This window comes from Streptomyces sp. AK08-02 (assembly GCF_033795085.1).
Taxonomy (GTDB): Bacteria; Actinomycetota; Actinomycetes; order Streptomycetales; family Streptomycetaceae; genus Streptomyces; species Streptomyces echiniscabiei.
The window spans coordinates 172,348-403,033 of the sequence record NZ_JARAZV010000002.1; the positions used below are offsets into that span (position 1 = coordinate 172,348).

183 protein-coding genes, 8 tRNA genes and 2 pseudogenes (2 of these 193 running past the window's edge) are annotated in these 230,686 nt (G+C 70.6%); 115 read left to right on the forward strand and 78 right to left on the reverse strand.

What is annotated here, in order from left to right:
- From PV734_RS04690 to eccD, 9 genes are all read right to left on the reverse strand, one after another.
- A protein-coding gene (locus tag PV734_RS04690) for a hypothetical protein (RefSeq protein ID WP_319288826.1) crosses the window boundary here: on the reverse strand, positions 1-16,132 show its 5' portion. Its footprint begins 4,007 nt before the window's first position; 16,132 of the gene's 20,139 nt are visible here — the first part of the coding sequence; the start codon lies at positions 16,130-16,132; its stop codon lies off the left edge, out of view.
- A gap of 7 nt (positions 16,133-16,139) precedes the next feature.
- Positions 16,140-16,481 (reverse strand): hypothetical protein, encoded by a 342-nt coding sequence (locus PV734_RS04695; protein WP_319094173.1) that lies wholly within the window; start codon positions 16,479-16,481, stop codon positions 16,140-16,142.
- Between the two features lie 6 nt (positions 16,482-16,487).
- Positions 16,488-16,946, reverse strand: a complete 459-nt coding sequence (locus PV734_RS04700; RefSeq protein ID WP_319094172.1) for a YbaB/EbfC family nucleoid-associated protein — start codon at positions 16,944-16,946, stop codon at positions 16,488-16,490.
- Between the two features lie 70 nt (positions 16,947-17,016).
- A complete protein-coding gene (locus PV734_RS04705) occupies positions 17,017-19,707 on the reverse strand; it encodes an AAWKG family protein (RefSeq protein ID WP_319094171.1) in 2,691 nt (896 codons plus the stop codon).
- 68 nt (positions 19,708-19,775) lie between these two features.
- Entirely contained in the window at positions 19,776-20,213 is a 438-nt protein-coding gene (locus PV734_RS04710) for a type VII secretion system-associated protein (protein WP_319094170.1), read from the reverse strand.
- 85 nt (positions 20,214-20,298) lie between these two features.
- A complete protein-coding gene (locus PV734_RS04715; RefSeq protein ID WP_319094169.1) occupies positions 20,299-20,619 on the reverse strand; it encodes a WXG100 family type VII secretion target in 321 nt (106 codons plus the stop codon).
- A gap of 69 nt (positions 20,620-20,688) precedes the next feature.
- Positions 20,689-21,027, reverse strand: coding sequence for a hypothetical protein (locus PV734_RS04720; protein WP_319094168.1), 339 nt, complete (start codon positions 21,025-21,027; stop codon positions 20,689-20,691).
- A 124-nt stretch (positions 21,028-21,151) separates the two neighbouring features.
- Positions 21,152-22,741: a type VII secretion protein EccB gene (eccB, locus tag PV734_RS04725; protein ID WP_319288827.1), complete on the reverse strand. Its 1,590-nt coding sequence runs from the start codon at positions 22,739-22,741 to the stop codon at positions 21,152-21,154.
- Between the two features lie 437 nt (positions 22,742-23,178).
- Positions 23,179-24,579, reverse strand: a complete 1,401-nt coding sequence (eccD, locus tag PV734_RS04730) for a type VII secretion integral membrane protein EccD (protein ID WP_319094252.1) — start codon at positions 24,577-24,579, stop codon at positions 23,179-23,181.
- A 268-nt stretch (positions 24,580-24,847) separates the two neighbouring features.
- Here eccD and eccCa point away from each other — a divergent pair, with 268 nt between their 5' ends.
- Positions 24,848-28,777, forward strand: coding sequence for a type VII secretion protein EccCa (eccCa, locus tag PV734_RS04735; RefSeq protein WP_319288897.1), 3,930 nt, complete (start codon positions 24,848-24,850; stop codon positions 28,775-28,777).
- 264 nt (positions 28,778-29,041) lie between these two features.
- Here the strand turns inward: eccCa and PV734_RS04740 are convergent, their stop codons facing one another.
- The 3 genes from PV734_RS04740 to PV734_RS04750 all read right to left on the reverse strand — a co-directional run bounded on the left by PV734_RS04740 (position 29,042) and on the right by PV734_RS04750 (position 33,980).
- Positions 29,042-30,196: a S8 family serine peptidase gene (locus PV734_RS04740; protein ID WP_319288828.1), complete on the reverse strand. Its 1,155-nt coding sequence runs from the start codon at positions 30,194-30,196 to the stop codon at positions 29,042-29,044.
- 208 nt (positions 30,197-30,404) lie between these two features.
- Complete coding sequence (locus tag PV734_RS04745; RefSeq protein ID WP_319094165.1) at positions 30,405-33,716, reverse strand: right-handed parallel beta-helix repeat-containing protein; 3,312 nt, start codon at positions 33,714-33,716, stop codon at positions 30,405-30,407.
- A gap of 179 nt (positions 33,717-33,895) precedes the next feature.
- Positions 33,896-33,980 (reverse strand) — tRNA-Leu (locus tag PV734_RS04750).
- Positions 33,981-34,169: 189 nt separating this feature from the next.
- Between PV734_RS04750 and PV734_RS04755 the strand changes: the two genes are divergently transcribed.
- From PV734_RS04755 to PV734_RS04765, 3 genes are all read left to right on the forward strand, one after another.
- Positions 34,170-35,504, forward strand: a complete 1,335-nt coding sequence (locus PV734_RS04755) for a M20/M25/M40 family metallo-hydrolase (protein ID WP_319094164.1) — start codon at positions 34,170-34,172, stop codon at positions 35,502-35,504.
- 220 nt (positions 35,505-35,724) lie between these two features.
- Entirely contained in the window at positions 35,725-35,958 is a 234-nt protein-coding gene (gene chpH / locus PV734_RS04760; RefSeq protein WP_319094163.1) for a chaplin ChpH, read from the forward strand.
- Between the two features lie 136 nt (positions 35,959-36,094).
- The gene (locus PV734_RS04765; RefSeq protein WP_319288829.1) at positions 36,095-37,321 is read left to right on the forward strand and encodes a chaplin; all 1,227 of its coding nucleotides are present in this window, start codon (positions 36,095-36,097) and stop codon (positions 37,319-37,321) included.
- A 114-nt stretch (positions 37,322-37,435) separates the two neighbouring features.
- Here the strand turns inward: PV734_RS04765 and PV734_RS04770 are convergent, their stop codons facing one another.
- Positions 37,436-37,624, reverse strand: a complete 189-nt coding sequence (locus PV734_RS04770) for a DUF5703 family protein (protein WP_005485166.1) — start codon at positions 37,622-37,624, stop codon at positions 37,436-37,438.
- A gap of 47 nt (positions 37,625-37,671) precedes the next feature.
- Between PV734_RS04770 and PV734_RS04775 the strand changes: the two genes are divergently transcribed.
- A complete protein-coding gene (locus tag PV734_RS04775) occupies positions 37,672-38,394 on the forward strand; it encodes a hypothetical protein (protein WP_319094161.1) in 723 nt (240 codons plus the stop codon).
- Positions 38,395-38,483: 89 nt separating this feature from the next.
- On the opposite strand, the gene PV734_RS04780 is transcribed toward PV734_RS04775, so the two are convergent.
- Both PV734_RS04780 and PV734_RS04785 read right to left on the reverse strand, forming a co-directional pair.
- A complete protein-coding gene (locus tag PV734_RS04780) occupies positions 38,484-40,814 on the reverse strand; it encodes a helix-hairpin-helix domain-containing protein (protein WP_319288830.1) in 2,331 nt (776 codons plus the stop codon).
- The gene (locus PV734_RS04785; RefSeq protein WP_319094159.1) at positions 40,811-41,794 is read right to left on the reverse strand and encodes an aldo/keto reductase; all 984 of its coding nucleotides are present in this window, start codon (positions 41,792-41,794) and stop codon (positions 40,811-40,813) included. The genes PV734_RS04780 and PV734_RS04785 overlap by 4 nt, the downstream gene beginning before the upstream one ends.
- Before the next feature lie 350 nt (positions 41,795-42,144).
- Between PV734_RS04785 and PV734_RS04790 the strand changes: the two genes are divergently transcribed.
- Both PV734_RS04790 and PV734_RS04795 read left to right on the forward strand, forming a co-directional pair.
- The gene (locus PV734_RS04790) at positions 42,145-43,200 is read left to right on the forward strand and encodes an LLM class F420-dependent oxidoreductase (RefSeq protein WP_319094158.1); all 1,056 of its coding nucleotides are present in this window, start codon (positions 42,145-42,147) and stop codon (positions 43,198-43,200) included.
- A gap of 279 nt (positions 43,201-43,479) precedes the next feature.
- Positions 43,480-44,268 carry a ferritin-like domain-containing protein gene (locus PV734_RS04795; protein ID WP_319094157.1) on the forward strand — a complete coding sequence of 263 codons (789 nt, stop codon included), beginning with the start codon at positions 43,480-43,482 and terminating at the stop codon, positions 44,266-44,268.
- Positions 44,269-44,298: 30 nt separating this feature from the next.
- Here the strand turns inward: PV734_RS04795 and corA are convergent, their stop codons facing one another.
- Positions 44,299-45,303 carry a magnesium/cobalt transporter CorA gene (gene corA / locus PV734_RS04800; RefSeq protein ID WP_319094156.1) on the reverse strand — a complete coding sequence of 335 codons (1,005 nt, stop codon included), beginning with the start codon at positions 45,301-45,303 and terminating at the stop codon, positions 44,299-44,301.
- A 77-nt stretch (positions 45,304-45,380) separates the two neighbouring features.
- On the opposite strand from corA, the gene PV734_RS04805 reads away from it, so the two are divergent.
- From PV734_RS04805 to PV734_RS04825, 5 genes are all read left to right on the forward strand, one after another.
- Positions 45,381-46,067 carry a histidine phosphatase family protein gene (locus tag PV734_RS04805; protein WP_319094155.1) on the forward strand — a complete coding sequence of 229 codons (687 nt, stop codon included), beginning with the start codon at positions 45,381-45,383 and terminating at the stop codon, positions 46,065-46,067.
- Positions 46,068-46,177: 110 nt separating this feature from the next.
- Positions 46,178-46,768 (forward strand): DUF3090 domain-containing protein, encoded by a 591-nt coding sequence (locus PV734_RS04810; RefSeq protein ID WP_319094154.1) that lies wholly within the window; start codon positions 46,178-46,180, stop codon positions 46,766-46,768.
- Positions 46,732-47,568 carry an SCO1664 family protein gene (locus tag PV734_RS04815; RefSeq protein WP_319094152.1) on the forward strand — a complete coding sequence of 279 codons (837 nt, stop codon included), beginning with the start codon at positions 46,732-46,734 and terminating at the stop codon, positions 47,566-47,568. The genes PV734_RS04810 and PV734_RS04815 overlap by 37 nt, the downstream gene beginning before the upstream one ends.
- 167 nt (positions 47,569-47,735) lie before the next feature.
- Complete coding sequence (mshC, locus tag PV734_RS04820) at positions 47,736-48,965, forward strand: cysteine--1-D-myo-inosityl 2-amino-2-deoxy-alpha-D-glucopyranoside ligase (protein ID WP_319094151.1); 1,230 nt, start codon at positions 47,736-47,738, stop codon at positions 48,963-48,965.
- A gap of 233 nt (positions 48,966-49,198) precedes the next feature.
- On the forward strand, positions 49,199-50,164 hold the full coding sequence (locus tag PV734_RS04825) for a superoxide dismutase (protein WP_319094150.1): 966 nt from the start codon (positions 49,199-49,201) through the stop codon (positions 50,162-50,164).
- Positions 50,165-50,245: 81 nt separating this feature from the next.
- Here PV734_RS04825 and PV734_RS04830 read toward each other — a convergent pair whose 3' ends face one another.
- The 8 genes from PV734_RS04830 to PV734_RS04865 all read right to left on the reverse strand — a co-directional run bounded on the left by PV734_RS04830 (position 50,246) and on the right by PV734_RS04865 (position 58,998).
- Complete coding sequence (locus tag PV734_RS04830) at positions 50,246-51,253, reverse strand: PAC2 family protein (RefSeq protein WP_319094149.1); 1,008 nt, start codon at positions 51,251-51,253, stop codon at positions 50,246-50,248.
- Positions 51,254-51,500: 247 nt separating this feature from the next.
- Positions 51,501-52,172 carry a FadR/GntR family transcriptional regulator gene (locus PV734_RS04835; RefSeq protein ID WP_319094148.1) on the reverse strand — a complete coding sequence of 224 codons (672 nt, stop codon included), beginning with the start codon at positions 52,170-52,172 and terminating at the stop codon, positions 51,501-51,503.
- A gap of 152 nt (positions 52,173-52,324) precedes the next feature.
- On the reverse strand, positions 52,325-53,626 hold the full coding sequence (locus PV734_RS04840) for an amidohydrolase (RefSeq protein ID WP_319288831.1): 1,302 nt from the start codon (positions 53,624-53,626) through the stop codon (positions 52,325-52,327).
- Positions 53,623-54,417 carry a nucleoside phosphorylase gene (locus tag PV734_RS04845; protein WP_319288832.1) on the reverse strand — a complete coding sequence of 265 codons (795 nt, stop codon included), beginning with the start codon at positions 54,415-54,417 and terminating at the stop codon, positions 53,623-53,625. The genes PV734_RS04840 and PV734_RS04845 overlap by 4 nt, the downstream gene beginning before the upstream one ends.
- Positions 54,414-55,316, reverse strand: coding sequence for an ABC transporter permease (locus tag PV734_RS04850; RefSeq protein WP_319288833.1), 903 nt, complete (start codon positions 55,314-55,316; stop codon positions 54,414-54,416). Before PV734_RS04850 ends, PV734_RS04845 begins: the two co-directional genes overlap by 4 nt.
- Positions 55,316-56,416, reverse strand: a complete 1,101-nt coding sequence (locus PV734_RS04855; protein ID WP_319288834.1) for an ABC transporter permease subunit — start codon at positions 56,414-56,416, stop codon at positions 55,316-55,318. Before PV734_RS04855 ends, PV734_RS04850 begins: the two co-directional genes overlap by 1 nt.
- A 1-nt stretch (position 56,417) precedes the next feature.
- The gene (locus PV734_RS04860) at positions 56,418-57,968 is read right to left on the reverse strand and encodes an ABC transporter ATP-binding protein (RefSeq protein WP_319094143.1); all 1,551 of its coding nucleotides are present in this window, start codon (positions 57,966-57,968) and stop codon (positions 56,418-56,420) included.
- The gene (locus tag PV734_RS04865; protein ID WP_319288835.1) at positions 57,946-58,998 is read right to left on the reverse strand and encodes a BMP family ABC transporter substrate-binding protein; all 1,053 of its coding nucleotides are present in this window, start codon (positions 58,996-58,998) and stop codon (positions 57,946-57,948) included. The genes PV734_RS04860 and PV734_RS04865 overlap by 23 nt, the downstream gene beginning before the upstream one ends.
- 316 nt (positions 58,999-59,314) lie before the next feature.
- On the opposite strand from PV734_RS04865, the gene mtnA reads away from it, so the two are divergent.
- Positions 59,315-60,355 (forward strand): S-methyl-5-thioribose-1-phosphate isomerase, encoded by a 1,041-nt coding sequence (gene mtnA / locus PV734_RS04870; protein ID WP_319094141.1) that lies wholly within the window; start codon positions 59,315-59,317, stop codon positions 60,353-60,355.
- Between the two features lie 96 nt (positions 60,356-60,451).
- Here the strand turns inward: mtnA and mtnB are convergent, their stop codons facing one another.
- Genes mtnB through PV734_RS04885 form a run of 3 tightly spaced genes read right to left on the reverse strand, consistent with a single transcriptional unit; the run spans position 60,452 to position 62,456 of the window.
- Positions 60,452-61,072: a methylthioribulose 1-phosphate dehydratase gene (gene mtnB, locus PV734_RS04875; RefSeq protein WP_319094140.1), complete on the reverse strand. Its 621-nt coding sequence runs from the start codon at positions 61,070-61,072 to the stop codon at positions 60,452-60,454.
- Complete coding sequence (mtnC, locus tag PV734_RS04880) at positions 61,069-61,860, reverse strand: acireductone synthase (protein WP_319094139.1); 792 nt, start codon at positions 61,858-61,860, stop codon at positions 61,069-61,071. The genes mtnB and mtnC overlap by 4 nt, the downstream gene beginning before the upstream one ends.
- Positions 61,857-62,456, reverse strand: a complete 600-nt coding sequence (locus PV734_RS04885; protein WP_319288836.1) for a cupin domain-containing protein — start codon at positions 62,454-62,456, stop codon at positions 61,857-61,859. The genes mtnC and PV734_RS04885 overlap by 4 nt, the downstream gene beginning before the upstream one ends.
- Before the next feature lie 560 nt (positions 62,457-63,016).
- On the opposite strand from PV734_RS04885, the gene PV734_RS04890 reads away from it, so the two are divergent.
- The 4 genes from PV734_RS04890 to mtnK all read left to right on the forward strand — a co-directional run bounded on the left by PV734_RS04890 (position 63,017) and on the right by mtnK (position 68,090).
- A complete protein-coding gene (locus PV734_RS04890) occupies positions 63,017-64,117 on the forward strand; it encodes a substrate-binding domain-containing protein (RefSeq protein WP_319094137.1) in 1,101 nt (366 codons plus the stop codon).
- 97 nt (positions 64,118-64,214) lie between these two features.
- Entirely contained in the window at positions 64,215-65,690 is a 1,476-nt protein-coding gene (locus PV734_RS04895; RefSeq protein ID WP_319288898.1) for a sugar ABC transporter ATP-binding protein, read from the forward strand.
- Between the two features lie 178 nt (positions 65,691-65,868).
- Positions 65,869-66,909 (forward strand): ABC transporter permease, encoded by a 1,041-nt coding sequence (locus PV734_RS04900; RefSeq protein WP_319094136.1) that lies wholly within the window; start codon positions 65,869-65,871, stop codon positions 66,907-66,909.
- Between the two features lie 11 nt (positions 66,910-66,920).
- Positions 66,921-68,090 carry an S-methyl-5-thioribose kinase gene (mtnK, locus tag PV734_RS04905; protein ID WP_319094135.1) on the forward strand — a complete coding sequence of 390 codons (1,170 nt, stop codon included), beginning with the start codon at positions 66,921-66,923 and terminating at the stop codon, positions 68,088-68,090.
- A gap of 104 nt (positions 68,091-68,194) precedes the next feature.
- Here mtnK and PV734_RS04910 read toward each other — a convergent pair whose 3' ends face one another.
- From PV734_RS04910 to PV734_RS04925, 4 genes are all read right to left on the reverse strand, one after another.
- A complete protein-coding gene (locus tag PV734_RS04910; protein ID WP_319094134.1) occupies positions 68,195-69,811 on the reverse strand; it encodes a glycerol-3-phosphate dehydrogenase/oxidase in 1,617 nt (538 codons plus the stop codon).
- Between the two features lie 7 nt (positions 69,812-69,818).
- Positions 69,819-71,369: a glycerol kinase GlpK gene (gene glpK / locus PV734_RS04915; protein ID WP_319094133.1), complete on the reverse strand. Its 1,551-nt coding sequence runs from the start codon at positions 71,367-71,369 to the stop codon at positions 69,819-69,821.
- 90 nt (positions 71,370-71,459) lie between these two features.
- On the reverse strand, positions 71,460-72,245 hold the full coding sequence (locus tag PV734_RS04920; protein WP_319094132.1) for an MIP/aquaporin family protein: 786 nt from the start codon (positions 72,243-72,245) through the stop codon (positions 71,460-71,462).
- A gap of 304 nt (positions 72,246-72,549) precedes the next feature.
- Positions 72,550-73,314 (reverse strand): IclR family transcriptional regulator, encoded by a 765-nt coding sequence (locus PV734_RS04925; RefSeq protein WP_319094130.1) that lies wholly within the window; start codon positions 73,312-73,314, stop codon positions 72,550-72,552.
- Between the two features lie 318 nt (positions 73,315-73,632).
- Here PV734_RS04925 and metH point away from each other — a divergent pair, with 318 nt between their 5' ends.
- From metH to PV734_RS04945, 4 genes are all read left to right on the forward strand, one after another.
- The gene (metH, locus tag PV734_RS04930; RefSeq protein ID WP_319288837.1) at positions 73,633-77,151 is read left to right on the forward strand and encodes a methionine synthase; all 3,519 of its coding nucleotides are present in this window, start codon (positions 73,633-73,635) and stop codon (positions 77,149-77,151) included.
- A gap of 130 nt (positions 77,152-77,281) precedes the next feature.
- Complete coding sequence (locus PV734_RS04935; protein WP_319288838.1) at positions 77,282-77,983, forward strand: HAD family phosphatase; 702 nt, start codon at positions 77,282-77,284, stop codon at positions 77,981-77,983.
- 484 nt (positions 77,984-78,467) lie between these two features.
- The gene (locus PV734_RS04940) at positions 78,468-80,072 is read left to right on the forward strand and encodes an ABC transporter substrate-binding protein (RefSeq protein WP_319094127.1); all 1,605 of its coding nucleotides are present in this window, start codon (positions 78,468-78,470) and stop codon (positions 80,070-80,072) included.
- An 85-nt stretch (positions 80,073-80,157) separates the two neighbouring features.
- Positions 80,158-81,738, forward strand: coding sequence for an ABC transporter substrate-binding protein (locus PV734_RS04945; protein WP_319094126.1), 1,581 nt, complete (start codon positions 80,158-80,160; stop codon positions 81,736-81,738).
- A gap of 72 nt (positions 81,739-81,810) precedes the next feature.
- Here the strand turns inward: PV734_RS04945 and PV734_RS04950 are convergent, their stop codons facing one another.
- Positions 81,811-82,482, reverse strand: coding sequence for a response regulator (locus PV734_RS04950; protein WP_006375930.1), 672 nt, complete (start codon positions 82,480-82,482; stop codon positions 81,811-81,813).
- A gap of 87 nt (positions 82,483-82,569) precedes the next feature.
- Entirely contained in the window at positions 82,570-83,448 is an 879-nt protein-coding gene (locus PV734_RS04955; RefSeq protein ID WP_415924151.1) for a PD-(D/E)XK nuclease family protein, read from the reverse strand.
- 178 nt (positions 83,449-83,626) lie between these two features.
- Between PV734_RS04955 and PV734_RS04960 the strand changes: the two genes are divergently transcribed.
- Positions 83,627-85,090, forward strand: coding sequence for a site-2 protease family protein (locus PV734_RS04960; RefSeq protein ID WP_319094125.1), 1,464 nt, complete (start codon positions 83,627-83,629; stop codon positions 85,088-85,090).
- A 44-nt stretch (positions 85,091-85,134) separates the two neighbouring features.
- On the opposite strand, the gene PV734_RS04965 is transcribed toward PV734_RS04960, so the two are convergent.
- From PV734_RS04965 to PV734_RS04975, 3 genes are all read right to left on the reverse strand, one after another.
- On the reverse strand, positions 85,135-86,175 hold the full coding sequence (locus tag PV734_RS04965) for an acyltransferase family protein (protein WP_319288839.1): 1,041 nt from the start codon (positions 86,173-86,175) through the stop codon (positions 85,135-85,137).
- A gap of 284 nt (positions 86,176-86,459) precedes the next feature.
- Entirely contained in the window at positions 86,460-87,545 is a 1,086-nt protein-coding gene (locus PV734_RS04970; protein WP_319288840.1) for a glycoside hydrolase family 113, read from the reverse strand.
- A 60-nt stretch (positions 87,546-87,605) separates the two neighbouring features.
- The gene (locus PV734_RS04975; RefSeq protein ID WP_319288841.1) at positions 87,606-89,054 is read right to left on the reverse strand and encodes a glycosyltransferase family 2 protein; all 1,449 of its coding nucleotides are present in this window, start codon (positions 89,052-89,054) and stop codon (positions 87,606-87,608) included.
- Positions 89,055-89,251: 197 nt separating this feature from the next.
- On the opposite strand from PV734_RS04975, the gene PV734_RS04980 reads away from it, so the two are divergent.
- Together PV734_RS04980 and PV734_RS04985 are read left to right on the forward strand one after the other, a co-directional pair.
- Complete coding sequence (locus PV734_RS04980) at positions 89,252-90,154, forward strand: tRNA (adenine-N1)-methyltransferase (RefSeq protein ID WP_319094121.1); 903 nt, start codon at positions 89,252-89,254, stop codon at positions 90,152-90,154.
- A 195-nt stretch (positions 90,155-90,349) separates the two neighbouring features.
- On the forward strand, positions 90,350-90,925 hold the full coding sequence (locus tag PV734_RS04985; protein WP_319094120.1) for a hypothetical protein: 576 nt from the start codon (positions 90,350-90,352) through the stop codon (positions 90,923-90,925).
- A 76-nt stretch (positions 90,926-91,001) separates the two neighbouring features.
- On the opposite strand, the gene PV734_RS04990 is transcribed toward PV734_RS04985, so the two are convergent.
- On the reverse strand, positions 91,002-91,307 hold the full coding sequence (locus tag PV734_RS04990; protein WP_319094119.1) for a ferredoxin: 306 nt from the start codon (positions 91,305-91,307) through the stop codon (positions 91,002-91,004).
- A 253-nt stretch (positions 91,308-91,560) separates the two neighbouring features.
- Here PV734_RS04990 and arc point away from each other — a divergent pair, with 253 nt between their 5' ends.
- The 6 genes from arc to prcA all read left to right on the forward strand — a co-directional run bounded on the left by arc (position 91,561) and on the right by prcA (position 97,687).
- Positions 91,561-93,327, forward strand: coding sequence for a proteasome ATPase (gene arc, locus PV734_RS04995; protein WP_006376864.1), 1,767 nt, complete (start codon positions 91,561-91,563; stop codon positions 93,325-93,327).
- Positions 93,328-93,561: 234 nt separating this feature from the next.
- Entirely contained in the window at positions 93,562-95,073 is a 1,512-nt protein-coding gene (gene dop / locus PV734_RS05000) for a depupylase/deamidase Dop (RefSeq protein WP_415924152.1), read from the forward strand.
- 155 nt (positions 95,074-95,228) lie between these two features.
- Positions 95,229-95,444 carry a ubiquitin-like protein Pup gene (locus PV734_RS05005; protein ID WP_161064777.1) on the forward strand — a complete coding sequence of 72 codons (216 nt, stop codon included), beginning with the start codon at positions 95,229-95,231 and terminating at the stop codon, positions 95,442-95,444.
- Between the two features lie 43 nt (positions 95,445-95,487).
- Positions 95,488-96,093, forward strand: a complete 606-nt coding sequence (locus tag PV734_RS05010) for an endonuclease VII domain-containing protein (protein ID WP_319288842.1) — start codon at positions 95,488-95,490, stop codon at positions 96,091-96,093.
- Positions 96,045-96,890, forward strand: coding sequence for a proteasome subunit beta (gene prcB / locus PV734_RS05015; RefSeq protein ID WP_319094117.1), 846 nt, complete (start codon positions 96,045-96,047; stop codon positions 96,888-96,890). Before PV734_RS05010 ends, prcB begins: the two co-directional genes overlap by 49 nt.
- A 56-nt stretch (positions 96,891-96,946) precedes the next feature.
- Positions 96,947-97,687 (forward strand): proteasome subunit alpha, encoded by a 741-nt coding sequence (prcA, locus tag PV734_RS05020; RefSeq protein WP_319094116.1) that lies wholly within the window; start codon positions 96,947-96,949, stop codon positions 97,685-97,687.
- 79 nt (positions 97,688-97,766) lie between these two features.
- Here the strand turns inward: prcA and PV734_RS05025 are convergent, their stop codons facing one another.
- Positions 97,767-98,786, reverse strand: coding sequence for a LacI family DNA-binding transcriptional regulator (locus PV734_RS05025; RefSeq protein WP_319094115.1), 1,020 nt, complete (start codon positions 98,784-98,786; stop codon positions 97,767-97,769).
- Between the two features lie 108 nt (positions 98,787-98,894).
- Between PV734_RS05025 and PV734_RS05030 the strand changes: the two genes are divergently transcribed.
- The 11 genes from PV734_RS05030 to PV734_RS05080 all read left to right on the forward strand — a co-directional run bounded on the left by PV734_RS05030 (position 98,895) and on the right by PV734_RS05080 (position 110,438).
- Positions 98,895-100,154, forward strand: a complete 1,260-nt coding sequence (locus tag PV734_RS05030) for an MFS transporter (protein ID WP_319094114.1) — start codon at positions 98,895-98,897, stop codon at positions 100,152-100,154.
- 9 nt (positions 100,155-100,163) lie between these two features.
- Positions 100,164-101,525 (forward strand): Pup--protein ligase, encoded by a 1,362-nt coding sequence (pafA, locus tag PV734_RS05035; protein ID WP_319094113.1) that lies wholly within the window; start codon positions 100,164-100,166, stop codon positions 101,523-101,525.
- A 145-nt stretch (positions 101,526-101,670) separates the two neighbouring features.
- Positions 101,671-102,675 (forward strand): FKBP-type peptidyl-prolyl cis-trans isomerase, encoded by a 1,005-nt coding sequence (locus tag PV734_RS05040; RefSeq protein WP_319094112.1) that lies wholly within the window; start codon positions 101,671-101,673, stop codon positions 102,673-102,675.
- A 97-nt stretch (positions 102,676-102,772) separates the two neighbouring features.
- Positions 102,773-103,144, forward strand: a complete 372-nt coding sequence (locus PV734_RS05045) for an FKBP-type peptidyl-prolyl cis-trans isomerase (RefSeq protein WP_319094111.1) — start codon at positions 102,773-102,775, stop codon at positions 103,142-103,144.
- A gap of 190 nt (positions 103,145-103,334) precedes the next feature.
- Positions 103,335-104,288, forward strand: a complete 954-nt coding sequence (locus tag PV734_RS05050; protein ID WP_319094110.1) for a helix-turn-helix transcriptional regulator — start codon at positions 103,335-103,337, stop codon at positions 104,286-104,288.
- Positions 104,289-104,304: 16 nt separating this feature from the next.
- Positions 104,305-105,372 carry a WYL domain-containing protein gene (locus PV734_RS05055; RefSeq protein WP_319094109.1) on the forward strand — a complete coding sequence of 356 codons (1,068 nt, stop codon included), beginning with the start codon at positions 104,305-104,307 and terminating at the stop codon, positions 105,370-105,372.
- Entirely contained in the window at positions 105,369-105,662 is a 294-nt protein-coding gene (locus PV734_RS05060) for a hypothetical protein (RefSeq protein ID WP_319094108.1), read from the forward strand. The genes PV734_RS05055 and PV734_RS05060 overlap by 4 nt, the downstream gene beginning before the upstream one ends.
- 48 nt (positions 105,663-105,710) lie before the next feature.
- Positions 105,711-105,905 carry a hypothetical protein gene (locus PV734_RS05065; protein ID WP_006379812.1) on the forward strand — a complete coding sequence of 65 codons (195 nt, stop codon included), beginning with the start codon at positions 105,711-105,713 and terminating at the stop codon, positions 105,903-105,905.
- A 256-nt stretch (positions 105,906-106,161) separates the two neighbouring features.
- Positions 106,162-106,446 (forward strand): Sec-independent protein translocase subunit TatA, encoded by a 285-nt coding sequence (gene tatA / locus PV734_RS05070; protein ID WP_006379816.1) that lies wholly within the window; start codon positions 106,162-106,164, stop codon positions 106,444-106,446.
- A gap of 53 nt (positions 106,447-106,499) precedes the next feature.
- A complete protein-coding gene (tatC, locus tag PV734_RS05075; RefSeq protein WP_319094107.1) occupies positions 106,500-107,459 on the forward strand; it encodes a twin-arginine translocase subunit TatC in 960 nt (319 codons plus the stop codon).
- A 117-nt stretch (positions 107,460-107,576) separates the two neighbouring features.
- Positions 107,577-110,438: a DEAD/DEAH box helicase gene (locus PV734_RS05080; protein WP_319094106.1), complete on the forward strand. Its 2,862-nt coding sequence runs from the start codon at positions 107,577-107,579 to the stop codon at positions 110,436-110,438.
- Positions 110,439-110,607: 169 nt separating this feature from the next.
- Here PV734_RS05080 and atzF read toward each other — a convergent pair whose 3' ends face one another.
- From atzF to PV734_RS05100, 4 genes are all read right to left on the reverse strand, one after another.
- Positions 110,608-112,287, reverse strand: a complete 1,680-nt coding sequence (atzF, locus tag PV734_RS05085; protein ID WP_319288843.1) for an allophanate hydrolase — start codon at positions 112,285-112,287, stop codon at positions 110,608-110,610.
- A 196-nt stretch (positions 112,288-112,483) separates the two neighbouring features.
- A complete protein-coding gene (locus tag PV734_RS05090) occupies positions 112,484-115,999 on the reverse strand; it encodes a 5-oxoprolinase/urea amidolyase family protein (RefSeq protein ID WP_319288844.1) in 3,516 nt (1,171 codons plus the stop codon).
- A complete protein-coding gene (locus tag PV734_RS05095; RefSeq protein ID WP_319094103.1) occupies positions 115,996-116,640 on the reverse strand; it encodes an urea amidolyase associated protein UAAP2 in 645 nt (214 codons plus the stop codon). Before PV734_RS05095 ends, PV734_RS05090 begins: the two co-directional genes overlap by 4 nt.
- Positions 116,637-117,461, reverse strand: coding sequence for an urea amidolyase associated protein UAAP1 (locus PV734_RS05100; protein WP_319094102.1), 825 nt, complete (start codon positions 117,459-117,461; stop codon positions 116,637-116,639). Before PV734_RS05100 ends, PV734_RS05095 begins: the two co-directional genes overlap by 4 nt.
- Before the next feature lie 190 nt (positions 117,462-117,651).
- On the opposite strand from PV734_RS05100, the gene PV734_RS05105 reads away from it, so the two are divergent.
- The 6 genes from PV734_RS05105 (at position 117,652) to PV734_RS05130 (ending at position 123,388) form a co-directional block, all read left to right on the forward strand.
- Positions 117,652-118,287 (forward strand): helix-turn-helix domain-containing protein, encoded by a 636-nt coding sequence (locus PV734_RS05105; protein WP_319288845.1) that lies wholly within the window; start codon positions 117,652-117,654, stop codon positions 118,285-118,287.
- A 327-nt stretch (positions 118,288-118,614) separates the two neighbouring features.
- Positions 118,615-120,363 (forward strand): sensor histidine kinase, encoded by a 1,749-nt coding sequence (locus tag PV734_RS05110; RefSeq protein WP_319094100.1) that lies wholly within the window; start codon positions 118,615-118,617, stop codon positions 120,361-120,363.
- Positions 120,360-120,767 (forward strand): roadblock/LC7 domain-containing protein, encoded by a 408-nt coding sequence (locus tag PV734_RS05115; RefSeq protein WP_319094099.1) that lies wholly within the window; start codon positions 120,360-120,362, stop codon positions 120,765-120,767. Before PV734_RS05110 ends, PV734_RS05115 begins: the two co-directional genes overlap by 4 nt.
- Positions 120,764-121,237: a DUF742 domain-containing protein gene (locus tag PV734_RS05120; protein WP_319094098.1), complete on the forward strand. Its 474-nt coding sequence runs from the start codon at positions 120,764-120,766 to the stop codon at positions 121,235-121,237. The genes PV734_RS05115 and PV734_RS05120 overlap by 4 nt, the downstream gene beginning before the upstream one ends.
- Positions 121,218-121,838, forward strand: a complete 621-nt coding sequence (locus tag PV734_RS05125; protein ID WP_006380993.1) for a GTP-binding protein — start codon at positions 121,218-121,220, stop codon at positions 121,836-121,838. Before PV734_RS05120 ends, PV734_RS05125 begins: the two co-directional genes overlap by 20 nt.
- 74 nt (positions 121,839-121,912) lie before the next feature.
- Positions 121,913-123,388 carry a cytochrome P450 gene (locus PV734_RS05130; RefSeq protein ID WP_319094097.1) on the forward strand — a complete coding sequence of 492 codons (1,476 nt, stop codon included), beginning with the start codon at positions 121,913-121,915 and terminating at the stop codon, positions 123,386-123,388.
- Positions 123,389-123,405: 17 nt separating this feature from the next.
- On the opposite strand, the gene PV734_RS05135 is transcribed toward PV734_RS05130, so the two are convergent.
- Together PV734_RS05135 and PV734_RS05140 are read right to left on the reverse strand one after the other, a co-directional pair.
- Positions 123,406-124,347 (reverse strand): RluA family pseudouridine synthase, encoded by a 942-nt coding sequence (locus tag PV734_RS05135; protein ID WP_319094096.1) that lies wholly within the window; start codon positions 124,345-124,347, stop codon positions 123,406-123,408.
- Positions 124,348-125,326: 979 nt separating this feature from the next.
- Positions 125,327-125,464 carry a hypothetical protein gene (locus PV734_RS05140; RefSeq protein WP_319094095.1) on the reverse strand — a complete coding sequence of 46 codons (138 nt, stop codon included), beginning with the start codon at positions 125,462-125,464 and terminating at the stop codon, positions 125,327-125,329.
- A 68-nt stretch (positions 125,465-125,532) separates the two neighbouring features.
- On the opposite strand from PV734_RS05140, the gene PV734_RS05145 reads away from it, so the two are divergent.
- Positions 125,533-127,257 (forward strand): hypothetical protein, encoded by a 1,725-nt coding sequence (locus PV734_RS05145; protein WP_319288846.1) that lies wholly within the window; start codon positions 125,533-125,535, stop codon positions 127,255-127,257.
- A 56-nt stretch (positions 127,258-127,313) separates the two neighbouring features.
- On the opposite strand, the gene PV734_RS05150 is transcribed toward PV734_RS05145, so the two are convergent.
- The 3 genes from PV734_RS05150 to PV734_RS05160 form a co-directional block, all read right to left on the reverse strand.
- Positions 127,314-128,855 (reverse strand): amino acid permease, encoded by a 1,542-nt coding sequence (locus PV734_RS05150; protein WP_319094093.1) that lies wholly within the window; start codon positions 128,853-128,855, stop codon positions 127,314-127,316.
- Between the two features lie 385 nt (positions 128,856-129,240).
- Positions 129,241-130,089 carry a siderophore-interacting protein gene (locus PV734_RS05155; RefSeq protein ID WP_319094092.1) on the reverse strand — a complete coding sequence of 283 codons (849 nt, stop codon included), beginning with the start codon at positions 130,087-130,089 and terminating at the stop codon, positions 129,241-129,243.
- A gap of 207 nt (positions 130,090-130,296) precedes the next feature.
- Positions 130,297-131,229: a 5'-3' exonuclease gene (locus PV734_RS05160; RefSeq protein WP_319094091.1), complete on the reverse strand. Its 933-nt coding sequence runs from the start codon at positions 131,227-131,229 to the stop codon at positions 130,297-130,299.
- Between the two features lie 256 nt (positions 131,230-131,485).
- Between PV734_RS05160 and PV734_RS05165 the strand changes: the two genes are divergently transcribed.
- From PV734_RS05165 to PV734_RS05180, 4 genes are all read left to right on the forward strand, one after another.
- Positions 131,486-132,580, forward strand: a complete 1,095-nt coding sequence (locus PV734_RS05165; RefSeq protein WP_319288847.1) for a glycine betaine/L-proline ABC transporter ATP-binding protein — start codon at positions 131,486-131,488, stop codon at positions 132,578-132,580.
- A complete protein-coding gene (locus PV734_RS05170; protein ID WP_319288848.1) occupies positions 132,573-134,411 on the forward strand; it encodes an ABC transporter permease/substrate binding protein in 1,839 nt (612 codons plus the stop codon). Before PV734_RS05165 ends, PV734_RS05170 begins: the two co-directional genes overlap by 8 nt.
- A gap of 468 nt (positions 134,412-134,879) precedes the next feature.
- The gene (locus tag PV734_RS05175) at positions 134,880-135,449 is read left to right on the forward strand and encodes an XRE family transcriptional regulator (RefSeq protein ID WP_319094088.1); all 570 of its coding nucleotides are present in this window, start codon (positions 134,880-134,882) and stop codon (positions 135,447-135,449) included.
- Between the two features lie 91 nt (positions 135,450-135,540).
- The gene (locus PV734_RS05180) at positions 135,541-136,284 is read left to right on the forward strand and encodes a helical backbone metal receptor (protein ID WP_319094087.1); all 744 of its coding nucleotides are present in this window, start codon (positions 135,541-135,543) and stop codon (positions 136,282-136,284) included.
- On the opposite strand, the pseudogene PV734_RS05185 reads toward PV734_RS05180, so the two are convergent.
- Positions 136,211-137,387 (reverse strand): annotated as a pseudogene (locus PV734_RS05185) (TDT family transporter). The gene PV734_RS05180 and the pseudogene PV734_RS05185 sit on opposite strands and share 74 nt — an antisense overlap.
- 70 nt (positions 137,388-137,457) lie before the next feature.
- On the opposite strand from PV734_RS05185, the gene PV734_RS05190 reads away from it, so the two are divergent.
- On the forward strand, positions 137,458-138,381 hold the full coding sequence (locus PV734_RS05190) for a LysR family transcriptional regulator (RefSeq protein ID WP_319094085.1): 924 nt from the start codon (positions 137,458-137,460) through the stop codon (positions 138,379-138,381).
- A gap of 78 nt (positions 138,382-138,459) precedes the next feature.
- On the opposite strand, the gene PV734_RS05195 is transcribed toward PV734_RS05190, so the two are convergent.
- Complete coding sequence (locus PV734_RS05195) at positions 138,460-139,185, reverse strand: gamma-glutamyl-gamma-aminobutyrate hydrolase family protein (RefSeq protein WP_319094084.1); 726 nt, start codon at positions 139,183-139,185, stop codon at positions 138,460-138,462.
- 81 nt (positions 139,186-139,266) lie between these two features.
- Positions 139,267-139,998 carry a FadR/GntR family transcriptional regulator gene (locus tag PV734_RS05200; RefSeq protein ID WP_319094083.1) on the reverse strand — a complete coding sequence of 244 codons (732 nt, stop codon included), beginning with the start codon at positions 139,996-139,998 and terminating at the stop codon, positions 139,267-139,269.
- A gap of 95 nt (positions 139,999-140,093) precedes the next feature.
- Between PV734_RS05200 and PV734_RS05205 the strand changes: the two genes are divergently transcribed.
- The 5 genes from PV734_RS05205 (at position 140,094) to mycP (ending at position 147,565) form a co-directional block, all read left to right on the forward strand.
- The gene (locus tag PV734_RS05205) at positions 140,094-141,464 is read left to right on the forward strand and encodes a glutamine synthetase family protein (RefSeq protein WP_319094082.1); all 1,371 of its coding nucleotides are present in this window, start codon (positions 140,094-140,096) and stop codon (positions 141,462-141,464) included.
- A gap of 11 nt (positions 141,465-141,475) precedes the next feature.
- Positions 141,476-142,879, forward strand: coding sequence for an aldehyde dehydrogenase family protein (locus PV734_RS05210; protein ID WP_319094081.1), 1,404 nt, complete (start codon positions 141,476-141,478; stop codon positions 142,877-142,879).
- On the forward strand, positions 142,876-143,685 hold the full coding sequence (locus tag PV734_RS05215; RefSeq protein ID WP_319288849.1) for a 3-oxoacyl-ACP reductase: 810 nt from the start codon (positions 142,876-142,878) through the stop codon (positions 143,683-143,685). The genes PV734_RS05210 and PV734_RS05215 overlap by 4 nt, the downstream gene beginning before the upstream one ends.
- Positions 143,686-144,950: 1,265 nt before the next feature.
- On the forward strand, positions 144,951-146,363 hold the full coding sequence (locus tag PV734_RS05220) for a hypothetical protein (protein ID WP_319094079.1): 1,413 nt from the start codon (positions 144,951-144,953) through the stop codon (positions 146,361-146,363).
- Positions 146,360-147,565: a type VII secretion-associated serine protease mycosin gene (gene mycP / locus PV734_RS05225; protein ID WP_319288850.1), complete on the forward strand. Its 1,206-nt coding sequence runs from the start codon at positions 146,360-146,362 to the stop codon at positions 147,563-147,565. The genes PV734_RS05220 and mycP overlap by 4 nt, the downstream gene beginning before the upstream one ends.
- Before the next feature lie 42 nt (positions 147,566-147,607).
- Here the strand turns inward: mycP and PV734_RS05230 are convergent, their stop codons facing one another.
- Entirely contained in the window at positions 147,608-148,642 is a 1,035-nt protein-coding gene (locus PV734_RS05230; protein ID WP_319288851.1) for a serine hydrolase, read from the reverse strand.
- A gap of 149 nt (positions 148,643-148,791) precedes the next feature.
- Between PV734_RS05230 and PV734_RS05235 the strand changes: the two genes are divergently transcribed.
- Entirely contained in the window at positions 148,792-149,523 is a 732-nt protein-coding gene (locus tag PV734_RS05235; RefSeq protein WP_319094076.1) for an SseB family protein, read from the forward strand.
- 18 nt (positions 149,524-149,541) lie between these two features.
- The gene (locus PV734_RS05240) at positions 149,542-149,874 is read left to right on the forward strand and encodes a hypothetical protein (protein WP_319288852.1); all 333 of its coding nucleotides are present in this window, start codon (positions 149,542-149,544) and stop codon (positions 149,872-149,874) included.
- Between the two features lie 18 nt (positions 149,875-149,892).
- On the opposite strand, the gene PV734_RS05245 is transcribed toward PV734_RS05240, so the two are convergent.
- Positions 149,893-150,270 carry a DUF1844 domain-containing protein gene (locus tag PV734_RS05245; protein WP_319094074.1) on the reverse strand — a complete coding sequence of 126 codons (378 nt, stop codon included), beginning with the start codon at positions 150,268-150,270 and terminating at the stop codon, positions 149,893-149,895.
- Between the two features lie 369 nt (positions 150,271-150,639).
- Between PV734_RS05245 and infC the strand changes: the two genes are divergently transcribed.
- The 10 genes from infC (at position 150,640) to PV734_RS05295 (ending at position 161,960) form a co-directional block, all read left to right on the forward strand.
- Complete coding sequence (gene infC / locus PV734_RS05250) at positions 150,640-151,383, forward strand: translation initiation factor IF-3 (RefSeq protein WP_319094247.1); 744 nt, start codon at positions 150,640-150,642, stop codon at positions 151,381-151,383.
- Between the two features lie 106 nt (positions 151,384-151,489).
- A complete protein-coding gene (gene rpmI, locus PV734_RS05255; protein ID WP_006374321.1) occupies positions 151,490-151,684 on the forward strand; it encodes a 50S ribosomal protein L35 in 195 nt (64 codons plus the stop codon).
- A 100-nt stretch (positions 151,685-151,784) separates the two neighbouring features.
- Positions 151,785-152,168 (forward strand): 50S ribosomal protein L20, encoded by a 384-nt coding sequence (gene rplT / locus PV734_RS05260; RefSeq protein ID WP_319094073.1) that lies wholly within the window; start codon positions 151,785-151,787, stop codon positions 152,166-152,168.
- 272 nt (positions 152,169-152,440) lie between these two features.
- The gene (locus PV734_RS05265; protein ID WP_319094072.1) at positions 152,441-153,289 is read left to right on the forward strand and encodes an RNA methyltransferase; all 849 of its coding nucleotides are present in this window, start codon (positions 152,441-152,443) and stop codon (positions 153,287-153,289) included.
- A 54-nt stretch (positions 153,290-153,343) separates the two neighbouring features.
- Positions 153,344-154,525 carry an ATP-binding protein gene (locus PV734_RS05270; RefSeq protein ID WP_319094071.1) on the forward strand — a complete coding sequence of 394 codons (1,182 nt, stop codon included), beginning with the start codon at positions 153,344-153,346 and terminating at the stop codon, positions 154,523-154,525.
- Positions 154,526-154,670: 145 nt separating this feature from the next.
- Positions 154,671-155,798, forward strand: coding sequence for a phenylalanine--tRNA ligase subunit alpha (gene pheS / locus PV734_RS05275; protein WP_319094070.1), 1,128 nt, complete (start codon positions 154,671-154,673; stop codon positions 155,796-155,798).
- Positions 155,798-158,302: a phenylalanine--tRNA ligase subunit beta gene (pheT, locus tag PV734_RS05280; RefSeq protein WP_319094069.1), complete on the forward strand. Its 2,505-nt coding sequence runs from the start codon at positions 155,798-155,800 to the stop codon at positions 158,300-158,302. Before pheS ends, pheT begins: the two co-directional genes overlap by 1 nt.
- Positions 158,303-158,702: 400 nt before the next feature.
- On the forward strand, positions 158,703-159,716 hold the full coding sequence (locus PV734_RS05285) for a PP2C family protein-serine/threonine phosphatase (RefSeq protein WP_319094068.1): 1,014 nt from the start codon (positions 158,703-158,705) through the stop codon (positions 159,714-159,716).
- 224 nt (positions 159,717-159,940) lie between these two features.
- Positions 159,941-161,290 carry a transcriptional regulator gene (locus PV734_RS05290; protein ID WP_319094067.1) on the forward strand — a complete coding sequence of 450 codons (1,350 nt, stop codon included), beginning with the start codon at positions 159,941-159,943 and terminating at the stop codon, positions 161,288-161,290.
- Between the two features lie 130 nt (positions 161,291-161,420).
- A complete protein-coding gene (locus PV734_RS05295) occupies positions 161,421-161,960 on the forward strand; it encodes an NUDIX hydrolase (protein ID WP_319094066.1) in 540 nt (179 codons plus the stop codon).
- A gap of 4 nt (positions 161,961-161,964) precedes the next feature.
- Here the strand turns inward: PV734_RS05295 and PV734_RS05300 are convergent, their stop codons facing one another.
- Together PV734_RS05300 and PV734_RS05305 are read right to left on the reverse strand one after the other, a co-directional pair.
- A complete protein-coding gene (locus PV734_RS05300) occupies positions 161,965-162,222 on the reverse strand; it encodes a hypothetical protein (protein ID WP_319094065.1) in 258 nt (85 codons plus the stop codon).
- A 193-nt stretch (positions 162,223-162,415) separates the two neighbouring features.
- Positions 162,416-163,291, reverse strand: a complete 876-nt coding sequence (locus PV734_RS05305) for a 3-hydroxybutyryl-CoA dehydrogenase (RefSeq protein ID WP_044473702.1) — start codon at positions 163,289-163,291, stop codon at positions 162,416-162,418.
- 214 nt (positions 163,292-163,505) lie between these two features.
- On the opposite strand from PV734_RS05305, the gene PV734_RS05310 reads away from it, so the two are divergent.
- Entirely contained in the window at positions 163,506-164,789 is a 1,284-nt protein-coding gene (locus PV734_RS05310) for a glycoside hydrolase family 10 protein (protein ID WP_319288853.1), read from the forward strand.
- Positions 164,790-165,419: 630 nt separating this feature from the next.
- On the opposite strand, the gene PV734_RS05315 is transcribed toward PV734_RS05310, so the two are convergent.
- Positions 165,420-168,812 carry a hypothetical protein gene (locus tag PV734_RS05315; protein WP_319288854.1) on the reverse strand — a complete coding sequence of 1,131 codons (3,393 nt, stop codon included), beginning with the start codon at positions 168,810-168,812 and terminating at the stop codon, positions 165,420-165,422.
- Positions 168,813-169,269: 457 nt separating this feature from the next.
- Here PV734_RS05315 and PV734_RS05320 point away from each other — a divergent pair.
- Positions 169,270-169,590: pseudogene (locus PV734_RS05320) on the forward strand (hypothetical protein); the annotation flags it as partial.
- Between the two features lie 17 nt (positions 169,591-169,607).
- Here the strand turns inward: PV734_RS05320 and PV734_RS05325 are convergent.
- Positions 169,608-169,802 (reverse strand): DUF1918 domain-containing protein, encoded by a 195-nt coding sequence (locus tag PV734_RS05325; protein WP_006383300.1) that lies wholly within the window; start codon positions 169,800-169,802, stop codon positions 169,608-169,610.
- A 14-nt stretch (positions 169,803-169,816) separates the two neighbouring features.
- Positions 169,817-170,770, reverse strand: coding sequence for a DMT family transporter (locus PV734_RS05330; protein WP_319094063.1), 954 nt, complete (start codon positions 170,768-170,770; stop codon positions 169,817-169,819).
- On the opposite strand from PV734_RS05330, the gene PV734_RS05335 reads away from it, so the two are divergent.
- The 3 genes from PV734_RS05335 (at position 170,769) to PV734_RS05345 (ending at position 173,439) form a co-directional block, all read left to right on the forward strand.
- On the forward strand, positions 170,769-172,202 hold the full coding sequence (locus tag PV734_RS05335; RefSeq protein ID WP_319094062.1) for a PLP-dependent aminotransferase family protein: 1,434 nt from the start codon (positions 170,769-170,771) through the stop codon (positions 172,200-172,202). The genes PV734_RS05330 and PV734_RS05335 overlap by 2 nt on opposite strands.
- 73 nt (positions 172,203-172,275) lie before the next feature.
- Complete coding sequence (locus PV734_RS05340) at positions 172,276-172,716, forward strand: GNAT family N-acetyltransferase (protein WP_319094061.1); 441 nt, start codon at positions 172,276-172,278, stop codon at positions 172,714-172,716.
- 129 nt (positions 172,717-172,845) lie between these two features.
- Complete coding sequence (locus PV734_RS05345; RefSeq protein WP_319094060.1) at positions 172,846-173,439, forward strand: histidine phosphatase family protein; 594 nt, start codon at positions 172,846-172,848, stop codon at positions 173,437-173,439.
- Here PV734_RS05345 and PV734_RS05350 read toward each other — a convergent pair.
- Complete coding sequence (locus PV734_RS05350; protein WP_319094246.1) at positions 173,421-173,894, reverse strand: DUF6314 family protein; 474 nt, start codon at positions 173,892-173,894, stop codon at positions 173,421-173,423. The genes PV734_RS05345 and PV734_RS05350 overlap by 19 nt on opposite strands.
- 134 nt (positions 173,895-174,028) lie before the next feature.
- On the opposite strand from PV734_RS05350, the gene PV734_RS05355 reads away from it, so the two are divergent.
- Positions 174,029-176,503, forward strand: a complete 2,475-nt coding sequence (locus PV734_RS05355; protein ID WP_319094059.1) for an alpha-L-arabinofuranosidase C-terminal domain-containing protein — start codon at positions 174,029-174,031, stop codon at positions 176,501-176,503.
- Positions 176,504-176,612: 109 nt separating this feature from the next.
- Here PV734_RS05355 and PV734_RS05360 read toward each other — a convergent pair whose 3' ends face one another.
- The gene (locus PV734_RS05360; RefSeq protein WP_319094245.1) at positions 176,613-177,353 is read right to left on the reverse strand and encodes a VOC family protein; all 741 of its coding nucleotides are present in this window, start codon (positions 177,351-177,353) and stop codon (positions 176,613-176,615) included.
- Positions 177,354-177,492: 139 nt separating this feature from the next.
- Between PV734_RS05360 and argC the strand changes: the two genes are divergently transcribed.
- Genes argC through PV734_RS05385 form a run of 5 tightly spaced genes read left to right on the forward strand, consistent with a single transcriptional unit; the run spans position 177,493 to position 182,367 of the window.
- Complete coding sequence (argC, locus tag PV734_RS05365) at positions 177,493-178,521, forward strand: N-acetyl-gamma-glutamyl-phosphate reductase (protein ID WP_319094058.1); 1,029 nt, start codon at positions 177,493-177,495, stop codon at positions 178,519-178,521.
- The gene (argJ, locus tag PV734_RS05370) at positions 178,518-179,672 is read left to right on the forward strand and encodes a bifunctional glutamate N-acetyltransferase/amino-acid acetyltransferase ArgJ (protein WP_319288855.1); all 1,155 of its coding nucleotides are present in this window, start codon (positions 178,518-178,520) and stop codon (positions 179,670-179,672) included. The genes argC and argJ overlap by 4 nt, the downstream gene beginning before the upstream one ends.
- Positions 179,669-180,580, forward strand: a complete 912-nt coding sequence (gene argB / locus PV734_RS05375) for an acetylglutamate kinase (protein WP_319094056.1) — start codon at positions 179,669-179,671, stop codon at positions 180,578-180,580. The genes argJ and argB overlap by 4 nt, the downstream gene beginning before the upstream one ends.
- On the forward strand, positions 180,577-181,809 hold the full coding sequence (locus PV734_RS05380) for an acetylornithine transaminase (protein WP_319288856.1): 1,233 nt from the start codon (positions 180,577-180,579) through the stop codon (positions 181,807-181,809). The genes argB and PV734_RS05380 overlap by 4 nt, the downstream gene beginning before the upstream one ends.
- A 21-nt stretch (positions 181,810-181,830) precedes the next feature.
- Complete coding sequence (locus PV734_RS05385; RefSeq protein WP_319094054.1) at positions 181,831-182,367, forward strand: arginine repressor; 537 nt, start codon at positions 181,831-181,833, stop codon at positions 182,365-182,367.
- 77 nt (positions 182,368-182,444) lie between these two features.
- On the opposite strand, the gene PV734_RS05390 is transcribed toward PV734_RS05385, so the two are convergent.
- From PV734_RS05390 to PV734_RS05415, 6 genes are all read right to left on the reverse strand, one after another.
- Positions 182,445-183,182 (reverse strand): FAD:protein FMN transferase, encoded by a 738-nt coding sequence (locus PV734_RS05390; protein ID WP_319094053.1) that lies wholly within the window; start codon positions 183,180-183,182, stop codon positions 182,445-182,447.
- 43 nt (positions 183,183-183,225) lie between these two features.
- Positions 183,226-184,362, reverse strand: a complete 1,137-nt coding sequence (locus PV734_RS05395) for an FMN-binding protein (protein ID WP_319288857.1) — start codon at positions 184,360-184,362, stop codon at positions 183,226-183,228.
- Between the two features lie 19 nt (positions 184,363-184,381).
- Positions 184,382-185,764, reverse strand: coding sequence for a ferredoxin reductase family protein (locus PV734_RS05400; RefSeq protein ID WP_319094051.1), 1,383 nt, complete (start codon positions 185,762-185,764; stop codon positions 184,382-184,384).
- 163 nt (positions 185,765-185,927) lie between these two features.
- Complete coding sequence (locus tag PV734_RS05405; protein WP_319288858.1) at positions 185,928-186,632, reverse strand: L,D-transpeptidase family protein; 705 nt, start codon at positions 186,630-186,632, stop codon at positions 185,928-185,930.
- Between the two features lie 3 nt (positions 186,633-186,635).
- Positions 186,636-187,223 carry a pyridoxamine 5'-phosphate oxidase family protein gene (locus PV734_RS05410; protein ID WP_319094049.1) on the reverse strand — a complete coding sequence of 196 codons (588 nt, stop codon included), beginning with the start codon at positions 187,221-187,223 and terminating at the stop codon, positions 186,636-186,638.
- A 140-nt stretch (positions 187,224-187,363) separates the two neighbouring features.
- Positions 187,364-188,239, reverse strand: a complete 876-nt coding sequence (locus tag PV734_RS05415; protein ID WP_319094048.1) for a hypothetical protein — start codon at positions 188,237-188,239, stop codon at positions 187,364-187,366.
- A gap of 209 nt (positions 188,240-188,448) precedes the next feature.
- Between PV734_RS05415 and PV734_RS05420 the strand changes: the two genes are divergently transcribed.
- The 5 genes from PV734_RS05420 to PV734_RS05440 all read left to right on the forward strand — a co-directional run bounded on the left by PV734_RS05420 (position 188,449) and on the right by PV734_RS05440 (position 194,577).
- Positions 188,449-189,642: an argininosuccinate synthase gene (locus PV734_RS05420; protein ID WP_319288859.1), complete on the forward strand. Its 1,194-nt coding sequence runs from the start codon at positions 188,449-188,451 to the stop codon at positions 189,640-189,642.
- 87 nt (positions 189,643-189,729) lie between these two features.
- Positions 189,730-191,160, forward strand: a complete 1,431-nt coding sequence (gene argH / locus PV734_RS05425) for an argininosuccinate lyase (RefSeq protein WP_319094047.1) — start codon at positions 189,730-189,732, stop codon at positions 191,158-191,160.
- A 268-nt stretch (positions 191,161-191,428) separates the two neighbouring features.
- A complete protein-coding gene (locus PV734_RS05430) occupies positions 191,429-192,406 on the forward strand; it encodes an aldo/keto reductase (RefSeq protein WP_319288860.1) in 978 nt (325 codons plus the stop codon).
- A 90-nt stretch (positions 192,407-192,496) separates the two neighbouring features.
- Positions 192,497-193,048 carry a helix-turn-helix domain-containing protein gene (locus PV734_RS05435; protein WP_319094045.1) on the forward strand — a complete coding sequence of 184 codons (552 nt, stop codon included), beginning with the start codon at positions 192,497-192,499 and terminating at the stop codon, positions 193,046-193,048.
- Entirely contained in the window at positions 193,045-194,577 is a 1,533-nt protein-coding gene (locus tag PV734_RS05440; RefSeq protein ID WP_319288861.1) for an MFS transporter, read from the forward strand. The genes PV734_RS05435 and PV734_RS05440 overlap by 4 nt, the downstream gene beginning before the upstream one ends.
- 105 nt (positions 194,578-194,682) lie before the next feature.
- On the opposite strand, the gene PV734_RS05445 is transcribed toward PV734_RS05440, so the two are convergent.
- Positions 194,683-195,372 carry a lysophospholipid acyltransferase family protein gene (locus tag PV734_RS05445; RefSeq protein ID WP_319094043.1) on the reverse strand — a complete coding sequence of 230 codons (690 nt, stop codon included), beginning with the start codon at positions 195,370-195,372 and terminating at the stop codon, positions 194,683-194,685.
- Positions 195,373-195,695: 323 nt separating this feature from the next.
- On the opposite strand from PV734_RS05445, the gene PV734_RS05450 reads away from it, so the two are divergent.
- The 3 genes from PV734_RS05450 to PV734_RS05460 all read left to right on the forward strand — a co-directional run bounded on the left by PV734_RS05450 (position 195,696) and on the right by PV734_RS05460 (position 198,061).
- A complete protein-coding gene (locus tag PV734_RS05450) occupies positions 195,696-196,904 on the forward strand; it encodes a glycerophosphodiester phosphodiesterase (RefSeq protein ID WP_319288862.1) in 1,209 nt (402 codons plus the stop codon).
- 107 nt (positions 196,905-197,011) lie between these two features.
- Entirely contained in the window at positions 197,012-197,518 is a 507-nt protein-coding gene (locus PV734_RS05455) for a sigma-70 family RNA polymerase sigma factor (RefSeq protein ID WP_319094041.1), read from the forward strand.
- 45 nt (positions 197,519-197,563) lie between these two features.
- Positions 197,564-198,061, forward strand: a complete 498-nt coding sequence (locus tag PV734_RS05460; RefSeq protein ID WP_319094040.1) for a GNAT family N-acetyltransferase — start codon at positions 197,564-197,566, stop codon at positions 198,059-198,061.
- Between the two features lie 81 nt (positions 198,062-198,142).
- Here the strand turns inward: PV734_RS05460 and PV734_RS05465 are convergent, their stop codons facing one another.
- Positions 198,143-198,568, reverse strand: a complete 426-nt coding sequence (locus PV734_RS05465) for a hypothetical protein (RefSeq protein ID WP_319094039.1) — start codon at positions 198,566-198,568, stop codon at positions 198,143-198,145.
- Position 198,569: 1 nt separating this feature from the next.
- A complete protein-coding gene (locus tag PV734_RS05470; RefSeq protein ID WP_319094038.1) occupies positions 198,570-198,929 on the reverse strand; it encodes a hypothetical protein in 360 nt (119 codons plus the stop codon).
- 450 nt (positions 198,930-199,379) lie between these two features.
- On the opposite strand from PV734_RS05470, the gene PV734_RS05475 reads away from it, so the two are divergent.
- The 8 genes from PV734_RS05475 to PV734_RS05510 all read left to right on the forward strand — a co-directional run bounded on the left by PV734_RS05475 (position 199,380) and on the right by PV734_RS05510 (position 210,872).
- Positions 199,380-200,426 (forward strand): methionine ABC transporter ATP-binding protein, encoded by a 1,047-nt coding sequence (locus tag PV734_RS05475; RefSeq protein WP_319094037.1) that lies wholly within the window; start codon positions 199,380-199,382, stop codon positions 200,424-200,426.
- Positions 200,427-200,488: 62 nt separating this feature from the next.
- Entirely contained in the window at positions 200,489-201,190 is a 702-nt protein-coding gene (locus tag PV734_RS05480) for a methionine ABC transporter permease (protein WP_415924157.1), read from the forward strand.
- A 130-nt stretch (positions 201,191-201,320) separates the two neighbouring features.
- The gene (locus PV734_RS05485) at positions 201,321-202,148 is read left to right on the forward strand and encodes a MetQ/NlpA family ABC transporter substrate-binding protein (RefSeq protein ID WP_319288863.1); all 828 of its coding nucleotides are present in this window, start codon (positions 201,321-201,323) and stop codon (positions 202,146-202,148) included.
- Positions 202,149-202,315: 167 nt separating this feature from the next.
- Positions 202,316-202,954: a GNAT family N-acetyltransferase gene (locus PV734_RS05490; protein WP_319094034.1), complete on the forward strand. Its 639-nt coding sequence runs from the start codon at positions 202,316-202,318 to the stop codon at positions 202,952-202,954.
- A gap of 139 nt (positions 202,955-203,093) precedes the next feature.
- Positions 203,094-204,326: a precorrin-6y C5,15-methyltransferase (decarboxylating) subunit CbiE gene (cbiE, locus tag PV734_RS05495; RefSeq protein WP_319094033.1), complete on the forward strand. Its 1,233-nt coding sequence runs from the start codon at positions 203,094-203,096 to the stop codon at positions 204,324-204,326.
- Positions 204,327-204,712: 386 nt separating this feature from the next.
- Complete coding sequence (cobT, locus tag PV734_RS05500) at positions 204,713-208,468, forward strand: nicotinate-nucleotide--dimethylbenzimidazole phosphoribosyltransferase (protein ID WP_319288864.1); 3,756 nt, start codon at positions 204,713-204,715, stop codon at positions 208,466-208,468.
- Between the two features lie 242 nt (positions 208,469-208,710).
- Positions 208,711-209,979, forward strand: coding sequence for a uroporphyrinogen-III C-methyltransferase (gene cobA / locus PV734_RS05505; protein WP_319288865.1), 1,269 nt, complete (start codon positions 208,711-208,713; stop codon positions 209,977-209,979).
- 65 nt (positions 209,980-210,044) lie between these two features.
- Positions 210,045-210,872, forward strand: a complete 828-nt coding sequence (locus PV734_RS05510) for an RNA methyltransferase (RefSeq protein ID WP_319094030.1) — start codon at positions 210,045-210,047, stop codon at positions 210,870-210,872.
- A 54-nt stretch (positions 210,873-210,926) separates the two neighbouring features.
- Here PV734_RS05510 and PV734_RS05515 read toward each other — a convergent pair whose 3' ends face one another.
- Positions 210,927-212,387, reverse strand: coding sequence for a serine/threonine-protein kinase (locus PV734_RS05515; protein WP_319094029.1), 1,461 nt, complete (start codon positions 212,385-212,387; stop codon positions 210,927-210,929).
- A 196-nt stretch (positions 212,388-212,583) separates the two neighbouring features.
- Between PV734_RS05515 and PV734_RS05520 the strand changes: the two genes are divergently transcribed.
- The 4 genes from PV734_RS05520 to PV734_RS05535 all read left to right on the forward strand — a co-directional run bounded on the left by PV734_RS05520 (position 212,584) and on the right by PV734_RS05535 (position 214,978).
- Positions 212,584-212,817: a hypothetical protein gene (locus PV734_RS05520; protein WP_044472070.1), complete on the forward strand. Its 234-nt coding sequence runs from the start codon at positions 212,584-212,586 to the stop codon at positions 212,815-212,817.
- Between the two features lie 240 nt (positions 212,818-213,057).
- Positions 213,058-213,267, forward strand: a complete 210-nt coding sequence (locus PV734_RS05525; RefSeq protein WP_053740242.1) for a hypothetical protein — start codon at positions 213,058-213,060, stop codon at positions 213,265-213,267.
- 341 nt (positions 213,268-213,608) lie between these two features.
- Positions 213,609-214,580, forward strand: coding sequence for an aminoglycoside phosphotransferase family protein (locus tag PV734_RS05530; RefSeq protein WP_319094028.1), 972 nt, complete (start codon positions 213,609-213,611; stop codon positions 214,578-214,580).
- Between the two features lie 92 nt (positions 214,581-214,672).
- Positions 214,673-214,978 (forward strand): zf-TFIIB domain-containing protein, encoded by a 306-nt coding sequence (locus tag PV734_RS05535; protein WP_319094027.1) that lies wholly within the window; start codon positions 214,673-214,675, stop codon positions 214,976-214,978.
- A gap of 82 nt (positions 214,979-215,060) precedes the next feature.
- Here the strand turns inward: PV734_RS05535 and PV734_RS05540 are convergent.
- The 5 genes from PV734_RS05540 to PV734_RS05560 all read right to left on the reverse strand — a co-directional run bounded on the left by PV734_RS05540 (position 215,061) and on the right by PV734_RS05560 (position 215,539).
- Positions 215,061-215,132 (reverse strand) — tRNA-Val (locus PV734_RS05540).
- A 41-nt stretch (positions 215,133-215,173) separates the two neighbouring features.
- A tRNA-Val gene (locus PV734_RS05545) sits at positions 215,174-215,245 on the reverse strand.
- Positions 215,246-215,280: 35 nt separating this feature from the next.
- Positions 215,281-215,352: transfer RNA gene (locus PV734_RS05550), tRNA-Val, on the reverse strand.
- Between the two features lies 1 nt (position 215,353).
- Positions 215,354-215,427 (reverse strand) — tRNA-Cys (locus tag PV734_RS05555).
- Between the two features lie 39 nt (positions 215,428-215,466).
- A tRNA-Gly gene (locus PV734_RS05560) sits at positions 215,467-215,539 on the reverse strand.
- A 155-nt stretch (positions 215,540-215,694) separates the two neighbouring features.
- On the opposite strand from PV734_RS05560, the gene PV734_RS05565 reads away from it, so the two are divergent.
- The 3 genes from PV734_RS05565 (at position 215,695) to PV734_RS05575 (ending at position 218,558) form a co-directional block, all read left to right on the forward strand.
- Entirely contained in the window at positions 215,695-216,840 is a 1,146-nt protein-coding gene (locus PV734_RS05565) for a chorismate-binding protein (RefSeq protein WP_319288866.1), read from the forward strand.
- Positions 216,837-217,658: an aminodeoxychorismate lyase gene (locus tag PV734_RS05570; RefSeq protein ID WP_319094025.1), complete on the forward strand. Its 822-nt coding sequence runs from the start codon at positions 216,837-216,839 to the stop codon at positions 217,656-217,658. The genes PV734_RS05565 and PV734_RS05570 overlap by 4 nt, the downstream gene beginning before the upstream one ends.
- A gap of 75 nt (positions 217,659-217,733) precedes the next feature.
- Positions 217,734-218,558: a GNAT family N-acetyltransferase gene (locus PV734_RS05575; protein ID WP_319094024.1), complete on the forward strand. Its 825-nt coding sequence runs from the start codon at positions 217,734-217,736 to the stop codon at positions 218,556-218,558.
- 45 nt (positions 218,559-218,603) lie between these two features.
- Here the strand turns inward: PV734_RS05575 and PV734_RS05580 are convergent, their stop codons facing one another.
- Positions 218,604-219,146, reverse strand: a complete 543-nt coding sequence (locus PV734_RS05580) for a DsbA family protein (RefSeq protein ID WP_319288867.1) — start codon at positions 219,144-219,146, stop codon at positions 218,604-218,606.
- A gap of 175 nt (positions 219,147-219,321) precedes the next feature.
- Here PV734_RS05580 and PV734_RS05585 point away from each other — a divergent pair, with 175 nt between their 5' ends.
- The gene (locus PV734_RS05585; protein WP_319094244.1) at positions 219,322-219,771 is read left to right on the forward strand and encodes a hypothetical protein; all 450 of its coding nucleotides are present in this window, start codon (positions 219,322-219,324) and stop codon (positions 219,769-219,771) included.
- 188 nt (positions 219,772-219,959) lie between these two features.
- Positions 219,960-220,112 (forward strand): hypothetical protein, encoded by a 153-nt coding sequence (locus PV734_RS05590; RefSeq protein ID WP_006375961.1) that lies wholly within the window; start codon positions 219,960-219,962, stop codon positions 220,110-220,112.
- Positions 220,113-220,182: 70 nt separating this feature from the next.
- Here the strand turns inward: PV734_RS05590 and PV734_RS05595 are convergent, their stop codons facing one another.
- Positions 220,183-220,740: a CGNR zinc finger domain-containing protein gene (locus PV734_RS05595; protein ID WP_319094022.1), complete on the reverse strand. Its 558-nt coding sequence runs from the start codon at positions 220,738-220,740 to the stop codon at positions 220,183-220,185.
- Between the two features lie 257 nt (positions 220,741-220,997).
- On the reverse strand, positions 220,998-221,411 hold the full coding sequence (locus PV734_RS05600; protein ID WP_004002642.1) for an SsgA family sporulation/cell division regulator: 414 nt from the start codon (positions 221,409-221,411) through the stop codon (positions 220,998-221,000).
- A 191-nt stretch (positions 221,412-221,602) separates the two neighbouring features.
- On the opposite strand from PV734_RS05600, the gene PV734_RS05605 reads away from it, so the two are divergent.
- From PV734_RS05605 to PV734_RS05645, 9 genes are all read left to right on the forward strand, one after another.
- A complete protein-coding gene (locus PV734_RS05605; protein ID WP_319094243.1) occupies positions 221,603-222,055 on the forward strand; it encodes a TIGR02611 family protein in 453 nt (150 codons plus the stop codon).
- Between the two features lie 54 nt (positions 222,056-222,109).
- A tRNA-Val gene (locus PV734_RS05610) sits at positions 222,110-222,181 on the forward strand.
- A gap of 539 nt (positions 222,182-222,720) precedes the next feature.
- A complete protein-coding gene (locus tag PV734_RS05615; RefSeq protein ID WP_319288868.1) occupies positions 222,721-224,007 on the forward strand; it encodes an ABC transporter substrate-binding protein in 1,287 nt (428 codons plus the stop codon).
- A gap of 14 nt (positions 224,008-224,021) precedes the next feature.
- Complete coding sequence (locus PV734_RS05620; protein WP_319094020.1) at positions 224,022-224,978, forward strand: sugar ABC transporter permease; 957 nt, start codon at positions 224,022-224,024, stop codon at positions 224,976-224,978.
- Positions 224,975-225,850 (forward strand): carbohydrate ABC transporter permease, encoded by an 876-nt coding sequence (locus tag PV734_RS05625; RefSeq protein WP_319094019.1) that lies wholly within the window; start codon positions 224,975-224,977, stop codon positions 225,848-225,850. The genes PV734_RS05620 and PV734_RS05625 overlap by 4 nt, the downstream gene beginning before the upstream one ends.
- A 10-nt stretch (positions 225,851-225,860) precedes the next feature.
- Positions 225,861-226,460, forward strand: a complete 600-nt coding sequence (locus tag PV734_RS05630) for a hypothetical protein (RefSeq protein ID WP_319288869.1) — start codon at positions 225,861-225,863, stop codon at positions 226,458-226,460.
- Positions 226,461-226,581: 121 nt separating this feature from the next.
- Positions 226,582-229,320: a Tat pathway signal sequence domain protein gene (locus tag PV734_RS05635; RefSeq protein WP_319094017.1), complete on the forward strand. Its 2,739-nt coding sequence runs from the start codon at positions 226,582-226,584 to the stop codon at positions 229,318-229,320.
- A 69-nt stretch (positions 229,321-229,389) separates the two neighbouring features.
- Positions 229,390-229,836: an SRPBCC family protein gene (locus PV734_RS05640; protein WP_319094016.1), complete on the forward strand. Its 447-nt coding sequence runs from the start codon at positions 229,390-229,392 to the stop codon at positions 229,834-229,836.
- A gap of 66 nt (positions 229,837-229,902) precedes the next feature.
- Positions 229,903-229,974 (forward strand) — tRNA-Val (locus PV734_RS05645).
- Positions 229,975-230,040: 66 nt separating this feature from the next.
- Here PV734_RS05645 and PV734_RS05650 read toward each other — a convergent pair.
- Positions 230,041-230,686: the 3' portion of a 3'-5' exonuclease gene (locus PV734_RS05650; RefSeq protein ID WP_319094015.1), read on the reverse strand. It continues 80 nt past the right edge of the window; the window shows 646 of its 726 coding nt (coding positions 81-726); its start codon lies off the right edge, out of view; its stop codon occupies positions 230,041-230,043.

Sequence of the window (230,686 nt, forward strand, 5' to 3'; positions counted from 1 at the left end):
GGTTGACGGAGGTGCTGGTGGAGACCGTGCCCGAGTCCTCGGTGCGGCTGGTGTACGCGTACTTCCCGGAGGGCCCGAAGACCTTGGGCGGGGCCGGTGTCGAGGCTGTCTTGACGCCGGTGTCGGGGCCGGCCCCGGAGGGAGTGGCCGCGACGGGAGCGGCGGGCGCCGTTGCCGGGGTCCTCGTCCCGGTGACGGCGAACCCCGTCTGGTGCGTGCCGCTGACCGACTTCTGCTGGGCGGCGGAGTCGATGGCGGCGACGCCGGTCTCCAGGTACTGCCTGGCGCTCTGCAGATGCCGCGCTGTGTGCAGCACACCGCGGATCTCCAGCGCGTACTCCTGATCGGCGCCGAGCCCGGGCAGGGTGATGCCCTCGACGACGTACCCGCCCTTGAAGATCTGGTGCGCGCGGGCGACGAGATTGCCCGGGGACAGCGCGGCCTGCCGCACCTCGGCGGCGACGGTGGTCGGATCGCCGGCGCTCTGCCCGGCCACGCTGGACGCCACCGATCGCGCCGCCCATGAGAGCAGTTGAGGGCTTGCCGCACCGACGGCGGAGGCCATGGCCCCCAGCCGACCGGTTTCCGGGTGCCCCGGATGGGTGCCCTCGACGATCTGCCGCAGCGCCTCCTGGAGGACTCCCGAACCGCGGAACACGTCCACGATCGCGTCGTCCGGCAGCTTGACGATCCCCGGCAGCGGGCTGCCGTCGGGGCCGGTCATGGCCAGCCGCGAGTGATCGGCGGCCACCGGTTGGGACACGGTGTGCGCCGGGGCCGGGGACGCGGGCCCGGCCGCCGGTTCCCGGGTGCGGTGGTGGGGCACCGCGAGGGTGATGGAGCCGCTCACCGTCCGGGGTGGCGGCCCGGACGGCCTGCCCTCCTCCAGGAGGTGCAACTGCAGGTCACCGAGGGCACTCGTGCCGGGCACCGGGGCGACGGGCGGCGCGGACGGGGTCGGGACGGTGTGCTCGGCGAACCGCACGGCGGGCTCGGCGCCCGGACCGTCGTACAGGTCGAGCGCGAACCGTGCCGGTATCTCGAAGACCTCGCTGCCCTGCCCTGAACCGATGAACAACTGGTCGTGCGACAGACCCGCGCCGACCGTGGCCGTGTGGCCGGTCTGCCGACCGTACGAGTAGTCGGCGGCCCCGCCGAGGGTGCCCGAGCCCTGGGTGTACGGCACCGCGAGGCCGCGCGGGCCGTCCGTGTACGGACCCACTGGGCCGGACGGGCCGCCGCCGAAGCCCAACGACCAGCCGTAGCCGGACGCCTGTTGCTCGGTACCGGCCATGCCGAAGGAGGCCAGCGAGACGTGCTGGATGTCGGGGAGGGTGCGGGTGTGGATGCTCGGCAGCGGGACGACGGCACCTGTACCACCTGCGGCACCCGTGCCTGTGCCCGTATCCGTGCCCCGGTCGCGGACGGCGGTGAGGCTCAGCCTGATGCGATGGGTGCCCGTGGCGGTGGGCCGTTCCAGCCACAGGGAGTGGCCGCCGTCGACCATGGCATCGGTCGCCGCCCGAAGCCCCAGCGCGGAGCGAGCCTGCTCGAAGCGCCGCAGATTGTTCAACTGGGCCTGCACCAGCGACTCGTCGGGCAGCACAAGATTGCGGACGTTTGTCTCCGGCGGCAGGAACCCGTTGGCCCGCAGCCAGACCTCGGCATGCCCGAAGAGGTCCTGAGGGCCCTCGACGGCCAGCGGGGCGGCGGTGATGCCGATGCTTTCGAGGTTCTCCAGTTCGGCGGGGAGCGCGCGCCGCTCCTCGGCGGTCGGCGGGTGGCCCTGGGCGGATTCCCGGGTCAGCAGCCGCAGTTGCATGCCGTCGTGCCAGGGCTCGAAGACGCGCGCTGTCTCGCCGCCGCCGGGCCGGACGAGGGTGACCGTGTGCCGGACGGTGGCGGGGGCGAGGAGATGACTCCGGTTGGTGCGCAGGCCGTGCAGGACAGTGGCGGTGCCGCCGTTGCCGAGGGTGTCGCTGGTCTGCCAGCGCACACCGCCCTTGCCTACGAGGCTGCCCGCGACCTTTTTCGACGCGTCCGGGTGCTTCGCCGCGTGGTCTCCGGTGAACGCGGGGCCGACCCCGAGGTCGACCCCGACGGCGTTGGTGATCTTCACCTGGCCGTCCACCTTCACGGTCTGGACGAGATGGCTCTCCAGGTTGATCTTCGTGTCCAGGCTCCGGTGCGTGGGCGTTCCGGGTGTGACCTCCGTGGTGACTTTGAACATGCCGATCGCCCGGCCCCGCGAGTCCAGCAGCAGCGGCGAGAAGATGCCGCCCGACCGTTGCATGGGCAGCGTTCCGCGCAGCACCGGCTCGGCCAGAAACGCCTCCAACTCCTGGGCGGAGGAGGCGCTCAGGTCCGGCAGATCGTCGTGGAAGGCGCTCAGCACGGACTCCAGCAACTGCTGCGGGTCCGCGACGGTGTCCACTCCCCACACCGGCAGATCGTCCAGTCCGGCCGGCGGCGGCAGCGGGGTCCCGGACGTGTCGGCCACGGCCAGATGCTGCGGGAACCAGACCGTGACCGGCCCATGGGCCTGCGGTGCACCCCAGTTGACCGGGGGCGCCATCCGGGGCGAGTCGACCCGCACCTCCCAGTGGGACGCGAACTCGTAAGCCTGCGACAGCTCGTTGCTGCGCTGGGCAGTGGTGGTCTGCACGAGCTGGGTGACCGACGTGGACAGCGACAGCTGGTTGTGCGTCAGGGAGACGGACGGGCTGAACTCCCAGCCCCGCAGCGCCCCGGCCGCGGCGACGGGCAGGGACACCGACCAGGGCACGGGCACCGTACGGGAGTTGCCCGATGACTCCGAGTCCCCGGACTCCTGCGCGCCGAACCCACGGCGCTCCACCCGCACATCGGGGTCGGTGACGTCGTGGATGCCGTAGCGGGGCGAATGTGCGGGGTCGCGCAGCCCCAGCCGTACGTCCACACTCCGTTCGGTGCCGCCGACGGTGACGGTCACCCGGTGGCCCATGCTGCTGCGCAGATAGGGCAGCGCGAGCACCAGCTGCTCGGCACCGAGCTTGTCCCGCAACTGGGCCAGCACCGGATCGTTCTCGGCCACCGGGGCGACGAACCCCAGTGCGCGCAGGACCTGTTGGTGAACGCCGTTCACGACGCGCGCGGGCAGCGGCTCGACCTGTACGAGGCCGACATTGCCGTCGTGCCGGCTCCCGTAGCCGAGCACGAAGGGTGAGGGCGGCGCGGGGGCGAGGGGGTCGGCGCCGTCGACGGGGGCCGGGTCGGGGCGCGGGTCCGAGGCGGCAACCGGGTCTGGGTCGCCGATCAGCGCGTTGATCAGGGCCAGGTGGCGGGGGCGCAGGCCGCCGTGGGTGTAGTGCTCCTGTGTGTCGTTCGCGGTTGCCTCGGCGCTGACCGACTCCGGTACGGGGAGTCCGTAGTCACCCATCAAACTGCCCTCGACTCGCGGGCGTTGGAGCGCGGTGGCGTCCGGTGACTCGTCGCGCAGGCCCAGTTGGTGGCCGACCTCATGGACGAAGTCCTGACTTGTCCCGTCAAGTCGCCAGGTGTGGTGGGACGTTCGGGCACCGGAGTCCGGGGCGGCCAGCCGCACCTTGAGGTGGGCGTGTCCGCCGGGCGGTACGGGGACGACGGTGACGTGCATGCGGTCGCCGCCCGGGAGTCGGTTGCCGGGGGCATTGAAGACGCGCTCGACACCTGCCGCCATCCGGTCCCAGACGGCCTGGCGGTCCGCTTCCGGTACGGAGTCGGCGTTGGTGAACCGCACATGGACCGTCAGATCGGTGACGGGCTCGCCGTCGTGCGTGAAACGGCGTACGTCGAATCCGGACCGGACGACGTACTGCGTGACCTTGCCGTCCGCGCCCCTGGGCCTGGACACCGGGTCGACCCAGGTGTGCGAGCGCTCCACCGCGGCGGCCTCGGCACGCGCCGCGTCCCACCCCGGAGGCGTCGGCGGCACCGGGTCCGGGGACTCGGTGTGCCCCCGGTCGGCTGTCGGCGCGAGTGGATCGGCGCCCGGGGCCGGGACTGTCGCGAAGGCCCTGCCCAGCGCCTGCAGCACCTGGTCGTTGTCGGGACGAACCGCCTGATCGGTCAACCTGCGGAAATACCGGCCGAGTGGCGACTCCGGCTTGGCCGTGTCGACGATCGCCTCGGCGATGCTGGTCACCGCCTTCGTGGGAGGGGCCACGGACAGCGTGGCGGACTGCGTCCTCAGGTCCGCCAGTTGCCGCTCATGGATCCCGGTCACCACGGCCAGCAGGCCGTCCCGGTCGGCCGGGGTCAGCTCGGCCCACTCCTCCTGCAACTGCATCGACCACTTGTAGTCGGGTGTGCCCGCGGGGGCCGGAGCGAGCATGGTGTCGATCGTGTCCATGGCTCCGTGGCCTTCTCCCAGGACGCCGAGGAGGACCTGACGCGTCTCGTCACCGAACACGTCCCTGAGGCGGACCAGTTCGTTGTATCCCAGGTACAGCGTCAGCTCACCGTCGACGGTCTCCGAGGGCAACGCGCCCAGCACACTGCGAGCGGTCTCCGCACGGCCCGCCATCAGCCCCGCGGGAAGGTTCTCGAACTCCTCCCCCCACTCGCTCAGGGCGACGATCGCCTTGGTGACCTTCTCCAGCTCGACCAGAGCCGCCGCATCGTCGGAAGTGCCGGCGAGCGGATCGTAGGGAGTGGTGTTGGTGCGCACCGAGAAGTACGGACGCCCCACGACCTGGAGCATGTTGCTGGTGTTCGCGCCCTCCACCACGGCGGGCAGCGTGCCCATCAGGTACACCTGCCGGAACAGGTCCTGGGTGAGGTTCCCGGCCTCGACGACGATGACCTCCCCCGGCTTGGCCTGCGCGATTCGCCGGGGCAGTTCGGGATCGTCCAGCGTCAACTGGGTGTACCACGGCGCCCGATGGCGGGGCGCGATGTCGACCGTCGCGTTGCCCAGCGCCAGCAGGACCGCGGGCCGGTCGAGTTTCGCGCCGTTCATGCCCGCAGCCAGGGCGCCCAGGGTCGACGCGCGCTCCGAGGGGTGCAGGTTGTGCATGCCGTACGCCGGCATCAGGTTCACCCGGTCGCCGTCGACCGCGTGGGCGACGGCCCGCAGACCCGCCGCACGCTCGGGAGTGGACGCCTGATCGGCGATCATCTCGTCGAGGGCCGCCCCGGTCACGCGTGGCACCGGGAACCGGAACAGGGCGCTGTCCGGGATGCCGCCCTCGCCCTGGAGATCGGTGACTTCGGCGTCCGCGTCCGGACCGGTTCGGGTGTAGAGATAGCGGTGGCCGCCGGTCCAGGCGTACGGCTTGAGCACGACCGCCTGGTCCCCACCGGTGAAGTGGAGGAAGTTGGCGGCGAGTTCGGCGTTGTCCACCAGCGCGTCGTTGGCGGCTACGAGGACCAGGTGGCCGTCGCGGGGGCGGCTGGTGGTGTCGTAGGCGACGGCGGGGTCGAAGGTGTCCGTCACCCAGTCGACGCGGGCGCGCAGCGGCGCGGAGAGCAGCACATCGAGGCGCTGCTGGACGTTCTCCGGTGCGATGACGGTGATACGGCCGTGATAGCCCAGCTCGTCGAGCGAGTCGGCCAGCATGGTGGCGGCGGCCTGATGACCGAAGTTGGCGGCGTCGTCCACGACGACGGTCACCCCGGGCAGATTCTCCAGCCCGGTGCGGACACGTCGCCGCAGCGCGGCCTCGGCGGCGGCGCCGGCCGGAGCCAGCGGGTCGGCGCCGAGGTCGTGATCCCGGGTGCTCGCACCCGGTGCCGGTGCCGGGTCGGGGTCGCCGACCAGCGCGGTGAGCAGCGCCAGATGGCGGGGCCGCAGGCCGCCCTGCGCGTAGGCGGACTCCGGCTCGCCGTCCGGGCCGGCCACCGGAAGGTCGTACATGCCCATCAAACTGCCCTCGACCTGCGGGCGTTGCGGAGCGGTGGCGTCCCGGGACTCGTCACGCAGGCCCAGTTGGTGGCCGACCTCGTGGGCGAAGTCGAACGCCGTGCCGTCCGTGCGCCACACATGGTGCGAGGTGGGCCGCCCGGTCGCCGGACCGGTCAGCTCCACGCTCAGATGCGCCTCACCGCCCGGCGGCACGGGCACGACGGTGACATGCAGCCGCTCCCCACCGGCCAGCCGGTGCCCCGGCGCGTTGAACACATGCTCCACACCGGCGGCCATCCGGTCCCACACGGCCTGCCGGTCCGCCTCCGGCACGGAGTCCGCGCCGGTGAACTCCACCTGGACGGTGAGGTCGGTGACGGGTTCGCCGTCGTGGGTGAAGCGTCGTACGTCGAAGCCGGACCGCACCTTGTACTGCGTGACCTCGCCCTTCGCGTTCCTGGGCCGGGACACCGGATCGAGCCATGTGTGCTCACGCTTCTCGGGGGTGGCCGCGCCCCGGGCCTCGTCCCAGCCGGGCGGGGGCGCCGGTACGGGCGTCACCGGGAGGTCCGGACGCCTCCCGTCGGCCGTGGGCGCGAGCGGATCGGCGCCCTGGGCCGTCCGGGCCGGGAAGACCGTGCCCAGCGCCTGGAGGACCTGGTCGTGGTCCGCGCGGTGTGCCTGGTCGGTCAACCGGGAGAAATAGCCGCCGAGCCGGGAGTCGGAGCGACGGGCGTCGGCGACCGCCTTGGCGATCACGTCGGTCTTCTCCCGGTCCGGGGCCACCGAATACGCGGCGGACTCGTCCCGCAGAGCCGCCAGATACCGCCCGTGCGTCTCCTCCGTCGCGGCGACCAGCGCGTCCCGCTGGTCCGGCGTGAGGTAGACCCAGTGATTCTGGAGCCGGTTCACCCGCTTGTAAGAGGGCTCCGCCGGCCGGTCCGGCTCCATCAGCTCACGGACCTCGCCCAGGTTCGCGTGATCCGGTCCCAGAACGCCCGTGACGATGTCGGTCGCCCGCTCGCCGAACGCCCTGCGGAGCCGGTCCGCCTCGTCGGGCCCCAGCAACAGCACGAGGTCCTCGGACTCGCTGTCCGGCGGGAGGGCCTTCAGCACACTGATCGCGGTCTCCGCCCTGCCCGCCGCATCCCACGAGGGAAGGTCCTCAAGAGCCTCCCCCCATGGGCTCCGGGCGACGATCGCGGCGGTGACCGCCTCCAGGTCCGCGACCGCGGCGGAGTCCTCGGGGGTGCCGGCCACCGGGTCGTACGGGGTGTTGTTGGTGCGCACCGAGAAGTACGGACGGCCTTGCAGCTGAAGGGTGTTGGTGGTGTTGGCGCCTTCGACGACGGCGGGCAGCGTGCCCATCTGGTACACCTGCCGGAACAGGTCCTGGGACAGGTTCCCCGCCTCGACGACGATCACCTGACCGGGCCCGGCGGCGGCGACGAGCCCCGGCAGCGCGGGGTCGTCCAGTCTGATCTGGGTGAGCCACGGCGCACTGTGCCGCGGCGCGTAGTCCACCGTCGCGTCGCCCAGGGCCAGGACGACGGCGGGCTTGCCGAGTCTGGCGCCGTGCACACCCTCCGCGAGCGCCGCCAGGGTGGATGCCCGCTCCGCGGGGTGCAGGTTGTGCAGACCGTAGGCAGGCATCAACTCCATGCCCTGGCCGTCCACTTCGGCCACCACCGCCTTCAGGCCCGCCGCGCGTTCCGGCGTGGAGACCTGCTCGGTGATCAGGGCGTCCAGGGCTTCCCCGGTCACGCGCGGGACCTCGAACCGGTACAGCGCGCTGTCCGGGATGCCGTTCGTGTCCTGGAGGTCGGTGACTTCGGCGTCCGCGTCCGGGCCGCCCCGGGTGTAGAGGTAGCGGTGGCCGCCGTTCCACGCGTACGGCCGGAGCACCACCGCCTGGTCCGCGCCGGCGAAGTGCAGGAACTTGGCGGCGAGTTCCTCGTCGTCGACGAGCGCGTCGTTGGCCGCCACCAGGACCAGATGGCCGGACCGCTCCCGGCTGCCGCTGTCGTAGGAGGCGTGCGGATCGAAGGAGTCCGACACCCAGTCGACGCGCGCCCGCATCGGCGCGGAGAGCAGCAGATCCAGCCGCTCCCGGACGCTGTCGGGCGCGATCACGGTGACCCGGCCCTCGTACCCCAGCTCGGTGAGGGAGTCGATCATCATCGTGGCCGCCGCCTGATGGCCGAAGTTGGCCGCGATGTCCACGACCACGGTCACCCCGGGCAACTCCCCGAGACCGTCCCGCACCCGCCGGCGCAGGGCCACCTCCGCGGCGGCCGTGGCCGGGGCGAGGGGATCGGCGCCGACAGCGGCGGTGGAGGGTGCGGGTGCGCCGGTGGTGGCGCGGGACTGGGCGAGGGCCTGCTGGGCGGTCCGGTCCGCGTCGCGCAGTCCGGGGAGAGCCAGCTCCGCCGCCTGGAGGGACGCCTGGGCGAGGGCGAGATCGTTCCGGACGGTCTGGAGGGACGCCTGCCGCGTGGTGCTCTCGGTTCGCAGGTCGGCGAGGGCCTGGCGGGCCTGTCCGGCCCGGGCCTGGTCCGGGCGTTCCTGGGCGGGGACCGGGGCAGGGGTCTGGCCCTGACGGGCCGAGCGGACCCGGTCGATCCCGTCGACGACGGCCCGGGTGCGGCGCACGGTGCTCTCCGCCTCGGGGATGCGTCGGCCGAGGGTGAGGAGACGCGCGGTGTGGTCGGCGGCCTGGGCGTTCAGGCGGGTGATGTCGGCGTTCAGCCGCGCGATGTCGTTCTGGGCCAGATCCAGGGCGGCGCGGGCGCCGGTGGCGGCGATCTCCTGCTCGGTGGGGGGCTGTTCGGTGATGGGCTGTTCGACGGTGGGTTGTTCTGCCGCGGGTTGGTCTGTGGCCGGTTGGTCTGTGGCGGTGTCGGCGGGGCCGGAACTGCCCCAGAGGGACATGGGGTCGAAGTCCTCGGAGTCGCCGAGGTTCCCGAAGTCACCGAAGGTGGATTCGTTTCCGTCGCTGTCCTGGTCTCCGCCCGCGGGCCGGTTGTTCGCGGCGGGGCCGGAACCGCCCCAGAGGGACATGGGGTCGAAGTCCTCGGAGTCGCCGAAGTTTCCGAAGTCCCCGAAGTCGGACTCGTCCCCATCGCTCACTCCGCCCCTGTCCCCGTCTTCGTCCGAGGCCGCTGCGGGTTGCTGGGCGGAGGTCGAAGTGCCCGCCTCGGGCTGGTCGTTCGTGGACTGGGTGGTGGCGGAGGCCGGGGTAGGGGCGGGGTCCGCCGGAGGCGGATTCGCGGACGAGGTGCGGACGGCGGGCGGCGGAGCGACCGCCTCCGACGACGACGGCGTGCCGCCGACGGCGGTGTCGTCCTGCGGGGCCGGGAAGACCCTGCCCAGTGCCTGGAGCACCTGGTCGCTGTCCGGATCGCGTGCCTGCTGGGTCAACTGGGCGAAATAGCCGCCGAGTCGGGTGTCGGACCGAGCCGCCTCGTTGATCGCCGACGCGATGACCCCGACATGTTCGGGGGAGGGAGCCACCGAGTACTGGGCGGAGGACTTCCGCAGTTCCTCCAGACGCCGCCCGTACAGGTCCTCCGCCGCCGCCAGCAACGCGTCCCGGTCTGCCGGGGCGAGCGCGAGCCACGTGTCCTGGAGCCTGGTCTTCCGTTCGTAGTCGGCCTCACCCAGCAAGGGGGCCGCCAACAGTGAGTCAACCGTCTGCTGGTCGGGACGGCCCGGTCCCAGGGCGTTCGCGACGACGTCGTCGACCTCCAGGCCGAAGGCCGCCTGGAGACGGTCCATTTCGTCGATCCCCAGCCACAGCTTCTCCGCGCCGCTCTCGTCCGCCTCCGAGTGCAGCTCCCGCAGCACCTTGAACGCGGTCTCCGCCTCGCCCGCCCTCAGCCACGCGGGAGCCTCGGCCAGCCGTGCCCCCCAGTCGCTCTCGGCGGTGAGCGCCGCGGTGACGCCGTTCAACGTGGCCACGGCCCCACCGATGTGCGGGGGCGCGGACTCGGCAGGGTGGCCGAGCAGGTCGTACGGGGTGTTGTTGGTGCGCACCGAGAAGTACGGACGTCCCTGTACCTGGAGCGTGTTGGTGGTGTTGGCGCCCTCGACGACAGCGGGCAGCGAGCCCATCCCGTACAGCTGCCGGAACAGGTCCTGCGAGAGGTTCCCCGCCTCGACGACGATCACCTCGCCGGGACGGGCCGCCTCGATCAGCCCGGGGAGCGTGGGATCGTCCAGCTTCACCTGGGTGAGCCATGGGGCCTGATGGCGGGGTGCGAAGTCGACGGTGGCGTTGCCGAGGGCCAGTACGACGGCCGGCTTCCCGACTTGGGCCGCGTGCACACCCTCCGCCAGGGCCGCCAGTGTGGACGCCCGCTGCGAGGCGTGCAGGTTGTGCAGCCCGTACGCCGGCATCAGCTCCGTCCTGTCGCCGTCGACCGCGCGTGCCACGGCCGTCAGACCCGCCTCGCGCTCCGGGGTGAGGTCCGCGGCGGCGATCAGGTCGTCCAGCGCCGTACCGGTCACCGGCGCGACCTCGAACCGGTACAGGGCGCTCGGTGAGATGCCGGATTCGCCTTCGAGGTCCGTGACCGTGGCGTCCGCGTCGGCGTCGGCACGGGTGTAGAGGTAGCGGTGGCCGCCGTTCCAGGCGTACGGGCGCAGTACCACCGCCCGGTCCGCCCCGGTGAAGTGCAGGAAGTTCGCGGCGAGTTGGCCGTTGCCGACCAGCGCGTCATTGGCCGCGACCAGCACCAGGTGGTCGTCGCGGTCACGGCTGGAGGCGTCGTAGGAGGCTCTCGGGTCGAAGGCGCCCGCCACCCAGTCGACGCGGGCATTCGCCGAGGGGGACAGCAGGCCCTGGAGCCGCCGTCGCACGTTCTCCGGAGCGATGACGGTGATCCGGCGGTCGTAGCCCAGCTCGCCGAGCGACTCGATCATCATGGTGGCGGCGGCCTGGTGCCCGAAGTTCGCCGCGTCCTCCACGGCCACCGTGACTCCGGGCAGGTTCCTGAGCCCGTCCCGCACCCGTCCGCGCAGGGCCGCCTCCTCGACGGTCGGGGCGGGCCCGCCGCGAGCGTCGCCGATCGCGGTGAGCAGCGCGGGCCGCTCGTCGGCGGGGGCGTCGAGCAGTTGGTGCCACAGCGTGTGCTCCGGGACGCTCGACGCCGTGCGCGTCGCGGGCGCGAGGGGGTCGGCCCCCGGAACCGGGCCCGGGCCGGTGGCGACGTACGGAGGGTCGTCGGTGTCCCCGATCAGGCCGTCGATGAGGGCGAGGTGGCGGGGGCGCAGGCCACCGTGGGCGTAGTGCTGGTCGGTGCCGGTCGCGGCGGCCTCGGTGCGGACGGAGTTCGGTACGGGACGCCCGTAGTCGCCCATGAGACTGCCCTCGACCCGCGGGCGACCGGGCGCCGTCGCGTCCCGGTACTCGTCGCGCAGCCCCAGCTGGTGGCCGATCTCGTGGACGAAGTCCTGGTCCGAGCCGTCCGTACGCCACACGTGATGGGACATGGCACGGTCGTCGCCCGGACCCGCCAGCTCCACCTTCAGATGCGCCTGGCCCCCCGGCGCCACCGGTACGACGGTGACATGGACGCGGTCGCCGCCCGGGAACCGGTGCCCGGGCGCGTTGAAGACCCGCTCGACGCCCGCCGTCATCCGTTCCCAGACCGCCCGCTGGTCCGCCTCCGGTACGGAGTCGGCGTTGGTGAACTCCACCTGGACCGTGAGGTCGGTGACCGGTTCGCCGTCGTGGGTGAAGCGCCGAACGTCGAACCCGGACCGGACGACGTACTGCGTGACCTCGCCGTCCGAACCCCTCGGCCGGGACACCGGGTCGACCCAGGTGTGCGAGCGCGCCAGAGGCGTGGCGTCGGCACGCGCCGCGTCCCAGCCCGGCGATGCCGTCATCGTCGTGGGCGTGGCGGGCCTGTCGTCGTCGATGGTCGGGTCGTAGACGCCGGGCGGGAGCACGGTGGTCGGCAGGATGCGGTTCAGGGCGGTCGACTGGGCGTTCAGCTCGACCGAGGGAAGGTGCAGCAGCTGGGAGAGGCCCGGATAATGGGCCGGGAGGACGGGGCCGACCGGTGGGTGGGGGGTCGCGGGCGGAAGGTGCCAGTCGGAGTGTGCCTTGCCGATCACCGCGATGTAGCCGTCATTGCGGCCGACCCGGTCGCGCTGCACCGTGAGGGCGGCGTAGGCGTTGAACTTCACCGCCCGCTCGTAGCTTCCCCAGCCTGATGTCATCGAGGAGGCGGCGGGCAGGCCGTCCATGGCGACAACCCGCACTCCGTTCGCACGGGCGGCCTCCAGGGTCGCCAGCAGCCCGAGACCGGCCTGCGAGTTGTGCGAGGAGTCGTACAGCGTGGCCATCCGGCGCAGTTCGACGGGCATGGGCGCGTTGACCGGGGCCCGGAAGTAGGCGTTCAGGGAGGGCGCGAAACTGTCGCCGCGCAGCGCCTCCACATAGATCGTTCCCATGCCCTGGGCCCGCAGTGCGGCCATGTTGTTGATCAGGAAGGGCCAGCTGGTGGACGCGCCGTGCGTCTCACCGAGAATCAGACCCTGGTGTGTGTTCAGCAGCGTGGTGGCGCCGGTGAGGGCGTCCGGCGCGGCCTGCAGGGTGGCGTCCACGGTGGCGAGTTCGGCCGGGGTCAACGAAGGGGGACGGTTGTTCAACTGCTGGGTGATCTCGGCTTCCAGCGCCCGCGTCCGTGCCTCCTGCCCACTCCAGAAACGAGCCGTACGGTGGTCGAGTCGCCCCACCGCCTTCCACCAGGCGGCGCTGTCGAGTATCTGCATCCCGGGATGCGCCTCGTTGATGGGGTCCCGGATCTCCTGCCGGAGCGTCATCCGGGTCAGCTGGTCCAGATTGCCGAAGGTCACCGGGTCCCAGTCCGTCTTGAACGTGGTGCCGGCCTCGTTCATACGGATTCCGGGTACCGCCCCGCCCGTGTTGATCGCGGTGGCGACCGGGGCCAGCCGGTCGGTCTCCGCCCTGTTGGGCTTCATCCAGCGGAACGTCTTGTGCACGACGTTCCGCCGGGGCGGATAGACGAGGGAGGGCCCGGGAGGGCTGGCCAGCAGGTCCTGCGTCTGGGTCCGGCCGAAACCGAGGACCCCGCCACGCAGCCGTGGCCGCCGGATCAGGTCCGCCTCGTCGACCTCCGACGACGGCGCGTCGACCTCCAGCACCGTCAGCTGGTTGATCACGTCGGTGACCCGGGACCGCGCGTCGTGCAGCCGCCCCTCCGCCTCGGCCGACTCACGGCCGTGCGAGGTGCTTTCGCCCGAGGCCCGCCGCGACTCGGCCTCCTCGAAGGCCACCTCCGCCTGCCTCAGCGCGGTCAGCGCCGAACCGTAGTCGGCCAGCACCTGCTCCGCGTCGTACCCCGCCAGCTCCCGCCGGTACGCGTCGGGGGAGTCCGCCGGATACTCCACCGGCGCGTCGTCGTCCACGGGGTCGGCCGCGGCAGCCCGGCCCTTCCCCTTGTCCACGGCCGGGGCTTGTACGAGGTCGCCCTCGTCGGTCTCGTCCGCATCCGAGGACGGCACGGGCGACGATACGGAGGAGGCCGCGGCCGGAGCCGGTCCGGTGAGCGCGTCGTACGGCGCCTGCGAGGTGGCCGTGACCCGGACGGGGGCCGGCGGGTCTGCGCCGAGGGTGTTCTGGGGGGCGGGGGTGGTGGTCGATCTCGGGTTGGCGGTTGGGGAGTTGGTGCCGTGGGTGTTCTGCGGGCCCGGGGTCGTGGCCGCCCTCGGGGCGACGGCCGGCGGGTCGGCGCCCTGATCGACCTGGGAGTCAGGCGCGACGGCCGACGAGCTGGACTCGGTGGTTATGCGCGAAGGAGCGTCGGTGTCGTCCTCCGTGGTCGGCTCCGGGGCGACGGCCGGTGGACCGGACGACGTGGCGATGCGCGACGGAACGTCGATGTCGGTGTCGGCGGCCGACGCGCCGACCGTACGGACGGAATCCGGTCCGGGGACGGTCTCCTGGTCCTGGCCGAGGCCCAGGTGGTCGCCGATCCGCTGGACGAGATCCTGTTCCGAATCCGCCTTGAGGTGAGCGCGTCCACCGGGCGGCACGGGGACGACGGTGACCTGGACCCGCTCGCCGCCCGGCAGCCGGTGGCCCGGGGCGGCGTTGAAGACGCCCTCCACACCGGCGGCCATCCGGTCCCACGCCGCCTGGCGGTCCGCCTCCGGCAGGGCGTCGGCACCGGTGAACTCCACCTCGACCGTCACATCGGCGACCGGGTCACCCCCGTCGGAGGTGGACCGGCGTACATCGAAGCCGGATGCGTCGGTGCCCGTACCCGAGTCCGCCGGGCCGGCACCGCGCTGCGACGGCTGCGGTCCGGACGCCGAAGCGGAAGGCTGCTGCGAGCCGTGGCCGGAGGAAGAGGCAGGGGAAGAAGCGGAGTTGGAGGCGGGGGCGGGGGCAGGGGTACTGACGGTCGGCACCGGAGTGGCCGCGACGGGCCCCCCGACGGACGCGGCGCCGGGGTCGGAGCTGGTGCCGGCACCGGAATCAGTGCCGGAGTCCAGCCCGATCCCCGCCCCGGACCCCGGCCCGATCCCCGACCCGGCCACGGAGCTGATGTCGGCCCCGGACACGGTGTTGACGCCGGTGTCGGTCTCGGTCGTGCCCTCCGCCCCTTCCTGCGTGCCGTCCTCGGCCGACGTCGTACGGGCAGACTCTGGAGCCCCGCTCCCCGTGTGCGCCGAACCCGTGGTCGGTACGGAGCCCGAGGTCGGGGTGTCCGACCCGGCACCCTGGGGCCGGCCGGCGGGGTCCCCTACGCCGTCGCTGTCCTGGGAGCCGGTGGCACCGGGCTCGGCGGACTCCGTGGTGGAGTCGGCGGAACCGTCGGCCTCCTGGCCGGTGTCCCTCTCGTCCGTGTCCGTGCCGTTGCCGGACTGGTTGCCCCGACTCCCGCCCGGGGACGCCGAGTTGCTCCCCGCGTTGTTCCCTGAGGCGCCGCCCGACGAGGACGCGCCGCTGCCTCCCGTGGTCGGTGTACCCACGCCACCGGAAGACGTGGTGGACACCGTCCCCACCCCGCCGAGGGCCCCGACGCCCCCGATACCGCCCGTCCCCGGGTCCACGGACCCGGTGCTGTTTCCGCTCCCGGTCCCGATGCCTCCCGTAAGACCACTCTCGGAGTCGGAGGCGCCGCTGCCGCTCCCCTTGCCGCCCCTGCCAGTCCCGCTGCCGGTGCCCTCGCCCCCGGTCACCGGCAGCACGTTCACACTGCCGAAGTCGAAGTTGGAGCCGAACTTGCCACCGAGGGACGACGCCCCGGAGAACAGCGCCGAAGTGACCACGGAGCTCATGCCCGCGCCGACGAAGGTCTCCCAACTCCCTTCCCACTTACCGTTGAAGATCCCGTTGACGAAGATCTCCGCGACCGCCTCCGAACCGCCTCCCACCAGGAACTCGTTGGCGCCGCCGCCGACTCCCCGGCCGAACCTGTCGCCCGGGGACGGCTTCGGCGGACCGTTGAACTTCGAGGTGATGTCGTCGGTGATGTTCTTGGTGTTCGACTTGCCGAAGGGGTTGGTCCCCGGGCCGTCCAGCCAGTTCTTGAGGTTCTTGCCGAGGTTCTTGGTGATCGAGTCGAACGCCCCGTGGAACATGCCGGCGAAGGCGCCGAAGGCACCGTCCTGGAGGATCTGGTTCCAGTCGAAGCCGTCCGGACGGCGGCCCTCCGGGGCCATCGTCATCATCGCGAGCCGGACCACGAACGTCTGGAACGCCTCGTCGAACGCCTCCGACAGACTCGGCAGCACATGGGTGCGCTTGAGCAACTGGTCCAGAGTGGTCAGGATGGAGACACGGCTGCGGGCCTTCGCCGTGGCGATCTGACTGGCCGACGAACCGCCGGTGAAGAAGGACAGCGCCGTGATGATGGCCAACTCGATGAGCAGCCGCACCAGTTCGGCGATGATCTGCCACTTCGACTCCATGATGTCCATGGAGGTCTTCACCCGGCCGTTGCCGACGTCGTCCAACTGCTTGGCGAACTCCCGCAGATAGTTCGTACCGCCGTTGTCCACGAACAGCCGCATGGCCCGCACGTACTGCTGCCCGACCTGGGGCGGCAGCGCCGAGCCGACGCCCCTGACGGACTCCTCGATCAGGTCGGAGAGGCTGCGGACGTTCTTGCCGAGCCGTTTGTACGGCTTGTGGCTGGCGTACGCGAGGTCCTCGTCCGCCTGGAGCATCTTCTCGCCGATGAGCACGAAGAGCAGGTTGTTGAGCTCGGGCGAGACCATGATGCTCATGGCAGTGTCAGTGCCTTCCGCCGCGGCTGCCCGCGGAGTTGATCGAGTCCATGACACCCATCTGGGTGCTGCGGATGTTCGACAGGTTGCTCATGGTGCCGTCGGCGACACTCACCACCGCGTCGACCAGGGACGCCCCGGTCTGGACGGCCGTCTCACGCTCCTTCAGCTCCGCCGGTACGACCTCCTGCGCGAAGCTGTCGTCCCTGCCCGGCCAGCCGCGCGTGTCGTTCACGGTGGTCGTGAAGTCACGGAGCATCTCGTGGGCGAGCGAGCTGATCGCGTTGATCTGCCGGACACCCGCCGCCAGCCTGTCCGGCTCGGCGTAGTACGCGTTTCCCTCGGCCATGACCGATCAGTCCTCCATGTCCTCGTTGATCTCGTCCCGCAGTCGGCTGGACGACGAACGGCCCTCACCGCCCCGGGGGCCGTCGAGCACCCCCGGGCCGAAGATCTTCTGCCAGTCGACGTTGACCCCGGTCATCTCGGGCACCGCGTCGCTGGGCCGGGTGAACGGCTCGAAAGTGTCCATCACCCGGCGCGCCATCACCGCGCGGGCCTCCTGGGCCGCCTCCAGGACGCTGGCCGCCAGCTGGGTGGCGGACATGGTGCGGTACTTGCCGTCCAGGAACTTCAGCTCGGTCAGATCGCCCTGCGCACTGACGGTGACCTGCACCGCGCGGTCGGGGGAACGTACGGTGGCGCTGGCGTCGGCGAGTTCGCGCTCCGCCCGTGCCACCTCGGTCTGGGTCGTCTCCAGATCGGCGATGGCCCGGGCGAGCCGCTGCTCGATCGTCTCCCGCATGTCGCTCATGCCCCCGCCTCCCCGCTCGCCCGTCTCGTCTCGCCCAGCTTCCGCGGCACCCTGAGCCCGCCCGGCGCGCTCACCGGCCGATCACCGCGGGCGCGCCGCCCTCGTCGGTGCCCCACACGTCCTCGTCCTCCGGCTCGGCCATCCAGCTCTGCCGGTCACGGTTGCCGCTCTCGGTCGACCGGTTGCCCTGCCCGGCGCCCCCGGGGCCGCCCACCGGATAGGCGGAGCCGGAACTCGTGGACGTGCCGCGCCCCCGGGCGACCGCCAGCTCCTCGTCCTCCGTGGCGCCCCTGCGGCTGCCGGACCGGCCGCCGCGCCTGCCGCCGCCCCCGCCGGGTTCGGTGAGGACGTTGCGGACCCGTTCCGAGGAGCCGTTGCCGCCGCCACCGGCGCCCGCACCGCCGCCGCCCATGCCCCCCATACCGCCCATGCCGGGGAACAGCGGTGTCCCGCCGGAGCCCGCGGATCCCGAGCTGTCCGCCGAACCGTCCGAGCCCACGGTGAGCGGGGCGCCCAGGGCGCCGCCCGACAGCAGGTCGCTCGTGCTGTCCTCGCCGTCGTCGTAGTCGGCGTAGTCGCCGCTGTCGTAACTGCCGGTGGTGCCCAGCAGGCTGCTGGAGTCGAGCCCCGAGCCGCCGCCGAGGGACGAGCCGAGGCCACTGCCGGAACCGGTCAGGCCGTCGCCCAGGCTGCCCAGGTTGCTCAGACCGTCGAGGGAACTGCTGCTGGTGGTCGGGGGGATGACGGTGGGGCTGGTCAGGTCGAGGTCACCGAGTCCGTCGCCGAGGCCGCTCGTGCCGATGTTGCCCGTCTCGACCGAACCGTCGGGGTTGGTCGTGGTCAGCTGGCCGGTCTCCGGGTCGATGGTGGTGACGGTGCCGTCGGGGAACCGGGTGGTGAGGGTCCCGTCGGGGTTCAGGGTGGTCACACTGCCGTCGGGGTTGGTGTGTCCGCCGGGGACGGTCAGGTCGCCGGTGGTGACCGTCCCGTCGGGGGCGGTCGTGGTGACGATGCCGGTCTCGGGGTCCAGGCGCTGGGTGGTGCCGTCGGGGTAGCGGGTGGTCAGCGTGCCGTCGGGGTTGAGCGTGGTGGTGCTGCCGTCCGGGTTGGTGAGCGTGGAACCCTTGGTGGCGTCGTTGCCGTCGTCCGAACCGCCGAGCCCGAGACCCAGCCCCAGGCCCGTACCGAGACCGGTGCCCGTACCGAGGCCGGTGCCCAGGCCCGTGCCGAGTCCGGTACCGATTCCGTCGCCCAGGCCGCCGGTGAGGTTGAGTCCGTCGCCGAGCCCGTTGCCCAGGTTCGTGAGGCCGTCGCCCAGACCGCCCAGGCTGTCGCCCAGTCCGTCACCCAGGTTGTCGAGGCTGTTCCCGAGTCCGTCGCCCAGCCCGTTGAGACTGTTGCCCAGGTTGTCGCCCAGGTTGTTCAGGCCGTCCCCGAGCCCGGCCCCCAGGTTGTTCAGGTTCTGGCCGAGGTTGTTGAGCGAGTTGTTGAGGTTCTGCTGGTTCTGGTTCGCCTGCTCTTCGAGGATGTCGCGCCGGTCCTCCTCGTACTGCTCGGTGAGCGTGGAGGTGTCCTTCGTCTCCAGCTCCTCGAAGGCGTCCTCCAGGTCGCTCCACGCCGTCTTGAGGTTGGTCAGCGCCGTACTCGCCGCTGCGACGAGGACGTCCTTCACATGCTGGTCCCAGACGGCGACGGCGTCGTCGGCCATCTTCTTCCAGGCGCCGGGGTAGTCCTTCAGGTTCCCGTAAGTGGGGTGGTTCTGCTTGAAGTTGGCGTTGGTCTTGTAGGTGTACCCGGACTCGTCCGCGTACACGGTGGTCTGCTTGATGTTGTTCTCCAGCACCCACACGGAGACCTTGTCCAGGATCTCCATCAGGATGCGGTGCGGGTCGTGCCGCCCGTCGCTCGCCCAGGTGGTCCACGCGGTGTTGAGATCCGTCGCCGCGGTCCGCAGGGCGTGCTCGGCCTTGGCCAGTGCCTCGCTGAGCTTCGACTGCGGGGCGTGGCCGCTGCTGAAGTTCTGGGTCGCGGTGAAGGCGGTGCCGCCGAGCTGGTCCACGTAGTCGTCGTAGTTCGTGCGGAGCTGGTGGACGAGGTGCCAGAACAGGCCCGCCGCCTGGCCCCGCCACGCCGCGTTCTCCTCACCGAGCGAGGTCTCCCACTGGGCCAGCGTCGTGGCGTGGTTCTTGAAGAACGTCATCGTCCGGTCGAAGGCCAGCCCCGTGCGCTCGAAGGAGTTGGCGTCCACGGCCTCGGCGTTCTGCACGTCGTAGCCGTTGTAGGAGAAGCCGCGGGTGGTCCCGTCGGTGAGCAGTTTCTGCAACGCTGCCCGGGAGCCGCCCGCGTACTGCCCGAGCGGGGTGAAGTCCCACTCGTCGCCCTGGCTGCCGGTGAACTTGCCGCCGCCCATCGACTCACCGTTGTCCAGCAGCCGGGCCCGGCCGTTCCCGTCCACGGGTACGCCGATGAAGACCAGGGTGGCCTGCCAGAGCGAGGCGTAGTCGTGCGCGCCGTCACCGCCCCCGTCGACGAACGCAAGGTCGTAGTCCTCGCCCTCCTGGGTGTGCCAGCCGACCAGGGCCGTGAAGTTGTTCGCGGTCAGCTCGGTCGAGTAGAGGGCCTCCAGGCCGCCCCGCATCAGCGGGATGTGATCCTTGCTGCTCAGGGTGTCGAAGAGCGTCTTCCGGCTGGGTACGGCGTAACCGGTGACGAGGGTGACTGCCTGGCCCCAGGTGTCGTCGGGGTCGTGCTTGGCCGGCATGGCGGGCTCCGCTGGGTGAGGTGGGGGAGAGGGGACGTAAGGCGTGGGGCGGCGCGGGGCCGCCCGGGTCAGTCGTCCTCGCCCCCGGACAGATCGCCGTCGATGTCCGACCAGATGTCCAGCAACTGCTCGCCGTTGATGCCTTCGAGGGTGGTGCCCTGGGTCTTCAGCAGTGTGCGGATGGTGGTTTCGAGGTTGTCGTCGATGTCGTCGAAGAGGTCGCCCTGGGCGTCGAGAACGGTGTCGATCGACGTCGCGGACGACAGGACCGAGGCCACCAGGGTCTTGCCGTAGGTGACGTCGTCGGCGCCCATGAGACCGATGCCCAGTACGGCGTTCTCGCCGAAGTACTCGGCCGGGAGCAGGCCCTTGACGACACTGTGCAGTGAGCGCACACCGTTCGTGTCGTCCTTCATGATGGCCTTGAGATCGGTGATGAACTCGGCCAGGGCGTGTGTCCTGAACGTGCCCAGTGACGCCGCGTCCAGACGGGTCAGATCCGCCATGGCTTCCTCCTGCTGGGTTGTCGGGGACGACGGTGGAACCGGACGGGCTCCGGCCCCGGTGGCCGTCCGTCCGGTTCGTCCGGCGTCAGCGGCCTATCTGGACTTCGGACCAGAGCTGGGAGAGCGAGTTCTCGCTGTAGCGGTAGCTGTCGGAGATGTCCGTCAGCAGCGTGGAGTGCGAGGTGAGCAGGGTCTCCATGTTCTTCACCGCCGAGTCCCACGCCTGCTGCTTCTGGCGGTACATGCTGGCGTCCTCGCCGTACCAGGACTTCACCAGTTCGTTGAGCTCGGCCTCGAGCGACGCCAGGGTGTTCGCGATCGCCTTGGTCTGCTGGACCATGTCGTCGGCGGCGTTGTTCATGTGGTTGTAGTCGACGTAGATGTAACCGTCTGTCATGTCACCCATGGGAACCTCTTCTGCGCTGGGGGGATGTGGGGCCTGAACGGATCACGGACCGGTCAGCAGGTCGGCGGGTCAGCCCGCGAGCTGGTCGAAAGCCGCCTGCGACTGCGAGTAGGCCTGGTTGATCGACTCGTTGGACGAACCCTGGGTCTTGCCGTGCTGGGCCAGGCTCTGGTTGAGCTTGTCGACCATGTCCTCAAGGCTCCGCAGGATGCTGGTGGCCTGGTCGTCCCACTGCTTGAGCAGCGAGCCGAACTGGCCGCCGTCGCTGCCCTGGTAGCCGCTGGAGAGGGTGGCGCGGGTCTGGTCGACATCCTGCTTCGACTTCAGGATGCCGCTGAAGGCCGCCTCCAGCGCCTGGATGCCGTTGCGGGTCGCCTGTTCATTGGACTGCTGGCCGTTGCCTGCCATCGTTCCCTCCTCGGGGTCGGGTACCGCGTCGACTCGCGTTACTGCCTTGACGTCAAGAGACTAGGGTTGCCTGCGAAATGGTTGCAACATGACGCGACTCAGGGGTAGTTGGATCGCTCACAGATCAACTGCTTTTACCTGAAGGCAACTTCCCGGCATTCTCCGAAGCGCCTGAACCGTCTGAAGGGCCGGAAGTGCCCGTGCTACGACCGCACGGCGTCGCCGCCCCCGCCGAAGGGGCCGCCGCCCCGGTCGCCACCTCCGGGCTCAGGTCGGGCCCGGTCGGCAGCATCGCCAGCAGCGGTGAGGGAAGTTGGCGTGCGTCGGACTCCGCGTAGCCCAGCGCGGCGAGAGCCGCCTTCGAGGCCACCCGGTACTTCACCCCGTCGTCGCCCACGAGGTACGTCGCCGCGCCGACCGCGCCGCCGCCCGCGCTCAGCGCCCGCACCAGCGCACCGTGGCCGGGCCGCACCACGACCGCGTCCACCGGCAGACAGGCCGCCGCCACCGGCTCGCCGCTCGCCTCGGTGACCGGGGCGAGCTCGCTCTCCCGCACCAGCAGGGAACCGACCCGGACGCCGTCCGGCCCCGGCTTCACCTGCGCGCAGGCCGTCCAGCCGGCCGGCACGCGCATCGCGCGGGGCGGGGCGTCGGGAAGACCGGAGGCCGAGGGATCGACGCCGGAACTGCCCGGCGCCTGGTGATCCTTGAGTACGTCCGCGCCGACTGGCAGAGCGGCGGGTGAGGCACCGGCGTACGCCTTGGCGCGGACGTCCGGATCGCCCAGCAGCAACGCGGCACCGGTCGCGGTGACCGGGACCAGACCCTCACCGCGCAACAGGTAGTACTGGCCGCCCGATTCGGTGCCGGCCCCGGTGCCCGAGTCGGCGCCCGGCACCGTGACCTGGAACACCTGGCCCACCTTGGTGGCCGTCCCGCCCAGCGATGGCCCCGCCGACCCCAGCTTGGGCACCGGCGGCGGGGCGAGCGCGGCGCCCGGCACCAGGGCGTCAAGGAAGGCGGCGGAGACGGGACGCGGGGTCACCGAGCTGTACCCCAGCGAGAGCAGCGCGCCGGACGCGGTGTCCAGCGGCAGCCGGCTGCCCTGCCACACCAGGTACGTCTTCTTGTCCGGGCCGCTCACCAGCACCGCGGCACCGGCGCCGACCGGGTCGCCCGCCACCGCGCCCCCGGCGACCAGCGCCGTCACGGGGCGCGTGGTGACCGTACCGTCCGCCGCGGTCGTGCTGCCCAGCGCCGAGCAGACCTGCCAGGCGCCGGACTCCAGATCACCGGTGCCGGGCACCGAGTCCGGTGCTCCGGTGATTCCGACGGCGGCGCCCACGGGTGTGCCGCGCAGCGACGCCGTGGACACGTCGGTGGTCTTCAGATCCGCGCCGCCGATCAGCAGCGCGGAGGAGTAGTTGCGCACCGGCCGAAGCCGCCCCCCGAGGTAGAGATAACGGGCCCCCGTCTCCCGGTTGACGATCAGCGTCTCGCCGCTGCGCCAGGAGTCGTTGCCGCCGGGCGACACCAGACCGAACACCACCGCCCCCGCGGCGATCAGCACCGTGATCAGCAGCCCGGCCACCGCACCCCGGGTGGTACGCCCGAGCGGGCTCTCCGGGGCGTCCGGATCGGCGAGCAGCATGCCCGAGGTGAGCCGGCTCATGGTGAACGTGTGCGCCTGCACCTGGTCACGCTTGGACTGCATGTACAGCGGGTCCTTCCAATAGGCCGGGTGTGGCGGGATGGTGTCTGGTGGTGGAGCCGTACTGCAGGGGCGAGGCGGGATCCGGGCGGGCGAGGACGCGGAACACCTGCCCGCGCCGGTTCGGGCACGCCGGTGGTCCCGAGCCCAGCCGGAACGCGAGCCGCCCGGACAGTGGAGTACGGCCGCCGACGCCGCCCGGCGCCGGTGAGCCAGTCGCCTTGCCGAGCCCCGGGCAGCCGCCTGCCTTGCCGACCGCTCGGCCCGCGAGGACCGGCGGACGAGCTGATGCCCCGCCCCGCCCGGATCGCCGGCCCAGCCGTACGACCCCACCACCCGGCGCCGGTGAGCCAGTCGCACCGCCGGTGGCGCCCGCACCGCTTGTGCGCGTCGAACCGCCAGGGGCGCCCGCCCCGTCCGCACCCACCCCGCACCGCCTCTCAGCCGGTGATCGAGCGCAGCGCGGCGAAGACGCCCAGCACCCACAGGGTCAGCGGCAACAGGGCCATCGCCAGCAGGGAGTGCACCAGTTCCGCCGCCCGACCCCAGTACGGCAGCATCCGCCGCCCCGGTACCGTCCACGAGGCGACGGCCAGGACGGTGGCCAGCGCCAGCAGCCCCACCACCAGCAGCGGGCGGTCCGCCGGCTCCGTGTCCACGGCCAGCGCGAGCACCAGGAGCGCCACACCGAGCGAGCCCGGCAGCACCAGGGCGAGCCGCTGCCACACGTTGACCATGCCCCGGCCGTGCAGCAGCAGGAGCAGCGCCAGCGCCACCGCGGTCAGGGTCTCCGGCAGGCCGGGGTTCCTGGCCAGCGGCACGAGAGCACCCGCGCACAGGACGCCGGTCGCCGCGTACAGGCCGGTCATCCAACCGCTCGCGAGTTCCGTACGGGTGGCCACGTCCCGCCCGTTGTAGGGCTCGATGCCCTCCTGGAGCTGTTGCGCGTTCGTCGGCAGCGCCGGCATCCGCATCCCTGCCAGCTTGAACGACAGGGAAGGCACGAAGCCGCCCAGCAGCACCGCCAGCACGGCCACCGTCGCCGCGGCGCCGTCCACGGAGAGGTCGAGGAGGCTCATCAGGCCACCCGCGAGAGCCCCCGCCACGGCCACCAGCGCGGAGGCCACGAACAGGGGCGTACGCACCGCCGCCAGGGCCAGCGCCAGCACCGCGCCCCCCGCCCCGGCCGCCGCGGCGGCCAACAGCCGTGCGCCCAGCACCCGGTGGGCGTCGGGGCCGGCGATCTCGCCGCCCGGCACCAGCCAGCCCGCCAGCGCCAGATAGGGCGCCGCCATGAATCCCAGGGTCGCGCCCGCCGCCGCGTCGCCGACCGCCCGGCTGGCCGACGCGGCCCCCGCGAGCAGCAGCAGCCCGGCCACGCCCGCGGTGCCGATCCGGACCCCGGCCGGGCCGCCGGGCCAGGCCAGCACCAGCAGGCCCAGGGCCAGCGCGGCCACCGTCATACCGAGCAGCAGTCGCCGCCCCGCCGCCGGGTTCCAGCCGTGCAGCCGGTCCCGGGTGACGTTGGCGATACCGTCCACCAGGTCGTCGAGCCGGACCTCCGGCAACGACTCGGTGTGCGGCCGGAGATACACCACCTCACCGTCCTTGAGGTCGAGCGCCTCCAGGGTGCCCTCCTCGTCCAGCGGGGCGCCGCCCAGGCGTTGCAGGACCCAGCCGTCGTGCTCCAGCCCGTTCTCCTCGATGTCCTCCCCGGCGTACCGCAGCACGGTGGGCAGCAGATCGGCCACGGGTACGTCGGCGGGCACCGCCAGATCGATGGTCCTGGCCGGGGCCCGTACCGTGAGGCGGCACAGACCCGCCACGGAGCTGTCGGTCATCGTGGGGTTCACGTCTCCAGAGAAGTTCGGGCGGCGGACTCGTTCGCGTCCGCTTGGACGTACGAGTTGATGACATGCAGACTACTGACCGCCGATCGAACGGAATTATGGGTCCCGTTTCAGTGGCGTGTCACAAATTCCCACCGGCACGCGTCAGTTGGCCGGTTCACGACCAGGCGGCATTTCAGCCTCTGTTCAACCCTTCGAAGGAGCATGTCCGTTGAGTGTGGTTCTGTTCCGCAGGCCGGCCCGCCGACGGGGTCCGGACATGCCCGAGGGCGAGCTGACTCTCCAGGAACCACCGACACTTCCCGAGGTCGTCGCGGACAGCTCGGCGATCTGGACGTATCTCCCGATGGCCATGATGTCGGTGTCGATGATGCTGATGTTCATCAGGCCCGGCGGTGGCAACGGCGCGTTCATGTACATCGCGCTCGGCATGATGGTGCTGGCGTCCGCGGCCATGATGGTCGGCCAGGTGATGCGCAAGGCCGGCGAACGCAAGGAACGGCTGCGCGGTGAGCGGCGCGACTATCTGCGCTATCTCACCCAGACCCGCCGCAAGGTCCACCGGGCCGTCGTGGAACAGCAGTTGGCGCTGGCCTGGCGGCACCCCGACCCCAAGGTGCTGCGCACCATGGTGCGTACGACCCGCCTCTGGGAACGACGGGTCAAGGACGAGGACTTCGGCGAGGTGCGGATAGCCGTCGGCGACCAGCAGTTCGCCATGCGGCTCAACCCCCTGTCCACCAAGCCGGTCGAGGACCTGGAACCGCTCAGCGCGCACGCCCTGCGCCGCTTCGTCCGCGCCTACAGCACGGTGCCCGAGCAGCCCATCGCCCTCTACCTGCGCTCCTGGTCCCGCGTCCTGACCCGCGGCGACGACGCCGCCGTACGCGCCATGGTGCGGGCCGCGCTCTGTCAACTCGCCCTGTTCCACCCGCCGGAGGAGCTGTGGGTGGCGCTGTGCGTGTCCGACGAACGGCGCGCGGAGTGGGAGTGGGTGAAGTGGCTGCCGCACAACCTGCACCCGCAGGAGCAGGACGGCGCGGGCCCCGCCCGTATGGTCGCCACCGCCTTCAACGACCTGGAGGACCTGCTCGGCGCCGAGTTCACCGAGCGCCCGGTCTTCGATCCCGAGGCGGTGCCCGGCCGCGACGAGCCGTTCACGGTGATCGTCGTCGACGGCGTCACCGTGCCGGCCGGTCACCGTCTCGACGGCCCCGGCTTCCGCAACACCATCGTCCTCGACCTGTCCGGCTCCCTCACCTGGCGCCCCGGCCGCTCCACCCTGCGCCTGGACGTGACCCCGGCAGCCGTCCGGCTCGTACGCACCGACCGCACCCGCAAGGAACAGACGACGCTGCTCGGCCGCCCCGACCGGGTGGGGCCGGCCGCCGCCGAGTCACTCGCCCGGCTGATCGCCCCCTACCGGATGGGCCTGACCGCCGACTCCGCCGAACCACTCGCCGCCGACGTCCAGTTGACCACCCTGCTGGGCATCCCCGACCTGTACCGGCATGACCCGGCGACCCTGTGGCGCAAACACACCGGCGCCGCCCGGCTGCGCGTGCCGGTCGCGATCGGCGCGGACGGCGGGCCCGTCGAACTCGACATCAAGGAGTCCGCGCAGGGCGGCATGGGCCCGCACGGCATGCTGATCGGCGCCACCGGCTCCGGCAAGAGCGAGCTCCTGCGCACCCTCGTGCTCGGACTGGCGCTCACCAACTCCTCCGAGACCCTGAACTTCATCCTGGTCGACTTCAAGGGCGGCGCCACCTTCCTCGGCCTGGACGAACTCCCGCACACCTCCGCCGTGATCACCAACCTCGCCGACGAAGTCGCCCTGGTGGACCGGATGCAGGACGCCCTGCACGGCGAACTCATCCGCCGCCAGGAGCTGTTGCGGTCGGCCGGCAACTACTCCTCCGCCCTGGAGTACGAGAAGGCCCGAGCCGCCGGCACCCCACTCGCACCCCTCCCCAGCCTCTTCATCGTCGTCGACGAGTTCAGCGAACTCCTCGCCGCGCACCGTGAGTTCATGGACCTGTTCGTGATGATCGGCCGCCTCGGCCGGTCCCTCGGCGTCCATCTCCTCCTCGCCTCCCAGCGCCTGGACGAGGGCCGTATGCACCAGCTGGAGAGCCATCTCTCCTACCGGGTGGGCCTGCGGACCTTCTCCGCGATGGAGAGCCGGGGCGTCCTCGGCGTCCCCGACGCCTACCAACTGCCCTCGCAGCCAGGCGCCGGCTTCCTCAAGAGCGGCGTGGAGGCGCTGACCCGCTTCCGGGCCGCCTACGTCTCCGGCCCGTACCGGCACCGGCGCGGCGCCGTCGTCCAGGCCCGCGTGGCCAGCCAGGTCGTGCCCTGGTCGGCGGGCTGGGTGGTGCCACGCACCCCGGCCGCCGTACCCGAACCGGAACGCGAGGAGGAGACCGAGTCCACCGACAGCCTGCTGTCCGTGGCCCTGGACCGGCTGCGCGACCACGGCCCCACCGCCCACCAGGTCTGGCTGCCCCCGCTCGGGGCGCCACCCACCCTGGACGCGCTGCTCCCGGGCCTGACCCCCACGCCCGACCGGGGCCTGTCCGCGGCCGGCTGGCCCGGCACAGGGCGCCTGCGGGTGCCGGTCGGCCTCGTCGACAAGCCGTTCGACCAGCGCCGCGACCCACTCGTGGTGGACCTCTCGGCGGGCGGCGGCCACGTCGCCATCGCGGGCGGCTCACAGAGCGGCAAGTCCACGGTGCTGCGCACCCTGATCACGTCGCTCGCGCTCACCCACACCCCTGCCGAAGTCCAGTTCTACTGCCTCGACTTCGGCGGCGGCACCCTCTCCTCGCTGGCCGGCCTGCCGCACGTCGGCGGGGTCGCGGCCCGGCTCGACAGCGAACGCATCAGCCGTACGGTGGCCGAGGTCACGAGCGTGCTCAACCAGCGCGAGCAGTTCTTCCTCGACCACGGCATCGACTCCATGGCCACTTACCGGCGGCGCCGGGCGGCGGGGGAGTTCACCGACGAGACGCACGGCGACGTCTTTCTCGTCGTCGACGGCTGGGCCCAGGTCAAGCAGAACTTCGACAGCCTGCTGCCCACCTTCAACCAACTCGCCACCGGTGGACTGAACTACGGCATCCACCTCATCGTCACCACCACCCGCTGGGTGGAGTTGTCCGCGCAGATCCGTGACCAGAGCGCCACCCGGCTGGAGTTGAGGCTCGGCGACACCATGGACTCCGTGGTGGACGTCCGTAAGGCGGCCACCGTGCCCCGCACTCCGGGCCGCGGCCTGACCATGGGCGACAAACTCCACTTCCTGACCGCGCTCCCGCGCATCGACGGCCAGAACGGCGCCGAGGACCTCGCGGACGGCGTCACCGCCCTGGTGGAGAGGATCGCCGCGGAGTGGAGCGGCCCGCCCGCCCCGCCCGTACGGATGCTCCCGCACCGTCTTCCGGCCTCCGCGCTTCCGCCGGCCGAACTGGGCGACGGCCTCCGCCTGCCCCTCGGCCTGGACGAGGAGACCCTCTCCACGGTCTGGCACGACTTCAGCCGGACCCCGCACCTCGTGGCCATCGGCGACTCCGAGAGCGGCAAGACCAACCTGCTGCGCCTGGCCGCCAACGCCATCACGGCCCGCTACACCGCCGCCGAGGCCCGCGTCCTGGTCGTCGACTACCGCCGCGACCTGGTCGACGCAGTCCCCGCCGAGTACCAACTGGGTCACGCGGTCTCCGTGGACGCCCTCAAGGAACTGGTGGGCGGCTCGGCCCGCGCCCTGAAGACCCGCCTTCCGGGCCCGGACATCACCCCCGCCCGAATGCGCCTGGCCGACTGGTGGCAGGGCCCGCGCCTGTTCGTCCTCGTCGACGACTACGACATGGTCGTGGGCAGCAACAACTTCGACCACCCTTTCGCCCCGCTCTTCGACCACCTGGCCCTGGGCCACGAACTGGGCCTGCACGTCATCGCGGTCCGCTCGGCGACGGGAGCGGGCCGCGGCCTGAACGACCAGCTCCTACGCCGCCTGGACGAGGTCAACACCCCCGGCGTCCTGCTGTCCTGCCCCCCGAGCGAGGGCTACGTCTTCGGCAACATCAAGCCCCGAAACCTGCCCCCGGGCCGAGCCCAGTACGTCGTACGTCGCAAGCCGACACTGATCCAGACGGCGGTGGTGGAGGGAGCGGAGGAAACGGACTGAGGCCGACACATACTCAGCCCGTCCTGCGCTTGAGGACAAGGCCCGTCCAGGGCCGGCTTCTTTCCCACCCACCCGCCCCCACCGCATCTCCACCCCGGGCCGCACCCGCCAGCCCGGCCGTACCTTTCCAGCGCCGGCCCGCACCCTCAGCCCGTCCGGCGTTTGAGGACAAGGCCCGTTCAGGGCCGGAGCGGGGGTCTGGGGGCGCAGCCCCCAGGAACGGGATGGGACGGGTAGGGGCGGCGGGGGCGAAACAACCCCACCTCAGCCGCCCCCGTTCCCGGCCCGCCACCCCCGAGCCCGCCCCCGAGGCACCACGACAGCCCCCCACACCACCAACAGCAACACCGCCCCACCCCCCGCCGCGAACAACACCGCACGACGCGTCGGCACAGCCCCCGCGTCATCCGGCAGCCGCACCGGCAGCGCCCCCCGCAAAGGAGCCACCGCAGCCCCCCGCTCAACCGCCCCCACGGACGTCACCGCCGCATACGGATCGAGCCGCGGCACCGCATCGGGATACGCCGTAGAGACAAGCCGCGCAGCGGTCTGCGCACCCGTCAGCCCGGGATGCGCCGACCGCACCAACGCCGCCGCCCCGGCGACGAATCCGGCCGCGAACGACGCCCCGGAGCCGATGTAGTGCCCACTGCCCCGAGGTCCCGGACCGACCACTCCGTCACCGGGGGCCGCGAGATCGGCGTCACGCGGAAGCAGGGCGTTGTCCGGCCGACCGCCCTTCGCGTCCACGTCCACCACGGACAGCACACCCTCCTGCGCGGCGGGCCAGTAAGCCCGGGGAACCGGCGCGTCCCCGGAAGCCGCGCTCCGCTTCGCCGGCGGATCCGGAACCGCGGCGGCCACCACCAACGCGTCGTGCGCCACCGCGTCCTCGACAGCCGCGGTCAGCGCCGCCGACCCCCGCTCCAGCGCCGGTGACACCTCGATGACCTTCGCCCCGGCGTCCACCGCCGCCCTGATCCCCGCCGCGACGCTCGCCGCGGTGGCGGTACCCCGGGCGTCGGTGCCGCGCACGGCGACGATGCGCGCCTGTTGGGCGACCCCGGCGAAGCGGACCCCGTCCGTGGTCGTGGCCGCGATCAGCCCGGCGACGAAACTCCCGTGCCCGACACAGTCCTGCCCCGCCTCCCCGACCGCTGTCACCCGCCCCTTCAACGCGGGCGCGGTCGTCGACACCCCGGTGTCCACGACCGCCACGGTCACCCCGGCGCCGGCCGAGAACTGCCATGCGCGCGGCAGTTGCAGACTCTGCTGCTCCCACGGCACGGAGGTGGCCCGCTCGGCCGAGGCCCCGGTGCACGCGTCGTCGGCATCGAGCCGCGACGGCATCACGGGCAGCCGTACCGGCGAACCGTCCGCGGCGAAGGCGACCGGCGCGGCGAGGACAACCAGAGGCACCAGAGGCAGCACCACGGCGAACGTCCGGCCCGGACGAAGGCCACGGAGACGACGCAGACGACGCAGACGGGGAAGACGGGGAAGACGACGCAACTGGGGAAGGCGACGAAGACGACGGAGACGGGGGAGGGGGCGACGCATGAACCGCATCCTAAATGGCGCGCAAGCCCGCCCACCGCAGCCGCCCCACTCGCAACCCGCGCTCTCCTCAGCCCAGTTGAGGCACATCCCCGGGAACCAGCAACCGCAGGTCGTCCAGTCCAGGCGCGGCCATCACGCTGACGCGTCCGGCCTGCCGCGTCATCATGCCCTCCAACACCTGCCGTGCCAGCCGGGCGTTGCCGAACGAGCGGTCCCTCGGCAGCGCGTCGAAGTACTCCCGCAGCACGGCCCCGGTACCCGGCCCGCACTCGTAGCCCGCGCTGTCCGCGTGCATCCGTACGATCGTGACCAGCTCGTCGGACGAGTAGTCCGCGAACTCGACGCGCCGCGAGAACCGCGAGGACAGCCCGGGGTTGGAGGCCATGAAGCCCTCCATCTCGCGGGTGTAGCCCGCGACGATCACCACGACCTGCTCCCGGTGGTCCTCCATGAGCTTGAGCAGCGTGTCGACGGCCTCCTGCCCGAAGTCGGACCCGGAGCCCGAACCCGCGGGCGTCAGCGTGTACGCCTCGTCGATGAACAGGACGCCCCCCAGGGCCCGTTCGAAGACCTCGCGAGTGAGCTGCGCGGTGTGTCCCACGTACCGTCCGACGAGGTCGGCCCGGGACACCTCCACCAACTGCCCGCGCGGCAGCACCCCGAGAGAGACCAGCAGCTCGCCGTAGAGGCGGGCCACGGTCGTCTTGCCGGTGCCGGGCGGCCCGCTGAAGACCAGGTGGTGACTGATCCGGGGTGCGGGGAGGCCGGCGGCCTCGCGCTGGCGGGCGGTGGACAGCAGGTTGACGAGATCGGTGACGTCGCGCTTGACGGCGGCCAGCCCCACCATGTCACCGAGCCGGGACAGCGCGTCGCTCCGCGAGCCCCCGCCACCGGCGCCGCCCGCCGCTTCGGCGGCCTCCGCGCCGACGTCCTCCGGGAGCAGCAGCGAGAGGTCACGCTCGCCGACCTCGGCCAGACCGGCCAGCCGTACGGCCTGCCGGTCGACCATCTCCTCGAAGACCTGCCGCGCGGCCCGGCCGTTGCCGAACGCGGCGTCCTTCGGCATGCGTTCGAAGTGCGTGGCCAGCGCGGCGGCCGTGCCCTCGCCCAGCTCGTACTGGTGGCGGACGCACATGCTCTCCATGATCGCCACCAGCTCGGGCACCGAGTAGTTCTCGAACTCCACGGTCCGGGAGAACCGGGAGGCCAGACCCGGGTTGGAGCCGAGGAACGACTGCATCTCACCGGAGTAGCCGGCCGCGACGACGACCACGTCCTCCCGGTGGTCCTCCATCAGCTTGAGCAGCGTGTCCACCGCCTCCCGCCCGAAGTCGGCCCCCGAACTCCCGCTGTCGGCCGTCAGGGTGTACGCCTCGTCGATGAACAGCACCCCGCCCAGCGCCCGGTTGAACGCCTCCGTGGCCTTGATCGCCGTACCGCCGATGACCTGGGCGACCAGATCGGCCCGCGACACCTCCACCAGATGACCGGAGCGCAGCGCGCCCAGCTGGGCGAGGATCGTGCCGTAGAGACGGGCCACCGTGGTCTTACCGGTGCCGGGCGGCCCCGCGAAGACCAGGTGGCGGCTCATCGGCGGTGCGGACATGCCGAGTTGGGCGCGGCGCTGCGCCAGCTGCGTGAGATTGACCAACGTCCGGACCTGCTGCTTGACGTTGGACAGCCCGATCAGCGCCTCCAGTTCGGCGAGCGGGCCGGTCTCACCCGCCGCGCCGCCCCCGGTCTGGGCGGTTCCGGCGGGGTCGGTGCCCTCGCTGTCGCCGTAACCCCAGGCGTCCCGCTGGCCGTTGCCGTTGCTGGTGAGCCCCTCGACGGCGAGCCGGTCGCCCTGCTTGGACTGGATCAGGCCGCCACCCTTGTTGTCCCGCACCACACAGTTGACGACGGAGACGGGGTCGGTGCTCTCGACCCGCAGGCCGTCCTTCGAACTGCCGCCGATCTCGCAGGCGTTGAGGGAAGCCCGGCCGCCCTCCCGGACCAGGACGCCGTTCTCGCCGGCCGCGTTCACCCTGACCCGGGTCGCGGTGAGTTCGCCCTGCCCGTCGACGACGACTCCGTCGCCGCCCGGCTCACGGAACTCGCAGTCACGGGCGGTGGCGCTGCCCCCGGCGGCCACCATCAGGCCCACGGTGGCGGGCGCGAGGACGGTGGTGCCGCCGAGGTACAGGTTGCCGTCGCTCTCGACATGGACTCCCGCGCCGCCGGCCCGGTCGATCTCACTGTCCTCCAGCCGGCCCCGCCCGTCCTTGACGGCCTCCACACCGTGGCCGCCCGAGCCGCTGACCCTGACCCGGCGCAGCATCGGATTGGCGCCGCCGCGCACGCTGATGCCGGCTCCGGCGGCGTCGATGACGTCCAGCCGGTCGAGCTCGGCGGTGGACTCCTCCTCCAGGAGTACGCCGGTCGCCGCGCAGTCCCGCACGGTCAGCGAGGTCAGTGTGGGGGAGGCGGACCCGGCCACACGCAGCGCGGGGGCCTGGGAGGTGTCCAGCCAGCAGTCCTCGAAGGTGCCGCGCGCCCGGTCCGTGACCAGGATGCCGTGGCCCGTCGTACGGGCGGTACGGCAGCGGCGCAGCAACGGGTCGCTGCCGTGCGAGACGACGATGGCGGGCCCGGTGGTCGCGGTGACCCGGAGCTCCTCCAGAACCGTCCGCGAGGAACTGGTCAGATGGACGCCGATGGACGTGTCGTGCACGACCGTGCGCACCACCTGCGTCGTGCAGTGCTCCTCCAGCGCGATGGACGGCTTGTCGGTGGACGATATGTCGCACTCCTCCACGGAGCCCTGCGCCTCACCGTTGGCGAGGACACCGTTGCCCCGGGCGTCCCGGATGGTGCAGCCGCGCACCGTGACCCGGCCGCGTTCCCCGATGACCACTCCCGAGGTCCCCAGGTGCTCGATGGTGCAGGAGTCCACCGAACTGTCCACGGCCGAGGTGACCACCACCCCCGCCCCCGACGGGCTGCTCACCCGGCAGTCACGCATCGCCAACGAGCCGGCGTCACGGGCCAGTACAGCCGCCCAGGCGGCGCCGGACACCTCGCAGCCGTCCATCGCGACCTGTCCCCGGGCGGCGTCCACGGCGGGCAGTTCCTCGTCGCGGCCGCGCAGTACCAGGTCGGTCAGCATCACGGCGTCCGCCTTCAGCGTGAGCACGCTGCCGCGCCGCGGACGTATCTCCACCGTGCCACGCGCCTGCTCGGCCACGATGGTGACCCGGGTGGCGACGACGAGGTTCTCTTCGTAGATCCCGGGACGCACACTGATCACGGCGCCGCTGCGCGCCCTCGCCAGTGCCTCTCCGATCGTCCGAAAGTCCTCGGTGCCCTCCGGGCAGACCGTCAGTACCTGGCGTGACACGCGCCCTCCATCTCTCACGGCGTTACCTGCCCGGCGTGGGCAGCACCATCATGCCGGGACGGGCGGGCATGGTCACGCCAGAGCCGGGGGAAGTGGACACACCCGAGGCGGCCGGAGCGCCGGCGGGAGAAAAGCAGAAAACCCCACACGAAGTGGGGTTTCAGCGACTGACGAGTGAGTGTCCGAGGGGGGACTTGAACCCCCACGCCCGATAAAGGGCACTAGCACCTCAAGCTAGCGCGTCTGCCATTCCGCCACCCGGACAAGGTGTCTGTCGCGCGGGGTTCCCCCCGTGGCGACGAAGGAAACATTACCAGGCTTTCCGGGGTGGCCGATCACCCCCTGTCGCCGCGTGAACGGTGTGTGACGGGCCTGGACCGCTCTTGGGGTGCGGCGGGCCGGAGGGGGAGGATGAGGGCGTGACCACCAGCAGGAACAGTGGGAGGTAGCACCGTGAGCGGGACGGGCAGGACAGACACGGCCAAGGGCGTCACCGGCGAGGACGAGGTCGTGGACCTCTGCCGCGAGCTCATCCGGATCGACACCAGCAACTTCGGCGACCACTCGGGACCGGGTGAACGCAAGGCCGCCGAGTACGTGGCCGAGAAGCTCGCCGAGGTGGGCCTGGAGCCGCGGATCATCGAGTCGCACAAGGGGCGAGCCTCCACCGTGGCACGTGTCGAGGGTGAGGACCGGTCCCGGCCGGCGCTGCTCATCCACGGCCACACCGACGTCGTACCGGCGAACGCGGCGGACTGGACCCACCACCCGTTCTCGGGCGAGATCGCGGACGGGTGTGTGTGGGGCCGCGGCGCGGTCGACATGAAGGACATGGACGCGATGACCCTCGCGGTTGTGCGAGACCGGCTGCGCACCGGCCGCAAGCCCCCGCGCGACATCGTCCTCGCCTTCCTCGCGGACGAGGAGGCGGGCGGTACGTGGGGCGCGCGGCACCTCGTGGACAAGCACCCGGACCTGTTCGAGGGCGTGACCGAGGCGATCAGCGAGGTCGGCGGGTTCTCCTTCACCGTCAACGAGAACCTGCGGCTGTATCTGATCGAGACGGCCCAGAAGGGCATGCACTGGATGAAACTTACCGTCGACGGCACCGCCGGACACGGTTCGATGATCCACAAGGACAACGCGATCACCGAGCTGTCGGAGGCCGTCGGACGCCTCGGTCGGCACAAGTTCCCGGTCCGGGTCACCAAGACGCTCCGCCACTTCCTCGACGAACTCGGCGACGCGCTGGGCACCGAGCTGGACCCCGAGAACATGGACGCGACGCTCGCCAAACTCGGCGGTATCGCCAAGCTGATCGGCGCCTCGCTGCAGAACACCGCCAACCCGACCCAGCTGGGCGCCGGTTACAAGGTCAACGTCATTCCCGGCCAGGCCACCGCGCACGTCGACGCCCGCTACCTGCCCGGCTACGAGGAGGAGTTCCTCGCCGACCTGGACCGCATCCTCGGCCCGAACGTGAAGCGCGAGGACGTGCACGCGGACAAGGCGCTGGAGACCTCGTTCGACGGGGCGCTCGTGGAGGCCATGCAGACCGCGCTGGTCGCCGAGGACCCGATCGCCCGGGCCGTGCCCTACATGCTCTCGGCCGGCACCGACGCCAAGTCCTTCGCGGACCTCGGCATCCGCTGCTTCGGCTTCGCACCGCTGAAGCTGCCGCCGGAGCTGGACTTCGCGGGCATGTTCCACGGTGTTGACGAAAGGGTCCCGGTCGACGCGCTGAAGTTCGGGGTGCGTGTGCTCGACCGCTTCATCGAGGCATCCTGAAATCCGTGCCAGTCCTGAGTTCCGGGAACCCGACCGGGGCCCCAAGGCCCTTGAATGCGCCCGGAATTACCCGATTGAACGACACTCCAATAATCGTCCGCACGTGCGTGGCTGACTGAGAAGAGTGAATGCGCTCATAGGGTCGTAGCCCTAATGCCCCCGCCTCGTTATTGGTGATGCGGTCCGCTACTCGGGATCGCATTGCCAACAAGGAGGAATAATGATCAAGAAGGTCGTCGCCGCTGCGGCTGCCACTGGTGGTCTGGTTCTCGCGGGTGCGGGCCTGGCCGTCGCCGATGCTGGTGCCCAGGGTGCCGCTGTGGGCTCCCCGGGTGTTCTGTCCGGCAACGTCATCCAGGTTCCCGTTCACGTCCCGGTGAACGTCTGCGGCAACACGATCTCCGTGATCGGTCTGCTGAACCCCGCCTTCGGCAACACCTGCGTCAACAACTGATGCTGCGCCTCGCTTCTTGAGGTTCCGACTCCCAGTGAGTCTGAGCCTGTCGGCCCCGGAACGCCTTGTGCGTCCCGGGGCCGACAGGTCGTTCCGGAAGGTTCACGACACATCATTTGAAGGCAGGGATGCAGTTATGCGAGAGGTCACCCGCAAGGGGCTGATGACCGTGGCGGCCGCGACTGGAGTGATGGCCGCCGCAGGCGGCGCGCAGGCGCATGCCGACTCGGGTGCGAACGCCGTCGCTTCCAACTCACCCGGTGTGCTGTCCGGCAACTCGGTGAGCGCGCCGGTGAACGTGCCGGTCAACGCCTGCGGCAACACGGTGAGCGTCGTCGGTCTGCTCAACCCGGCGATGGGCAACAAGTGCGCCAACGGCGGAGGCGGCGGCAACGGCTCGCCCGGCGGACACGGTAACCACGGCAACCAGGGCCACCACGGCAACCAGGGTGGGCACGGCGGCCAGGGCGGTCACGGCTCGCCCGGTGGGTACGGCGAGAACGGCGGCTACGGCGGTCATGGCTCGTCCGGGGGATACGGCGACGAGGGCGGCTACGGCGGTCATGGCTCGCCGGGAGGTTACGGCGGGTACGGCGGGTACGGCGGGTACGGCAGCCAGGGCGGGTACGGCGACTCGGGCGGCCCCGGTGACTTCGGGTACCCGGGCAGCCCGGGCGGCTCCGGTGACTGGGCGAACTGGAACGGCTGGGAGGGCTCGTACGCCGGCGGGTACGCCACCGACTCGCCGGGCGTCGGGTCGGGCAACCACGTGGAGGCCCCGGTCGACGCACCGGTGAACCTCTGCGGCAACACCGTCGACGTCGTCGGTCTGCTCAACCCGGCGATGGGCAACGACTGCGCGAACACCGGGGACCACATGGGCGGCGGCCACCCGGCGCCGCCTCCGGAGACCGACGAGCCGTGCACGCCCCCGAGCGGCGGTCACGAGACCCCGCCCCCGATCGGACCGAGCGGCCCCGAGCAGCCCGGCAAGCCCCAGCAGCCGGAAACCCCCCAGCTCCCGGGCGGCCCGCAGCACCCGGGAACCCCGGGTGGCCCGCAGCACCCGACCACCCCGGAGCACCCGGGAACGCCGCACCACCCGGGAACCCCGGCCCAGCCGGCCACCCCCACCAGGCCGGCGACCCCGCTCACCCCGCCCACCTCCGCGCACGGCGTGACGCCTCCGGCCGGGCCCACGTACGTCGACCAGAGCGGTGCGCGGACCGTGCCGCAGCCCCGGAGTGCCGCGCAGCTCGCGCACACCGGCGGTGACCTGCCGCTGGGCGTCGCCCTGCCGGTGGGCGCGGGCATGCTGCTCGCGGGCACCGTGCTCTACCGCAAGGCACGTCCCTCGGCGTAGACCCGTAAGGAAATTCCGTACGAACCGGATAAACGCGCCGAAGTTCACCCGGCGGCATGATGTACGGAGCGGGCCCCGCAGACGCGGGGCCCGCTCCGTTTCGGCTGATTCATCTCACCACGTGGCCCGCACCTGACGGATGATCCGTCGCCGCAGCCGCACCCTGCGGCTGCCGTCGCGCAGCAGGCTCAGGCGGTCCAACTCCCAGTGTCCGTACTCGGCATGGTCCGTCAGCAGGCGTGTGGCGTCCTTGCGAGAGACCCCGCGTGGTACGTACACGTCGACAAATTCGTATTCCGGCATCGCATCTATTGTGCGGGCAGAGCCCCAGTACGGATAGCGTCTGCACTATGTCTGATGCTGCGCAGCCCACCGCTGCCGAGGTACGCGCCGCCGCCGAGGCGGTCAAGACCGCGCTCGACCGCCACCTGGCGGCGGTCGAACGCCGGTCGGGGGAGGACGACCCCGATGTCTATGAGGCGTTCAACCAGCTGGCCGCTGCCGCCGAGGTGTACGACGAGCTGCTCTACGACCGCTACGACGAGGTCACACCCTTCGAGATCCCGGGTACGGACGACGCCCTGCCGCCGTACGCGGGCCCCGAGGAGCCGAACGCGCTGAGTGTGCTCATCCGCCGCGACTACGCCGTGGTGGAGCCGCAGCGCCTGCTGGCGCAGGCCCAGCGGGTGGAGGCCGTGGACGACGACGGCGCGGGCGTCGAGGCCTCCGGCACGGTGCACGGCGCGCTGGGCATTCTGTTCGGCGAGTTCGAGCCGGACGAGATCGCCTCCCGGCACAAGGAGTTCGGCCTGGAGGAGGGCGACTCCACCCTGTGGGTGACGGCGGCGGACGAGCCGGCCGACCCCGGCGAGTGGCTGGAGGCCCCCTTCGACCAGGTCGACGCGGAGCGGGTCGTCTGCCGTTTCGACGTCAGCGCGGTCTTCGACGACGACGCGGACGACGTCATCGAGGACGACGACCTGCTGGAGGACGGCCTCGATCCCGACCTGGTGGCGGCGGGGCTGGACGAGGACGAGGACCTGGAACCACTGGACGCCGACCGCCTGCGCTAGGGCGTGATTCGAAAGTCCCGACAGCGGCGGTCACGGGAGGGTCTGCCTCCCGTGACCGCCGCTGTCGTTCGTCCTGGGTCCCTGCCCGCTCAGGCGGGCGTCGGCACCTGCGCCGCGAGCAGGCCCGGCAGCCGCGTCGTACGGGCCTTCGCCGGGACCTCCGCGACCGCGCGGGCCAGTGCCTGGTCCACGCCGTGCACCACGGACAGGTGCCGTTCCGCGCGGCCGAAGGCCGTGTAGACCCACGGCCGGGTCAGTGACGGAGCCGCGTCCCCGGGCAGGACCACGACGGCGGCCGGCCAGTGCAGCCCGACCGCCTCGTGCGTGGTGAGCGCCCACCCGTGCCGCACACCCTGCTCGACCAGCTCCTTCGGTACGACGACGGGGGCGCCGTCGCACTCCAGGTGCAGCCCCTCCGCGTCGGCGTCGACGACCCGCCCGGGCACCGTCCGCCCGGGCGCGGGGGAGTACACGATCCGGTCACCGGGGTCGAAGCCGCCGAAGCGGCCCGGGCCCGGGTTCAGCCGCTCCTTGAGGGCGGAGTTGAGCGCGCGCGTACCGGCCGCGCCACCGTGCCCCGGCGTGATCACCTGGGTCTGCTCGGCCGGAACACCGAGCGCCCTGGGCACCGAGTCCGCGACGAGCTGCACGGTCCGGTGCACCGCCTCGCCCGCGTCCCGCACGGGGACGATCACGACCTCCTTGCCGGGCGCCTCGACCTGGGTGAGTTCGCCGACGGAGATACCCGAGACAAGCTCGCCGATCGGCCCGGGATCGGGCGTGCGCGAGACGATGTGCGGGCACGCGCGCGCGGCGAGCAGGTCGGCGAAGACCCGCCCCGGCCCGGCCGACCACAGCACCGCCGGATCACCGCTCAGCACCAGTCTGGCCCCGTCGGGCAGCGACTCCACGATCATCGCGGCGCTCTCCACGTCGAGCTGCGGCGCGTCCAGCACGACCAGCAGATCGAGCCCGAACGCCCCCTCGGCGTCCCGCCCGGGCCCCTCGGCCCCAGCCAGCAGCCCAGCGACGGTGACGACGGAATCCGAAGCCGATCGCGAGCCAGAGCCAGAGGCAGAGCCCGAATACGAGTCCGGTTCCGTGGCGGAGCCGTCCTCGGCTGCCAGAAGTGCCGCGAAGCGACGGCGGCCGTCGGTCGTGTGGGCCGCCGTACAGACCCGCAGGCCCAGGGAACGGGCCGCGGCGACGAGGGCGGCCGGTTCGGCGCGAGCCGCGTCGCCGCCGGTGTGCAGCACGAGGCCGTGCCCGGCGACGGCACGGATCAACTCGGCCGCGGAACCGGAGCCCGACGCCCCGGCCGACGACTCCCACTCCTCCGAGGGCGACTCCTTGGGCAGCGAGTTGACGATCCGGGCCAGCCCGTCGGCGAGGCTCTCCTCGGCGAGCGCGTACCGCTCCAGCCCGATGAGCACGCGAACAGGACGCTCGACGTCCTCCCCGTCCGACCCTTCCTCCCCGGTTTCGTCGTCCACGTCTGCCGCGGCGGGCCCGGGGGCTTCCTCGACCGCGTCCTGGAACTCCAGGGCCTCACCCTCGGCGACCGCGCTCTGCACGGCGGAGTCCGGGTCGGGCACGGCGCGCTGGGCGAGCGCGGCGGTGAGCGTGGCGACATCCAGCACCGTGTGTCCGGCCAGGGCGGCCTGCTCCAGCAGCCACACCGTGACCGCCTGGCCCCGCCGCTCGTCGTCCGGACCGCACTCGGCGCCGAGCAGCGCCCGCGCGAAGCCGTCGGCCTGCTCGGTCCGCACCCCGGCGACCCGCAGCAACTGCCAGGGATCCGCGCGCAGTTGACCGTCCGCTCCGTCACCGAGCACCGAGACGACCTGCGGTGCGAGTGTCTGAGGCGCACCCCCTTCGGCCAGCACGCCCCGCACGGCCTCGACGGCTTCCGGCGCGGGGGCGGTCGTGGGTGTCGCAATGGGCTGGGACGGCCGTACGGAAACGGTCGAGGCGGAGGCGGAAGGAGAGAGGGAGGGAGACGGGGAGGTCGAGGGCCGTGCGGCAGGGGCTCCGGACCCGGACTGCGGCCCTGACGCGGATGCGGGCGGGGACTTCGGGGCGCGGAAGGTGACGGCCGACGCGGACTTCTCCCCGCTCTCCACGGCCCGGACGGCCGCCAGGAGATCGGCGGCCGTGCCGCTGAGCTTGGTGCCGCTCGCGACAGGCCCCTGCTTCTCGGCCTTGCGCCGCTCGATCCGCTCCCGCAGTTCCCGCTGCGCGGCCAGCTCGGCCTGGGCCTCGGACGGCTGCCCGGCGGCATCGCCGCCGCCCGCCTCGGTGCTCTCCGCGGCCTCGGTGGTCCCGGTCCGGTCGGCCGAGGAGTCTTCGTTCGCGGGCTCCTCGGTGCTGCCCGGGGTCCCCGGCTCGGCTTCCTCCGTGGTGTCGGGCTCCGTGCTCACAGCGTGCTCCAGTCGTGATCGGGATAGCGGTGCACGGGCGCTGACACGTCGTCGAGCGCCCGGCAGATCTCGTCAGGAAGACTAAGGGTCTCCACTGACAACGCGGCCGTGAGCTGCAGCGCGTTGCGCGCGCCGACGATGGGGGCGGTCACGCCGGGCCGGTCCCGGATCCAGGCGAGCGCCACCTGCAACGGCGTCACCGCCAGCCCGTCCGCGGCGGTCCGCACGGCGTCCACGATGCGGCCGGCCGTCTCGTCGAGGTACGGCGCGACGAAGGGCGCCAGATGCTCCGAGGCACCCCGGGAGTCCGCGGGGGTCGAGTCGCGGTACTTGCCGGTGAGGACGCCGCGGCCGAGAGGCGAGGAGGGCAGGAGGCCGATCCCCAGGTCGAGTGCGGCGGGCAGCACCTCGCGTTCGATGCCGCGCTGGAGCAGCGAGTACTCCAGTTGCGTGCTGGACAGCCGCGTACGTATGCCCGGTGCCGCGAGCTGCCAGGTCGCGGCCTTGGCGAGCTGCCAGCCGCAGAAGTTGGAGACACCGGCGTAGCGGGCGCGTCCGCTGCTGACGGCGAGATCGAGTGCCTGGAGGGTTTCCTCAAGAGGGGTGTCGGGGTCGTAGGCGTGGATGTGCCAGACGTCGACGTACTCCGTGCCGAGGCGGGCCAGGGAGGCGTCGAGGGCGGCCAGGAGGTGACCACGGGAGCCGTCGACGCGCCGGTCCGGGTCGGGGACGCTGCCGGCCTTGGTCGAGATGACCAGGTCGCGGCGGGGCACGAGCCCGTCCATGAGCCGTCCGATCAGGTACTCGGCCTCCCCGTCGCCGTACACGTCCGCGGTGTCGACGAGCGTTCCGCCCGCTTCCCAGAACGCTTTCAACAGGCCCGCGGCGTCAAGCTCGTCGGTGTCCCGACCCCAGGTCAGGGTGCCGAGCCCGATCCGGGACACGCGCAGGCCGGTACGGCCGAGATGCCTCTGCTCCATGAACGCCGAGATTACTGGCCAGAACTGACCGGGTGGGTTGCCTGTGGACAACGGTTTCCTCCGCCCCCGCCGCCCTTACCCGTCCCATCCTCGGGGGCGCTGCCCCCGAACCCCCGCTCCTCAAACGCCGGAGGGGCTGAAATACCCAGCCCGTCCGGCGTTTGAGGACGAGGCCCCTTCAGGGCCGAAGCGGGGGTCTGGGGGCGGCAGCCCCCAGGGATGGGATGGGACGGGTAAGGGCGGCGGGGGCGAGGGAAGCAGGTGAGATCAACGCCCCACCGCCACCCTCGCACCCACACGCTAGTGTCGGACGGACAAGGGACGTTACTGATCGGTAAGGGGAATCGGCCATGCAGCTCGGGATCAACCTCGGCTACTGGGGCGCCGGAATGGACGCGGACAATCTGGCCGTCGCGCAGGAGGCAGACCGCCTCGGTTACGCCGTCTGCTGGGCCGCCGAGGCCTACGGGTCGGACGCGGCCACCGTGCTCACCTGGGTCGCCGCCCAGACCGAGCGCATCGACGTCGGCTCTGCCATCTTCCAGATTCCGGCACGGCAGCCCGCGATGACCGCGATGACCGCCGCCACCCTCGACTCGCTCTCCGGCGGTCGCTTCCGGCTCGGCCTCGGTGTCTCCGGGCCGCAGGTCTCCGAGGGCTGGTACGGCGTCAAGTTCGACAAGCCGCTCGCCCGGACCCGCGAGTACGTGGAGATCGTACGCAAGGCGATGAGCCGTGAGCGGCTCTCCCACGAGGGTGAGCACTGGACGCTGCCACTGCCCGGCGGCCCGGGCAAGCCCCTCAAGCTGACCGTGCACCCCGAGCGCGAGCACATCCCGCTCTACATCGCCGCGATCGGCCCCAAGAACCTCGAACAGACCGGCGAGATCGCCGACGGGGCGCTGCTGATCTTCCCGTCCGCGGCGCACATCGAGGACACCGCCATCCAGTACCTGCGCGCGGGCCGCGAGAAGGCCGGCAAGAGCCTCGAAGGGTTCGACGTCTGCCCGACGCTGCCGCTCGCCCTCGGTGACGACAAGGACGTGGCGTCGCTCGCCGACACCTTCCGGCCGTACACGGCCCTGTACGTCGGCGGCATGGGCAGCCGTAAGCAGAACTTCTACAACCAGCTCGCCCAGCGCATGGGATACGAGAAGGAAGCCGCCGAGATCCAGGACAAGTACCTGTCCGGCGACAAGAACGGCGCCGCCGCCGCCATTCCGCACGACCTGATCGACCAGACGACGCTGCTCGGCTCGGTGGACCGGATCGCCGACCGGATGCGGGCCTACGCGGCGGCCGGTGTCACCACGCTCACCCTCGCCCCGGCCGGCTTCACGCTCGACGAGCGGATCGCCGCGCTCCGCGCGGGCACCGACGCCCTGGAGCGCGCCGGAGTCGCGTAGCGGCGGGCACAGCGGAGGAAGAAAGTTCCGCGGCCGTGGTGGGGGCTCGGGGGTCTTCCCCGCCACGGCCGTCACGGAGCACAACGCGCCGCGGACCCGGCGGTTACGGCCCCCGCGTCTCTCCGCGCACTCGTACTCACGTCCCGGTCCGACCCCGGCCCTGTCCTTCGTTCGGCGGAGTCGTCCCGGGCACCTGTTGCGGCGTCCCCGGCGCCGCACTTGACTCGTTGACTGACACGTTCTTTGCGGAACCGCGCAGATCTGCGAGAGGTGCCTCTGATGCTTTCGGCCAGGAGTCTCTTCCAGGAGATCCTCGACAACGACGACTCCTTCCGCCTCTTCTGCTCCATCGCGGCCGGTGGGGAGGCCCAGGGCGGCTGGGAGAACGCCCGTATCGCCGCGCTCGTCCCGGCGGGCGAACGTGCGCTCGCCCCCAGGATCACCCGCCACGGCGCGGACGAGGACAAGCACGGGCGGATCTTCAACGCCCTCATGAGGAAGCGTGGACTGCGGCCCGTCGACGTCCCGGCCGACACCGACTACACCATGCTGCTGGAACGGCAGGACATCGGACTCGCGCACGAGAGGCTCAGGAGCGACGAACCACTGACCGTGCCGGACATCGTCACCTACCTCGCGCACAGCCGCGTCACCGAGCAGCGCGCCTCCGAGGAGATGGAGCTGCTGCGCAGGTACTTCGGCGACCACCCGGACCTCGGCCGCGCGGTGCGCATGATCTCCGACGACGAGGACAACCACCTCGCCTACTGCCACGAGGAACTCCTGCGCTTCGCCGCCGCCGGCCACGGCCGTGCCATCCAGCGGACGCTGCGTGCGTGCGCGCTCGCCGAGATCCGGGTATACCGGGACGTCAGCCTCGCGGTCATGTCCCACATGGGGCGTGTCCTTGGCTGGCCCAGGCCCAAGGCGGCGCTCCTCGCGGCGGGCATCCGCGCGGTGTACGTCTACGAGCGCGCCGTCGGCTGGCGCCGCATGGTCACCCTTCGGATGCCCGAGCGACGCGACGCCCTGGGCGGCTGGGCGACCAGGGCGCCCGAGTTCGTCTGAGCCGCCCGAGAGCGGTACCGCGCGACGCTGCTACAGCCAGCCCCGGCGCTTGAACATCCGGTAGAGCAGAACCTCCACCACGGCCATGCCCGCGATCAGCGCCGGGTACGACCACAACCAGCGCAGCTCCGGCATGTGGTCGAAGTTCATTCCGTAGATCCCCGCGACCATCGTGGGGAACGCGGCCATGGCGGCGAACGCGGAGATCTTCCGCATGTCGTCGTTCTGCCGGACGCTCATCTGCGCGAGGTGGGCCGACAGGACGTCGGAGACCAGGCGGTCCAGGCCCTCCACGGACTCGTTCACGCGTGTGAGGTGGTCGCTGACGTCCCGGAAGAAGGGCTCGGCCTTCTCGTGGACGAAGGGCACGCGCGAGCCGAAGAGGCCCGTGCCCGAGAGCCGGCCGAGCGGCGCGGCCAGCGGACCGGTGGCGCGGCGGAACTCCAGGATCTGTCGTTTGAAGGTGTAGATCCGGGACGCCGTGTGACGGGAGCCCCCGTCGGACGGCGAGAACACCTCCGCCTCCAGCTCCTCCAGGTCGGTGCCCAGTTCGTCCGCCACCTCCACGTAGTGGTCGACGACGGCGTCGGCGATCGTGTAGAGCACCGCCGTGGGGCCGTGCCGCAGCATCTCGGGCTCCGCCTCCAGGCGGTGCCGTACGGCCGCGAGGGGTGCCTCCTCGCCGTGCCGCACGGTCACGACGAAGGAGTCGCCGATGAAGACCATGATCTCGCCGGAGGAGACGATGTCGGCCTTCGGCTCGTACCCGACCGGCTTGAGGACAACGAACAGCGAGTCGTCGTACACCTCCAGTTTCGGCCGCTGATGCGCGTTGAGGGCGTCCTCCACGGCCAGCGGGTGCAGTCCGAACTCCTCCGTGACCCGCTCGAACTCGTTCTCCGTGGGTTCGTGCAGCCCGACCCAGACGAACGCGTCCCCGACGTCGTGCGCACGGCACTCGTCGAGGGCGTCGGAGAAGTCCGAGGGCCCGTCCGTCCGGCGTCCGTCACGGTAGATGGCGCAGTCGACGATCACGAGGGGAATTCTCCCGCCGCGGGGCCGGAAAAGCACCCCGGCCTCCCTGTGTGTGCGGTACGCCTACCCTGGGCCGCATGCCCACCCTGATCCTTGTCCGGCACGGACGTTCCACCGCCAACACCTCGGGAGTGCTCGCCGGCCGCACACCCGGCGTCGCCCTCGACGACCGGGGCGCCGCGCAGGCCGCCGCACTGCCCGGGCGCCTCGCCGAGCTGTCGATCTCCGAGATCGTCACCAGCCCGCTCCAGCGCTGCCAGGAGACGATCCGGCCACTTCTCGACGCCAGGCCGGGGCTGCGCCCGCACACCGAGGAGCGGATCTCGGAGTGCGACTACGGGGACTGGTCCGGGCGCAAGCTCGCCGAGTTGATGGACGAGCCCCTGATGCAGGTCGTGCAGGCCCACCCGTCCGCCGCCGCCTTCCCCGGGGGCGAGTCCATGCGGGCCATGCAGACGCGCGCGGCCGAGGCCGTACGTGAGTGGAACGCGCGCGTGGAGGCCGAGCACGGCGCCGACGCCGTCTACCTCATGTGCTCGCACGGCGACATCATCAAGTCCCTTGTCGCGGACGCGCTCGGGCTTCATCTCGACCTCTTTCAACGGGTGTCCGTAGATCCGTGTTCCATCACCGCGATCCGTTACACCCGGCTCAGGCCGTTTCTCGTCCGCCTCGGGGACACCGGGGACTTCGCCTCCCTGGCGCCGCGCGAGGAGGCGGCGGGCGACGAGGCCGCGGTCGGGGGCGGTGCGGGCGCACCGTGATCGTCGGCCGCAGTAGGGTGAAGCGGTCGCGGTAGCGCCGCGCACGACTTTTCAGCGGACGACCCAGCACAGACGACAGACGACGACATTCGATTCAATGGAGACAGGACGTGTCCCGTCAGGTGTTCCTCTACGACCCCCCGGACCGCTTCGTGGCCGGTACGGTCGGACTGCCCGGGCGCCGTACGTTCTTCCTCCAGGCCACCGCCGGCCCCCGGGTGACCAGCGTGGCTCTGGAGAAGACCCAGGTCGCGGCGCTCGCCGAACGCATGGAAGAGCTGCTCGACGAGGTCGTACGCCGTAGCGGGGGCAACGCCTCCGTCCCGGCCGTGGCCCCCACCGAGGTGTCCGACACCCGCCCCCTCGACACACCCGTCGAGGAGGAGTTCCGGGTCGGCACCATGGCGCTCGCCTGGGACGGCGACGAACAGCGCATGATCGTAGAGGCGCAGGCCCTGGTGGAACTGGACGCCGAGTCCGACGAGGACCTCGCCGAGGCCGAGGAGCGGCTCCTCCAGGACGAGGAGAACGGCCCCCCGATGCTGCGGGTCCGGCTCAGCGGCGCGCAGGCCCGCGCCTTCGCCAAGAGGGCCCTCGACGTCGTCAACGCCGGCCGGCCGCCGTGCCCCCTGTGCAGCCTCCCGCTCGACCCGGAAGGACACGTATGTCCGCGCCAGAACGGATACCGCCGCGGAGCGTGACGGCGACCCGTACCCCCGCCGAACTCCTCGCCGAGGGCGAGCTGACCGTACGCGGGCGCATCCGCGAGGCGTCGAACGCCGCGCTGTACTGCACGGTCTCCTACGAGGGGCAGGAAGCCGCCTGCATCTACAAGCCCGTGGCCGGTGAGCGGCCCCTGTGGGACTTCCCCGACGGCACCCTGGCCGAGCGCGAGATGGCGGCGTACGAGGTCTCCGAGGCGACCGGCTGGGGGCTCGTACCGCCGACCGTGCTGCGCGAGGGGCCGTACGGCGAGGGGATGTGCCAGCTGTGGATCGACGTACGGGCGGAGGACGGCGACGGGCTGCTCGCCCTGGTCGACGGTGAGGAGGCCGGGCCCGGCTGGAAGGCGATCACCCTCGCCGAGGTGGGCGAGGGGAAGACGGCACTGCTCGTGCACGCCGACGACGAGCGGCTGCGCCGGCTCGCCGTGCTCGACGCGGTGATCAACAACGCCGACCGCAAGGGCGGGCATCTGCTGCCGGGCGACGAGGGGCGGCTGTACGGGATCGACCACGGGGTCACCTTCAACGCCGAGAACAAGCTGCGGACCCTGTTGTGGGGGTGGGCGGGCGAATCGCTCACACCGGAGGCGGTCGAGGTCCTGACAGGGCTGAAGGACGCGCTGGGGGAGGGCGGTGCGCTGGCCGTACGGCTGGCGGAGCTGGTGACCGGTGACGAGATCGAGGCCACACGGGTACGCGTGCACGCGCTGCTGGCGTCCGGGAAGCATCCGGAGCCGAGCGGTGAGTGGCCGGCGATCCCGTGGCCGCCCGTGTGACTGGCCGCCCGTGTGAGGGCGCCGTGTCGACCGGCGCCGACGGGTGCTCGGGGCGATACCGATGTCCGTGGATACGGCACTGAGACGAATCTCGCAAGACCGCCTTCTCGGCCATCTGGACCCGGTCCGGCTCGTATACGGAACATCCGTCCGGTTACGCTCATGACATGCATGCCTGGCCCGCTTCCGAGGTCCCCGCCCTGACTGGTCAGGGCCGCGACCTGAGGATCCACGACACCGCGACCGGTGCTCTGGTCACCCTCGACCCCGGTCCCGTCGCCCGTATCTACGTCTGCGGCATCACCCCGTACGACGCGACCCACATGGGTCACGCGGCGACCTACAACGCGTTCGACCTCGTACAACGTGTGTGGCTCGACACCAAGCGGCAGGTTCACTACGTCCAGAACGTCACCGACGTCGACGACCCGCTCCTCGAGCGGGCGCAGCGCGACGGGATCGACTGGGTGGGACTCGCCGAGAAGGAGACCGCTCTCTTCCGGGAGGACATGACCGCCCTGCGGATGCTTCCCCCGAAGGAGTACGTCGGCGCCGTCGAGGCGATACCCGGCATCGTCCCGCTCGTCGAGCGACTGCGGGACGCGGGCGCCGCCTACGAGCTCGAAGGGGACGTCTACTTCTCCGTCGAGGCCGACCCCGACTTCGGCAAGGTGTCCAACCTGGACGCCGCCACGATGCGGCTGCTGTCCGCCGAGCGCGGGGGCGACCCCGACCGGCCGGGCAAGAAGAACCCGCTCGACCCGATGCTGTGGATGGCCGCCCGGGAGGGCGAGCCGAGCTGGGACGGCGGGTCGCTGGGCCGAGGCCGCCCCGGATGGCACATCGAGTGTGTCGCCATCGCCCTCGAGCATCTCGGTATGGGCTTCGACGTGCAGGGCGGCGGCTCCGACCTCGTCTTCCCGCACCACGAGATGGGCGCCTCGCACGCACAGGCGCTGACCGGTGAGTTCCCCATGGCCAAGGCGTACGTCCACGCCGGCATGGTCGCGCTCGACGGCGAGAAGATGTCGAAGTCCAAGGGCAACCTCGTCTTCGTGTCCGCCCTGCGCCGCGACGGCGTCGACCCGGCCGCGATACGGCTCGCCCTGCTCGCTCACCACTACCGGGCCGACTGGGAGTGGACCGACCAGGTGCTCGCGGACGCCGTCGCGCGGCTCGGCCGCTGGCGGGCCGCCGTGTCCCGACCGGACGGACCGTCCGCCGACGCGCTCGTCGACGAGCTGCGCGAGGCTCTCTCGAACGACCTGGACGCCCCGGCGGCACTGGCCGCCGTGGACCGCTGGGCGGCCCTCCAGGCGGAGCGGGGCGGTACGGACGAGGGCGCCCCCGGCGTCGTCTCGCGAGCCGTGGACGCCCTGCTGGGCGTGGCGCTGTAACGGAGTCCCCGGAAGGGGGAGTCCCCGGAAGGGGTGGGGCGCCGGGCGGGTTCAGCCGCCCGGCGCCTCCGCGCGTGGCCCGACGGCCGGAAGGCGCCGGTCCGACCGTTCCTGTCGAGGTGCTGTCGAGTCTCCGGGGCCGGCTGTGGCGGGAGTCGGCATGTGATGTGGTGTCAGGGCCAGTTGACCCGCAGGACCGGCCAACTGCCGGTCCCTTCCTGAAGGGAAACCCCGTGGCACCCACACACGGCTCCTTCGCACGCAACGTCAGCCGCCGCGGACTGCTCCTCGCGGGAGCCGCCACCGCCTCCGCAGCCCTGGTCGCCTCACCGGCCGCGGCCTCCCCGAAGACTCTGCCGACCCTGATACCGCTGCCGGACGGCTTCCGTCCCGAAGGCATAGCCACCGGCTCCGGCCCCTACGCCTATCTGGGCTCCCTCCGCGACGGCTCGATCTACCGCGCCGACCTGCGCACCGGCGCCGGCGAGATCATCTCCACCGGGCCCGGCACCCCGTCCGTCGGCCTCAAACTCGACGGTCAGGGACGCCTGTTCGTCGCGGCACGCGCCGAGGGAGCCCGCGTCGTCGACACCCGTACCGGCGCGATCCTCGCCTCCTACGCCCTCACCACCGCGACCCCCACCTTCGCCAACGACGTGTTCCTGACCCCGCGCGCGGCGATCTTCACCGACTCCTTCCAGCCGGCGCTGTACGTCCTCCCGCTCGGCCGGGGCGGCACCCTCCCGGGCGCCGGCGACGTCGTACGGATCACCCTGAGCGGCGCCTGGAGCCAGGTGCCCGGCGAGGTCGTCAACGCCAACGGGATCACCGCCACGCCCGACGGAAAGGCGCTGCTCGTCGTCCAGTCCGGGGTCGGCGGACTGCACCGGGTGGACCCGCGCACCGGGGTCACCGGGCTCGTCGATCTCGGGGACGCGGCGCCGCTCACCAACGGCGACGGGTTGCTGCTCGTCGGGCGCACGCTGTACGTCGTACAGAACCAGCAGAACGCGATCGACGTGTTCACGCTGGCCGCGGACGGGCGCAGCGGGGTCTTCCGACGGCGCGTGACCGACCCGGACTTCGATGTGCCGACCACGGTGGCCGCGTACCGGAACCGGCTGTATCTGCCCAACGCGCGCTTCTCGACGACGCCGACGCCCGAGACGACGTACGCCGTGGTCGCCGTGGACCGCTGACGAACGCCGGGACGTCGCGGACGCGGAAGGGCCGGTGCGCGTGGTGCGCACCGGCCCCTTCCTGTTCCCCGCGTGACCGGATCAGTCCTCCGGGGTGTCCTCGTCGTCGTCCGTGCTCGGCAGCTGGGGCGGCTTCGGCGGCTGCGGCTTGGGGCGGCCCGCCGGGTTGTCCCGGAGGTACGACCCGCTGTCGGTGCCGTCCGCGGTGGCGTGGCCGCCCGGGGTCGGGCCGGGGCCCGCCGGGCCGGTGCCGTCGCGGCGACGCAGGTAGCGTTCGAACTCGCGGGCGATCGCCTCGCCCGTCGCCTCGGGCAGCTCGGCGGTGTCCCGGGCCTCCTCCAGCGTCTGCACGTACTCCGCGACCTCGCTGTCCTCGGCGGCCAGCTGATCCACGCCGACCTGCCAGGCACGCGCGTCCTCGGGCAGCTCGCCCAGCGGGACGCGGATGTCGATCAGGTCCTCCAGACGGTTCAGGAGAGCCAGCGTCGCCTTCGGGTTGGGCGGCTGCGACACATAGTGCGGAACCGCCGCCCACAGCGACACCGCCGGTACGCCCGCGTGCGTGCACGCCTCCTGAAGGATGCCGACGATGCCCGTGGGGCCCTCGTACTTCGTCTCCTCCAGGTCCATCCGCTGGGCCAGATCCGCGTCGGACGTGACCCCGCTGACCGGAACCGGACGGGTGTGCGGGGTGTCGCCGAGCAGGGCGCCCAGGACCACCACCAGCTCCACGCCCAGTTCGTGCGCGAAGCCCAGCAGCTCGTTGCAGAACGAACGCCAGCGCATCGACGGCTCGATGCCCCGGACCAGCACCAGGTCACGGGGCTTGTCGCCGCCGACCCTGACCACGGACAGCCTGGTCGTCGGCCAGGTGATCTTGCGCACACCGCCGTCCAGCCACACGGTGGGGCGGTTGACCTGGAAGTCGTAGTAGTCCTCGGCGTCGAGCGCCGCGAACACCTCGCCCTTCCACTCCCGGTCCAGATGCGCGACCGCGCTGGAAGCTGCGTCGCCGGCGTCGTTCCAACCCTCGAACGCGGCCACCATGACTGGGTCGATCAGCTCGGGAACCCCCTCCAGCTCGATCACCCAGCGCCTCCTTCCGATGTGCCCTCGCTTGACCACCCAACCTTACGGCGTGCGGCGGGGGCGCCCGCAGCCCCCTTGCACGGGGGAGTGAACGGATCACTGCCCCGATAGACCCCCCGGAACACCATCCGTGAGACACCCGCACCACGCACGCCCGTCCCGCCTCATTCGTCCGAGCGCTCGGAAGGCGGTCTCCGGGGCCTCCGCCAGAGGCGGAACCACGGCCGCGGTACGGCGCCGGCACGGGCTAGAGGGTCGACCTCAGCCACTGCTCCACGCTGGCGATATGCACCGTCGCCCACGACCGTGCCGCCTCCGCGTCCCGGTCCCGCAGGGCGCCCAGGATCGCCCGGTGCTCGTGCAGGGTGCGGCTGACCGCGTCCTCCTGGGTCAGCCCCCGCCAGATCCGGGCCCGGGTGGTGGGCCCGGACAAGCCGTCGAGAAGGGAACAGAGCACCGAGTTGCCGGAGCTCTGCACGATCCCCCGGTGGAACTCCAGGTCCGCGGCGACCAGTTCCTCCACCGACGGCTCACCGCCCAGCCGATCCAACTGGGCGGCCAGCGCGTCCAACTGCTGTTCGCTGATACGCGCCGCCGCCATCGCGGTGGCGGCCGGCTCCAGGATGCGGCGGACGGCCAGGAACTCCAGGACGGTGTCGTCGCGGTGGAAGTCGACGACGAAGCTCATCGCTTCGAGCAGGAGTTGGGGATCGAGGCTGGTGACATAGGTGCCGTCGCCCTGCCTGACGTCGAGGATCCGGATGAGCGACAGGGCGCGTACCGCCTCCCGCAGCGAGTTGCGGGACAGCCCCAGTTCGGCGGCCAGCTCGCTCTCCTTGGGCAGCCTGTCGCCGGGGCGCAGCGATCCGGAGACGATCATTCCCTTGATCTTCTCGATCGCCTCGTCGGTGACTGCCATGGCGGGCCTCCCTGTCGTACAGACATCCGATGTCTCAGGCCATTATGGGGGTTCAGTGGGCTGAACGGAGCACAAAACGCGATGTCAGCCCGTACGAGGGTGCCCCAAGAGCGGTCGGAACGGTACCTGCGGGCTGCAGGTCCGGCATCGTGTCAGAGCAGCGCTTCCAGATCCGCGAGCGCGGCGGCCTCGTCGAGTGTGGTGAGGGTCCGGTTCCGCATCAGCACACGGCCGTCCACGACGGTGTCCCGGACGTCCGCCGAGTGCGCCGCGTAGGCGAGCGTCGACCAGGGATCGTGCCGGGGCCGCAGATGGGGGGCGCCGAGGTCGACCACGATCAGGTCGGCCCGCTTGCCCGGCTCCAGGGAGCCCAGCCGGTCGCCCAGGCCCAGCGCCTTCGCGCCCTCGACGGTCGCCATCCGTACGGCCTGCTCGGCGCCGACCGCCGTGGGGTCGCCGCCCGCCTTGTGGACGAGGGCCGCCTGCCGCACCGCCCCCAGCATGTCCAGCGTGTTGGAGCTGACGGCGCCGTCCGTGCCGAGCCCGACGGTCACACCGGCACTGAGCAGCCGGGGTACCGGCGCGATGCCGCAGCCGAGCTTCAGGTTCGAGACGGGACAGTGGGCGACGGACGTGCCGGTGCGGGCCAGCGCCGCGATCTCCGGGCCGGTGAGGTCCACGGCGTGGGCCAGCAGCAGGTCGGGGCCGAGGAGGCCGAGCGAGTCGAGCAGTTCGACCGGGCGCTTGCCGTACCGCACCTCGACGGTGGCGACCTCGGTCGCGTTCTCGGCGGCGTGGATGTGCAGCAGCGCGCCGAACTCCCTTGCCAGGGCGGCGATCTCGACGAGCTGGTCGGGGGAGAGGGTGTAGGTGGAGTGGGCGAAGAGGATCGGGCGGTGGCCGGGGCGCGGGGTGCCACGGGCGGCCAGGTCCTGGCGGGCCCACGTCAGCCGGTCCTCGTAGGCGATGCCGTCGGGCGGTTCCGGTACGTCCATGAAGGTGGGGCCGCTGTGCAGTCGCCAGCCCGCCTCGCGTGCCACCTGCTCGGCCGCCTCGTGGAACCAGTACATGTCGAGCGCGGAGGTCACTCCGGCCCGGACGCTCTCGGCGAGCGCGACCCGGACCGCCGCCGCCACGTTCCGCGGCGACAGCAACTGGGCCTCCCACTTCAGCACGCGCTCCAGGAAGCCCTGAAGGGTGACGTCGTCGGCCCGGCCGCGCAGAAACGTCATCGCGAGATGGGTGTGCGTGTTGACCAGGCCGGGAAGGACCAGGCAGTTCGCGGCGTCAAGAGACTCGTCGGCCGTGAACCGGGTTGTCAGCTCCCCGGTCGGGCCTACGGCGACGATCTCGCCGTCCCGGACGGCAACCGCCCCGTCCGCCACGACGGTGCCGGCCTCGTCCACGGTGAGCACGTCACCGCCGTGCACCAGCAGGTCGATGCGCTCGCTCATACCAGGGGCTCCTTGTCCTTGGCCCGGTCCTCGTCCTGGTCCGTGGCCTCGTTCCCGGCCAGCAGCCGCAGCGCCTCGAGCGACACCACCGCGCCGCGCTCGACGCCCTCCGCCACGACTTCCCGGTGGGGGTTGTATCCACCGGTGGCCGTCTCGTCGACAAGCTCGTCGGCGTTCGCCCCGTCGACGACGACCACTCCGCCGGCGACCAGTCCGCGCAGCGAGGCCGTCACCAACAGCGCGCTCAACTCCATCTCGATGGCGGCGAGTCCGGCACCCTCGTAGGAGAAGAGGGGGAGCAGGCCGGGCTGAAAGGCGGCCCGCGTCCACACGATGCCCCGGTGGTGCGGCGCGCCCGCCTCCCGTGCCGCCCGCTGGAGCGCGAGCACCGCTTCGGGGGAGGACACCGCCGGGTACTCCGGGGGCAGCAACTGCTGGGTGACACCGTCGTCCCGGACAGCCGCCTCGGCGATGACAAGGTCGCCGTCGCCGATCCCCGGCTTCATCGCACCCGCCGTACCGAACCGCAGGAAGGTCCGCACACCGGCGTCCGCCAGCTCCTGGAACAGCAGGATCGCCCCCGGAGCGCCCACCCCGTGTGAGGCGACCAGCATCGGCACGCCCTTCCAACTCCCGCTGAACACGCGGTATTCGCGGTGGTACGACACCTCCCGCGCGCCCTCCAGCCGGGCGCCGACGAGAGCGGCGCGCTGCGGGTCGCCGACGACAAGTGCGCGCGGCGGCAGCCCCGCGCGGGGTATCCGGGTGACGGGCAACAGGTCCTGCGTCATGAAACGGCTCCAGCGGAAGACGACGTGGAAGGAGGGGAGGAGGGCGAGGAGGAGGGGGCGCGGCGACGGCGGCGGCCGGTCGTCAGGAAGAGGGCGCCGAGCGTGACGACGTACGGCGCGGCGTCGGTCGCCTGCTGGGGCAGACCGAGGCCCTGCAGACGGAAGCCGGCCGCCTCCGCGAGCCCGAACAGCAGCGCCGCCAGCAGCACACCGAGAGGCAGTGCCCGGCCCAGCATCACCGCGACCACGGCGATCCAGCCCCGCCCCGCCGTCATGTTCTCGGAGAACAACGTGACGTTGCCGAGCGCGAGTTGAGCCCCCGCGAGCCCGCACAGCACCCCCGAGACGAGCACGGCGCCGTACTGGTACCCGACCGGACTCACGCCGAGCGTGGCCGCCGCGTCCGGCGCCTCGCCGACCCCACGCAGCCTGAGCCCCCACACATGCCGGGACAGCATCAACGCGGTCACACCGACCGCCGCCCACGCCAGATAGGCGAGCGGCGAGAAGCCACCGACCAACGGCAGCCCCGCCAGTGACGGATCGTCAAAAGTGCCCTGCACCCCGAAGACGGTACGGAGGAGGAAGCTGGTCAGGCCAACCGCCAGGAGATTCAGGGCGATTCCGAGCACCACCGCGTCTCCGCGCAGGGTCACCGCCCCCACGGCCAGGATCAGTGAGTACGCGGCGGAGGCGAGCGCCGCCGCCAGAACGCCCAGCCAGGGGCTGCCGGTGAACCAGCTCGTGGCCACGGCGGTGAAGCAGCCCATCAGCATCATGCCTTCGAGGCCGATGTTGAAGACGCCCGCCCGTTCGCAGATCGCCCCGCCGAGCGCCGCCAGCAGGATGGGCGTCAGCGCGCGCAGCGCCGACATGAGCAGATCGGAGTCGAAGAACATCAGACCGGCTCTCCTTGCGGGCTCTGTGCGGCCTGCCCGGTGTCGCGGTCGCGGGAGAAGCGCGGGAAGCGGGGGAAACGCAGTCGGGCGGCCAGGAACACGATCACGATCGCCTGGAGTATCTGGGTCAGCTCGCGCGGTACCTCCGTCGTCCGTTCCATCGACAGGCCGCCCACCTGCAGCACGGCGAAGAAGAAGGACGCGACAGCCGTGCCGACGGGTGCGGCGCCGGCCAGCAGGGCCGCCGTCAGACCCGTCCAGGTGTAGCCGGACGCGGTGAGCGAGCCGTCGAGGAAACGGTACGGGAAGCTCAACACGCCTATGGCGCCCACGAGTCCGGCCAGCGCACCGGACACCGCCAGCAGCCGGAGTGTCAGGCCCCCGCGCTCGACGCCCGCGTAGGCGGAGAACCGGGAGTTGAGACCGGTCATCCGCATCTCGTAGCCGAACGCGGTGCGCCGGTCGGTGAACCAGTACGCGGCGGCGGCCATGAAGACCAGCAGCAGCCCGACCGTCACCGTCGACGAACCGAACGTGGCCAGCGCGACCCCGTCCGGAAGCTGCCGGGTCTGGGGGAGGCTGGAGCCCGGTTCCTTGAGCGGGTAGCGGGCCAGGTAGGAGGCGAAGGACGTCGCCGGATAGCTGAGCAGCAGGCTGCTCACCAGCAGTGGCACACCGAACCGGTTCTCGCACAGGGCGGCCAGGGCCGCGTACCCTGCGCCTGCCGCCATGCCCGCGAGCAGCGCGAGGACGACGGTGAGCGGCGCGGGCAGCGGCGAGTACAGCCCCGTCACGGCCGCCGCCATCCCGCCGAGCACCAACTGCCCGTCCCCGCCCAGGTTGATGAGCCCGGCGCGCAGCGGCACGGCCAGCGCGAGGGCCAGACCCAGCACGCTCGTCAGGGTGGTCAGCGTCGACCCGATGCCGTCGGCGCCGAGCGAACCGCTGAGCACCGCGCCGTACGCGGCGAGGGGATCGGCGCCGGTCCCGACGAGGAACAGGGCGCCGACGAGGACTCCGGCGAGCACCGAGAAGGCGACGGGGGAGCGGAGGGCTTTCGCCACGCGGGTCACCGGTGACGTTCGGGTTGCTTGTTTCATGTCAGTCCCCGACCTCCACCGGGGCTGCGGGAGCCGGACCGCCGACGCCGCCCGCCATCGCGAGCCCCAGCGTCCGCTCGTCGGCCTCGGCCTTCTCGTACGACGCCGTCACCCGGCCCTCGTACATCACCAGGACCCGGTCGGCGAGCCCCCGGATCTCGCTGAGCTCGGCCGAGACGAGCAGCACGGCGTGGCCGGCGTCGCGGTAGGCGATCAGCTGGTCGTGGATGTTCTGGACGGCGCCGATGTCGACCCCGCGGGTGGGCTGCTCGACGAGCAACAGCGGTGCGTCGTGGGCGAGTTCGCGCCCGATGAGCAGCTTCTGCAGGTTGCCGCCGGACAGCGAGGACGCGGGCACCTCCGGGGAGGCCGCCTTGATGCCGAAGCGCTCGATGAGGCGCCGCGCGTGACCTCGTACAGCGGCGGGCGCAAGCAGCCCGCGTGTGGAGAGCGACGTACGGTGGTGGCCCATCGCCAGGTTGTCCGCGACCGACGCGGCGGGCGCCGTACCCACGGCGTGGCGGTCCTCGGGGACGTACGCGAGGCCCTTGGCGCGGCGTTCGGTCGCGGTGGCGTGCGTGATGTCGTCGCCGAGCAGCGCGACCCGGCCCGAGAGCACCGGCCGCAGTCCGGCCAGCGCCTCCACCAGTTCACTCTGCCCGTTGCCGGCGACACCCGCGATGCCGACGATCTCCCCGGCGTGGACGGTGAGCCGAACCTCCCGTACACCGGCCGTGGCGAGGCCGGTCACGTCCAGGATCACCTCGCCCGGAGTGCCCGGGGCGTGGACGCGGTCGAGTTCCACGGCGCGGCCGGTCATCGCGGCGGCGATCTCGGCGGCGGACGTCTCGGCGGTCACCAGCCCGGCGACGACCCGGCCGTCCCGCAACACCGTGACACGGTCGCTGCCTTCGAGCACCTCACGCAGTTTGTGGGTGACCAGGACGACCGAACGGCCCTGTGCGGCAAGGGACTTGAGGACCGCGAAGAGGGCGTCCGCCTCGGCGGGCGTCAGGACCGCGGTCGGCTCGTCGAGGATGAGCGTCCGGGCGCCGCGGTGCAGCAGCTTGAGGATCTCGACGCGCTGGCGCAGCCCCACCGGCAGCTCACCGACCCGGGCGTCCGGATCGACCGCGAGCCCGTGTTCCTCGGCCAGCTCACGCACCCGGCGGCGCGCCGCGCCCCGGTCCACCAGACCGAAACGGCGCGGCTCGGCGGCGTACACCACGTTCTCGGCGACCGTCAGCGAGTCGAACAGCTTGAAACTCTGGTGGACCATGCCGAGCCCGGCGGCCATCGCGTCACCCGGATCGGAGAACACGACCTCACGCCCGTCCACCCGGACCGAACCGGCGTCCGGGCGCTCCATGCCGTACAGGACCGACATCAGTGTCGACTTGCCGGCGCCGTTCTCGCCCATCAGGGCGTGGATCTCGCCGCGCCTGACGGCCAGGTCGACGGAGTCGTTGGCGAGCGTGCCGGGGAACCGCTTGGTGATTCCCCGGAGCTCGACGGCCGCCGCCTCCGGGTCAGCCGACGGCGGCGGGGTCATCGACCGTCAGCTCTCCGGACACGATCTGGTCGCGCAGCGCCTCGATCTTCTTCAGGACGTCGGGGTGCTCGGCGATCACGCACTTGGACGAGGCGACGCCCTTCTCCAGACCCGTCAGGCTGATGCCGCCCTCCTTCAGGCCGTACGAGGTGGTCGTGCCCGTCTGACCTGCGAGGACCTGCTCGATGCCCTTCTCCACGGCGATGTCCGTGCGCTTGATCACATTGTCGACGACGGTGCCGGGCGCCGAGGGGCACTGGTTGACGTCGACGCCGTACGCGAACGCGCCCTTCGCCTTGGCGGCCTCGAACACGCCGTAGTTGCCCGCGGCGGCAGCAGCCATCAGCTGGTCGTAGCCCTTGGACAGCAGATCGTTCGCCTGCTCCTTGGCGCGCGCCGAGTCGTCGAACGGGGACTGGCCGCCGACGAAGCGGGTGCTGGTCTGCGTCTTCGCGGCGACCTGCTGGGCGCCGGCCGCGAACGGGTCGCTGAAGCGGCGGAACACGGGCGTGTCCAGCACGTCCACCGCGCCGACCTTGCCGCTCCTGCTGAGCAGCCCGGCCTCCGCGCCCGCGAGGAAGACGCCCTCGTGCTCGCGGAAGACCTCGCAGCTGACGTTGTCGATCGCCCGCGTCGTGCACGCGTCGATCATCAGGAACTGCTGCTTCGGGTGCGCCGCCGCCTGCTGCGCGACCAGGTCCGCGAACTCGAAGCCGACCAGCACGACGACATCGGGCTTCGCGTCGACGGCGGCCTGCACGTTCTGCTGCTGGGAGGCGGTGTCGGTGGACTCGAACACCTTCGCGGTCCCGTTGTGCGCCTTCGCGGCGGCCTTGACGCCGGTCACAGCCAGCTTGAGGAACTCGTTCTGTCCGACGGCGTCCGGTGTGACGAGCGTGAACGACGTGCCGCCCGCGCTGCTGTCGGAGGACGCATCGTCCTTCGCGGCGGCGTTGCAGGCGGTCGCACCGGCGACGAGCAGGACGGACATGGCGGCGAGCGGGAGCGTACGACGGGATCTGCGAGGCATCGGGGACCTTCCGGAGGCACGTACAGCCCAGCCCGCACTCTGCGCTGAGCACGGGGTGGGGAGAGGAAACAGGCAACGGGACGGGGGACGCCGAGGGGGGAACGGGTCAGCGTCGACAGCCGTCGCTCGCACAGTGGCCGTGGTCGAGGAAGCGTCGCATGGTGAGCGGCACGAGTCCTCCTTCACATGGGCCCTACTGGTGCGGGTGCTGGACTGTAACACCGGAATTCGGCCACCGGCCCAGCTGTCTCGAACTGTGGTTCTTCGAGGTCATGTACGGTGTCGCGCACCGCCGGAACTTCAGGAGCGTCCCGTTATGCCCCAGGAACTGCGCGCCGTCGGCTGGACCGGAAACAGCCTCGCGCTCATCGACCAGACCCTGCTGCCGCACCGCCATGAGACCAGGGATGTCCGCGATGTGGACGCGTTGGTCGACGCGATCCAGCGGCTCGTCGTGCGCGGCGCGCCCGCGATCGGCGCGGCCGGCGCGTACGGGGTCGCCCTGGCGCTGCTCCAGGGCGAGCGTGAGGGCTGGACGGAGGCCCGGGTCCGCGAGGCCGTGGCCCGGATCCGCGAGGCCCGGCCGACCGCGGTCAACCTCATGGTGTGCGTGGACCGGGTCATGACCCGCTTCGGGGAGGGCCTTGAGGCGGTACTCGAAGAGGCCGCCGCCGTGCAGCGCGAGGACGTCGAGGGCAACCGCGCGATGGGCGCGCACGGCGCCGACTGGCTCCTGGGGCGCCTCGCCGACACCGTCGGGGACCGCCCGCTGCGCGTCCTGACCCACTGCAACACCGGCGCGCTCGCGACAGCCGGATGGGGTACGGCACTTGGCGTCATCCGTGAACTGCACGCGCGAGGCCGGCTGGAGCTCGTGTACGCCGACGAGACGCGCCCGCTGCTCCAGGGCTCGCGCCTGACCGCCTGGGAGCTGGTCCAGGAGGGCATCCCGCACTACGTCCAGGCGGACGGGGCCGCGGCGGGCACGATCCTGCGCGGCGAGGTCGACGCGGCGATCGTCGGCGCGGACCGGATCGCCGCTAACGGGGACACCGCCAACAAGGTCGGCACGGTCGGGGTCGCGCTTGCCTGCGCGGACGCCGGAATCCCGTTCCTGGTGGCGGCGCCCACGACCACGGTGGACCTGGCGACGGCCACCGGCGACGACATCCACATCGAACTCCGGGGCGAGAACGAGGTGTTGGAGTGGGCGGGCGTCCGCACGGCACCCGCCGAGTCGCGCGGCCACAATCCCGCCTTCGACGTGACACCGGGGCGACTGGTGACCGGACTGGTCACGGAGCGGGGCGTGTTGGAGGTCTCGGCCGGTGAACTCCCGGGCGACCGCTTGAAGTAGCGAGTCCCCGCGCCCCCGACAGGGGCGCGGGGCTGTATCGATCTTCGGCTCCGCCGCGATGGGGGAGCGACCAGCCCCCACCGGCCCGCGGTTCGACTACCGTCCGTCCCGCGGAGCGCTGAGTTCCAACTCCAGCAGCCACTCCACGACTTCGGTGTGGTGCCGGGCCTGACGGGGATCGTCCCCCCACACGTACAGCCCGTGCCCCGCGACCACCACGGCCGGCATCCGGGAGTCGCGCGCCGCCTCCAGGCGGTCGCCGAGCACCTTCATGTCCTGGCTGTTGGTGATGACCGGGAGGGTCACCTCGACGTCGTGGGCGGGCTGGCCGACACCCTTGAGCATCTCGATGTCCTTGAACACGATCCCGCCCGGCTCACGCCGGCCCATCGCCACCGACGCCACGGTGTGCACGTGCACCACCGCGCCGGCCCCGGTCAGCGCGGCCACCCGGGCGTGCAGCTCGGCCTCGGCGGACGGCTTGCCGCCGTTGACCGCCGCGCCCCGCGCGTCGACCAACACCACGTCGGCGGGCGTCAGTTCACCCTTGTCGTGGCCGCTCGCGGTGACCGCCAGAAGCAGCGGATCCCGGGACAGCACCACGGAGAGGTTCCCGGAGGTGCCCCGCATCCAGCCGAAGGAGGCGAAGCGGGCGGACTCGGCGGCGAGAACCGCCCCCGCCTCCTCCAGGTCGAGCGTGCTGATGTCGGCGGTCACGTGGTGCTCCTCGAACTGGTGCTGCCGGCGTCACTGGTGCTGCCGGTGCTACTGGTGATGCTGATCCGGTCGAACGACCCCGTGTTCGGGTGATCCCCGACGCCCTGCTCGTAGTACGGCTCCCCGGGCCGCCGTATTCCGACGGTCCGCCACCCGGCGGCGCGCGCCGCGTCCAGCTCGCCCGGCCGGTCGGACAGGAAGAGGAGACGGCTGGGGTCGGCGGTGCCGGTGGCCTCCGCGATACGGCGGTACGACTCCGGCTCCTGCTTCGGCCCCGCGTTCTCGGTGTCGTACAGGCCCGAGACGAGCGGCAGCAGGTCGCCCTCCGGGGTGGACGCGAACCACGCGCGCTGCGCGGCGACCGACCCGGAGGAGTAGACGTAGAGCCGAAGCCCGGCGGCGTGCCAGGTGCGCAGCGCCGGCAGGACATCGTCGTAGAAGTGCGAGACGAGGTCGCCGCGTGCGAAGCCCTCGGACCAGATGACGCCCTGGAGCGTCTTGAGGGGCGTCGCCTTGCGGTCCTCGTCCAGCCAGGCGTTGAGGGTCTTCTCGACGAGCACGGCATCCGCGTCGGGCTCGTCGATCAGCTCGCGCACCTGCGCGACCGCCCGCGCAACCTCCGGATCACCGCTCCGCTCCGAGAGCAGTGCTCCGAAACGAGAGCGTGAGTACGGATACAGCACGTCGACGACGAACCCGGTGGCGCTCGTGGTGCCCTCGATGTCGAGCACCACGGCGTCCACACCGTCCACCGCACAGGTGTCCGCCCCCGCGTCCCGCAGGGTCACGCGGCGGCCCTGTCCTGCTGGAACCCGGCGTCGATCGTGTCGTAGTCCGGGAAGCGGGAGGCGATGGCCGAGCCGGTGAAGTTGCCGATCCAGCCGTCCTCCTCGTGGAAGAAGCGGATCGCGGTGAAGGCCGGGCTGGTGCCCATGTCGAACCAGTGGGTGGTGCCGCGCGGCACGCCCAGCAGGTCGCCCTTCTCGCAGTACACGGCGTGCACCTCGCCGCCCACGTGCAGATAGAAGATGCCGGAGCCGGAGACGAAGAAGCGGACCTCGTCATCGTCGTCGTGCGTGTGCTCCTGGAGGAACTTCGCGCGGGCCGCCTTCGCCTTCGCCGGGAACTCCGGGTCGTCGCTCGGGTGCAGACCGAGGACGTCGACCGTGGTGAAGCCCTCCTCGGCGTTCAGCCTGTCGATCTCCGGGCCGTACGCGGCGAACACGGTGTCGCTGTCGGCGTCCGTCGGCACGTCCTCGCGGATCGGCCACTGCTCGTAGCGCACCCCTATCGGGGCCAGCGCGGCGGCGATCTCGGCCGGGTCGGAGGTACGGCGCACGACGGTCTCCGGGCCGGACTCGGGCCAGGTCGTCAGCAGGGTCATGGGAGCAACTCCAGATGGCTCGGAGGGGGGAGGGCGGTGAAACGAGAACAGGGGTGAGCGGCAGGGGACGGGAAAGGAGACGGGCCGGGGCCGGTCGTCAGTCGCGACAGCCGCGACACGGCGCGCCGGTACAGCGTCGTACCGCCGTCGCGCAGGGTGTCGTCGTCATCGGAGCCTCACTGTCCCGGGTCGGGTGCCGGTTCCGTGATGCTAACTCCCGGCGGCGGGTCGGCAGGGTGTGACGAATCCGGCGTTCCAGATAGTGAGATCAATTGTCCAGGGCTTTGACGAATGGCTGGAAACGTTCTCATGATCTGCTTATGAAGACGCTGCTGCTCGTGCGGCGGCTGTACGTGGACTTGCTCCGGTCGACCACAGCCCGCTGTCGCTGACCTCACCCGGAGTACCCGAGACGCCTCTCGGCCGTGGCCTGGAATCCATCCCACCCCGGCCCCCCTGCGCTCAGGGTCGGACACTCCCGCACCCACGCCTTCCGGCCATGTGCCCCTCTCTTCATCCCTCCCCGTACCTCCCGTACTGCCCTGCACCAGGAGTCCCGCATGTCCCGCACCCGTCTGCCCCTCGCCGCGCTCTCGCTGGCCTCCGTCTCGGCGCTGTTCCTCGCGGGCTGCTCCCAGTCGACGAACGCCTCCACGGACACCGCGGGTGACACCGCCGCCTCCGCGTCCGCCGCCACCGGCACGAAGCCCGCCCCCTTCAGTAAGGGCCCGGTCAAGGTCGCGCTGGTCCGCCAGAGCGGCGCCGGCGACTACTTCGAGCAGTGGGGCAACGGCGCCAAGGCGCAGGCCAAGGCCCTCGGCATCGACCTGACCGTGTACGACGCCCAGGCCGACAACGCCAAGCAGGCCACCGACCTCTCCTCGGCGATCAACTCCGGCGCGCAGGCCATCATCGTGGACCACGGCTTCCCCTCGACGATCCAGCCCGAGATCGACAAGGCCGTGAAGAAGGGCGTCAAGGTCGTCGTCTACGACGTCGAGACCGCGACGAAGGGCGTCGTCAGCACCAAGCAGGACGACGCGAGCATGGCCCAGGCCGTCCTCGACGTGATGGCCAAGGAACTCGGCAAGAACGCCAAGGTCGGCTACGTCAACGTCGCCGGCTACGCGGCCCTCGACAAGCGCGACAGCGTCTGGAAGACGGCGGTCGACGCCAACGGCTGGAAGCAGGCCTTCAAGGTCGGCAAGGTCACCGACTCCACCGCCACGGACAACGTGCCGCTGGTCTCCGCCGCGCTCACCCAGCACTCGGACGTGACGGGCATCTTCGCCCCCTACGACGAGCTGGCCAAGGGCACCGTCCTCGCCGTGCAGAACAAGAAGCTCCAGGACAAGGTGAAGGTGTTCGGCGCGGACGTCTCCAACGCCGACATCCAGAACATGACCGCCTCGGACAGCCCCTGGGTGGCCACGGCGGGCACGGACCCGTCCGCGGTGGGCGCCGCGGTCGTCCGTACGGCAGCCCTGGAGCTGGCCGGACAGCTGAACAGGACCTCGGTCGAGTTCCCGGCCGTCGCCATCACCCAGGACTTCCTGAAGAGCAAGAACATCCAGAACATGGACCAGCTGCGCGCCGCGCTGCCCGCGCTGAACCTCTCCCAGGTCAGCACGGCCGACTGGATCGCCAATGTCGCCCACTGAGGCGCCCGACCCGACCGACCGGACCGAACCGTCCGAGCCGGCCGAGGCGTCCTACGCCTCTCCGGCCTCGCCGGCGGTCGGTCTGCGGGACGTCAGCATGGCCTTCGGCGGAAAGACGGTCCTGGAGTCCGTCTCGCTGGACATCGCACCGGGCAGCGTGGTCGCGCTGCTCGGCGCGAACGGGGCCGGCAAGTCCACGCTCATCAAGATCCTGTCCGGCGTCCACACGGACCACGGCGGCGAGGTGACGGTGAACGGGGTGCGGGCCGCACTCCAGTCGCCGCTCGCCGCCCGTCAGTTGGGCATCCAGACGGTGCACCAGCGGATCGGCGAGGGCATCGTGCCCGGGCTCACCGTCGCCGAGAACCTGGTCTTCGAGGAGCTGGCCCAGGCCCGCGGCAACCCGTTCCTGAACGGGCGTCGCGTGCTGGCCCGCGCCCGCGAGATCCAGTCGGCCCTGGACCTCGGCTGGAGCGACGCCCTCCTCAAGCGGGACGTCACCGAACTCGGCATCTCCGACCGCCAGTTGCTGATCCTGGCCCGCGCCCTGGCCACCCGCCCCGGGCTCCTGATCCTCGACGAACCGACCTCCGCGCTGTCCGCGGCGGAGGCTGAGCGCCTGTTCGCCCTGGTCGAGAGAATGCGCGACGACGGCATCGCGGTCCTCTACGTCTCCCACCGCCTCGGCGAGATCGACGCGCTGGCGGACCGCCTGGTCGTCCTGCGAGACGGCCGTCTCACCGAGGACCAGGTCAAGCCCTTCGACTGGGACAGCGCCCTGCGCGCCATGCTCGCCCAGGCCCAGGAAGCGACAACCGCCCGCCCCCGCGCCGAGTCTGCGCCCGGCGAGACAGCGCTCTCCCTGCGAGGCGTACGGCTCCTGGACGGCCGTACGCCCCAGGACCTGGATCTGCGGGCCGGCGAAGTCACCGGCATCGTGGGCCTGTTGGGCGCCGGCAAGACGGAACTGGCCCGCGGCCTCTTCGGTGCGGAACCCTTCGCCGACGGCGTCGTGGAGCTGGACGGCAAGCCGTACGCGCCGCGCCGCCCCGCCGACGCGATCCGGGCAGGCATCCACCTGGTCCCCGAGGACCGGCACGCGGACGCCCTGGTGCCCGGCTGGTCGCTCGCCCAGAACATCTCGCTCCCGTTCCTCAAGTCCCTGTCCACGGCGGGCCTGGTGAACCGGTCCAGGGAGGACGCCCTCGGCCGCGACACCATCGAGGCCCTCGGAGTCGTCGCCCGGGACGAGCACAGCACCGTCGAGGAACTGTCCGGCGGCAACCAGCAGAAGGTCGTCGTCGGCCGCTGGCTCGCCGAACGCCCCCGCGTCCTCATCCTGGACGAGCCGTTCCGAGGCGTGGACATCGGTGCCAGGCGCGACATCGGCCGCCGCGCCCGAGCCCTCGCCGCCGAGGGCGCCGCCGTTCTCGTCCTGTCCGCCGACGTCGACGAGATCCTTGAGGTCGCCGACCGGGTCGTCGTCCTCGCGGCCGGCGAGATCCACCTCGACGCGTACGGCGAGGACGCTGAACGGGACCGGGTCATCCAGACGATCTCGGCGTCGGTCTGATGTGCGCTCCGTGGGCTGGGCGGTTCTTCGGCTGCGGGCCGGTGGGGGCTGGTCGCGCAGTTCCCCGCTCCCCTGGAAGGGCCTCCGGCCCCTTCCAGGCAAGCATTCCGCCATCCGCCACCACCACCCGCACCCGTCTCACGTCACCCCCACTGCACGCCATCCCAGGAAGTAAGCCATGACCACGACCCAGAGCCCTCCCGCGAAGACGGCGTCCCCGTCCGTGCTTGCCGCCGGGCCGCGCGTGCAGAACGCGGTCATCAAGTACGGCTTCATCTTCGTCACCGTCACGCTCTTCACGTACTTCGCGCTGAGCGAGCCGTCCTTCCGCGACTCCGCGACCCTTCTCGACACCCTCAGGTACGTCTCCGTCGCCGCGATCCTCGGCCTCGGTGTCACGCTCACCATGGCCGTCGGCGGCATGGACATGTCGGTCGGCGCGGTGGCCGGGCTCGGGGTGACCGTCGCCGCGAAGACGATGGTCACGTACAACCAGGTCGGTGTGGTCGCGATCATCGCGGTGATCGTCGCGGGAGCGCTCGCGGGCCTGCTCAACGCCCTGCTCATCGTGGTCCTCAAGATCCCCGACATGCTGGCCACACTGGGCACCATGTTCGTCATCCAGGGCACCAAACTCATCCTGGTCGACGGCCAGTCCATCACCCCGGGCATGACCCAGTCCGACGGTACGACGGCCCCCGGCAGGTTCACCGAGGGCTTCCTGCGCATCGACCGTGGCACGATCCTCGGCATCCCCGTCTCCGTGGTCATCTTCGGCGCGCTGACGGTCGTGGCCTGGGTCTTCCTGGCCCGCACCCGCTGGGGCCGCGTGCTGTACGCGATCGGCGCCAACCCCGAGGCCTCACGCCTGGCGGGCATCCGCGTGGGCGCGTACCGGGCCCTCGCCTACGTCCTTTCCGGCGTCCTCGCCTCGATCGGCGGCCTCATCCTGGCGGCTCGCATCGGTCAGGGTGACGTCTCCGCGGGCACCTCCCAGCTCCTCGAAGCCGTCGCCGTCGCCCTCGTGGGCACCTCGGTCCTCGGCCGGGGGCGCCCGAACGTCTGGGGTACCGCCCTGGGCGCGGTCCTCATCGGCATCATCACCACCGGCCTGACCATCAAGGGACTGCCCTACTACACGCAGGACGTGGTCGAGGGCGCCGTCCTGATCCTCGCCCTGGTCTTCAGCTTCACCCTGTCCAAGCGCCGCACCGCTTAAGGAAGTTCACGATGGGCTACCGCATCCTGGAGCCGGCCGACGTCCCCGCGTACCTGCACGAGCGCGGCCACTGGCCCGACCCGTCGGACATCCGGGTCCGCGAGGTCTCCGACGGCAACATGAACCGCGTGTTCCTCGCCAGGTCCGCCGACGGCACCCGCAGTCTGGCCGTCAAGCAGGCCCTGCCCTGGGTCCGGGTGGCGGGCCCGTCCTGGCCGATGAGCCCCGAGCGCGCCGACGCCGAGGCGCGGGCGTACGAGCAGGTCGCGAAGGTGGCCCCCGACAAGATCCCGGCGATCCTCGGGTACGACCCGGAGAACTACGCCCTCGTCATGGAGGACATGTCGGACCTGGAGGTCCTGCGCACCCTCCTCAACGAAGGTGCGTCGTACGGCCCGCGGACCTCCGCCCGGATCGGCGAGTTCGTCGCCCAACTGACGTTCGCGACCAGCGACTTCGGCATGGAGTCCGCAGAGCGCAAGGCACTCCTCGCGGCCTCGGTGAGCCCGGAACTGTGCAAGATCACCGAAGACGTGGTCCTGTCCGAGCCGTACATCGAGCACGAACACAACCACTGGCACGAGGGCTTGGACGACCTGGCGACGGAGTTCCGCGCCGACACGAGGCTCCGCACGGAGGTCGCCGACCTCCGTTACACCTTCATGACGAGCGCCCAGGCCCTCCTGCACGGCGACCTGCACACCGGCAGCGTCATGGTCGGCGAACGCGAAGGCGCCCCGGTGGTAAGGGTCTTCGACCCCGAGTTCTCCTTCGTCGGCCCGATCGGCTACGACCTCGGCCTGTACTGGGCGAACACCCTGGTCTCGGCGGAACGAGCGCGCGCACTGGGCTCCTTGACCGACCACGCCGACCAACTGGCCCTGTCCTGGGAGGCGTTCGAGGCCGAGTTCCGCCGACTCTGGCCAACCAGAACCGACACCTTCTTCGACGACGCCTACCTGGACCGCTTCCTGCGCAAGGTCTGGACGGAGTCGGTGGGCTACGCGGGCGCGGAGATCATCCGCCGAATCATCGGCTTCGCCCACCTGACCGACCTGACAACCCTGGAGGACCCGGTACCGGCCTCCCGCAGGGCACTGCTGATCGGCCGCGAACTGATCGTACGCAGAGGCGAGTTGAACAACCCGAACGCTGTAAGGGCGGTAGGGGAGGGCTTTTAGGGGCGCGGGGAACTGCGCGACAAGCCACAGCGCACCCGCAGACGAAACTCAACGGAAAGGGGCGGCTCCCAAAACAAGGAGCCGCCCCTCAAACCCCGTACCGCCTACTTCTTGTCGAGCAGATCCTGCACCTTGGACCGGACCTCGTCGGTAGCCAGCCCCCGAATGGTCAACGTGGTCCGACGCCGCAGCACATCGTCCGCCGTCTCGGCCCACTCGTTGTCCCGCGCATACACGACCTGCGCCCAGATCTCCGGCGCATCCGCATGCACCCGCTCACCCAGCTCAGGGTTCTCGTTCGCCAGCCGTGCGATGTCGAACGCCAGCGAACCGTAGTGCGTCGCAAGGTGCTTAGCCGTGTCGGCGGCCATACGCGGACCCGGCGCCGGGTTGTCCACCAGCAGCCGGTGCGCGACGGCGCGCGGGTTGGCGACACCCGGAAGCGGCAGATGCTTCGGCAGGGACGAGATGGGCTCGAAGTCGTCACCCAGCGGACGCCCGGGCAGCTTCTCCAGCTTCTCCATGACCGTACGGCCGATGTGCCGGAAGGTCGTCCACTTGCCGCCCGAGACGGACAGCATCCCGCCCCTGCCCTCGGTCACGACCGTCTCCCGCTTGGCCTTCGCCGTGTCGCCGGGGCCACCCGGCAGCACCCGCAGGCCGGCGAAGGAGTACGTGATCAGGTCACGGGAGAGCTGCTGGTCGCGTACGGAGAACGCGGCCTCGTCGAGGATCTGCGCCGTGTCCTTCTCGGTGACCGAGACGTCCGCCGGGTCACCCTCGAACTCCTCGTCGGTGGTGCCGAGCAGCAGCATGTCCTCCCAGGGGAGGGCGAAGGTGATGCGGTACTTGTCGATGGGGGTAGCCAGCGCGGCCTTCCACGGCGACGTCCGCTTCAGGACCAGGTGCGCGCCCTTCGACAGCCGGATGGACGGCGCCGCGTCCGGGTTCTCCATCCTGCGCAGGTGGTCGACCCAGGGGCCGGTCGCGTTGAGTACGAGCCGGGCGTTGACGCCGAAGTCGTCACCGGAGAGCCGGTCGCGCAGGTCCGCGCCGGTGACCCGGCCGTTGGTGAAGCGCAGGCCGGACACCTCGGCGTGGTTGAGCACGACCGCGCCCGCCTCGACGGCGGCACGGACCGTCATCAGCGCCATGCGCGCGTCGTTCATCTGACCGTCGCCGTACACGGCCACGGCCTTGAGGTTCTCGGTGCGCAGCTCGGGCACGTCCTGTGCGGCCTTGGCCGGCGACAGCAGGTGGCCGACGCCGTCACCGAAGGCGGACAGGGCGGAGTAGGCGAAGACGCCCGCCCCGAGCTTCGCCGCGCCGTGCGGCCCGCCCTTGTACACGGGGAGGTAGAACGTGAGCGGATTGGCCAGGTGGGGAGCCACCTGACGGGACACCGCACGGCGCTCGAAGTGGTTCTCCGCCACCAGCTTCACCGCGCCGGTCTGCAGATAGCGCAGACCGCCGTGGAGAAGCTTGGAGGAGGCGGAGGAGGTGGCGCCGGCGAAGTCGCCGGCGTCGACCAGAGCCACCCGCAGCCCGGACTGCGCGGCATGCCAGGCCGTCGAGATGCCGAGGATGCCACCGCCGATCACGAGAAGGTCGTACGTCGCCTTGGAAAGCTGCTCCCGGGTCTCGGCGCGGCTCGGGTTGACGCCGAAGGCCGGGTGCGTACCGAGGGCAGGCACGGACTGCAGGGTGGACTGGCTGGTCATGTGTTTCTTACTCCTCGACAGAGCTGTCTTCGAGCCAGCCCATGGACCGCTCGACGGCCTTGAGCCAGCTCTTGTACTCACGGTCGCGCTTTTCCGCGTCCATGTTGGGGGTCCACTCGGCGGCCCGGCGCCAGTTGGCGCGCAGGTCGTCGGTGTTGGTCCAGAAGCCGACGGCGAGACCGGCGGCGTAGGCGGCACCGAGGCAGGTCGTCTCGGCGACCATCGGACGCACCACCGGCGCGTCCAGGAAGTCCGAGAGGGTCTGCATCAGCAGGTTGTTGGAGGTCATACCGCCGTCGACCTTGAGGGCCGCGAGCTCGACGCCCGAGTCCTTGGTCATGGCGTCCGTGATCTCACGGGTCTGCCAGGCGGTGGCCTCCAGGACGGCGCGCGCGAGGTGCGCCTTGGTGACGTACCGGGTCAGGCCGGCGATCACACCGCGGGCGTCGGAGCGCCAGTACGGGGCGAACAGACCGGAGAAGGCCGGCACGAAGTAGGCGCCGCCGTTGTCCTCGACCGACGACGCGAGCGTCTCGATCTCGGCGGCGGTGGAGATCAGACCCATCTGGTCGCGCATCCACTGCACCAGCGAACCGGTGACCGCGATCGAGCCCTCCAGGGCGTAGACCGGGGCCTGGTCGCCGATGCGGTAGCCGACCGTGGTCAGCAGGCCGCTGTAGGAGTTGATGATCTTGTCACCGGTGTTCATCAGCATGAACGTGCCGGTGCCGTACGTCGACTTGGCCTCACCCTCGGCGAAACAGGTCTGGCCGAACAGGGCCGCCTGCTGGTCGCCGAGCGCGGAGGCGACCGGGATGCCGCCGAGCAGCTCGCCCAGCGGGCCACCAGTGACCTCGCCGTACACCTCGGCGGAGGAGCGGATCTCCGGGAGCATCGACAGCGGGACGCCGATCGACTCGGCGATCTTCGGGTCCCACTCCAGCGTGTGCAGGTTCATGAGCATGGTGCGGGAGGCGTTGGTGACGTCGGTGACGTGGTGACCGCCGTTGACACCGCCCGTCAGGTTCCAGATGACCCAGCTGTCCATGGTGCCGAAGAGGATGTCCCCGGCCTCGGCGCGGGCGCGCAGGCCCTCGACGTTGTCGAGCAGCCAACGGGCCTTGGGGCCGGCGAAGTACGAGGCCAGCGGCAGGCCGGTCTCACGGCGGAAACGATCCTGCCCGACATTGCGACCCAGCTCCTTGCAGAGCGTGTCGGTACGGGTGTCCTGCCAGACGATGGCGTTGTGGACCGGCTGGCCGGTGTTCTTGTCCCACAGCAGCGTCGTCTCGCGCTGGTTGGTGATGCCGATGGCCTTGATGTCGTCGCGGGTGATGCCGGCCTTGGAGATGGCTCCGGCGACGACCTCCTCGACGTTCGTCCAGATCTCGGTGGCGTCGTGCTCCACCCAGCCCGGCTTCGGGAAGATCTGCTCGTGCTCCTTCTGGTCGACGGAGACGATCCGGCCGTCCCGGTCGAAGACGATGCAGCGGCTGGATGTGGTGCCCTGGTCGATGGCCGCGATGAACGGGCCGGCGGTGTGCGCGTCGTCGGTCACTGTGTGCTCCTGAGAGGTCCGTGGGTGAGGGGCTGGCTTACGGCGTTGTTGCTCAAGGCTGCTCTGGTTGTTCTGGTGTTTCCAGCTGCTCTAAGCAAAAGCGACGTTGTAGATGCCTGCAGCGATCGCGCCGCCGATCAGCGGACCGACCACCGGGACCCAGGCGTAGGACCAGTCCGAGCCGCCCTTGTTGGGCAGGGGCAGAAGCGCGTGCACGATACGCGGACCGAGGTCACGGGCGGGGTTGATCGCGTAGCCGGTCGGACCACCGAGGGACAGACCGATGGAGACCACGACGAGCGAGGTGATCAGGGCGCCAAGGACGCCGAGGCCCTTGCCGCTGTCGTTGAGACCCTGTGTGAGTACCGCGAGCACCAGCACGATCGTGCCGATGACCTCCGTGGCCACGTTCTGCCAGGCCACGCGGACCTCGGGCCCGGTGGAGAAGATGCCCAGGACCGGCCCGGCACCCTTCTCCTGCGCCTCGACGGCCTTGGCCTGCGGCTTGCCGACGATCTCCTCGTCGGTCAGGTGCGCGAGGAACTGGCCGTAGTAGGCGATCCAGACCAGGGTCGCGCCGATCATGGCGCCGAGCAGCTGCCCGCCCCAGTAGATCGGGACGTCACTCCAGTCGATGCCGTCCTTCTTGAGGGCTAGCGCGAGAGTCACGGCCGGGTTGAGGTGGGCGCCGGAGAGCGGTGCCGAGGTGTAGACGGCCGTCAGTACGGCGAAACCCCACCCGAAGGTGATGGCGAGCCAGCCGGCGTTGCGGGCCTTGGAGGCCTTCAGCGTCACGGCGGCACAGACGCCGCCGCCGAGCAGGATGAGTATGGCGGTACCGATGGTCTCGCCGATGAAGATGTCGGAGCTGGACACCCGCGACTCCTTTGTCCTTCGTTCCAGGGGAAGAGCTGCCGGCCCTTGGCGTTGTCACACTCTAACGCCTATTGCCGGTCAGTGTTCGGCAATGTCGACCGATGGACGGGAGTCTTGCCTCCGCGTTACAGGCACGTCAAGAGTTCTGTTATCGAAAACGCGATCGTTATTGATTGCTGTGAGCTATCGATCTTGAGTCGGTCGCGACCCGCGTCCGACCGCACACGCCCCGCATACGAAAAGACCGGAACATCCAAGATGTCCCGGCCGTTCTCGTACGAAAGTTCAGAAGCTGTCGGTTCGGTCAGAACCGTCCCGCGCCCAGATCCCGGGACACCGCGCGGGCGCAGTCCCGCACCGCCGCGATCAGTTCGGGGCGCAGCTCGCCCTCCCGGCGGAGCCGTTCCACCGCACCGGTGACGGCCACCGCGCCGACCGGCATCCGCCGCCGATCGTGGATGGGGGCGGCGATGGACGCCACGCCCTCCCAGGTCTCCTCGACGTCGGCCGCGTACCCGCGCGCGCGGGTGAGGTCCAGGACGCCCTCGAAGCCCTCCAGGTCGCTGATCGTCCGATCGGTGAACGACTTGCGCTCGGCCTCCAGGACCTCGCTGTGCGCGACCGGGTCGAAGGCCGACAGGACCTTGCCCAGGGCTGTGGAGTGCAGTGGCTGCATGGCCCCGACCTCCAGCACCTGCCGGCTGTCGTCGGGGCGGAAGACGTGGTGCACGATCAGCACGCCGTGCTGGTGCAGCACCCCCAGGTGGACGCTCTCACCACTGGAGCGGGCCAGGTCGTCGGTCCATACGAGGGCACGCGCGCGCAGCTCGTGGACGTCCAGGTAGGTGGTGCCCAGGCGCAGTAGTTCGGCGCCCAGCTGATAGCGCCCGGAGGCGGCCTCCTGCTCGACGAAGCCCTCGTGCTGGAGGGTGCGCAGGATGCCGTGGGCGGTGCCCTTGGCCAGGTCGAGGGACGAGGCGATGTCCGAGAGACCGAGCCGACGCTCGCCGCCCGCGAGGAGCCGCAGCATCGCCGCCGCCCGTTCGAGCGACTGGATGTTCCGTGCCATCGCCGTTCCGCCTCCGTCCCCTCGGCCGCTCGCGCGGCGTTCACTGCCACCGTTCGGCAATGTCGAACACTACCGGTCCATGTCGACCACCCGCCAATGGCTGGGCGACACCTGTTACATCCCTCGTACATCTCGCGTCCACCGGGGGTGACGCCACGCCCACCCCCGGGGGGCTTTTCGGCCACGGCACACGCGCCACGTACGTCCGTCCCGTGGACGCCCTGACCATACGGCCCCGCACCGGGCTACCCTGGCCGCGTGCGCCTTCTCCAAAGAAGCCGCAAAGCCGACAGCCGTCGCACTCCAGGGAGCCCTTACATGGCCGCCTCGTCGTCCGCCCCTTCCATCGACAGCAGGACCCGTGTGTCCGCCCTCCGGGACGCACTCGCCACCCGAGTGGTGGTGGCCGACGGTGCGATGGGCACCATGCTGCAGGCGCAGGACCCCACGCTGGAGGACTTCCAGCAGCTGGAGGGCTGCAACGAGGTTCTCAGCGTCACCCGCCCCGACATCGTGCGTTCCGTGCACGAGGCGTACTTCGCCGTGGGTGTGGACTGCGTGGAGACCAATACCTTCGGTGCGAACTTCGCCGCGCTCGCCGAGTACGACATCGCCGAACGTAATTTCGAACTGTCGGAGGCCGGTGCGCGCGTCGCTCGCGAGGTCGCCGACGAGTTCACCTCCTCCACGGGCCGGCAGCGGTGGGTCCTGGGCTCAATGGGCCCCGGGACCAAGCTGCCGACGCTCGGCCACATCACCTACGAGAAGATCCGCGACGCCTACCAGACCAATGCCGAGGGCCTGCTCTCCGGCGGCGCCGACGCGCTGATCGTCGAGACCACCCAGGACCTCCTGCAGACCAAGGCCTCCATCATCGGCGCCCGCCGAGCCATGGACGCGCTGGGTTTCACCGTCCCGCTGATCTGCTCCGTCACCGTCGAGACCACCGGCACGATGCTGCTGGGTTCGGAGATCGGTGCCGCGCTGACCGCGCTGGAGCCACTGGGCATCGACATGATCGGCCTGAACTGCGCCACCGGCCCCGCGGAGATGAGTGAGCACCTGCGCTACCTCGCGCGCAACGCTCGTATCCCGCTGTCGTGCATGCCCAACGCCGGTCTGCCCGTCCTGACCAAGGACGGCGCGCACTACCCGCTGGGCGCTCCGGAACTCGCCGACGCCCAGGAGACCTTCGTCCGCGAGTACGGCCTGTCGCTGGTCGGCGGCTGTTGCGGCACGACCCCGGAGCACCTGCGCCAGGTCGTGGAGCGGGTCCGCGGTACGGCCATCACCGAGCGCAGCCCCCAGCCGGAGGCCGGCGCCGCCTCGCTCTACCAGACCGTCCCGTTCCGTCAGGACACCGCCTACATGGCGATCGGCGAGCGGACGAACGCCAACGGGTCGAAGAAGTTCCGCGAGGCCATGCTGGAGGCCCGCTGGGACGACTGCGTCGAGATGGCCCGCGACCAGATCCGCGAGGGCGCACACATGCTCGACCTCTGCGTCGACTACGTGGGCCGCGACGGCGTCGCCGACATGCAGGAGCTGGCGGGCCGCTTCGCGACCGCCTCCACCCTGCCGATAGTCCTCGACTCCACCGAGGTTCCTGTTCTCCAGGCGGGCCTGGAGAAACTCGGCGGGCGCGCCGTCATCAACTCGGTGAACTACGAGGACGGCGACGGACCGGAGTCCCGGTTCGCGAAAGTCACCCGCCTTGCTCAGGAGCACGGCGCGGCGCTCATCGCGCTCACCATCGACGAGGAGGGCCAGGCCCGCACCGTCGATCACAAGGTCGCCATCGCCGAGCGCCTTATCGAGGACCTGACGACGAACTGGGGGATCCGCGAGTCGGACATCCTCATCGACACCCTCACCTTCACGATCTGTACGGGCCAGGAGGAGTCCCGCAAGGACGGCATCGCCACGATCGAGGCGATCCGCGAACTCAAGCGCCGCCGCCCCGACGTACAGACCACCCTGGGCCTGTCGAACATCTCCTTCGGCCTCAACCCGGCCGCCCGCATGCTGCTGAACTCCGTCTTCCTCGACGAGTGCGTCAAGGCCGGCCTCGACTCGGCGATCGTGCACGCCTCGAAGATCCTCCCCATCGCCCGCTTCAGCGAGGAGGAGGTGACCACCGCCCTCGATCTGGTCTACGACCGCCGCCGCGAAGGTTACGACCCCCTCCAGAAGCTGATGGCGCTGTTCGAGGGCGCCACCACCAAGTCCCTCAAGGCGGGCAAGGCCGAGGAACTCGCCGCCCTGCCCCTGGACGAGCGCCTGCAGCGCCGGATCATCGACGGTGAGAAGAACGGCCTGGAGGCCGACCTCGACGAGGCCCTTGAGACCCGCCCCGCCCTCGACATCGTCAACGACACCCTTCTGGAGGGCATGAAGGTCGTCGGCGAGCTCTTCGGCTCCGGCCAGATGCAGCTGCCGTTCGTGCTGCAGTCCGCCGAGGTCATGAAGACGGCCGTCGCCCATCTCGAACCGCACATGGAGAAGACGGACGACGACGGCAAGGGCACCATCGTGCTCGCCACGGTCCGCGGCGACGTCCACGACATCGGCAAGAACCTCGTCGACATCATCCTCACCAACAACGGCTACAACGTCGTGAACATCGGCATCAAGCAGCCGGTCTCCGCGATCCTCGAAGCCGCGCAGGAGCACAAGGCCGACGTCATCGGCATGTCCGGACTCCTGGTCAAGTCCACGGTGATCATGAAGGAGAACCTCCAGGAGCTCAACCAGCGCAAGCTGGCCGCCGACTACCCGGTGATCCTCGGCGGCGCCGCCCTCACCCGCGCCTACGTCGAGCAGGACCTGCACGAGATCTACGAGGGCGAGGTCCGCTACGCCCGCGACGCCTTCGAGGGCCTGCGCCTGATGGACGCCCTGATCGGCGTCAAGCGTGGCGTCCCCGGCGCCAAGCTGCCCGAGCTCAAGCAGCGCCGCGTGCGCGCGAGCGCCGCCGACACGGTGGTCGAGGAGCGGCCCGAGGAGGGCCACGTCCGCTCCGACGTCGCCACCGACAACCCGATCCCCACCCCGCCCTTCCAGGGCACGCGGGTCATCAAGGGCATCCAGCTCAAGGAGTACGCGAGCTGGCTCGACGAGGGCGCCCTCTTCAAGGGCCAGTGGGGTCTCAAGCAGGCCCGCGCCGGCGACGGCCCCACCTACGAGGAGCTGGCCGAGACCGAGGGCCGGCCCCGGCTGCGCGGCCTCCTGGACAAGCTCCAGACGGAGAGCCTGCTGGAGGCGGCCGTCGTCTACGGCTACTTCCCCTGCGTCTCCAAGGACGACGACCTGATCATCCTCGACGACCAGGGCAACGAGCGGACGCGCTTCACGTTCCCGCGCCAGCGCCGAGGCCGCCGACTGTGCCTGGCCGACTTCTTCCGACCGGAGGAGTCCGGCGAGACGGACGTCGTCGGCCTCCAGATCGTCACCATGGGCAACCGGATCGGTGAGGAGACCGCCAAGCTCTTCGAGTCGAACTCCTACCGCGACTACCTCGAACTGCACGGTCTGTCCGTCCAGTTGGCCGAGGCCCTCGCCGAGTACTGGCACGCACGCGTCCGCTCCGAACTGGGCTTCGCCGGTGAGGACCCGGCAGACGTCGAGGACATGTTCGCCCTCAAGTACCGGGGCGCCCGCTTCTCCCTCGGCTACGGCGCCTGCCCCGACCTGGAGGACCGCGCCAAGATCGCCGACCTCCTCCAGCCCGAGCGCATCGGCGTGCACCTCTCCGAGGAGTTCCAGCTCCACCCCGAGCAGTCCACCGACGCCATCGTCATCCACCACCCCGAGGCGAAGTACTTCAACGCGCGCTGAGAACGCCCGTCGAATACGACAGCGCACGTTGATCGGACAAGACGTACACTTGACGGTCCACCGCAGGCCGGTTGCCCTCTGAGCACTCAGGGGCAACCGGCCTGATCGTCCCTCAAGGAGGTGCGCCAGGATGACCAGCACGGTCCCCGCGCTCGGAACCCGTACGGCCGAAGGCTCAGCACTGCAGGCCGTACTCCTCGACATGGACGGCACCCTGGTGGACACCGAGGGCTTCTGGTGGGACGTCGAGGTGGAGATCTTCGCCGGTCTCGGCCACATCCTCGACGAGTCCTGGCGGCATGTCGTGGTCGGCGGCCCGATGACCCGCAGCGCCGGGTTCCTCATCGAGGCCACCGGCGCCGACATCAACTTCGCCGAACTCTCGGTGCTGCTCAACGACGGGTTCGAGGACCGTATCGGGCGTTCCCTGCCCCTGATGCCGGGCGCCGCCCGGCTCCTGGCCGAACTCTCCGCGCACGAGGTGCCGACGGCCCTGGTCTCCGCCTCGCACCGCCGGATCATCGACCGTGTCCTGGCCTCGCTGGGTCCGCAGCACTTCGCCCTGAGCATCGCCGGCGACGAGGTCGAGCGTACGAAGCCGTACCCCGACCCGTATCTGATCGCGGCCGCCGGACTCGGCGTCGACCCGGTGAGATGCGCCGTCGTCGAGGACACGGCGACCGGGGTGGCGGCCGCGGAGGCAGCCGGCTGCCATGTCGTGGCCGTACCGTCGGTAGCCCCCATCGCACCCGGCGCGCGCCGCACGATCGTGACCTCGCTGGAAGAAGTCGACCTGCCCTTTCTGCGCGGACTGATGAAGAACGACGGATGAAGAACGACGGATGAGGCACAGTCGATGACGGAAATGGGTTGACCCGTTTACCGAGTGTGCCTGATCGAATGCGGGATAACGCGCGGATGAACGGGCAGCCCATCAATTGAGAATTGCGACCCCCGTCGATCTCTGTCGGCGACGTAATTCACGTACGCGCTCGCACCTGAGAACGTGTGAGTTTCACCACGCGGCGAGGGCTCGACAGTAGGCAAGTGTCGGGTACACGCACCTCGTTCGGGGACTTCTGGCGCACCCTTGTGTCCTGATTGGGGACAGCCTGCGCGGAATCCTTCCGCTGTCGGTTTTTCGGTGCGTCCGCACCCGGTCTCGCAGCGTGATGAGCCGCCAACTCCGGCTGCATGCGGGCGTCTCCGCGGTCCGGACTAATCTCGTTGGGAGAACATCGACACAATCCCTCACCCGCGCGCACCACCCCACGCCCGCCGGGCCCTTTGGGATCGACAGCCTGGAGAACCCGAGCATGAACCGCAAGACTTTGGTGCTGCCGACCGTGGTCGGCCTGCTCGCTCCGGTACTCGCCGCCTGCGGCGGAGTCGACGGCGCGGGCAGCGGCAGCGGCGCGATCGTCGTCGGCACCACGGACCGGTTCACCGCCACGAAGGACGCACCCGCGCCGATCGACCCGGCCTACGCCTACGACGTCGGCACCTGGAACATCCTGCGCCAGACCGTGCAGACCCTCATGGTCCAGCCGCGCGGCGACGGCGAGCCGGTGCCCGAGGCCGCCGAGAAGTGCGCGTTCACGGACAGCGGCAACGAGCGCTACGCCTGCACCCTGCGCAAGGACCTCAAGTTCTCCAATGGTGACGCCGTCAAGGCCTCCGACGTGAAGTTCTCCATCGACCGGGCCCTGCGGATCCAGGCCGACAGCGGTGTGTTCGCCCTGCTGTCCACGATCGACACCGTCGAGACCCAGGGCGACCGCGAGGTCATCTTCCACCTCAAGAGCGCCGACGCCACGTTCCCGTTCAAGCTGTCCACCCCGGTCGCGGGCATCGTCAACCCCGCCGACTACGACAAGGACAAGCTGCGCGACGGTTTCGACGTCGACGGGTCCGGCCCGTACACGCTGAACGCCGAGGTCAAGAACGACGAACTCGTCAAGGCCGTCTTCACCAAGAACCCCAATTACCAGGGGCAGCTGACGCCGAAGAACGACAAGGTCGAACTGCGTTCCTTCACGGACGCCACCGAGATGGGCACCGCGCTCTCCGAGGGCGACATCGACCTCATGACCCGCTCGATGTCGCCCGAGCAGATCAAAAAGCTCGACAACGACTCGACCGGCGACATCGACCTCGTCGAGATGCCCGGCCTCGAAATCCGCTACCTCGCCTTCAACACCAACGCCCCGACGGTGAAGACGAAAGCGGTCCGCCAGGCGATGGCCCAGATCATCAACCGCGCCCAACTGGTCGCGAAGGTGTACGGCGACGAGGCCCAGCCGCTCTACTCGCTGGTCCCGGCCACCATCACCGGCCACTCGAACTCCTTCTTCAACACGTACGGCGAGCCCAGCGACGTCAAGGCCAAGACCCTGATGGAGGGCGCCGGCATCACCACACCGGTGAAGCTGACCCTGCACTACACGACCGACCACTACGGCTCGGCCACCAAGCAGGAGTTCGAGGAACTGCAGCGGCAGCTCAACGCCAGCGGACTGTTCAAGGTGACCATCAAGGGCGCCCCCTGGACCACCTTCCGTCCGGCCGAGAAGAAGGGCGAGTACGACGTCTACGGGATGGGCTGGTTCCCCGACTTCCCCGACGCCGACAACTACCTCGCGCCGTTCCTCGACAAGGACAACTTCCTCAACCTGCCGTACGACAACACCAGGATCCGCAACAGCCTGATACCCGAGTCCCGCCGTGAGGCCGACCGCCTCACCGCCACCGCGAGCCTCACGGACATCCAGGACATCGTGGCCGCCGACGTACCCGTACTGCCGCTGTGGCAGGGCAACCAGTACATCGCGGCACGCGACGGCATCACCGGCGCCGAGTGGGCCCTCAACTCCTCCTCGACGCTTCAGCTGTGGGAACTCGGCCGCGGTGTGAGCAACTGACCAACACACCAGTCCGAGGCACATTTCCCGACCCGGGGCTGGGACGGCTCCGGGTACCCAAGACCCGACGACAAGGCACTTCCACGTGAATCTGCGCAACCAGTGGCCGGTCCTGCCCATCGTGGCCGGGCTGGCGTCCGGCCTGCTGACCGGATGCGGCTCGGAGAACGGTGACTCGGGGGCCGGCGGCTCCTCCGTGGTCATGGGGATGTCCGACGACGTCCTGGCCACCGACCCGGCCTCCGGCTACGACCCCGGCTCCTGGCTGCTGTTCAACAACGTCTTCCAGTCGCTGCTGAGTTTCCCCAACGGGGGCACCGAACCGCAGCCCGAGGCGGCCAAGGAGTGCGCCTTCAGCGACGCGCAGACCAAGGTGTTCAAGTGCACCCTCCGCGACGGACTGAAGTTCAGCAACGGTGACGCGCTCACCTCGGAGGACGTCAAGTTCTCCTTCGACCGCATGCTGAAGATCAACGACGACGCGGGCCCCGCGATCATGTTCCCGATGCTCGGCTCGGTGGACACCCCGGACGAGAAGACCGTCGTCTTCAACCTCAAGGTGCCCGACGCCACCTTCCCCAGCAAGATCGCCTCCGGCGCCGGCTCGATCGTCGACCACAGCCAGTACGACAAGGACGGCCTGCGCAAGGACGGCGAAGCCGTCGGTTCCGGCCCCTACAAGCTCGACTCGTTCGGCGAGGACAGCGCGGTCTTCTCCGTCAACCCGAACTACAAGGGCACCGCCGAGGTCCGGAACTCCGGCGTCACCCTCAAGTTCTTCCACGGCGACCAGACCAAGCTGAAGGACGCCCTGGTCGACAAGGACATCGACATCGCCTACCGAGGTCTCAAGGCCGGCGACATAGCCGACATCGAGAAGGACAGCGGCGACGAGGGCATCGACATCGTCGAGGGCACCAGCGCCGAGGTCCAGCACCTCGTCTTCAACATGAACGACCCGGTCGCCGGGAAACTCGGGGTACGCAAGGCCATCGCCTACCTCCTCGACCGTGAGGCACTCGTCGACCAGGTCTACGAGGACACCGCGACCCCCCTCTACTCGATCATCCCGGCCGGCATAGCGGGTCACAACACCGCCTTCTTCGACACCTACGGTGCCCGCCCCTCCCGGGCCAAGGCCCAGGAGGCCCTCCAGGCCGACGGCGTCACCGGCAAGGTCGAGCTGACCCTATGGTCGACCCCGTCCCGCTACGGCCCCGCCACCGACGACGAGTTCAAGGCCATCGCCAAGCAGCTCAACGCCAGCGGCCTGTTCGAGGCGACCGTCAAGTCCGTGCCCTTCGCGCAGTACGAGAAGGACATCGAGGCCGGCAAGTACGGCGTGTACGTGAAGGGCTGGGTGCCGGACTACCCCGACGCCGACAACTTCACCGCTCCGTTCTTCGGCCAGGGCAACGTCCTCGGCAACAACTACACCAACGGCACCATCACCGACACCCTCATCCCCGGCACCGCCGCCCAGAGCGACCGCTCCGCGACCGACGCGGACTTCGCGGAGCTCCAGAACATCGTCGCCAAGGACCTCCCCGTCCTCCCCATCTGGCAGGCCAAGCAGTACGCCGTCGCCCGCGACAACGTCTACGGCCTCGAGTACTGCCTCGACGCCTCGACCGTCTTCCGCTTCTGGGAGATCAACAAGGGCTGACCCGGCCGTACACACACGAGGGCGCCCCTTCCGATCCAGGAAGGGGCGCCCTCGTCGTCGTACACCGTCCCGCTACTGCGCGCCGGGACGCACCAGCCCGCTCTCGTACGCGTACACCGCGGCCTGCACCCGGTCGCGCAGCCCCAGTTTGGTCAGCACATGCCCGACATGCGTCTTGACCGTCGTCTCACTGACGAAGAGATCGGCGGCGACCTCCGCGTTCGACAGCCCCCGCGCCACCAGCTTCAGCACCTCGACCTCACGCTCGGTCAACGTGTGCAGCGCGTCCGGAACCGGCTCGTCACCCGACGGCAGATGCCCCGCGTACTTGTCCAGGAGCCGACGCGTGATGCTCGGCGCGAGCATCGCCTCACCCGAGGCCACCACCCGGATCGCCTGCACCAGCTCGTTCGCCGGCGCGTCCTTCAGCAGGAAGCCGCTGGCACCGGCCCGCAACGCCTCCACCACGTACTCGTCGAGATCGAAGGTCGTCAGCACCAGCACCTTCGCCGGCCCGTCCCGCCCGGGCCCGGTGATCTGCCGAGTCGCCTCCACACCGTCCATCCGCGGCATACGGATGTCCATCAGCACCACATCGGGCTGCAGCGCCCGTACCTGGTCGATCGCCTGAAGACCGTCTCCGGCCTCGCCGACGACCGCGATGTCCTGCTCGGCCTCCAGAATCATCCGGAACCCGGTACGCAGCAGCGGCTGGTCGTCGACAAGTAGGACGCGGATAGCCACGTGAGTCTCCTTCGGTAGTCGGCCCCATTCTGCCCTGTGGGGTGCGGCGCTCCGTAAGGGGCGCGACGCGGCGCCGGCCCCGGCCGACTACGGCGCCTGCGGCGGAGCCACGGCCACCGGCAACGGATAGGGCGGGGGAGTACCCCCGAACTCCGGACACACCGACTGGTGATCACACCAGCCGCACAACTTCGTCGGCCGGGGCCGCCACACTCCCGTCGCCGTCGCCTCCCGGATCGCCTCCCACAAGGCGAGCAGCTTCCGCTCCACCCGCTCCAGATCGGCCACCACCGGGTCGTACGTCAGTACGTCACCGCTGCCGAGATACACCAGCTGCAGCCGCCGGGGCACCACGTTCTTCAACCGCCACACGACCAGCGCGTAGAACTTCATCTGGAACAGCGCGCCCTCCGCGTACTCCGGACGCGGCGCCTTCCCCGTCTTGTAGTCGACGATCCGCACCTCGCCCGTGGGCGCCACATCGACCCGGTCGATGATCCCGCGCAGCTTCAGCCCGGAATCCAGCTCCGTCTCGACGAACAGCTCACGCTCGGCCGGCTCCAGCCGGGTCGGATCCTCCAGCCCGAACCAGCGCTCCACCAGGCGCTCCGCCTCACCCAGCCACCGCGCCAGCCGCTCCCCGTCCGGATCGTCCGCGAACAGCTCCACCACCTCCGGCCGCGACTGACGCAACCGGTCCCACTGACCCGGGATCAACGACTTCGCCTGCGGCGCCGTCCGCTCCGCCGCCGGCGCGTCGAACAGCCGCTCAAGCACCGCGTGCACCAGCGTGCCTCTCGTCGCGGCCTCGCTCGGCTTCTCCGGCAACCGGTCGATCACCCGGAAGCGGTACAGCAACGGACACTGCATGAAGTCACTGGCCCGGGAGGGCGACAGCGACGCCGGCGCGGAGGGCGGCACGACCGGCGAGACGGACTCGGCGGCGCCCTCGGTGCTCATTTCCATGACGACGACCATACGGCCCGCCACTGACAGTGACCCACCCGCCGCCTCCCTCGACCGTGACAGCCCGGCGAACACAGGGGGTGCCGGGGCCGAACCCGCCGCGACGGCCGCATACCATCGACCCGAGGCCCTTCCGCCCCGGAGCGGAAAAGGGAGACGCATCCGACAAGGGGACACCGTGGACGAGAGCGGCGGGAGCGGACAGCCGCGCTCCGGCAACGACCAGTCGACCGACCACCACACCGGCACGGCGCCGACCACCGACCCCACACACCCCGAACCCAGGACGGCCGGCACCAGAGTCGCGGAGACCGGTGAGCCCGAGAAACCCGACGCGGAGCCCACACGGACCGACGAGCCCACCGACACCGGCGAACCGGCCGCCCCGGCAGCACCAGAACCGGACGCGCCCGCCGACACCCCGGACCCAACCGGCACCACCCCCCGCCTCGCCAAGTCCCGCGCACCCCGGACCCCCCGGAAAACCAGGGAGCCCGGCGGCGGACTCCTCATGGGACGCCCCTTCGGCGTACCCGTCTACGTCGCCCCCAGCTGGTTCCTCGTCGCCGCCCTCATCACCTGGGTCTTCGGCGGCCAACTCGACCGCGTACTGCCCGAACTCGGGGCCCTGCGCTACCTCGTCTCCCTCTTCTTCGCGGTCGCCTTCTACGCCTCCGTGCTCGTCCACGAGCTCGCCCACACCGTCGCCGCCCTCCGCTTCAAACTCCCCGTACGCCGCATTCAGCTCCAGTTCTTCGGCGGCGTCTCCGAGATCGAGAAGGAGTCGGAGACCCCCGGCCGCGAATTCGTCCTCGCCTTCGTCGGCCCGCTCCTCTCCCTGGTCCTCGCCGGCGTCTTCTACCTCGCCCTCCAGACCGTCGAACCCGGCACCGTCCCCGGCGTGCTGCTGGCCGGCCTGATGATCTCCAACCTCATCGTGGCCGCCTTCAACCTCCTGCCCGGGCTGCCCCTCGACGGCGGCCGCATGCTCCGCGCGGTCGTCTGGAAGATCACCGGCCGGCCCATGACCGGTACGATCGCCGCCGCCTGGGTCGGCCGAGCCCTCGCCGTCTCCGTCCTCATCGGACTCCCGCTGCTCACCCAGTCCGGCGCCCTCGGCTCCACCGCCGAGGACAGCGTCGGCATGGACACCGTCACCGACGCCCTGCTCGCCGCCATCCTCGCCGCCATCATCTGGACCGGCGCCGGCAACAGCCTCCGCATGGCCCGCCTGCGCGAACACCTCCCGGAACTGCGCGCCCGCAACCTCACCCGCCGCGCCGTCCCCGTCGAGACCAACACCCCCCTCTCGGAGGCCCTGCGCCGCGCCAACGACGCCGGCGCCCGCGCCCTCGTCGTCGTCGACCCCGAGGGAGAACCCCTCTCCCTCGTCCGCGAGGCCGCCATCGTCGGTGTACCCGAACACCGCCGCCCCTGGGTCTCCGTCAGCGGCCTCGCCCAGGACCTCACCGACGGTATGCGGGTCTCCGCGGAACTGTCCGGCGAGGAACTCCTCGACGCCCTGCGCGCCACCCCCGCCTCCGAGTACCTGGTGGTCGAGGAGTCCGGCGAGATCTACGGAGTCCTCTCCGCGGCCGACGTGGAACGCGCCTTCGTCAAGGCGATGGCCCGCCCCAACTAGAGCCCGCCCCGGCGCCCGTGCCGAGCACGGTTCCGACGGCTGGATCAGTAGGCCGCCCGCCCGCGACGCCAGGGACGGGCGGCCAGGCGCTCGACGAGCAGATAGTGGACGAGCAGCGACAGGAACCAGGTCACCCCGCCCCCGACCAGGAACAGCCCGAGGGGACTGAGCCCAGGCTGACCGCGCTCCAGCAGCCAGTACACGGGGAGGTGCAGCAGAAAGAGGCTGTACGACATCCGGCCGACCTCCGTGACCAGCTCCCCCGACAGCAGCCGCACCAGAAGGCCCCGGCCGCCGCAGAGCACCGCCGTCAGCACAGCGCCGCTCAGCACGACCGCGACCACGTAACGCGTCTCGTCCTGCCCTCCGCCGCGCAGGACCGCCGACACCACCAGAGCCACACTCGCGCCCAGTCCGCTCACCGCCAGCAGCACGGCGACCGGTCGGGACACCACACGACCACCGCGTTCGGCCAGGTGTACGAAGCAAGCGGCAACCGCACCGGCCGCCGGCGCCAGTGACCGCACCCCGGTGAGGACGCCGGCCCCGGGCAGCGCCCCGCTCACCGACGCGGCGGCCACCACCCCGGCGAGCAGAGCGGCGACCAGCGCCACCGGAGCGAGCCCGCGCCGGACCAGGAGAGCCAGCAACGCCAGCAGAAGCGACCACGCGGTCGCGAGACACACGACGAGGTCCCACCCCCGAAGCGGAGCGAGCGGCGAGTCCACCGTGGGGACGCCACCCAGGGACCGCCCGTGCAGCCACTGCGCCCAGCTCCCGTAACCCAGCGGTCCAGCCGCATCGAGGACCGCGCGCGCGGAACCCAGCGTCCAGCACACCACGAGGGTGAGGACGGCCACCACCAGCAGAGCGGGGACCAACCGCTTCACCCTGCGGACCAGGAATCCGGCGACCCCTGCCCGGCCGGAAGCCGTCGCCCCGCGCAGCAGGGGCAGGGTCACGAGGAAACCCGTCAGCACCAGCAGGACATCGACGCCCGCACCGGTCCAGGAGAAGTACGGCCCGGCCGCGCCGGTGTCATGCGCCAGCACGGCCAGCACGGCCGCTCCCCGCAGACCGTCCACGGCGGCAAACCGCCGCCCATTGGCTTCTCGCTCCGAACCCCGCGCCGACACAGGGCCCGGATCCGCCCCAGACAGGGCATCGGCGAGCGGCACAGGCAAGCGGACGACGTCCGCGGCTGCACCACCGCCCAGCGATCCCCCCGACGCGACCGGCCCGCCCCCGACGCCGAACTCCGGCCACGTGACAGCACCCGTGGCGAGCGACCCGTGAACCGGCAGGGCACCGCTCTCGTACCGCGACGACTCGGCGGGGTGGGGCGACTGGTGCCCGTAGAGCTCTTCGTTCATCGCGGCCAGGTCCGGAAGCAGGAGGTGATGGCGGCCTCGGCCGGACGGCCGAGGAAGGAGGTGTGGGAGCCGGCGGGGGCGCCGCCCGCGGGGTCGGCGTGGAAGTCGAGGTTCCACCAGTACAGGCCGGCCATGTCCCGGTCCCGGGCGACCCGGCAGGCCGCCTCGAACCAGCGCCGCTGCACCGTCGGGTTGAGCTTCCCCCCGCCCTTCCAGACCGCCGGGTGACGGTAGGCGCCGTCCTCCGCGATGATGCCGACCTCGCTCAGGACGACCCGGGGCAGTTTCCCGGTGCTCTTGCGGTCCAGCCAGCGCTGCCAGCCCCCGGCGATCTCCGCCACGGACGCGTCGTCGCCGAGCCCGGGGAGCGGGAAGTACGCGTCGACCCCCAGATGGTCGACGGGGACCGGGACATGCCGGGAGACGTAGTCGTCCCAGTTGGCGTCGTAGGACAGTTCACCGGAGAACGCCTTGCGCGCCGCGGCGATCAGCGGACGCCAGCGCGGGTCGTCCTCCAACGACGTCAGCTCCGCCCCGACGACGAAGGCACTCGCGTGATGGCGGGCGGCGAGCCCGAGATACGGCGCGAGGAACGCCCCGTACGACCGGAACCAGGCCGCCCTGTCGGCAGGCGCGAGCGAGCCGCGCCAGGCCAGCGGATCCCGGGCCACCAGGCTCCCCTCGTCGAGCAACGGACGCAGCGTGATGCGCAGCCCGGCCGCCGCCGCGGTGTCCATGAACATCCCCAGATGCCGTACGGACGGCGTCCCGGCCGAGGCGCCGACTCCGCTCGACGTGGGGCCGGCGGTCGCGAAGGGAAACGTCACCGAGACCGCGTTCATGTGCTGGCCGACCATGTAGTTCACGAGGCGCAGCGCGTTGCCGCGCACCGACCGGTCCGTTTCGCCCGGGTAGGTGTACCAGAGCACCTGCGCGCCGAGTTGGGGGTCCCCACGCCGCCAGGGCCGCGCGACCCGGGCCGGCGCCGGATCACCGGCAGCCGACGCCGACGCGGACTCCGCGCGCGGCACGCGGGTGTCGCCTCCGGCGGAGACACACCCGGCGGTCGACAGCAGGGTCACGAGAGACAGAACGGCCGGCAGGACGAGACCACGAGAGCCTCGAAGACGTGTACGCATCCCTCAGGCCGGCTTCGCTATCACGACGAACTGGTTCTCCACACCGCGCAGACACCGCAGCAGCCCCCGGAAGGAACCGACCGCCTCCCACAGCGCGAAGAACGGCATCAGGGCGACCACCGCGACCGGCTCCCACCACAGACGCCGACCATTGGCCGACACCGACGCGTTGATCTTGAGCCCCTCCCAGTACATCCACACCGCGTAACCCATGGTCACCGCCCACAGCGGCAGGATCCACGGCGTGACGGGCGAGGTGTTGAGATCGCCGAGCAACGCGCCGACGGCCAGGACCACACCCACGTGCTGGAAGGGCCCCATGACCCACGTCGTCACGCTGTACATCAGCAGCGCCCTGGAACGACGCGGCAGACTGCGGTTGAAGGCCAGACCCACCAGACCCCAGGACCAGCGCTCCCGCTGCTTGAGGAAGTCCCGCATGGTCGCCGGGGACGCGCCGTAACTGCGGCCGGAGAACCAGTCGCTGCGCCCCTTGTAACGGCTCGCGAAGACCAGAGCCAGATGAGCGTCCTCACAGATGGAGTCAGGCCCGAAGTCCCAGCCGATCGTCGCCTCCACGGACGCGCGGAGCAGCAGCAACTCGCCGTGCAGCCCGGCCAGCGGAGTACCACCGCCGGTGAGAACGGCGAAGCGGGCGATGTCGTCGGCGGGACGGATCGCGTCGGCCAGCCACGTCAGACGGTTGACGGCGTTCTCCCGCGGATACGTCAGCATGCCCTGCGCCAGGTGCTTGCCCTCCGGGCCGGCGCGGCGCTGGGCGTTGACGAACCGCGCGACCTGCTCGGCCGTGTCCGGACCCACGCCCGTGTCGTCGTCCATGTGCAGCACCCACACGTCGTCCAGCGCCTCACCCTCGGCGATGCGCAACTCATGGGCGTAGTGATTGGCGCGGGCCTTGAAACGGGTGCCATTGGCGGTGCGGTAGGCCTTCGGCACAGTCACCACGCGAATCAGGGGACTACGGGCGGCCAGCGCCTCGATGCGGCCCGCGGCCTCGCAGCCCTCCTCCGTCAGGACGTCCACGCGCAGCGCGGGGAACCAGCGCGGCAGGAACGCGCAGTACGACAGCACCGACCGCTCCAGAGCCGGATAAGTGTCGTCGCGGCCGATGGTCGGGACCAGTACGACGAGCCGGTCGTGCACCGCCGGCGCGGCCTCGGCCCAGCCGCGCTGACGGGCGACACGGCGCCGGGTCAGCACGGCACCGGCGACGCCGACGAGCGAACTGACGACGGGAAGCGACCACAGGACGGTCACCACCCAGCCCATCAGCGAGCTCTCGGACGAGTACAGCGCGAAGGAGAAGGCGAATGCGAGACCCGCGGTCACCAGGAACGACAGAAAGCCCGGCCGCCAGACCGCCTGGCGTCGCACCATCCGCGCGGCGCGGCGAGACGGGAAGGCGCCGAAGCCGTCAGCGGAAGCGGTCATGATCACCCACTTGTGTACGTAAAGACCTGACTCATCACCAAGAGCCGTAACGCCCTGGAAGTACTAAGCGGAACCATGCATGCCGATTGTAGATTTTGTGAAGATGATTCCCGTCACAGGACGGGACTCCCGAAGCCGGTCCGGCACCCGCAAGCCCGGTGGTCAGCGGCCCCCGACAACACCGGTACGCTCTTCACATGTCCGAACCGACCGGTGCCGCCCGCAGGCGCGGGCCCTTCAAGGTCGGGGACCAGGTTCAGCTGACCGACCCCAAGGGCCGCCACTACACGTTCACGCTCGAAGCCGGAAAGAACTTCCATACCCACAAGGGTTCTTTCCCGCACGACGAGCTGATCGGCGCACCCGAGGGCAGCGTTGTCCGTACCACCGGAAACGTCGCCTACCTCGCGCTGCGCCCCCTGCTCCCCGACTACGTCCTGTCCATGCCCCGCGGCGCCGCCGTGGTCTACCCCAAGGACGCGGGGCAGATCCTCGCCTTCGCCGACATCTTCCCCGGCGCACGCGTCGTCGAAGCGGGCGTCGGCTCCGGCTCACTCAGCACCTTCCTGCTGCGCGCCGTCGGCGACCAGGGCATGCTGCACTCCTACGAGCGCCGCGAGGACTTCGCCGAGATCGCCCAGCAGAACGTCGAGCGCTACTTCGGCGGCCCCCACCCCGCCTGGCAGCTCACCGTCGGCGACCTCCAGGACAACCTCAGCGACACCGAGGTCGACCGCGTCGTCCTCGACATGCTCGCCCCCTGGGAATGCCTGGAGGCCGTCTCCAAGGCACTCGTCCCCGGCGGCATCGTCTGCTGCTACGTGGCGACCACCACCCAGCTCGCCCGGACCGTCGAGTCCATCCGCGAGATCGGCTGCTTCAACGAGCCGAGCGCCTGGGAGTCGATGGTCCGCAACTGGCACATCGAGGGCCTCGCCGTCCGCCCCGACCACCGCATGATCGGCCACACCGGCTTCCTGCTCACCGCCCGCCGCCTCGCCGACGGCGTCGAGCCCCCCATGCGCCGCCGCCGCCCCTCCAAGGGCTCCTACGGCGAGGACTACTCCGGTCCCAACGCCGACGGCGGCAACGGCCGCTGACCGCGACAACGCACGAACACCGTGGCCGAGTTCCCGCAGCACACCGGGAACTCGGCCACAGCACTTTCCCGTTGACGCCACACCGGCGCCACCGCTGACACCGAACACCACCCGCCCCGCCGTTCCCCCGCACTGTGACGTGTGGCACTATGCGGGACACCCCACCGGCACAGCCCTCCACGGGAGACACTCCGAGTGCAGCAATCCGCCGTCCCGGAACTGGCACACACCCACACCCGCCCCATCCACTGGCTCGCGACGGCCACCGCCCTCGCCGGCGTCGTCGCCCTCTCCTCGGCCTTCCAGCCCGACTCCGCCACAGCGGCCCAGGCAGCCGGCCCCGCAGGACATTCCGCGGTGGGCGCGGCACCCCCCGACCCCACCGGAGTCGCCTTCCCCCTCCAGTGCGGCCCGCTGCCCGTCCTCGTACAGAACAAGGCCACCGGAGACCTCGACGGCGACGGCAGACCCGAAACGGTCGTCTCCGTGCGCTGCGACGCCGGCTCCGGCACCCCGCCCAACGGCGTGTACGTCCTCACTCAGGCCGCCGACGCGAAGCGGCCGCGCCTCGTCGCGACCCTCGTCGATCCCAAGAGCCGCCTCACCGTCACCGACCTCACCGTCAGGGACGGCGCCGTCACGGCCACGCTCCTCGGCTACTCGTCCCTCGACGTCCCGCGCTGCTGCCCCGACGTCGACGAGCGCGCCAAGTGGCAGTGGAAGAACGGCGCGTTCCTCCGCTCCACACCCGCCGGCGCACGGAGCGCGTGAACCCGCGGCACGTGAGAAACCAGACACCGGTGAGCGTACGAAATTCAGCCGGCAGTGGCGCGGAGTGGTTGGACGATTACTCCGCGTCCGGTCCGAAAACCTCGACCCTGTCCGAAACTCGACGTACGTGAATGCAGTCGCCCGGACACTCCTTCGCGGAGTCCACCACATCCGTCAGCAACAGCAGCGGAACCGGCGTCGTCGCCCCCGGGGCCTGCAGCAACTCGTCCCCGGGACTCTTCACATACGCAAGCCCGTCGATGTCCAGCTCAAAGACCTCAGGGGCGTACTGGACGCAGATCCCGTCGCCAGTGCACAGGTCCTGATCGATCCAGACCTCCAACGCCTCACCGTCCACGACGGCCTGTTCCTGCACGGTCATGTCTCCTGCCGTTTCTGTCCCGAGCAGGACAATCCGACGGCAAGTCGGCCCAGCTCTGACGGGTGTTGAACACTTCGACCCTACCTCCGGCCGCTTCCCAATCATGTTCTGTGGGTATTCCCCTGGCGTGAGGGAGAGCGCAAGGGTGAAGATCGGACACACCTCGACAGTCTTTGTGATCTAGGGGTTTCAATCGACACCCACCCAGGTAGGGTCTGGAAGCGTCCAGCTCCCCTTGGAGGAGGTGAGGACCGTGGCAGCCCACGACGACGACATGAACCGCGGCATCCGCCCGGGACGAGGGTCCGACGACCCGTCCGGGCAGGTTGCCTACCTTGAGCAGGAGATCGCCGTCCTGCGGCGCAAGCTCGCCGACTCTCCGCGACACACGAGGATTCTCGAAGAGCGGATCGTCGAGCTGCAGACCAACCTGGCCGGCGTGTCCGCACAGAACGAGCGGCTCGCCAACACACTCCGGGAGGCCCGCGACCAGATCGTGGCCCTCAAGGAGGAGGTCGACCGGCTCGCACAGCCCCCGGCCGGCTTCGGTGTCTTCCTGGAGGCCAACGAGGACGGCACGGCCGACATCTTCACCGGAGGCCGCAAACTCCGTGTGAACGTCAGCCCCAGCGTCGAGCTCGAGGAGCTCCGACGTGGCCAGGAAGTAATGCTCAACGAAGCTCTCAACGTGGTCGAGGCCATGGAGTACGAGAGCGTCGGCGACATCGTCACCCTCAAGGAGATCCTTGAGGACGGCGAGCGCGCGCTGGTACAGGGGCACACCGACGAGGAACGGGTGGTACGGCTCGCCGAACCCCTCCTGGACGTCGTCATCCGCCCCGGCGACGCTCTCCTGCTCGAACCCCGCTCCGGCTACGTCTACGAAGTCGTGCCCAAGAGCGAGGTCGAGGAACTCGTCCTCGAAGAAGTACCCGACATCGGCTACGAGCAGATCGGCGGCCTGGGCAACCAGATCGAGATGATCCGCGACGCGGTCGAACTCCCGTACCTTCACCCCGACCTCTTCAAGGAGCACGAACTCAGGCCGCCCAAGGGTGTCCTGCTCTACGGGCCCCCCGGATGCGGAAAGACGCTCATCGCCAAGGCCGTCGCCAACTCGCTGGCCAAAAAGGTCGCCGAGGTCACCGGCCAGGCCCAGGGCAAGAGCTTCTTCCTCAACATCAAGGGTCCCGAACTCCTCAACAAGTACGTCGGTGAGACCGAGCGGCAGATCCGCCTCGTCTTCCAGCGTGCAAGGGAGAAGGCCAGCGAGGGCACCCCCGTCATCGTCTTCTTCGACGAGATGGAATCCCTCTTCCGCACCCGCGGATCCGGCGTCAGCTCGGACGTGGAGAACACCATCGTCCCCCAGCTCCTCGCCGAGATCGACGGCGTGGAAGGCCTGCAGAACGTGGTCGTGATCGGCGCCTCCAACCGTGAGGACATGATCGACCCCGCCATCCTGCGCCCCGGCCGCCTCGACGTGAAGATCAAGATCGAACGTCCGGACGCCGAATCGGCCAAGGACATCTTCCAGAAGTACCTCACCGACCGTCTCCCGCTGCACCCCGAGGACGTGGGGGAGCACGGCGGCGACAAGGTGGCCACGGTCCAGAGCATGATCCAGACGGCCGTCGAACACATGTACACGGAATCCGAGGAGAACCGCTTCCTGGAGGTCACCTACGCCAACGGTGACAAGGAAGTCCTCTACTTCAAGGACTTCAACTCCGGCGCCATGATCGAGAACATCGTGGGCCGGGCCAAGAAGATGGCGATCAAGGACTTCCTCGACCACAAGCAGAAGGGCATCCGAGTCTCCCACCTCCTCCAGGCATGCGTGGACGAGTTCAAGGAGAACGAGGACCTTCCCAACACCACCAACCCCGACGACTGGGCCCGGATCTCCGGAAAGAAGGGCGAACGGATCGTGTACATCCGTACGCTCATCACCGGCAAGCAGGGCGCGGACACCGGACGCTCCATCGACACGGTGGCCAACACCGGTCAGTACCTGTAAAAAACGGGGTGGCTGCGGGTGCCCTCACCGGGTACCCGCAGCCAACTGTTTTTCAGGCCACAGCCGGAGCGAGGCAATGACGCAAATGATCTCCCCACCAGCGCAAAGGCGTTCTAGGCTCTTTCGTACCGCCGGGTCGCGCAGTGCGGGGACGGGCACCGCACACGCACCGGAGCACCACCGGTACTTGAGCGGCGTCCCCGACCGAGGACACCGCCGGGCAAGGAGGGCCGCATGACCGTACGGCGAGTAATGGGCATCGAGACGGAGTACGGGATCTCCGTCCCCGGCCACCCGAACGCCAATGCCATGCTCACCTCGTCCCAGATCGTCAACGCCTACGCGGCGGCGATGCACCGGGCCCGCAGGGCCCGCTGGGACTTCGAGGAGGAGAACCCGCTCCGCGACGCACGAGGCTTCGACCTCGCCCGCGAGGTCGCCGACTCCAGCCAGCTCACCGACGAGGACATCGGCCTGGCCAACGTCATCCTCACCAACGGCGCGCGGCTCTACGTCGACCACGCACACCCCGAATACAGCGCCCCCGAAGTCACCAACCCCCGCGACGCCGTCCTCTGGGACAAGGCCGGCGAGCGCATCATGGCCGAGGCGGCCGAACGCGCCGCCCAGCTCCCCGGCGCCCAGCCGATCCACCTCTACAAGAACAACACCGACAACAAGGGCGCCTCCTACGGCACGCACGAGAACTACCTGATGAAGCGGGAGACCCCCTTCTCGGACATCGTGCGCCACCTCACGCCCTTCTTCGTCTCCCGCCAGGTCGTCACCGGCGCGGGCCGCGTCGGCATCGGCCAGGACGGCCACGAACACGGCTTCCAGCTCAGCCAGCGAGCGGACTACTTCGAGGTCGAGGTGGGCCTGGAGACCACGCTCAAGCGCCCGATCATCAACACCCGGGACGAGCCGCACGCGGACGCGGAGAAATACCGCCGCCTCCACGTGATCATCGGCGACGCGAACCTGTCGGAGATCTCGACGTACCTGAAACTGGGTACGACGGCCCTGGTCCTCTCCATGATCGAGGACGGCTTCATCGCCGTCGACCTGGCCGTCGACCAGCCCGTACGCACCCTCCACCAGGTCTCCCACGACCCGACACTCAAGCGACTGGTCACGCTCCGCAGCGGACGCAAGCTGACCGCCGTACAGCTCCAGATGGAGTACTTCGAGCTCTCGCGCAAGTACGTCGAGGAGCGGTTCGGGGCCGACGCCGACGACCAGACGAAGGACGTCCTGGCCCGCTGGGAAGACACCCTGAACCGTCTGGAGAACAACCCCATGAGCCTCGCCGGTGAGCTCGACTGGGTCGCCAAGCGAGAACTCATGGAGGGCTACCGGCGCCGGGACGACCTCGACTGGGACGCCGCCCGGCTGCACCTGGTCGACCTCCAGTACGCCGACGTACGGGCCGAGAAGGGCCTCTACAACCGCCTCGTGGCCCGTGGGCGCATCAAGCGCCTGCTGGACGAGAACGAGGTCGAGAGGGCCCGCACGAAGCCCCCGGAGGACACGCGCGCCTACTTCCGCGGACGCTGCCTGGAGCAGTACGCGGACGACGTCGCCGCGGCCTCCTGGGACTCGGTGATCTTCGATCTGCCGGGCCGGGACTCGCTCCAGCGGGTCCCAACCCTGGAGCCGCTTCGCGGAACGCGTAATCACGTGAAAGAGCTCCTGGACCGCTGCCGCACGGCAGAAGACCTGGTCAGAGTCCTGTCGGGCCACTGAGCGGGCCTTCGGGCCGGTGCGGTCCGGCGGGGTGGAAAGTGTGGCGTCCGGGAATCATCGAGGTGGTTCCCGGACGTTGTAGCAACAGCGGGGCCAATGTCGGACCCTGCTTGTAGGGTCTGATCAAGAACGTCGAACCGAGCGGGGTGAGGGTTATGGCGACCAAGGACACCGGCGGCGGACAGCAGAAGGCGACGCGCAGCACCGAGGAGGTCGAGGAGGCACCTGAGGCACAGGTATCCGAAGACCTCAAGGAGCGCCAGGAGAAGCTGAGCGACGACGTGGACTCCGTCCTGGACGAGATCGATGACGTACTCGAGGAGAACGCCGAGGATTTCGTTCGCTCATTCGTGCAAAAAGGTGGGCAGTAAAGGATATTTGGTCAACCTGCCTTCGAAATGAAGGTGTCGGGGGATGGGTGACGAAACGCCGGGCAAGCGGTGCGCGGGCTGCCGAAGGGGCTTGCCTGTTTCCGCTTTCGCGCGGGACAAGAATCGACGCGATGGTCTTCAGACGCGGTGCCGGGAGTGCGTGGCGGAGTACAGCGCCGAGCACTACCGGCGCCGTCGAGAGGCCGTGGGGAAACCCGTGCGGGACAGGGTTGACGTCCCGCCTGGACACAAGGTCTGCCGAACGTGCGGCGAGATCAAGCCTCACAGTGAGTGGCACCGCAATGCGACTGCCTCGGACGGTTTGTCCACGCGCTGCAAGGCGTGCCGGGCGATGCGGGGGCGAGAAGACCATCTAATGCGCCAGTACGGCCTCACTGAAGCTGAGCGTGACGAGTTGATCGTCTCGCAAGGCGGCGTCTGCTGCATATGTTTGTCTGCTCCGCCCGCACATGTGGATCACTGCCACCAGACGGGTAGGGTCCGAGGCGTACTGTGCTTCAGCTGCAACGCAGCGCTGGGGCAGTTCAAGGATCGGCCCGACGTCATAAGGCGGGCTGCGACATACGTGGAAGGAAACGCGTGGAAGCCAACACTCGTAGCACCGGGCGTCTACCGGCTGCCTTCCTGACGCCCGGGTCGTCGTCCTTCATGGACTTTCTGTCGGACCATCAGCCGGAGATGCTCCCGGGCAGGCGGCAACTGCCGCCCACCCAGGGCGCGATCGAGGCCCCGCACGGTACGACCATCGTCGCCGTCACCTTCCCGGGTGGTGTCGTCCTGGCCGGTGACCGGCGGGCGACCATGGGGAACGTCATCGCGCAGCGGGACATCGAGAAGGTGTTCCCGGCGGACGAGTACTCGGCTGTCGGGATCGCCGGCACCGCGGGTCTCGCCGTCGAGATGGTGAAGCTGTTCCAGCTGGAGCTGGAGCACTTCGAGAAGGTGGAGGGTGCGCAGCTCTCGCTGGAGGGCAAGGCGAACCGGCTGTCCACCATGATTCGTTCGAACCTCGGTATGGCCATGCAGGGTCTCGCGGTGGTGCCGTTGTTCGCCGGGTTCGATGTGGACCAGGACAAGGGGCGCATCTTCTCGTACGACGTGACGGGTGGGCGTTCGGAGGAGCACGGTTATGCCGCGACGGGGTCGGGGTCGATCTTCGCTCGTGGTGCGATGAAGAAGCTGTATCACCGTGATCTGAGTGAGTCGGAGGCTACGACGCTGGTGATTCAGGCGTTGTACGACGCGGCGGACGACGATTCGGCGACCGGTGGTCCCGATGTCGCGCGGCGGATCTATCCGATTGTCGCCGTGATCACCGAGGACGGTTTCCGCAGGCTGACGGATGAGGAGGGCGCCGAGATCGCCCGTTCGATTCTGGAGCGGCGGCTGGAGCAGCCCGACGGCCCGCGTGCCGCGCTGCTGTAGTACTTCGCGCTGTTCAGGTGGTCCAGTGACTTCGACAGAAAGGGACGGTTGATCCGGTGTCTACGCCGTTCTATGTCTCACCCCAGCAGGCGATGGCCGACCGGGCGGAGTACGCCCGGAAGGGCATCGCGCGTGGTCGCAGCCTGGTTGTGCTGCAGTATGCCGATGGCATCGTGTTCGTCGGCGAGAACCCGTCCCGTGCGCTGCACAAGTTCAGCGAGATCTATGACCGGATCGGCTTCGCGGCTGCCGGTAAGTACAACGAGTACGAGAACCTGCGGATCGGTGGTGTGCGGTATGCCGATATGCGTGGGTACACGTACGACCGTGCCGATGTGACGGCCCGTGGTCTGGCGAACGTGTACGCGCAGACGCTGGGCACGATCTTCTCTTCGGCGGCGGAGAAGCCGTACGAGGTGGAGCTGGTCGTCGCGGAGGTCGGTGAGACCGCTGACGGTGATCAGATCTACCGGCTTCCTCATGACGGGTCGATCGTCGATGAGCACGGTTCGGTGGCGGTCGGTGGTAACGCCGAGCAGATCAGTACGTATCTGGATCAGCGTCACCAGGACGGGATGTCCTTGGCCGAGGCGCTGAAGCTGGCGGTTCAGGCCCTGTCGCGCGATACGAACGGTACCGAGCGGGAGATTCCGGCGGAGCGGCTGGAGGTGGCGGTGCTGGATCGTACGCGTCCTCAGAAGCGGAAGTTCAAGCGGATCGTCGGTCGTCAGCTCGGGCGGCTGCTGGAGGCCGATGGGGCGTCCACGGAGGCGGAGAGCGCCGACGAGGAGGAGTAGTCCCGCGGTCTGGTTCTGTTCTTGTTCGCACCCCGGTTGCCTTTGGCGGCCGGGGTGTGGTCGTTGGGGGCCTACCGGGTCAGGGGTGCCTGAGGGGCGGGGCTGTGGAGCCTCGTACGACGAGTTGGACGGGGATGTCGCCCTGGGTGGGGGTGCGGCCGTCGAGGACGGCGAGGAGGGCTTGCATGCCGCGTTCGCCGAAGAGTTCGGCGTCGAGTCGGACCGTGGTGAGTTCGGGGTCGATGGCGGTGGCGAGGGCGAGGTCGTCGAGGCCGGTGACGGAGAGGTCGTCGGGGATGCGCAGGCCGAGGCGGCGGATGGCCTTGTAGGCGCCGGTGGCGAGTTTGTCGTCGTCGCAGACGAGGGCGGTGGGGTGCGGCCCGGGGCCGGTGAGGGCGGCCGTGGTGGCCTGTTGGGCGCCTTCGATGGTGATGGGGGCGTGGATGGTGCGCAGGCCGGTGCCGGGGACGGTGGCGAGGCGTGTGGCGAGTTCCTCGGCGCGCACGGTGAAGGTCCAGGAGGGGATGTCGGCGGCGAGGTGCAGGAAGTGGCGGTGGCCGAGGGCCAGGAGGTGGTCGGCGACCTGGCGGACGCCGTCGGCGATGTCGAGGTTGACGGTGGCGGCGCCGAGGCTGCCGTGGGGGTCGCTGTCGAGCATGACGAGGGGGAGCTGGTCGCCGCGGATGGCGGTGAGGGCGTCGGCGGCCATGGAGGAGGCGATGACGCCGTCGAGGGCGGCCTGGGCGGAGTGGAAGGGGTCTCTGGCCGGGCCGATGCCTTCGGGGGAGGGGTAGAGGACGACTCCGAAGCCGTGTTCGGCGGCGATGCGGGCGGCTCCGGTGTAGACGCCGGCGAAGAACTCGGTGGTGAGGACGGGGACGACGAGGAGGACGGTGCGGGTGTGGCCGAGGCGTAGGTTGCGGGCGGCGAGGTTGGGGCGGTAGCCGAGGTCGCGGGCGGCGGTGCGTACGCGTTCGGCGGTGGTCTCGGAGACGCGGCCCCGCCATTTGTCGCCGAGGACGAGGGAGACGGCCGCCTGGGAGACGCCGGCGGCCCGGGCGACGTCGCGGCTGGTGGGTCGGGTGCTGCCTCGTGCCACCGGGGGCCTGCTCCTTCGTGTGGACGTGCGGACTGGGCACATGGTACGTATGACGGGCGACGTTATACGTACAACTTCCGGCGTCGCGGGTGACGGGAAGGGCTGGTCATGGCGGCGGGATACCTGGAGATCCTCAGGGCGCGGCATGCGGTGCGGCTGCTCGTGGGCACCCTGGTGGGGCGGCTGCCGAACGCCACGGCGGCGATCGCGATCGTGCTGTTCGTGCGGGCCGAGGGCGGCACCTACAGCCTCGCGGGCGGGCTCGCGGCGGCGTACGGCGTGGCGAACGCGGTGGGGCAGCCGCTGCTGGGCCGGCTGGTCGACCTGTACGGGCAGCCGCGGATCCAGTTGTCGGCCGCGCTCGTGTCGGCCTTCGGTATGGGGGCGTTCGCGTTCGCGGGCACCGATCCGCTGCCGCTCGCGTATGTCACCGTGGTGGTCGCCGGGCTTTTCACGCCTCCGTTGGAGGGTGGTCTGCGGGCGCTGTGGCCCTCTGTCCTCCGTAAGGAGGACCAGGTGCACACGGCGTACGCGATGGACGCGGTGGCGCAGGAAGTCATGTTCACCTTGGGGCCGTTGCTGGTGACACTGTGCGCGTCGCTGTGGTCGGCGCAGGCCGCGTTGCTGGTGCTGAACGTGATCGGGGTCCTGGGGGCCCTGTCCGTGGTGCTGTCACCGCCTTCGCGGGAGTGGCGTTCGGCGCCGCGTGAGGCGCACTGGCTGGGCGCGCTGCGGTCGCCCGGGCTGCTGGTGATGCTGGGGGCGTTCCTCTTCGTGGGGATCGCGCTGGGGTCGATCACGGTCGCGTCGGTGTCGTACGCGGACGACCACGGCGGGGACACGGTGTACGGCTGGCTGATGGCGGCCGTCGGGCTGGGCGCGCTGCTGGGCGGGACGGTGTACGGGGCGCGGCAGTGGAGTGGGCCGGCGGAGCGGCGACTGACGGTGCTGGTGGGGCTGCTGGCGGTGTGTTACCTGCCGTTGACGCTGATGCCGGGTGCGGTCGCGATGACGTCGCTGATGGTGCTCGCGGGGGTGTTCCTGGCGCCGGCTCTCGCGTGTGTGTTCGTGCTGGTGGACCGGCACGCTCCGCGGGGCACGGTCACCGAGGCTTTCTCCTGGCTTGTGACGACGTTCACCGTGGGCGCGTCGTTGGGAACGGGCCTTGCGGGGCCGGTCGTCGAGTGGGGCGGAACGCTGTGGGGGTTCGTCGTGCCGGGGGGCGCGGGGGCCGTGTCGTTGCTGGTTCTGCTGGTCACCGGGCGGGTGCTGGCGGCTCCCGTGGAGGGCTCGGTTGTTGCGGTCTCATCGGAAAATGATCCGAACCGTGCTGCCGGATCCCGTTTCAGCTCGGGTGATCGGGCGTAATGTTCAGTCATGGACCGCCGCATTTTCGGGCTGGAGAACGAGTACGGCGTCACGTGTACGTTCAGGGGACAGCGGCGTCTGTCTCCCGACGAGGTGGCTCGGTACCTCTTCCGCCGTGTCGTGTCATGGGGCCGTAGCAGCAATGTCTTTCTGCGAAACGGCGCACGCCTCTATCTTGACGTGGGATCACATCCGGAATACGCGACACCGGAATGTGACAACCTGACGGAACTCGTCACCCACGACAAGGCCGGCGAGCGCATTCTCGAAGGACTCCTGGTGGACGCCGAACGACGCCTGCACGAGGAAGGAATCGCGGGCGACGTCTACCTCTTCAAGAACAACACGGACTCGGCGGGCAACTCGTACGGTTGCCACGAGAACTATCTGGTGGCGCGGCACGGGGAGTTCTCCCGGCTCGCGGACATCCTCATTCCGTTCCTCGTCACCCGCCAGCTTCTGTGCGGTGCGGGCAAGGTGCTGCAGACGCCGCGCGGTGCCGTGTACTGCGTGAGTCAGCGGGCGGAGCACATCTGGGAGGGCGTTTCCTCGGCGACGACCAGGTCCCGGCCGATCATCAACACGCGTGACGAACCGCACGCGGACGCCGAGCGTTATCGCCGGCTGCATGTCATCGTCGGTGACTCGAACATGTCCGAGACGACGATGCTGCTGAAGGTCGGTGCCACCGACCTGGTGCTGCGCATGATCGAGGCGGGCACGGTGATGCGGGACCTGACTCTGGAGAACCCGATCCGGGCGATCCGCGAGGTCAGCCACGACATCACGGGCCGTCGCAAGGTGCGGCTGGCCAGCGGCCGGGAGGCCTCGGCGCTGGATGTGCAGCGCGAGTACTACGAGAAGGCCGTGGACTTCGTCGACCGGCGGGGTATCCGTACGGGCACGGTCGCGCAGGTGCTGGAGCTGTGGGGCCGGGTGCTCGACTCGATCGAGGCCGAGGATCTGGACCGGATCGGCACCGAGATCGACTGGGTGATGAAGTACCAGCTCATCGAGCGGTACCGGGCCAAGCACAACATGACGATGTCGCATCCGCGCGTCGCTCAGATAGACCTCGCCTATCACGACATTCACCGCAGGCGGGGTCTTTACTACCTGCTGGAGAGGAAGAACCAGGCCGCCCGGATCTGCAACGACCTGAAGATCTTCGAGGGCAAGTCGGTTCCGCCGCAGACCACTCGGGCACGGCTGCGCGGTGACTTCATCCGGCGGGCGCAGGAACAGCGCCGTGATTTCACGGTCGACTGGGTGCATCTGAAGCTCAACGACCAGGCGCAGCGCACGGTGTTGTGCAAGGACCCGTTCCGCAGTGTCGACGAGCGGGTGGAGAAGCTGATCGCCGGTATGTGAGTCGCCGGAATGTGAGATTTGCGGCCGGATGTCATTCCGGAACGCAACGCGGGCGCCGTACGTTCTCCGTACGGCGCCCTTCGCACGCCGTAGAGTTGCGCGCACCCCAGCAATACAAGATCGACACCGATACGAGGCTTTCACCGTGCGCCGACGCTCAGTTCTCCTTGCCGTACCTGCCGGACTTGTCACGCTCGCCGGATGCGGTGACGACAAGTCCGACGAGAGCAAGGCCAGTGACAGCAGTCCGTCCCCTTCGGCGTCGGGTTCGTCGACGGCCCCGGCGCCGAAGATCGTGGACGGTCCGCTGCCGGCGATCACCGCGGGGGCGAAGTTCGACGAGAAGCCGACCGTGGCCAAGGGTGCTGGTGAGCCGTCGAAGGATCTCGCGGTGAAGACGCTCATCGCCGGCAGCGGCAAGACGGTCGTGGAGAACGACTACGTGGTGGCGAACTACCTGGGCCAGATCTGGGATTCGGGGAAGGTCTTCGACAACTCGTACGACCGGGGAACCGCGCTCGTCATCCAGCTCGCCCAGGGCGGCATCATCGACGGCTGGCGGTACGCGTTGACGGGCCGGAAGGCCGGCAGCCGTGTCGAGATGGCCATCCCGCCGACCTGGGGTTACGGCACCAAGGGCAATTCGCAGGCGGGTATCAAGGGGACCGACACGCTGGTGTTCGTCGTGGATGTCAAGGACACGTTCAACGCGAAGAGCTCGGCGAAGGGCAAGGTCGTGGCCCAGGACGACGCGGCGCTGCCCAAGGTCGGTACGAACACCGACGGCGCGGCTCCTTCGATCGAGGTCCCGAAGTCGGCCGCGCCGACGAAGCTGGTGGCGAACTACGTCATCGAGGGTGACGGCGAGGTGGTCAAGGAGACCGAGTCGGTCCTCGTGCAGTACAAGGGCGTGCTGTGGGACACGGGCAAGGAGTTCGACTCGTCGTACAAGAACGGGCAGCTGGTGTCGTTCGGGCTGTCGCAGGTCGTCAAGGGCTGGGCGCAGGGGCTTGCCGGGAAGAAGGTCGGCAGCCGCGTGATGATCTCCATTCCGCCGGCCCTGGGCTACGGCGACAACCCGCCGCAGGGCAGCGGTATCTCGAAGGACTCCGTACTGGTGTTCTCCGTGGACATCCTCGCGAAGATGTGACCCCTTCGGGGAGGTCGGCCCGGCGCGGGCGGCACCGCGCCGGGGATGAAAGACTGTGCGTGTTGCCTTTGTTCATTCACCAGCAGGAGCCAGAGACGTGAGCATCGAGAAGCCCGAGATCGACTTCCCCGAGGGCGAGCCGCCGGCGGACCTTCAGATCAAGGACATCTGGGAGGGCGACGGCGCCGAAGCGGTGGCGGGTCAGAACGTCACCGTCCACTACGTGGGAGTTTCCTTCAGCACGGGCGAGGAGTTCGACGCCAGCTGGAACCGGGGCAGCGCGTTCAAGTTCCCGCTCGGCGGGGGCCGGGTCATCAAGGGCTGGGATCTCGGTGTGCAGGGCATGAAGGTCGGTGGGCGGCGTGAGCTGACCATCCCGGCCCACCTCGCCTACGGCAACCAGAGCCCCACGCCGGCGATCAAGCCGGGCGAGACGCTGATCTTCGTGGTGGACCTGATCGCGGTCTGACCGTCCGATCCGATCGTCGTACGACAGTCGAATGAGATCGGGATCAGGTCGGATCGTCGTACGAGGTCCGACCGAAACCGATCATCCAGGGTCCATGCCTGTCCGGGCATGGACCCTCGGCTTTTGCCGCGCCACTTCGGAGCGGTACGGTCATCCGTCGTAAGCACCATAGGGAAGACGAAGGGCGTCGATGGCCATTGCCAAGGCCGAGCGGCTGATGAACCTGGCGCTGTGTCTGCTCGGGACGCGCCGGCCGCTGAGCAAGCGCGAGCTGCGTGACTCCATCGAGGCCTATCTCGAAGCGGGCAGCGACGACTCCTTCAACCGGATGTTCGAACGGGACAAGGACGATCTGCGCGAACTCGGGCTGGTCATCGAGACGGTGGAGAACCTCGACGGTGAGGTCGGCTACCGCGCCGGCCGTGACAGCAACCGGCTGCCGCCCATCACCCTCGACGCCGAGGAGGCCGCCGCCCTGGGCCTGGCCGCGAAGGTCTGGCAGCAGGCCCGCCTCGCCGGTGCGGCCAGTGGCGCCCTGCAGAAGCTGCGGGCGGCCGGTCTGCCCGAGGACGTCGACCCCTACGAGAGCCATGGCGCCCTGGAACCCCGTATTCCGGTGCACGAGGCCGCCTTCGAGCCGCTGATGCTGGCCTGCCGGGACCGCCGCCCCGTCGTCTTCGACTACCGCAAGGCCACCGCCGCCCGCCCGGAGCCCCGTCAGGTGGAGCCGTGGGCGCTGGAGTGCTGGCGCGGTCACTGGTATCTGGCGGGCTGGGACCGTGACCGGGGTGCCGAACGGGTGTTCAGGCTGTCGCGGATCACGGGCAAGGTCCGCAGCCGGAGCGCGAAGTTCACCGCCGACGTGCCCGATGTCGTCACGGTCCGCGAGACCGTCGCCAGCTGGGCGGGGGAGAGCGCCGACCGTTCCGCGCTGATCAGGCTGCGGACGGGCGCCGGCTACCCCCTTCGGGCGAAAGCGTCCCGCGTGCGGGAACTCGGCGACGGCTGGGACGAGTTGGAGATTCCGTACGGGCACGGGCTGGACGCATGGCTGGTGGAGTTCGGGCCCGACGTGGTGGTCCTGGAGCCGGCCGAGCTGCGTGCCGAAGTGGTGGACCGGCTGCGCGCCGTGGCCAAGGGCTGAGGGGGAGCACAAGCGAGTGGCAGGCAAACCGGCCAGGCCAGTGAACGCCATCGACCAGACACGGCGCATGCTGTCGCTGGTGACGTATCTGCGCGAGAGGCCCGGCGCGCGCGTCGGTGACGTGGCCCGCGCGTTCGGGATCACCGAGGACGAGCTGGTCTCGGACCTGGACGTGCTGCCCATGTGCGGCACCAGCTTCCGCGGTGGCGACCTGCTCGACATCGACACCGACGGCGAACGGATCTGGTGGCACAACCCCGCGGCCCTCGGGGAGGAGGCCGCCGAACCGCTCAGGCTGGCCGCCGACGAGGCGACCGCGCTGCTGGTCGCCGCCCGCGCGGTGTCCACCCTGCCCGGGCTGCGCGAGGGCGACCGGCAGGCACTCCTGCGGGCCACCGCCAAGGTGGAGACGGCGGCCGGCGAGGCCGCCGGGGCCAGCACCCGGCTGTCGGTGACCTTCGAGTCCGAGGGCGGCGTCTTCGCGGACGTCGACCGGGCGATCTCCGAGCGCCGCCGCCTGCGGATCCGCTACTACTCGCCCGCGCGCGACGAGGTCACCGAACGGGAGATCGACCCGATCCGCCTGGTCAGCGTCGGCCACACCTATGTCGAGGCCTGGTGCAGGCGTTCCGAGGCGCGCCGCACCTTCCGTCTCGACAGGGTCGCCGAGATCGAGATCCTGGACGAGCCGGCCGCCCCGCCCGAGATAGAGCTGCGGGACCTGTCGGAGGGGCTCGTGCAACCCGCCGCCGAGGACCCGGAGGTGGTCGTCGAGGTCGGGCCCGGCGGGCGCTGGGTCGCCGAGTACTACCCGCACGACAGCGCCGATGAGCTTCCCGACGGCGGGCTGCGTATCACTCTGCGCACCCCCGATCCGACGTCACTGCGGCGCCTGGCACTGCGGCTAGGCCGCGACGGACGCATCGTCTCGCCGCAGGATCTCGCGGACAGTGCCCGGGAGGCCGCCCAGGAGGCGCTGGCGGCGTACGACGCCGCGCCGGCGGCTCCCGGGACGGCGACGCCGGTATCCGGGGCGCACGGAGTTCAGGACGGGCTGTACGACAGACGGGAGCAGGAGCGTTGAGCGAGTCTGCGATGTCAGGTGTGCGGGACATGACCGTGGCTTCAGCCTTCGCCGGAATGAAGAGAGTGGCCCCCGTCGTGTTCCGCGCCGCCTGTCCGGACTGCCGCGGCAACTTCGAGCTCACCGCGGGCTCGCTGCGCCTGGCCATCGGCGCCACCAGCCGCACCACCTTCTACTCCTTCACCTGCCCCGACTGCGACGTGACCGTGCGCAAACCGGCCGGCGAGCGGGTCGTGGAGCTGCTCACCGGGGGTGGGGTCAGGACACTGCGGCTGGCCGGGCCGGCCTGAGGCCCCGGGGCCCGCGGCCAGGACGCGGTGAGGGACTAGGCTCGGGCCATGTTCTGGCCGATGTTCGCGATCGCTGTGGGGTTCCTGGGTCTCGCCGTTCTCGGGGTGCTCGCCGTCCGGGTCTTTCTGGAGGCGCAACGCCTGGGAAGGCAGGTCACGGACTCCGCACGGCGCATAAACCGGGCCGCCGAGGACCTGGAACGGGCCGCGGTGCACACGGCGCGCTCTGTGGACGCGCTGTGAGTGCCTGGCGGCTCTCCTGTGAGTCCGGGGGTTGATGTGTTTTGGGCGACTTCGCCCTGTCACCCTGTCGGTGACGCCAGGTACGCTGCTGACCGCGGCCGGAAAACGAGGCCCGGACCGCATACCGGGAGTACGCACAGGGATTGCCTCAGGTTTACCCCCGAGAGTTACGATCGCTGTGAACACGACGGTCGGACACCTGTCCGAACGATCGGACAGCACCCCCACCCAGCCGCCTCGGTGAGAAGGTAAAGAAATGTTCGGAAGGCTCGGAGCTCCCGAGATCATTCTCATCCTCGTCGTCATCATCCTGCTGTTCGGCGCGAAGAAGCTTCCGGACATGGCGCGCTCGCTCGGCAAGTCCGCGCGCATCCTGAAGAGCGAGGCCAAGGCGATGAAGTCGGAGGGCCAGGAGACGGCCCCCGCCGGCCCGCCGCACACCGACGAGCAGCCCCCGGTGCAGCGCACCATCCAGGCCGCCCCTGGGGACGTGACGAGCTCGCGCCCGGTCACCGAGCCCACGGACACGACCAAGCGCTGACGCTGACGCAGGGCCGGATGCCTCCGGCCTGCCGCACGAGATGAGGACGTGGGTTGCTCAAGTCTGCCCGCAACAAGGAGAAGGAGAGGGATCCCGAGGGGCGGATGCCTCTCGTGGAGCACCTTCGCGAGCTCCGCAACCGGGTCGCGAAGGCCATGCTGGCGATCGTGATCGTCACGGTTGTGGCCGCCTTCTTCTACAACGACATCATCAACTTCTTCACGAAGCCGGTGCTCGACTCGGTCGGCTGCCCGTCCTCCTTCTCGGAGCTGGCGAAGCAGCAGACCCAGAGCGACAATCCCTGCGCGAAGATCACGATCAACGGTCTCCTCGCGCCCTTCACGCTCGCGCTGAAGGTGTCGCTGATGGCCGGTGTCGTGCTCGCCTCGCCGGTCTGGCTCTACCAGCTCTGGGCTTTCGTCGCCCCCGGCCTGCACAAGGGCGAGAAGAAGTACGCGTACGCGTTCGTCGCATCCGGCGTTCCGCTGTTCCTCGGCGGTGCCTACTTCGCCTACAAGGTGCTCCCCACCACGGCGAAGGTGCTCATCGAGTTCACGCCGTTCGGCGTCGACAACCTGCTGCCGCTGGACGACCTGCTCGACCTCGTCACGCGCATGGTGCTGGTCTTCGGCCTCTCCTTCGAACTGCCGCTGCTGCTGATCATGCTCAACCTCACCGGGATCCTCTCCGGCAAGAAGATGGCCGGCTGGTGGCGCGGCATGATCATGGGCATCACGGTGTTCGCGGCGCTCGCGACACCCAGCACGGACCCGCTGACCATGCTGGCGCTCGCCGGACCGATCTGGCTCCTGTACTTCGGCGCGGTGGCCTTCTCGCTGACGAACGACCGGCGCAAACGCCGGCGCGACGAGGCGGGCCCCGGTGACGACGAGGCCTCCGACCTGGACCTCACCCCCGAGGACATCGGCGAGATCGAGACCGTCTCCGCCAGCCGTGCCCTGCCCGAACAGACGGGCACGGAACGGGTCAACGGCTATGACGACGTGACCTGACGCACCCTCTCACCATCCGGACGCGAAGGCGGCCGGGGCGCCCACCCGGGCGCCCCGGCCGCTTCCGTATTGCCTGAGCTGCGCGGATTGTGGGTTTCCCAGGCATCGATCCGGATAATGATCGTCCTGTTGTCAGTGGGGGCCGGTAGTCTCGAAAGCACGATGACAGAGGACCTCTCACCGGCCGAGCGGTATGCGGCAGCACGCAAGCGCGCTGTCGAGCAGGCCACCGCGCTCGCGTCCTTCCGCGAGATGTACGAATTCGGCCTCGACCCCTTCCAGATCGAGGCCTGCCAGGCGCTCGAAGCGGGAAAGGGCGTGCTGGTGGCCGCCCCCACCGGTTCGGGCAAGACGATCGTCGGCGAGTTCGCCGTCCATCTCGCCCTTCTGCAGGGCAAGAAGTGCTTCTACACGACCCCCATCAAGGCCCTGTCGAACCAGAAGTACTCCGACCTGTGCCGCCGTTACGGCGCGGACAAGGTCGGCCTGCTCACGGGCGACAACAGCGTCAACTCCGATGCCCCGGTGGTCGTTATGACCACCGAGGTCCTGCGGAACATGCTGTACGCGGGCTCGCAGACCCTCCTGGGCCTCGGCTACGTGGTCATGGACGAGGTGCACTACCTCTCCGACCGCTTCCGCGGCGCCGTGTGGGAGGAAGTGATCATCCACCTCCCCGAGTCGGTCACCCTTGTCTCGCTGTCGGCGACCGTGTCCAACGCCGAGGAGTTCGGCGACTGGCTCGACACCGTGCGTGGCGACACCCAGGTGATCGTCTCCGAGCACCGGCCCGTGCCCCTCTTCCAGCACGTGCTCGCCGGCCGCCGGATGTACGACCTCTTCGAGGAGGGCGAGGGCAGCAGGAAGGCCGTCAACCCCGACCTCACGAGGCTCGCGCGGATGGAGGCCCAGCGGCCCTCCTTCCAGGACCGCAAACGCGGGCGTGCCATGCGCGAGGCCGATCGTGAGCGCGAGCGCAGATCCCGCTCGCGCGTATGGACGCCGGGACGCCCCGAAGTCATCGAACGGCTCGATTCCGAGGGCCTGTTGCCCGCCATCACGTTCATCTTCAGCCGCGCGGCCTGCGAGGCCGCCGTACAGCAGTGCCTGTACGCGGGGCTGCGGCTGAACGACGACGAGGCGCGGGAACGGGTGCGCGCCCTCGTCGAGGAGCGCACCGCGTCCATCCCCGACGAGGACCTCCACGTCCTCGGGTACTACGAGTGGCTGGAAGGTCTGGAGCGCGGCATCGCCGCCCACCACGCGGGCATGCTGCCCACGTTCAAGGAGGTCGTCGAGGAGTTGTTCGTACGCGGCCTCGTGAAGGCCGTGTTCGCCACCGAGACCCTCGCGCTCGGCATCAACATGCCCGCCCGCTCGGTCGTGCTGGAGAAGCTCGTCAAGTGGAACGGTGAACAGCACGCCGACATCACCCCCGGCGAGTACACCCAGTTGACCGGCCGCGCCGGCCGTCGCGGCATCGACGTCGAGGGTCACGCCGTCGTGCTGTGGCAGCGCGGTATGAGCCCCGACCACCTGGCGGGACTGGCCGGCACGCGCACGTACCCGCTGCGCTCCAGCTTCAAGCCGTCGTACAACATGGCGGTCAACCTCGTGGACCAGTTCGGGCGGCACCGCTCGCGCGAGCTGCTGGAGACCTCGTTCGCGCAGTTCCAGGCCGACAAGTCGGTCGTGGGGATCTCCCGGCAGGTGCAGCGCAACGAGGAGGGGCTGGACGGCTACAAGGAGTCCATGACCTGCCATCTGGGCGACTTCGAGGAGTACGCGGCACTGCGCCGCGAACTCAAGGACCGGGAGACCGACCTGGCCCGTCAGGGCGCCGCCCAGCGCCGTGCCGAGGCCGCCGTCGCACTGGAGAAGCTCAAGCCCGGTGACATCATCCATGTGCCCACCGGCAAGTACGCGGGCCTCGCACTCGTCCTGGACCCCGGACTGCCCGCCGGCCGGTCCAACGGCCACCGCGGTTTCGAGCAGCACGACGGGCCGCGCCCGCTGGTGCTGACGGCCGAACGGCAGGTGAAGCGGCTGGCGTCCATGGACTTCCCCGTACCTGTCGAGCCGTTGGAGCGGATGAGGGTCCCCAAGACCTTCAACCCGCGCTCCCCGCAGTCCCGCCGTGACCTCGCCTCCGCGCTGCGCAGCAAGGCCGGGCACATCCCGCCCGAGCGGGCCCGCAGGCAGCGGGCGCAGGCGGCCGACGACCGTGAGATCGCCCGGCTGCGCACCGCGATCCGCGCGCACGCCTGCCACGGCTGCAACGACCGCGAGGACCACGCCCGTTGGGCCGAGCGTTACCACCGGCTGCTGCGTGACACCTCGCAGCTGGAACGGCGTATCGAGGGCCGCACGAACACCATCGCCCGGACGTTCGACCGTATCGTCGCCCTGCTCACCGAGCTGGACTATCTGCGGTCCGACGAGGTGACCGAGCACGGCAAGCGGCTCGCCCGGCTCTACGGCGAACTGGACCTGCTGGCCAGCGAATGCCTGCGCGCGGGCGTCTGGGAGGGACTCTCACCCGCCGAACTCGCCGCCTGCGTCTCGGCGTTGGTCTACGAGTCGCGGGTCGCCGACGACGCCATGGCACCGAAGGTGCCGTCCGGCAGGGCCAAGGCCGCGCTCGGTGAGATGGTCCGTATCTGGGGCCGGCTCGACGCGCTGGAGGAGGAGTTCCGGATCACCCAGAGCGAGGGCGTCGGCCAGCGCGAGCCCGACCTCGGCTTCGCCTGGGCGGCCTACGAGTGGGCCTCCGGCAAGGGCCTCGACGAGGTCCTGCGCGAGGCGGAGATGCCGGCCGGTGACTTCGTCCGGTGGTGCAAGCAGGTCATCGACGTCCTCGGCCAGATCTCGGCCGCGGCGCCGGTCTCCGGCAGCGAGGGGTCGACGGTCGCGAAGAACGCGCGCAAGGCCGTGGAGGGGCTGCTGCGGGGCGTTGTGGCGTACTCGTCGGTGGGGTAGCCTCCGGCGGCTTGGCGGCTCGGTGGGTGTGTGCGGGTCTTGTGGCCGCTCGTGCCCACCCGGTGGGGGTGCGGGCAGGCTCTGGCTGATGCTCCGTCATGGTGCGCCTGTGTTGCCGCCCTCCCGTAGGTCCGGTGCGGACGTGCTCGGGCGCTTGGGGTTGTGGTTGTCAGGGGCGCTTGTTCAGGTACGCGCGCCAGCCGCCGTACGTCGTGATGTCCTCGGCGCCTTCCAGGGCGGCCGGTTCGCACAGGAAGCCGGACACATGGGTGCCGTCGGCGAGTTCGACTCGGCCCAGGGCCATCGGACGGGGGAGGGCGGCCAGGAAGTGGCCGAGGCCTTCGGCGGGGAGCTGCCACACCTCGGCCTCGATGGTGGCTCCGCCGGTTTCCCCGGCGCCGACGTGGACGAGACCCGGCTTCGGTGGGGTCGTGGGCAGGGCGTGCAGCCGGTAGACGGGGGCCGTTGTGGTCGTCCGCTCCAACCGGGCACCCAGGGCGAGGAGCTGACCGTTCAGCGGCTGGCCCGCGAGATGTGCGCCGACCACCGCGAGGCGGACCTCGGGCCGCACCAGACGGGCGATCGTGGCGAGCCGTTCGTCGGTGAACGCCGGGCCGATCAGCATGACGCCGAAGGGAAGGCCGTCGACCTGGCCCGCGGGCACGGCGACGGCGGCCAGGTCGAAGAGGTTGGTGGAGTTGGTGAAACGCCCCAGGCGGGCGTTGGCCCCCAGTGGGTCGGCGGCGACCTCGGCGAGAGTGGGATGGCCGGGGGCCGTCGGCAGCAGCAGGGCGTCGGCGTCGCCCAGTTCGGCCAGCGCGTCGGCCCGCAGGCCGGCCAGCCGCTCCTGGTCGGCGTAGAGCTGGTGGGCGGGGATGTCACGGGCGCGGGTGATGATGCCGGCGACGGTGGGGTCCAGGGTCGCACTCGCCTCACCTCCCTCGACCAGCAACTTGTCGACAAAGGCACCTACGGCCGTGTAGCGCTCCGCGACGAACGCGCCCTGGTACAGCATCGCGGCGGCCTCGGTGAACGGCGTGAGGTCGAGCGTACGGACGGAGACACCTGTGGCGCGCAACTGCTCCACCGCGGCCTCGTACGCCTCCGCCCAGCCCGGGTCGAGTTCGCCGAGCTGGGCGAGCGGCGCGACCGCCACGCGCCACGGGCCGGGGGCGCGCTGCGGGAGGGGCGGAAGGTCCCGGGCGGACGGTGACGCCATGTGCGCGAGGGCCTGCTCGGCCTCGGGGAGCGTACGGGCGAAGACGGTCACGCAGTCGAGGGACGCGCAGGCCGGGACGACGCCGGTGGTGGGGACGAGACCTCGGGTGGGCTTGAGGCCGACGATGCCGTTGAAGGCGGCGGGGACGCGGCCGGAGCCGGCGGTGTCGGTGCCGAGAGCGAGGTCGACGAAGCCCAGCGTCACGGCTGTCGCGGAGCCGGAGCTGGAGCCGCCGCTGATACGGGCGGGGTCGTGGGCGTTGCGGACGGCGCCGTAGGGGGAGCGGGTGCCGACCAGGCCGGTGGCGAACTGGTCGAGGTTGGTGGTGCCGAGGAGGAGGGCGCCGGCGTTCCTGAGCCGGGCGACGACCGGGGCATCGGCGTCGGGGTGGTAGGCGTAGGCCGGGCAGCCGGCGGTGGTGGGGAGGCCCCGGACGTCGATGTTGCCCTTGGCGGCGAAGAGTCTGCCGGCGAGGGGGAGATGGTCGCCTGCGGCGAGGCGGGTGTCGATGGCGCGGGCCTCGGTCTCGACGTCGGCCTGGGGGCGGAGGTCGATCCAGACCTCGGGGCGGTCCGCGGCGTCGATGCGGGCGTAGGCGAGGCGGACTCGGGTGAGGGTCGGGGTCGACATGGGGGCTCCTTGGGCGAGGGTGTGGGTGGGCGGTGAGTTGTTCGCCCCCGCCGCCGCTACCCGTCCCTTCCCTGGGGGCTGCGCCCCCAGACCCCCGCTTCGGCCTGAACGGCCTCGTCCTCAAACGCCGGACGGGCTGGAAGGAACAGGGGACGGGTAGGGGCGGCGGGGGCGAACGAACTGGACGTGCCGTCGGTCAGGTGGGTGGGGCCAGCACGATCAGGGCCGTTCCCGCCTCCACCTGGGCGCCCGGTCTGGTCAGGATCTCGTGGACGATCCCGGTTATCGGGGCGTGTATACGGGACTCCATCTTCATCGCCTCCAGGGCCAGGAGTGGCTGGCCCGCTGTCACCTCGTCGCCCGGAGACACGTTCAGCTGCCATACCGATGCGGCGAACTCGGCCTCGATGAGGTGGCCCCCGGCCGGGACCGTCACCTCGGTGGAAGGGGCCGGTGACCCCGTGTCCGCCTCCGCCCTCGTGAACTCGCCCGCCGCCTCCCAGGCGTCCCGTTCCGTCGAGAAGGCCGCGCCCTGGCGGGAGCGGAACTCCGCTGTCGACTCGGCGTTCTCCGTGAGGAACCGCTCGTACTCCGCCAGGGAGAAGACGCCCTCCTCGATGCGGGGGACGAAGCGGCCCGAGATGATGTCGGCGCGCAGGTCGAGGAGTTCGTCCGGCTCGACGGCGTACCACTTGATGCGGTCGAAGAACCGCAGCAGCCACGGTGAGCCCGGTTCGAACGCGCCGCGCTGCTGCCAGCCGGACCACACCTGGGTCGTACGACCGACGAACTGGTAGCCGCCGGGGCCCTCCATGCCGTAGACGCAGAGGTAGGCGCCGCCGATACCCACCGAGTTCTCCGCCGTCCAGGTACGGGCCGGGTTGTACTTCGTCGTGACCAGGCGGTGACGGGGGTCCAGAGGCGTGGCCACCGGAGCGCCCAGGTAGACGTCTCCCAGGCCCAGTACGAGGTACTCCGCCTCGAAGACCGTGCGGTACACGTCGTCGACCGAGTCCAGACCGTTCACTCGGCGGATGAACTCGATGTTCCACGGGCACCAGGGGGCGTCGTCGCGGACGCCCGCCATGTAGCGGGCGATGGCCTCACGGGTCGCCGGGTCGTCCCAGGAGAGGGGGAGGTGGACCGTGCGGGAGGGGACCGTGAGGTGGTCCGCGGGGGGCAGGGCTGTGGCTGTCCGCCGTATCACGGTGAGGAGTTCGGGTTGGGGGAGCACGGCCGGGTCCGCCTGGATCTGGAGGGAGCGGATACCCGGGGTCAGGTCCGTCACCCCTTCCAGGTCCAGCTCCGTCACCGCCTCCATCAGGGCGTGGACGCGCATTCGGAGCGCCAGGTCCAGTTGCATGGGCCCGAATTCGACCAGCAGGTTGTCGTCGCCGCTGCGGCGGTACGTGATGTCGCCGTCCCGGGCCAGGATGCCCCCGTCCACAATCGCGGCCCGGCCTGCGCCTGTTGTGTCCACCGGTGCGAAGCGGACCGTGTCGCCGGGGCGCAGCTGGCCCAGTTTCCAGCGTTCCGTGCTGAGGACGGTTGCCGGGCACACGAAGCCGCCGAGCGAGGGGCCGTCCGGGCCCAGCAGGACCGGCATGTCGCCCGTGTAGTCGACGGCGCCCACGGAGTACGGCGTGTCATGGATGTTGGACGGGTGCAGGCCCGCCTCACCCCCGTCGGTCCGCGCCCAGCGGGGCTTCGGGCCGACCAGTCGTACTCCCGTGCGGGCCGAGTTGAAGTGGACCTTCCAGTCGGCCGCGTAGAAGTCGTGGATGTCCTCCTCGGTGAAGAACTCCGGTGCCGCGTGCGGGCCTTCGACGGCGCCGATGTGCCAGGGGGAAGCGAATTCCGGGCGGTCGGTGGAGGGGACCGAGGTTCCCGACTCCGTCGCCGCCCCACCGTGCAGTACGTCGCCCGTGCGCAGCGCCCGGCCTCCGTGGCCGCCGAATCCGCCCAGCGTGAAGGTGGCCGCGCTGCCGAGGAAGGGCGGCACGTCCAGGCCACCGCCGGCGAACAGTACGTAGGTCCGCAGGCCCTGTTCCGTCGGGGCGCCGATCGCCAGTACGGCACCCGCCGGTACCGTCACCGGCTCCCACTGTGCGACCGGCGTTCCGTCCACGGTGACCGGCGCCGGAGCCCCTGTCACGCACACCGTGGTGGGGTGGGTGAACCTCAACGACGGTCCCTGGAGGGTGCATTCGAGGCCCGGGGCGCCCTCGGTGTTGCCCAGGGCGCGGTTGCCGAGCCGGAACGAGCGGTCGTCCATCGGGCCGCACGGAGGTACGCCCACCTGCCAGTAGCCGGTGCGGCCCGGCCAGTCCTGGACGGTGGTGAGCGTCCCGCCGGAGACGACTTCGATGCGCGGAGTCGGATCGCTCACCACGGCGAGGGTCGCCGTCGAGTGCGTCGCGGAGCGGAAGTCCTGGTTCGCCAGGGCCGCCCGCACCAGCCCGAGGTTGGTCTCGATGCCGTCGACCCGGGTGCGGGCCAGCGCCTCGTCGAGCCGGCGCAGCGCGTGCTCCCGGTCGGCGCCGTACGCGATCACCTTCGCGAGCATCGGGTCGTACGACGTGGTCACCTCGGTGCCCGTCTCCACCCAGCCGTCGATCCGCACCCCGCCCGGGAACTCGACCCGCGTCAACAGGCCCGCGCTGGGGCGGTGTTCGCGCGAGGGATCCTCCGCGTAGACACGGGCCTCGACGGCGTGACCGCGGGGTGTGCCCGGGTCCCGTACGACATCGCGCTCACCGCGGGCCAGCCTCAGCATCCAGGCGACCAGGTCGACGCCGTAGATCTCCTCCGTGACCGGGTGTTCGACCTGGAGACGGGTGTTGACCTCCAGGAAGTACGCCTCCTCGCGGGCCGCGTCGTACACGAACTCCACTGTTCCGGCGGAGCGGTAGTCGACCGAGGAGCACAACGTCTGCGCCGCGTGCGCCAGTTGGGCGCGCACGTGCGCGGGGATGCCGGGAGCCGGGGCCTCTTCCACCACCTTCTGGTTGCGGCGCTGGAGCGAGCAGTCGCGGTCGCCGAAGGTGACGACCCGGCCCTCGCCGTCACCGAAGACCTGTACCTCGACATGGCGGGCGCGTTCGACGAGCCGTTCCAGGAAGACGCCGGCCGACGAGAAGGAGGCGGCGGCGACGCGCTGCACCCTTTCCCAGGCGTCGGCGAGTTCGGCGGCCGACGCGCAGGCCGACATACCGATGCCGCCGCCCCCGCCGGTCGCCTTGAGCATCACGGGATAGCCGATGTCCGCGGCACGCGCGTACGCCTCGTCGAGGGAGGCCAGCAGTCCCGTGCCCGGTGCCAGGGGCACGCCCGCCGCCTCGGCCGCCGCCCGGGCCGTGTGCTTCGCGCCGAACAGTTCCAGCTGCCCGGGCGTCGGCCCCACGAACACGATCCCGGCGTCCTCGCAGCGCCGCGCGAAGGCCGCGTCCTCGGACAGGAAGCCGTACCCGGGATGGATCGCGCCCGCGCCCGTCTCCTTGGCCGCAGCCAGCACCAGGTCGGCGTCGAGATACGACTCCTTCGCGGGCGCCGGACCGAGCCGCACCGCCTCGTCGGCGAGCCGGACGTGCGGGGCGGAGCGGTCGGCGTCGGAGTAGACCGCGACCGTGCGCAGGCCCAACTCCTGTGCCGTACGGATGATGCGCACGGCGATCTCGCCCCGGTTGGCGACCAGCAGCGTGTCGAAGGTCATGCCGCGCCCGCCTCGGTGCCTGCCCCGGTGCCGGCCTCGGTGATGGTCATCTCCACCTCGGTCGGGTCGAAGCCGTTGCAGGGGTTGTTGATCTGGGGGCAGTTGGAGACGAGGACCAGGACATCGCGCTCGGCGCGGAGCGTGAGCGAGAGTCCCGGCGCGGAGAGGCCGTCGACGATGCCGAGCGTGCCGTCCTTCTCCACGGGCACGTTCATGTACCAGTTGATGTTGGAGACCAAGTCCCTTTTGCCCAGGCCGTGTTTGGCGCCCTCGGCGAGGAAGTTGTCCACGCACGCGTGCTGCGACCAGGTGTGGTGGCCGTACCGCAGGGTGTTCGACTCCTTGGAGCAGGCACCGCCCACCGTGTCGTGGCGGCCGACGTCGTCGGCGGTCACGGTCATCAGGGGCGTGTGCTCGTTCGACATCAGGACACTGCCTGTGGTGAGGAAGACACCGCCCTGGGCGTGGATCGTGTCGGGCGCGCTGTAGCGCACGGACGTGTCGTGGGCGTCGTACACGAGGAAGTCGACGGCCTGGTTGCCGTGCAGGTCGGTGATGGTCAGCGTCCCGCCCGCGCGGACGACGCACGACCAGGCGGCGCGGGCCGCGACGATGGCTTTCCGGACGGTCGGCGTGGTCATGCGAGCCCCCTCGCGGCAAGGAATTCGGTGGTGTTGAGGAACGCGCGGCGGCCTTCGGGCGTGGCCTCCCACAGGGGGTCGCCGGGGCGGGTCGCCTCGGTGCGCCACGCCAGCACCTCCAGCGGGGTGCTGACGTAGTCGTCGCGCGGGTCGGCGGGGTGCGGGACGTTCGCGATCAGCACCGTGAGGTCCTGCTCGGCACGCAGGGTCACACTGCCGCCCGGTCCGGCCGAGCCGGTGAAGTCGAGGGAGCCGTCCTCGCGTACCTCCACGCCCTGGAAGAACGAGAGCGAGGGCGGCAGATCGCGCGGTTGGAGGCCGTTCTTGGCCGCGGCCAGCTTGAACAGCTCGCGGCCGGCGGGGGAGGGAGACTGCGGGGTGCCGTCGCCGTACCGGTTCATGTTGCGTACGAGGGTCGAGGTGCCGCAGAGCGCGTCGTGGCGTCCGGAGGTGTCGGCGACCAGCGAGGCGAGGACACGGCCCTGGTCGGACAGGAGCAGCTGCCCCTCGCCGAGGTAGGCGTTCCACTGGACCTTGACCGTGTCGGCGACGTTCAGCCGCTCCCAGGGCCGGTCCGCGACGAACAGCAGCAGATGGGCGCAGGCGTCTCCGCGCAGGTCGGTCAGGCGCAGCTCGGTGCCGCGGGCCAGGACCCGGTGCGTGTAGTTGCCGCCTGCCACCGTCTCGGCCCACACCAGATGGCCGGCCGCGCAGGGCGGTGCGGGCCAGTCGGCGGCCGGGACGACGGGCATGGCCTCCGCCTGGGCGCCCTCCTGGGCGCGGGCGTGGTCGCGGGCTCCGTACGTGGTCGATGTCCCCATCGAGGGTCCTCCGGCTCCGAAGTCGTACTGCTTGTCGTGGTGCTTGTGCTGTCTGTCCTGCCGATCGAATTTCTGTCGCCTGACAGAAATTAGGCGGGCACCGAGACGCCGGAGTTGCCCGCGTGTTGCCACGCGGTTACCGATCGCTCACGGAGATCATCCGGCTGGGGGGTGTGCGAGGATCGAACGCATGGGAACGACGGGCGGGCCGGGCGGACGACGGGTCGGCAGACCGCGGGCCGCGCAGCGGCCGGACAGTGGGCTCGCCCCGCGGGCCGAACTGCTCACCGCGGCCGCCGAGTTGTTCACCACCCGCGGCTACGCGGCCACCACCACGCGGACCATCGCCGAGCGGGCGGGGATGCGTCAGGCGTCCATGTACCACTACGTCTCCGGCAAGGAGGAGCTGCTCGCCGAGCTCCTGGAGTCCACCGTCACGCCCTCGCTGACGTACGCCCGTGGGCTGCTGGCCGACGACGCCACCCCGGCCGAGCGTCGGTTGTGGGAGCTGTGCCGCACCGACGTCGAACTGCTCTGCGGCGGCCCCTACAACCTCGGGGGCCTCTACCTCCTCCCCGAGGTGCGTGCCGAACGCTTCGCCGGTTTCCATGCCGTCCGGGCCGAACTCAAGGACGCCTACCGGCAGTTGCTCGCCGCGACGGAGGCCGGGGGCGTGCTCGCCAAGGGTGAGCTGGAACTGCGGACGGATCTGCTCTTCGGGCTCATCGAGGGCGTCATCCTCGTGCACCGCTCCGGCACCGAGCGCCCTGTCTCCGTCTTCGCGGAAGCCGCGGCGGACGCGGCACTGCGCGTCGCCGGTATCTGAGGGCGGAGGCCGCCCCGGGCCTTCCGGGGGCCCGCGTTCACCCGTCACGGTGAGTGCTTTTCGTACGCCCATCCGTCGTTACGCAATGTGTTTGATTGCATCCGCAGTGTGCAAATGGGCCGAGGGTACTCCACTCGCAAGGGGCATTTCAGAGGCTTGCCGAATATGACACGGCGTTGATCCGGTCGGACTAAGCTCGCCCGCAGCGCACCGAGTTGGTATGTATTCGTGCGCTTGTTCCCAAAAATACCGAAGATCCAGACAGTTCCCAGACGTACCCCACAGCAAGCTCCCCCAACCCCAGCCGATTTGTCTCAGAGGGCATACATGGTGAGTGTTCAATCGCCTCCCGGCGGCCGTGAACTTCCCTACGCGCGCGTGCTGTTGCTGCCTGCCATAGCAATGGCCGGTGCGACCGGAGCCGCCGCCGCCCTGGTGACGGGGCCGGTCCGCGCCGCCGTCGGCTGGTGCGGAGCCATCGCCACGGTCCTGGTCGTCGCGGTCGCCGCCGAAGTGGTCCGCCGGGGCCGTACCGTCCGTAGCCTGCGGGCCGAGCACGCCCGTCACACCGCGTATCTGGAGCGGCGCATCGCCGCCCACGACGAGGAGTTCACCCGGTTCGGCACGGAGATCCTTCCGCACGCGCTCCATCTGCTGCGCGGCGCCGGTTCACCCTCAGGGGTGATTCGCGAACTGCGTGGACCGGACTCTCCGTACCGCGAACTCCCCGTTCCGCAGCGCAAACTGCTGGAGCGGATCCTGGAGATCATCGACCGCGAGGAGTCCATGCGGGACGGCGCGCAGCGCGCGTTCGTCAGCATCGCCCGGCGCGTTCAGGCGATCGTCCACCAGCAGGCCAACGAACTCCGGGAGATGGAGGAGGACCACGGCCGCAACCCCGAGGTCTTCGACGACCTCCTGCGCATCGACCACGGCACCGCGCTGATCGGTCGCCTCGCCGACTCCATCTCCGTGCTCGGCGGCGGCCGGCCCGGGCGCCAGTGGCCGCAGCCCGTCGCGCTGTACAGCGTGCTGCGCGGCGCGATGTCCCGGATCCTGGAGTACCGCCGTATCGACCTGAGCTCCATCGCGAAGGTCAACGTCGACGGCAACTCGGTCGAACCACTCATCCACGCCGCGGCCGAACTCCTCGACAACGCCACGCGCTACTCGCCGCCCCACACCAAGGTGCACGTCACCGCGACCGAGGTGCAGACCGGCATCGCCATCGAGATCGAGGACGCCGGCGTCAGCCTCAGCGAGGAGTCCCGCAAGCGCGCCGAGGTCATGATCGCCCGCGCCCAGGCCGGCTTCGACCTCAACGACCTCGGGGAGTCCCCGCGGCTCGGCCTCGCGGTCGTGGGGCGCCTCTGCGAGTCGTACAAGATGCAGATCTCGCTGAGGCAGTCCGCGTACGGCGGTGTCCGCGCCGTGCTGGTCGTGCCGTCCGACATGCTCACCGGCGACCCGGCGCCCGGACTCGCCCACGGGATCGGCGCCACCGCCGCACCCAAGATCGAACTCGGTGCGCTGGAAGGCCCCAAGCGCCCGCCCAAGAAGCGCCGCCCCACGACGGGCCCACGGATCCCGGCGTCGGTCTCCATGGAGGACGACGTCCCGGAGGTGACCGAGTGGACCGAGAACGGTCTGCCGCAGCGCCGCAGCCGGGTCAAGACACCGCTCAGCGAGCGGTACGCCAGGTCCAGGGCGTCCGAGGCCGCGTTGGAGGCCGACCCCGAGCTCCGCAAACTGTGGGAGCCCGAGTCGCAGAAGAAGAAAAAGGAAGAAGAGCCCCTGCCCGGCCTGTGGGTCGAGGCGTTCATGGAGGGGCTCAAGGGCGACCCGGACCCCACGGCCTTCACCAGGAACCCCGACGACCCGACGATGTTCTCCGGCCACCCGGACGACGCGGCCGACTTCACCGCCTTCCCGGGCGCCGACGACACGGCCTTCGGCGGCGGGCACCCGGACGACCGAACGGCCTTCGGCGGCCACCGGGACGACCCGAACGCCGCCAGTGCGACCAACCAGCAGCCGGCCCACGCTGAGGCCGACGACGAGGGGGACCTCAAGTGATCTCGCAGCGAGCCAACTTCGACTGGATGCTCAAGGAGCTCGCCGACGGCGTACCCGGTATCCAGCAGATCGTGGTGCTCTCCGCCGACGGTCTGCGCATCGCGCGCTACGGCGGCGACCCCGACGCCGCCGACCGTGTCGCCGCCGCCTGCGCGGGGCTGCAGAGCCTCGCCGGCGCCGTCGCGCACGAGATCCCGGACAGCGACGGCACGATGCGCATGGTCATCATCGAGGTCACCGGCGGCTACTTCTACCTGATGGCCGCCGGCCCCAACGCCTACCTCGCGGTCCTCGCCAACGTGGTCGCCGAACCCGGCAACATGAGCAACCACATGCGCGACCTCGTCGTCCGCATCGGCGCACACCTCACCAGTCCGCCCCGGCGGAACGGGCAGACCGTATGACTCCTCCACAGCGCCGACGGCGCTACCCCATCAAGCAGGAACCTCCGACCGAGCCGCTCCGGCAGAGCACGGCCACCGCGGAGGGCGAAGCAGGCCAAGAGGGCGCGGCGGGCAGGGAGGGGGAAGCCAAGGAGGGGGAGCGCAAGAACCCCGAACGGCTCTATGTGCTCACCGGCGCGGCCCAGGGCGGCGAGCGCGCCTCCCTCGACCTCGTCACGTTAATCGTGGCGTGCGCCGAGCCCCCGCCCGCCGCCCCGCCGGAGCAGTCGGCGCTGCTCCGCCTCTGCAAGGCCCCCCTGTCCGTGGCCGAGCTCTCGGCATACCTCAACCTGCCGTTCAGCGTGGTGACCGTCCTGCTCACCGAGCTGCTGACGGCCGAACTGGTCCAGGCGCGCTACCCGCTCATCCGCGAGTCGCTCGCCGACCGTTCCCTCCTCGAAGCGGTGATGCATGGACTTCAAAAGCTCTGACACCATCCCGGGCCCACGGACCGAGGACCGCCTGCCGTCAAGCACCCAGGCCGCGGTGAAGATCGTGATCGTGGGCGGATTCGGCGTGGGCAAGACGACCATGGTCGGTTCGGTGAGCGAGATCAGGCCGCTGACCACCGAAGAGACCATGACGCAGGCCGGTATCGGCGTCGACGACAACTACGGCTCCGATTCCAAGACGGCCACCACCGTGGCCATGGACTTCGGCCGCATCAGCATCACCGACCAACTGGTGCTCTACCTGTTCGGCACCCCGGGCCAGGAACGCTTCTGGTTCCTGTGGAACGGCCTGTTCGAAGGCGCCCTCGGCGCGGTCGTCCTGATCGACACCCGGCGCCTGGAAGTGAGCTTCGACGTCATAGGGCGACTGGAGGAACGGGGCGTGCCCTTCGTCATCGCCGTCAACTCATTCCCCGACGCGCCCCGTTACCCGGTCGAGGACCTGCGCTCGGCCCTCGACCTGGCCCCGGAGATCCCCATCGTCGAGTGCGACGCACGCAGGCGGGCCTCCAGCCGGGACACGCTCATGACGCTGATGCGCTTCCTGCACTCGCTGGAGATGACGAAGGCGTCCGTCTGAGCGCGGCCACCGGAGACCCCGCACACCATCAACCCTTCTGACACCGGATCCACCTCAGTTTCGGAGCGATCACCGTGACGCCTGACCCCCACTCCCCGACCGGCACGGCCGACACCGCCCTCAGCCCACCCCCCGGCTGCCCCGCCCACGGCACCGGCCCCGGCGGCCTGCGCCGGCTGTACGGCCCCGAGGCCGAGGACCTGGGAGCCGTCTACGAGAAACTCCGCGCCGAACACGGCGCGGTGGCCCCCGCACTGCTCCATGAAGACGTGCCGATCTGGGTGGTGCTGGGGCACGGCGAGAACATGCACATGGTGCGGAGCCCCTCGCAGTACAGCCGTGACCCCCGGTTGTGGACCTCACTGCAGGACGGCACGATCAAACCCGATCACCCGCTCATGCCGATCATCGCCTGGCAGCCAATGTGCAGCCACGCCGAGGGCGACGAGCATCTGAGGCTGCGCGGCGCGGTCACCGGAGCCATGTCGACCATCGACCACCGGGGCATCCGCCGTCACATCAACCGGGCGACCCAGCATCTCGTCAACAAGTTCTGCGAGGGGGGTACGGCCGATCTGGTCGGTCAGTTCGCCGAACACCTGCCGATGGCCGTCATGTGCGAGGTCCTCGGAATGCCCGACGAGTACAACGACCGGATCGTGCAGGCCGCCCGCGACCTGCTCAAGGGCACCGAGACCTCCATCGCCAGCAACGCGTACATCGTGGACGCCCTGACGCGGCTCACCGCCCGCCGCCGGACCGACCCCAAGGACGACTTCACCAGCCACCTGATCACTCACCCGGCGGACCTCAACGACGAGGAGGTGGTCCACCACCTGCGCCTCGTGCTGATCGCCGCGTACGAGAACACCGCCAACCTGCTGGCCAACGTACTGCGGGCGGTGCTCACCAACCCCGGGTTCCGCGCCCAGCTCAACGGCGGGCAGATGACGGTGCCCCAGGCGGTCGAGCAGTCCATGTGGGACGAGCCGCCGTTCAGCGCCATCCTGGGTTACTTCGCCAAGCAGGAGACCGAGCTGGGCGGCCAGCGCATCCGCAAGGGCGACGGCCTCCTCCTGGGCATCGCACCGGGCAACGTCGACCCACGCGTTCGTCCCGACCTCAAGGCCAACATGCAGGGCAACCGCTCCCACCTCGCGTTCAGTGGCGGTCCCCACGAGTGTCCGGGCCAGGACATCGGCCGCGCCATCGCTGATGTCGGCGTCGACGCGCTGCTGACCCGCCTTCCCGACATCCAACTCGACTGTGACGAGGACGAACTGGCCTGGCGGGAGTCCATCGCGAACCGGCATCTGGTGGAACTGCCGGTGAGGTTCATGCGGAGGCCCCAGCAGGACGTCACGCAGCCGCCCTCGATGAACCCTGTGCCGCCGCAGCGCACGCCGAACATGCCGGTCGGCACCGTAGAGCCGCAGCCCGCCGCTCCAGAACCGGTGACCCCGGAGCTCGCCGCACCGGAGGCGACGCCCGAACCGGCCGTTCGACCGGGGGTGTTCCGGCGCCTCCTGCGCTGGTGGCGCGGCGACTGAGCCGGCCGAATACCTGGCTACGCGGCCCAGTCCTCGTAGGACGACCAGGCCCGCAGCGTGCGCGGGCTGACGAACCGGTGCTCGCGCCCTGTGACAGGGTCGGTGAACTCCAGTACCCGCGCCAGCAGTTGGAGCGGACGCCGGAAGTCGCCGACCGCCACGGGGCCGGTCACCACGGGATAGAGGGGATCGCCGAGGATCGGCACCCCCGACGAGCTCATGTGCACCCTCAGTTGGTGTGTCTGCCCGGTACGCGGCGTCAGCCGGTACCGGGCCCGCCCGCTGTGGTGCTCCAGAACTTCGATCCGGCTGACAGCGTTGGGTTCGCCCTCGACCTCGCGGGCCGCCAGGACCCCGCTCTCCTTGACGATTCGGCTCCGCACGGTACGGGGAAGAGCCAGCTCGGGATCGTACGGTGCCACGGCCTCGTACTCCTTCGCCACCCGCTTGTCCCGGAACAGCGACTGGTACGCGCCGCGCTCCTCGGGTCGCACGACGAACAGCACCAGCCCGGCCGTCAGCCGGTCCAGCCGGTGTGCCGCGCCGAGTGCCGGGACGCCCAGTTGCTTCCGCAGCCGCGCCAAGGCCGTTTCGGCGATGTGGCTGCCGCGCGGGGTGGTGGCCAGGAAATGCGGCTTGTCGGCCACCACCACATGCTCGTCCCTGTACACGATGGCGACCTTGAACGGCACCTGCTCCTCGTCGGGCAGATCTCGGTGGAACCATACGAACATCCCCGGCACGTACGCCATGTCCCTCGGAACCGGACGGCCGTCGATGCCAACAATCCGCCCCGCGTCGAGCATCCCGTCGATCACTCCGGCCTCGGCCGCCAGCCGCGCCACGAGATGATCTCGTACAGTCGCCCACTCGTCCCCGGCCGGCAAACGCACACGTACCGGATCCACCCCGTCGCGCTGTGGCAGGGGGGAGGGCGGCGGCGGAGTGCGGCGTCTCATCACGTCGAAGCCTACGACGAGGCACTGGCGGCGAGGGAACGCTGTGGTGCGTCCGAAAAGCGTTGCGCCCTCTCTGCGCCCCATGGGGATCCGGGGTCGGCCGACGTTCCCGGAACCGTCTTTCTCCCGAACGGGTCGAGGCCGGTCGGGGACTCAGGGCGGCGGAGACTCCGGATCTTCAGGCGTGGCCGGCGTGCAGGGGAGCGGCCCGTGTACGCGGGGGACGGTGGCTTGAACCAGCCCTGCCGGGCTTGCGGTTGACTTCCGGCCCGACGTTCGGGCGCCTCCAACGGATTGCGGTCCGCTGTAGGGCGAGTCTCGTCCTGCGACTCCGACGCTTCGGTTGAGGGGGAGGCAGGTCGGCGTCCACACACTCACGGGGGCGATCACGGCAGGCGCACCGTTGACCAGGGCGCAGACGGGGTGCTGAGAAGCGCGCGTCTCGCGGGAGTAGGTACGCAGGGCGCATCTTCGGGGTGAAACGCGTAGGGCGGTTCCGGACGACCGTGTAGACGGCGTCTGTGTCCCTCGTCAGGGGCGCACGTCGTAGGCCGTGTACGCACCACTGCGTAGCGAGTGTGCTTCCGCTCAGGGCTTGTGAATGGCACAGTTGGAGAGCTCGTCCAGGTGGCACATGCTGTCTTGGAGCGGCGTGCTCTTCCTGTGGGCCGGGTGCGTGAGGTGATGTCTGTGAACCAGAGACCGACTCACGATGATGACCACCCGGCACAGCGACAGCGACAGCGTCCTGTGGTCCGCCGGATCTGGCCGGCTCGGACGAAACGGGGTCCTGCGGTGCTCGATCTGCCTTGTGAGGACGAGGTAGTGCATTCCGCGGGCGGAACCGGCTGGATCGGTGGCCGGCACTCGCTCCGATGTCCTGGACGGGACCGCGTCGGCAGCCCTGTTCGTCGGATCGGGGCCGCCGCAAGGGCGCTAGCACAGGGCCACCCTCACGGCCTTGTTGGTGGGGTCAATTCTACCGACCGCTGTAGCCGCTGCGGCCGACTTCCGGCAGATTCTCTCGGTCCACGTCGACGGCGGACCGCTCGCGGACGACTGCGGGGCTGCGGTGGCGCACGAGCCCCGTCCGTACCTTCCGAACCGCCGTGCTCATGACTTCGCACCACTCGCTGACACGCACTGTGCCCACACCGCAGCGCTTCGATCGAAGGAGTGATTCACATGGTTGAGCTTCCCGGCGACACTCTGGCCCCCGAGGGACGGGTCCCGAACCAGTTAGGTCCGGCCATTCGTGAGCCTGACGGCATCATCATGCAGGGAGTACGCAAGGCGTACTGGTCCAGGCTCGCGGCAGCGGAACGACAGCGAGCGACCGCGCCCGAGGGGGAGCCACCCGCCGACCTCGCCTCCGGTCTGACGTTCTCCAGGCCGGACCGCAGGGACGTACGGCGGACGATTCAGCTGTGGCACCGGGCGATGCAGGCCTACGCACCCCGCCACCCTGCCCAGGAGCAACCCTCCAGGGGCGGGTCCCAGCCGGACTGGCTTCAACGGGCAAGCCAGTGCGGGGAGCAGTGGAAGAAGAAGGGCTGCCCGCTCGATCTGGAAGAACCCGTCCCCCGAACCATGATCGAACGACTGGCGGCACAAATACGAATACCAGTGCAGCTGTTCGTGCCGCAGACCCTGTTCGGCTGGCTGCTCGCCTGGCGGGTGTTCGAACCGGACCGCGAGGCGGCTCGACAAGGCATGTACTGCGACCTCGCCTCGACGACCGACTGGGGCAAGTACGTCCGTGGTGAACTCGAGGACTGGCACGCGATAGCCATCGCCGAAATTCGCGCGGCCCAGCAGCAGTTGTCGCTCACCGCTGCCGTACGGCACATCCTGATGGCCCGGAAGTCCAGCGTCATGGCGCAGCACCGCGGCAGGTGCATCACCGGGTATCCCGAACTGGGTGTCCCCGTCCTGCGGACAGAAACCCCGTACTACCCGTCGGTGAACGCCATGATCTGTGAGTGGTACGCCCTGGACATGGGGCTGCCCACGCTGGCGGATCGGGCCTGCGTGTCGCACGACGGCAGGGCTTACTTCAGCATCTCCAAGATGGTCAACGACATTCACGACCTCGCCATCGACACCTACACCGGCGATGTCGGCAATGGTGCCCGCCTCTACGGCGACGGACGGCACGGCACGGACACCCTCGTCACCTGGCTGGTGGGCCTGGGGCACCTCCTGCCGGCCGTGGCCGCGAAGGCCACCAACCGCATGCTGACCAGGGATGACCGCACCTTCCTGGCCGGATGCGCGGGCGTCTCGTACACCCTCTGGGGTCACCGCAGCGACCTGTGGGCCACAGTGGGGCCCATGGCCCGGCACGGTTACGGATGGGGTGCCCTGCGCGAGCACGAATGCCGGGTGTGTCAGGCCGCACCCCGCTGTGGCGCTTGCTTCTACCTGGACGTCGACGACTGCCCGCACCTGTCCCGAGCCACCCTGACCGGCACGGACGCCGACGCCGAGGAGATCGTGCACACCGCACTGACCCTCACCGGGGCTGTCGATGTGATCCCTCCGGATGCGGCGGCGCGGGCCGCGGCGCGCCTGGCAAGGCTCTCACCCACTGCCCTCGGCTGGCACGCCGACCGGAAACACGTCGATCCCGGCACCACCGTGGTCGCGGCACTGACCCAGGGCATCCACGCGCTGGCCGCCGAGTGTTCCGAAGGCGACCTCAACACCCTCACCAACCTGGCCCGTACGGCGTGGTGGCGGGTTCTGCCCGCCTTCGACCGGCCGGAAGAGCTCACTCTCGACATCTACATGTACTCCACCGCGGCACACCCCCACATCACCCTGACGTTCGGCTCGCACATCGCAGACATCGTTTCCCAGCCGCAGGGCCAGGGCGGCGCGCAGGTCGTCGTCACTCGAGCGCACTGATCGGCATCTGGATCCATGACGTTCGAGAACCGCGTGACGAGTGACGACGGCCGAGACTACGGAGTCGGTACAGGCTCCGCAGAGTGTCCGCGTCGTGCACTCAGCAGCCGGTACAGAGCCCCGCCCCCCACCGTGACCACCAGGAACAGCACGGTGAACCACTGGAAGTACCAGTGTCCGCCCGCCGGGTCGTACACCGCTGCCCGGGGCCAGGCCAGGTTGACGGTCATGAAGAGGCCGTAGAGGAGGGCGAGGGCGTTCACCGGGATGCCCCAGCGGCCCAGGGAGAAGAGGGGCTTGCCGGCTTCGTCGGTGCCGTCGGCCGTGAAGGTGCCCTTCAGACGCCGGACCAGCAGTGGGCCCGTCACCATCGCGTACGCCAGGTACAGCATCACGATGCAGGTGGTGCCGATGGCCAGGAAGGCCTCCGGGGAGGCGAAGTTGAGGAGGAGCAGGACCGCCGCCAGCGCGCCGACGACCAGGGCGGGGGCGTTCGGCATGCCCGTGCGCGGGTTGACCTTCGCGAGGCGGGCCGAGAACGGCAGTTGGCCGTCGCGTGCCATCGAGAACAGCATCCGGCAGGCCGCCGTCTGGATCGCGAGTGTCGCCACCGCGATCGCCACCACCACGTCGACCAGCAGGGCGCGGCCCACCCCGTCGCCGAGACTGCTCGTCAGGACGTAGCTCAGGCCCTCCACGCCGAGCCGGCCGTCGGTGAGGCTCGGTGCGGCGAGCAGGCCGGCGAGGATGATCAGCCCGCCCAGCAGGCCGGCCGAGGCGAGCGCGGTCAGGATCGTACGGGGGGCGGTGCGCCGGGGATGGTGGGTCTCCTCGCTCATCTCGCCCGCGCTGTCGAACCCGATCATCACGTACGCCGCCGTGAACGAACCCACCAGCAGTGCCCCGGTCAGGCCGGACTGCAGTGCCGTGCCCGTGTGGAAGGTGATGCCGGGAGTGCGCTCGGAGTGGGTGAACAGGAGCACGATGATCAGGACGGCGCCGATGATCTCGGCGGTCACGCCGACCCGGTTGATCACGGACATCACTCGGTTGTCCAGGACGTTCACCAAGGTGGTGAGGCCCAGCAGGAGCACGCCGAGAATCGCCGCGTTGGCCGCGCCGCTCGCCGAGGTCGGGGCCGGGTCGTCGCCGACCAGCTGGAAGCCGGACCAGATGGCCGGCATGACGACCTGGAGCGCGAGGGCCGCCGCCGCGACCACCACGATCTGCCCGATCACCATGATCCAGCCGGCGAACCAGCCGAAGGTGAGGTTCGAGAGCCGCGACGACCACTGGTAGATCGCGCCGGAGATCGGATAGCGCGCGGCCAGTTCCGCGAAGCACGCGGCGACCAGCAACTGGCCGACCAGTACGGCGGGCCAGGCCCAGAAGAAGACGGGGCCGCCGAACGCGTATCCGAAGGCGAAGAACTGGAAGACCGTCGTCAGGACGGAGATGAAGGAGAACCCGGCGGCGAACGAGGCGTACCGGCCGAGGCTGCGGTGCAGTTCCTGGGGGTAGCCGAACTCCGCCAGGGAGAGGTCGACGGACGGATCCGGCGGATCGGGGCGTACGTCGGGGGAAGCGGTCGTGGTCACGGCGGGACCTGCCTTCGGCGCGTAATTCCTGTCGGGTGACAGAAATTAGGGAGGCGCTGTTTCGCAGGGATGTCGTGGCCGTGTCGAGGCGGGACCCAAGTCCTCACGTGCCGATGGCGGCGCGCCAACCGGGCGACCTGGCGGGGCCCGGCGGCACAAGGCAGGGGAGAGGGGGGCATGGCGTGGGGCGCGGGAGTCGGCTGTCGCCGGCTTCGGTGAGAGCAGCGACTCGGCGCTGGGGGAGGGCAGTTCGGGCCGATCGGGCACTGCGGCCGGGAAGACCCGGTCGGCCGCCGGGCTGGTACGCCGCCGGCCCGGCTCCACAGGGGGCCGGGCCGGGCGGGCAGGGCCCGGATGGTCCCGGGCCCCGGAAACTCGCGAAAACTCAGGAGGCGGCCGGTTCGGCGGTCTCCTGCTCCGCCTCCACCCGCGCGTTCCAGTCCCGCTTGGACGCCTGCCAGCCGTCCTCGTCGTGACCGAGGCGCCAGTAGCCGGAGATCGATAGGTCCTCGCGCGGGATCTCGTGCTCCACCCGCAGCAGTCGGCGCAGGTCCTTCACGAAGGACGCCTCGCCGTGCACGAACGCCTGCACCCGGCCCGCGGGGAACTCCAGGGCGCTCACGGCTTCGACGAGGGCCTGGCCGAGCGGGCGTTCGCCGCGGTGCAGCCAGTGGACCTCCACGTCGGAGTCGATCTTCTGCTCCTCCTCGGGGCCGGCGACCTCCACGAACGCGTACGCCTTCGCGCCGTCGGGCAGCGCCTCCAGGGCGCAGGCGATCGCGGGCAGCGCGCTCTCGTCGCCGACGAGCAGGTGCCAGTCGGCCTCGGGGTCGGGGGCGTAGGCCCCGCCCGGGCCGCCGAAGGCGACCGTGTCGCCCGGCTGTACGCGCATCGCCCAGGGGCCGGCGAGGCCCTCGTCGCCGTGCAGGACGAAGTCGAGGGTCAGTTCGCGCAGTTCGGGGTTCCAGGCGCGCACCGTGTAGGTGCGGGTCACGGGCCACTGGTCGCGCGGGAATTCCGCGCGGACGCGCTGCATGTCGAAGGGCTCCGGATAGGTGACGCCCTCGGCCGGGAACAGCAGTTTCACGTAGTGGTCGGTGCGTGTGCCCGCGGTGAACTCGGCGAGGCCGTCGCCACCCAGAACCACACGCTGCATGTGCGGCGTCAGTCGCTCGGTACGGACGACCTGCGCGGAGTGGGTCTTCGGAGCCCTGCGTTCCGGGCGCTCTGCCATGACGGCCTCCCTGTTACCTTGCTTAGGCTTACCTAAGTTAGCATCCCCCTCTTGGAAAACCCTGATACCCGAGGCGATTCGTTTCGCAATGATCCCGCAAAATGAGAGCGACGTTCTCCTGTGGGAGCGTGCTGTTCTCTCCGGGTGGGGGCTCGCGCCCTGGTGAGGCACTGGTACATCGTGCCTCGTTCCCGGGGAAGTGCTACCTCACCTTCCGAGTGTCGTGAGCAATCTCTCCAACGAACCTCCAAGTCCCCAGCGGGCGCCGAGTGCTTGGAGTGCCGCGGCGTCACGAGGGGCGCGCGGCAACGCCGTGTTGACGTCCGGCAGTGGCACGTCGCCGGCCACCAGGACGACCTTGGGCGCGACCTCCACGTACGGCCGTGACTCGTCGAGCCGCTTGCGCTGCGAGGGCGTCAGTCTCGCCTTCGGGTCGTCGACGGCGGCCATGATCCCGGCCACGTCTCCGAACTCGGCCAGCAGCTTCGCCGCCGTCTTCTCGCCGATCCCCGGCACGCCCGGCAGCCCGTCGCTCGGGTCGCCGCGCAGCAGCGCCAGATCCGCGTACCCCTTCCCGTCCACCCCGTACCTCTCGCGCAGCCAGGCCTCGTCGGTGAGCTGCAGGGTGCCCACGCCCTTGAGCGGGTACAGGACGCGCACCCCGCGCGCGTCGTCGACCAGCTGGTACAGGTCCCGGTCGCCGGTGACGATGTCGACGGGGCCTTCCGCGCGCGCGGTGAAGGTGCCGATCACATCGTCCGCCTCGTATCCCGCGACGCCCACGCGCGCGATCCCCACCGCGTCCAGCACCGCTTCGATGATCGGCACCTGTGGCGACAGGGTGTCCGGCACCTCCTCCTCGTCCGGTCCCGCCTCGCGCTCCTCGGCGACGCGGTGGGCCTTGTACGAGGGGATCAGGTCGACCCGCCACTGCGGACGCCAGTCCGCGTCCATGCACGCCACCAGCTGGTCCGGCTGGTGGTCCCTGACCAGCCGGTCGATGAATTCGAGCAGCCCGCGCACGGCGTTCACCGGCGTGCCGTCCGGAGCCTTCACGGACTCCGGGACGCCGAAATAGGCGCGGAAATAGAGCGAGGCGGTGTCGAGGAGCATCAGTCGTCCGGTCACGTCTCGCATCATGCCGTACGCCACTGACAGTCACCCCGCGCGCCACTTCCCGGTACCCCCGGGGGCCTCGCCGCCGACCCTTCCGTTACCTCTGCGAACGGTTGTGAACTGGCCCACTTCTCAGTTTGCCCATGTGGGGCAGGGGCAGGTGCGGCCACGGACAAGCCGGTTGTTCGCGCAACCGTTGTAGCGAAGAGCGTGACCGAAGTGGCACGACGAAGTGACACGGCCGAAGAGCACGACCGAAGCGCACCATCGAGGAGCACCCTTGTCATCCAGGCTTGAGGCCGAGCATCTGTACAAGGTGTTCGGCAGACGACCCGGCGACGCGGTCACCCGGCTCGAACAAGGAGCCGACCGCGAGGAACTGCGCGACGACGGCATCACCGCGGCCGTCGTCGACGCGTCCTTCAGCGTGGAACCCGGCGAGATCTTCGTCGTCATGGGCCTGTCCGGCTCGGGCAAGTCGACGCTGCTGCGCATGCTGAACGGCCTGCTGGAACCGACGGCCGGACACGTCCGTTTCGACGGTGAGGACCTGACCGCGCTCGGCGACCGTGAACTGCGGGCGCTGCGGACGAACAAGATCAGCATGGTTTTCCAGCACTTCGCGCTCTTCCCGCACCGCAGCGTCCGCGAGAACGCCGCGTACGGCCTGTCCGTGCAGGGCGTGCCCCGCGCCGAGCGCGAGCGTCGCGCCGGCGAGGCGCTCGCCCTGTGCGGTCTGGCCGGCTGGGAGGACTCGTGGCCCGACGAACTGTCCGGCGGCATGCAGCAGCGCGTGGGCCTGGCCCGGGCGCTCGCCACCGACGCCGACCTGCTGCTCATGGACGAGTCGTTCAGCGCGCTCGACCCGCTGATCCGCCGTGACATGCAGGACCAGCTCCTGGAACTCCAGAAGACCCTCAAGAAGACCATCGTGTTCATCACCCACGACCTCAACGAGGCCATGCGCCTGGGCGACCGCATCGCCGTCATGCGCGACGGCCGCATCGTCCAGACCGGCACCGCGGAGGACATCCTCGTCCGCCCGGCCGACGACTACGTCGCCTCCTTCACCAAGGACGTCGACCGCTCCCGCGTCCTCACCGCGGGCGCCGTCATGGACCCGGAGACCCGCGGCGACGAGGCCGACTGCGACTGTCCGACGGCGACGCCCGACATGCCGTTCACCGAACTCTGCGCACTGAGCGCCCGCCTGACCCACCCCGTCGCGGTGCTCACCGCGGACCGCGAACTGGTCGGCGCCGTACCGAGACAGCGCATCCTCGAGTTCCTGGGCGACCGGCAGAGCGACGCCGATCCCTGCGACAGCCCGAGTGTCCCCGCCCACGCGGAGGGGAAGGTGGCCGCCCGTGCCTAGGCTCCAGCTCGGCGACCGGGTCGACGACGGCGTCACCTGGCTCGTCAATCACATGTCCTGGCTCTTCGACGCGATCAAGACGGTCGTGGAAGGCCTCTACGACGGCATCTACGCCGTCCTCACCGCCCCGGAGCCCCTCCTCCTGGCCGGCATCCTCGCGGTGGCCGCCTGGTGGCTGCGCGGCCTGGTCGCGGGCGTCCTCGCCTTCGCCGGATTCGCACTCGTCGACTCCATGGCCCTCTGGGACCGCGCCATGTCGACGCTCTCCCTGGTGCTCGTCGCCACCCTGATCGCCCTGGTGGTCTCGATCCCGCTGGGTATCTGGGCGGCCCGCTCCAGGACGGTCAGCGCCGTCGTACGGCCCGTCCTGGACCTGCTCCAGACGATGCCGTCGATGGTGCTGCTGATCCCGGCGATCCTGTTCTTCGGCATGGGCGTCCCCGCGGGCGTCGTCGCCACCCTGATCTTCGCCCTGGCTCCCGGGGTGCGCATGACCGAACTCGGCATCCGGCAGGTCGACGCCGAACTCGTCGAGGCCGCCGAGGCGTTCGGCACCCCGCCGCGCGACACGCTGCTGCGCGTGCAGCTGCCGCTCGCGCTCCCGACGATCATGGCGGGCGTCAACCAGGTCATCATGCTCGGCCTGTCCATGGTCGTCATCGCCGGCATGGTCGGCACCGGCGGGCTCGGCGGCGCCGTCAACGAGGCCATCGGCCAGCTCGACATCGGCCTCGGCTTCGAGGCGGGCCTCGGCATCGTCGTCCTCGCCATCTACCTCGACCGCATGACCGGCGCGCTCGGCGCCCAGATCTCCCCACTGGGCCGCCGCGCAGCGGCCAAAGCCCGTACCGCCGGGACCCCGAAGCTCTGGAACCACCGCCCCAGCCCGGTCGTCGCGCTGGCCGGCGTGGTCGTCCTGGCGCTCGTCGCCGGCGGTCTCGGGATCTTCGGCTCCTCCGCGCAGAGCACCCGGACCACCGCGACGGACGTGGGACAGGGCAAGAAGGTCACCATTGGTTACATCCCCTGGGACGAGGGCATCGCCACGACGTTCCTGTGGAAGGAACTCCTGGAGGAGCGCGGATTCGACGTCACGACCACCCAGTACGCGGCCGGCCCGCTGTACACGGGCCTGGCCACCGGCCAGATCGACTTCCAGACGGACTCGTGGCTGCCCGTCACCCACGCCGAGTACTGGAAGAAGTACGGCGACCAGCTGGAGGACCTGGGCAAGTGGTACGGCCCCACCTCCCTGGAACTGACCGTCCCCTCGTACGTGAAGGGTGTCGACTCGCTCGCCGACCTCAAGGGGAAGTCGTCGGAGTTCAAGGGCCGGATCGTCGGCATCGAGCCGAGCGCCGGAATGATGGGCCTCCTCAAGGACAAGGTTCTGGGGGCGTACGGTCTCGACGGTGAGTACGAGGTCGTCGACGGCTCCACCCCGGCCATGCTCGCCGAACTCAAGCGCGCGTACGCCAGGAAGGAACCGATCGCCGTCACCCTCTGGTCGCCGCACTGGGCGTACAGCGACTACGACCTGAAGAAGCTCAAGGATCCGAAGGGCGCCTGGGGCAAGGGCGACGGCGTGCACACGCTGGCCCGTGAGGGCTTCGCCGACGACAATCCCGAGGTCGGCGCCTGGCTGAAGAACTTCTCCATGACCGAGGCACAGCTGACCGGTCTGGAGGCCCGTATCCAGCAGGCGGGCAAGGGCGGGGAACAGGACGCGGTCCGGGCCTGGCTGAAGGCGAACCCCCGACTCGCCGGGAAATGGGCACCGGTCGAGGGTTCCGGGGGCAAGAGCGGTGCGAAAGGGGTATCAACCCACTGAGGGAGCCGCTCTCAGGAGGGGTGGGTCGAACCGGGGCACACGCGCGCGTGCGGGTGCCTCCGGCGAGGCCCACCCCTCTCGGCGTTCCCGGACGGACACGTTCCGCGCACGAGAAGGATCCGGCCAACCACGGAGCGACAGGCCCTCACCTTGACCCGGTCGCTCCGCCTGCCGCCACCGCTGGTCAGCATCGCCGCCCGCGCGCGGGGAGGGGCGTGACGACGGGCCCGGCGGCCCGTCCCCTGGCGCGAACCGTGAGGGTCGTGCCCGACGAGGGGTGACACCGATGCGACCGGCACGTGAAACGGTTTGACGAACATGCGTAGGGTGCAAGGAAGTCATCAGAGAACGCGTCGTGCGTGGTTCGGGGACGATCTGGCGAACAGCCACCGAACACACGGCGCGATGCGCTGTGATGGGACGTACACAACCGGGACGCGACGACGAGCCGAGGAGGGAGCCGGAGCGATGGGCGACCACAAAGAACAGCCCCTGCGGGTGGGCGCCGCCGTCCGGCGGCGGCGCCGGGCGCTGGAGCTCACCCTCGCCGTCGTGGCCGAGCGCAGCGGTCTGTCGGTGCCCTTCCTGAGCCAGGTCGAGAACGAGCGGGCGCGACCCAGCCGCAGCTCCCTGGAGAAGGTCGCCGACGCTCTGCGCACCACCGCGGTCGAGCTCCTCGCGGCGGCCGACCCGGCGTGCAGCGTCGACGTGGTCCGCGCGGACGCCCTCGAACCCGCCCCCGACGAGCCCCGGCTGCGCTCCCTGGTCCGTGGCCACCAGCAGCTGCACGCGATGGAGTTCATCGGCGACCATGACGCCGGCCGCGAGTTCCAGCACCGCAACGACGAGTTGATGTACGTCGCGGACGGCGCCGTCGAGGTCGAGGCGGAGGGCCGTGCCCACCGGCTGGGCCGCGGCGACACGCTGTACCTGACCGGCGGGGTGCGGCACCGCTGGCGGGCGACCGTGCCGGACACCCGGGTGATCGTGGTCGCGGTGGCCGAACACATCGAGGCGGTACAGGACGGTCGGCGCTGAGACGCCGGCGACCTGTCCCCTCCGGCTGTTCCACGGCCCCGCGGTCGCCGTCAACGCGTAACGCGAGATCAGCGGTTGGGGTGACGTGATCATGAGGGTGATCTCGCTGGTGCCGTCCCTGACGGAGGCGGTGGCGGTCACCGTGCCCGGCGTTCTGGCCGGGGCCACGGACTGGTGCGGCCACCCGGCCGACCTCGGCGCCGGCGTCGTCCGTATCGGCGGCACCAAGAACCCCGACGTCCGGCGGATCGTCGAGCTCGCCCCCGACCTGGTCGTCGCCAACGAGGAGGAGAACCGCGAACCCGACCTCGCCGCCCTGCGCACGGCGGGCATCGAGGTGCTGCTCACCGAGGTGCGGACCGTGCCGCAGGCGTTCGCGGAACTGGAGCGGGTGGTGACGGCGTGCGGCGCCGGATCACGCCCCCGGTGGCTCGACGAGGCCGAAACGGCGTGGTCGGCGCCGGAGCGATGGTCGCGAACAGCCGCCGACGGCCGTACGACCGCTGTCGTGCCGATCTGGCGGCGCCCCTGGATGGTGCTCGGACGGGACACCTTCGCGGGTGACGTGCTGGCACGGCTGGGGGTCGACAACGCGTACGCGGCCCACGCCGAACGCTATCCGCGGGTACCGATCGAGGAACTGCGGACCAGCGCGCGGTCGGGGATGGTCGTGCTGCCGGACGAGCCGTACCGTTTCACGGCCGAGGACGGCCCGGAGGCGTTCGAGGGGCTGCCCTGCGCGCTCGTCAGCGGGCGCCACCTCACCTGGTACGGGCCGTCACTGGCCGAGGCGCCACGGGTACTGGGCGAGGCCCTGCGAGCAGCTCACCGCTGACCAGCCCCCGGACGGTACGAAGGGCGGCGCCGGCCCAGGCGGCGACGAGCAGGACGTACAGGGCGACGGCCAGGACGCCGAACGCGGCGAGCCCGGTGTGCCGGCCGAGGCTCTCCGCGCCGGTCACACAGGTGCCCACCGGGAAGGTGAACGCCCACCACGTCATGGTGAAGCGCATGCCCCGGCGCCGTGCGCGCAGCACCAGCGCACCGGCGAGGGCGAGCCACAGCAGGGCGAAGCCCATGACGGGAACGCCGTAGAGGACGGCGACAGCGGCGGCGGTGTCATGGGGGACGCCCAGGACCTGGGGGGGCGAGGTCGGCGAAGTTGCCGGCGGCGGTGGTGGACTGGCCGAGCGGGCCCAGCGCCAGGAACAGGGTCGGGGTGAGGACGAGGGGGAGCGGACCGGTCGTCACGAGCCGGCCGAAGACGACCGGCAGCATCACCAGGGTCGCGAGCAGGCTCAGCCCGAACATGCCGAAGCAGGCGAACAGAAGGGCCCGCTGCCCCTGCCCCGCCGGGAGATGGGGGACCAGGAGCGGTCCGAGCGCCGCGGACACCATGGGCGCGACGACGGGGAGCAGCCAGACGGGGCTGGGGGTGCCGCCGCGTACGACCAGGAGGTACGGGACGGCCACGGCGGCGACGAGCCCGATGATCGTCCCGGCGGTGAACAGGACCGCGTCCAGGGCGACGGCGGCCGGCAGACCCAGCCAGTCCCGGCCGACGACGAGGGCGCCACCGCCGACAGCCGTCAGGGCCATCGCGAGGCAGCCATAGAAGGGGGCTGTCGCCGGGTCGAGGAGGTGGGCGCGGGCCTGGTCGCGGTGGTGGGTCCAGTGCAGGGCGCGGGCGCAGAGCAGCGCGAACAGAAGGGCGAGGGAGAGGGCCCACGCCACCGTGCAGACGGTACGCAGTCCGGGGATGCCGTCCGCGCCGGGGAGGCCGGCGCCCGCGGTGCCCACGATGGCGGTGCCCATGACGGGGGCGTACCAGTTGGGGCCGAGATGGCGGAGGCCGCCGCCGAGGAAGAGAGGCTGAGCCCGGGTCTGGCTCTGGCTCTGGGGGAGTGGGCGGGAGAGGACGGGGGCTGCGGTGGCCATGTCCTCACGGTCGCGCGGGGTACGTGCGGTCACCAGGGGGTTCCGGTGAATGAGGGCATAAGCTGGATCTATGGGTGATGTGGAGGGCGGGGCTGTGCGGTCGTCGGGGGTCGCGCGGCGGGTCCCGGACCTCGGGGCGATGGAGCTGCTGCTGGCCGTGGCGCGGCTGGGGAGCCTCGGGCGAGCGGCGCAGGAGCTGGGCATCACCCAGCCGGCCGCCAGCAGCCGCATCCGGTCGATGGAACGCCAACTGGGCGTGGCCCTCGTGGACCGCTCGCCGCGCGGATCCCGGCTCACGGACGCCGGTGTGCTCGTCACCGACTGGGCCAGGCGGGTCGTGGAGGCGGCGGAGGCGTTCGACGCCGGGGCACAGGCCCTGCGGGCGCGACGCGACTCCCGGCTGCGGGTGGCGGCCAGCATGACGATCGCCGAGTACCTGCTGCCGGGCTGGCTGCTGTCGCTGCGTGTGCGGCTGCCCGAGACGGCGGTGTCGCTGCTCGCGGGGAACTCGGCGGCGGTGGCCGAACGGGTTCTGTCGGACGAGGCCGACATCGGTTTCGTGGAGGGGACGGGCGTACCGAGCGGGCTGGACTCGGTGGTCGTCGCGAAGGACCGGCTGATCGTGGTGACGGCGCCGGGGCATCCGTGGGCGCGGCGGCGGAAGCCGGTGGGGGCGGCGGAACTGGCGGCGACGCCGTTGATCCTCCGGGAGGAGGGGTCGGGGACGCGGCAGGTGTTGAACACCGCGTTGGGCGGGTTGGCGCGTCCGCTGATCGAGCTGTCGTCGACGACCGCGGTCAAGGCGTCGGCTGTGGGTGGGGCGGGGCCCGCGGTGCTGAGTGAACTGGCGGTGGGGGAGGAGTTGGCGACGCGGCGGTTGGTGTGTGTGCCGTTGGACGGGGTGCGGTTGGATCGGGAGCTGCGGGCGGTGTGGCCTACGGGGCATCGGCCGGTGGGGCCGGCGCGGGAGTTGTTGGGGCTGACGCGGGGGTGAGGGCGGGTGGGGCAGGGGTTGGTTTCGCCCCCGCCGCCCCTACCCTTCCCATCCCTGGGGGCTGCGCCCCCAGACCCCCTACGGCCCTGAACGGGCCTTGTCCTCAAGCGCCGGACGGGCTGAAAGGACCAGGGCCTCCATCACCCTCGGGTCCTCGTCCATCTCCGGGTGCCATTGCACCCCCAGTACCCACCCGGACCCGGGAACCTCCACCGCCTCCACCGTTCCGTCCGGCGCGTATGCCGATGGGATGAGCCCCCTCCCCAGGCGGTCCACCGCCTGGTGATGGAAGGTCGGTACCGATGTCTCCTCCGGTACCGCCTCCGCGTATCGCGTGCCCGGTACCGGCTTCACCGTGTGGTGGCCGAAGACGCCCGGAATCTCCGCGTGGCCGTCGATGTGCTGGACCAGGGTGCCGCCCAGGGCGACGTTCAGCAGCTGCATGCCCCGGCAGATGCCCAGCAACGGGGTGCCGGCCGCCAACGCCGCCTCGATCAGGGCGAGTTCCCAGGCGTCCCGGGCCTCGGCGGGCGGGCCCGTACGCGGGTCGCGCTCCTCGCCGTACCGGGCGGGATCGACATCGGGACCCCCCGCGATCACGACACCGTCGAGCCGGGCCACCGTCGCGGCGGCGTGTGCCGGGTCGTCCGGCGGGAGCATCGCGGCGATGCCCCCGGCCCGCTGCACGAGCCGCGGATACCCGGCCGGCAACAGTGCCGCGGGCAGCTCCCACGCCCCCCAGCGGGTGCTGGACTCCAGGTACGTGCTGACGCCGATGAGCGGTCGTCGTCCGGTCGTGGTCACGAGGCCCTCCTGGCATCCAATGGCGTACGGCCATACCTTTGCCGACCCTCGCCCCATGAGGCAACCCGCGTCTCACGCCCGTTATGCCAGGAACCCCCGCAACAGTGCCGCCGTCCCCGAGCAGTGCTCCCGCATCATCTCCCGCGCCCCGTCCGCGTCCCCGTCGAGCACCGCGTCCACCAGCACCGCGTGCTGCCGCTGGGAGTGCTCCAGGTTGCGCACCAGCAGCGGGATGCAGTCCAGCAGGTCGTTCACCGTCGCCCGTACCGCCGCGTACTGCGAGGTCAGCGTCGGCGAGCCGCACAGCTCGGAGAGGGTGAGGTGGAGCAGGGTGTCCAGGCGGCGGTAGTCCGGCAGCGGGGCGTCCTGCGTGCGCGCCAGCGCCTCCCGCAGCCGGCTCCCCTGCTCGGCAGACAGCCCGTGCTGCGCGCACAGGCCCGCCGCACCCACCTCCAGTACCTCGCGGAAGCGGAGCACGTCCTCGATGTCGACCGCGCTGATCCGCCGCCGCAGCTCCTCCTCGCCCGCGCCGCCGCGCGGCAGCACGAACGTGCCGCCGTACCGGCCGCGACGCGACTCCACCAGCCCCTGGTCCTGGAGGACCTTCAGCACCTCGCGCAGCGTCACCCGGCTGATCCCGAGCCGCTCGGCGAGTTCGCGCTCGGCCGGCAGCCGCTCGCCGCCCGGGACCAGGCCCAGCCGTACCACCTGGAGAATCTGTTCCAGTGCCTCCTCGAAGCCGTTGCCCGCCCGCACGGGCCGCAGCACCGGCGTCAACCGGTCCTCCAAGCCGCCCTCCGCGTCCAGCGACATCTGGCCGTGCCCCCTTCCCAAGCAATGGTTCTCCGCAATACCTTATGGCTTCCGGCCCGGCAGAGAGAACGCGCAGAAGCCGAAGGAGCTTTCCCGTGGCAGACCGCACACCCCCGCTCAGCGTCGAGGAGCTGCACGCCCTCGTCGCGAGCGGAGAGATCGACACTGTTGTCCTGGCCTTCCCCGACATGCAAGGGCGCCTCCAGGGCAAGCGGTTCGCCGCCCGTTTCTTCCTCGACGACGTCCTGGAGCACGGCACCGAAGGCTGCAACTACCTCCTTGCCGTCGACACCGAGATGAACACCGTCGACGGCTACGAGATGTCCTCCTGGGAGCGGGGATACGGCGACTTCGCCATGCATCCCGACCTCTCCACGCTCCGCCGGCTGCCCTGGAACGCGGGCACGGCGTTCCTCGTCGCCGACCTCGCCTGGAACGACGGGTCCCCGGTCGTCGCCGCGCCCCGCCAGATCCTCCGCCGCCAGCTGGACCGGCTCGCCGAACACGGGTTCAGCGCGAAGGTCGGTACGGAACTCGAGTTCATCGTCTTCAAGGACACCTACGAACAGGCCTGGGACGCCCATTACCGCGGACTGACCCCGGCCAACCAGTACAACATCGACTACTCGATCCTCGGCACCGGCCGCATCGAACCCCTGCTGCGCCGCATCCGCAACGAGATGACGGCCGCCGGACTGATCGTCGAGTCCGCCAAGGGCGAGTGCAATCCCGGCCAGCACGAGATCGCCTTCAAGTACGACGACGCGCTGGTCACCTGCGACCAGCACGCCGTCTACAAGACCGGTGCCAAGGAGATCGCCAGCCAGGAGGGCGTCTCGCTCACCTTCATGGCCAAGTACAACGAGCGCGAGGGCAACTCCTGCCACATCCACCTCTCGCTGGCCGACGCCGACGGCACGAACGTCATGGCCGGAACCGCGGCCGACCCCGGTGGCATGTCCGAGGTCATGCGGTACTTCCTCGCCGGGCAGCTCGCGGCCCTGAGGGACTTCTCGCTGCTCTACGCGCCCAACATCAACTCGTACAAGAGGTTCCAGCCCGGCTCGTTCGCGCCGACCGCGGTCGCCTGGGGGTACGACAACCGCACCTGCGCGCTGCGGGTGGTCGGCCACGGACGCTCCATGCGGTTCGAGAACCGGCTGCCCGGCGGTGACGTCAACCCGTACCTCGCCGTCGCCGGACTGGTTGCCGCCGGGCTGTACGGCATCGAGCAGAAACTGGAGCTGCCCGAGGTGTGCGAGGGCAACGCCTACGCGGGCGACTACGCCCACGTCCCCACCACCCTGCGCGAGGCCGCCGAACTGTGGGAGACCAGCCCCATCGTCCAGGCCGCCTTCGGTGACGAGGTGGTCGCCCACTACCGCAACATGGCCCGCGTCGAACTCGCCGCCTTCGACGCCGCGGTGACCGACTGGGAGCTTCGCCGCTCCTTCGAACGTTTGTGAGAGGTCCTTCCTTGTCGTACGAGCACGAGCGCGAACCCGCTTTCGAGCGTGAGCTTCGCGTCCTCAACCCCGCCACCGAGGACGTCGTCGCCACCGTCCCCGCCGCCACCCGGGAGGACGTCGACACAGCTGTCGTACGGGCCACGCGGGCCCAGGCGCGGTGGGTGGCCCTCGCGCCCGCCGACCGCGCCCGCCTGCTGCGCCGCTTCGCGGCCACCGTCGACGAACACCTCGAAGAACTCGCCCGGTTGGAGGTGCGGCAGGCCGGACACACCATCGGCAACGCGCGCTGGGAAGCGGGCAACGTCCGCGATCTGCTCGACTACGCGGCCGGGGGAGTGGAACGCCTGACCGGGCGTCAGATCCCGGTCGCCGGCGGCCTCGACATCACCATCCTGGAACCGCTCGGCGTCGTCGGTGTCATCGCGCCCTGGAACTTCCCCATGCCGATCGCGGCCTGGGGCACGGCACCCGCCCTCGCCGCGGGCAACGCGGTGATCCTCAAGCCCGCCGAGACCACCCCTCTGACAGCCCTGCGCCTCGCCGAACTCGCCCTGGAGGCAGGTCTGCCGGAGGGACTGTTCCAGGTGCTGCCGGGCCACGGCCCCGTCGTCGGCACCGCACTCGTGGAACACCCGGGCATCGCCAAGATCGTCTTCACCGGATCGACAGGCGTGGGCAAGCAGGTGCTGGCGAAGGGGTCGGCGCTCCTCAAGCGCGTCACCCTCGAACTCGGCGGCAAGAGCCCCAACATCGTCTTCGCCGACGCGGACATCGAGGCCGCCGCGGCCGCCGCCCCCATGTCGTTCCTCGACAACTCCGGCCAGGACTGCTGCGCCCGCACGCGCATCCTCGTCCAGCGCTCCGTGTACGACCGCTTCCTCGGCCTCCTCGCCCCCGCCGTGGAGTCCGTCCTCGTCGGCGACCCGGCCGACGAGAAGACCCAGATGGGCCCGCTGATCTCCAGGGCCCAACTGGACCGCGTACGCGCGTACGTCACCGACGACCTGGCCGGCATCCGGGGCGAGGCGCCCGAAGGTCCCGGCTTCTGGTTCCCGCCCACCGTCCTCACCGACGTCGACCCGCACGCGCGCGTGGCCGTCGAGGAGGTCTTCGGGCCCGTCGCCGTCGTCCTCCCCTTCGACGACGAGGCGGACGCCGTGGCGCTCGCCAACGCCACCGACTACGGCCTCTCCGGCTCCATCTGGACCCGGGACGTGGGCCGTGCCCTGCGCGTCTCACAGGCCGTCAGGGCAGGCAACCTGTCCGTCAACTCGCACTCCAGCGTGCGCTACTCGACACCCTTCGGCGGCTTCAAGCAGTCCGGGATCGGCCGCGAGCTCGGCCCCGACGCCCTCACCGCATTCACCGAGACGAAGAACGTCTTCATCAGCACGGAAGGCCCCGCACAGTGACCGAATCGACGCCCACGCCCCCCACCGGCGAAGCCGCCGTCTGCCGACGGCTCGTCGGCCGTACCGCAGTCATCACCGGTGCCGGCAGCGGCATCGGCCTCGCCACCGCGCGCAGGCTCGCCTCCGAGGGCGCCCACGTCGTCTGCGGAGACGTCGACGAGCCGCGCGGCAAGGCCGCCGCCGACGAGGTGGGCGGCATCTTCGTCAAGGTCGACGTCACCGACCCCGAGCAGGTCGAGGCGCTCTTCAGGACGGCGTACGACACCTACGGCAGCGTCGACATCGCGTTCAACAACGCCGGTATCTCGCCGCCCGACGACGACTCCATCCTGGACACCGGACTGGAGGCCTGGAAGCGCGTCCAGGAGGTCAACCTGACCTCCGTCTTCCTGTGCTGCAAGGCCGCGATCCCCTACATGCGGCGCCAGGGCAAGGGCTCGATCATCAACACGGCCTCGTTCGTGGCGAGGATGGGCGCCGCCACCTCCCAGATCTCGTACACCGCGTCCAAGGGCGGCGTCCTTGCCATGACCCGTGAACTGGGCGTGCAGTTCGCCCGGGAGGGCATCCGCGTCAACGCCCTCTGCCCGGGGCCGGTCAACACCCCGCTCCTCCAGGAACTGTTCGCCAAGGACCCCGAGCGCGCCGCCCGCCGCCTCGTCCACATCCCCGTCGGACGGTTCGCCGAGGCCGACGAGATCGCCGCCGCCGTCGCGTTCCTGGCCAGCGACGACTCGTCGTTCGTCAACGCCACCGACTTCCTGGTCGACGGTGGCATCGCGGGGGCGTACGTCACACCCGTGTAGACGAGGGTCGCGCCTGCGCCCCCCGCCGCACTCCGGCGGGGGGCGTAAGCCCTGGTGGGCGCGATCGCCGCAGGGCAGGGGGATGATCCGGGCAGAAGCCCCGGTGCCGCGGACTGGTTCCCGTTCGGTGGGTGACAGCCCGTAGAGTGACGCTTCACGCAGGGAGGAGCCACCGCGCGCGGAGGTACGCGCCCGGATGGCGGCACGCCCGCGCGGGTATGCGTGCCCGGGACGGCCGCGTTCCGCGCCGCACGGACTCCGTCGGCCCTGCGCCGGTACGAGGAAACGGGGGGTGCATGAGCACGGAAGCGCGGCGCGCATCCATCCCCCCGCGCCCGGCCGGCCCGCCGTCGCCGACCGAGCCACCGGTCACGGACGGCACGGACACCCCATCTGCAGATGCGCGAGACACGAGAGATGCGCAAGGTGTGCCCGGAGTCGGCGAGAACAACGCGGGGGGCGCGGGCCGAGGGCCACTCGCGACCGGTGACGCGGCGAGCAGGTCAGGGCGTGCGCCCGGTGCGTCCGGTGGAGCGTCGGGCCCCGTAACCTCCGCCTCGACAGCCCTCGGCACACCGCCCGTCCCCGCGACCGCGCCGGCGCCGAGCGCTTCGAAGGACGCCGCCCCGCCCCGGTTCCCGCACCTGCGAGCTCCCTCCCGTGAAACCACCGGCCCCATAGCCCCGCCCCCGCCGCCCTCCTCGGCCCGTTTCCCCGACGCGCCTCCGGTAGCCGCCGGGCCTACGACACCGCGCCCCCTCCCCGACCTGCCGCCGCTCCCGGCCCACCGGCCGCCCGTGGCGCCCTGGCGACCGGCCGGCCTCGCCCACACCGAGCCCGAGACCACCAGGCGCCTCCGCAAGCCCCCGCCGGCCGCCCCTCCACGCCCGGACAACCAGCCACGCCCCACCGAGGCGCCCCCCGCCCCGACGCGTCGACCGACGGCCGGCCCCAGGACACGCCCCGCCGACACATCGCCCACCACCCCCAGGACCACCATCCGCACCCCGGACCAGCCCCCGACCCCCACCGGCCGCCCGTACCTCCCGACCCCGCCCGCCGGTCCCGGTCCTGGTTCCGGCGAGGCACCCCCGGTGTCGGCGTCGGGCGGTGGTCCGCGTCCCGCGAACGGGCCTGTCGGCCGTCCCGGTCAGGTGTCGAGCCCCCGTCCTGGTTCCGCCGAGGCACCCCCGGCGTCGGCGTCGGGCGGTGGTCCGCGTCCCGCGAACGTCCCCGTCGGTCGCCCGTACCTCGCCGATTCGCCCGTGACCGACCCGCCGAGCGGCCGTCCCGGTGCCGGGAACACCTCCGTCGGCCGCCCATTCCGGCCGAGCCCGCCCCGAACGCCGGATGCCCGTCCCGACACCGCCGAGACACCTCCGGCGCCCAACGACCCCTCGCGCCCCGCGAGCGCCCCCATCGGCCGCCCGTATCTCTCGGATCGACCCGTCGCCGACCCGCCGCACGCGCCGACAGGCCGCCCCGGGGGTGCGAACGCCCCGGCCGACCGCGCGTACCGGCCCAGCCCGTCGCAGGCGTCCAGCGCCCGTCCGGGCACCGCCGCGACACCCCCGCCGCCCCCGAACGCGCCCACCGGCCGCCCGTACCTCGCGGACCCGCCCACGACCGGCCCGTCGAACGGCCGCCCCGGTGCCGGGAGCACCCCCGGCGGCCAGGCGTACCGGCCGAACACGCCCGTCGCCGACCCGCCCCAGGGATCCGGCAGGCGGCCGGACAGCGGCGAGACGCCCGCGGCGCCCACCGGCCCTCCGCGCCCCACGAACGTGCCCTCCGCGGCCGGCCTGCCCGACCCCGCCCTCTCCTGGAGCGCCCCCTACGGCGACCGCGGGACCGTCGGTTCCGGGCGGCCCGTCGTCTCGCTCGCGCGACCCGACGTGTCCGGCGCGGAGACCAGGCCCCGTTCCTTCAGCGGGCGCGCGCTGCTCGCCGTCGGCTGTGCCGTGCTCGGGCTCGGGCTCATCGGCGGTGCGCTGACCGGGAGTTGGCTGACCGGGGACGATTCGGGAGGCGCCGACGCGCGCACCGCGTTCACCGCGTCCGGGACGCTCTGGCACAGGATCCCAGTGGACCAGCTCTTCCCGCCCACCGTCGAGGGCGACGGAGCCGGCCCGGGTGGCGCCGACCGCACCTGGATCCGGATCGCCGTCGCCCCGGACACCGGCTGCGCCAACGCCTTCGACCCGCTGCTGCGCAAGGCCCTCGCCCCCGTCGGCTGCCAACGCCTCCTGCGCGCCACCTACACAGACGAGACCCAGAGCTACGTCACCACCGTCGGCCTCCTCTTCACCAAGGCCGACGCCACCGCGATGCAGGCCCTGCGCACCCGCTTCAGCAACGAGCACCTCGACCGCCGTGCCGACCTGATGCCCCGCCCGTACGCCGCGAGGAACACCGTCGCCGACGACTTCGGGGACGCCCAGCGCGCCTCCTGGACCATCTCCGTCCTCACCGACGCCCCCGTCGTCACGTACGCAGTCTCCGGCTGGGCCGACGGCCGCGCTGTCGACGCCCCTCAGCCCGCCGAGGAAACCATGGAGTCCGGCGTCGCCACGGCCATCGCCCAGGCAGGCCTGGGTCACGAGGCGAAGGGCCTCGCCGACCGCGTCGAACGGGCCCTGCGAAAGACCGTCGGCTCGGCCGCGAAACTGCCGTCATGACCCGCACCCGCACAGCCCGAAGCGGGCTCCTCGTCCTTCTCCTCGCCGGTTCCCTCACCCTCCTGCCCACCACCACCGCGTACGCCGACAGCATCCGCGCCCAGCAGTGGGCCCTGGACGCGATGCACGCGCAGGAGGCCTGGCGGACGACCAAGGGCAAGGGCATCACCGTCGCCGTGCTCGACACCGGCGTCGAGGCCGACCACCCCGATCTCATCGGCAACGTCCTCGAAGGCAAGGACATGGTCGGCTTCGGAGCGAGCCAGGGCGACGCGTCCTGGGCCAAGCACGGCACCGCCATGGCCGGCATCATCGCCGGTCACGGCCATGGCTACGACAACGGTGACGGCGTCCTCGGTATCGCCCCCGAGGCCAGGATCCTGCCCGTCCGGGTGATCCTCGAAGACGGCGACTCGGCCCGCGGCAAGGCCCGCAACACCCGCGGCAACGCCCTCGCCGAAGGCATCCGCTGGGCCGCCGACCAGGGCGCCGACGTCATCAACCTCTCCCTCGGCGACGACTCGAAGTCCGCCCATCCCGAGCCCGCCGAGGACGAGGCCGTCCAGTACGCCCTGAAGAAGGGCGCCGTTGTCGTCGCCTCGGCCGGCAACGGGGGCGAGAAGGGCGACCACATCTCCTACCCGGCCGCCTATCCGGGCGTCATCGCCGCGACCGCCGTGGACAAGTACGGCACCCGCGCCTCCTTCTCCACCCGTCGCTGGTACGCCACGGTCAGCGCTCCGGGCGTCGACGTCGTCATCGCCGCCCCCGACCACCGCTACTACGAGGGCTGGGGTACGAGCGCCGCCGCCGCGTTCGTCTCCGGCGCGGTCGCCCTCATCAAGGCCGCCCACCCCGGACTGACCCCCGCCCAGATCAAGAAGCTCCTGGAGGACACGGCCCGCAACGCGCCGAACGGCGGCCGGGACGACTCCCGCGGCTTCGGCTTCATCGACCCCGCGGCGGCCCTCAGGGCGGCAGGCAAGCTGAAGCCGGAAGGGCTGAAGTCGACCGCGTACGGCAAGGAGTACTTCGGCACGGGCCCGGACGCGGCCCCCGTGGAGGACGACAACTCCAACTGGACCGGTGCCGTCGCCGGCGGCCTCGGTGTCGTGCTCCTGGTCGCGGCGGTCCCGCTGTGGCGCGGTCGCCGCAGAACGGTCGACCACCCGGCCCACGACTCGTACGACGACAGCTTCTGAGCCCGGGCGGCCGAGCGATTTCCTGACCGGCCGTCAGGATCCCTAAGCCGTACCGGTCTTCGTGGCATCAGCAGCAGTCGAGGTCGAAGACGCAGCTGTGTTAGTGTCCGCGTCTGTGTCGGCCGGGCTGTCGAACACCGAGACCGCCGCCCGCGCCGCCGCCTCCACCAGCGAAACCCCCTTCGCCTTCGTCGTGTTGCCGTTCGACACCACCGCGACCAGGAACTCCCGCCCGTCCGCCGTCGTCACCCGCCCGATGCTGTTGATGTCCCACAGCCCGGTCGCCGTACGCGGCAACCACCCGTTCTTCAGGGCGAACCGGCGACCGGCGGTGCTCGTGGCAGCCGCGGCCGACACTCCCCAGTCCTGGTCCTCGGCCACCGAGCCCATCAGGCCCCGCAGATACGTGCGGGACGCCCCGGTCAGCTGCGAGGCATCCCCGTTCGCCGCGAACACCTGCTGGAGCAGGGTGAGTTGATCGGCCGCCGTGGTCTGGGTCAGGCCCCACAGCATGCCGGTGCCACCCTCGGTGTCCGTCAGCCCGAAGCGCTTGTTGGCGGCGGCGAGACCTTGCGCCCCACCGATCGCCGTCCACAGCGCCGACGCCGAGGCGTTGTCGCTGAGCTCGATCATCGAGGTGGCGTACGTCTTCTCCCGCGCGGTGAGGCTCCGGTGCTCGTCCTGCGCCTGGAGCAGCAGCGTCGCCAGGATGTCCACCTTGACGATGCTCGCCGTGTCGAACCTCCCGTCCCCGTGGACGGCGCTGTCGCCCGACCCGACGTCGAGCACGGCCACGGACACCTCGGCCCCGTCCTCGGCCGCCGCGGTCACCGGCCTCATCGCCTCGGCCAGCAGCGTGTCCGGTTCCACCGTGGGCTCCGCGACGGGTTCCACCGACGCCTCCTCGCTCGCTTCGGTCCGCACGGGCGCTGCCGCCGCCGACGATACGCGGCCCACGTCCGCCTGAGCATGGGCCTTCACATATGCGGTGCCCGCGCCGGTGGCGCCCATGACGACCGCGGAGGCGAGGGCGATGCAGACGAGCGACCGACGGCGGGGAGCTCTCTCAGAGGCCATGCCGTGATGCTGATGGCCGCGACTGTGCGGTTGATTAGGCGAATGTTAGATGTGTGTCAGCGATGACTGAGAATTCCGTGAAACCGGTGAACGGCAGGTTTCCGGGGCGGCGAAGGCCCAGGATCGATCCCCCGATAGGGTCGGTCACCGTGGCGAACAAGAACATTCCCGACTCCGGCTTCTCCGACGACGACGGCAGTGCCGACCCCCGGCTGAGCACCGCGCTGGCGGCCTGGGCGGAGGACCGCACCGCCGTCGGACCGGTGCTGGCGGCACTCAAGGGGGCCCGGCTGCTCGTCCCCGTCGTCGCCGTACTCGGGGAGGTCGAGGAGGACGAGAACGGGCTGCGCCACGAGAAGACCAGCGACATGGCGGTGCCGACCCTCAAGGCCGGCGGCCGGACGGCCCTGCCGGCCTTCACGTCCACCGACTCGTTGGCCCGCTGGGACCCGGCCGCCCGCCCCGTCGCCGTACCCCTGCACCAGGCCATCCAGGCCGCCGCGCACGAGAAGGCGGACACGATCGTCCTCGACCTGGCCGGGCCCGTGCCCTACGAGCTGAGCGGTTCCGCGCTGCTCGCGCTGGCCGAGGGGCGTACGACGGCCGATCCGCTCGCCGATCCCGCCGTGGTCGACGCCGTACGGGCCGTCGTGGCCGCCGAGCCCGCCGTGGTCCGCGCGCATCTGGGCCCGGGACAGGCCGACGGCACCCTCGCACTCGTACTGGATCCGACGGCGCCCCCGGCCGACGCCGCCCGGGCGGTCGCCGGACGCCTCGCCGCCGACGAGACACTGCGGGCCCGCCTGGTGCGCGGCCTCGACCTGGCACTTCTGCCGGCCGGAGCCACGCCCCCGGGCGAGCCCCTCTATGTGCGGTCCTGAGGACCCGGAGAAAAGGGCATGGGGATCGAACTGGAGCTGCACTCGGGGCGCCCCTCTTACAAGAGGTCGTCCCGGGAGACTCGGCTGCGAGGTTCCTACGAGCACGGTGAGGCGTTGGTTCGGGCGCTGGGCGCGCTCGACCGACACGGCCCCGGCAAGCTCGGCCGGGTGGATCCCTACGGCGACACCCTGTTCAACGAGCAGGAAGCCCAGGTCGCCCGTCAGGAGGCTGTCGCTCTGGCACAGCTGTGCACCGACGAGCGGCAGCGGGCGGCACTGCTCGATCTCGCCGAGCTTCTGGCAGTGTGCGCCGCGACGCCGGGCAGCTACCTGTGGTTCATGGGTGACTGACGGCGCCCGACCCGCGACCTAGCCGTAGACCGGGCCCGTGTACTTCTCGCCGGGGCCCTGGCCCGGCTCGTCCGGGACGAGGGACGCCTCGCGGAACGCCAGCTGGAGCGACTTGAGGCCGTCGCGCAGCGGGGCCGCGTGGAAGGAGCTGATCTCCGTCGTGCTCGCGTCGAGGAGACCGGCGAGAGCGTGCACCAGCTTGCGCGCCTCGTCCAGGTCCTTGTACTTGTCGCCCTCGTCGGTCAGACCGAGCTTCACGGCGGCGGCGCTCATCAGGTTCACGGCGACCGTCACGATCACCTCGACCGCCGGGACCTCGGCGATGTCGCGGGTCATGGCGTCGAAGTCGGCACCCTGGGAAGCGTTCTCGGCACTCTGGGGAGGGGTCTCACTCATGACCCACACGATAGGCCCCGGGCATCCGGCCCCTTTGTCCGGGCGGCCGTGAACCGGGCGGTTAGCACCACCTCCTACTTGGTGCTAACCTTTTGTAACGACCGGCTGGACACTTGCGTGCCCGGCCCACAAGTGGAGGCTCCGATCTCCCACCCGACCGCCCTTACGGACGGCGGGTCACCCGGTCAGGCGGCCACCATCGTTCCGTACGGACGATGGAGTCGCCCGATGTGCGCCCCGCGGTTGACCGCGGCGGTGCTCCGGTATGCCTTTGGAGCCCCGCCTGTGTCCCGTCGGGGCATTTTTCGTGTGCCCCGGTAGTTGGTCCCATTGTCATCAGAGACATACGCGACGGTCCGCCAGACCGTCGTGTGGTGCTACCGAGGAGGATCCATCAGCACCGAGCCCCGCATCAACGACCGGATTCGCGTTCCCGAGGTGCGACTTGTCGGTCCCAGCGGCGAGCAGGTCGGGATTGTTCCGCTTGCCAAGGCCCTGGAGCTTGCGCAGGAGTACGACCTCGACCTGGTCGAGGTGGCGGCGAGCGCGCGCCCGCCGGTCTGCAAGCTCATGGACTACGGGAAGTTCAAGTACGAGTCGGCCATGAAGGCCCGTGAGGCGCGCAAGAACCAGGCGCACACGGTCATCAAGGAAATGAAGCTCCGGCCGAAGATCGACCCGCACGACTACGACACCAAAAAGGGTCACGTCGTCCGGTTCCTCAAGCAGGGCGACAAGGTCAAGATCACGATCATGTTCCGTGGTCGCGAGCAGTCCCGGCCCGAGCTGGGCTACCGACTGCTGCAGCGGCTCGCCTCGGACGTCGAGGACCTCGGGTTCATCGAGTCGAACCCGAAGCAGGACGGCCGAAACATGATCATGGTTCTCGGTCCGCACAAGAAGAAGACCGAGGCGATGGCCGAGGCTCGTGAGGCCCAGGCGGCCCGCAAGGCGGAAGCGAAGGCCAACCCGGGCAAGTCGCAGAACGCCGCGGAGACCGACGAAGTCGACGGAATCGACGAGGACATCGTCGGCGACGTGGACCTCGGTGACGACGAGGACATCGCCGAGGAGACCGCCGAGGCTCCGGCCGAGGCGTCCTCCCAGGTCTGATTCCGGGGCTCACGCCCTGGGATGCCAACCCATACACATGACGTTCCACCGTGCCCGGTTTCACGACCGGGCACCGGAACGCCACTGACGAGGAGAGAACGGCGCTATGCCGAAGAACAAGTCGCACAGCGGTGCCAGCAAGCGCTTCAAGATCACCGGCTCCGGCAAGGTGCTCCGCGAGCGTGCCGGCAAGCGCCACCTGCTCGAGCACAAGTCGTCCCGCGTGACGCGGCGCCTCACCGGCACCGCCGAGATGGCCCCGGGCGACGCCGCGAAGATCAAGAAGCTTCTCGGCAAGTGACGTACCGGCGCCCGCGCGCCGTAAGTACGTCTGAAGACCGGGACCCCATCGAAATCGGGCCGTGTGACGACAACCACGGCCCCGCTGCAAGGAGTTAAAAGTGGCACGCGTCAAGCGGGCAGTAAACGCACACAAGAAGCGCCGGGCGATCCTCGAGGCCGCCAAGGGTTACCGCGGTCAGCGTTCGCGCCTGTACCGCAAGGCCAAGGAGCAGGTCACCCACTCCCTGGTCTACAACTACAACGACCGCAAGAAGCGCAAGGGCGACTTCCGTCGGCTGTGGATCCAGCGCATCAACGCCGCTGCCCGCGCCAACGGCATCACCTACAACCGCTTCATCCAGGGTCTGAACGCGGCCAACATCGAGGTCGACCGCAAGATCCTTGCCGAGCTCGCCGTCAACGACGCCACCGCGTTCGCCGCGCTCGTCGAGGTCGCGCAGAAGGCGCTTCCGGCGGACGTCAACGCGCCCAAGGCGGCGTGACGCCGGCGCTGGCCTTGAGCCGCGTGTGATGTGATCCCGGGTCCACAGGTGTTCGCTGCCTGTGGACCCGGGTGTTTTTGGGTTCGTGGTCGGGTGCGGGTCCGGTGGGGCTTCTCGCGCAGTTCCCCGCGCCCCTGAAGACAAAAGACACGGCCCCTTCGGGCCGAAAAGCACGGGGCGCAGCCCCTGCTTTTCAGGGGCGCGGGGAACTGCGCGACCAGCCCCCACCGGACCCGCACCCGACCACGAACCGAACCCCGGAAAGGTCTCCCATGTCCGCCGCCCCCGAGTTGATCTCCCCGCGCTCCGCCCGCGTCGCCGCCGCGCGGCGTCTCGCCAGGCGCAACTTCCGCAGCAAGGACCGGCTGTTCCTCGCCGAGGGGCCGCAGGCCGTGCGCGAGGCGGCCGTGTACGGCGGGGGGACGCTCGTCGAGCTGTTCGCCACCGTTGACGCCGCCGAGCGGTACCCGGACATCCTCGGGGAGGCCCGGACAAGCGGCGCCCGCCTCCACCTCGCCGACGAGGACGTCATCGCCGACATCTCCACCACCGTCACCCCGCAGGGGCTCGTCGGGATCTGCCGGTTCCTCGACACCCCGTTCGAGGACATCATCAAGGCGCGGCCCCGCTTGGTCGCCGTCCTCGCGAACGTGCGCGACCCCGGGAACGCCGGCACCGTGCTGCGGTGCGCGGACGCCGCCGGCGCCGACGCGGTCGTCCTCACCGACGCCTCCGTCGACCTGTACAACCCGAAGGCCGTACGGGCCTCCGTGGGCTCGCTGTTCCATCTGCCCGTGGCCGTCGGTGTGCCCGTGGAAGAGGCCGTGGCCGGGCTCAGGGACATCGGTGTACGGATCCTCGCCGCCGACGGCGCGGGCACGGACGACCTCGACGACGAGCTGGACAAGGGGACCATGGGCGGGCCCACCGCCTGGGTGTTCGGCAACGAGGCCTGGGGGCTCCCGGAGGAGACGCGCGCGCTGACCGACGCTGTCGTGCGCGTTCCGATCCATGGAAAGGCGGAGAGCCTGAACCTGGCGACCGCCGCCGCCGTATGTCTCTACGCGTCCGCCCGTGCGCAGCGCGCCTCCGGAGGGTGCCGCTTCGTCACCGAGAGCTAGTAGGGTGACGGGCTCGGGGGCCCACTGCGCCAGTCCGAGAGGTGGGGTACGGGGATGACTGTCGGCACGAGCGGAACACTGGGGGCATGGGAATTGCGGAGCGAAGCCGCCTCCCCGCACGGTGATCCCGCCGGGCCCGGAGCCGGATTCCGGACCGGATCCGGCGCCGAGCTGGGCATCGACCCCGACGACCTGCCCGACGGACTCGTCATCGCCGACGAGCACGGCCGGGTGATCTGCTTCAACGCCGCCGCCCAGCGCATCACCACCTTCCCCGCCGCCGACGCCCTCGGTCTGCGGCTGGACCGCGCCCTTCCGTTAGAAGATCTCGAAGGACGCCGCTGGTGGCAGCTGACCGACCCCTACGGCGGACTCGCGATCAGGAACGGCCAGCCCGAGCGGAACCTGCTGCTGCCCGGTGGACGCGAGGTGCTCGTCTCGGCGCGCTACCTCCGTACGCACCCCACCGGACCGATCCGCCGGGTCGTCGTCTCCCTGCGTGACACCGAGGCCCGCCGCCGTACCGAGCGCAGCCATGCCGAGCTGATCGCCACCGTGGCCCACGAACTGCGCTCGCCGCTCACCTCCGTCAAGGGCTTCACCGCGACCCTGCTCGCCAAGTGGGAACGGTTCACCGACGACCAGAAGAAACTGATGCTGGAGACCGTCGACGCCGACGCCAACCGCGTCACCCGGCTCATCGCCGAACTGCTGGACATCTCCCGCATCGACTCCGGCCGGCTCGAAGTGCGTCGCCAGCCGGTCGACATGGGCGCCGCCGTCGGACGGCACATCCAGGCGTACGTGGCGGCCGGGCAGCCCGCCGACCGGTTCCTGCTCCGGATAGAGCAGCCCCTGCCCGCGCTCTGGGCGGACCCCGACAAGATCGACCAGGTGCTCAGCAACCTGCTGGAAAACGCGGTGCGCCACGGCGAGGGAACCGTCACAATCGACGTCACGGCCGCGCTCTCCCCGCGTGAAGGGGACGCCGACCAGAACACGGCCACGTCGGTCACGGTGAGCGACGAGGGGCCCGGCATCCCGGAGGAGTCCATGAACCGCGTCTTCACCCGCTTCTGGCGGGGCAGCAAGCGCGGCGGCACCGGCCTCGGGCTGTACATCGTCAAGGGCATCGTCGAGGCCCACGGCGGCTCCATCACGGTCGGCCGCGCCCCCGGCGGCGGCGCCGAGTTCCGATTTATGCTGCCCGTGAGCACCCCGGCGTACCTGCTGTAACGCCGACGAGGCCCCACGGGCGCGTTCGAACACCTCACCCCCGTTAGAATCGGCCTTTGGCACCTTTGCGTCCCTCTCTGTGGACCATTCGTCTCCGAGCCGTAGACGGGGACCATCAGCCAGCCAACCGGAAGCACGGGAAGAGATGTCGGCACCGAACAAGTCGTACGACCCTGTAGAGGTCGAGGCCCTGAAACCGGAAGAGATCGAGCGTATGCGGGACGAGGCGCTCGCCGCCTTCGCCGCCGCGGACTCCCTCGACGCACTCCAGGAGGCCAAGGTCGCCCACACCGGCGGCACCTCGCCGCTGGCCCTCGCCAACCGCGAGATCGGCGCCCTGCCCCCGCAGGCCAAGGCCGCCGCGGGCAAGCTCGTCGGCCAGGCCAGGGGCGCCGTCAGCAAGGCGCTCGCCGCCCGCCAGACCGAGCTGGAGGCCGACCGGGACGCCCGTGTACTGGTCGAGGAGGCGGTGGACGTCACCCTGCCGTACGACCGCGTACCGGCCGGCGCCCGCCACCCGCTGACCACGTTCATGGAGCGCGTCGCGGACGTCTTCGTCTCCATGGGGTACGAGGTCGCCGAGGGCCCCGAGGTCGAGGCGGAGTGGTTCAACTTCGACGCCCTCAACTTCACCCCGGACCACCCGGCCCGGCAGATGCAGGACACCTTCTTCGTCGAGGGCCCGAAGGGGACCACCGGCGACGAGTCCGGTGTCGTACTGCGCACGCACACCTCGCCCGTACAGGCCCGCTCGATGCTCGACCGCGAGCCGCCGGTCTACATCGTCTGCCCCGGCCGCGTGTACCGCACGGACGAGCTGGACGCCACGCACACCCCCGTCTTCCACCAGATCGAGCTCCTCGCCATCGACGAGGGCCTGACCATGGCCGATCTCAAGGGCACCATGGACCACATGGTCCAGTCGCTCTTCGGCTCGGACATGAAGACGCGGCTGCGGCCCAACTACTTCCCCTTCACCGAGCCGTCCGCCGAGATGGACATGCTCTGCTACGTCTGCAAGGGCGCGTCCGTCGGCAACCCCGACCGCCCCTGCCGGACCTGCTCCAGCGAGGGCTGGATCGAGCTGGGCGGCTGCGGCATGGTCAACCCGCGCGTGCTCGTCGCGTGCGGCGTCGACCCCGAGAAGTACAGCGGATTCGCCTTCGGGTTCGGTATCGAGCGGATGCTGATGTTCCGCCACAACGTCGAGGACATGCGAGACATGGTCGAGGGCGACGTCCGGTTCACCCGGCCGTTCGGGATGGAGATCTGATGCGGGTCCCGCTTTCTTGGCTGCGGGAGTACGTCGACCTGCCGGCGACTCAGACCGGCCGTGACGTCCAGGAGAAGCTCATCACGGTCGGCCTGGAGGTCGAGACCGTCGAGCAGGTCGGCGCCGGCCTCAAGGGCCCCCTGGTCGTCGGCCAGGTGCTGACCATCGAGGAGCTGGAGGGCTTCAAGAAGCCGATCCGCTTCTGCACGGTCGACGTCGGCACCGCCAACGGCACCGGTGAGCCCCAGGAGATCGTCTGCGGCGCCCGCAACTTCGCCGTCGGTGACAAGGTCGTCGTGGTCCTCCCGGGCGCCGTCCTGCCCGGCGACTTCGCGATCGCCGCGCGCAAGACGTACGGCCACACCTCCCACGGCATGATCTGCTCCGGCGACGAGCTGGGCATGGGCGACGACGGCACCGGCGGCATCATCGTGCTGTCGCCGGAGCACGAGGTCGGCACCGACGCCATCGAGCTGCTCCAGCTCGTCGACGAGGTCCTCGACATCGCCGTCACGCCCGACCGCGGCTACGCCCTCTCGCTGCGCGGCATCGCCCGCGAGACGGCCATCGCCTACGGTCTGCCGCTGCGCGACCCGGCCCTGCTCGACGTACCTGCGCCGAACGCGTACGGCTACCCGGTCGAGGTCGCCGACCCGTTCGCCTGCGACCGCTTCACCGCGCGCACGGTGACCGGGCTCGACCCGGACGCGCAGTCCCCGATCTGGCTCAGGCGCCGCCTGCAGAAGGCGGGCATGCGCCCGATCTCGCTCGCCGTCGACGTCACCAACTACGTGATGCTGGAGCTGGGTCAGCCCCTGCACGCGTACGACCGTTCCCGCGTCCAGGGTGCCATCGGCGTGCGCCGGGCCGAGCCGGGCGAGAAGCTCACCACCCTCGACGGCGTCACGCGCACGCTGGACGCCGAGGACCTGCTCATCGTCGACGACCGGGGCGCCATCGGCCTCGCGGGCGTCATGGGCGGCGCCAACACCGAGATCGACGACACCGAGGGCACCACCACCGAGGTCGTCATCGAGGCCGCCCACTTCGACGCGATCACCATCGCGCGCACGGCCCGCCGTCACAAGCTGGCCTCCGAGGCGTCCAAGCGCTTCGAGCGCGGTGTCGACCCGCAGGCCGCGTCCGCCGCCGCCCAGCGCACGGTCGACCTCCTGGTCCTCCTCGCCGGTGGCACCGCCGACGCGGGCGTCACCGAGGTCATCTCGCCGTCCGCGCCGCGCACGATCTCCATCCCGGCGAACCACCCCGACCGGGTCGCGGGCGTCGAGTACGGCCGCGAGACCGTCGTACGCCGTCTCCAGGAGGTCGGCTGCGACGTGTACGGGCAGGACGAGCTGCTCGTGACCGTCCCGTCCTGGCGCCCCGACCTGACGGACCCGAACGACCTCGCCGAAGAGGTCATCCGCCTGGAGGGCTACGAGAACCTGCCCTCCACCCTGCCCAAGCCCCCCGCGGGCCGCGGCCTGACCGACCGGCAGCGCCTGCACCGCCGCGTCGGCCGCGCACTGGCCGGGGCGGGTTACGTGGAGGCGCCGAGCTACCCGTTCATCGGCGAGCACGTCTTCGACCAGCTGGGCCTGGCCGCCGACGACCCGAAGCGCAAGGTCGTCAAACTGGCCAACCCGCTCTCCGACGAGGAGCCCGCGCTCCGTACGACGCTGCTGCCGGGCCTGCTCGGCGCGCTGCGCCGCAACGACGGGCGGGGCAGTCACGACCTGGCCCTGTTCGAGACGGGACTCGTCTTCCACCCACAGGACGAGCTGCTCGTCGCCGGGCGTCTGCCCGTCGACCGGCGTCCCACGGACGAGGAGGTCGCGTCCCTCACGGCCGCGCTCCCCGTCCAGCCCCGGCATGCCGCCGTCGTCCTCGCGGGCGCCCGTGAGCAGGCCGGCTGGTGGGGCAAGGGCCGCCCGGCCGACTGGGCCGACGCGATCGAGGCGGCACGCAGTCTGGCCGTCGAGGCCGGTACCGAACTCCTCGTCCGCGCGGGCCAGTACGGCCCGTGGCACCCCGGCCGCTGTGCCGAGCTGGCCGTGGTCGTGGACGGCACCGAGCAGGTCATCGGGTACGCCGGTGAGCTGCACCCGCGCGTGCTGAAGGCCCTGCATCTGCCCGCGCGCACCTGTGCGATGGAGCTGAACCTGGACAAGCTGGAAGCGGCGAGTTCGGGCGTGCCCAAGGGCCCGAAGATCTCCACGTTCCCGGTCGCCACGCAGGATGTCGCCCTGGTCGTCGCGCGCGAGGTCCCGCACACGGACGTCGAGGCGGCGCTGCGGGAGGGTGCGGGTGAACTGCTGGAGTCGCTGCGGCTGTTCGACGTGTACGAGAGTGGTGAGCAGCTGGGGGAGGGGCGGAAGTCCCTCGCCTACGCGTTGCGGTTCCGGGCCGCCGATCGGACGCTGACCGTCGACGAGGCTTCGGCCGCACGGGACGCGGCTGTTGCTCTCGCGGGGGAACGTACGGGAGCGGTGTTGCGTAGCTAGGCCTGTTGGGGTTTGGTTGTCGGCCGCGGGTTCGTTGTGGCTGGTCGCGCAGTTCCCCGCGCCCCTGGGCCCCAACGGTCACTTCACTCGTTTGAGTGGCAAGTTGGGGTGATCTGGTCCCTTCGGGGCATGTGGTCGACAGAATCGGACCGGTCTTTCGAGGCCGGTCCGATTTGTGTTGTCAGGGCCTGACTGGGGGGCCATCGGCATGATCCGTATCAAGGCTGGGGTTTCCTGTGGGGCTCGGCTCCGGACAGGGCGGCTGCGGGCCGCGCTCGTGGGGCGGGGGTGCGGGTTCCGGCTCGGGAGGGCGGGGCCGGGATGCCGGAAGAGGCGTCGGCCGCTCGAGCGTCGGCCCGTCAGGCATGTCGGGCGCCGGCCTCTGCGGCGGGTGCTCGCGATGGGACTGCCCGTGGCGTGGGGGGCCGGCGCGATCATGTACAAGCTGGCCTGTCCGCTCGCCCAGCAGAACGGGCTCGGGGCGCGGATCATCACCAGCGCCGTCTTCTTCGCCGTCGGGACCGGGCTCGTACTCCATGTCCGCTGGGCGCTTCTGCGCGAGTTGAGGGCGGCCCGGAGCATCGCCGGGGCGGCGCAGAGCGTGTTGCTGCGTCCGCTGCCGCAGCGCGTCGACGGGCTACGGGTCGCCGCCGCCCAACTGTCCGCAGACCGGGGCGCCGTGGTCGGCGGGGATCTGTACGAGGTCATCGCCACCGAGCACGGCGTACGGGTCGTGATGGGCGATGTGCGCGGCCACGGCATCGCCGCCATCGGGACCGTCGCGGCCGTTCTCGGCAGCTTCCGCGAGGCCGTGCACGACGAGGCCGAACTCGGCAGCGTACTGCGGCGGTTGGAGCGGGCGCTGGCCCGGCATCTCGGCGAACGGGCCCGCGTCCAGCATCCCTCGGCGGGACCGGCGGCCGCGCTGGACCCCGACAGCCCGGTGGCCGAGGAGTTCGTCACCGTCCTGCTCCTGGAGATCCGCGGGGACGGCGAGATGCGGGCCCTCAACTGCGGTCATCCGGCGCCGTATCTGCTCGCCGGCGGCCGGGCCGGCGTACTCACGGCGGGTGAACCCCTGCCGCCGCTGGGGCCCTTCCCGCTGCCGGCCGAGCTCGCCGCCGAAGACTTCGGCCAACTGCTCCCGGGTGAAGCTCTGTTGCTGCACACGGACGGCGTCGAGGATGCCCGCGACGCTCATGGCCGGTTCTTTCCCCTCCCGGCGGTCCTGGCCGAGGCGGTCCGTACCCACCCGGTCTCGCCCGAGGCGGTGCTCGGGGCCGTCTTCTCGCGCCTCCTCCGCCACTCCGCCGGCCACCCGACGGACGACGTGGCCGTACTGGTACTGCGAAACGACCGCGGCCACCTCCCAAGACAGCAACAGGAACCCCCGGTTGCCCATCAGGTCACGTGAGCCACAGGTCTTTCAGGAGCCAGGCCGCCGTGTTGTACGAGGGGGAGCCGGCGGCCCGGCCGGCCTCTTGCGAGGCATTTCAGTCAACCCGGTGGAAACTCTCCGCGACAGAGCGCACACGCTACGAATTCGCGCACTTTGATCACACCCCGTGTGAAGCCGGACACACTACGCTGACGGACACGGTAGGTGCGCCGTCGGCACCGAGCCACCGGAGGGCCTCCATGCAGCCCAACACCCTGCTCGACGCGATCCTCGACGAGGCGGGCATCTCGCACGCGGGACTCGCCGCCCATGTGAACCAGGCGGGCCGGGCGCGCGGCCTCGCCCTGAGGTACGAACACACCGCTGTGGCCCGGTGGCTGAAGGGGCAGCGCCCGCGCGGGCAGGTGCCCGACCTGATCTGCGAGGTGCTCGCCGACCGCCTGCGGCGCCCGGTCAGACTGGACGACATCGGCCTCGGGGTCGCGGGCGACACCGCGGGTCCGCTGGGCTCGGCCGGTACCTCGCTGTCCGGGTTCGTCGAGCGGGCGACCGCGCTGTGGCGCTCCGACGAACAGCAGCGCCCGCACCTGCTCGGCGCCCCCGCGGTGACCGGCACGCCCGCGGTGATGCCGGTCTGGGAGTGGGAGAACCCGCCCGAGGACGTCGACGTGTCCCGCGGCGGTCGGCACCGGGTCAGCATGGCCGACATCGAGATGCTTCGCTCGGCCCGCGCCCACTACGAGCAGATGTACCGCAAGGCCGGCGGCATCGCGACCCGCGCCCGGGTCGTCGGCTTCCTGAACGCCGAGACCGCGCCCCTGCTGCGGGGCAGCTACACCGACGCCACCGGCCGCCAACTGCACCGGGCCACAGGCGGGTTGGTGGCCATCGCCGGCATCTGCGCGTACGACTCCGATGCCCACGGCCTCGCCCAGCGCTACTTCCACCAGGCGCTGCGGCTGGCAAAGGCCAGCGGGGACCGGGGACTCGGGGCGTACGTCATCGGACTGCTGGTCAACCAGGCGCTGTTCATGCGGGAGTTCCGGCAGGCCGTCGCCTTCGCGGAGGCCGCGCTGCGCGCCGCGGGCAAGCACATCACGCCGGCCCTCGCCTCCGACCTCTACGCGATGCAGGCCAAGGCGTACGCGCACCTGGGCGACGGCAGCAGCGCGCTGTCCTGCATCCGGCGGGCCGAACAGGCCGCCGATCGCATCCGGCGCGGGTACGAGCCCGACGAAACCGGCTATGTCCAGCCGGGGTTGGTCAACGTCCAGGTGGCGGAGGCGCTGCTGAGCCTCGGCGATCTGGCGGCGGCGGGGGAGCACGCGGCGGCGGCGGTGGACACCCCGGCGCACGACCGGGGCAGGGTGCACCGGCTCGCCATGCTCAGCCAGATCGAGCTGCGCCGGGGCGACGCGGACAAGGCGGTGGCCACCGCGGTGCAGATGGCCGAACAGGCGCGCGGAATGGAGTCCCAGCGACTGCGCGACAGACTCCGGGCGGTACGCGAACACCTGGTCCGCAACGGCTGCGCGGGCACCGCCGAGGCGGCCGAACTGATCGACGGGGCGCTGCGCGTACCGCTCTAGACACCCTTCGCCGGGCACCCTTGGCGCGCGGATTCTCGGGTAACCGCGCGGTGAGCCACATTCTGTGCGCCTGCTGTCGGCACGCTCCTGCTGCGATATTGCCATCTACTCGGCGGAAGGTGGCAGAACCGTGCAGTGGACGAAACAGAACGAACAAACTGTGTATGAAAACCGCTGGTTCAGGGTCAATCTCGCAGATGTCGAGCTGCCTGACGGGCGGCATCTCGACCACTTCCTGATACGGCTGAGGCCCGTGGCCGTGGCGACGGTGGTGAACGGGGCCAACGAGGTACTCCTGCTCTGGCGGCACCGCTTCATCACCGACAGCTGGGGATGGGAACTCGCGGCCGGGGTCGTGGAGGACGGCGAGGACATCGCCTTCGCGGCCGCCAGGGAACTGGAGGAGGAGACGGGCTGGCGACCGGGACCGTTGCGGCATCTCATGAGCGTCGAGCCGTCCAACGGGCTCACCGACGCCCGGCACCACATCTACTGGGCCGAGGAGGGCGAGTACATCGGCCACCCCGTGGACGACTTCGAGTCGGACCGCCGGGAGTGGATCCCGCTCAAACTCGTTCCCGACATGGTCGCCCGTGGGGAGGTCCCGGCCGCCAACATGGCGGCCGCGCTACTGCTGTTGCACCATCTCAGGCTCGGTGAGGACACCTAGGATGTCAGTGTCCGAGAACCTGCCAGACCGCCACGACCAGTGCTCCGAGGGCGGTGAGGGCCGCGACGGCCGGCAGCGGCCATCGGCCGTGTTCCAGGTGGACGACACGGGTGCTCAGGTCGTCGAGTTCCTTGTCCGTCTCCTTCGTACGATGACTGAGCAGGGCCAGCCCTCCCTCGACGCGTGCGTACGCGACATCGAGGCGGCGGCGTAACTCTGCGAGTTCTCCATGAGCCACGGGATGCTCGGGGTCGGCGGTCACTTGTCCGCTCCTTTCCGTAGTCTTCACATCCCTTGCATGCGCATGATGAGTCAACTCGCCTGGTGGGCGCCCGGGGAGAGTGTGCGCGAGGCATATGCGTGTCCGGCGCGCACACGGTGTGTGAATGCCGTGGGCCCGGCACTCCGAAGAGTGCCGGGCCCGTGCCGACCCCCAGCGTGACGCTGGGTGATGTTCACGCGTAGGTGTAGAAGCCCGAGCCCGACTTCCGGCCCAGCCGGCCCGCGTCGACCATGCGCTGGAGCAGCGGGGGAGCGGCGTACAGCGGCTCCTTGTACTCCTCGTACATCGAGAAGGCGACCGACGCGACCGTGTCCAGGCCGATCAGGTCGGACAGCTTCAGTGGGCCCATCGGGTGGGCGCAGCCCATCTCCATGCCGTTGTCGATGTCCTCGCGGCTGGCCATGCCCGACTCGAACATCCTGATCGCGGAGAGCAGGTACGGGATCAGCAGGGCGTTCACCACGAAGCCCGAGCGGTCCTGGGCGCGGATCGCGTGCTTACCGAGGGCCTTCTCGGCGAACAGCTGGGCGCGGGCGAGGGTGCCCTCGGAGGTGGTCAGCGCCGGGATCAGCTCGACGAGATTCTGCACCGGGGCCGGGTTGAAGAAGTGGATGCCCACGACCTGGTCGGGCCGGGAGGTGGCAACCGCCAGCTTCACCAGGGGAATCGAGGAGGTGTTGGAGGCGAGGATCGCGTCCGGGCGGGTCACCACCTGGTCGAGCACCTGGAAGATCTCCGTCTTCACCTGCTCGTTCTCGACGACGGCCTCGATCACCAGGTCGCGGTCGGCGAACTCGCCGAGGTCCGTGGTGAAGCTGAGCCGCGCCAGCGTCTCGTCCCGCTCGGCCTCGGTGATCTTGCCGCGTTCGGCGGCCTTCGAGAGGGAGTTGAACAGCCGTGTACGGCCGAACTCCAGGGCCTCGCCGGTGGTCTCGGCGACCTTCACGTCCAGCCCGGAGCGGGCGCACACCTCGGCGATGCCCGCTCCCATCTGGCCGCAGCCCACAACTCCGACTCGCGAGATCTCTCCCGCTGGGCTGTCCGTCACATCGTCCCTTTCAGAGATCCTCTTCACAGGCCGTACGGCCTTCGCGGGCCCGTCCTCGTCCGGGATCTTCCGTCCGTCCGGGGCCTGCGCCAAACCTGCACGTTACCTTCGGCGGCCATTGCCCGATTGTCCGGGCCTCCCATGGGAGTGTGGCCCGGGACAGGTGCGGACTGACTGTGACTTGTCCGACACGGCGCATACCGGAGGTACGGGAATGAGTGGGAAGGCGCGCCACGCGCGCATGTCACGGCGGGCGTTCGCGGTGACCGCACTGTCGACGCTCGTCGCGGGCGGGGCGGTGGCGGGAGCCGCGCTGGCCGGTGCGGAGCCGAGCCGACCGAGCGGGTCGGACGGCAAGGGCAGGCGGGCGACCCGCGAACTGCGGGGCATGTGGCTGGCCACGGTCACCAACCGCGACTGGCCGTCCAGGCAGGGGCTGAGCGCGAGCCAGCAGCGCGCCGAGCTGATCACCCATCTCGACACGGCGGTGAGCCGCCGCCTCAACGCGGTGTTCCTCCAGGTCCGCCCGACCGCCGACGCCCTGTGGCCCTCGCCGTACGAGCCCTGGTCCCAGGTCCTCACCGGAACCCAGGGCAAGGACCCCGGCTGGGATCCGCTGGGCACGGCGGTCGAGGAGGCGCACGCCCGCGGTCTCGAACTGCACGCCTGGTTCAACCCGTACCGCGTCGCCAACAACACCGACCCCGCCAAGCTCATCGCCTCCCACCCGGCGCGCAGGCATCCGGACTGGGTGGTGCCGTACGGCGGCAAGCTGTACTACAACCCCGGTCTGCCGGAGGTCCGTGGCTTCGTCCAGGACGCGATGCTCGACGCGGTGCGGAAGTACGACATCGACGGCGTCCACTGGGACGACTACTTCTACCCGTACCCCGTCGCCGGCCAGACCTTCGACGACGACGCCGAGTTCGCGAAGTACGGCGGGGCCTTCCCCGACCGGGCCTCCTGGCGGCGCGACAACATCGACAGACTGGTCCAGGAGACGGCCGCCCGCATCAAGGCCGTACGCCCCGGCACCGACTTCGGGATCAGCCCCTTCGGTGTGTGGCGCAACGCGGCGACCGACCCGCTCGGCTCGGACACCCGGGCGGGTGTGCAGACGTACGACGACCTGTACGCGGACACCAGGAAATGGGTGCGGCAGAACTGGATCGACTACATCTGCCCGCAGATCTACTGGAACATCGGCTTCGCCGCTGCCGACTACGCCAAGCTGCTGCCCTGGTGGGCGGGCGTCGCGAAGGGCACGGGGACGAAGCTGTACGTCGGTGAGGCGCTGTACAAGGCGGGTGACCCGGCGCAGCCCGCGGCCTGGCAGGACCCGGCCGAGCTGTCCCGGCACCTCACTCTCGCCAAGGAGTACCCGGAGGTGCGGGGGCATGTGTTCTTCGCTGCCAAGGAGGTGAAGGCGGACAAGATCGGGGCCATGGCCCGGGTGGTTGCCGATCACTATCAGGGGTCGGCGCGGGCGCCCCGGTGATCGAGGGTCCGGCCGGCTACAGGGCGGTCATGGAGGTCTCGAGTCGGCATCCTGAATCGGAACGGTCCCGGATACTGGGCGTGCTGTTCCCGGACCGCCGGGCTGCCCGGGACGAGCGGCAGCCTTCCCGTTCTTCCACACCGCTGCCGCGTAGAGGCGCCGGCGGTGACCCGATCAAGGTCGCGGTCAGCGGACAAGAGCCCAGGGCCCCATGCCTGGTACAGCAGCCCTGGAACGGGGCGGGCCCTGCCGGTACGGCGCCTCATCGGGGGCCCTGATGGGGGTGTCCCGGCCTGTGTGCGCCTCGGCCCGCGGTGTGGGGGCGGTCGTGGTGCCGGGCCGCTTGGTGCCAACGACGCCGGAGGCGGAGCGGTCAGGCATCCGTGGCCTCCGCCCTCTGGCGCTGCGTAGTGAGGTCGGCCTGCGCGAAGCCGACCCGGGCATCCCGGCGTGCCACTGCTGGCCGCCCCCGACCGTGCAGGGCAGCCGGCACATGACAGTCCGGCAGATGCGGGCGCAGCGCGTGGTCAGTCAATGGGCGCGGCAGGGCTGAGCTGACGGGACTCGACCGCCTGCAGCAGGGGCGATCAGGCCTGGCGGCCACCGGCCGGCGCCACCGCGCGGCCCCGGTCACCACTGGATCGTCCCTGGGACCGACGGCGGCGCCTCCCGTGCCGTGACCGTCTCGCGTGCCGACGCGCGGACGTCGGGGTGTGCGTGCCGGCGCAGGGTGCGGAGCTGGCCGCGCCACGGCTCCGTCCACCGAGAGCGGCTGCCGCCGGAGACGGTGAGCCTGATGGCGAACAGGCCCTGGGCCAGGCCCGGTTCCGCACCCAGCGTGCGGGCGGTCTCCAACCACGCGTCTGGCGCGGGGCCGCTGATCGCGCTGAGCCGCGCGCTGAGCCCTTCGGTGATGTCCCGGGCGAGCAGCGGACGTCCTTCGCAGTCGGCAGCCAATCGGCGCAGGCCCGATGAGAGTGCGGTGGCGTCCTTGTTCAGATGGAGGGCGTACAACTGGAGTTCGGCGACGGAGCGCGCGAAATCCTCCTGCCCGGCGGCGGTGTCGGCGGCGCGCAGCAGCACGTCCGCCGTCGGCCGGCCCCCGCCCCGGTAGCGATGGTGGAGCAGGAGGTGGTGCAGCAGGCTCGCGGCCCGCTGCCGGGCCGGCTGGTCGCGTTCGGGCTCGGCGTCGGGCTGGTCCGGGTCTCCTGTGGCTTCCAGCATCGCCCGCAGGGCCCGAAGGTACGGGCCGTCGTCGTCCGCCGCGAGCTCCACCAGCTCCTGCCCGGCCATCGCCCACACCGCCCGATCTGCAAGGTCCGTGGTGGCGGCCACCAGCATCTCGGCGATCTCCGGCCGCCACGGTGCCCATTCCGCCAGTGTTGGGAACAGTGCCGCAGCCGTTTCCGGTTCGAGCGGCTCGCAGGCGCGATGCAGCAGCCCTGCGTACCTGGCCCGATGCTCCTCGTCCAGCTCGGCCACGGCCGCCCGTGCCAGCTCCTGGCGGAGCTCCGTGCGTCCCTGCGCGGCCGACTCCAGCATGGGCCAGCAGGCCGGCTCCGCCAGCATCCCCTGGGTAAACGCGACGCACACCGACTGCACGTCGTGGTGCTGCCCGGGCAGCTCGAACGCTTCCCGCAGCAGCGGCGCCGCCTGCGCCGGGGGCAGCATCGTCGCCGCGAGGCGCACCGCCTCCTTGCGGCTGGTCACCTTCACTGTCCGCGGGTCCTTCGGCGTGAGCAGCCTGCGGAGCTCCGTGGCCAGCCGCGACGGCGCGACGTACTGCGCGGCCCGCGTCGCCGCGTAGACCGCGACCCGGGCGCGGTCGCCGCCCGCGTGCTCCAGCAGCAGCGGCAGCACCTCGTCGGGGCGGTCGGTCCACGGCAGTGCGCCGAGGGCCGCCTCCGCCAGTGGGACGTTCGACGATCCCGTGTAGCGGCGGACGACTTCCAGGCCCGCCTCCGGGATCACCGCCGCCGCCGAGAGGGCCTGGACGCGCACATGCACCGGCTGCCCCGCGTCGCCCGCCGTGCGTGCGAGCAGCTCCGCCGCCGCCCGCTGCTGGCGCGGCACCCAGCGATGGGCCCGGTAGGTGCGTGGCGTCCAGTGGCTGCGATCGGGCAGGAAGCGGCCGTACGGTGGGGTGTCCGCCAGCAGCGGGTCGAGCAGGTCAGTACGCCACCCCGTCAGGACGCTCAGAACGGACGGCAGGACGGCGGCGGACGGCTCCAGCCGCACGATCCGCTCCACTCGCTCGTCGCGCCCCTTCGGCTGCTCCAGCCAGAGGTCGACGGCGGTGCGGACGGACGCGTCGTTTCCGAACTGGACGGCCTGCCACAGGTACTCCTGGAGTTCGGCCATCCCCCACGCGCGCCGCCCGAGTGCCCGTACGAGTGCGAAGACGAGCGAGTAGTCGGCCTTGTCGGTGGCGGCCTCCAGCCACGGCCGTAGCGCCGCCAGCACCTCGTACTCCTGGCCGCGCCGCAGCACGATGTCGAGGCGGCCGACGTTCACGCCGCCGGTGTGGCCGGACAGCCGGGTGAGGGTGTCGAGGGCCCAGCCGATGAGCCGCGTGCCGCCCGTGACGGCGTGCTCGCGCAGCACGGACAGGGCGAGCGTGCTGAGCGCGTGACGGGTGCTCCAGGAGGAGTCGCGGGCTTCGACGGCGTCGATGGCGATTCGTCCGAGGTCCTCGGCGGCGTCCTCCGCGAACAGCGAAGGGCGCACCTCCGCCAGTGCGGAGAGGGCGGCGCTGCGGACCGGGTCCTGTTCATTGCGCAGCTGCAGCAGCGCACGCAGCAACCGGCTCACTTCCTGTGGGTCGCGGGAGCGTGCTGCGTTGCGGACGAGCAGTGGGTACGCCGTGGCGCGGTCGTCCGCGGCGGAGCGGCGGACGGCGGCGAGAAGGTCGTCACGGACCTCGTCCGGCGGCAGATAGGCGGCTGCCGTCAGTATCTGCGCCCAGTGCGCACCCCTGCCGCGGGCCAGCGTCGCTATCCGCCGAGCCTCGGCAGTGCGCCGCTCGTACGGCAGTACGTCGAGCAGGGCGGGGCTGAGGTCCGCGTGGGCGAGGTCCTTGCCCTCCATCGCCGCGTCGAACAGGGCGCCGCGGTGTGAGGGCGGCAGGCAGGCCAGCAGCCGGGCGAGAGCGGCCGCGTTGTCGCTCCAGGCGCAGGCGAGGTCGGTGAGTTCCACCGGGGCGTGGAGGACGATGCGGCGCAGCACGGCGGGTTCGAGGTGGCCGCTGTTCAGCCGGGACCGCAGCTTCGGGCGTAGCAGCAACCTCACCGTGCGGCCGGGATCCGCCTCGACCAGGAGGTGCAGCTTGCGGTCCACGGGCATCGGCAGCGTCTCGTAACGCTCGAGCACAGCCAGCACGCCGAGCGGATCCCGTTCGGCGAGCAGCGCGAGCGCGTCCGCGTGGGACGCCAACCAGCCGTCCCGTACGACGGCGGGGAGGGTGTCGAGCTGCCGCTCCATCTCGGCGAGCAGCAGAGCGGGATGGCGGGCGGCGAGCAGCCGGTAGGAGCTCAGTCCGCGGAACAGGCGGGGCAGCAGCCGGGCGGCGGTCTCCGCCGTGCAGGCGGCGAGCAGTTCCGCGGCGGCCTCGGCGCCCCATCGCCGGTACGTCGGCTCGACCAGCGCCTCGGCGAGGCCCGTACGCCCCGCCACGGCGATGGCGTGCACGAGCTGCCGCCGCACGGCGGCGGGTGCGTCCTCGATGGCCTCGATCACGGTGGCGTCCGTGAGCCGCCCCTGCAGCAGCGCCCTGATCGCGGGGGCGCGGACGAGGCGGTCGGGGTCCGCGACGCAGCCCTCCAGATACGCGTCGTGGCGCACCATGTCCGCCGCGGTGGCGGCGAGCCGCCGCCCGTGGACGCCGTGGGCGGCGAGCCCGGTCACAAGCTCGTCGACCGCCCCCATTGCCGCGGCGCGCCGGGCAGCGGAGGCCAGCTCACGCATGCGGTGGGGGTAGGAGAGCCGGTCGACGGCTGTGAGCAGGTGTTCGGCGCGCTGGGACATGACGGCGATTCTGCCTGGCGGGCGAGGGCGGCGCCTGCGGATTTCGGCGGGGTGGGGGCGTCGTGCGGCAGGCTGCGTGGCTGTCTGTGCGGGCTCGGTCAGCAACTCTGCCAGCCGGTCGTGTGCCAACGTGCGGCTCTCCGGGGACGGATGTCGTCTGGTGCGCCGGACAGTCTGCGCAGGAGAGCGCGGCGCTGCTGCGCGAAGCTAGCGTCGAGGTCCGACTGCACACCTGTGTAGGGGAGTTGGTGTTGAGAGGCGGTCCCGCCCCGCCGCACTGGCAGCCGGACGCACCGCTGGGCCGCTCCTGGGCGCTGTACGGGGCGCGCTCTTCCGGTACCTACCAGAGCAGTCGCGGTTGCACCTGGCCCTTCGGACGAGGCCGCTTGTATGCCATCGTCCCGCGATGATCTTCGAAGTGTCTTAGCTGCGAAGGGGATTGACGCTGTGTCGGGACCTCTGCCCGCAGATCTACCCGAACATCGGCTTCGCCGCCGCCGACTACGCCAAACTGCTGCCCTGGTGGGCGGGCGTCGCGAAGGGCACGGGGACGAAGCTGTACGTCGGTGAGGCGCTGTACAAGGCGGGTGACCCGGCGCAGCCCGCGGCCTGGCAGGACCCGGCCGAGCTGTCCCGGCACCTGACCCTCGCCCAGAGCCACCCCGAGGCGCGGGGGCATGTCTTCTTCTCCGCGAAGGAAGTGGGCGCCGACCGGATCGGGGCCATGGCCCGGGTGGTCGCCGACCACTACCAGCAGCCGGCGATGCCACCACGCTGACGCTCAGCGGTACTCGGCTAGCGGTCCGCGTCCTTGTGGCGGACCTGGCAGTCGGGGCCGGGGGACATCACTGCCTCGTGCCCGTCCGGGAAACGGACGCGGTACGGGGGAGTGCCCTCCTGGCCCATGACCTCGACGACTTCCGTGACCTGGTCGTGCTGGCCGACCACCCTGCCGTGCTGGACAAGTTGGTCGCCCACGATTGCGCGCATCTGCGGGCCTCCTCTCAGCCGCGGGCCCGCTGGGTGACGGCGATGCAGACGAGCACGGCCGCCGCGGTGAGCGGTGCGGCCGGTGTCAGCTGCTCGCCCAGCAGCAGGACCGACCACACCAGTGTGAGCAGGGGCTGCGCGAGCTGCAACTGGCTGGCCTTCGGAATGCCGATCGCAGCCATGCCCCGGTACCAGACGACCAGGCCGAGGAACTGCGACCCCGCCGCCACCCACAGCAGCCCGAGCACGCTGTGCGCGGTGAGCAGTACGGGCTCCTGCGACAGCGCCAGCGCGGCGGCGGGCACGGTGAGCGGCAGGCACAGCACCAGTGCCCAGCCGATGACCTGCCAGCCCGGCATCACCCGGGCCAGCCTGCCGCCCTCGGTGTAGCCGGCCGCACAGACCAGCAGGGCGCCGAAGAGATAGGCGTCGGCGCTGGTCAGGGCGCCGCCGCTCTGCTGGACGGTGAAGGCGAGTACCGCCGCCGCGCCTGCCAGGGCCGCCGCCCAGAAGGTGCGCGAGGGGCGGGTGCCCATGCGCAGCGCCGAGAAGAGGGCCGTCGTCAACGGCAGCAGGCCCACCACGACGGCGGCGTGCGCGGTGGTCGACGTCCGGAGGGCGAGCGTGGTGAGAAGCGGAAAGCCGAGGACGACTCCGGCGGCGACCACCGCGAGCCCCGCCCAGTGGCGGTGGGCGGGCGGCCGTACACGCGTCGTCAGCAGAAAGCCGCCCGCGATGACCGCCGCCAGAACGGACCGCACGGCCACGAGCGACCACGGACCGAACCCCTCCAGCCCCCAGGCCGTGGCCGGGAAGGTGAGCGAGAAGGCCGTGACGCCGAGAGCTGCCTGAAGGGTCCCGGCGCGACGGGCCGCGGACTTCTCAGCGGGAGCCGATGGGACCGGGGCCTCTGAGCGGCTGTTGACCGCTATCGGAGTCGGTGCGGTAGCGCTATCGTGTGCTCTCATGCAAGAGCGTAGCAGTGTCGGTGAACTGGCGAATCAGCTGCGACAGGAGTTGAACCGCTACTCTCCAGGTGGAAAGCTGCCGTCCAGTCGTGTACTGGTGGAACGCTTCCGGGTGAGCCCGGTGACCGTCTCCCGGGCGCTTGCCCAACTGGCCGCCGAGGGCCTGGTCGTGACCCGCCCGGGGGCCGGCGCGTACCGCGCGGAGGCGCGCCCCGCGTCCGCCCCCGCCGGGGACACCTCCTGGCAGGAGGTCGCCCTGAGCGCGGACGGTGCCGCCGACCTCGTACCGCGCACGGTGAACGCCGCCGGTGTCGTCGTCTCGCTGGCCGCGCCGCCGCCCGGGGTGATCGAGTTCAACGGCGGCTATCTGCACCCCTCCCTCCAGCCCGAGCGGGCGATGGCGGCGGCACTGTCACGTGCCGGACGCCGTCCGGGGGCGTGGGGACGGCCGCCCCTGGACGGGCTGCCGGAACTGCGTGAGTGGTTCGCGCGAGGCATCGGCGGTGCCGTCACGGCGGCCGAGGTACTGATCACGGCCGGCGGTCAGGCCGCCCTGACGACAGCCCTGCGCGCCCTCGCCCCGCCCGGCGCCCCGGTGCTGGTCGAGTCGCCCACCTACCCAGGGATGCTGGCGATCGCCCGCGCGGCCGGCCTGCGCCCGGTGCCGGTCCCCGTGGACGCGGACGGGGTACGCCCGCCGTTGCTGGCCGACGCGTTCCGGGCGACCGGCGCCCGGGTGTTCGTCTGCCAGCCCCTGTTCCAGAACCCGACCGGGGCCGTGCTCGCGCCCCACCGGCGCGCGGAGGTGCTGAGGATCGCCCGCGAGGCCGGCGCCTTCGTGATCGAGGACGACTTCGTACGGCGGCTGGTGCACGAGGACGCGGCGCCGCTGCCGCGTCCCCTCGCGGCGGAGGATCCCGACGGTGTGGTCGTCCACGTCGGCTCGCTCACCAAGGCGACCTCGCCGAGCTTCCGGGTGAGCGCGCTCGCGGCCCGGGGCCCGGTGCTGGAACGGCTGCGCGCCATCCAGATCGTCGACACCTTCTTCGTCCCCCGTCCGCTGCAGGAAGCGGCCCTGGAACTCGTCGGATCACCTGCCTGGCCCCGCCATCTCCGCGCGGTGTCAACGGAGTTGAAGACCCGCCGGGACGCCATGACAGCCGCGCTGGCGACCGGCCTCCCGCAGCTCTCCCTGCCGCACATCCCGTCGGGCGGCTATCACCTGTGGCTGCGCCTGCCCGACGGCTCCGACGACTCCTCTCTCGTCGCCGCCGCACTGCGCGCGGGGGTCGCGATCACCCCCGGCCGCCCCTACTTCAGCGCGGAACCCCCGGCCGCACACGTGCGGTTGAGCTTCGCGGCGGTGGCGGGGGTGGGGGAGATCGGGGAGGGAGTACGGAGGCTGCGTACGGCCTGCGGCGAGGTGCTCTGACGAGGCTCTCCGACCCGGCGCGGGCCGCGGAAACAGGTGGACAGCGCCCGCTCCCACCTGTGAACCTCCGGCCATGAGCGACGACGTAACCGCCCTCCCCGAGGGCTACGAGATCTCCGTCGACCCCGACCGGGTCGATGTCGAGCGTGTTCACCGCTGGCTGTCCACCGACGCCTACTGGGCGCTGGACCGGCCTCGGGAGAAGTTCGAGGAAGTGATCGCGCACTCGCTCAACTTCGGGGTGTACGACGTGACTTCGGGGGTGCAGGTGGCGTATGCGCGGGTGGTGACCGATCAGGGGCTCTTCGCGTGGCTGTGCGATGTGTACGTGGACCCGTCGGTACGGGGAACGGGCATCGGCACGGCGATGGTGCGCGAGGCTCGGGACCACCTCGGGGCGCTCGGGGTGCGCCGCATCCTGCTCGCCACCCACGACGCGCACGGCGTCTACGAGAAGATCGGTTTCCGGCCGCTCGACAAGCCCGATCGGTGGATGGCGCTCCACTTCGCGTGAAGCCTCCGTGGAGCCGGCGTAAAGCCTCTGTGACGATCGGGCGGGTGCGGGCGGGGCTGGTCGTCTACCCCCGGTAACTCCTGAGTAACGCCTCTTGACCTGCCCACTTTCCCGGCTCACCATCGCCGCATGCAACTTCGGGTCACGTTCGTCGCCGCCGCGCGCAGTTCCCCGCTGCTCGCGGAACGCTTCGACGACGACCGGCCGCTGGACCAGGCCGGCTGGGACGAGGTGCAGCGCGCGGCCCAGGACCTGGTACCGCTGGCGGCGGCCGAGCTCCGCTACTGCTCACCGACGCCCCGCAGCCGGGCCACGGGGGACGCGCTCGGTTACGGGCCGCTCGTCCAGCTGGCCCTGCGCGACTGCGACATGGGCCGCTGGCGCGGACTCACCCTGGGGGAGGCGATGGCCCGGGAGCCCGAGTCCGTGGACACCTGGCTCGCCGATCCGCGCGCCACACCCCACGGCGGTGAGTCGCTGCTGGACTTCGTCTCGCGCGTCGGCGGCTGGCTCGACACCCGGCCCGCCGACGACGGAGGAAGGATCGTCGCCGTGGCCGAGCCCTCGGTCATCCGGGCGGCCCTCGTCTACGCCCTGAAGGCACCCCCCTCGACCTACTGGAACCTCGACGTCCGCCCGTTGTCCACGACCGTGGTCACGGGCCGCGAGGGCCGCTGGAATCTGCGTTTCGAGAGCGGGTTCCCTCAGTCGGCTCGCGGCTGACCGCATTCGCGACGGGTGTAGTCGGATGTGAGAACGAGATCCTTGGCGGGGCCCGTCACGCGCCACACCGCCCGCCAGCGGTCCGTGCCGAGGGCCGTGAACTCGCCGCGGTAGAGGTCGGCCGCGCAGGGGTGGTCGGTGGTCCAGCGGCCCGAGGTCAGGTCCAGATCGTGGAAGGGGCGGCCGTCCGCGAAACGCACGTCCACCGTGCCCGGCGCGAGGCCCGGGAGGAAGTGGAGCGTGCGCTCGGCTGGTCGGGCGACACCCTGCCAGACGAAGGTGCCGGACTCGTGGTGCAGCAGGCCGCGCAGGCCTCCTTCGTCCAGCGGGCTGAACGTCGTCATGCCGGTGAAAGTCCCCTCGTCGGTGCCCGCGAGATCGCGCACCGTTCGCTCCAGACGCCAGCTCCCCGCCAGATACCGCAGGGCATCCGCTACTGGCCGGAAGTCGCCCATGCCGCCCTCCACTTCAGGCACACGAGTTGCCGCCTGCCCCATTGACGCACTCCAGTCACATACCTATGTTGCCGTTCGAAGTGCTGATCGATGTCCGATATCCCGAACTGCACCGACAGAGCCGCGGAGTATCCATGTCACGCACACGCACCCGCTGGAGACTAGGTCTCACGGCCGCCGCCCTTCTGGTGGTCTCGGCGGTCGTTCCCGCCCCGGCCAACGCCGAGGACGTCACCGACTACGCCATCACCGTGGACCCGGCCGCCAAGGGCGCCAGGATCGACGACACGATGTACGGAGTCTTCTTCGAGGACATCAACCGCGCCGCCGACGGCGGCCTGTACGCCGAACTCGTACAGAACCGATCCTTCGAGTACTCCACCGCCGACAACCGCTCGTACACGCCCCTCACCTCCTGGGCCGTCAGCGGTACGGCGACAGCCCTCGCCGACGACGGGCGCCTGAACGCCCGCAACCGCACCTACCTCTCCCTGGGCGCCGGTTCCTCCGTCACCAACTCCGGTTACAACACCGGGATCAGGGTCGAGAGCGGTAAGAAGTACGAGTTCTCCGTCTGGGCCCGCGCCGACCGGGCCACCGCGCTGACCGTGTCCCTCGATGACACCGAAGGCGCTCTCGCCGAGGTCCGCCAGGTCGCGGTGAAGGGCGGCTGGGCCAAGTACCGGGCGCGGTTCACCGCCACCCGTTCGAGCACCGCAGGGCGGCTGACGGTCGCGACGGACAACCCCGTCGCCCTGGACATGGTCTCGCTGCTGCCCCGGGACACCTACAAGGGCCATGGGCTGCGCCAGGACCTGGCCCAGAAGATCGCCGCGCTCGATCCCGGCTTCGTGCGCTTCCCGGGCGGCTGCCTGGTCAACACCGGCTCCATGCAGGACTACAGCGAGGCCTCGAACTGGCAGCGGCAGCGCTCCTATCAGTGGAAGGACACGATCGGACCGGTCGAGCAGCGGGCGACCAACTCCAACTTCTGGGGCTACAACCAGAGTTACGGCCTCGGCTACTACGAGTACTTCCAGTTCTCGGAGGACATCGGCGCGATGCCGCTGCCCGTCGTCCCGGCACTGGTCACCGGCTGCGGGCAGAACAGGGCCGTGGTCGACGAGGCGCTGCTCAAGCGGCACGTCCAGGACACCCTTGACCTCATCGAGTTCGCCAACGGGCCGGTGACCAGCGAGTGGGGCCGCAAGCGGGCCCAGCTGGGTCACCCCAAGCCGTTCCACCTCACGCACATCGAGGTGGGTAACGAGGAGAACCTGCCGAACGAGTTCTTCGCCCGCTTCACGGAGTTCCGGACCGCCATCGAGGCCAAGTACCCGGACATCACCGTCATCTCCAACTCCGGCCCGGACGACAGCGGTTCGACCTTCGACACGGCCTGGAAGCTCAACCGGGACGCCAACGTCGACATGGTCGACGAGCACTACTACAACAGCACCAACTGGTTCCTCCAGAACAACGACCGCTACGACTCGTACGACAGGAATGGCCCCAAGGTCTTCCTCGGCGAGTACGCGTCCGGCGGCAACACCTTCAAGAACGCCCTCTCCGAGGCCGCGTTCATGACGGGCCTGGAGCGCAACGCGGATGTCGTCAAGCTCGCCTCGTACGCCCCGCTGCTCTCCAACGAGGACTACGTGCAGTGGCGCCCCGACATGATCTGGTTCAACAACCACGCGTCCTGGGGCTCGCCCTCGTACGAGGTGCAGAAGCTGTTCATGAACAACGTCGGCGACCGCGTGGTGCCCACCACCGCCACCGGCACGCCCTCGGTGAGCGGCCCGATCGCGGGCGCCGTCGGCCTGTCCACGTGGGCGACCACGGCGGCGTACGACGACGTCAAGGTCACCGGCGCGGACGGCGCGGCGCTGCTGAGCGACGACTTCTCGGGTGACGCAGCCCAGTGGACCCATACGGGCGGCGGGAGTTGGGCGGTCCAGGACGGGCAGTACGTGCAGACGGACGTCGCCGCCGAGAACACGATGGTCTCGGCCGGAGACCCCGCGTGGCACGACTACGACCTCCATGTGAAGGCCACCAAGAAGTCCGGGAAAGAGGGCTTCCTCGTCGCCTTCGGTGTCAAGGACACGGGCAACTACTACTGGTGGAACCTGGGCGGCTGGAACAACACCCAGTCCGCCGTCGAACAGGCCTCGGACGGCGGCAAGTCGACGCTCGTGGCCAAGGCCGGCTCGATCGAGACGGGACGCGCCTACGACATCGACGTCAAGGTACGGGGCCGTCAGGTCACCCTCTACCTGGACGGCCAGGAGTGGGGCGGCTTCACCGACGACAAGCCCGCCGAGCCGTTCCGTCAGATCGTCACGAAGGACGCGAAGACCGGCGACCTGATCGTCAAGGTCGTCAACGCCCAGGCGGCGCAGGCGCGTACGACGATCGACCTCGGCAGCGCGAAGGTCAGGTCCAGAGCCGCCGTGACGACGCTGGCCGCCGCGCCGGACGCGGTGAACACCGAGACGGCCGCACCGGTCTCGCCGGTGAGGTCGACGTTCACGGGGGTCGCGAGGAAGTTCACGTACACGTTCCCGGCGAACTCCGTGACCTTCCTGCGGATCAAGAAGGGGTGACGGTGACCGGATGACCGACGGGAACGGCTGACCGTACGGGCGGCTCAGGTGCCGGAGGGCGCCCGGGCCGCCCGTACCCGGTCGGGCCGACCAGTCGTTCCTCGCTTCCTCAGGACCGGGCGAGCACGCAGAACTCGTGGCCCTCCGGATCGGTGAGGCACGTCCACGGGACGTCTCCCTGGCCTACGTCGAGGTCGGTGGCGCCGAGGGCCCGCAGCCTGGCCACCTCCGCCGCCTTGTCGTCACCGGGGTCCGGCACCAGGTCGATGTGGACGCGGTCCCGCACGGGCTTCAGGCCGGGCCTGCGGAGAAACTCGAGGTACGGGCCGACCCCCCTGGCGTCGCGCAGCACCGCCGAATCGTCGGTCACCTCGTGCAGGGTCCAGCCGATCGCCTCGTCCCAGAACCGGGCCATGGCCCGAGGATCCACGCAGTCGACCACCACGGCGGCGATCGGCCCGGTGTCCCGGTAGACGTCCCGGGGCTCCAGCACGCAGAACTCGTTGCCCTCCGGGTCGGCGAGGACCGTCCACGGCACGTCGCCCTGGCCCACGTCGGCGGGTGTCGCCCCGAGAGCCCTGAGCCGCGCGACCAGCTCCGCCTGATGCGCGGCGGAGGTGGTCGCGAGATCGATGTGCACCCGGTTCTTCGTCGCCGTCTTCGGCTCCGGGACGACGATGACGTCCACGCACACACCGACCGGGTCCCGCCAGTCGAAGTCGGCGGGTTTGGCGGCGGTCGCCCCGGGTTCGGGGCTGGAGACACTCCAGCCGAGGGCCTCCGCCCAGAAACGGCCGATCGAGGAGTCGTCAAGGGCCTTGATGTTCACCAGGACGGGTCGCAGTGTCATGTCGACGATCTTAGGGAGCCGCCCTACGGTGACCTCCGCGACGATCTCGGTGCCGTCCGCGCGGCTCCGCATACTGATCCACCATATTGCATAAACGTGCATCGAAACGTATAGTCATGCCATCAAGGAGGAGGGTTCCATGGCGGTACGTGTGGCGGTGGCCGGAGCGAGTGGGTACGCGGGCGGGGAACTGCTGCGTCTGCTCCTCGTCCACCCCGAGGTCGAGATCGGCGCCCTGACCGGCAACTCCAACGCCGGGCAGCGGCTCGGCGCACTGCAGCCGCACCTGCTGCCACTGGCCGGCCGTGTGCTCCAGGAGACCACCCCCGACGTGCTCGCCGGGCACGATGTCGTCTTCCTCGCGCTGCCGCACGGGCAGTCCGCCGCCGTCGCCGAGCAGCTCGGCCCTGACGCCCTCGTCGTCGACATGGGTGCCGATTTTCGGCTGCACGACGCGGCCGACTGGGAGAAATTCTACCGCTCCGCGCACGCCGGGACCTGGCCCTACGGCCTCCCCGAACTGCCGGGCGCCCGCGCCGCGTTGGAGGGGTCCAAGCGCGTCGCGGTGCCCGGTTGCTATCCGACCGCGGTCTCGCTCGCCCTCTTCCCGGCGTACGCCGCCGGGCTCGCCGAGGCCGAGGCCGTGATCGTCGCCGCCTCCGGGACCTCCGGCGCCGGCAAGGCGGCCAGGACGCACCTGCTCGGCAGCGAGGTCATGGGGTCCATGTCTCCGTACGGCGTCGGCGGCGGTCACCGGCACACGCCCGAGATCGTCCAGAACCTCAGCGGCGCCGCCGGCTCGCCCGTCGCCGTCTCCTTCACGCCCACCCTCGCCCCCATGTCCCGCGGCATCCTCGCCACCTGCACCGCCGCCGCCAAGCCCGGCGTCACCGCCGAGTCCGTGCGCGCCGCCTACGAGAAGGCGTTCGCCGACGAACCGTTCGTGCACCTCCTCCCCGAGGGGCAGTGGCCCGCCACGGCGTCCGTCTACGGTTCGAACGCCGTTCAGGTGCAGGTCGCGTACGACGAGTCCGTACGCCGCATCATCGCGATCAGCGCCATCGACAACCTGACCAAGGGCACCGCGGGCGGTGCCGTCCAGAGCATGAACATCGCCCTCGGGCTCGACGAGACCACCGGGCTTTCCACGATCGGAGTCGCACCGTGAGTGTCACGGCAGCACAGGGGTTCACGGCGGCGGGTATCGCCGCCGGGATCAAGGAGAACGGCAACCCGGACCTTGCCCTCGTGGTCAACAACGGGCCCCGCCTCGCCGCCGCCGGCGTCTTCACCTCCAACCGCGTCAAGGCCGCACCGGTGCTGTGGTCCGAGCAGGTGCTCAAGAGCGGGATCGTCTCCGCCGTCGTCCTCAACTCCGGTGGCGCCAACGCCTGTACTGGTCCGAAGGGCTTCCAGGACACCCACGCCACCGCCGAGAAGGTCGCCGACACCCTCGGTCTGAACGCCGGAGAGGTCGCGGTCGCCTCCACCGGACTCATCGGGCTGCTCCTGCCGATGGACAAGCTGCTGGCGGGAGTCGAGGCCGTCGCCGGTCAACTCTCCGAGCACGGCGGCGAGAAGGCCGCCATCGCCATCAAGACCACCGACACCGTCCACAAGACGGCCGTCGTCAGCAGCAAGGACGGCTGGACCGTCGGCGGTATGGCCAAGGGCGCCGGCATGCTCGCCCCCGGCCTCGCCACCATGCTCGTCGTCCTCACCACGGACGCGGACGTCGACAGCGAGCACCTGGACAGCGCGCTGCGCGCCGCCACCCGCACCACCTTCGACCGCGTCGACTCCGACGGCTGCATGTCCACCAACGACACCGTGCTGCTCCTCGCCTCCGGCGCCTCCGAAGTCACCCCCGAACAGTCCGAGTTCGCCGAGGCCGTACGGGCCGTCTGCGACGACCTGGGGCAGCAGCTGATCCGGGACGCCGAGGGCGCCAGCAAGGACATCAAGGTCGAGGTCGTGAACGCGGCAAGCGAGGACGACGCCGTCGAGGTGGGCCGCTCCATCGCCCGCAACAACCTCCTCAAGTGCGCCATCCACGGCGAGGACCCCAACTGGGGCCGCGTCCTGTCCGCCATCGGCACGACCGCCGCCGCCTTCGAGCCCGACCAGCTCAACGTCGCCATCAACGGCGTCTGGGTCTGCAAGAACGGCGGCGTCGGCGAGGACCGCGACAAGGTCGACATGCGCTACCGGGAGGTCCACATCGTCGCCGACCTCGCCGCCGGCACCGAGACCGCCACCATCTGGACCAACGACCTCACCGCGGACTACGTCCACGAGAACAGCGCGTACTCGTCATGAGCACTACCCGCAAGCACACCGCCCTGCCCAAGGCCAGGATCCTCATCGAGGCGCTGCCCTGGCTGACCCGCCACAACGGCAAGGTCGTCGTCATCAAGTTCGGCGGAAACGCCATGGTGAACGAGGAGCTGAAGAACGCCTTCGCCCAGGACGTCGTCTTCCTGCGCCAGGCCGGCCTCAAGCCCGTCGTCGTGCACGGCGGCGGCCCGCAGATCAGCGCCGCCCTCGACCGGCACGGCATCGTCAGTGAGTTCAAGGCGGGCCTGAGGGTCACCACCGAGGACGCCATGGACGTCGTACGCATGGTGCTGGCCGGACAGGTCCAGCGGGAGCTGGTCGGGCTGCTCAACCAACACGGGCCGCTCGCCGTCGGGATGACCGGCGAGGACGCGCACACCATCACCGCCACCAAGCACCAGCCCGAGATCGACGGGGAGTTGGTCGACATCGGGCGGGTGGGCGAGATCACCGCGATCGACACGGGCGCGATCGAGGCACTGCTCGCCGACGGCCGTATCCCGGTCGTCTCCTCGATCGCCCGTAGCCAGGACGACGGACATGTCTACAACGTCAATGCTGATACGGCGGCTGCGGCACTCGCTGCTGCTCTTGGCGCCGAAACCCTCATGGTCCTCACGGACGTCGAGGGCCTCTACGAGGACTGGCCCGACTCCGACGAGGTGATCAGCCGCCTCACCGCTTCCCAACTGGAGAAGCTGCTGCCGGAGTTGAGCTCCGGCATGGTGCCGAAGATGGAGGGCTGCCTGCACGCCGTACGCAACGGCGTCACCACCGCCCGCGTCATCGACGGCCGGGTCCAGCACTCGATCCTGCTGGAGATCTTCACCGACGAGGGCATCGGCACGATGGTCGTGCCCGATGCGGAGGAAGAGGGGGACGACGCATGAACGCCGGCCAGGAGCTGGACGCCAGTCAGGAACCGAGCGCCGACAGCTCCAACCAGGAACTGACCACGCGCTGGCAGGGCGCGCTCATGAACAACTACGGCACCCCCCGGCTGCCCCTCGTCCGCGGCGCCGGCAGCACGGTGTGGGACGCCGACGGCAAGGCGTACACCGACTTCGTGGGCGGCATCGCCGTGAACGCGCTCGGCCACGCCCACCCGGCGATCGTCGAGGCGGTCTCCACCCAGATCGCCTCCCTCGGCCATGTCTCCAACCTCTTCGTCGCCGAACCGCCCGTCGCGCTCGCCGAACAGCTGCTCCAGCGCTTCGGCCGGGACGGCAAGGTGTTCTTCTGCAACTCGGGCGCCGAGGCCAACGAGGGCGCGTTCAAGATCGGCCGGCTGACCGGACGCAGCCACATGGTGTCCACCGAGGGCGGCTTCCACGGCCGGACCATGGGCGCCCTCGCGCTCACCGGTCAGCCCGGGAAGCGGGAGCCCTTCGTGCCGCTGCCCGGTGACGTCACGTACGTCCCGTACGGCGACGCGCAGGCACTGGCCGCCGCCGTCACCGACGAGACCGCCCTCGTCATCATCGAGCCGGTCCAGGGCGAGAACGGCGTCGTGGTCCCGCCCGCCGGCTATCTGAAGGCCGCCCGCGCGATCACCGCCGCCACCGGCGCCCTGCTCGTCCTCGACGAGGTGCAGACCGGCATAGGCCGTACCGGGCACTGGTTCGAGTACCAGGCCCACGACGGCGTCCTGCCCGACGTCGTCACCCTCGCGAAGGGCCTCGGCGGCGGACTGCCCCTCGGCGCGACCGTCGCCTTCGGCCGCGCCGCCGACCTGCTCCGGCCCGGCCAGCACGGTACGACGTTCGGCGGCAACCCGGTCGCCTGCGCCGCCGGACTCGCCGTACTCGGCACCATCGAGAACGAGGGGTTGCTGGAGAACGTCAAGCGGCAGAGCGAGAGGTTGCGGGACGGAATCGAGGGTGCGGGCCACCCGTTGATCGATTATGTCCGGGGCGCGGGACTTCTCCTGGGTATCGTGCTCAACGAGCCCCTCGCGCCCCAGGTGCAGCAGGCGGCTCAGGACGCCGGGTTCCTGGTGAACGCGCCCGCTCCCGATGTCGTACGGCTGATGCCGCCGCTGAACATCGGTGACGCCGAAGTGGACGCGTTCCTCCAGGCACTTCCCGGAGTTCTCGACGCGGTTGACGGGACGGACTAACCGGGGAATGAGACGACGACGATGACGCAGGCGCAGGAACACGAGCACGCGGGGCCTGCCGTACCGCAGACCCGCACCGCACGCCACCGCCGGATCGTGGACATCCTCAACCGGCAACCGGTGCGGTCGCAGAGTCAGTTGGCGAAGCTGCTGGCCGATGACGGGCTGACCGTCACGCAGGCGACGCTCTCCAGGGACCTGGACGAACTGAACGCGGTGAAGATCCGTAACACCGACGGCGATCTCATCTACGCGGTGCCGAGCGAGGGCGGTTTCCGTACACCGCGCGCTCCGCTGGGGGAGTCGGCGAAGGAGGAGCGGATGCGGCGGCTGTCCGCGGAGTTGCTGATCTCCGCGGAGGCTTCGGCGAATCTCGTGGTCCTGCGGACCCCTCCGGGGGCCGCGCAGTTCCTGGCGTCGGCGATCGACCAGGCCGAACTGCACGATATTCTGGGGACTATCGCGGGGGACGACACGTTGATGCTGATCAGTCGGGATCCTGTGGGGGGACAGGCGTTGGCTGATCACTTGTTGGGGTTGGCTCAGAAGAACCATTGACGGTTGTGTGTCGGGTGCGGGTCCGGTGGGGGCTGGTCGCGCAGTTCCCCGCGCCCCTAAAGGCAAAAGGTCCCCCCTCAGCCCAGTCGTCTCGCCAAGCCCCCGGTGCACCGCACCTCGTCGCCCGCCGTGATGAGTAGTGCCTCCACGTCCGGGAGGGACTCCAGCCACCGCAGTGCCTGCCTCGACCCCATCGCGAAGGCCGCTGTGGCCCAGGCGTCCGCCCAGGTCAGTTTCGGGGCCACGACCGTCACCGCGACCAGGTCCGTCACCGCGGACCTGCCGGTGCGGGGGTCGACGATGTGGGTGCCGCGCTCCGCCGTGCCGGAGGTGGCCACGGCCAGTTCGTCGGTGCCGGCCGCCGAGACCACCGCCGCCAGGCCGCCGGGGCGGAGCGGGTCGGACACACCCACCCGCCAAGGGCGCCCAGGGCCCGGCGTACCGCACAGCTGGACGTCTCCGCCACCGTTGACGCTGACCCCGCTCACGCCCGCCGCCGTCAGTGTTCTGGCCGCGCGCTCCGCCGCCCAGCCCTTGACGATGCCGGTCGGGTCGATCTGACCCTGGTAGGTGTGGCTGAACCACCCCTCGCTGACCCGCTCCGCCTCGGCGCACAGGTCGAGCACCTCGGCGACCTCCGGGTCGCAGTCGGCGACGGAGATCTCACCGCGGGCCAGCCGGGAGATCTGGCTGTTCTCTCGATAGGTGCTGAACACCTCGTTGACCTGGTGCAGTCCTGCGATCGCCGCTGCCAGCGCCGACCCGACCGCACGGGGGTCCCCGCCGCGGACGTCAAAGGAAAAGACGGTCCCCATGACCTCCTCCGCATGACGCACCGCGACGGGAGCTTCGGCGGGATCAACCACCGGCCTGGTCCAGGGCGGACTGGAGGGACTTCTTGTAGCCGGCGCTGGTGTAGCTGGCACCGGAAACCGCGTCGATGTCGCCATCGCCCGCCGTCACCGCCTCCTGGTTGAGCTTGGGAATCGCGTCGCCGGAGATCTGGTCGCTCCGGCCGCCCTTGGGCGCCTGCACCGCCGACGCGGAGGTGATCCGGCCGTTGGTCAGGGTGACCCGCACCTGCACCGGGCCGTACTCCGTCTGAACCACGGCGCCGGTGTACGTGCCGCCCCCGTCGGAGGTCGCCCCGCCACCGGTGGCGCCCGAGCCGGCGGGTGTGCTCGTGGCCGGGGCAGGCGCACTCGCGCCGGTGGCCGCACCCTTGTCCGACTCCGCGGCCGGAACCTTGTCCAGGGCCGACTGGAGCGACTTCTTGTAGCCCGCGCTGGTGTAACTGGCGCCCGAGATCGCGTCGATGTCCGCGGTGCCGGCGGTGACCGCCTCCTGGTTGAGCTTGGGTACGGCGTCGCCGGAGATCACGGTGCTCTGGCCGCCGGTCGGGGCCTTGACGGCCTCCGCCTTGGTGATCTTGCCGCCGCTCACCGTGATCCGTACCTGGACCTGGCCGTACTGGGTGTCGACCGCGTCACCGGTGACCGTGGCGGCCTGGGCCGCTCCGCCGCCCCCGGTGGCGCCCGTACCCGCACTGGCCTTGTCCAGGGCCGACTGGAGCGACTTCCCGTAGCCCGCGCTGGTGTAGCTGGCGCCGGAGATCGCGTCGATACTGCCGCCGGTACCGGCGGCGACGGCTTCCTGGTTGAGTTTCGGGATCGCGTTGCCGGAGATCTGGTCGCTCTGGCCGCCCTTGGGCTGCTGCAGCGCCTCCGCCTTGGTGATCTTGCCGCCGCTCACCGTGACGCGGACCTGAACCGGGCCGTACTGGGTCTGGACGGTGTCGCCGGTGAAGGTGCCGTCCTTGGCGGCGGCGCCGCCCTGGGCCGACTCCTGGGCCGCCGACGTCTGCTGCGGCAGCGCGCCCGCCGCCTGCGCGGACCCGGGGTCCGACGACGGCTTCAGCGTCAGCAGCAGGACGATTCCGGAGACTGTGGCGGCGCTCGCCAGCATGACGCGCCGAAAGGGGTGGTTCTTCTTCATCGCTCCTGGCTCCCGTCGCTCACATCTCGAACGACTCGTGGTGGATACGGCGCGCCGGAACACCCGCGCCGCGCAATGCCTCGTACACACCCTGGGCGAAGCCGGGCGGCCCGCACAGGAAGACGTCGTGGTCGTCGATGTCCGGCAGCTTCCGGCGCAGCGACTCCGGCGAGATGTCCGGGCGCTCTCCGTCGGGGCTGTTCACCGCGTACATGAGACGGGCGCCGCGCTCGTTGGCGATCGTCGCCAGCTCGTCCCACAGGGCCAGGTCCTGGGTGCTGTTGGCCCGGTAGAGCAGGGTCAGGTCACCCGCCGCGCCGGGCAGCGTCTCGAACAGGGCCCGCATCGGGGTGATGCCGACACCGCCGGCCACCAGCAGCACCTTGCCCTGGCTGCGCTTGGAGGCGGTCAGGGCGCCGTACGGGCCCTCCGCCCACACCCGGGTGCCGGGCTCCAGCCCACGCAGGGCCGAGCTGTGGTCGCCGATCGCCTTCACGGTGATCCGCAGCATGTTGGGCCGGGGGGCCGCCGACAGGGAGTACGGGTGTGAGCTGAACCGCATACCGGGGGCCAGGAAGCGCCAGCGGAAGAACTGGCCCGCCTCCGCGCCCATCCGGTGCAGTTTCCGGCCGCTCATCAGCACGGACACGATGCCCGGGGTCTCCTCGATGACCGCCTCGACCCGCAGCCGGTGGCGCATGTTCAGCCGGATCGGCGTGACGATGCGGTACCAGAGGACCAGCGCGGTCACCGAGCCGTACAGCGCGTACCAGGCGGTCTTCGCGGCCGGCTCCACGACGAACTCGTTGCCCGTGGACAGCTGGTGCCAGAAGGTCAGGAACGTGGCCGCGTAGGTCAGCAGGTGCACGTGGTACCAGAGGTCGTACGGGATCATCCGCCGGACCGGGCCGATGGAGCTGAGCCCGATGACCACCAGCAGGCCCGTGCCGATCGCCGCCTTGCCCATGTCGGGCAGCTGGTTCACCGAGTCCACCGTCTGCTGGACGATGTCGCCGAACGTCTTCCCGGCCTGGAGGGCGTACCCGTACATGATGAGGACGACGTGAGCCACGACCAGGGAGAGCGTGTACCGGCCGCTCATCGCGTGCCAGCGGGCCACCCGGTCCGACCCGACCCGGCGCTCCAGCGCGGGCACCCGGGCCATCTGCAGCACCACCAGTGCCATCAGGTAGCCGGCGAGCAGACCGGTGATCCGGCCCGCCGCGATGATCTGGGCGGTGGTGTCGGCGAGGGAGGCCGTGTTGTTCCACCACAGCCAGATCACTCCGGCCGCGCCCGCTCCTACGACGAGCAGCAGCGGCACGGCGGGCGAGCGGCGGGGTCGGATGCGGCGCATCGTCTGGCGCCGCGCGGCACGTCCGCCTGCGATCGTGGTGGTCACGGTTCCTCCGTGGGACGGGGTCTAGTCGAGAGGCTTGGCCCCCTTGGCCCTCAGATACGTGCCACGACCGCCGAGTGTTCAGTGACCCGACAGGTCCACAGTTAAAGACCAGTTAAATAGGGGTGACGGCCGGTAACACCCACGGGGCGACAGCCGGTGGTGCTCAGTAGCGGACGATGGCCGTCGGCCCGCGCGACGTACCGATCGCGATGTGCGGCCGACGGTCCGGATCGGCCCACGCCAGGATCGCCCGCATCGCGTCCGCCGGCACCGACACACAGCCGGCCGTCGCCGCCCGCCCGTTGACGTGCAGGAAGATGCCCGCGCCGCGTTTGCGCACCGGCGTGGCGTAGTTGAAGCCGATGACGTACGCGTGCGCGTACTGCTGCGGGTACGCGATCAGGTGCTCGGACTCGGTGGCCCGGCAGTCGGCGGGGCGGGGCTCGGTCCAGCGGTTGTAGGAGCGCGAGTCGTTGTCCTCGCACCACCAGGAGTTCCGCAGCACGGGCCGGTACGTGACCTTGGTACCGGACGGCGCCTCCTTGATGCCGAAGGCGTACGGCAGGTCGTACAGCCCGGCGGGAGTGGTGTTCGTGCCCTGTCTGCGGTGGTCACCCTGGACGAGCCCGTTCGCACCGAAGCGGGCGGGCGCGGAGCCGGCCTTCGTCCATGTCCCGTCGCGCAGGTCCCACCAGGTGAGCGTGCCCGAGTTCGCCTTCGCGCGCGGCGCCTGAGCCGTGATCAGCTGGGAGCCGCCGCCGGTGTCGGCCAGCAGGGCGGGCAGCGGCGGCGCGGCCGTGGGAGGGGCACCGGGGGCGAGCACGAGAAGGGACGCGGACGCGAGGACGACGGCGGCTCCGGGACGCATGGCTCAGACGGTACTGGGCGGCAGCGGCAACGGCAGCCCCGGTAGGCCGTCCAGGCTCGTCGCGATGTGGTCCTTCTTCTCGAAGTAGGCGCTGAGCGTGGCGTCGTCCTCGCGCGCGAAGCGCTTGCCGTGCAGGTCACGGTCGCTGTCGTACGACATGAGGGGCACCGCGTAGCCGCAGCTGTCCCGGACGAGCTCGGCGCGTACGACGATGATCGCGCGCAGGCCGTGCGCGGTGGCGTCGATGTCCGGGAAGCGGGCGAGGAGTTCGGGGAAGCGCGGGTCGTCGCGGAAGACGGGTTCACCGCGGCCGTGCACCCGGACGATGTTCGGCGGGCCGTCGAAGGCGCACCACATGAGGGTGATCCGGCCGTTCTCGCGCAGATGTGCGACGGTCTCGGCGTTGCTGCCCGCGAAGTCGAGATACGCCACGGTCAGCTCGTCGAGGATCACGAAGGAGCCCTTGAGGCCCTTGGGGGAGAGGTTGACCGTGCCGTCGCCGGACAGCGGGGCGGTCGCGGTGAAGAAGAGGGGCTGCGCCTCGATGAATGTTCGCAGGCGGCCGTCGATGCGCTCGTAGGTCTTTCCCATGACCGGTCATTGTCCGGGAAAGTCGTTCGACTGTCTAACGGTTTTGGTGACGTCTCCTGATCACGTGGTCAGGAGGTACAGGACCGCGGCCGCCCCGGCCGGCGTTTGCTTCGGGGCGGCCACAGTGCCTGTCACGTCACTTACTTGTTCAACGTGCAGGCAGCCAGCGAGCCCAGGCCCGTCGGCTTCGCCGCGGTGCGGCCGATGGAGATGGCGATACGGTCGATGGTCGACTCGCGCTTGCCCTGGAGCGGACCGAGGATCGCGTTCTGGACGAAGTTCGCGCCACCCTGGCCCTGGGTGTTCACGAGCCGCGTGTTGGCCTCGGCGATCTGCGTGTTGAGCAGGGCGAGGTTACGGGTCACCTCGGCCTGTGCCGACGCCGGGATCGCGGGGAGCTTCGAGGCCACGTCCGGGCAGCTGATGGTGCCGGCGCCGCCGTTGTTGCCCGCGTTACCCGCGTTACCGGCGTTACCGGCGTTGCCCGCGTTGGCGTTGTTGCCCGCGTTCCCGGTGTTCCCCGTGTTGCCGGCGTTGCCGCCCGCCTGGTTGCCGCCCGCCGCCACGGCACCGTTGAGGGTGCAGGGCGCCAGGGCGTCGAGGCCGACCGGCTTGGCGGCGGTGCGGCCGATGGCGGTGGCGATGCGGTTGATGGTCGCCACGCGCTTGTCCTTGAGCGGGCCGGTGATCGCGTTCGCGATGAAGTTGGGGCCGCCCTGACCCTGGGTGTCGACGATGCGCTTGTTGGCCTCGGCGATCTGCGTGTTCAGCAGGGCGAGGTTGCGGTCGACCTCGGCCTTCGCCGACGCGGGGATCGCGGGCAGTCTGTTCGCGACGGCCGGGCAGTTCACCGTCGGGACCGCGGCCTTGGTGGTCGCCTGGGCCGTCGTGTTGTTGTTGGACGTTTCCCCGGCAAGGGCGGAGCCGGCCACGATCGCGCCGGACAGAGCCACTGCGGCGGCGCCGCCGATGATGCCCACACGACGCTTGTTGTACTTCGGAAGAGCCCTGGACATGCGGATGCCTCACTCGGGTCAGGGGGTGGCTGTGCGGTTCAACTCGCTTTACAGACGCGGCGCCTGCGTCTGGCGTGAAGTACGGGTAAGCGGTTTCGCGTGTTCAAAGGCTCGGCAAACATCCGTAAGAAAATTTCCCGAGATTGACGAACCATGCAGAGTCCTGCATACTCATGCATGTCAGCGAATGCACTGTGAGGAGAAAACCCGTGACCGAGCGCGTCGTACTCGCCTACTCAGGCGGTCTGGACACCTCCGTCGCCATCGGCTGGATCGCCGAGGAGACGGGCGCCGAGGTCATCGCGGTCGCGGTCGATGTCGGCCAGGGCGGCGAGGACCTGGACGTCATCCGCAAGCGCGCCCTCGCGTGCGGCGCGGTCGAGGCCGAAGTGGCCGACGCCAAGGACGAGTTCGCCGAGGAGTACTGCCTCCCGGCGATCAAGGCCAACGCCCTCTACATGGACCGCTATCCGCTGGTCTCCGCCCTCTCCCGGCCGACGATCGTGAAGCACCTCGTCGCCGCCGCCCAGAAGCACGGCGCCACCACGGTCGCCCACGGCTGCACGGGCAAGGGCAACGACCAGGTGCGGTTCGAGGCCGGCATCGTGGCCCTCGCCCCCGACCTCAAGTGCATCGCCCCGGTCCGCGACTACGCGATGACCCGCGACAAGGCGATCGCCTTCTGCGAGGAGAAGCAGCTCCCGATCGCCACCACCAAGAAGTCCCCGTACTCCATCGACCAGAACGTCTTCGGGCGCGCGGTCGAGACGGGCTTCCTGGAGGACATCTGGAACGCCCCGATCGAGGACATCTACGAGTACACCTCGAACCCGGCCACCCCGCGTGAGGCCGACGAGGTGATCGTCTCCTTCAAGGCAGGCGTCCCGGTCGCCATCGACGGCAAGCCCGTCTCCGTCCTCCAGGCGATCCAGCAGCTGAACGAGCGGGCCGGCGCCCAGGGCATCGGCCGGATCGACATGGTCGAGGACCGTCTCGTCGGCATCAAGTCCCGCGAGGTGTACGAGGCCCCGGGCGCGATCGCGCTGATCACGGCCCACCAGGAGCTGGAGAACGTCACGGTCGAGCGCGAACTCGCCCGCTACAAGCGCCAGGTCGAGCAGCGCTGGGGCGAGCTGGTCTACGACGGCCAGTGGTTCTCCCCGCTCAAGCGCGCCCTGGACGGCTTCATCAACGAGGCCAACCAGCACGTCAACGGCGATGTCCGGATGACCCTGCACGGTGGTCGCGCGGTCGTCACGGGCCGGCGCTCCGACACCGGGCTGTACGACTTCAACCTGGCGACGTACGACACGGGCGACACCTTCGACCAGGCCGCCGCCAAGGGCTTCATCGACATCTACAGCCTGTCGTCGAAGATCGCGGCCAAGCGCGACCAGGCGTAACCGATACCGTTGCTGCCGCCTCCCCTCCCGTACGCGGGAGGGGAGGCGGTGGCACATCAACCCCCTGCTTTCCGAGGAGCAACGCAAGTGAGCAGCAACAGCGGTGACGTACGGCTCTGGGGCGGCCGGTTCGCCGACGGTCCCGCCGAGGCCCTGGCCAAGCTGTCCGCGTCCGTCCACTTCGACTGGCGGCTCGCGCCCTACGACATCGCCGGATCGCGTGCCCACGCGCGCGTGCTGCACAAGGCGGGTCTGCTCACCCAGGACGAGCTGACGCGCATGCTGGCCGGCCTGGACCGGCTCGAAGCGAACCTCGCCGACGGCACCCTCGTCCCCACAGAGGCCGACGAGGACATCCACACGGCCCTGGAACGCGGCCTGTTGGAGATCCTCGGTCCCGACCTCGGCGGCAAGCTCCGCGCCGGCCGCTCGCGCAACGACCAGGTCGCGACCCTCTTCCGTATGTACCTGAGGGACCACGCCCGTACGATCGGCGGCCTGATCGCCGACCTCCAGGACGCGCTGATCGGCCTCGCGGAGGCCCACCCGGACGTGGCGATGCCCGGCCGTACCCACCTCCAGCACGCCCAGCCGGTCCTGTTCGCCCACCATGTCCTGGCCCACGTCCAGCCCCTGTCCAGGGACGCGGAGCGCCTGCGCCAGTGGGACGAGCGCACGGCGGTCTCCCCGTACGGCTCGGGCGCGCTGGCCGGTTCGTCGCTCGGCCTGGACCCGGAGTCGGTCGCCGAGGACCTCGGCTTCGAGCACGGCAGCGTGGGCAACTCCATCGACGGCACGGCCTCGCGCGACTTCGTCGCCGAGTTCGCGTTCGTCACGGCGATGATCGGGATCAACCTCTCCCGGATCGCCGAGGAGATCATCATCTGGAACACGAAGGAGTTCTCCTTCGTCACGCTGCACGACGCCTTCTCCACGGGCTCGTCGATCATGCCGCAGAAGAAGAACCCGGACATCGCGGAGCTGGCGCGCGGCAAGAGCGGCCGCCTGATCGGCAACCTGACGGGCCTCCTGGCCACCCTCAAGGCGCTGCCCCTCGCCTACAACCGCGACCTCCAGGAGGACAAGGAGCCGGTGTTCGACTCCTGCGACCAGCTGGAGGTCCTGCTCCCCGCCTTCACCGGCATGATGGCCACGCTCACGATCCACCGCGAGCGCATGGAGGAACTGGCCCCGGCCGGCTTCTCCCTGGCCACCGACATCGCCGAGTGGCTGGTCAAGCAGGGGGTGCCCTTCCGGGTCGCCCACGAGGTCGCCGGCGAGTGCGTGAAGGCCGCCGAGGCGGACGGGGTCGAGCTGGACGGCCTCACCGACGACCAGTTCGCGAAGATCAGCGCCCACCTCACCCCCGAGGTCCGCACGGTCCTGAACGTCAAGGGCGCCCTGGCCTCCCGCAACGGCAGGGGCGGCACGGCCCCGAGCGCGGTGGCGATCCAGCTGGCAGAGGTGAAGGCGGACGTGGCGGCCCAACACGAATGGGCAACGGCCAAGACGAAGTAGCAATCGGCTCCGCGCCCCTGAAGAGCCGCAGGCCTCTTCAGGGGCGCGGGGAACTGCGCGAGCAACCACGATCGACCCGCACCCGCCGAAAAACAGATCCCCCGAGCTCCGAGGCGAAGGGGGTCGCAGGGGCACAGCCCCTGGGGATGGGACGGGTAGGGGCGGCGGGGGCGAAACCCCCGGCGCCCCGCCCGCAGCACCCCCCCAAAGGTCATCGCGGGTTACGTTGGTCGGAAGCCGTACCGGACCCGACCGAACGGAACCCGCGATGCCCTTCACCCGACTGGCCACAGCGACAACCCCCACCTGCCACCTCGGACTGGGCCTCGCCGCAGTCGCCCGCCCCGGCTACATCAACCTCAACCGGGACGAAGACCTCGGCCTCGCGGAGCACCGCAGCGTCGATTCGCTCCGCGCCCGCACCCACGAACTCCTCGACGCCGCCTACGCCCAAGGCGTGCGCTACTTCGACGTCGCCCGCTCCTACGGCCGCTCCGAGGAGTTCCTCGCCGAGTGGCTGGCCGCACACCCCGACATCGACGACGTCGTGATCGGCAGCAAGTGGGGCTACACCTACACCGCCGACTGGACCACCGACGCCGAGCGGCACGAGGTCAAGGACCACAGCCTCACGACGTACGAGCGCCAGCGCGCCGAATCCGCACAGCTGCTCGGCGCCCGTCTGGACCTCTACCAGATCCACTCGCTGACCCCCGAGAGCCCGGCCCTGTCGGACAAGGAACTCCACGCCCGTCTCGCCGAGGCCGCGGCGGAGGGCCTGACCGTCGGCTTCTCCACCAGCGGCCCCGCCCAGGCCGAAACCGTCCGCGCCGCCCTCGCCGTCTCGGTCGACGGCGAGCCCCTCTTCCGTACCGTCCAGTCGACGTACAACGTCCTGGAGACCTCCGCCGGGTCCGCACTGGCCGAGGCCCACGAGGCCGGTCTGACGGTGATCGTCAAGGAGGGCATGGCCAACGGCCGCCTCGCCACCGGGCAGGCGCCCGACGCCGTGCGGGCGGTCGCCGAGGAGACGGGGCTCGGCGCGGACGCCGTCGCCCTCGCGATGGTCCTGCGGCAGCCGTGGGCGGGGGTCGTGCTGTCCGGCGCGGCCACGGCGGGCCAGCTCGCCTCGAATCTGCACGCGGCGGTCGTCGACCTCGACGAGGACCAGCTGTCGCGCCTGGCCGCACTGGCCGAGGAACCGTCCGCCTACTGGGAGCGGCGCGGGCAGCTGCCCTGGCACTGAGGCCCTCATTGAGATTGATCGAGCGAGTAGCTCTGACACGCACACGCCTTCAATGAGACAATGATGTCTCACATGGGTTATTGTTGTCTCATGGCCGTCGACCGTGAACACGTGCTGCGCAGCGCAGCCGCACTCCTCACCCGGAAATCCACGTCCACCATGGACGAGGTCGCCAAGGCGGCCGGAATCAGCCGGGCCACGCTGCACCGCCTCTTCGCCGGGCGGGACGCACTCGTACGGGCTCTGGAAGAGCTCGGCATCGAGGAGTGCGAGTCGGCTCTGACGGCCGCTCGGCTTGGTGACGGCGCCGCCCAGGAGGCCGTGCGCCGCCTGGTGCGGGAGCTCGAACCCGCCGCCGGACTGCTCGCGTTCCTCTACACCGAGAACCAGCTGTTCGAGGGCGAGGAGCAGAACGCGGGCTGGGCCCGGATCGACACCGCCATCGCCGCCCTGTTCCGGCGCGGCCAGCAGGGCGGCGAGTTCCGCATCGACCTCACACCGGCGTGGCTCACCGAGGCGCTCTACGGGCTCATGGCCTCCGGCGCCTGGGCCGTGAGCGAGGGCCGGGTCGCCCCCAAGGACTTCCACCACATGATCGTCGAACTGTTGCTCGGCGGCGCACTAAGGAGAGAGGAATCATGACCAGCACCCTGCGGCCGGCCTACGCGACGGAGGAAGAGAGGCGTCCGGGCCGCTGGCTCGCGCTCTCCGTCCTCGTGCTGGCCGTGCTGCTGGTGGCCGTCGACGCGACCGTCCTCGGTCTCGCGACCCCCTACATCAGCGAGGACCTGAAGCCGTCCGGCACGCAGTTGCTGTGGATAGGCGACGTCTACTCGTTCGTCATCGCGGGCCTGCTCGTCTCCATGGGCAGCCTCGGCGACCGCATCGGCCGTAAGCGGCTGCTGCTCGTCGGCGCGACCGCGTTCGGCGCGGTGTCCGTCCTGAACGCCTACGCGACGACACCGGAGTTGCTGATCCTGGCGCGGGCGCTGCTCGGTGTCGCGGGTGCGACCCTGATGCCGGCCACGCTCGCCCTGATCCGCAACCTCTTCCACGACCCGCGCGAACGCAGCCTCGCCATCGGCATCTGGGGTGCCACCGCCTCCGCGGGTACCGCGGTCGGCCCGGTCGTCGGCGGTTTCCTGCTCGAACACTTCTGGTGGGGCTCGGTCTTCCTGATCAACCTGCCGGTGATGGCGGTCCTCGTCCTCGTCGGCATCAGGTTGCTCCCCGAGTCGCGCAATCCGTCGCCGGGCCCGTGGGACCTGCGCAGCGTCGCCCTGTCGCTCGTCGGCATGGTCGGCATCGTGTACGGCATCAAGGAGGCGGCGTCACACGGGTTCTCGTGGCCGGCGCTGGGCGCGGCAGTCCTGGGCGGCGCGGCTCTGTACGGCTTCGTGCGCCGGCAACTCACCCTGCCCGTCCCACTCCTGGACATGCGGCTGTTCCGCGACCGGGGATTCAGCGGGGCCGTACTCGCCGACCTGCTGACCATCCTGGGACTGTCCGGGCTGGTGTTCTTCCTCTCGCAGTACCTGCAACTCGTGCAGGGGCGGGGGCCGTTGGAGGCGGGCCTCGCCGAACTGCCCGCGGCGATCGGCGCGGTGGTGGCTGGTCTGCTCGCCGGTTCGGCGGCCCGGCGCTACTCGGTACGGGCCGTGGTCTCGGTCGGCCTCGCGGCCATAGGTCTCGCCCTGGCGGCGCTCACCCTGGTGGACCAGTCGACCGGCTATCCGCTGCTCGGGGCCGCGCTGCTGGTCGTGGGTGTGGGCGCGGGCCTCTCGTTCACGGTGACCTCGGACGTCATCCTGGCGAGCGTCCCCAAGGAACAGGCGGGCGCGGCAGCCGCGGTGTCGGAAACGGCGTACGAACTGGGCGCCGCCCTGGGCATCGCTCTGCTCGGCTCGATCGTGACCGGCGCCTACCGGAACTTCGACGCCCCCACGGGCACTCCGGCCGAGGCCCACGAATCACTGGGCGGCGCGGTCGAAGCAGCGGCAGGCCTGCCGAAGCACACCGCCGAGGCGTTGCTGAACGCGGCCCGCGAGGCCTTCACCGACGGAATCGCCCTGGCGGCGGGCGTGGGCGCGGTGGTCCTACTGGCAGCAGCGGGCGCGGCCTGGGTCCTGCTGAAGGGACAACGACTGGCGGGCCGGGGCGACCCCTCCTGACGGGGGCTGATCGCGCCGGGTGAGCAGGGCGCCCTTTTCAGGGGCGCGGGGAACTGCGCGACAAGCCACGACGAACCCGCACCCGACGACGAACCCCCAACACCCCTACGCGGCCTTCGCCTTCGTCGCGTACATATCCACGTACTCCTGCCCGGACAACCGCATGACCTCGGTCATCACCGAGTCGGTCACAGCCCGCAGCACATACCGGTCCCGGTCCATCCCCTCGTACCGGGAGAACTCCATCGCCTCGCCGAACCGCACCGTCACCCGCCCGGGCCGGGGCATCCCCGCCCCGCCCGGCTGCAGCTTGTCCGTGCCGATCATCGCGAACGGCACCACCGGCGCGCCCGTCATCAGGGTCAGCCGGGCGATGCCGGTGCGACCGCGGTAGAGACGGCCGTCGGGGGAGCGCGTGCCCTCCGGGTAGATCCCGAACACGCGGCCCTCCTCCAGCACCCGGCGACCGGTCATCAGCGCCGCGACACCGCCGTGGGCCCCGTCCCGGTCCACCGGGATCATGCCGACACCGGTGAAGAACCAGGCCATGAGACGGCCCTTGAGGCCCTTGCCGGTGACGTACTCGTCCTTGCCGATGAACATGGCCTGCCGATGGCAGACCAGCGGAAGAATCATCGAGTCGATGAACGTGAGGTGGTTGCCGGCCAGGATCACCGGACCGTCCCCCGGGATGTTTTCCACACCCTCCACCCGTGTGCGGAACATCAGGCGCATGATCGGTCCGAGCACTGCCTTGATGAGCGCGAAGCGGGACAACAGGCCCTCCGGTGTCAAGGGATTCGGTATAAGTCTGTGCAGGTGAGGACGATACTCGCGCCTCGGGGGGTAGTGCACATCGGGTTCACCGACTACTTACGCACTGTTGACCCGCGTTTACCTGCGGTGGCACGGTGTTGCGGTCATGTGACGGACCGCCACGAATGTGACGGAGATCGCGCGAGTCGTACGAAACACACTGCCCGCGTACCCGTCTCGCCCGAGGGGATGCCGGCATCCGGCGTCACCCGCGTGTTCCGTCCGAGGTCTCCCTGCCGTCATGTACACGCACCTACGATCGGTCCGCTTGGACAGATGACGGTGCGGCAGGAGAGGCGCTCATGGGCACGCTGGAGTCGAACGGACATGCGCAGGGGGAGTCCGCGGGGACGGGGCGGCGGGCGCTGCTCGGGGCCGCGATGCTGGGTGCGGGCGGCGCGGTCGTCGGGTTGCCCGGCTCGGCGCGAGCCGACGCCCAGAGTGCCGGGCGGGACACGCACCGGGACGTGAAGCACGGAGGCAGTGGCTTGAAGAGCCTGCCCGTACCGACGATCATCGGCCACCGGGGTGCCAGCGGCTACCGCCCGGAGCACACCTTCGGCTCGTACCAACTCGCCCTCGACCTGGGCGCGGACATCGTCGAGGCCGGTGACCTGGTCCCCACCAGGGACGGTCACCTCGTCTGCCGCCACGAGCCCGAGATCGGCGGGACGACCAACGTTGCCGATCACCCCGAGTTCGCCGGCCGCAGGACCACCAAGGTTCTGGACGGGGTCTCCGTCACCGGCTGGTTCACCGAGGACTTCACGCTCGCCGAGCTGAAGACGCTGCGCGCGATCGAGCGCATCCCGGCCAACCGTCCGCACAACACTCTCTACGACGGCCGCTGGGAGATCCCCACCTTCGAAGAGGTCCTCCGCTGGCAGGACGAGCAGACCCGCAAGCGCGGCAAGCAGGTCTGGATCTACCCCGAGACCAAGCACCCCACCTACTTCCGGGCACTCGGCCTGGGCCTGGAGGAGCGGGTCGCGAAGCTCCTGAAGAAGCACGGCAAGGACAGGAAGAACTCGCCGGTCATCCTCCAGTCCTTCGAACCGACCAGCATCCAGCGCCTGAACCGGCTGGTGGACAACCCGCTCGTCGTCCTCCTCTCGGCCGCGAACACCCGCCCCTGGGACTTCGTGACGACCGGCGACCCCCGCACGGTCGCCGACCTGATCACACCGGCCGGCCTCAAGGGGATCGCCGCGTACGCGCAGGGCATCGGCCCGACCCTCGACCTGGTCATCCCGAAGGACGCGGCGGGTGCGCTCACCTCCCCGACCACCCTGGTCGCGGACGCGCACAAGGCGGGCCTGGTCCTGCACCCGTACACCATGCGCAACGAGAACCCCTTCCTCCCGGCGAACTTCCGCAAGGGCACGGACGCGGACGCCTACGGAGACGTTTTCGGCGCGTACCGGACGTACTTCGCGACGGGCATCGACGGCGTCTTCACCGACAACGCGGACACGGGCGTGCTGGCGCGCGCGGACTTCCTGAACGACTGAGGCGCCGAGGGGTCTGCGGGCGTCAACGGCTGACCACGCCACCCCGGTTGGAGTGACAACGGGCCGCTCCGGCAACCTCCCGCCGGGGCGGTCGCGTCGTGCCGCATATGACCCACGACATGGTTTCCGCCCTGCGCCCCCTGCTCGCCGCCGAGGCCTCCGCGGAGGCATATGCCTACGGTGCCGAGCCGAGCGACCTCGAACAGGCGGTCTGGCTGCGCCTCCTGGAACGCCTCGACTCCGACGGTCCGCCGACCGACCCGCACAACTGGCTCCGCCGGGCCGTCCGCTCCGAGGCCCGCCGCAGTCGCCGTACCGCCCGTGTCGAGCGGCCGTACGGCGATCAGCCCGCCGCCGACGCCGCACCGGGCCCCGAGCAGCTCGCCCTCACCGCGGCCCGGCACCGTGCGCTGCGGGACGCGGTGCGTCGGCTGCCCGGCCGCTGCCCGAGCCTGCTGGAGGCGCTGCTGTCGCCGAAGGACCTCACCTACCGGGAAATCGCGGGGGAGTTGGGTATCTCACAGGGAAGTCTTGGTCCGGAACGTTCCAGATGCCTGGGATGTCTCCGTCGTTTGCTGACGCCGGAGGTTGCGGCCGGGGAAGGGCGGGGATAGGAGTGGGGACATACGACTGAGCAGGTGAGCGGGAGGCGTGCACACATGGGCATGAGCGTGACCATCTCCGTGGCGACTGAACGGGACGCCGAGCAGATCTTCCGGCTGCAGTACCTGTGTTTCCAGAGCGAGGCCGCTCTGTACGGCAACTACCGGATCGACCCGCTCCTCCAGACCCTGGACTCCGTCCGGGACGAAGTCGGCGCGGACTGCGTCTATGTGGCGCGGCTGGGCGAGGAGGTGGTCGGCTCGGTGCGCGGCACGCCGAACCCCGACGGCACGGCGTCCATCGGCAAGCTCTGCGTCCACCCGCGTCTCCAGGGCCACGGCATCGGCGCCCGGCTGCTGCGCGCCGCCGAGTCGGCGCTCGCCGAGGAGCGCGGCGCCAAGAGGTTCCGCCTCAGCGCCGGCCACCGCAGCGACAAGGGCCTGCGCCTGTACCGCCGGGTCGGCTACGAGACGGTGGGCACGGACAAGGGCGACGACGGCGTACCGATGATCGTCCTGGAAAAGCCCGCGGGTGCCTACGCGGCAACCGCCTGAGAAGTCTCGGAGGAGCGCCCCCGAAGGGGCGCGGGGAACTGCGCGACAAGCCACGACGAACCCGCGGTCGCGCAGTAAACCTCAGCCGACCTCGGTCGAACGCGCCTTGCGCAACCAGTACATCGCCGAGACGGGCAGCAGCACAGGGATGAACAGATACCCCATCCCATAGTCGGACCACACGGTCGAGTCGGGAAACGCGGACGGCTCGACCAAGGTCCACGTACCCACGACCAGCACCCCGACAAGCTCCGCGGCGCAACAGGCCAGCGCAGCGCGTCGCGCCGTCTCCCCGCCCCGCACCAGCGAGTACGTGATGAACCCGTACACCAGGCCGGCGACAGCCGAGAGCGAGTAGGCGAGCGGCGCGTGCCCGAACTCGGTCGAGATCTGCACGGCGGAGCGCGACACCGCACCGACGACCATCACGCCGTACAACCAGACCAGAAGCATCCCCGGCCCGCCGATGAGCCGCTTCCGCGCGGGCTTCTCCTGCGTCATGGCCATCTCATCCTCCCCAGATGTCATAGAGGCGCACCTCCAGCACGGCCAGCACCACACCGCCGGCGGCTACCGTCACCGAGCCCCACCGGGTGCGCTCCGCCAGCGACATGAACCCCGTCACCGGCACACACGCCAGGGCGCCCAGCAGATACGCCACGAAGATCGTCGTGCCCTGCTCCGGCTTCTGGCCCCGGGCGAGCTGGACGATGCCGACCACCAACTGGACCACGGTGAGCAGCGTCACCACGCCCATGCCGATGAAGTGCCAGTCCTTGGTGGGCTGATCGCGATAGGCGGCCCAGCCGCACCAGGCGGCGAGCGCGAGAGCGGCGACGGCGGTCGCGACCGTCAGGGCGTCAAGCATGCCGCGACCCTATTACGGCCCAAAACACCAGGTGCGGTCGGCCCCGCGCCCCACACCCGACCGGCGAGACGGATGGCTGACTCGCGCCCTTGCCTGTCCATGATGTGGACGGACGTGAGACATGCGTTCTTGGCCGTGTCCATACGTCTGCTTTACTGATCGCATGACCACTTCGAGCAGCCGCATCCTTGCGACCGAGGCGACCCTGACGCCCGGTGCTCGTTGTATGTGTCGAATGTGCGCCTTCTAGAGGGCCCCACGCCGCCCCCCGACCCATGGGGGCCCGCCCCGAAGTGCTCCGCCGTGGCATGTCCGTGCGCCGCAGCCGTATGACTCCTCCGACTCATACACAGGCCGTCGTCCGTATGGGACCGACCCGGGTCGCGCACCTCCCCCCTCCCGTGTCCGGGCACACCCACGCCCGCGCACTCGACAGTGATGGAAACCCCTGTGATCACCACGTCCGGCCTCACGAAGGTCTACCGCTCACGCGGTCGTGAAGTCACCGCCCTCGACGGCGTCGACCTGCACGTCCGCGAAGGAGAGGTGTTCGGCGTCATCGGCCAGTCCGGCGCCGGCAAGTCCTCGCTCATCCGCTGCGTCAACCTCCTGGAACGCCCCACCGCCGGCACCGTCACCGTCGCCGGGCAGGACCTCACCGCCCTGGCCGGGCGCGGACCCAGGGCGGGCCGGGAGCTGCGCCGGGCGCGCAGTCGTATCGGCATGGTCTTCCAGCACTTCAACCTGCTCTCCTCCCGGACCGTCCAGGACAACGTCGAGCTGCCGCTCGAAATCCTCGGTACGTCGGGCCGGGAACGGTCCCGCAAGGCGCTGGAACTGCTCGACCTCGTCGGTCTCTCCGACAAGGCCAGGGCCTACCCTGCCCAGCTCTCCGGAGGTCAGAAGCAGCGCGTCGGTATCGCCCGCGCCCTCGCCGGCGACCCCAAGGTGCTGCTCTCCGACGAGGCGACCAGCGCCCTCGACCCGGAGACCACGCGCTCGGTCCTCCAGCTGCTGCGCGACCTGAACCGGCAGTTGGGGCTCACCGTGCTGCTCATCACACACGAGATGGACGTCGTGAAGTCCATCTGCGACTCGGCCGCGCTCATGGAGAACGGGCGGATCGCCGAGTCGGGCACCGTCAGCGAGCTGCTCGCCACCCCCGGCTCCGAACTGGCCGCCGCCCTCTTCCCGGTCGGCGGCGAGGCGTCCGGGGACGACCGCACGGTCATCGACGTCACCTTCCAGGGCGACGCGGCGGCCAGGCCCGTCATCTCGCAGCTCTCGCGCACCTACAACATCGACATCTCGATCCTCGGCGCCGCGATGGACACCGTCGCGGGCAGGCAGGTCGGCCGCATGCGCATCGAACTCCCGGGCCGCTACGAGGAGAACGTCGTGCCGGTCGGCTTCCTGCGCGAGCAGGGTCTGCAGATCGATGTCGTCGAGCGGGCGGCGGACCAGGAGTCCGTACTGGTGAAGGACGGTGCCAAGTGACCTGGGCTGAGTTCTCGGCGAGGCAGCCCCTGCTGGAGCAGGCTTGTTGGGACACCCTCTACATGGTCGGCTGGTCCACGCTGATCGCCGTCGTCGGCGGGCTCCCGCTGGGCGTCCTGCTGGTCCTGACCGACCGCGGCGGGCTGCTGCAGAACGTCATCGCCAACAAGGTCATCGGGCAGGTCGTGAACGTCGCCCGCTCGATGCCGTTCATCATCCTGATGGTCGCGCTGATGAGCTTCACCCGGGCGATCACCGGCACGACGATCGGCCGTGAGGCCGCCATCGTGCCGCTCGCCATCGGCGCGATCCCGTTCTTCGCACGTCTTGTCGAGACCGCGGTCCGCGAGGTGGACCCCGGGCTCGTCGAGGCCGTGCAGGCCATGGGCGGCAACACCTGGACCGTCGTCCGCCGGGTTCTCGTACCCGAGTCCCTGCCCTCGCTGATCTCGTCGGCCACCACGACCGTCGTCGCCCTCATCGGCTACTCCGCGATGGCCGGCACGGTCGGCGCGGGCGGCCTCGGCGACATCGCCATCCGCTACGGCTTCCAGCGGTTCGAGAACGGCCTGATGTGGATCACCGTGGCGATCCTCGCGGTCGTCATCTCGGTCATCCAGTTCGCCGGCGACCTCGCGGCCCGCAGGCTGCACCGACGCGGCGGCGGTTCCGGGGCGGCGCCCGCACTCCGGCTGTTCAGAGCGAAGCCCAGTTCGGCCGGGACCGAGGAACCAGCCACGGCGGACGTAGGCAAGGCCGCCTGACGGCTGCCCGGCGGTTGTCCGACGGCTCCCCGGAACCCGTGGAGCCCCCTTCACCCATCCCACCCCACCCGCGGATGTCCCCGAACCACCCATCTCGGGGACAGACACACCCACATGGAAGGCACTTTTCGTGCGTAACGCCATAAAGCTCACCGTCACCGCCCTCGCTGCCGGAGCCCTCACCCTGGGTCTCACGGCCTGCGGCTCCGACAAGGACTCCGCCTCCGACACCAGCGGCCCGCTGGTCGTCGGCGCCAGCACGATCCCGCACGCCGAGATCCTCACCTACATCAAGGACAACCTGGCCAAGAAGGCGGGCCTCGACCTGGAGGTCAAGGAGTTCACCGACTACGTCACGCTGAACCCGGCGACCGAGGACGGGTCCGTGGACGCCAACTACTTCCAGAACCAGCCATATCTCGACGAGTTCAACAAGAAGAACGGCACCGACATCGTGCCGGTCGTCACCGTCCACCTGGAGCCGCTCGGCCTCTACTCGAAGAAGCTGAAGTCGGCCGACGAACTGAAGAGCGGCGCCACCATCGCCGTCCCGAACGACACGGTCAACGAGGCGCGGGCCCTGAAGCTCCTCGACGCCAACAGGATCATCACCCTCAAGGACGGCGTCGGCAACGAGGCGACCCCCAAGGACATCGCGGAGAACCCCAAGAACCTCCAGTTCAAGGAGTTGGAAGCGGCCCTGACCCCGCGCTCCCTCGACGATGTGGACGCCGCGGTGATCAACGGCAACTACGCCCTCGAAGCGGACCTCTCGCCCGCCGACGACGCCCTCGTCTCGGAGTCCCCCAAGGGCAACCCGTACGGCAACTTCCTCGCCGTGAAGAAGGCCGACAAGGACGACCCCCGGGTCGCGAAGCTGGCCAAGCTGCTCACCTCCGCCGAGGTCAGGAAGTTCATCGAGGACAAGTACGACGGCGCCGTGATCCCGTCGTTCTGATCCGGCCGCCCTCGGTCACCTGCCACCTCGGTACGTACCGACACGTACGGGGTCCGCTCCCTCACCGGGCGTGGACCCCGTGATGCGGTTCCGGCGCCGCATGCTGCATGCTGGGCAGTTCAGCAGGCCCCGCAGGTTCGGGGGTTCCGAAGGTTACGGAGTGGCGCATGACGAGCACCTTCCCCAACATCTCCATCAGCACGGAGCGGTTGGTGCTGCGCCCTCTCGACGAGGACGACATCCCCGCACTGGCCGAGATGATGAACGACGAACAGGTCGCCGCCTGGACCGACGTCCCCCAGCCCTTCACCGAGGACGCGGCCCGCACCTGGATCAACGAGTACGCGCCCGCCGAACGCACCGAGGGCCGTGGCCTCGACCTCGCCGTCACCGAGTTCCTCACCCAGCGCCTGGTCGGCGTCGTCCAGCTGTCCAAGACGAACTGGCACATCCGGTCCACCGAACTCTCGTACGTCATCGCCCCCTGGGCGCGCGGCGAGGGCTACGCCTCCGAGGCCGCGCTCGCCACCTCCCAATGGGTGCTCGGCGACCAGAAGTTCGAGCGCGTCGAGCTGCGCACGGCCGCCGACAACACCGCCTCCCAGCAGGTCGCCCAGAAGATCGGCTGTATCAGCGAGGGCGTCCTGAGGGGCGCCTGTATAGCCCACGTCCGGACCGAGGACGGCACCTGGACCGACGTACGCACCGACTTCATCGTATGGAGCCTCCTCCCCGAGGACCTCGAAGGAGCGGGCGAGGAACTGGCCGACTCCAGCGGTTTCACGTCGTACTCCGACTGGAACTGAACCCGGGGGGACACCGCCGGCCACTCCGGGACACCGGATACCCTCACTGAGCCCCCTGCGGCCGACCCCCAGGGGATCGCCCCACCGGGTTCCCCCGGCCACCCGACGACGCGCGCGAACCCTCTGGAGACTGACGACGATGGCCGACCGGGTCACGGTGATCGGCTGGGACGGCTCGCCCCTGACCGCCACGGCGCGCTCCGCCCTCGGAGCCGCCACGCTGGTGGCCGGCGCCGCGCACCATCTCGCGCTCCCCGAAGTGCCCCCGGCCGCCGAACGCGTCCGCCTCGGCAGTGTCTCCCTCGCCGCCCGCCGCATCGCCGGCCACCGCGGCACCGCCGTCGTCCTCGCAGACGGAGACCCCGGTTTCTTCGGCGTCGTACGCACCCTGCGCGACCCCGAGTTCGGCCTGGAGGTCGAGGTCGTCCCTGCGGTGTCCCCGGTGGCCACCGCGTTCGCCCGCGCGGGCATGCCCTGGGACGACGCCCAGGTGGTCGTCGCCCACCGCCGGACCCTGCGCCGCGCGGTCAACGTCTGCCGCGCCCACGCCAAGGTCGCCGTCCTCACCTCACCCGGAGCCGGCCCCGCCGAACTCGGCCTGCTCCTCGCCGGAGTGCACCGCACCTTCGTCATCTGCGAGGAACTGGGCACCGAGCGCGAACAGATCACGATCCTCACCTCCGACAAGGCCGCCGACCGCATCTGGCGCAACCCGAACGTCGTCATCGTCATCGGCCCGGCCGTCGCGAGCGGGGACAGCGGCTGGCTCGCCGGCCGCGACCCGGCGGCGGGCCCGCGCGGCTGGGCCCTGCCCACCGAGGCGTACGGCCACAGCTCCAGCGCGGGCGGTCCGCCCGTCCCCGGTGACGGTGAGACGGAGCTGCTGCGGGCCGCCCAACTCGCCCGGCTGGGACCGCGCGTGGGCGACCTCGTCTGGGACATCGGCTGCGGCAGCGGAGCCTTCGCCACCGACGCGGCCCGCAGCGGCGCAGCCGTCATCGCCGTCGACCGGAACGTGGACGCCTGCGCCCGCACCGACTTCGCCGCCCGTCGCTTCGGCGTCCAGCTCCAGATCGTGCGCGGCGAGGCCCCGCACATCCTGGAGGACCTCCCCGAGCCCGACGTCGTCCGCGTGGGCGGCGGGGGAGCGGCGGTGGTCTCCGCGGTCGCCGACCGGCGTCCGCAGCGCATCGTGACGCACGCGGCGACCCGCGACGCCGCCGAACTCATCGGCCGCGACCTGACCGAACACGGTTACCAGGTCGAGTGTGCCCTCCTCCAGTCCGTCGAACTCGACACCCGGGCCTGGACGGAGACGGAACGGAGCGTCGCGTTCCTGCTCAGCGGAGTGCTGCCCGACCGTGCGGCCTGACGCCGGTTGCCGTCCCGTGATCCTGTTGTCGTACTGCGCGCGGTAGGCTGGCCGACCGTTGTACCGCACTCGGTGGCCCGGCACTTCGTAGCCCAATGTCCGGAAAGCGCGCCCGTTTTGGGGTGAGTGTGGTACGGCGGAACCGGTGGGGCGCGCAACGTGGCGCAGTCCACAGCGGACTGTGGCGGATCAAGCTGCCGCTACGGCGGAACGGCCGCAAGAATGCCAGTTGATGGCGACAATGCCAGTTAGTGGCTTTGTCGTCTTTCTGGGACGGGTCGTTCGTGCCGCTGGGCACGCATGCTCGTTCTTCACTACGGGGCGATCGGTGAGCCGTAACGGGTGAACCGGTCGTAGAAGCACTAACCGATGGGCGAGGGGTTCGCATGACCGACACCGGCCAGGTCCCGGCCGAGGGACTGCCGGAGAACGCAGGCATGGTGGAACAGCCGGGCGTTGCCGCGCACGGTGCGTACACCTACCTCTCCGAGACCACCGCCGAGGACGAAGACCTGCTGCTGCTCCCGGGCGCCCAGAGCGCGTGGGGCAACGAGGTCGCTCCACCCACCCCGGCGCCCGTCGTCGAGGCCGTCCACGAACCCGGCCCGCACGAGACCGGTGGCCGCGACAGCGGCTCGGTCGACCTGAGCGCCGTCCGTCTGGCGACCCAGGCCTCCGCCGTCCAGGCGCCGGTCGCGCCCCGCCGCCCGCTGCACCTCGGCCCGCCGACCCCCGACGCCTCCGCGAGCCCGGTCCGCTCCCTCGCCGACCGGGGCCCGGCGGGCATGCCCGCACCGGCACGCCAGTTCGGTACGCCCGCTCAGGCCCCCGTCCCCGAATACCTCGACGCGGCGCCGCTGCTCGCCGAAACCGCCCCGCAGGGCGCCGCTCCCTGGGGCGACCGGGCCCAGACGCACACAGCGGTGCAGGCCGCCGCGGCCCCGCCGCCGGTGAGCGAGACGGCGCACCCTGCGGAAACGGTTGTTCCGGTTCAGTCCGAGACCCTGATCCCGGAACAGGCCCCCGAGGCGGCCGAGATCCCGGACCCGGCGGAGCCCGACCCGACGCTCCAGGAGACGGCTCCGGAAGCGTCGTACGAGGGACCGGAGGGCGCCTACGAGGCGCCCGAGGCCGCCGTCGCCCCCGCGGCCCACTCGCCGGAGAACGTGTACGCCTTCGAGGCTCCCCCCATCCCGGACCCCGCCCTGGCGGTACCCGCCCCCGGGGGGCCCGAGGCCGACGTCGCCTTCCCGGCGCCTTCCGTGGCCCCCGAGATCGCGCAGGAACCGCTGGATCCGCAAGAGGCCGAGGGTGCCGCGCCGCAGCCCGAGGACGCCCTGATCGCCGTACCGGAGGCGGAACCCGTCCCGGCCGCTCCGGCCGTCGTACCGGACGCGTGGGTCCCGCAGGACGCCCCGATGGCACCGGAGGCTCACTTCGCCCCCGAGCCCGGCCCCGAGTTCCACCCGGAGACGCCCCCGCAGGTCGTCCCGTATCTCGCCCCCGAGAGCGAGCCGCAGGCAGGGGACGAGGACTCCGACGCTCACGTCGAGGCACCGAGCATCCCCGTGGGCGAGTTCCAGTCTCCGCCCGCCGCCACGGCACCCCCGGTTGACCACCTCGTGGACCCGGCGTCCCAACCGGCGGACGCGGCCGCCGTGCAGCTGACCGAGTCCGCTCCGCTCGCGGACCCCGGATCCGAGGCCGCGCCGGAGGAGGAGCCCGCTCCCGTCCTGGAGACCGCCGGGCACACCCAGGTCGAGGTGCCTCTCTCGCTGGTCGCGGAATCACCGGCAGTACCCGCACCCGAACCCGCGCCCGATCCCGTACTCGCACCGGTCGCCCCGAGCGACCAGGCACCCGCTCCGGCCGAGCCCGCGCCCCCCGCCGAGGAACCCGCAGAGGCTGCGGCCGAGGAGCCCCTCGCGCCCGCCGAGCCGCAGGCGACCGAGCCGGTCGACCAGCCCCACCCGCCGACCGAGCCGCTCCTCGTCGATGCCCTGCAGGCCGACCCGGTAGGCCGGTTCGTCCCCGTCGACGGCGCCGTGCCCACCGCCCCGCACCTGGCCCCGACGCCCCCGCACGCCCTCGTCCTGGTCCCGGAGGACCGGTACGTGGCTGAGACCGAGCCCGTGACCGAGTCCGAACCAGGGACTCAGCAGCCGGAGTCGGCGCGGCCCACCGAGTCCGAGATCCCGGAACCAGCGGCTTCGGAATCAGTGACGGAGGCCGATGCCCCGGCCGCCGACCCGCTGCCGGTGATCCTGATCGAGGAACCCGAAGCCGTCCCCGACCTCGATGCCGCCGAGGTGGCACAGCGGGCGGAGGACCTGGACACCAGGGTTGCCGACCAGGAGGAGAGCCGGCAGGAGAGCGGGGCCGCGGTGGAGGACGTACGGGAGTCTCCGGGCCCGGCCGCTCCCGGCTACGACGACGCCGAGCGCGAGGCCGTGCTCAGGGTGATGCGCGAGCGCCGGGACATCCGCAACGGCTTCCGCAGCGACCCGATCCCGCACGACGTACTGCTGCGCGTGCTGGAGGCGGCCCACACGGCGCCGTCCGTCGGCCACTCGCAGCCCTGGGACTTCGTCGTCATCCGCTCGGCGGAGACCCGCGGCACGATGCACGAACTGGCCGCGCGGCAGCGGGAGGCCTACGCCAAGTCGCTGCCCAAGGGCCGGGCGAAGCAGTTCAAGGAACTGAAGATCGAGGCCATCCTCGACACCCCGGTGAACATCGTCGTGACCGCCGACCCGACCCGCGGCGGCCGTCACACCCTCGGCCGGCACACCCAGCCGCAGATGGCCCCCTACTCCTCCGCCCTCGCGGTCGAGAACCTGTGGCTCGCCGCCCGCGCCGAAGGCCTCGGCGTCGGCTGGGTCAGCTTCTTCGACGAGCGCGAGATGGTCCGGGCCCTGGGCCTGCCCGAGCACCTGGAGGTCGTGGCCTACCTCTGCGTCGGCTACGTCGACGAGTTCCCGGAGGAGCCCGAGCTGATGCAGGCGGGCTGGTCCAAGCGCCGCCCCCTGTCGTGGGTCGTGCACGAGGAGACGTACGGCCGCCGGGCACTGCCCGGAGAGGAGCCGCACGACCTGCTCGCCGAGACGGTCGCCAACATCCGCCCGCTGGACGCCAAGGCGCTCGGCGAGGCGTGGGAACGCCAGAAGCGCATGACGAAACCGGCGGGCGCGCTCGGCATGCTGGAGATCATCTCCGCGCAGCTGTCGGGGCTGTCCCGCATGTGCCCGCCCCCGATCCCGGAACCCGCGGCCGTCGCGATCTTCGCCGGTGACCACGGAGTGCACGCCCAGGGCGTCACCCCCTGGCCGCAGGAGGTGACCGCCCAGATGGTCGCCAACTTCCTCGGTGGCGGCGCGGTCTGCAACGCCTTCGCGAACCAGGTGGGCGCCGAGGTCTGCGTCATCGACGTGGGCGTGGCCTCGGACCTGCCCGCCACCCCCGGCCTGCTGCCCCGCAAGATCCGAGCGGGCACGTCCGACATGACGACCGGCCCCGCGATGACCCGCGAGGAGGCCAGGGCGGCCATCGAGGTCGGCATCGAGACGGCCCGCGACCTGGTGGCAGCCGGCAACAAGGCCCTGCTCACGGGTGAGATGGGCATCGCGAACACCACCGCGTCCGCGGCCCTGATCTCCGTCTTCACGGACACGGACCCCGCCGAGGTCACCGGCCGGGGCACCGGCATCAACGACGAGACCCTCGCCCGCAAAACCGAGGTCGTCCGCCGCGCCATCGACTTCCACCAGCCGGACCCTGCCGACCCGATCGGTGTCCTCTCGGCGATCGGCGGCTTCGAACACGCGGCCATGGTCGGCCTGCTCCTCGGCGGTGCCTCACTCCGTACGCCGGTGATCCTGGACGGCGTCAGCGCCGGTGCCGCCGCTCTGGTGGCCCGCGCGATCGCCCCCGAGGTCCTGGCCGCGTGCATCGCGGGCCACCGCAGCGCGGAGCCGGGCCACGTGGCGGCCCTGAACAAGCTGGGCCTGCGCCCCCTGGTCGACCTGGACCTCCGCCTGGGCGAGGGCACGGGCGCGCTGCTGGCCCTCCCCCTGGTCCAGAGCACGGCGAGGGCGATGCACGAGGTGGCGACGTTCGACTCGGCGGGGGTCACGGAGAAGTAGCCCGGCCTGGCTGTGGGCAGTCGTTCCGCAGGGCGGAACGGGTGGGCACAGCCAACAGCGGACCCGCACGTACAAGGGGGTCCGGGGGCGAAGCCCCCGCTTTTCGGGAAGGGGCGGGGCTGGGGAAGAGAAACCCGCCCCGAGCCCTCACCTCACCCGCACCGTAAAATGCGCACGTCAGGGCCCGCCCCCAAACCCCAGGCCCCTGATCAGAACGACCCGCAAGAGGGAGCCGCACCCCCATGGCCGAACACCCCGCCTACCCCGTAGGCCTCCGCCTCACCGGCCGCCGAGTCGTGGTCCTGGGCGCCGGTCAGGTGGCCCAGCGCCGCCTCCCCGCCCTCATCGCGGCGGGCGCGGACATCCTCCTCGTCTCGCCGGAGGCGACCCCCTCCGTGGAGGCGATGGCGGACGCGGGCGAACTCACCTGGGAGCGCCGCCCGTACGCGGACGGCGACCTGGCGGACGCCTGGTACGCCCTGATCGCGACCGACGACGCACAGGCCAACGCCCACGCCTCCGCCGAAGCCGAACGCCACCGCGTCTGGTGCGTCCGCTCCGACGACGCCGACGCCGCGACGGCCTGGACCCCGGCCACCGGCCACAGCGAGGGCGTCACGGTCGCCGTCCTCACCACGGACGCCAAGGGCCGCGACCCCCGCCACACCGCCGCGATCCGCGACGCGGTCGTCGAGGGCCTGCGCGACGGCACCCTCGTCGCGCCCCACCACCGCACCCGCGCCCCCGGCGTCTCGCTGGTCGGCGGCGGCCCGGGCGACCCGGACCTGATCACGGTCAGGGGCCGCCGTCTGCTCGCCGAGGCGGACGTGGTCATCGCGGACCGGCTCGGCCCGCGCGATCTCCTCGCCGAACTGCCCCCGCACGTCGAGGTGATCGACGCCGCGAAGATCCCGTACGGCCGCTACATGGCCCAGGAGGCCATCAACAACGCGCTGATCGAACACGCGAAGCTGGGCAAGCGGGTCGTACGGCTCAAGGGCGGCGACCCGTACGTCTACGGCCGGGGCATGGAGGAGGTCCAGGCGCTGGCCGAGGCGGGCATCGCCTGCACGGTCGTCCCCGGTATCTCCAGCTCGATCTCCGTCCCGGGCGCGGCCGGTATCCCGGTCACGCACCGCGGGGTCGCCCATGAGTTCACCGTGGTCAGCGGCCATGTCGCCCCCGACGACGAACGCTCCCTCGTGGACTGGCAGTCCCTCGCGAAACTGACCGGCACGCTCGTCGTCCTCATGGGCGTCGACAAGATCGGCCGGATCGCGGAGACCCTGGTCGCGCACGGCAAGTCCCCGGACACCCCGGTCGCACTGGTCCAGGAGGGCACGACAGCGGCCCAGCGCCGCGTCGACGCGACCCTCTCGACGGTCGGCGAGACGGTCCGTACTCAGGACGTGAAGCCCCCCGCGGTGATCGTGATCGGCGCGGTCGTGAACGTAGGCCCGAGGACAGGTCCGGAGACAGGTCCGGAGGCAGGTCTGACGACATTGCTGTAACCCCCGGTAACCCAATCCGTTCCCAGCCGTTGGCACCGCACCCAGGACAAGGCAGTATCACCCCTGTGGCCGATCTCATCACCGTCGAGGACCCCGCCGACCCGCGCCTGCGCGACTACACGGGCCTGACCGACGTCGAACTGCGCCGCAAACGCGAGCCCGCGGAGGGTCTCTTCATCGCCGAGGGCGAAAAGGTCATCAGACGGGCCAAGGACGCCGGCTACGAGATGCGCTCGATGCTCCTGTCCGCGAAGTGGGTCGACGTCATGCGCGACGTCATCGACGAACTCCCGGCCCCGGTGTACGCGGTCAGCCCGGAGCTCGCCGAACGCGTCACCGGTTACCACGTGCACCGCGGCGCCCTCGCCTCCATGCAGCGCAAACCGCTGCCGACGGCCGACGAACTCCTGCAGACCGCACGCCGGGTGGTGGTCATGGAGTCGGTCAACGACCACACCAACATCGGCGCGATCTTCCGCAGCGCCGCCGCTCTCGGCATGGACGCGGTCCTGCTCTCCCCGGACTGCGCGGACCCCCTCTACCGACGCAGCGTCAAGGTCTCGATGGGTGCGGTGTTCTCCGTCCCGTACGCCCGTCTGGACACCTGGCCGAAGGGCCTCGACTCGGTCCGCGAGGCCGGCTTCACGCTCCTGGCCCTCACCCCCGACGAGAAGGCCAAGACCCTCGACGAGACGGCCCCGCACAAGATGCGACGCGTCGCCCTGATGCTCGGTGCGGAGGGCGACGGTCTCTCCACCCAGGCCCTGGTGGCCGCCGACGAATGGGTCCGTATCCCCATGGCCCACGGCGTCGACTCCCTCAACGTGGGCGCGGCGGCAGCGGTCGCCTTCTACGCGGTGGCCACGGGCCGCCCCACTCCCGGACCGAGCTGACCCGAACGCGAACGGACAGGGCCCGCAGCCCTGGTCCGCGATCCCCGACAGACGTCAGTCGGAGTTCGCGTCGGAGCTGGACCGAGGCAGCACGGACACCGCAGACCCGCCGCCACCACCGGGCTTGTCGTCCGGCCGCACGTTTTCCGGCTGTTCCTGCCGCTGCTGTTCCCGCCCGCCTCCGCTGCGACCACTGTCGTCGCCGAGCCCACGGCTGGGTCCCTGGCACCCCTGGGCGGCCGCGATCCCCAGGGCCACCAGCAGCGTCACCACGACGAACACGAACAGCCGCTGCCGCAGCAGCCGCGGATTGGCGGGCCGCCGCCCGGTCCCCGTACCGCGCGGCGCGGGACGGCCGGTGCCACTGCGCGGTCCGGGACGGCTCCCGGATCCGGCCGTGTTCCGCGCACCGGGAACGGGCCGTGCCCCGGAACGCGACGAGGGCGAACCACCGCGCGGGCCCCCGCCGCCCCGCGACGGAACGGCCCCACGCGACCCGGAAGTACCCGACGCCGGCCCCTGCCCCTGCGGACGCCGCTGGGACTGGGACGGGGACTGGGACTGCGAGTGGGCCTGTGTCTGGGAGTGATACGGGGGCCGCTGGTCCGGATAGCTCTCGGTGAGCCGCCCCGTAGGCCGGTCCGCCTCGGCGGCACGAGGCCCGGGCGGCCGTACGTCCGCCATGCCCTGCGCCTCGCGCGCCGCGATCTCCTTGAGCCGCAACGACAGCTGGAGTGTGCTGGGCCGCTCCTCCGGATCCTTGGCCAGGCACGCCCGTACGAGGGGTGCCAGCGCGTCCGGAACGCCCTGCAGGTGGGCCTCCTCGTGGACCACGCGGTACAGCATCACCTCGGAACTGCCGTGCCCGAAGGGCGAGTCGGCCATCGAGGCGTACGCGAGCGTGGCACCCAGCGAGAACACGTCCGTGGCCGGCGTCACGGCAGCCCCGCGCACCTGTTCGGGGGCGAGGAAGCCGGGCGAGCCGACCGCTGTACCGACATGGGTGAGTGTCGAGGCGCCGGTCGCCCAGGCGATGCCGAAGTCGATGATCCGCGGCCCCTTCGGGGACAGCAGGATGTTGGACGGTTTCAGGTCCCGGTGTACGACTCCGGCCTCGTGCACCGCGACCAGTCCCTCGGCGAGGGCGGCCCCGATGGAGGCGACGTCGGCCGCGGTGAGCGACCCCTCGTCCATCACCTTGTCGTGCAGGGAGGGTCCGGGCACGTACTGCGTGGCGAACCACGGCCGGTCCGCGTCCAGGTCGGCGGCGACGAGGCGGGCGGTGCAGCCGCCCCTGATCCGCCGGGCCGCCGACACCTCGCGCGCGAACCGGGAACGGAACTCCTGATCCTCCGCCAGGTCGGGCCGGATCACCTTCAGGGCGACCCGCTGTCCCCGCTTGTCGGAGCCCAGGTAGACGACGCCCATCCCGCCCGCGCCGAGCCGTCTGTGAAGCCTGAACGAGCCGACGACGCGCGGGTCCTCGCGCCTCAGGCGCATCATCGCCATGTTCATCCCCGCTGCCCGGTCCGTTTGACGAGCGACAGCTTACGTTTCCACGGCCGGGTGCGCGCAGAGGCCGCGCCCTCTCGTCCCGATGGATTGTCAGTGCCGGGTGGGAGACTTGAGAGGTGGTCAGGGGGCGCGCGAACAGGGCGGCTTGACGTCGCGTGTGATCCCAACCACCCGTCGCAGAAGGGGGATTGAACCCGTGAAGGGTGACCGCGTGGAGATAGTCGTGGATGCCGGGGACACCACACGTACCTACGAGGTGGTGGCGAGCAGGGCGGGCCGCAGGGTGGAGACGGCGGTCCGTCGAGGTGTCGTGGAAGTGAGCGAAGTCACGAGGAACGGATCGGTCGTCCGTACCGCCCGTTTCATGGCGAACCGTGTCCTGGCCCTGGTGGAGCAGCCGGTGCCGAGGGAGGACAGCTCGGAACAGTAGGGACACACCGGGCACCCCTTCCGGGAAGACCCTGAGACCTAGGACCCCGTCTCCACCCAGGGGAGTACTCCGCAGGTCACGGGTCATCCTCCGGGAGGCCCGGCAATCGGTACGAGGGCATGACGACCGGTACTCGTCGGCAGCCTAGATTTGAGGTCAAGCGGCGGGTGCAGCACTCGTCCCCCGAGGTCAGACACCCGCCGCTTGCCAACCAACAGAAGAACGGTCAGGAGAGGGACCATGGCCCACACGGCATCGCGGACGGCGCTCCGCACACAGGGACGCAAGGCGTACGTCGCCGCGTTCCGTCCGCGCCGACAGGGCCAACGTCACCCACTGGTGGCGACGGCGATGGTCCTCCCCCTGGCAGCCCTGCTCGTGGTCGTCTTCGGCGGCTGGGAAGCAGTGGTCACACAAGCGTCGTCCGTGGGTGTGATGCTGGGGCGCTGAGCGGCGACCCCAGGCCCGGAAGAGCGGTCCGGGCGGGGACATCCACCCATGAAACCCCGTGGGGACGGGGGTGCGGCGGACGGCAAATAATGCCCGCGCAGCTGGGGAGCTGCGCGGGCATTGCCTTGCCTCCGTCAGCCTGTCCGGGGGTCCCCTCTGGGGGAGTTTGAGGACGAGGCCGTCCAGGCCGAAGGGGGCTGGGGCGCAGCCCCAGCGGGGTCGAAGGGGCGGAGCCCCTGGGGATGGGACGGGTAGGGGCGGCGGGGGCGAAACACCCCACCGCACCCGGCAATCACCCCGTACCCTCCCGACCAGACCCGCCCAGCACATCAGGGAGCCCCGTGACAGCCACCCCCTTGCTCTCCGACCTCACCACCCGAGCCAAGGCCAAGGCCCACTCACGCCCCCACCCCCACCCCTGCCCCTGCGGAGCGGACACCCTCACCGACCGCCCCGACGGCACAGTCGTCCGCCACGCCGACACCGTCGCCAAGGCGCACGCCCCAGACACCACCCCCACCGAACTCACCGCCCGTCTCGCCCTCGCCGCCCACCTCCCGGGCATACTCCTGCCCCCGCTCAGCCAGACCCCCGTCGACCTGCACGGCAGACTCGTGACGTTCTGGCCGTACGGCGCCCCGGTCGACCCCGAGGATCCGGACGCGGCACCCTGGGAGGAGGCCGCCACCCTGCTCGCCCGCCTGCACCGCACCCCCGCCCCGCCCGGACTGCCGCCCATGCGCGGCCCGGCCAAGGCGGCCCGCGCCATCGCCCGCCTCCGGGCCACCACCCCCCAGCCGGCCACCGAGCCCGTCCTGCGCGCCTGGGCCGGCCTGCCGGCCTGGGCCAGAGCCCAGACCCCTGCCCCGGGAACCCCTGACCCTCACCCCGACGAGCCGGCCCTCACGACGCTCTGCCACGGCGACCTCCACCTGGGTCAGCTCGTACGCCACCCCGCCCCGGACGGCCCCTGGCTGCTCATCGACGTGGACGACCTCGGCGTCGGTGCCCCCGCCTGGGACCTGGCCCGCCCGGCCGCCTGGTACGCCTGCGGACTGCTCCCGCCCGAGGAGTGGACGCGGTTCCTGGCCGCCTACCGCGCCGCAGGCGGCCCGGCCGTACCCACCGACGGCGACCCCTGGCCCGCCCTGGACGTCGCCGCCCGCGCTCTCACCGTGCAGACGGCAGCCCTGGCGATCGTCAAGGCGACGGCCGCGGACCGCCCGCTGGACGACGTACAGCAGGCCGTGGTCGACGCATGTGCCCGAATGGGTTCGGTACCACCCGAGTTGACCCAGGGCCACGCGAAGTAGGGTGCAACCGACCGGAGCCGGACAGAGTCTGTTCTGGCGAGAAGCGAAACCGGATCAAGAAGCGGTACCGACGGCAGGGAGTTGAGCCGAGCATGCAGTGTCCGAAGTGCCATGCGCCGATGCACACGTACAACCGCAACGGAGTCCAGATCGAGCAGTGCAGCGGCTGCCGGGGGATCTTCCTCGACTACGGCGAGCTGGAGGCGCTGACCCGCGTGGAGTCCCAGTGGTCGGGCCCCGCCGCCCCGCCGCCTCCGGCCCCGCAGGGCTACCCCGCTGCTCCCGCACCTGCCTGGGGCGCCCCTCAGGGCGGTCATCACGGCGGTCACGGCGGCCATGGCGGTCACTACGGCGGCAAGCGCCACAAGAGCTTCGGCCACATGCTGTTCTCCAGCTGACGGATACGTCTGACCGGCACGTCTGGCTGGAACACGAAGAAGCCCCCGACCGTACGAGACGGTCGGGGGCTTCTTCGATGTGTGGACGATACTGGGATTGAACCAGTGACCTCTTCCGTGTCAGGGAAGCGCTCTCCCGCTGAGCTAATCGTCCTCGGGATCACGGTCCGAAGACCGCGAGTGCTGGATACAGCGTGCGCGATACTGGGATTGAACCAGTGACCTCTTCCGTGTCAGGGAAGCGCTCTCCCGCTGAGCTAATCGCGCGGGGACCCTTGCGGATCAAGGTCCTTGCGGACCAGTGGACGATACTGGGATTGAACCAGTGACCTCTTCCGTGTCAGGGAAGCGCTCTCCCGCTGAGCTAATCGTCCTTGGAGGTGGAGACGGGATTTGAACCCGTGTAGACGGCTTTGCAGGCCGTTGCCTCGCCTCTCGGCCACTCCACCAGGAGTGCGGGGGTTCGGGAAGATCCCCCTCTTCCTACGAGCGGACGACCAGGTTCGAACTGGCGACCTCAACCTTGGCAAGGTTGCGCTCTACCAACTGAGCTACGTCCGCGTGCCGTTTCGGTGCGCTCTCGCGTCCCGGCGACGAGTTGAACTCTAGCGGATTCCGGGGCCAGTACAAAAACGCGTTTGTGCAGCGTGCTGCGCTGTGCCTGCTCGAAGACATGGTCAGGGCACCCGCAGGACACCCGCCATAGACTCGGCGGTGTGTCCGATCTCGCTCCCCTCGCCCGCTTCGGCGGTCTCGTCGCCACCGGTCTCCTCGATGTCACGCGCGATCCCGCGGCACTCGAATCCACCGGATTCTGGGCCGTGTCGGCGACGTACGAGGGCCGTCTGACCTGCGCTCGCTTCCGGGACGTACGGGAGGAACCGGTCCGCGCGCCGAGGCCGGGGGAGTGGCGGGGACCGGCCGCCGGTGACTGGACGTCGTCCCTCGATCGCGCCGCGTACACGGCGGGGGTGCGCCGTATCCGCGAGCACATCGCGACCGGCGAGGTCTATCAGGCGAACCTCTGCCGGGTGCTGTCCGCGCCCGTCGCACCCGACGCGGACGTGGACGCGCTGACCTCGCTGCTCGCGCGCGGCAACCCGGCACCGTATGCAGGAACGATCCGCCTGCCGGCCCATGGCGTCGAGATCGCCACCGCGTCGCCCGAGCTCTTCCTCCGTCGCGCCGGACGAACCATCGAATCGGGCCCGATCAAGGGCACCGGACGCACCGAGGCGGACCTGCTGGAGAAGGACTACGCCGAGAACGTGATGATCGTGGACCTGGTCCGCAACGACCTCGGGCGCGTCTGCGCGACCGGCTCGGTGACCGTTCCCGAACTGTGCGTCGTCGAGAAGCACCCGGGGCTGGTCCACCTCGTGTCGACGGTACGGGGCGAACTGCGCCCGAACACCGGCTGGCCGGAGCTGCTGGCGGCCGCGTTCCCACCCGGCTCGGTGACCGGCGCCCCCAAGTCGAGCGCCCTGCGGATCATCGACGCCCTGGAGACGGCGCCCCGGGGCCCGTACTGCGGAGGCGTCGGCTGGGTCGACGCCGACCGGGGGACAGGCGAACTGGCGGTCGGTATCCGCACGTTCTGGATCGACCGGGCCGACGGCATGCTGCGTTTCGGCACCGGGGCGGGCATCACCTGGGGTTCGGACCCGGAGGGGGAGTGGCGGGAGACCGAGCTGAAGGCGTCCCGCCTGCTCGCGGTAGCGTCGGGGGAGTACGAGGTGAGCGGCGACGGGGAGGAACCGTCGGCCCGCCGTGTCCCCCCGGGTCACGGCCCGCCGCACCCCGGCCGAGAAGCCGTACCGAACGACGCGTCCGACACATTCCAGCGAGGTAATGACCAGTGAAGCTCTGGCTCGACGGCGGGCTGCAGGACATCGAGTCCGCCCGCGTCTCCGTGTTCGACCACGGGCTGACCGTGGGTGACGGCATCTTCGAAACGGTGAAGGCGGTCCATGGCCGGCCCTTCGCGCTCACCCGTCACCTGGACCGGCTGACCCGCTCGGCCCGCGGTCTCGGCCTGCCCGACCCTGACCTCGACGAGGTCCGCGGCGCCTGCACGGCCGTGCTCGCCGCCAACCCGATGCCGCTGGGGCGCCTGCGCATCACGTACACCGGCGGTCACGGCCCCCTCGGTTCCGACCGCGGGGAGCACGGCCCGACCCTGGTCGTCGCCCTCGGCGAGTCCGCCCGGCGTCCCGACTCGACCGCCGTGATCACGGTCCCCTGGACGCGCAACGAACGCGGCGCCGTCACCGGCCTGAAGACGACGTCGTACGCCGAGAACGTCGTCGCTCTCGCCAGGGCGCGCGAACAGGGCGCGTCCGAGGCCCTGTTCGGCAACACGGTCGGGCAACTGTGCGAGGGGACGGGGTCCAACGTCTTCGTCGTCCTGGACGGTGAGATCCACACCCCGCCGCTCGCCTCGGGCTGCCTCGCCGGCGTCACCCGCGCCCTCGCCGTCGAGTGGACGGGCGCCAGGGAGACCGATCTGCCGCTGGACGTCCTGGAGGGCGCCGACGAGATCTTCCTGACGTCCACCCTGCGGGACGTGCAGGCCGTGCGGCGCGTCGACGCCCGTCAACTCCCGGACGCGCCGGGGCCGGTGACGGCCAAGGCGATGCGGGTCTTCGACGAGCGGGCGGGGGACGACCTCGACCCCTGACCCTGGGTCGCTGATCGGGAAAAGCCGCGGAAATGGAGCTGCCGCGGGCGTCCGCAGCGGGTAGAACAACCTCTGATGACCACCACCCTGCGGCCGACCGAGCCGCTGCAGCACGAGGCAGACGGGGCGCGTTCACGCCGCTACCAGGTGTGCGTGAACAGCCGACCCGTCGGCGCGGTACACCTCGCCACCGACCCCGCGTACGGCGACCCGGTGGCGAGGATCCTCGATCTCCGCATCGACGAACCCGACCGTCGACGCGGTCGGGGCACGGTGGCGGCGCTCGCCGCGGAGGAGGTGGCGCGCGACTGGGGCTGCCGTCGCATCGAGGCGTCGCTCCCGGACGACGCGCCGACGGCCCTGCGGCTCGCGACCGCCCTCGGCTATGTGCTGCGCAACCGTCGTATGGACAAGGCGCTCGGCGCGACCCCGCCCGAACTGCCCGCCGGGAGCCGGGGCCGGCCCATGACAGAGGCCGAGTTCGTGGTGTGGGAGGCGGCGGGCAGGCTGAGTTACGCGGAGAGCTGGATCGAGCGGGGCGTGCCGGCGGCGGAGGCGCACGCCAAGGCGAAGCGCGACCATGAGCAGTTGATGCCGCAGGGCGTGGCCAGCGCGGACACGACCTTCAGCGTTCTGGAGCACGAGGGAACCCGCGTCGGCACCCTGTGGTTGGGCCGCCGCGACGGCCTGGCCTTCGTCTACAAGGTCGAGGCCGACGCGGCACACCGGGGGAGAGGCCACGGCCGCACCCTCATGCTCCTGGCGGAGACCCAGGCGATCGAGGCCGGCCGACCGGCCATCTCCCTGAACGTCTTCGCGGGCAACCGGCCGGCGGAACGGCTCTACGAGTCGCTGGGGTACGAGACGGTGACCCACCACCTGTACAAGGACCTGCTGTAGGCGGGTGTCGACCGGGGCCGATACGAAGGACGGGGGCGCCGGGAGTCAGGCGTCCTGCCCGGCGAGCAGACGGTCCACGATCTCCTCGATCCGCTCCCGCAGCCCCTCCTGGTTCTTGCCGCCGTCAAGACGCTCATCGCCGATGACATACGTCGGCGTGCCCGTCACACCGATGGCCTTGCCCTCGGCCTGGTCGGCGTCGACGATCAGGATGTGCCGGCCGTCGATCAGCGCGGTGTCGAACTCCTCGGCGTCCAGGCCGAGTTCGCCCGCCACCTCGACCAGGAAGGGTTCGCCCCCACGGTCGAGCTCCTCCACCCGGCCGAGTACGGCCTCGACGTACGGCCAGGCCTGTCCCTGCTCGGCCGCTTCCTCGGCGGCCTGCGCGGCGGCGAAGGAGTGCTTGTGCCGCTCCAGCGGGAAGTGCCGCAGCCGCAGCTCCAACCGGTCGCCGTAGCGGGCGCGCAGGGCGCGTACGTCGTCCAGGGCGGTACGGCAGTCCGTGCACTGGAGTTCGCACCAGACCTCCAGGACGGGGACGGAGGCCGGGGAAGGGGCACCGGCGGGCGCGGGGAAGGAGTCGCTCATGGGCACCAGTTTCCCAGCCGAGGCCGTGGGCGTCGTACGAGGGGACCGGGACCTGGGGAGGAGCCGACCCGGAGATGTCCCTGATGTCGGGTCGGAGCATGGCATCCGAGGGGCCGGGCGGTGCAGGATGGAAGGGACGAACCGCACCCGCGTGACCGAACGCCTGGAGGACCGGATGATTGCCGAGACCGTGTGTTCCGCCGTCTCCGTGGCCGGCCTGGGCATCGCGGTGGTCACGGCGTACCGCAAGCGTTTTCTCGCGGCCGCCCGAATCGCCGCGTATTCGCTGGTTCCCATCGGCCTGGTGATGACCGGGGTGGTCGGGTGGGCGGCCGACACCGCGTTCAGCCCCTCCGCCTGGGCGGGATTCTGCGTGCTCGGCGGCGCCTGGCTGCTCTTCACGACCACACGCGCGGTGGAGCGGCGAAGGGGCGGTACCCGAAGGGAACGGGCGGAGACGCGGTCCGCGCAGCGCGAGGCGGTCGCTCCGGCGGCCTCCGCGCCCTCGCTGGCCCAGGGACGGGGCAGTGCCTCCCGCCCGGCGCCCCAGCCCGCGGCCAAGCCGCGCGGCGCAGGTGACGACTTCAGCGACATCGAGGCGATCCTGAAGAAGCACGGCATATGAAGAAAGCGCGGCGTATGACGGGGTACGACGGCTGACGTACTGAAACGACACAAACGGCCGGGAGGTGACGGAGGTCGCTCGGAAGCGATCATGACTCGCCGCGAACATTAAGGAATTCAGCGAACTACCGTGCATTTCGGGCGCGTTGATCGCGTGGAGGGTCCCGGCTGCGTCATCATCGCGGCGAGATGCTGGACACAACACAGAGCGAGGCCGTGCCGCCGAAGGACGAGCCGCGCGGGTGCCTCTTCGCCCTTTCCCAGCCACCGCTGATGATCTTCCTTGCGGTGATCGGGTGTCTGCTGCTCATGGCTTCGTTGCACGATCTGCTGTTGCTATGAGCTGTACACGCCAGTCCCCGGCGTCATCCGCCGGGGGCTGCGTCAGCACCGGGCTCGGGCTTCCCTGCCGTCAGCTCGCCGATTCCTTGCGGCGCGCCCGGTAGGCCGCCACGTGAAGCCGGTTTCCGCAGGTGCGGCTGTCGCAGTAGCGGCGGGACCGATTGCGGGAGACATCGACGAAGGCATGCCGGCAGTCAGGGGCCTCGCAGCGCCGCAGCCGCTCCTGCTCGCCTGCGACCACGAAGAACGCGAGGGCCATCCCGCAGTCGGCGGCGAGGTGGTCGGCGATGGACGCGCCGGGGGCGAAGTAGTGCACGTGCCAGTCGTAGCCGTCGTGGTCGGTGAGCCGGGGTGTCGTCCCCGCCGCGGCGACCAGCTCATTGATGAGCGAGGCGGCCGTCCGGGCCTCCTGGGCGGCGAAAACCCCGGCGAACCGGCCGCGGATCCTGCGAACGGCGGCGAGGTCGATCTCCGACAGCATGCCGATATCGCTGATGTTGTGCTTTCGTACGAAATTTTCGAGCGCGTCGACATCGGGCAACGCGTCCGTGGTGTCGTCGTCCGGCGCGGTGTTCACCAGATCGACCACGGTGTCGAGGGCGCACCGGGTGTCGTGGGTGATCAGCACGTTGCTCTCCCTGGCCTGCCTGGGCGGTCGGGCGGGCACCCGCCCGCCGATGCTGGCCGATGGTAGTGGCTCGCGGCGGCGGAGGTGGGTGTCGGTCCCGGCAGGGCCGGGAGCCCTGTCCCCGGAGGGCGTGCGGACGCACCGCCGCCGCCCCGCGAGAAACCCGCGGGGCGGCGGCGGTGTGCCATATGCGGTTGTGGTGACCCGAGCCGTCTCCCCGAGTGGACGGCGCCGGGCGGCTCAGCGGAGTGCCCGTCCTAGCTTTCCGCCAGGATGTGGGACAGCTCCTGATCGAGGTCGAAGTGGCGGTGTTCCGTGCCGGGTGGCACAGCGGCGTCCGTTCGCTTCAGGAAGGACTCCAGGGCTCGTGCGGGTGCTTCCAGCAGGGCCTCGCCCTCGGGCGAGCTCAGAGCGATGCAGACAACGCCCTGGCCGTGACTCCTGGACGGCCAGACTCGGACGTCACCGGTACCGGTGGGTCGGTGGAGGCCCTCCGCGAGCAGGTCGCGGGCGAACACCCACTCGACGGTTTCCTCGGCTCCGGTGTGGAAGGTGGCGTGCACGGCGTAGGGATCGGCCGTGTCATACCGCAGTCCTGCGGGAACGGGCAGTGAGGACTCGCTCGACACAACGAGGCGCAGGTGCAGCTCGCAGCTGACCGTGGTGTTCATAAGCGCCAAGGCCTTTCGCTCAGTGTGCGCTCGGGGATTCGCACGTCGGCGAAATCGACATGCCACCTACGGTGCCGTTGTAAACCCCTCTGAGTGTTTTGCGTGTGTTTACGTAACTCTTCCGGCCGAGAACCGGTTCGTCGGCTACGACCATTCCGGTGACCGGTTTCCGTCGGGTAGGGTTTGGCCGCATGAATACGGGGAGTGACAAGCCCGGCCAGGCCGCCGAGGCACCGGCCGAGGCCGGGACCGGCGAGGCCGCGAGCGAGCGTGAGCTCGGATCGAGAGCGCCGGAATTCATCAAGGCACGCCGGATGCTGCACGTGAGCTGGCAGGTCGGCGTGTTCGTCGTGGGCCTCGCGGTGGTCGGTGCCGGCATCGTCATGCTGCCGTTGCCCGGGCCGGGCTGGCTGGTGATCTTCGGCGGTATGGCGATCTGGGCGACCGAGTTCGTCTGGGCCCAGCTGGTGCTGCGCTGGACGAAGCGCAAGGTCACCGAGGCGACACAGCGTGCGCTCGATCCCAGGGTGCGCCGCCGCAACATCATCCTGACCACGATCGGGCTGGTGATCGTGGCGGTTCTCGTCGGGATCTACGTTTGGAAGTTCGGGCTGGAAATGCCCTGGAAGATCAAGGATCAGTGATCCGGCGCATGGCGGGGGCACCCCCTGACATGGGGTAATGTTCTCCCTGCGTCCGGGCGATTAGCTCAGTGGGAGAGCGCTTCGTTCACACCGAAGAGGTCACTGGTTCGAACCCAGTATCGCCCACCGGATCGAGTGCGGCCCGTGTCCACGGAAATGGTGGACACGGGCCGCACTTGTCGTTGGACCGCGTCCGTGAAATCCCGTCCGCACCCTCCGGCCGTGCGACCTCGGTGGCTCCGCCCCGCTCACTCCGTGGAGCCCTCCCGCACCCTTCCCGGGATCGCCGGACAGCCCGACAAGGCCGCCGCAAGTCCTCCGGCAGCGCGGCCTCCCATTCCCGTCGGTGCCATGTCGCGGCGACGTGAGCGCTCACTTCGTCGAGTGCCAACTCCCCGTCCAGTAGGCGCATTTCGGCCCCGCCCCAAATAAACACCGGCGATCCTTCGATGTTCGACCGGTCGACCCCGGGTGCCTCACCAGCGACGTCGACCTCCGTTCCAGGGGGTCGGGTCGACTTGCGCTCCGCCCTCGCCCAGCCTGCTCACAGAAAAATCCTGTCCGAATCATTGACGCACTCCGAGCCCCTCCGTAGCTTGTGCCAGCAAGCGCTTACTTGAAACGATTCACGCAGGCGCCAACGACGTCGCGGGGAGGGCCTGACTGTGCCTGGAATTGGGAATGTTGAGAGGCGAACCATCCTGAAGGTGGCCGGAGCCTCGGCGGCCGCGCTGGGGCTGGCGGCAACGACCGGGTGCGGCGGTGACAGTGGCGCCGGGGACGGGAATGTGACACTCCGTTATGCGTGGTGGGGCGGCGAACCGCGCACCATCGCCATCAAGAAGTCGATCGCGCTCTTCGAGAAGAAGTACCCGAAGATAAAGATCAAGCCTGAATTCACCGACTATGAGGCGTACTGGGAGAAGTTCCAGACCCAGGCCTCCGGTGGAAATCCCCCGGACGTTTTCCAGAATGCTGTCGGCTTCCTGCGCAAGTACGACAAGCGCGGCGTGTTGCTGGATCTCAAGGCGCAGGCCGACGCCGGGAATCTGAGCCTGGAGAACTTCCGCAACGGCGTTCTGGCGAACGGTCAGGTCGACGGCAAGCAGATCGGCATTCCCGTCGGGGCCAACACCATGGCGCTCGTCATCGACCTCAAGGCCTTCGAGAAGGCGGGTGTCGAGGCGAAGTTCGGCTGGACCTGGGACGAGTACTTCGCCGCGCTGCAGAAGATCCAGGACAAGCTGAAGATCGCCGGTGACACCGGGTACTTCGCCATCATGTACCTCTACGACCTGTACCTGCGCCAGAACGGCAAGGCCTTCTTCACCGACACCGGTCTCGGCTTCACCGAGGACGATGTGACGCAGTGGTGGGCGGACGGCTACAAGCGGGTGAAGTCCGGTCTGGTCGCCGACCCCAAGAAGATCGAGCAGGCCAAGCCGAAGTCCGGCCTGTCGGCGGGGCTCGCCGCGTCCGAGTTCACCTGGGACAACTTCTCCATCCGTTACGAGGGCGAGGGGGAGTCCGACTACGGCCTCGCGCCGATCCCCACCACGGACGGCAAGGACACCGGCCAGTACCTCGGCTCGCTGATGCTCAGCGGTTTCTCCGGGACCAAGCATCCCAAGGAGGTCGCCCAGTTCATCAGCTTCATGGTCCACGACCCCGAGGTCGGCAAGATCATGGGCTACGACCGCGGCATCCTCTCCACCACCGAGCAGTTCGACGCGTTCAAGCCGACCGACCCCAACAACAAGGGTGTCGCGGCCTACGAGGACGAGGTCGCCAAGGCCGGCGTGCTCGGGAAGATCACCCCGCACCCGTCCGGCGCGGACGTCGTCGAGGCGGCCTTCCTGCGTATCGGCGGCGAGGTCGCCCAGGGCAAGACCAAGCCGGCCGATGCTGCCAAGGCACTGTTCAGCGAGGCCAAGGCCGCGTTCGCGGGCTGAGGGGACGTACCACCATGACGCTCGTCAAAGAAGCGCCCGCGCGCCCGGCGCAGAAGCGGTCCGCCGCTCCTGTCGCCGGGCGGCGCGGGCGGCGCCGCGAGAACCTCGCCGGTTATCTCTTCATGTCGCCGTGGATCGCGGGGTTCCTGCTGCTCACAGCGGGGCCGATGATCGCGTCGCTCTACTACGCGTTCACCAGCTACAACCTGTTCACGCCGCCCAAGTGGGTGGGGCTGGACAACTTCACGACGATGTTCCAGGACCCGCGCTGGCAGAAGTCGGTCGAGGTCACGCTCAAGTACGTCGTCGTGGCCACCCCGCTGAAGCTGCTTCTCGCGCTCGGAGTGGCGCTTCTGCTCGCGCAGAAGAGGCGCGGACAGTCCCTGTACCGGGCCGCCTTCTACATGCCGTCGCTCATCGGCGCCAGCGTCTCCGTGGGGTTCGTATGGCGGGCGCTGTTCTCCGACGACGCCGTCGTGGACCGTACGCAGAAGGTCTTCGGGCTCGATGTCGGCGGCTGGATCGGTAACCCGGACTACGTCCTGTACGCCCTGGTGGCGCTGAGCATCTGGCAGTTCGGCGCACCGATGGTCATCTTCCTGGCCGGGCTCAAGCAGGTGCCGCAGGAACTGTACGAGGCCGCCGAGATGGACGGAGCCGGCCCCTTCCGGCGGTTCTGGAACATCACGCTGCCGATGATCTCCCCGGTGCTGTTCTTCAACGTGCTGCTGGAGTCGATCCACGCGTTCCAGGTGTTCGGCTCCGCCTATGTCGTGTCCGACACCAGGTGCGGGCCCGCCGACGCCACTCTCGTCTACACCTGTTACCTCTACCAGAAGGGTTTCAAGGAGGCCCAGATGGGCTTCGCCTCCGCGATGGCCTGGACGCTGGTGATCGCGGTGGCACTCGTCACGGCGGTCCTGTTCTGGTCGCAGAAGAAGTGGGTGCACTACGAGGAGGCCGCCAAGTGACCAGCGCCACCAGCCCTGTTGTGAGCACCGCGAACGAGCGGCGGCGCATCGGGTCCCTCGCCTGGCACGTGGGCGCGCTCCTTGTGCTCGCGGTCGTCCTCTACCCGGTGATCTGGGTGCTCGGCGCCTCGTTCAAGCCGAGCAAGGACATCATCGCCAGCCTCGACCTGCTGCCCACCAAGCCGGTCTGGGCGAACTTCTCCGGGCTCGCCGACGGCATCTCCGGCATCTCCATCACCAGCTTCTTCACCAACTCGCTGATGTACGCGGGCCTGGCCGTGGTCGGGGTGGTGATCTCCAGCTCGCTGACCGCGTACGCCTTCGCCAAGATCCGCTTCGCGGGGCGGAACCTGCTGTTCACGCTGATGATCGGCACGCTGCTGCTGCCGTATCACGTACTGCTCATCCCGCAGTACGTGCTGTTCCGCAACCTCGGCTACATCGACACGCTCGTACCGCTCGTCGCGGGCAAGTTCCTCGCCACGGAGGCGTTCTTCGTCTTCCTGATGGTGCAGTTCATGCGCGGACTGCCGCGCGAGCTGGACGAGGCCGCCAAGCTCGACGGGTGCGGACACCTGAGGACCTACTGGTCCATCGTCCTGCCGTTGAGCCGGCCCGCGATCATCACCAGCGCCATCTTCACCTTCATCAACGCGTGGAACGACTTCATGGGGCCGTTGATCTACCTCAACACCCCCTCCAAGTACACGGTTTCGCTCGGCCTGATGATGTTCCGCGACCAGGAGGGCATCTCCAACTACGGCAGCATGATCGCCATGTCGCTGGTGGCGCTGGTGCCCGTCGTCGCCTTCTTCATGGCCTTCCAGCGTTACCTCATCGACGGTATGGCGACCTCCGGACTGAAGGGCTGAGGCGGCCACCATGGCCCAAGCACGCGTGAAGGAACGCTCCCCGCGCAAGGAGTCCGTGTTCGGCGAGCGCTTCGCGGTCTTCGCCGAGTGTCTGCTCACCGGCGTGTGGATCGCCGTGGCCTGCCTCGGAGTCCTCACCTACCCGGCCGCCTTCGCCGCCGGCGCCCGGCATCTGCGGCGCCGCACGACCCATGTGGGCGGCGGCTGGCGGGAGTTCGTCGCCGACTTCCGGGCCGCCGTGCGCGGCGGATGGCTCGTCGGGCTCGTCGGCTGGGCGGTGGCCACCGCGGTCTGGGTGGACGTCCTGGCCGCGCGGGCCGGTATTCCCGGGGGGCGGTTCGTCGGGGCCGTCGGCATCTTCGCGCTGATCGCACTCGCCGTGGCCCTGCTGCGCGCGGCTGCCGTCTGGACGCCGGGTGCCCCCTGGCGGGCGCTGCTCGCGGACGCCGGGCGCCGGACCGTGCGGGATCCCGCCGGTTCCTTCCTGGTCGTCTGCGGGCTGGCCGTCGTGACTCTGTCCGCGGGGTTCCTTCCGCCGCTGGCGGTTCCCGTCCTCGGTGCCGTCGCGGCGGCGTCCGTCGCCGTCGAGGAGCGGTACAGCCGCCGCTGACGGGCGGCGCGATCGCACCAGGTCGACGCCCCGGGTGTCGTACCTCTCTCCGCCATGCCCCTGGTCTCTTCATGCCCCTGACCACCCCTGCATCCGCACGGAAAGGAAAGGCTGGTCCCTCATGTCTCCCATCCCCCGCAGGTCCCTCCTCAAGGCCGCCGCAGTCGCCGGAGCCGCCGCCCAGTTCAGCTGGGCCCTGGGAACGAAGGACGCGCAGGCCGCGCCCGGAGCCGCCGAGACCGACTCCGGTCCCGTGACCCTGGACTGGCTGGAGGACGGCGGTCTCGGCGCCGCCCCCGGTTCCACGGTCGGCGTGCCCTGGCCGAAGGGCACCCACGACGCGAGCCAGACCTTCGCGCTCACGGACGCCGATGGTAAGTCCGTCCCCGTACAGTCGTGGCCGCTCGCCTACTGGCCCGACGGATCCCTCAAGTGGACCGCGCACGCGGTCAGTTCGGGCAACGGCAAGCTGACGCTCGCCGCCGGGACGCCCGATACCCCCGCCGCGAAGATCACCGTCGACAGCAGCGGCGGGACCATCACGGTCTCGACCGGAGTCATCACCGCCCGCATCGCCAAGTCCGGCTCCACCCTGGTCAAGTCGGTGACCCGCGGCTCCACCGAGATCGCGAGGAACGGGCGGCTCGTCCTCATCCGCCAGCCCGAGATCGAGGACGAGGACCAGGGCGCCACCAGGTTCGAGCGCTTCGACAGCGCCATCAGCAAGGTCGAGGTCGAACAGGACGGCCCGGTAAGGGCGGTTGTTCGCATCGACGGCAAGCACCGCAAGGGCAGCCGCAGTTGGCTCCCCTTCTCGATCCGCCTCTACTTCTACGCGGGCGCCGACTCCTTCCGCATGGTCCACACCATCACGTTCGACGGAACCCAGGAACCGGGCAAGGCCAGCGGCGACTTCATCCGCGGCATCGGGGTCCGCTTCAGCGTGCCGATGCGGGACGCCTCGTACGACCGGCACATCCGGATCGGCGGTGACGGCGCCGGACTGCTGCGCGAGGCCGTCAAGGGCATCACCGGGCTGCGGCGCGACCCCGGTGCGGCCGTCCAGGCGGCCCAGTTCGCGGGGGAGAAGCTGCCCGACCCCTCGACCTGGGACCAGCGGGTCACCACCCGCCTCCAGTACATCCCCGAGTGGGGCGACTACACCCTCTCCCAGCTCTCCGCCGACGGCTTCACCCTCCGCAAGCGCACCAAGAAGGGGCACGGCTGGATCGGCGCGGGCGGCGGCAAGCGCGCCTCCGGGTTCGGTTACGTCGGCGGGGCGAGCGGCGGACTCTCCTTCGGCCTGCGGGACTTCTGGGAGAAGCACCCCGCCCAGCTCGACATCCGCGACGCCCAGACCGACGAGGCCGAGGTCACCCTCTGGCTCTGGTCGCCCGAGGCCCAGCCCATGGACCTGCGCTTCTACCACGACGGCATGGGCCAGGACACGTTCGCCGAACAGCTCGAAGGCCTCAACATCACCTACGAGGACTACGAACCCGGCTTCGGCACCCCCTACGGCATCGCCCGTACCTCCGAACTCCTCTTCTGGGCCAACGAGTCGACCCCGACACCCGAGAAACTCGCCGAACAGGTCGAAGCCGTACGGGTGTTGCCGCAGCTCGCCGCCCCGCCCAAGCAGCTCATCAAGGCCCAGGTCTTCGGCCCGGGACTGTACTCCGAGCCCGACCGCTCCACCCCGGCCAAGGCCAGGATCGAGGACCACCTGGACTTCCTCTTCACCTACTACAAGGACCAGGTGGAGATGCGCCGTTGGTACGGCTTCTGGGACTACGGCGACATCATGCACTCGTACGACCCCGCCAGGCACCAATGGCGGTACGACGTCGGCGGCTACGCCTGGGACAACTCCGAGCTGTCGCCCGACCTCTGGCTCTGGTTCGCGTACCTGCGCTCCGGCCGCGCCGACATCTTCCGCTTCGCCGAGGCGATGACTCGCCACACCGGCGAGGTCGACGTCTACCACCTCGGTCAGTGGGCCGGCCTCGGCACCCGGCACGGTGTCCAGCACTACGCCGACAGCGCCAAGCAGCAGCGCATCGCCAACACCACCTACCGGCGCTACTACTACTTCCTCACCGGTGACGAACGCGTCGGCGACCTCATGCACGCCAACGTGGACAGCGACGAGACCTTCCTCGCCCTGGACCCGCTGCGCAAGATCCGCACCGAGCCCTACACACCCGACCGGCATGCCCTGTCGATCGGCTTCGGCACCGACTGGAGCGGCCTGGTGTCGGCCTGGCTGACCGAGTGGGAACGCAAGGGCCCCAAGTGGGAGAAGGCCAAGGCGCGCGTGCTCTCCACCATGGAGACCATCGCCGCCCAGCCCAACGGGTTCGTGCAGGGCAGCGGGTTGTACGACCTCGACACCGGGAGGTTCGCCGTCGCCGCGGCGCCCGTCGTCGGCGTCTCGCACCTCTCGGCGGTCTTCGGCCTCAACGAGCTGTGCGCCGAACTCATCGACCTGGTCGACATGCCGAAGTTCAACGAGGCGTACTTCGACTACTGCCGCTTCTTCAACGCGACGAAGGCCGAGCAGGCGGCCCGCTACGGCTCCAACTTCGGCACCCTGCTGCTGTTCCAGGGCCACTCGCGCCTCGACGCGTACGCGGCCGTCCGGACCGGGGACGAGAAACTCGCCAAGCGCGCCTGGGACAAGTTCTACAACTCCGACGGCTACAAGGAGTCGGCGCCCTGGAAGACCGAGCCGGTGAGTGGCCCGGTCACCCTCGTCCCGGGCAGCGAGGCCAACTGGGTGTACACCAACGACACCGCCCTCTACGGCCTCGCCGCCATCGAGAACCTCGCTCTGCTGGGCCACAAGATGCCCTCGTAGCGGAGCACCGGTGCCCGCCCCCGCCGCGCGATGTCGTGGTGAGGGCGGGCACGCGGGCACACTCCACCCATGGACTGGAGTCACTTCCGCTTCCGCGCCCGCTGGACCCTGGCAGCGCCCGTCGCCACCGTGTACGACGCCCTGGAGCAGGCCGAGGACTACCCCCGCTGGTGGCCGCAGGTGCGCGCGGTCGACCGCGTCGACGACACCAGCGGCATCATCCGCATCCGCTCCCTGCTGCCCTACGACCTGATCTTCACCGCGCGCGAGGTGCGCCGCGATCCGGGGGCCGGAGTCCTGGAGATCGCCATGACCGGCGACCTCGACGGCTGGGCACGCTGGACGCTCACCGCGGCCGGCTCCGGCACCCGGGCCGACTACGAACAGGAAGTGGACGTCACCAAACCGCTGATGCGCCGCCTCGCGGTGCCCGGCCGACCGCTCTTCCGCGCCAACCACGCCCTGATGATGCGCGCGGGACACCGAGGACTGGCCGCACACCTCCGCGCGACTTGACGAAGGGGCCTGAACGAAGCGGTTTGAACGAAGCCCGCCGGGACCTGTATTGTTCGGTGCGTTCCCGGGCGATTAGCTCAGTGGGAGAGCGCTTCGTTCACACCGAAGAGGTCACTGGTTCGAACCCAGTATCGCCCACCGGGAGAAAGCCGGTCCGTCACCGACGGACCGGTTTTTTCATGTGCTCGCACACCTGTCGTACGGCTAGGCCGCCGCCGGCATCTCCGGGCGAAGTGGCCACGCCGGATCGACCGCCTCCGGTGTACCGCTCTTCGCGAACCACGCCTGCAGGCCGCGCGCCTGTCCCGCGTGCCACACCGCCTGGAGCGTGTGCAGTTCGGCGGGGGAGAGGCGCTCCAGCCGGGTCGCGAAACGGCGCCCGACCGCCCGTACGACCTCCAGGGAGGCCATCGCGTCCGCCGCCGCGTCATGGGCGCCCTCCAGCGTCACCCCGTAGTGCGCGCACAGGTCCGTGAGGGTGCGGCGGCCCTTGCGGTAGCGGTCCAGGTGCTTGTCCAGGACCCGGGGATCCAGCACCAGCAGCGGTGTCGACTCGAACCAGCGGTCGAGCGACGAGGCGCGATGGCGGCGCAACTCCCGGTCCAGCATGGTCAGATCGAAGGGCGCGTTCATGATGACCAGCGGGCGGCCCGCCGCGGCCTGCTCCGCCAGCGCCCTGGCTATCTCCTCCAGCACAGGGGACGGCCAGCGGCCGTTGCGCTGCAGATGTTCGTCCGTCAGCCCGTGCACCGCCGTCGCCGAAGCGGGCACGGGCACACCCGGGTTGATCAGCCAGCGGCTGACCCGCGGCCGGATGGCCGGACCTTCCTGGACCACGACTGAAGCCGAC

Coding starts and splice junctions, on each gene's coding strand:
- PV734_RS04935 (WP_319288838.1), top strand. CDS start 77,282: ATGACCAGCACGGTCCCCGCGCTCGGAACCCGTACGGCCGAAGGCTCA.
- PV734_RS04910 (WP_319094134.1), bottom strand. CDS start 69,811: ATGACCAGCCAGTCCACCCTGCAGTCCGTGCCTGCCCTCGGTACGCAC.
- eccB (WP_319288827.1), bottom strand. CDS start 22,741: ATGCAGTCCAAGCGTGACCAGGTGCAGGCGCACACGTTCACCATGAGC.
- PV734_RS05105 (WP_319288845.1), top strand. CDS start 117,652: ATGGGAACGACGGGCGGGCCGGGCGGACGACGGGTCGGCAGACCGCGG.
- argB (WP_319094056.1), top strand. CDS start 179,669: ATGAGCACTACCCGCAAGCACACCGCCCTGCCCAAGGCCAGGATCCTC.
- PV734_RS05285 (WP_319094068.1), top strand. CDS start 158,703: ATGGGACTGCCCGTGGCGTGGGGGGCCGGCGCGATCATGTACAAGCTG.
- mtnK (WP_319094135.1), top strand. CDS start 66,921: ATGGGCTACCGCATCCTGGAGCCGGCCGACGTCCCCGCGTACCTGCAC.
- PV734_RS05345 (WP_319094060.1), top strand. CDS start 172,846: ATGCAACTTCGGGTCACGTTCGTCGCCGCCGCGCGCAGTTCCCCGCTG.
- PV734_RS05575 (WP_319094024.1), top strand. CDS start 217,734: ATGACCACCACCCTGCGGCCGACCGAGCCGCTGCAGCACGAGGCAGAC.
- pafA (WP_319094113.1), top strand. CDS start 100,164: ATGGACCGCCGCATTTTCGGGCTGGAGAACGAGTACGGCGTCACGTGT.
- PV734_RS04790 (WP_319094158.1), top strand. CDS start 42,145: ATGCAGCTCGGGATCAACCTCGGCTACTGGGGCGCCGGAATGGACGCG.
- PV734_RS05190 (WP_319094085.1), top strand. CDS start 137,458: ATGGGTGATGTGGAGGGCGGGGCTGTGCGGTCGTCGGGGGTCGCGCGG.
- PV734_RS05395 (WP_319288857.1), bottom strand. CDS start 184,362: ATGAAGAAGAACCACCCCTTTCGGCGCGTCATGCTGGCGAGCGCCGCC.
- PV734_RS04705 (WP_319094171.1), bottom strand. CDS start 19,707: ATGCCGGCCAAGCACGACCCCGACGACACCTGGGGCCAGGCAGTCACC.
- PV734_RS05600 (WP_004002642.1), bottom strand. CDS start 221,411: ATGAACACCACGGTCAGCTGCGAGCTGCACCTGCGCCTCGTTGTGTCG.
- cbiE (WP_319094033.1), top strand. CDS start 203,094: ATGGCCGACCGGGTCACGGTGATCGGCTGGGACGGCTCGCCCCTGACC.
- mshC (WP_319094151.1), top strand. CDS start 47,736: ATGCATGCCTGGCCCGCTTCCGAGGTCCCCGCCCTGACTGGTCAGGGC.
- PV734_RS04890 (WP_319094137.1), top strand. CDS start 63,017: ATGTCCCGCACCCGTCTGCCCCTCGCCGCGCTCTCGCTGGCCTCCGTC.
- eccD (WP_319094252.1), bottom strand. CDS start 24,579: ATGACCGACAGCTCCGTGGCGGGTCTGTGCCGCCTCACGGTACGGGCC.
- PV734_RS04865 (WP_319288835.1), bottom strand. CDS start 58,998: ATGCCTCGCAGATCCCGTCGTACGCTCCCGCTCGCCGCCATGTCCGTC.
- PV734_RS05080 (WP_319094106.1), top strand. CDS start 107,577: ATGATCGTCCTGTTGTCAGTGGGGGCCGGTAGTCTCGAAAGCACGATG.
- chpH (WP_319094163.1), top strand. CDS start 35,725: ATGATCAAGAAGGTCGTCGCCGCTGCGGCTGCCACTGGTGGTCTGGTT.
- eccCa (WP_319288897.1), top strand. CDS start 24,848: ATGCCCGAGGGCGAGCTGACTCTCCAGGAACCACCGACACTTCCCGAG.
- PV734_RS05100 (WP_319094102.1), bottom strand. CDS start 117,461: ATGGGGACATCGACCACGTACGGAGCCCGCGACCACGCCCGCGCCCAG.
- PV734_RS05585 (WP_319094244.1), top strand. CDS start 219,322: ATGATTGCCGAGACCGTGTGTTCCGCCGTCTCCGTGGCCGGCCTGGGC.
- PV734_RS04805 (WP_319094155.1), top strand. CDS start 45,381: ATGCCCACCCTGATCCTTGTCCGGCACGGACGTTCCACCGCCAACACC.
- PV734_RS04895 (WP_319288898.1), top strand. CDS start 64,215: ATGGCCTTCGGCGGAAAGACGGTCCTGGAGTCCGTCTCGCTGGACATC.
- PV734_RS05465 (WP_319094039.1), bottom strand. CDS start 198,568: ATGGCCATGACGCAGGAGAAGCCCGCGCGGAAGCGGCTCATCGGCGGG.
- mtnA (WP_319094141.1), top strand. CDS start 59,315: ATGCCCCAGGAACTGCGCGCCGTCGGCTGGACCGGAAACAGCCTCGCG.
- PV734_RS04835 (WP_319094148.1), bottom strand. CDS start 52,172: ATGGCAGTCACCGACGAGGCGATCGAGAAGATCAAGGGAATGATCGTC.
- PV734_RS05155 (WP_319094092.1), bottom strand. CDS start 130,089: ATGGCAGAGCGCCCGGAACGCAGGGCTCCGAAGACCCACTCCGCGCAG.
- pheS (WP_319094070.1), top strand. CDS start 154,671: ATGTCGGCACCGAACAAGTCGTACGACCCTGTAGAGGTCGAGGCCCTG.
- PV734_RS05405 (WP_319288858.1), bottom strand. CDS start 186,632: ATGCGTCCCGGAGCCGCCGTCGTCCTCGCGTCCGCGTCCCTTCTCGTG.
- PV734_RS05290 (WP_319094067.1), top strand. CDS start 159,941: ATGCAGCCCAACACCCTGCTCGACGCGATCCTCGACGAGGCGGGCATC.
- PV734_RS05515 (WP_319094029.1), bottom strand. CDS start 212,387: ATGAACATGGCGATGATGCGCCTGAGGCGCGAGGACCCGCGCGTCGTC.
- PV734_RS05630 (WP_319288869.1), top strand. CDS start 225,861: ATGGCCCAAGCACGCGTGAAGGAACGCTCCCCGCGCAAGGAGTCCGTG.
- PV734_RS05010 (WP_319288842.1), top strand. CDS start 95,488: ATGGGTGACGAAACGCCGGGCAAGCGGTGCGCGGGCTGCCGAAGGGGC.
- PV734_RS04940 (WP_319094127.1), top strand. CDS start 78,468: ATGAACCGCAAGACTTTGGTGCTGCCGACCGTGGTCGGCCTGCTCGCT.
- PV734_RS05180 (WP_319094087.1), top strand. CDS start 135,541: ATGAGGGTGATCTCGCTGGTGCCGTCCCTGACGGAGGCGGTGGCGGTC.
- PV734_RS05640 (WP_319094016.1), top strand. CDS start 229,390: ATGGACTGGAGTCACTTCCGCTTCCGCGCCCGCTGGACCCTGGCAGCG.
- PV734_RS05270 (WP_319094071.1), top strand. CDS start 153,344: ATGACTGTCGGCACGAGCGGAACACTGGGGGCATGGGAATTGCGGAGC.
- tatA (WP_006379816.1), top strand. CDS start 106,162: ATGTTCGGAAGGCTCGGAGCTCCCGAGATCATTCTCATCCTCGTCGTC.
- PV734_RS05450 (WP_319288862.1), top strand. CDS start 195,696: ATGGGCACGCTGGAGTCGAACGGACATGCGCAGGGGGAGTCCGCGGGG.
- PV734_RS04770 (WP_005485166.1), bottom strand. CDS start 37,624: ATGCCGGAATACGAATTTGTCGACGTGTACGTACCACGCGGGGTCTCT.
- mycP (WP_319288850.1), top strand. CDS start 146,360: ATGACCCGCACCCGCACAGCCCGAAGCGGGCTCCTCGTCCTTCTCCTC.
- PV734_RS05135 (WP_319094096.1), bottom strand. CDS start 124,347: ATGAGACGCCGCACTCCGCCGCCGCCCTCCCCCCTGCCACAGCGCGAC.
- PV734_RS04720 (WP_319094168.1), bottom strand. CDS start 21,027: ATGGCAGGCAACGGCCAGCAGTCCAATGAACAGGCGACCCGCAACGGC.
- PV734_RS05335 (WP_319094062.1), top strand. CDS start 170,769: ATGCAAGAGCGTAGCAGTGTCGGTGAACTGGCGAATCAGCTGCGACAG.
- PV734_RS04775 (WP_319094161.1), top strand. CDS start 37,672: ATGTCTGATGCTGCGCAGCCCACCGCTGCCGAGGTACGCGCCGCCGCC.
- rpmI (WP_006374321.1), top strand. CDS start 151,490: ATGCCGAAGAACAAGTCGCACAGCGGTGCCAGCAAGCGCTTCAAGATC.
- PV734_RS05125 (WP_006380993.1), top strand. CDS start 121,218: ATGGACTTCAAAAGCTCTGACACCATCCCGGGCCCACGGACCGAGGAC.
- PV734_RS04925 (WP_319094130.1), bottom strand. CDS start 73,314: ATGGCACGGAACATCCAGTCGCTCGAACGGGCGGCGGCGATGCTGCGG.
- PV734_RS04815 (WP_319094152.1), top strand. CDS start 46,732: ATGTCCGCGCCAGAACGGATACCGCCGCGGAGCGTGACGGCGACCCGT.
- PV734_RS05490 (WP_319094034.1), top strand. CDS start 202,316: ATGACGAGCACCTTCCCCAACATCTCCATCAGCACGGAGCGGTTGGTG.
- PV734_RS05090 (WP_319288844.1), bottom strand. CDS start 115,999: ATGACCTTCGACACGCTGCTGGTCGCCAACCGGGGCGAGATCGCCGTG.
- PV734_RS04795 (WP_319094157.1), top strand. CDS start 43,480: ATGCTTTCGGCCAGGAGTCTCTTCCAGGAGATCCTCGACAACGACGAC.
- PV734_RS05360 (WP_319094245.1), bottom strand. CDS start 177,353: ATGACACTGCGACCCGTCCTGGTGAACATCAAGGCCCTTGACGACTCC.
- PV734_RS05380 (WP_319288856.1), top strand. CDS start 180,577: ATGAACGCCGGCCAGGAGCTGGACGCCAGTCAGGAACCGAGCGCCGAC.
- PV734_RS05120 (WP_319094098.1), top strand. CDS start 120,764: ATGACTCCTCCACAGCGCCGACGGCGCTACCCCATCAAGCAGGAACCT.
- PV734_RS04715 (WP_319094169.1), bottom strand. CDS start 20,619: ATGGGTGACATGACAGACGGTTACATCTACGTCGACTACAACCACATG.
- cobA (WP_319288865.1), top strand. CDS start 208,711: ATGGCCGAACACCCCGCCTACCCCGTAGGCCTCCGCCTCACCGGCCGC.
- pheT (WP_319094069.1), top strand. CDS start 155,798: ATGCGGGTCCCGCTTTCTTGGCTGCGGGAGTACGTCGACCTGCCGGCG.
- PV734_RS04900 (WP_319094136.1), top strand. CDS start 65,869: ATGACCACGACCCAGAGCCCTCCCGCGAAGACGGCGTCCCCGTCCGTG.
- PV734_RS05350 (WP_319094246.1), bottom strand. CDS start 173,894: ATGGGCGACTTCCGGCCAGTAGCGGATGCCCTGCGGTATCTGGCGGGG.
- PV734_RS04955 (WP_415924151.1), bottom strand. CDS start 83,448: ATGGAAATGAGCACCGAGGGCGCCGCCGAGTCCGTCTCGCCGGTCGTG.
- PV734_RS04885 (WP_319288836.1), bottom strand. CDS start 62,456: ATGACCCTGCTGACGACCTGGCCCGAGTCCGGCCCGGAGACCGTCGTG.
- PV734_RS04765 (WP_319288829.1), top strand. CDS start 36,095: ATGCGAGAGGTCACCCGCAAGGGGCTGATGACCGTGGCGGCCGCGACT.
- PV734_RS05435 (WP_319094045.1), top strand. CDS start 192,497: ATGGCCGTCGACCGTGAACACGTGCTGCGCAGCGCAGCCGCACTCCTC.
- PV734_RS05430 (WP_319288860.1), top strand. CDS start 191,429: ATGCCCTTCACCCGACTGGCCACAGCGACAACCCCCACCTGCCACCTC.
- PV734_RS05440 (WP_319288861.1), top strand. CDS start 193,045: ATGACCAGCACCCTGCGGCCGGCCTACGCGACGGAGGAAGAGAGGCGT.
- PV734_RS04860 (WP_319094143.1), bottom strand. CDS start 57,968: ATGACCCCGCCGCCGTCGGCTGACCCGGAGGCGGCGGCCGTCGAGCTC.
- PV734_RS05535 (WP_319094027.1), top strand. CDS start 214,673: ATGCAGTGTCCGAAGTGCCATGCGCCGATGCACACGTACAACCGCAAC.
- PV734_RS04850 (WP_319288833.1), bottom strand. CDS start 55,316: ATGTTCTTCGACTCCGATCTGCTCATGTCGGCGCTGCGCGCGCTGACG.
- PV734_RS05095 (WP_319094103.1), bottom strand. CDS start 116,640: ATGACCACGCCGACCGTCCGGAAAGCCATCGTCGCGGCCCGCGCCGCC.
- PV734_RS05330 (WP_319094063.1), bottom strand. CDS start 170,770: ATGAGAGCACACGATAGCGCTACCGCACCGACTCCGATAGCGGTCAAC.
- PV734_RS05480 (WP_415924157.1), top strand. CDS start 200,489: ATGGTCGGCTGGTCCACGCTGATCGCCGTCGTCGGCGGGCTCCCGCTG.
- PV734_RS05200 (WP_319094083.1), bottom strand. CDS start 139,998: ATGTCGCTGGACGCGGAGGGCGGCTTGGAGGACCGGTTGACGCCGGTG.
- PV734_RS05605 (WP_319094243.1), top strand. CDS start 221,603: ATGAATACGGGGAGTGACAAGCCCGGCCAGGCCGCCGAGGCACCGGCC.
- PV734_RS05240 (WP_319288852.1), top strand. CDS start 149,542: ATGGGGATCGAACTGGAGCTGCACTCGGGGCGCCCCTCTTACAAGAGG.
- PV734_RS04840 (WP_319288831.1), bottom strand. CDS start 53,626: ATGAGCGAGCGCATCGACCTGCTGGTGCACGGCGGTGACGTGCTCACC.
- atzF (WP_319288843.1), bottom strand. CDS start 112,287: ATGTCGACCCCGACCCTCACCCGAGTCCGCCTCGCCTACGCCCGCATC.
- PV734_RS05590 (WP_006375961.1), top strand. CDS start 219,960: ATGCTGGACACAACACAGAGCGAGGCCGTGCCGCCGAAGGACGAGCCG.
- PV734_RS05005 (WP_161064777.1), top strand. CDS start 95,229: ATGGCGACCAAGGACACCGGCGGCGGACAGCAGAAGGCGACGCGCAGC.
- PV734_RS04855 (WP_319288834.1), bottom strand. CDS start 56,416: ATGAAACAAGCAACCCGAACGTCACCGGTGACCCGCGTGGCGAAAGCC.
- PV734_RS04845 (WP_319288832.1), bottom strand. CDS start 54,417: ATGACGCAGGACCTGTTGCCCGTCACCCGGATACCCCGCGCGGGGCTG.
- PV734_RS05470 (WP_319094038.1), bottom strand. CDS start 198,929: ATGCTTGACGCCCTGACGGTCGCGACCGCCGTCGCCGCTCTCGCGCTC.
- PV734_RS05265 (WP_319094072.1), top strand. CDS start 152,441: ATGTCCGCCGCCCCCGAGTTGATCTCCCCGCGCTCCGCCCGCGTCGCC.
- PV734_RS05230 (WP_319288851.1), bottom strand. CDS start 148,642: ATGGCCTCTGAGAGAGCTCCCCGCCGTCGGTCGCTCGTCTGCATCGCC.
- PV734_RS05455 (WP_319094041.1), top strand. CDS start 197,012: ATGACCCACGACATGGTTTCCGCCCTGCGCCCCCTGCTCGCCGCCGAG.
- PV734_RS05580 (WP_319288867.1), bottom strand. CDS start 219,146: ATGAGCGACTCCTTCCCCGCGCCCGCCGGTGCCCCTTCCCCGGCCTCC.
- PV734_RS04975 (WP_319288841.1), bottom strand. CDS start 89,054: ATGACCGCTTCCGCTGACGGCTTCGGCGCCTTCCCGTCTCGCCGCGCC.
- PV734_RS05635 (WP_319094017.1), top strand. CDS start 226,582: ATGTCTCCCATCCCCCGCAGGTCCCTCCTCAAGGCCGCCGCAGTCGCC.
- PV734_RS05315 (WP_319288854.1), bottom strand. CDS start 168,812: ATGTCCCAGCGCGCCGAACACCTGCTCACAGCCGTCGACCGGCTCTCC.
- PV734_RS05415 (WP_319094048.1), bottom strand. CDS start 188,239: ATGTCCAGGGCTCTTCCGAAGTACAACAAGCGTCGTGTGGGCATCATC.
- PV734_RS04980 (WP_319094121.1), top strand. CDS start 89,252: ATGTCCGAACCGACCGGTGCCGCCCGCAGGCGCGGGCCCTTCAAGGTC.
- PV734_RS05310 (WP_319288853.1), top strand. CDS start 163,506: ATGAGTGGGAAGGCGCGCCACGCGCGCATGTCACGGCGGGCGTTCGCG.
- PV734_RS04990 (WP_319094119.1), bottom strand. CDS start 91,307: ATGACCGTGCAGGAACAGGCCGTCGTGGACGGTGAGGCGTTGGAGGTC.
- PV734_RS05065 (WP_006379812.1), top strand. CDS start 105,711: ATGTTCTGGCCGATGTTCGCGATCGCTGTGGGGTTCCTGGGTCTCGCC.
- PV734_RS05030 (WP_319094114.1), top strand. CDS start 98,895: ATGGCGGCGGGATACCTGGAGATCCTCAGGGCGCGGCATGCGGTGCGG.
- PV734_RS05390 (WP_319094053.1), bottom strand. CDS start 183,182: ATGGGGACCGTCTTTTCCTTTGACGTCCGCGGCGGGGACCCCCGTGCG.
- PV734_RS05140 (WP_319094095.1), bottom strand. CDS start 125,464: ATGAGCACGGCGGTTCGGAAGGTACGGACGGGGCTCGTGCGCCACCGC.
- PV734_RS05245 (WP_319094074.1), bottom strand. CDS start 150,270: ATGAGTGAGACCCCTCCCCAGAGTGCCGAGAACGCTTCCCAGGGTGCC.
- PV734_RS05160 (WP_319094091.1), bottom strand. CDS start 131,229: ATGATGCGAGACGTGACCGGACGACTGATGCTCCTCGACACCGCCTCG.
- PV734_RS05175 (WP_319094088.1), top strand. CDS start 134,880: ATGGGCGACCACAAAGAACAGCCCCTGCGGGTGGGCGCCGCCGTCCGG.
- PV734_RS05050 (WP_319094110.1), top strand. CDS start 103,335: ATGGCCATTGCCAAGGCCGAGCGGCTGATGAACCTGGCGCTGTGTCTG.
- PV734_RS05620 (WP_319094020.1), top strand. CDS start 224,022: ATGACGCTCGTCAAAGAAGCGCCCGCGCGCCCGGCGCAGAAGCGGTCC.
- PV734_RS04785 (WP_319094159.1), bottom strand. CDS start 41,794: ATGGAGCAGAGGCATCTCGGCCGTACCGGCCTGCGCGTGTCCCGGATC.
- PV734_RS05460 (WP_319094040.1), top strand. CDS start 197,564: ATGGGCATGAGCGTGACCATCTCCGTGGCGACTGAACGGGACGCCGAG.
- PV734_RS05325 (WP_006383300.1), bottom strand. CDS start 169,802: ATGCGCGCAATCGTGGGCGACCAACTTGTCCAGCACGGCAGGGTGGTC.
- PV734_RS04695 (WP_319094173.1), bottom strand. CDS start 16,481: ATGGCCGAGGGAAACGCGTACTACGCCGAGCCGGACAGGCTGGCGGCG.
- PV734_RS05110 (WP_319094100.1), top strand. CDS start 118,615: ATGGTGAGTGTTCAATCGCCTCCCGGCGGCCGTGAACTTCCCTACGCG.
- argC (WP_319094058.1), top strand. CDS start 177,493: ATGGCGGTACGTGTGGCGGTGGCCGGAGCGAGTGGGTACGCGGGCGGG.
- PV734_RS05410 (WP_319094049.1), bottom strand. CDS start 187,223: ATGGGAAAGACCTACGAGCGCATCGACGGCCGCCTGCGAACATTCATC.
- metH (WP_319288837.1), top strand. CDS start 73,633: ATGGCCGCCTCGTCGTCCGCCCCTTCCATCGACAGCAGGACCCGTGTG.
- PV734_RS05340 (WP_319094061.1), top strand. CDS start 172,276: ATGAGCGACGACGTAACCGCCCTCCCCGAGGGCTACGAGATCTCCGTC.
- PV734_RS04710 (WP_319094170.1), bottom strand. CDS start 20,213: ATGGCGGATCTGACCCGTCTGGACGCGGCGTCACTGGGCACGTTCAGG.
- cobT (WP_319288864.1), top strand. CDS start 204,713: ATGACCGACACCGGCCAGGTCCCGGCCGAGGGACTGCCGGAGAACGCA.
- PV734_RS04700 (WP_319094172.1), bottom strand. CDS start 16,946: ATGAGCGACATGCGGGAGACGATCGAGCAGCGGCTCGCCCGGGCCATC.
- PV734_RS05355 (WP_319094059.1), top strand. CDS start 174,029: ATGTCACGCACACGCACCCGCTGGAGACTAGGTCTCACGGCCGCCGCC.
- PV734_RS05145 (WP_319288846.1), top strand. CDS start 125,533: ATGGTTGAGCTTCCCGGCGACACTCTGGCCCCCGAGGGACGGGTCCCG.
- dop (WP_415924152.1), top strand. CDS start 93,562: ATGACCGTACGGCGAGTAATGGGCATCGAGACGGAGTACGGGATCTCC.
- PV734_RS05385 (WP_319094054.1), top strand. CDS start 181,831: ATGACGCAGGCGCAGGAACACGAGCACGCGGGGCCTGCCGTACCGCAG.
- PV734_RS05525 (WP_053740242.1), top strand. CDS start 213,058: ATGGCCCACACGGCATCGCGGACGGCGCTCCGCACACAGGGACGCAAG.